This window comes from Orbaceae bacterium lpD01 (assembly GCA_036251705.1).
In the GTDB taxonomy this organism is placed as follows: domain Bacteria; phylum Pseudomonadota; class Gammaproteobacteria; order Enterobacterales; family Orbaceae; genus Utexia; species Utexia brackfieldae.
The window spans coordinates 1960831-2191516 of sequence record CP133959.1; the positions used below are offsets into that span (position 1 = coordinate 1960831).

The following is a 230686-nucleotide window of genomic DNA, read 5'->3' on the forward strand; positions in this document are numbered from 1 at the left end:
CGCGTTGAGCACCAAACAAATTGCTGCAACAATCAATCCCAATTTAAAAGGAGAAATCATTGGCCAAAGTCGTTTAAAGGTCTGCCAAGTTGAAAAATCTTTATCAATAATCTCGTTCACACTATTACCTATTTTTATTCAAACAGACATATTCTACCCTTATTTATGTAAACTACCAAACCAATCATGATACCAACGGGGTTTTATTCGCTGACGGAAGCTGACGACTTGCCATTGGTCAGCAAAAAAATAGAAGCTAACTTGACCTTGTTGATGGGTTGAATAGATGGGGATAGCTAAATCATTATAACGCCCTATCGTCTTAGGCGAAGGTAGATGCCATGGATTATACCGCGCAACGGAATTTATGGCTAAATCGGGTTTTACTTTAGATAAAAAAGCATAACTGGATGACGTATTACTGCCATGATGTGGCACTTGTAAAATAGTCGTCGATAATGTTGTTACCATTTTTTGCGCTAATACTTGTTCTTGGGCCTTTTCCAAATCACCAGTTAATAAAATACTGAAGCGACCATCACTCACTTTAATCACACAAGAGTGCTCATTTACTGCATACTGCGCTAAGTTAGGCGGCCATAAAATCTCGAAATTAAGTGACAGCCACTGCCAGGTTACCCCTTGTCGACAATCAAGATGATTAGAGAGCCGGGATGAGGAACTCACCAGAGAGGTATTCGGATAAGTTTTCTGTAAAATAGCAAGACCGCCCGCGTGATCATTATGCTCATGGCTCAATATAATTTGTATCAGATCAAGTTGATGCCATTGCAAAAAAGGAATAATTTGTCTTTCAGCCTCACTACTCTCTTGATATCGTTGTCCAGTATCATAGAGTACGGCGGAACGGCCTTGACGAATCACAATCGCCAGTCCATGCCCAACGTCAAGCATATCAACGCGCCATCGATAACCTGCTGATTGAAAAAATGGAGATATCATTAATAAAAAAACTAAACATAATGTGAGACTAAAATAACGCCATAAACGAATATTGCCAAAAATAATACCTATCCAACCAATCAGGCTGATATAGCGATAATTGTGAGAAATATTTAGCCAACTCCCTTGAATCTTATCAGCCATCAAAAATAGCATCTCAAGCGTAAAATTGGCTAACCACCAAATGTGTTGTGATAAAAAGTCCAAACCCAATAATGACAGCAGCATAGATAAAAATAGCAGTGGTAGAATGATCAGGCTCATCAAAGGAATTGCGATCAAATTAGTCACTAAACTGACGAGACTGATACCATTAAAAATGGTGATTTGTATGGGGAGCAGAAGCAGTAATAATCCCAATTGCAAATGACATAATCGTAAAAAATAATCTAACCTCTTATTGGATAATCGGAGAGATAACGGAAACCACTGATAAAGAAAAATTAAACTCGCGACCGCAAAACAAGATAACCAAAAACTATCCGATAAAAGTGCTAAGGGATTAATAAAAATCAGTACAGCGACAACACGTAACCATAATTGCCAGGCACCAAGGCTAACCCCATTAAAACGACAGAGTAAAACTAATAGAAAAGCGGTCAAAGCGCGCTGGGCGGGTGGATTAGTACCAGATAACCAAACATAAAAACAAGCAGCAATAAGACTAAGCCAAAATGGAAAACGTAGCGAGATATAGCGCGTTGGTAAGCATTTTTGAATAGATTTACAAAGATAAAAAACAGCAGAGGCGAATAACATAATATGCATACCAGAGATCGCCATCAGATGGCCTATGCCGGTGTGAAGTAGCTGTTGTAGCTCGTGTTTAGTCATATTACCGCGTTCACCAAACAGGAGTCCTAGCATTACACCTGAGCGAGAGTAATGAGCGATCTTCTCGACTATAAACGAGACAACCTGTTGCCTAACCGAAAGCATTGTTGAGATGCGATGTGTCTGACCTTGAATAGTTGCTGATAAAACCAAATGGCGGCTTAAACTCCAACGTTGGGAATCAAAGCCACCTTGATTGAGCCGACTATGGATTGCTTTTAATCGTAAATTTAAAGACCATACTTCTCCGGCATAAAAGACGAGCGAGGGATCAGACCACTGCGCTTTGACAATAATTGGTTTGTTTAATTGACGATCATTAATTTGTATCAGTTCAAGTAAAATGGATTGGTTTAACGGCTGAGCTGAAGATAATTGTGAGGAACGAGCAGCATCAATATTGATCGTTTTGATTATTGCTAAAGCGGTCACCGTTTGATCAGCATAGGGCCTTGCATTATCAAGCACCTGCTGTGCAGAAAAACATGACCATAGTAAACCAAACAAACTAAAACTGATAAAAGAGAGTAGCCAAAAATGACAATGATATAACCACTGAATCATAAACAGGCAAAACAAAACAAGACTTAAGCCGATAAATAGATAGCCAGTAATCAGTGTAGGTAAAAAAAGTAGCAAGCTACTACCCACAATAAATGCTAATACTGCGATATCCTGATTGATTTTCAATTAGATGAAGTCCAAAAAGACGATTTTGCCAGTTACTTTCTTTGTGAGCTAAAACAGACTATCGACGCTGTTATGTTACTCTCAGCATAAATAGTCGATTTTCTTTTTTGATATAAATAGGATTCAAGAGATCTCTTGTACTATCATAATTTAAGAGACTAAATGACGTGTTAATCGATTAAAAAGAATCTAAGCTATTGGTGGGATAAAATGATTAATCTATGGTTTATCAACAATAAACAGATAAAAAAAAGCCCTTATATCTACATATAAGGGGCTTTATTTATATTAGCAATAAATAAAATAAAGTTTAACTTTCCGCGCTATCGACACGTTCACGTAACTCTTTACCTGGTTTAAAGTGTGGAATATATTTTTGCTTCACTGCCACTTGCCCACCAGTTCGAGGATTACGCGCCTTGCGAGGTGCACGATAATTTAACGCAAAACTGCCAAAGCCACGAATTTCAACGCGATCATTTCTTTCCATTGCTGATGCCATTTGTTCAATAATATCACGAACAGCTTCATCAACAACCTGAACAGGAAGATGCGTACGCCAATTAGCGAGTTTCTCCGTTAAATCAGATCTATTCATAACTATCTCCTTTTGGCGACTTTTTACTCTAAGTCTTTATTATTATGCGAGATTTTAAAAAGAGGGGTTGCCCCCTCGAATTTAAATACTACTCAGTTTTAGATGCTGCTTTGAAGGCTTCTGCCATTGCGTTGGTAAATGACGCTTCATCTTGTTTTGGCGCATTGTTTACAACAGCGATTGCTTCTTTTTCGTCCGCTTCGTCTTTAGCACGGATAGAAAGTGAAACTGCGCGAGTCTTACGATCAATATTGATCACTTTCGCTTCAACTTCATCACCCACTTTCATCACTTGTGATGCATCTTCGATACGTTCACGAGAAATATCCTGTGCTTTCAAATAACCTTCGATGCCATCAGAAAGTTCGATTGTTGCACCTTTTGCATCAACAGCAGTCACAGTACCTTTAACAATTGAACCTTTCTTGTGTACAGTTGAGAAGTTGTTAAATGGATCTTCTTCTAACTGTTTAACACCTAAAGAGATACGTTCACGCTCTGCATCAACTTGTAATACAACAGCGGCAATATCATCACCTTTTTTGTACTGTTTAACAGTTTCTTCACCTGGTTGATTCCAAGAGATATCAGATAAGTGAACTAAACCATCAATGCCACCTTCAAGGCCGATAAAGATACCAAAGTCAGTGATTGACTTAATTTTACCTTCAACACGATCGCCTTTATTATGGGTTTCAGCAAATTGTAACCATGGATTTGGTTTACATTGTTTTAAGCCTAAAGAGATACGACGACGTTCTTCGTCGATTTCAAGCACAACCACATCAACAACATCACCAAGACTAACCACTTTAGATGGATGAATGTTTTTATTTGTCCAGTCCATTTCTGAAACGTGAACTAAACCTTCAACACCGGTCTCAATCTCAACGAAACAGCCATAATCAGTTAAGTTAGTCACTTTACCTGTTGCTTTGGTACCTTCTGGGTAACGTTTAGCAATTGAAATCCATGGATCTTCGCCAAGTTGTTTTAGACCTAGTGAAACACGTGAACGATCACGATCAAATTTAAGGACTTTGACTAAAATTTCTTGACCAACTTCAACCACTTCGCTTGGATGTTTAACACGTTTCCACGCCATATCAGTGATATGAAGAAGACCATCAACACCGCCAAGATCAACGAATGCACCGTAGTCAGTAAGATTTTTGATAACACCTTTAACTTCAGCACCTTCTTGTAAAGTTTCAAGAAGTTGTTCTCTTTCTGCACTATTTTCAGATTCGATAACAGCACGACGAGATACCACAACGTTATTACGTTTTTGGTCTAATTTAATGACTTTTAATTCGATTTCTCGGCCTTCAATATGTGAAGTGTCACGTAAAGGACGAACATCCACTAATGAACCTGGAAGGAAGGCACGGACGCCGTTTAATTCAACCGTAAAGCCACCTTTAACTTTACCATTGATAATACCCATTACGGTTGCAGATTCTTCAGCTGCTTTTTCTAATGTAATCCATGCTTCATGACGTTTAGCTTTTTCACGAGAAAGAATAGTCTCGCCAAAACCATCTTCGATAGAGTCAAGTACGACATCAACTTCATCGCCAACTTTAACTTCTAATTCGCCTTGGGCATTTTTAAATTGTTCTACAGGAATTGCTGATTCAGATTTAAGACCAGCGTCAACTAAAACTACATCTTTATCGATGGCAACAACAGTACCACGGATCATTCCACCAGAGCGAGTTTCAAGTTGGTTTAAAGACTCTTCAAAGAGTTGAGCAAAAGATTCAGTCATATTTATTTACTTTTCAAGATTAAAATAACGGCCATCTGGCATCTTGCCTAATGGGGTTGTTTAAAAAACTTCAGAATATCCATATAATGAAGCGGTTTAGCTAACTTAATTGCTGCTGAATATAACTCAGTGCTTTTTCAAAAACCTCATCAATGTTGAGGCTTGTTGAATCAATCACTAGCGCATCAACTGCAGGTTTTAACGGCGCTACAGCCCGATTTCTATCGCGGTCATCACGCTCAATTATCTCCTGCAAAATCTCACCAAATTTAACACAAACTGCCTTTTCTTGCAACTGTTTCATGCGTCTTTCCGCGCGAGCTTGTGCACTGGCATCTAAGAAGATTTTCACTGGTGCATCAGGAAATATCACGGAGCCCATGTCTCTGCCATCGGCGATTAAACCTGGGGCTTGTTGGAAATCACGCTGACGTTGTAGCAAGGCTTGTCTGACCTTCGACAAAATAGCAATTTTTGAGGCAAACATGGCGACTTCTTGTGTTCGGATCATTTGGCTCACGTTTTGACCATCAAGTAAAACCGCTACGCCATTAGCGGTGGTTTCAAATGATAAAGGCAGCTGTAACGCGCAACCGGCAATAGTCTCTTCATCATCAAAAGCAATCTGTTTTTCTGACACGTATAGGCCTAATACCCGATAGATCGCACCTGAATCAAGTAAATGCCAGCCTAAATGTTGGGCTAATGCCTGACAAAGCGTTCCTTTACCAACACCACTAGGCCCATCAATCGCAATCACAGGAACTGATTTTTGTATCATTTTCTCTTATCTCTATTATTGAACAATAAATTTGTTACCATCAATCTCATGTTGCCATACTCATTTTATTAAATTGAGTAAAATAGGTCGGAAATGTTTTTGCTGTGCAATTAGGATCTAAAATAGTGACTGGGGTTTGATCAGATAATGCCACCAGTGAAAAACACATCGCTATCCGATGGTCATTATAGGTTTCAATTTCAGCATGCTGTAAATGTTGTGGTGGCGTAATGGTAATATAATCATGCCCCTCTTCCACTGTCGCGCCAACCTTACGAAGTTCAGTCGTCATCGCATGCAAGCGATCGGTCTCTTTAACGCGCCAGTTATAAATATTACGAATCGTGGTCGGCCCCTTTGCGAATAGTGCGGTTGTTGCAATAGTCATTGCCGCATCGGGAATATGATTCATATCCATATCAATTCCGTTGAGTTCGCCACGTGTACACTCAATATAATCATCCGCCCAAGTGATCTTGGCTCCCATTTTGGCCAGCACATCAGCAAACTGAGTATCGCCTTGTAAACTATGTTTACCAATTCCCGTTACGCGAACAGTTCCGCCCTTAATCGCGGCCGCTGCTAAAAAATAAGAGGCCGATGACGCATCACCTTCAACCAAATATTGGCCTGGTGATTGGTACTGTTGTTTGCCTTTAATCATAAAAGTATGATAATCATGGTTGTCCACTTTTACGCCAAACCTGTCCATCATTTTGATGGTGATATCAATATAAGGTTTAGAGACAAGGTCACCTTTAATACGGATTTCAGTATCTTGCTGAGCCAGTGGAGCAGCCATTAATAACGCGGTTAAAAATTGACTGGACACCGTGCCATCTACTTCAATCTGGCCACCGATAAATCCACCGTGTAAATGTAATGGCGGATATCCTATATTTTCAAGGTAATCAATCTTCGCCCCGCCTTGCCGTAAAGCCTCAACCAGATGACCAATTGGCCGCTCTTTCATCCGTGGCTCACCCGTGAGCACCAGATTATTATCAGCCAAACACAGCGTCGCCGATAATGGACGCATGGCTGTTCCTGCATTACCTAAATAGAGCTCCAAAGGTGTATCACTCGACAACGCGCGACCAAGCCCTTGAATATCACAAATTGTTCTATCGTCAGATAGCTGATATTGAACGCCCAGAGCTTTAAGCGCATGCAGCATATAACGAACATCATCACTATCGAGTAAATTAGTTAAACGGGTGCGGCCATTAGCCTGAGCTGCAAGTAACAGAGCCCGATTTGAGACACTTTTAGAACCTGGCAAATTAATGGTACCAGAGAATAATCCAACCGGTTGTAACGTTAAAGACGCCATTTTTGACATGTGAATTCTCTTTACTTTTCATTTTAATAGAGAACATTTTAAAAGGAATAGCGAAATAACTCAATCACTAGACTAGTTTATCAATCGCTTAGTCGATCGATCTATTATTTTCGAATAAAAAATCAATATGCTAGTTTGGTTTAGAGATCAAGTATACCGTTTAAATCAGGTCAATCTGATTTAAATTTTCTGCTATGATAATTAACCGTATTAGTATTATTTTTTCCTAAAGTGTTACTTATCTTTAGCACAACTATCAACATCGGCAATACTTCTCACCTCGCGACAAGGATTCCCCGCTGCCACGACATTCGCCGGAATATCACGATTGACGATACTACCTGCACCAATAATACTATTACAGCCAATAGTAACACCAGGCAAAACTGACACACCCGCACCAATCCAAACATTATCCCCCACGGTTATTGGATAGGCATATTCCAGTCCTTGGTTTCGTTTTTCAGCATCAACGGGATGACCTGAAGTATAAAAACCGCAGTTGGGCGCAATAAACACATTGTTGCCAAATGTGACTTTAGCCGCATCTAAAATAGTACAGTGATGATTGGTATAAAAATTATCACCAATTTCAATATTATATCCATAATCACACCAAAATGGCGCAGTGATAGTAAATGTACTTTTTATCTGACCAAACAGTGCTCTTATTACTTTTTGTTGCGCTTTGATGTCTGATGGTTTGATCTGATTAAATTCAAAGCATAAATCCTTACACTGATTTCTTTCGGCAATCAACTGTTCATCGTAGTTGGCATCATATAATTGCCCTGATAACATTTTCTCTTTTTCAGACATCACTATCACCTCGTACAAGTTATGGGGGTATTTTATATTATCTCCACTATCATAGTGGTTATGATTATTTTGACGTACTTATTAATAACGTTCTAATGTTTTTCTTAATAGATCAATCGCCTGCCCCGCTTTAACGCTAGTTTGCCACAAACGATCAAATAGATGTCGATAGCGTGTAATGGCTTCTTGCGATGAGGTAATTGAGGCAATACCTGTTGTCACATTAGGAAACTCACCCAATCTAAATGGACTCAGTCCAAGTGATAAGGGTTTGTCATGCTGATAGAAAATTTGAAATGTCGAAGAAGGCACAACTTCCGGTGTAATCGCTAACTGTAATGAACTTCGCTGATCTTCAATTAAATGGATCAGGTGTTCCACCTCTTTTCTGGCTAACAATGTCCTTTGCATTTTCGTGCTCGGCGGAATATTTAAGCTTCCGACTAAACCTAAATGTAGAAAGCGTTCAATTTGCTGTAGACCCACCAGATTGATGACTTTGGGAAAATGTGCGGTTAAATGTGATTTACGTTCTTGCAAAATAGCTAAAGCGCTTTCAATTTTTTCAATCTCTTTGGTGCTATGATTAGCAGACTCATACAACATACTGCGTAAATGGGTAAGATAGTCGGGTGACGTCAATAAAAATGAGAAAGGATCAAAATGAGAGTATATATCGGAAGATTGTTCTTCAAGTTGCCGCATTCTCTCAAAAAATCCATCACCAGATGAGTAGTATTCAACATCCACGCCCAATAAGCTGGTGAGTGATGTACCGAGTAAAGCAGCTAAGCGATCAAGCGTTTCTATCTTAACTATCTCACCCTTTTCAAGCCGATAGACCGCAGCCCGAGAGATTTTCAAATTTTCTGCGACATCTTCAGCGCGTAATGATGCGGCAATACGATAAGCTCGTAAGCGCTGACCGATAACAAGGTAGTCAATAGATGATGGATTCATAACGCTCTCAACACTAAAACAGTTGCAGACAGTTTAGCATAATGACGATCCCTATCCAAATTAGGAATATTTAGCATAAACAATCGATTATAAATGAGCAAAATAATTGTCGAAGAAAACATCATCCATCGTTTGAATATCACTCGCAGGCATATCATTACACTAATATTAGCCCCTATTTACCACAAAACGATAATCAATTGAATACTTTACCAACAAATCAGACGATTAATCAAAATCATGAAGAAACAATATTTAATAAAAAACGCACACCGGCGATTAAGCCGGTTGCGTTTTAATCAGTCATCAACCGATAATATCATCGATTATTTTAATAAACCTAATTGATTCATAAAGGTATAATCACCATAGAATAACCACTCTTCATCCATGGTACCATTTTCATTCCAACGTAGAATCGTTGCCATTTCAAGCTCTAAATTTTACCGTTTGGTTGAATAACCGTACCATCTGCTAACACCATCGGCTGAGTAAATGTACCACGCCAAACACCGGTTACTGCGGTATATTTACCTTGGCCTATACGTACATGGTAAATTAGATTTCTGGTATCCGGCGCAAACTGAAATATTTTTTTCGATTTTTCAATATGGGCAGCCAAACCTTTAGTGAATGAGCCGTCAGGATAATGAACAATGATATCAGGAGCGTGGCTTTTCTTCATCTCATCCCATTTTTGAAGACTATAAATATTAAAGTCTGAATTATCTAAATTATTCTCAACAATCGTTCTTTCTGATTTAAATTGCTCAAAGGTTTTATTGATATTTTGATCACGTGTACTCGGAGATGTCGCCGAAAAGTCATCAGGTTTATTTTAAGCTAACGCGAAACCAGATAAGCTGGTTAAAAAGATTGAGACAAATCCCGAAACTAATAATTTATTTGCTTTTTTTCATTTTTTATTTCCCTTTATTTTTTAAATTATTTATAAATAGCTATTAGCGCAACCGCATTAATAACATATCCATAGAAAAAATAAACATAAAATACAGTCACTTACGTTTAATATCATATCGAGACAATTAAATGAGATCAACCTCATAAATTATGTGATTATTTAAAAACAGGTCTAAATTTCACTTTAATCTTACATTTTTTCAATAAGTTACCAGTGACTAAAATCAGAAATTTAAAACATCGCTCATTTTAATAGGTATTTCTTATTAAAGATAACTTAACTAATAGTTTAAATGATTTTTCACAATAAATAATTAGTGATTAGTGATTAGTGATTAGTGATTAGTGATTAGTTATATTGTAGGATAGGTAGTTTCGCATTGTATAACAATAGATTGAAAATGAATTGATATAACAGATGTGTTGTAACTAATTGACAAAGTGAATTGGCGGAACGGACGGGGCTCGAACCCGCGACCCCCTGCGTGACAGGCAGGTATTCTAACCAACTGAACTACCGCTCCGCGCCTTTAAATCACTTCAAGAAATTGAGGTCTCATGAAGACGGATTGAATATTAAAGACTTCTTGATAACCCGTCAACCGCTTTTTTAATAAACCCACACTGATTGTCTATAAATTCAACGCGACAGACTCAATTTATACCGTTTTGCGCCATATTGCACCACCACTTTTCTTGTCAATTTTGTCCAATGTTGATTCGTGTGCAAGGCACTCCTCATCATTTGCTTTCAGTACTCGTAGATTTAAGTGGCTTCTGGCTAATTTCTGCACGGCAGAAACAAACGTTTGCTGATTTTGCTGATGCTCTTCACTGCTGAACGATAAAGATGTCTGCCCACCCGTCATCGCCAAATAAACTTCTGCAAGAATTTCCGCATCGAGTAAAGCGCCATGAAGAGTTCGATGCGAGTTATCAATATGATAGCGCTCACACAGTATATCTAAATTATTACGTTTACCTGGAAATAAACGACGAGCCATCGCAAGTGTATCGGTCACTTGGCAATGTTCAGCGGTTTTATAGGCTCGTCCCATCAAATTAAATTCGTAATCCATAAAACCGACGTCAAACGAAGCATTATGAATGACGAGTTCAGCGCCATCAATAAAGCGAATAAAATCTTCGGCAATATCACTAAATAGCGGCTTATCTTGCAAAAATTCATCACTGATGCCGTGAATAGCAAAGGCTTCTGGATCGACTAACCGTTGAGGATTGATATAGACATGAAAGTGGTTACCGGTTAAGCGTCGGTTAACCACTTCAACTGCACCAATTTCAATAATTTTATGTCCTAAATAGTGTAAGCCACCATCCTGATTCATACCAGTGGTTTCAGTATCGAGAACGATTTGCCTTTGCGGCGTAATCTGAGTACTTTGGGTCATACTTTAAACCATTAAAAATTGAGTTTTTCGGAAAATTAAACTAAGGTATAGTCAACTTACACTTATTCTATCAGAGATTTATAAACCATGCTGTTAAAGAATATAGAAATATTTACCGATGGATCCTGTCTCGGCAATCCGGGTCCAGGTGGATATGCGGCTATTCTACGCTATAAAGAGAAAGAACTTGAATTAACCTGCGGTTATTATTTAACCACAAATAACAGAATGGAATTAATGGCGGCAATTGTTGCACTAGAAAAGCTCAAAGAGCGCTGTAATTGTCAAGTTTACACCGATAGCCAATACGTACGTAATGGCATTATGCAGTGGATTTTTAACTGGAAGAAGAATGGTTGGCGTACCAGCAATAAAAAACCGGTCAAAAATGTCGATTTATGGCAGCGTCTTGATAATGCATTACTTAAGCATCAGGTGGAATGGTTATGGGTGAAAGGCCACGCAGGACATCCAGAAAACGAACGATGTGATGTCATCGCCAAGGCCTCAGCTAGCCATCCAACTGAGCACGATCATGGATTCAAACCCGATGGAGAGTAACATGGTGCATTTATCCGCTATCCCAGCACTTAACGATAACTATATTTGGATACTCAGTGATAGCAATAATAAAACTGTTATTATTGATCCCAGTGAAGCCACACCAGTTATTCTGTTTTTAAGAGAGAATCAATATCAACCAGTTGCTATTTTACTAACCCATCATCACGCTGATCATATTGGTGGTGTTACCGATTTACTGACGGCTTTTCCTTCAATTCGCATTTATGGACCCAAAGAAGTTTGTCAAAAATTAATTGGTTTACCCATCCAGCTTATTACGCCTGATCAAATCATCACGGAATTAGGCTTAGCGTTTCATATCATCGCCACACCGGGTCATACCCTTGGTCATGTTAGCTATTACAGCAAACCTTATCTATTTTGTGGTGATGTTTTATTCTCAGGTGGATGTGGCCGAATATTTGAGGGAACGCCCAAGCAAATGTTTAATACACTGAATCATTTAGCTGATTTAGACAATAAAACGTTGATATGTTGTGCGCATGAATATACACTTAGCAACCTAAAATTTGCGCATCAAATTTTACCCAATGATGGCCCCATCATGACGCGGTTGGCTGAAGTGGAACTATTACGCAAAAATCAGCAAATGTCCTTACCAACAACGTTAGCTTTAGAGAAAAAAACGAATATTTTTCTTCGTTGTCACGAGCAAGTACTACAACGTCAGTTTTCAGTAGAAGATGCCCAATCATTGTTTATGGTATTAAGAGCGCTTAAAGATAACTTTTGATCATCTTATTGTACCAGTGAGCCAGCATAAAATAGTCGGCGCTGTTCGAAAGATCTAATATAAATATAATATAATGAAAAAATTATTAAGCTTCATCCTGCTCATATTACTTGCGGGATGTCAAAATCAGCCTTCACCAACGCATATTGACAGTTCTGCCACTGACAACCTCAGTTCACAAGCTTTACTGACCACTAAACTTAAGCAAAATCCTTGGCGTTTTATTAAAAAGCAAAGCAATATCAGTATTCCGTTAAATCAGCGCATACGCGAAGAACAAGAAAAATTATTAAAAAACAAATCGGCTTTCGAGCAACTACTCTCACGCTCGGAGCCTTATATGTACTATATTATTAACCAACTGCAACAACGCAATATGCCGGTCGAAATTGCTTTAATTCCCTTGATTGAGAGTGCTTATAATCCACAAGCGACCTCTTCGGCAAAAGCCGCAGGATTATGGCAAATTGTACCAATTACCGCAAAAGCCCACGGTATGGTAGCGAATAAATGGTATGACCCGCGTCGCGATTTGATCGAATCAACCCAAGCGGCGCTGAATTATTTAGAATATCTCAATAAAATATTTGATGGTGATTGGCTGTTAACACTTGCGGCGTATAATGCCGGTGAAGGTAGAGTTAAACGAGCTCAGCAATGGAGCATCAATAATCATTTACCCGCACATTTCTGGGCATTAAATTTACCTAAAGAAACGATGCAATATATTCCTAAGTTTCTGGCGGTTGCCGATCTGATTCGGCATAATAAAAATTTTGGGATTACATTACCCGATTACGATTATGACAATGCCTTAGTCAAAGTCAATATAGGTCAACAGATTAAACTGGCCGATCTCTGTAAGTATACCGATTTATCTTTAGATGAACTGACTCTCTACAATGCGGCTTATCTGAAAAAGACACTCAATGGTCCCTACTATCTGCTAATTCCTAAAAATCAAGCTGAATCACTCTATAGCAACTTATTGAGCAATAATTTTAACAGCGCTGCAATCGTCGATTTATTATCGATACCGGCTGATACCGATGACATATTACCCAATAAAACGAATAACACCAATCTGAAATATCTGACTATCACTGATGCTGATTTACAATTTTATGCCAAAGAGCACTTACGTCATAGTCAGATTATTTATCGTATCAAACCAGGTGATAATCTTTCTATGATTGCCAAAAATCATCGCGTTAAAATAAGTCAATTATTACAATGGAATAAAATCCAAAACGCGCATAAGCTTAAGCCTGGCGACAGACTTGTGATCAATATTCGGCACTAATATATCCACAGTATCATCAATACTGGAAAGAGACTAATAGCGGGTTATGGTCTGAGGCGATGGTACTGATGATACGTGAATCGGTTAATGACAATCCGCGATAAAAGACAAAGTCTAAAGGCCGCCCCATAAACGTTTTACGCAAATCGGTGTCAAAATTAACCGGCAGAAGTTGTATCTCTGTGGTTAAATAGTGCAATAAACTTAGACGCTGTCGGCTCCAGGTATTAAAATCTCCCGCCAAAATAACTGGCCCTTGGTGATCTCGAATATGCAGTAAAAGATCATCGAGCTGCTGCTGAAAAACCTTCAGGCCAAAACTAAAATTGACCGCATGAATATTCGCAACCATCAGTGTTTGCATCGTATTCGCCAGTGGATATAGGGTAATTAAAGCTGATTTAGGGACTCTAATGATAGGTTCGCGCGCTTTATATGCCCGAGTATAAATAGGCAAGGTTTTAGCTAAGGTCATGACACCAGTAAAACTATCGTTAACAGAAAAAGCGGGGACTTGATCAGCAACCCGATAATGACGAGTCACATAGTTAATTAAGGTTGGTGTCGTTTGCGCTTCCTGAAGTAAAACCAGCTGGCAGTGTTTGGCATACTTTTTTAATACCGAAATCCAATCCGCTCTTTTTTGTTTGAAAATATTCCAAACTAAGATATTAATCGTATTATCTGCGGTTAACGGCTGATCCACAAAAATGTGATGATTGGGCAAAATAATTTCAACATCACTGCTATCGGCACAGTAACGTAATATATGATTACTCTTCACCATTTTATCATCCTGGTACCTTATCACCACGATTTTAGCGATAAAATAACTATCCACATTAATGATTAAATAGCATACCATTAATGAGGATAGTCGTTTGCAAATCTGTCGAATAAACCATATCGATTAATTCAGCAGACGTAGATTTATTTATTATCAGAATACTACTTTAATAATTGCTTCACATACTCATCAAAAGAGATTGAATCTGCCGCTTCTTTAGCTCGCTGTTTAACAACTGAGCGCTCTCTCTGCTTGATAAAATCACTATCGGTTAATAGTGTTAAAGGTTCAGAGAGTAATTGCTGTTTATACTGTCGGGCAATACTTAAACCAAATTGATTAGTCCCTAGCTCTTTAATCGCTTGTAAAGTACGACCTGATAGGGTTAATTCGGGTTCATCAAATAGTGGACGTAAGCGATGACACACATCACGATAAGCACTATTTTTTTCATTTCGATCAAGCACTTCAGCGACACGCAATAAATCATCAAATAGACTATGGCCAATTTTAGCTAATGGCTCAAATCGACTATCGCAATCGAAACCAATCACTTGATTTGGTTTACGACCTTCCATGATCACGCGATTCCAGTTGCGTTTTGCACATTCAAGTTCTGCCGAACTCATCTCAGGCGCATCGGCTAACGCACACCAAATCAAAAACAGATCAATGAACCGAACTTGATCTTCGGTAATCCCAACTGGTGAAAAAGGATTCACATCAAGCGCTCTGACTTCAATATATTCAATGCCACCACGCAGCAATGCATCCGTTGGCTTTTCGCCCGCTTGTGGAACGCGTTTAGGACGAATTGGCGCATAAAACTCATTCTCATTTTGTAAAATATGATCATTGAGTTGCTGATATTCACCGTCAACTTTTATACCAATTTTAGCAAATTTTTCTGACTTGATTTTCGTGGCACGCTTTACCCCTTCAACATAAGTCTCTAAATGGTTAAATGTGATACCTAAACTACGCTGCGCATCATTGGTATAACCTAAATCGCTCATCCTTAACGACGTTGCATAAGGTAAATAACCTTTATTCTCAGTCAGCGCTAAGAACGCCGCCCTCTTTTCTGGATCTTGAATAAAGGAAGAACACATTGATGGAGAGGCTCCAAACAGGAAAGGAATAAGCCAACCAAAACGATAATAGTTACGAATTAATCGAAAATAACCTTCTGAAATAACCTCTCTTCCCTCATCACTATTCTTTATGCCATCTTTTGCTTGCCAGAAAGCAAGCGGTAGCGAAAAGTTATAATGCACACCTGAGATGGTTTGCATCATCGCACCATAACGATTTTTTAACCCCTTACGATAAAGGGTTTTCATTAATCCTTCATTAGAAGTGCCATATTGAGCGAGAATAATCTCGTCTTCATCATTAACAAAACAGGGCATACTCAGCGGCCACATCATCTCATTGCCAATCTCAATACTAGCATAACGATGTAAATCACGTAAAAAAGTTAACGTGTAGTCAATACTAGTATTAGCTGGCGTGATAAACTCAAGCATCGATTCGGCAAAATCGGTTGTGATCCATGAGTGTGTTAAGGCTGAACCAATTGAGGCTGGAAATGGTGTTTGCACTAATTTACCATTTTGATCGATGCGTAAGGTTTCTCTTTCAATACCTCGATTTATGCCTTGTAATATTGTATGATGTTTTTCTAGCCAAGACAAAGCGGCTGAAACGTCAGGAATCAAAATGACCTCCAAAAAATAATTTATGATCCATCACTGAATGGCTATTAGCATAGCTTATTTTTATCAATGTTAACAATATAAAGTGGAGAGGAAAAAAATATTAAAGATAACCTCTTAATATCCATATCTTTTTATATTGCACTTATCGCCGCTGCGTTTGCATGTAATAAGGTCGTATCAAAAACTTGTACAGAGACATCTTGCTGATTAATTAACAAACCAATTTCAGTGCAACCCAGAATAATGCCTTGAGCCCCTTGCGAAATCAGTTTATTGATAATGGCTAAATAAATCTGTTTCGATTCAGATTTAATCTGGCCGTGACAAAGCTCATCATAAATAATACGGTTGACCTGTAAACGATCATTTTCATCCGGAATTAACACATCAATGCCAGCCTGAATAATCAGCGCTTTATAAAAATCCTGTTCCATTGTATATCGCGTGCCCAGTAGTGCAACGCGGTGAATATTTGCCTGTTTCAGTGCATCCGCGGTGACTTGTGCAATATGTAATAACGGTAATCCGATTGCCTGTTGAATTTGTGGCGCAACTTTATGCATCGTATTGGTACAAATAACCAAATAATCAGCACCGGCTTTTTTCAATCTTAATGCCGCATCAATCAATATTTCAGCGCTTTTATCCCAGTCACCGGCAGCCTGGCACTGCTCAATTTCCTGAAAATCAACACTGTACAGGATAATTTTTGCACTATGTAAGCCACCTAACTGTTTATTGATGGTTTGATTAATCAGTTGATAATACGTTATGGTACTTTCAAAACTCATACCACCTAATAATCCAATTGTTTTCATCTTTATCATCCTCATCTATTTTTTGTGAGTAACAGCATGGTTTCAGTATGCGGTGTATAAGGAAACATATCAAATAATTGGGCTTTACTGATGTGATAGTTTTCCAATAGTAAAATATCCGCTAGTAGAGAATCTAAATTACAGCTGGAATACAAAATATAGCTTGGCTGTAATTCCTGCAAAAAATTGGCTAAAGCTTGTCCTAAACCTCGACGAGGGGGATTGACTAACACCAGATCTGGCGCTTGTTGTTGCGCTAAAGTAAACTGCGTTGAATCTAACGCCTGAAAATCAGGTGATGGAAGTCCCATCACCTGAGCTGACTGCTTAGCACAAATAATAGCGGATTGATTAATTTCAATACCGGTCAGCTTTTTAAATTTATCGGTACAATGTAAACCAAAGCCACCGACGCCACAAAATAGATCCCAAATCGAATAAATCTTATTGATATTGTTAGTATCGAGTGATTTTACCCAATTTGCCGCTGTTTTATACAACTGTTCAGCAACTAGCGTATTAGTCTGAAAAAAGCTTTGCGGACGAATATAGAGCGGCACATGATTAAGCTGAATAGGTAAAACATCTGCCTGACTAAGGATGATCTCTTCGTCCCCCTCCAGAATTGCCGCATGTTTAGGCTGGATATTAACTGAAATAACCCATAAATCAGGAATAAGCTGGTAAAGCGTATCCAGCGAAGCTGTTATTTTTTCAATCATCAACGATGATCGCAGTACAAACCGCAACATAAATTTATTATCGGCATAAGACATAATAATAAATTTCAGTTCCCCCCTTTTTTTATTAATATTATATGGTACTAAACCAACCGTTTTAATATAGCTTTTAAGCTGCGCTAAGGCCTGCTGTAATGGCTGGGGATAGAGCGGACAATCGCAAAGATCGATCGGTTGCTGCTGATGATTAATAATCCCTAAAATAGGTTTTTCAACGGTATTTAATACTGCCATTTTCGCTTTGTTACGAAAAGCAGATGTCTCGCTCGCCACGGGCGGATCAATATCAGTAAACTGAAAGGAGCGGAGTTTATCACTCAATATGATTTGTTTTTCAGCTAACTGCTGTGTATAGGTTTTTGTCAGCCAGGAACAAGAAAGACATTGACCTTCTAAAAAATAATCACATTGCACAAAAATAACCTTAATATCATCAGTAAGTTAAATTTTTTCAAAAAAATGTTATTTTTATCATCATTTTTGAAACTTATTTATTTTTAGTTTGTCTTAATTAATGCCACTGCATTATTTTTCATTTTTAAACATTTTTGGTCGTCTTTTATAGACGACCTTTTTTATACCCTAATCTGCCTATTATAGCCATTTATTGACTAACTATCCAACGTTGATGGATATAGAGCGCAATCAAAATGGTGATAGATCCTGCAATAAATCTAATCCAGTCAATCGATTGATGCCAGACCAAAACATTCACAATGATGCCACAAGGAATCACCAGATTATTCATTATCGCCAATGTGCCGGCATCTACTTTGGTTGCGCCGTAATTCCATAAAAAATAGCATAATCCTGAAGCCACAAGACCTAACCAAAATAGAATACCCCACTGTATAGGGCTTATTATCATCTCACTGTGCTGACCAAATAGTACCCAACAAAATATTGCGACAATAACGGCACCAATATAGACCCAGGAAAATGCCTGATGTTGAGGCATGGGATGAAGCTCAATAACTCTTTTATAGCCAACTTGTCCTAAAGCAAAACAGAGATTAGCGCCCTGAATCAATAAAAAACCTATCATAAAGTGAGTATTGAGGTTGTTATAACGGATAATCAGCGCGCCAAAGACGGCAATTATGGCGGTGAGTAAATAAGTTAAGCGAAATCGCTGTTTACGTAAAATATCATAGATAAGCGTGATATAAATGGGGGTCATTATCGTGAATAGTAATATTTCAGGCACCGTGATGTACAAAAAAGATTGGTAATAAAAGATATACATAAAGCCTAATTGAAAAGCCCCCACTGACATCAGTAATATGATTATCCTTAATTTTATCTGGTTTAGGCGTAAAAATGGCAGAAAGAGGATACAAGCCAATAGGATCCTGATAAAAACAGCAAACCAGATATCAATCTGATTACTGAGATAAATAGCAATAAAACTAAATGAAAATGACCAAATCAACGTAACAATAATGAGATAAAACATCACAATTCTTTTATTAAAATAAAAATAACTATATCACAAGTAAACCGAATTTAAAATAAATAGTTTACAATACTGTTAAACTAAAATAATGGATGGAATAGTGGAATAGTGGAATAGTGGAATAGTGGAATAGTGGAATAGTGGAATAGTGGAATAGTGGAATAGTGGAATAGTGGAATAGTGGAATAGTGGAATAGAAATTAGACTAAATAGAAGATATAAAAAAACCCACTATATTAGCGGGTTTTAACAAATCAGTTGACTACTAGATGATGACAACTTCTGCTGCTGCTGGACCGCGAGGGCTATCTTGGATAGCGAACTCAACTTGTTGTCCTTCTGCTAAAGTTTTGAAGCCATCACCAGAGATTGCAGAGAAGTGAACAAACACATCTTTGCTACCGTCAGCTGGAGTGATAAAACCAAAACCTTTGCTTTCATTGAACCATTTAACATGGCCAGTTTTCTTAGTCATTACAAAACATCCTAACAATAATTAATATTAGCCTAAAGGCTCTCTTGGTCATAACATCAGTTATACGTCTTACATGAACATCCAAGAAGAGAATTTGTTAAAGCTAAATCAAAGATTATTGTTTAAACAAGATACTACTTATACTCTAATGTTACAAAAGTAAAACTGGATTTATGCCCGTGTTCTATTACCGCATATAATCTTAATGAAAGCAAGGTTTATTATCTAATTTAAGACATAAATCACATTTATGTAAAAAAGAACATCGGAACACAATCGTTCTGTGGTTATTTTGATAAATCGGCAGTATGTTCTTTACGGATTTTTTCAGCAATCAGAATAATCGCTTCAGCACAGCTAACCCCTTTGTTCATCAGAGTTTGTATCTCTTCCACTGCCCGCTGTTGCTGTTCATGAGTCAGTTCTAAATCATCTATCATTGTGCTTAATCCATCTTTCAAAAATAATGGCTTTTATTGTATCTAATATCCTAAATAACGCATAGCGACAGATAACCTTTAAGATCAAAATTATCTCAGCGCAGATAGATAATAAAATATTAATCTATGCATCAGTTAAACATAAAACTGATCAACTTAGTAGATTATTTATCCAAGATATAGGCGGCTAGACCGATAACTTATTCATCACCCACTGACGAAATTCATTGAGATCCTTTTCTGAAAATCGATTCATATAATCTCTTTTTTCTTGCAATTTTATTCGATCTTCTTCAGTTAAAACGATACTTTTCAAATTAGATAAGATCTCTTTGCGATAGACTGAATAAATAAAGTCTTTAATAATTTCATCTGATAAATTCAATCCGACCATAACGATCCCCTCACTTTTATGTATAAAAAATTGCCCATATCTGGACAATATTTACTCAACTCAGTATGCTGAATAAATCGTGACAAAACAATCGAAATAAACTATAAGTCCAATTAAATATTCAATAAAAATAAAAACCGCACCTAAGAACAGTTATTAAAATGGCAAAATAAGCTTAATCTATACAGGCTTATTATTGATATGGATATGCAGTGCTCACACACAAAAGCCCGGTAAAGGATTTACCGGCACTCCATCTGTTTCAGTTATCACTATTGAATAGCCAAGGATAAGGTTATTTAAAACCAATTTCATCACAAGATCAAATGACTTTTTCCAGTTAGCAAGTAGTGATGGTTCACAGTATACACTTCCAGAATAAATAATTTCGCCATAAAAAAACCCCGCGATGCGAGGCTTATGTCTTTAACTGAATAACCTATTATCTAGTCAAAGTTGGATACTTTATCTGCTAACACCGGCTTTTTCGTCTTCCTACGAGAGAAAAAATAGTATTTCACCATTAAAGTGCAACAACATCTGTTGCTGCTGGTCCTTTATCACCATTAGAGATAGAGAACTCAACGCTTTGGCCTTCAGCTAAAGTTTTGAAACCACTACCAACAAGTGATGAAAAATGAACAAATAAATCTTTACTTCCATCTGCAGGTGTAATGAAACCAAAACCTTTGCTCTCATTGAACCACTTAACTGTACCTTTTTGCTTACTCATATAAAATTACCTTTTTTAATAAAAAAATTGATGTAGTTTTTAGCTACATGATTGGCATCATTTCTACATTATGATTTAATTATTAAAAAGATAGGTTAAACTTAAGTAAAGAAGGGATATACTTGAACTAAAGACTATTATTCTAAAATGTAATGCAGATTAATACTGAACTTATCATAGACTATTATTATTAATAAGCAAGTTTTATTTATATCCTGATTAAATAAAAAGCCTAGAAACACGATGCATATCATCTTTGGTGTTTTTGATGGTTATAGACCTAAAGAGTAAGTCGCACTGTTTCGAGACTAAGCAATGTGACAAGACATTAACGTTTTGCGCACATCACACATTAGATCATGGACCGTTTCAATAGCACTGACAATAATATGATATTCCAGTTCAAAATCATATCTATCACCGTCACAAATCAGCATAGTTGAAATGCAAAGTGCTTGAGTGAGTTTTTTATTCATCTCTTCATAGTCATCATCTTTTAAAATAAAAGAGAACTTATCACTAATTTCAACTAAATCATCTTCTTGACGGTTATTCATCGATATCATTATTTTCATCCTTGATCCAATTCAGTACAAAAATAGCAGCAGAAACATGAGAGATTACTGTAATAATATCCGGTTAAATTTATCAAGATACGATATTGTTATTTTAACCGGATATTTTATCAGCGTACTACTTTTTCAGGCCATTCAAGATTGATACCCTCATTAACATCAATTCTATTTAATGCTATACGATATTTTGCCACACTTTTAAATAAGCTAGATCATTGCCAGATGCCATGTCTAATTCGATAGCATCTTGTAAGATCGCAATTTGCTGTGACGCTTCTCTCATTAATGATTGCTTCAATATGATGTTTGAAGCAATTGCTTCCTCAGTGGAAGGTTGAGAAACCGCCAATATTGCAGCTTCATCAGCTGTAATAGAAATTAGGTTTTCACTAATATAAGCATCTTGTGAGCCATCAATCTCATACACAAAAACTTGATTATCTTTATCTTTATCTTTATCTTTATCTTTATCTTTATCTTTAAAATATTTTATATAATCTCCTATCTTAATTCTCTCCATGAGGAAAAGTCTCTCGTAACTGCCGTCACTTTATATGTTGAATTTATTGGTACAACAATAAAAAGCTGTTGGCCTTGCGACCAGGATGAAAGTGTGTTTGCATAAGCAAGTAAAATATTATCAACATAGACACTAAACGCACCATTACCATCACCATCACCATCACCAGCCGGTACACTTAAAGACAAAGCAATCGCTTTTCCAGTCGTATTCATGTATACCGTATTTGATTTACGATCACTTGATACATTTTGCCAAGTTTGCTCATATCCTAAACCATGAGTTTCGATTTTTTTATTTAGCTCAGTGATTTTATCTTGCTGGAGATTAATTTGATTAAGTAACTCTAATACATCTAATTCTGCGATAGTTTGTATTTTAGCGAAAACCTTAACCTGCCAGTAACCTCTAACAGCATTAACTTCAACATTTTCACTGGTACCATAAATTGAATTTGAACGTGAAGCATCAAAAGTATAAAGATAGGAACCATTTAGCGCAGCATTACCAGTATATCCTTTACCGTTTGTATTTTTTTCTTTATCAAATGCCCCGTTTGCAGTGGCATAGGCATCAATATCATCTCGCTGATATCCCAAATTACCCGTTATATTTGGTAATCCTTGTTTCTGATATCTAGTCCCACCACCTTTAGTATAAGCAATCAGCGGCACACGAAAAGTATCAGCATTGATGACATATTTATTACACTGCCCATACTTTAAGAATTCTGACTGCCAAACTTCTTCAGTCACAATTAATGCAGCCAGATTTTTTTTAATATATGCAACAAATTCAGTATAAGCAAAGATTGCATAAAGATTACCATTTAAATGTAAACACTCAGGATGAAGGATTAAATCCCAGTAATGAGCGCCGAGTGGATAACCAGCCATACTCTTCTGTAAATCATAAACTGCCTTTGATGTCGCGGCCGTCAATTCACTATCACTATCAATTGTAGAACAGCGCTGTACAATCCCTTTGGTCTTTGTTGAAGCAAGAGGAACATCGATAACCTTATTCCATACCAAAGTATTATTATTTAGTGCTTTATCAGCATTCTCTTTTATTGCAACATAAAGCATACCATCATATTTTGTGACAGCATTTTTTGGATAGGGCACAACACTGTCCTATTCAGCAATACCTTGTTCGATCAGGTAATTAATATTCCGATCCACACGCTGAAAAGCACCATTCATCCACTCTAAAGGGGGTTTTCCTTTAGTTTGTTCAGTTGTCAGTCCCCAACCTCTTTTGATATCAAAAAAAGCTAAGACTTCACCTGATTTCCCCTCTTGGGCAAAAATCAAATAATCGGGTTTATTTTGAAATGACATCTTTACTCCTTTAATAAACGTTATGAGCTAAAAATAAACATACTTAAAAATGTCATATCAGATCGACCATTAGTATGTGATTAGCGGAACATATCATCTGTTTAAGATGAGACAAATAAGTCTGTTTTGAATGGAATGGAATGAAAAAGAATCAATCCCCCCCTACAATCAATTTCCAGAACTGAAGGGTCGATGAAATATGACCAATAATCTATAAAACTAGATCATACTCTTTAACGATTAACGTTAAGTAGCAACAAGCTATCCAGTAAATCATACATAAACGGACATATCTTACGGGTGAAAGCATCAGGCTATTAACACTAAACTACATCAGGCATATAAAATGCGTGATTATACTAAATTGCCAGCAATAAAACTGGACAAAACCATTAAGTTTTCAGATGGATTAGAGATAATGACGACATCTTATTCAAACGGATGTCACATCTGAAAACTATCAAATCATGTCACGAAAAATTGCTCAGAATCCACATATTTGATTTTAAGGACTTCATATAGACATTAAGTTCTGCAGCACACTAAAATTACCAACTCTATTTAATAAAATGCAGCTTAATATTGGACTATCAATTAACCAGATTAGAACATTAAAACCAATTAGAGTAGTCACAACTAATCAATTAAAGGGCTATACGCCCTTTTCTATTTTTAGCTAATCTGGTATTTTAATTGAAATAAATAAGGAGCTATTATGGGGCTAAGAAACTGGTTGTATGCTACTACCGGAATAAACCTAAAAAAAATTAATCTTCCAGATAATTTTATTGAAATTGCCTCAAAAAAGCGTAGTCTTGATAATGCTGGCGAAATTGAAGTTTTAGCGATTGGGTCATCCCACGGTGCGCACTCTTTTAATTCTTCAATTATTGATAAATCATTCAATCTCTGTACAACAAGTCAAGACCTTTATTACTCAAATCAATTGTATGATTATGTCATTAATAAGCAAAATAAAATCAAAACTGTTATTGTCTATTTTTCTGTTTTTTCTAACGGCTATGATGTCAGTAAAACATCATCAAAGGATATTTGTGCTTTTTTTAAAAAGGTATTTAACATAAATTATCAAAATGAAAATAGAGAAATAGAGCAAATATATAAAAAATATAAAAGAATCAATATAAAATCATTAGATCTCAAGGAATCTATAAATGGATTTATAGAAGCGAGCACTTTCATAAAAGATGGCGATATAAAATCAAGGGCTAGCAAACATTTAAGAGAAGCTGGCAGAAAGCCAGAACAATTAAAGCACTTGGTAAGTTTAATAAGAAAATGCAAAAAAAATTCACATGACCTATTGATAATTATACCGCCATCCCGCGCTGATTATAAAATCCACATAGAACCAAATATTTTCAACAATATAAAAGAAATAGCAAAAAAATATAATTTGAAAATAATTGATTTGTTTGCTTCTGAAATATTTGATTACGATGATTTTGGTGATAGCGATCATACGAATATAAAAGGTGCGATTAAGCTAACGGAAGTAATCAGAAATAAAATATTTTAGTCATTTATAAATTGCTAGCACTAATGAGTATATCTTCAATATTTTCTAATTTAAAACGCGCAGCTATAGCTTTGATTAAAGCTGAATTTACATTAAAATTAACTGAGCAATCAAAATCAATTTTAATCTCAATATTTTCATCATCTAAAATGAAATTTATTACATCATGATAAAGATTTATTTTATTTAATTGCAGCATTAACTGTCTTTTTGTAACAGGTATTGGTAATAATTTATTTTGATAATCAAACTTTTTAACTTCATCTTCAACCCAAGCATCATCAATAAAAATACACATATGGTAAGTTTTTAAATCAATTAATTTTAAATAGTTAAAGGGCTATACGCCCTTTTCTATTTTTATCTAATCTGGTATTTTAATTAAAAAATTATTAAGGCCACACATGAAATATATTCATATTCTTATTTTCTTAATGACGCATGATTTGACTTTTTTGAAAAAGTGCTGGGAAGCTGAGTTTATAATAAATAAACCATTCACATGGCGAAGGCTTTTCAGACGATTACGCAAAAATAATAATACATTCATTGCGTGGTGGAGATTGGCTAATGCGATGTATCATCATGGAAATGAGAAGCAAAAAGAAATAGGATTAACGCTCGGGCAGAAAGTTAATATAAAATATGGTATAGATATCATGGTCGGCACTAAAATTGGGTATAATTTTACAATAGGCCACTTTTCAGGTATTGTTATCGGCGCATCAGCGGTAATCGGTGAAAACTTTTCAATTCGGCAAAATACCACCATTGGCGGCTGCAATGTGAAAATAGGTAATAATGTTTATATCGGTGCAAATAGCTGCGTAGTATCTTGTACCCCAAATCAACCGCTAGTAATTGGCGATAACGTTACTGTAGGCGCAATGTCTTTCATCAATAAAGATATTCCTGACAATTGCACCGTTTATACTGAAAAAACCAATAAAATCGTAATAAAGCAAACTAACTAATCGGCTTTTCTGGCAACGTCATTTCTTCTACTGTGTTGTCTACTTTATTTAAAAGCACGCGATACTTCCTCCATGCTTTTAATTTCTCCTCATCATCTTCAGCTATATCTAAATCTAGTTCATCTTTAAAATCGATAGTATCTTGAATAATAGCTATCGCTTGAGTTGCGTCATCAAAATCAGTCACTTCAGAAAAATTCAGTCCGATAAGTGGCACCGTCACCCCGCCGATACTCAGATTCATTGAACCATTAAGTATGCCACGGAAATAATTAGCGCCGACAGATACCAGGCCACCTTTAAGCTGATTAAGTGTTGCCGGTATCTCTTTCACCGTTTTGTTATAACGCGCAATCAGTGCTGTTTTCAGTTTTGGACTAGCTGAAAATAGTGAAACTGTGGCTTTATAGACTTGTGAATTGGCACCGCGAAGCGGTTAGCCATGGTGTCTGCATCAGAAACCACGATGTAACGACTCTCTTTATCAGTAAAAACATCACCAATTTCATCGGTAAAAATACTGGTGACACTCAAATCACGACGTTTGGCTGATTTGGTCTGTGTCTGCATTGACACATTCACCACATCGCTAATTAATAAACTCATATAATCATCCTTTATTAAAGTAATATCGACAGCATCGCCTCGGCTTAAACGAGATGAGACGCTATACCGGTGTTGAAAGATTAAATCTACTTGTGCATTTGGCTCCTTTTCCTCAGATTCATTCCTTGATTGGCGACTAATTTGAGAAGTGGTTAAAAGCGAGATTCCGAGCCGTTTAAATCTCTGCTTTATTGAAGAGAGCTTCAATGAAGTGGATAATTGTTCAATCAGTTGATAAGCACAATCACCATAGGCATTGACTGAGATAGTGGTATTTCTGGTACTCATATATGTTCAGTTTGATTATCAGTGCTATAAGCTCGACTGCAGCCTAATACTTCTGAATAAGGACAAAAAGTCGTGACATAACAATCGACATTTGATGTATCCAAGGAGCATCAGCATCCACCACCAGGTTTTCTGGTAGCTGTAAAACAAGCGCAATTAATTGTCTGATTTGCGGCATATCGAGTTGTGAAACCACCACAATATCCAATTGATTATCTGTAACATTCTCAGTCTCTTTATCCGATCGCGTTCTCCTTACCACCTCATTGATTATGTCTATTTTGCTGGCATCACTATTGTTATCCGATTGTGTTAAATCAAATCCCATTACTCCTGCTGTCATGGTTTTAATAGGCTATATGTGTTTTTTCATTCCCAAACATCGTCTTAAGATAGCTATCTGTTGATAAAATGTTGATTTTTAGTACATGAATTGATATCTAAGCCTTAATTTATAAGGACTTATATTGGTTTGTCATTCAATAGACTATCTCTCAGTAACAATCATGTTGTCAGATTCAAAGTGAGGGAATAAAAAAGAGTTGATGGAAAATAGATGAAAAAATTTTCTCAAAATTGGAGAATAAATGCGTCGAAATTCAATTAAATTTGATAAAAGTCAAAACAATCAAATCTAAAGAGTAAATATTATAATTTTATCTGCTTATTTTTTGATCGGCTATTTCTATTATTATTTCTCAGTGCTATAATACTTACTCCGAACAATCATTTAGGGAAATAAAAACATGAAAAAATTAGTTCTTACATTAGGTGTATTATTCAGTCTTGGTTTAACCTCAGCTGCTGCTTACAGTGCAGATTCACAAAATATTGATGTAGGTGAAGCAGTAGCATGGAAATTAGCAAGTCAACAACTTGATGGTGCTTATCTTCAATGCACTTATGAGCAATACCAACTTTCGGATAACAAAGTTGTACAAACTTATTCAATACAGTTACTAAGTGGCACTGTAGTTGGTTGTCCTGACCGTCTTTAATTTTTTATCAGTATTAACTCTCTAAGTAAATAACACTACAAAGTAAGCAAAAAACCTTTTTGTATCAGCTTTCAGTTTTATCGCGTAACATTAAAAACAGATTATTAGTTCATCTTAATGATCTGTTTTTTTATACCTATCTGTTATTCAATCTTTAATACACATAAATTCAGTCTGGTTCTTAGGCGCTATCTCACTACAATAGTATTGTTGCCAGCCATTGATCATGACTTGGTTGTAACCGATGCCGTTGATGAGGTTGTAATAATCTTGTCGAGTAAATGTTGCAAGTTGTAAGGCTCGGTCAGCAATATGGCTGGAGGTGGTACTATCTTGCTCGATTGATTCGACTTTGACACGCAGCTGAATAAAGTTATTATCAATATCATTACGCAACTTATCAGAATGAGTTTGTCCATCTTTTATCACCTTTTGTAAGTGAATCTCTAGTTGTTTAATAAAATTCGTATCGGTTTGATACTTAACGAATTCAGCACGCATTTTATTTAGCTCAGTTTTATAGGTGCTTTTTTCCTGATAAAGGCCGATCATGATATAACCAGCAAAAATTAATAGAATTAAAAGTATGGTTGGCAAGCGCTTATAAAGGAAACCAAGTTTAGTCAGCATTAAAAAGTTCCTCTTCAACCTGTCTACGCCGGATAAGTCCGGCTAAAATCACACCATCCGCTTTATTCCAGCGTTTAAATTCATTGGCGGATCCCAAATAATCGCCGGTATTAAGTTTAGCCAGTAAGGTGGACTGATTAAATGCCCCACCCCCCTACATTAAAGATAAATGAGCAGAGTGCATCACACTGATTTTGGGTAAGCGGCACCTTAACTAATTTTTTAATGCTTTGTTCAACTTTATATAGGTCCTGCATAAACAAGCAATCAGCCTCTTGTTCAGAGATAAAGTCCATCCTCTTGACGTTAAGCGTATGCCCATAGCCTATCGTCCAGACACCAGTCGGACAAAAATAAGCTTTAAGACTTAATTCTTCAAACTGTTTAATGAGGTTTTTACCATTTCCACTAATATTCATTGTTTTGGTTGTCCATTTTTTATTTTCTCAATCATCCTATTTTCAAGTTCTTCAATCATTTTCGAACCTGACCACCTACTAATTCCGCATGCCGCACCAATCAAGCCGTGATCAACTTGGAAGTAAGTACAGATTAATAGCGTTAACGTGCCGCCAAACGAAGAAATAAACAGATGACTGGTTAACGATAAAATACTGAAAGATAAGCCTTTTGAGATTCGATAGAAGTAATTAGCGAAAGTACCTAATAAGGTGATGAAAAAATAAATTAAGATCTCTTCCCATTTGAAATCAGTCATATTTATTTCCTATGCTTAAAATAAAAAAAGCGCCATTAGGCGCGATAAAGATAAGGGTGGAGTTAAAGCGGCTCTTATATATATAAAAGTACTGTTATCTATCCGCTTATTCCAATGAGGTTAGTTGAGGGATTGATGCATGACTGCTGTATTTTAGTCATTCAATAGCGTGATTAGCTGCATACCGCCAACTGAAAAAGAAGATCTTGTTGACCAAAAAGAGAGCAAACCTTTAAATGTGATCATAAAAAAAGCCCGACTCATTAGCTGGGCTTCATCTCAAACAATTCTTGACTTTGAATATATTAATATACTTATTGTCCCAAGCCAACAAAAATCGCCAATTAAAAGTTAACTTTTATTGACTTGCTAATAATGTAACTTTCGAAGGCTTTTAATCGTCGGTCAACCGTACTCTTTGACATGCCGAGTGTATCGGCGATATCACGAATAGACAGATGCTCACTCCAATCACTCCCCTCAGCAACCACATCGATACCTTTATAATAGAGTTCAGCTATTTTCTGCTGCTCCCTGAGTGAACTTAATAGCGATTTTTTAGCCAGCCACATACATTCATCAATAAAATTAATGTCATTTTCAATAAAAATATAGGTTTTGGTTGGGTAGAGCGCTTTAAATACGGCATTAATGCGTTGATATCCACATCGGCTGGTGTAAGCATGATAGATACCCCACATTTTAAGCATTTCCATCGCTTTCAGACGTAAATCAACATTTTGTTCGCTGGTTTGCTGTATATTATTGCTGTTTTCTCAAATTCTGATTGTTTCATTAATCTCATTTTGATCACCTTATTTATTTTTCTATTATCTAAATAGTTCAATTTGTTATAACAGGATTGCGGATAACTACTTTCATGGAATGATAGGCTGATTTTGGCCTATCCTTTTAAAAATGGTTGTGATTAAAGTGTTATACTTTGGTTCGATAACTTTCCCAGTCAAAGTTCAATTCACATCCCCCACCTTCTCTCATTCGGTCCATCACTCTGTCGTCAATATATTTAACCAACATTTCCCTTGTTTCATTACTAATTAAGATTGTCGGTTTCATCGCTTTATAACGATGATTAATAATCTCAAATAAAATTAATTTTTCTGTCTCAGTGCCATATTGCACGCCCACTCCATCAATAATCAGCAGCTTAGGTCGTGTAAAATGGTCAATCACGTCATATTCAACGTTATTTGCTGTTTTCTTCCAGCTAGACCGGTAATCACGCACTATCTTTAAGACAGATGTCATCACAACAGAATGACAGTATTTATGGATAATCGTTTTAGCAATAGCCGTAGCGAGATGATTCTTCCCCATACCCGGTTGCCCCATCATCACGATGCCACCCCCTTTACTTAAACGATCAGGCCATTTATCCACATAGGCACGGCAAACCTTTAACTTTTTTTCAGCTTGCGTATTGATGGGATTAAAATTATCAAAGGAGGCATGCTCAAATCGTTTTGGAATATCCGCATGTGCTAACAGTAACTTAACGCGTTTTTCTCGTTGCACTTTCTTCAACTCGGCGATTTGGTTCAGTATTAATAACTTTTGCTCATCCAGACAGCGCGGATACAGAGTGATTGTTCTCATTCTTGGCATATTGGTTAAATAACTCACCGACTGCATAAACGAGCCATGACTAGCATTAAATTCACACACGATTAAATTCATTTCAACCGTCGTATTTTGTTGGGGCTCAATCCCCTGCTTAGCCATGTCAATGGCGTGATTTAAACGTACGAGTTCTTGTTCTAAATTCATCACTCATTCTCCAGCCAATCTGGCAGCGTGCTCCCACCATACTGTTTATGACTCATCGTTTGCTGTTGATTTGACCGGGTATGATTCGGTTGATTCAAATAGTGAAAACGAAATGATTGCCAGCCGCGACTTAAAGTCATCGCCAAAAGCGTTGTTGGGTTGTAGCCTTATGCGATAGCAAGATTTAACTCGCGGATCAAAAAATTGATTGCCGATTGTGTTAACAGCCTTTTGATGGTTTTTCGATGTTGTATAAAATCATCAATCACACTTTTTTCGAGCATACCGTTTAGTTTTGAAAAATCAAAACCACTGATGATACTGGGTTTAATAATAGACTCATTGACTGATTCAATATGACTGATTCTGCTGCTTACCGATGCTACAGGGGATGTTTTTTTGCTGATATTAATCATGTCAGATGATGATATGGCCTGTGTCTCGTTATCACATAGGGCATCACTTTCCAAAGTGCCTGATGAGTTGAGATTGAGCACATACAGATTAGACTTATTACCTTTATGATCACCAAATCGATTCTCTTTGAGTAATAATCCCGCACTAATTAGCGCATCAATATGAGATCTGACCGCAGATTTACTGCACTCGCAGTGCTCAGCAATATAGCGATATGAAGGTCAACACGTTCCGTTATCATTAGCATTATCTGCCAGTTTTAGCAGGACTAATTTCCGAATCGGATTACCCACTTTGGTATTCATAGCTTGGACCATCAATATCATACTTATTGGGCCACCTGACTGAATATCAGGAAATCAAATTGATGAAATACCGGTAAAATCGAACGTAGTTTAGGGTTATTCCCTATAGACTTAAAGTCAGTTATCACAATAATAAGATATAATCTTCGAATAAAGTTTATTTTTTTAAAGTCATGATAAGAACCTCTCTAGTTTAGGATTATCAACATTCTTGGAATTAATTTTTTTGACTATTTTGTTTATTAAAGTTAACATAATGGTAGTGGAAGCAACCTTAAAAATTAACTTATATAGACAAAACATCCGTTAACATAAGTTAACTAAGGTGCAGAAGAGACGTTTTTTATTTCAGAGGTAAACATGCTAGGAAATCGCATTCAGCAGGCCAGAAAGAGACTAAAAATCAGTCAAACAGATATCGGTAAAAAAGTCGGTGTCTCTAAAGCAGCGGTATCGAAATGGGAGTCAGGTGAAAATGATCCGAAAGATATCGACCTACTAGCAAAAGCGTTGAATGTGAATATCAATTGGCTAAGAACAGGTCGAGGCGCCATGGATATTGAAGGGGCTGCCGTTATCGATATTAGCAGTAACGTAGAGGAGTGGGATCTTACCCCATTACATGATGACGAAGTTGAAGTGCCCTATTACAAGTCGATCGAGCTTGCTGCCAGCCATGGTATAACGATGGATAATGATTACAATGGCTATAAACTGAGATTTGGTAAATCCTTTTTTAGAAGAAAAGACGTACAAAAAGAACATGTGGTTTGCTTTCCAGCTAGCGGAAACTCGATGGAACCCGTGATTCCTAACGGCGCGGTTGTCGCCGTGAATACCGCCAGAAAAGATATTATCGATGGAGATATCTATGCGATATGCCAAGATGGTCTATGCCGAATTAAACGATTATATCGTTTACCGGGCGATCAGGTGCGAATCGTGTCATATAACGCCGAAGAGCACCCAGCTGAAATCGCAAAAATACCGGAAATTGAGATTATCGGTAGAGTATTTCATTGTTCATTTGAACTGTAAGACTAATTACCCTTTTGGCTTTATGAATAGCAAAAGACCTTCCAATAATGTTAGTTCAAACGCGCGGAGGTCTTATAGACAAGAGAAGCGAGAGAGACAATAGGTTCAGAAAAAACTGAAAAGCACTTGTAGTTTAACATTTTATCTGATTAAATATAAAGCATAACCATTTGATTAAATTTACTTTTTACAAAAACTGTAATGATGGTGTCCCCAACAGGAATCGAACCTGTAACTAGCCCTTAGGAGGGGCTTGTTATATCCATTTAACTATAAGGACAGCAAACATTAACATAAATTGTAAATGCTTTTGGTCATTTTATCAAAATATCTGATACAATTAAATCGATAAGCAATCATAAATATAATTTATAAAACTGAGTTGAAAAAATGAAAAAAATAATGCTTAGCTTGTTGTTAGCAATAACAACGTTGAGTGGATGTGCTACCTATAATTCAGAAACAAATAGCTATAGTGATCCGGCGCAAGGGTTTAATCGTAAGATGTTTAATTTTAACTATTATGTATTAGATCCCTACATTGTCAGACCTGCTGCGGTATTTTGGCGTGACTATTTACCCAAACCGGTACGAACCGGCATAGTCAATGTCTCATCCAATATCAGCGAACCCGCTTCAATGATTAACTATCTATTGCAAGGTGAAGGTAAAAAAGCGGCGATTCACTTTACGCGTTTCTTCCTCAATACGATCTTTGGATTAGGTGGCTTGATTGATGTCGCAGGTATGGCTGATCCACAATTACAGAAAAACAATAACCGAACATTTGGTAATGTGCTCGGTCACTATGAAGTGGGATATGGACCTTATGTCGTGCTGCCATTTTATGGCCAGGCCTCATTAAGAGAAGATGGTGGTGAACTGGTGGACTATTTATATCCGCCGCTAAGTTTATTAACCGCAGAACTCAATATTGCTAATTGGCTATTTGATGGCTTAGAGACACGTGCACAGTTACTTGATGTTGAAGATATGCTTAAAAACAGTGATGATCCTTACGCATTCATGCGTAATGCCTACTTCCAGAGACAAAACTTTTTAGCGGCAGATGGTAAAATTGATGAAACAAAACAGCAGCAGCGTCAAGATAGTATCAGTAACTATCTCGATGATATTGATGCCGACGATTAAATGTTACTTTCTAAACAGCTCTCGACTTTTAAACGGTTGAGAGCCAACATAGGGCTTTAAGGCCATGCGCGTAAATTTTTTGGCCGCTTTAAGGCTGTCTTGATCAGGAAAGGATCGATTAGCCAATGCCCGCAGCTGGGCACCACTAAAACTGGTATGCGTATTGAGTAAACTCGCCATAAAGCCTTTTTCAGCATGATATTGATAAGTCATATTCTCAACAATCTCTTCACCTGTCGCATAACAGTGAGCAAAATCAATACTGTAACCAAGATTTTCTAACAACACTAGTTCAAAACGCCTCAGCGCATATTCTGGCGATTGCGTTTGGCTGGCTAAGGTTTGTAAGCAGAGCAGATATTCACTAAAAAGTACCGAGGTATCGGTTTCAGGCACAAGCACCCGATAAACGAGCTCATTTAAATAGAATGCACTATAAAGAAAAATATTACTGAACGGCAGCGCTAAAGATATAGCTTCGACGTGTCTTAAGGTCTTCATTTGACCGGCGCCACTGTATTGAATAATCAGTGGTGTAAAAGGTTGCAAAGTCCCTTTTTGTGATGATCGTTTACGACGGGCACCTTTTGCTAATACGGTTATCCGTCCTCTAGTTTCGACAAAAAAATCAACTAATAGACTTGTTTCACTATAAGGACGGCTATGTAAAACGAAGGCGCGTTGCCAATGACTCATAACCAGATGAGATCCACTAAAGGTCGTCTACGTAACCTAAACTACGTAGCGCCCTTTCATCATCGGCCCAACCAGCTTTGACTTTAACCCATAGCTCTAAATGAACACGATTATCAAATAAGGCCATCATATCGCGACGGGCTTCAATACCAATTTGTTTGATTTTCTGGCCTTGATTGCCGATAACCATTTTCTTTTGGCCATCGCGTTCAACTAAAATTAAACCATGAATATCATAACCACCGGATTCATTCACAACAAAGCGCTCGATTTCAACAGTCACTGAATAAGGCAATTCCTCACCTAAAAAACGCATCAATTTTTCACGAATAATCTCTGAGGCCATAAAACGTTGCGAGCGATCAGTAATATAATCATCAGGAAAATGGTGAATTCCCTCTGGAATATATTTTTTAGCAATCGCCGCAATCGTATCAACGCCCTCACCGGTTTCGGCACAAATAGGGACGACATCAAGAAAATGCATCTTTTGTGATAATGTAGCTATATGTGGTAATAAAATGGTTTTATCGGTTACATTATCAATTTTATTGATGGCTAATAAGACGGGCGCCTTATTATTTTTGAGTTTATTAAGTACCATTTCATCATCTTCAGTCCAGTGCGTACCCTCAACTACAAATACAATCAGCTCAACATCACCAATCGAGCTGCTGGCAGCACGGTTCATAAGACGATTAATCGCACGTTTTTCTTCAATATGCAGACCAGGGGTATCAACATAAATAATCTGATAATTATCCTGCGTATCAATGCCCATAATTCGATGCCGCGTGGTTTGCGGTTTTCTCGAAGTAATAGAGACTTTTTGGCCTAATAATTGATTCAGTAATGTTGATTTTCCAACATTGGGACGTCCGACTATTGCCACAAATCCACAATGCTGTACTTGATTTTTTTCTGCTGTCATTTTATTCCTAAATGTTTTATTGCTTGTTCGGCGGCGGCCTGCTCCGCTTTGCGTCGACTTGCGCCTTGACCAATAAATTCTATACTCAGATAGTCGATTTTACATTGAACAACAAACTCTTGTTCATGATCAGTTCCTTTTACTTCAAGAATAATATAAACCGGTCTATCTTTATGAATACCTTGTAAATATTCCTGTAAAAGTGTTTTAGAATCTTTCTGCCCATTACCCGGGCTGATTATCTGTAAATGTGATTGATACCAATTCAGGAGAAGCTGCTCAATAATATCGATTTGCAAGCAGTCCAGATAAATAGCACCAATAATTGCTTCGACAGTATCTGAAATAATAGAATCACGGCGATATCCACCGCTTTTCAGTTCACCTTGTCCCAGAATTAGATGCTCACTCAATGCAAAGTGTTTTCCTAGCTCAGCTAACGTTTGTCGACAAACGAGTGATGAGCGCATTTGACTCAGGTCACCTTCAGCGACTAATGGAAAAAGTTTATATAATGCTTTCGCTATCACAAAGCTGAGAATAGAATCTCCTAGAAACTCAAACCGCTCATTATGCACTTTATCGGCGCTACGATGAGTTAACGCTTGTTTTAGTAATGCTTTATCTTTAAATGTATAACCAAGCTGCTTTTGTAAACGATCCATTGGCATTAAGACGACCTTGATACTCTTTAGTTGATAATTAATTTATAGCGCCAATACGGCTTAAACGTATTCCGGTTGGCCACTCATTAGGTTGTTTTTCAAAACTCATCCAAATTGCAGAAGCTCGACCGACTAAATTTTTTTCAGGCACAAATCCCCAAAAACGACTATCTTCACTATTGTCGCGGTTGTCACCCATCACAAAATATTCACCTTGCGGAACGATCCATTGTCCGTCCGGTAAACCGTTATTTTGCTTATGAAAATCGCTACTTTTATAAATAACCATTGGCCAGGCAAGGATTTGATGTTGATGTTCGCCTAAGGTTTCGCTGCGTGTATTTAACGTCAATGCTCGCGCAGAGCGATCTAACGAAGCACGTTTATCAGCAAATTGTCCTTGGGTGTAAAAATTACTTTGATTTTTAGCAAAAACTTGCATCCAGTCACTTTGCTCAACTGGCGTATAACTTAAATCCAGCGATGCAACAGCATTATTGTCACAGTTAGCCTCGTCCGCTTGGCAAGCAGGATAGATCGACAGCTCTTTAGTATCTGGATTATAAACGACTTTATCGCCCGGTAATCCTACTACACGTTTGATATAATCAATACTTGGATTACCTGGATATTTAAACACCACCACATCACCACGTTTAGGATGGCCGGTTGGAATAATGGTCGTATTGGTAATCGGATCTTTCAATCCATAAGCAAATTTTTCAACCGCGATAAAATCACCGACCAATAAAGTTGGCATCATTGAACCTGAAGGAATTTGAAAAGGCTCATAAATAAAAGAACGGATGATAAATACGAAACACAAAACCGGAAAAAGAGACGCTAAAGAGTCGATCCAGTTTTTTGGTTTAGCCACTTGAGCAAGCACATTACCATCAATCTTGCCATCAGTTTGTTTACGCACTTGCTCGACTTGACGTTGTCGAGCTGGCCGCCACTTGAACTTTTCCAAAAACCACAAAATTCCCGTAAACAGGGTCGCCACTGTTAATATAATGGCAAACATTCCAGCCATTTTTTATCCTCTATTGATATTATTATGGAAATCATCGGTATAGGTCATAGTCGTTATTCCTTACCAACATGTAAGATGGCTAAGAAAGCTTCTTGTGGTAATTCAACATTACCAATTTGCTTCATACGCTTCTTACCATCTTTCTGTTTCTGTAATAGTTTTTTCTTACGGCTCACGTCACCACCATAGCATTTTGCTAAAACGTTTTTACGTAACTGTTTAACCGTTGAACGAGCAATAATATGGTTACCAATAGCGGCCTGAATAGCAATATCAAATTGCTGGCGGGGAATGAGTTCTTTCATTTTTTCGACTAATTCACGGCCTCGATACTGCGAATTAGCCCGATGTGTAATAATCGCTAAAGCATCCACTCTATCGCTATTAATCATGACATCAAGTCTGACCATATCTGAGGTTTGAAAACGTTTAAATCCGTAATCTAATGAAGCATATCCCCGTGAAGTTGACTTTAATTTATCAAAGAAATCCAGCACAACCTCAGCCATCGGAATCTCATAAGTTAAGGCAACTTGATTACCATGATATACCATATTAGTTTGAACACCACGTTTTTCAATACAAAGTGTGATGACATTACCTAAATAACTTTGCGGAACTAAAATGTTACACTCAGCTATCGGTTCACGCAATTCTAAAATATTATTTAACGGCGGTAATTTAGCTGGGCTATCAACATAAATAGTTTCATTTGAAGTCGTGACAACCTCATAAATTACGGTTGGCGCAGTGGTAATCAGATCGAGATCATACTCACGTTCAAGACGTTCTTGAATAATCTCCATATGCAATAAACCTAAGAAGCCACATCGGAATCCAAAACCCAATGCTGTCGAAGTTTCTGGTTCATAAAATAGTGATGCATCATTCAAACTCAATTTGGCCAGCGCGTCACGGAAAGACTCATAGTCATCAGAGCTGGTTGGGAATAGTCCAGCATAAACCTGAGGTTTTACTTTTTTAAAGCCAGGCAAAGCTTTATCTGCTGGTAGTCTGGCTGAAGTTAAGGTATCGCCAACGGGCGCGCCTTGAATATCTTTTATGGCACAAACTAGCCAACCTACCTCACCACATCTTAGCGTCTCTTTATCAATCTGTTTTGGCGTAAAAATACCTAGACGATCGACACCATAAACCATACCTGTGCTCATAACTTTAATTTTTTCGCCTTTTCTGAGCACACCATTTTTGATTCGAATTAATGACACCACGCCTAAATAGTTATCAAACCAAGAGTCGATGATTAATGCTTGTAATGGCGCCTCAGGATCGCCTTGCGGTGCAGGAATGTCTTGAACTAAACGCTCGAGAACGTCAATCACACCTTCGCCGGTTTTCGCAGAACAGCGCACCGCATCAGAAGCATCTATACCAACAATATCTTCAATTTCTTGCGCAACGCGCTCTGGATCAGCGGCCGGTAAGTCAATTTTATTCAGCACAGGTACGACTTCTAAATCCATCTCAATTGCGGTATAGCAGTTTGCTAATGTTTGCGCTTCAACACCTTGTCCGGCATCGACAACTAATAATGCGCCTTCGCAAGCCGCTAATGAGCGAGAAACTTCATAAGAGAAATCGACGTGGCCTGGTGTATCAATAAAATTAAGCTGATAGGTTTGACCATCTTTAGCATGATAGTCGAGCGTGACACTTTGTGCTTTGATTGTTATACCGCGCTCTCTTTCCAAATCCATTGAATCCAGAACTTGGGCTTCCATTTCACGATCGGATAATCCACCACAGATTTGGATAATACGATCTGATAAGGTTGATTTACCGTGATCAATGTGAGCAATTACTGAGAAATTTCGGATATTTTTATTCATACTTATGTCTACTTACACCTAAAAATTAAACTCTACAATGATAAATTTAAATAAATTGAGAGCAGGATAATTTAATGCTGAGCATTCTACACATTAATGAGCATTAAGCATAGTATTACGTATGATTTAACGTGATGTTTTAACTTCAATATCTTGTGCGATTTTGGTTATCGTGGTTAACGGTAAATTACCGATAATCATGATTTCTTTATCTTTAAGCTGTGTCACAAAAATAGTTTGTTCACCTTTTTGCAAGCTATAAGATTTTGTTGGCACGGTATTTTCTGAAACATTTACCGTAAATGAGAAAACGCCGTCAGAATATAGTCGAGAACTGATACCATGTTCATTAAAATCGATCTGGGAGTGTGAACGCTGCGTAAAACCACTGGGAATCCAGTTGAGTTGCCATTGATCATCCAAAGTATTAGGTTGTTCAGATCCAACTACCAATGGATTGATCTGAGATTTATTCAAATAAGCCAAAAACAGATTTTTTTCATTTAATGAAGGAGAAAAATCAACCACTTTAAACTGTGCTAATAAGCCATTATTCAGGTCATAAAGATCGATTCGAAGCGGAATCCGTGTCTCATCATCGAGCCATAATATGTAACTATAACGATTCTTATCTTTGGCTAAGATACGTATTAATTGACAACTTCGATTAGCTACTCGTGCATTACCAATAAAAAAATAATCATAATATTGGTTCAATTTATTAAAATCATTAAATATGACATCAGGAAAAGCATCGACCATTCGAAAGCTATTCATGGAAAATGATGCATGATCTTGCTGATAGTAACTAATAACATTATCTTTTTGGATAATCTCTTTGGCCAGCCCCTCTAGCTTTATCAACTGAGCATATGTTTTATCATCAGCAACTATATGTCGATATTTGAAAGTACCCACTAATTTATCTTCAACAGTATTTAAAAAAGAGAATTCATAATCTTTTTTTATTACTGCATCGCGCATACTGTTTAGTATCTGTACGGTATCTGGCTGATTTGGTGATATTGATGTTGCACTAATTTCTTTGCTATCAGCCTGAGAATAGCCAATCTGAGGAAAAAACAGCATAACACCAATCGTCGACATAACCACAAAAGCCCTATTAGAAAATAGGGCGATTAAGGAGATAAGCCTTTGGAATAACTGAAATTTAGTGATTTGCATTTAAACGTTTTTGTAACTCATAATCTTGCAATAAAATAGAAATTTTTTCGTACTGCTCTTGAGATAGTTTACTGCCATTCATAATATAATCAGGTGACTCGACAACACTATTCATGCCACCGACTGGAGAGATACCAACACCAACCGGCTGAGTATTAAATGTAGGTATGCCCGTTACTGACTCATTTTTACTGGCATAATACTGTACACCAGCAATAATCGATAAAGTAATACAAGCAGCAAAGCCGACTTGCGCAATTCGAGTGCCAAATTCAGTCAATTTTGGCCAAAATAACTTTTTAGTATCCGGCATCTTAACAGCAGTTGGTATAGACTGATTCTGATATTCAGGTTCAATCTTTTCATCAGTAATAGCTAGCGCAATCTTTTCAGAAAGTGAAAGATTAATCATTTGTTCATGCAAAGAATGGTGCAGTACATCTCGGGTGAGATGATAGCGATGCCAACAAGCTTGCATCTCTTTATCAGATAATAAAGAAGAAATAAACTTGCTATTTTGCTCTAATTCACCGTCCATGAATGAAGATAACTTCTCTTTTTGCATATTTGACACCTTAAAATTGTCTCTATTTTGGCCTTTCAAACCTTGGTTTACACCTGTCTATCGAAGCAACAAAATTATAGTAACAGCTTTATTTTTTCGTCTATCGCTTCACGCGCTCTAAAAATTCGGGAACGCACTGTGCCTACGGGCGTATTCATAATTTCAGCAATTTCTTCATAACTAAGACCTTCAATCTCTCTTAGCGTAATTGCTGTCTTTAAATCGTCAGGAAGAGACTCAATTGTGCCAAACACAACACGTTTAATTTCATCTGACAACATTAAACTTTCGGGATTATCAATATCGTGAAGATATTCACCACCTTCATAATTTTCTGCTTCTGTCGCATCAATATCTGATGATGGAGGCCTGCGTCCCTGCGCAGTTAAATAATTTTTTGCTGTATTGACCGCAATTCTGTACAGCCATGTATAGAAAACACTCTCGCCTTTAAAACTAGCCAAAGAGCGATAAGCTTTTATAAATGTTTCTTGAACTACATCCGGCACTTCAGCCTGTAATACATATCTGGAAACTAAATGCGCAAGCCTATTCTGGTATCGAATAACCAGCAGATTATAAGCATTTTTGTCTCCTTGCAGAACACGTTCAACCAATACACCATCGGTTAATTGTTCACCCATACTCCGGCCATACCCCTTAAATAACTAATCTTCATGGCCCAATATGAAAAGTTTATGAGCTTTTACGTTAGATTAGAGTTCGATAAAAAGAAAAAGTTCCAAGCATTTTACGCTGATTTGCCAGTAAATGGGAGTTTTTTAGCAAAAAACAAATAAAAAACAATTTAAATCAATATGTTACTATTAGTGTTATTTTCAGGTAATGAATATGAAAACAGCAATTTATCTTTTATTTACAGATAAAAGAAAAACGATAACCTATCATCGATATGGCGTGATTGGCTTAAAAAGAGGCATGATGTCAAAATCGAGTTAACACAAATAAGAAAAATTAGTCCGTCTGCTAACGGCTGATCTGAAGCATTATGACCGTTTTAAACAAAAGGAATAACTTGACGTTTACCATCATTATTAACAATGATTTCATAAAATTGTGGTAAATTGAAATTAACCGACGAGCTCGAGGCAAAAGTAAAGCGATCGTCGGATAAAGTATAAAACTCATTCACGTCCTTTATCATACGATGTTTACTGCCATCACATTGACGATAAATCTCGATCTGATTGAATTCATTCAGTATATAAAGATCAAAACCCGCTTTGGTATCCTCAAAAAAGAACTGAATAATACCTTCACAAGCCACACTATCAATCGCTTCAGGGAGCTCATTGGCATTATCTAATATATTCAATGCCGTGCCTTGCAATTTATTATTTGAAATTGCCCCATAAAAATCAACAGTATTATCAAAACGATGAACGGAAACACCAAGCCGTTCGAAAAACAGTCCCCAGGATTTACCAGCAAAACGCAACGGTTTAAATTTAACAAGATTCTGCTGCGTTGAACTCAGTCGTAGCTCAACACACCTTTTAGTTAGCGTTTCTAGTTGCTGAGTAATCGTCGACTGAAGATGTTGGCTATAGCAGAAAATCGCCAAAGAATCGGGCACATCAGAATTTTTATGCATTAAATTCAAGAGCGTCTGCAGCGCATCGAGTACACTTGATTGACCTGTGAAGTGAAGTGTTCTAATCTCATTCCATGAGTTACGATATAATAAGTCAATCGAGCCAATCAAGCTGATTTCGCCTTCACCATAATTCAAAACATCTATCGATAATGGCTCAAGATCCTCAACAGAAGAGGATAAATTTTCAGTCGGGTCCTGCTCTAAATTAATTATCATGGCAAGATGGCGAATCTCAAAAGAGCCCGATAATGCTTCTTCTGTTGCTGCAGGTACCTTGATTGGGAAATAAGCCGTTAAGTCCGCAATTAACTGCAATAGCTTGCTGTCGTCCCGTTTACCATTATCCCATAAAAAGAGTGAAGTCTTGGCCATAATTAAATTATTAAAATAACACCAGGCGACAAGCTTCAATAAAGAAGGACTAAACTCCAGATATTTGCTCCCAGTAGTGTATTTCATATTAGGTTCTTTATCATAAACATACCAACCAACGCGGTTTACTCTATCCTCATTAACATGAATAAAGGTTAAAGCTTGCTCAGCAAGTTCAGTCGAGATATTTGGATTAATAATCGAGACTTTACCGGGTAGTACCTCATAGGTTGCATACAATTTTCGGGTAAGAACGGCCAGATCTTGTGGGCTAATTAACGAGTCCAAATTATTACGACGTCCAAAACTGAGCAAATTTCGATAACTGGTCATCATCGCATTGAGTAAATCGTTATAAACCTGACGAACCTGGGTAATTTTCCATTGTTGGCAGCTATCTAAGTGCATGAGTTTATTGTTATCCCATCCCCATTGGCTGACCAGCGTTTGTAAAATCTGTCGTCGCCAATTGAGCGAAGACGCTTTAAGAGATAACTTCTCATTAATTTTAATATAAAAACACTGTCGGGCTAATTCTAAGCGTTCATGATCATCTATGGCCAGCAAATAGTGCGTCACCTTTTCAAGCATCATATAGTAGGGATCAAGATAAAAATGATCTAATTTGAATGCATGAAGCTGCTGCTTCATTTGCTGCGCAATAAATTGGGTCTGGGGATATTCCCATGAATAAGCTTCTAATAAGAGTGATTTTAGTACTGCTTTATAAGGCGAATCAATACTTTTATAAAGTTGCCATAGGCTGGCACCAAAATACTCTTGAGCAGAAAGCGAGATTAACGACCCAAAATCAATCCACTTATCAGGATTGATGGCTTTGCTATTAACTAAGACTTCAATACAGGACTCATAATTAGGATATTGGATACCGTCAATAATCAAATCAGGTGGCACACGAAACCACAATAATAATTTACCCGCTAACAAATTAGCGGTACGATAAAACTCTTCAAGCAGTAAAATATGCTGTGCAGAACCACAATTATCCCCGATTAAGCAATCATGATAGTTATTACGAAAACGATTAATGTCGACAATAAAGAAAAGTAATTCGACATCTAATGTTTTTGCCCATGCTTCGATTAACTGACATTTTCGCAGCAACTTACTTTTTTCATCATTTGAAAGTGGCTGTTCAATACAGATCCAAATATCTAAATCTGAACTTTCCGACTGACCTAATGAGCTGGTACTTCCCATTGAATATAAACCAGCAATTCTAGGAATAGCATGAGAGGCAGCTGCATCTGAATCAAGTTGAATATTCAATTGTGCTAAGATGGCGGTATCGGGAGAATAATCAGCAATGCCGTGTACTACATCATCACTCTCATATCCAGGTAATTGAGGTGAATGAAAATGAAATAGACAGGGAAGTATTTTAAAAACAAACTGATAATGATCAGACATTCCGATCAAAGCACGTTCACGCCTTAAATCAGCCAACTTTAATAGTTCATCATTTAGTTTGTCTTTGTCGAATTGCATTGAATACTATACTCAGAATAAGCGGAATTGGCGTACATTAAGCACGCTGTCTGCAATCTATCATGTTATCAGAAATAGGTAAAGTGGATTATTATAATATGTCAAATCGGTGATTTAGAAAGAATTTGAAATTAAAAATAGAGATTAAAACAGGAGTTAAAAATAAAATGCAGAGGAACAAAGATAAAGAGCAAATCAAAGTTGGTGGGTCGTGAAGGATTCGAACCTTCGACCAACGGATTAAAAGTCCGCTGCTCTACCGACTGAGCTAACGACCCAACTGGTGAAACATCACAAGATATCTCGGGGTGCTATAATACTGAGATTATTATTTTGTGCAACCCCTTTTGTTATAAATTTTATTTAATTGCATGATATTCAAACATATTGATGCATATTACTGCAAATTAGCCAATTGCTGCTTCGCCTGATTAACGATCGCAGCATCTTTTGGATATTGAGCGATAACTTGCTGAAAAATTGTTTTAGCTTTTACTTTTTCACCTTGTTCCAACAAAATCAGACCTAATTTATACATGCTCTCGCTAGCTTTAGCCGATTGAGGATAGTTTTTAATCACATAAGCAAAGTAGTAAGAAGCATCATTTTTTTGTGCTAATCCATAATTGACTTGACCTAACCAGTAGTTAGCATTGGCCTGATAAACCGATTTTGGATAGGTTTTGACAAATTGCTGAAGTGCTACAATAGCATTTTTTTTCTCTTTACCTTGCAATATAAAGCTGACGATATAGTTATAATCATTTTTATCATTGCCAGTTGGCTTCCAGTCACTCAAACCGGTCGTTGTTGACGATTCGGTAGCTTGATTATTAGTTTGGTTTGCCGAGGATGATGCAGCATTAGTGGTCGAGTCAGCCGCCATTTGTTGGAGAATAGATTTTTGTCGTTCAATCGTTTGATCGAGTTTATAGGTCGTTTCTTGTAACTGCCCTCTTAATACATCCACCTCTTGCTCTAAATCAGTAATTTGTTGCTGATATTCAGTTAATAGCTGACCTTGCGCTGTCACAATACGCTCTAATTCTGATGTAGATACCGCATGAGCCATAAATGAGGTCGATAACAGAGCAAAAATAACACTATATTTTTTTAACATAATAGAATCTCGACTCATCGCTATAAAATTTAAACATAGAATAAATAATAGCAATAATTAACAGATAGATAGAAATAACAGCTACTTTTTAACATAGCTGTTATCTAGACAATAATTAGTAAACAATAACTGCGCGACGATTTTTAGCATACGCACTTTCAGTATGACCTAATACTGAAGGTTTCTCTTTACCGTAAGACACAATCTTTATCTGCGAAGCTGAAACGCCACGACCTTGTAAATAAGCTTTAACCGCATTAGCACGACGTTCACCTAAAGCGATATTATATTCAGGTGTTCCACGCTCATCCGCATGACCTTCAATCACAATAGTGAAGGATGGATTGCCACGTAAAAATGTGGCATGGTTATCTAATACTTGCGCAAAATCCGGTTTAATATCGTATTTATCAAAATCAAAATAGATGGTATTTTGATTTTGTAATTGCTGTAGTTGTGCACTGGTGCTAGCTGAGGTGTTTAAAGCCCATCCATTAGCACTGGTGGTTGTTGCACCGGCATTACTATCCTCACTACCACTATTTGTTGATGAACATGCTGTGATAGCAATCACAGGTAATGCGATTAATAATCCTTTAACCAATTTAGAAAATTGCATAATCATTCCTTACATTAAGAGACTAACTTATTTAGAAACTACAAATATGGTGACCAGGCTGGAAATCTAACCTGACCATCAGTTGCAGGTAACGTGGCTTTAAAACGACCATCAGCTGAAACTAAATTTAAAATAGAACCAAGCCCTTGTGTCGAACTATAAATAATCATCATGCTATTAGGTGAAACACTCGGAGTTTCATCTAAAAAAGTATTGGTTAAAATCTGATAAGCACCCGTATCAAAATCATAGCGATTGATAAATTGTCCATTTGGTGTTGTTGTGATCATAGCCACAAAACGACCATCAGGTGATACACTCGGATCCTGATTTTGCAAACCATCCCAGGTTAAACGTTGTGGTGTGCCACCATTGATATTAATCGTATATAATTGCGGACGCCCGGCCTGATCTGAGGTATAAACCAATGTCTGATTATCTGGCATCCACGAAGGTTCCGTATCATTACTCCGACCAGAGGTCACTCGAGTAATATTGCGGGTTTGCATATCCATAACGTAAATATTCAGGCTGCCATCTTTAGATAGTGCAAATGCCAGTTTACGACCATCCGGCGAAAATGCGGGCGCACCATTATGTTGAGGAAATGCCGCAATTGTTTCCAGAGCACCGGTTTCTAATGTTTTCATCACAAGTGATGAGTGCCCCCCCTCAAATGTCACATAAACCAGTTTTTTACCATCAGGAGACCATGCTGGCGACATTAGAGGTTCAGTTGATTTATGCACGACGATTTGATCGTATCCATCATAATCAGCAATGCGTAACTCATCGGTAAATTTGCTATTGGTTGTCTTCACAATATAAGCTATTCGAGTACGGAAAGCCCCTTTCTTACCCGTTAGTGTCTCAAAAATTTCGTCACTCGCCGTATGAGCGGCATATCGTAACCAACGCTTAGCCACAGAATACTGGTTTTGAGATAAAATCGCACCAGGAGTATTCAAGGTATCGACCATTTGATAGGTAATAAGATAATTACCATCATTACCTGGCTGAATACTACCAATGACAACAGCATCAATACCCAATTTACGCCAATCTTGTGCATTTACTGCTGAAGGTGTTTCAGGCATCTTCGGCATATCACTGGTTTTAATTGGATTAAATTGACCACTATTACGCAAATCGGCAGCAATCACTTCATCAATATTAAGCGGCGCTTCACCAACACCACTCCACTTAAAGGGAACAATTGCGATAGGCTTAGCTGTATTTACACCATCAGTGATAACAATTCTCACGTCAGCATAACTGGCTATACTTAAACACAACAACAGACATCCTATTGTTATTTTGTATAGAGATTTAATCATTACAATCCACCTTTAAATAAGCTTAAATTAATCGGCATAGTTTCATTTTTTATAATTTTAATTCAATTCAACTATTGTAATCTATTTCTGTCATCTGATTGAGACAACTATCACGATATTATCAATAGGCTGATTGACTTTTTAGTCTACAACCAGCATCCAAACCATTAACTAACGAGGGGTAAATACAATATCCATATTCTTCACTTCCTGATATAAAGCATCGGTTGCCGGCTTGGGGATAACGGCCGACTTAGCCGCTGAAATTGCTTCTCGACATAACACCGGGTCACCATCGGTTCCTGATACACTTAATAGTAAACCATCTCGGGCTATTGTGAGCTTAATTGAACAGGATTTACCGATATAGCTGTTTGCATTCAAAAATTTATTCTTAATCGCGTTATTGACTAGACTGATATAACGATCTTTTTCAGCACTTGATACGCCTTGCTGTACTTTAGGCTTAGCTGAGGTTAAATCACCTAAAATATCATTAACTGCCGCTTGTCTGTTTGACTCTTCTGCTGCTTTTTGCTTTAAGTTATCCGCTTCGACTTTCGCTTTCTGGGCCTCAGCAACCGCTTTCTGTTTTTCCGCTTCGGCGGCGGCTCTTTCTTTTTCTATACGTTGCTTTTCAGCGAGTGCTTGCGCCGCTCTTAACTTGGCCTCTTGTTCGGCTTTTTGTTGTGCCAATAATATTTGTTTTTGCTGTTCTTCAAGCTGCATTTTTGCCTGAGCAGCGGCAGCTTCTGCTTGTTGTTTCGCTTCCTGAGCGGCTTGCGCTGCAGCTGCCTCTTCTTGTCGCTTGGATAACGCCGCTAAGCGTTCTTTTTCCAAATCCTTGATACGCTGCTGCTCCTGCGCCTGTTTATCTTGCAACTCTTTGGCGCGTTGTTCTGATTGTTGTTGTCGCTGTTTTTCAGCCTCTTGCACCGCTGTTTTTTGTTGCATTTGACGCTGATACTGTTCGGTCACGATCTTAGGATCAACCATAATGGCATCAACAGCATTGCCATTATCACCGACAACCGGTGAAATAGAAATAAATGCGCTGTATGCAAGTAATGCCAGTACGCCTAAATGCAAAGCTATTGAAAAAATAACTGATAATCTGAGTTTAGGTGTATTCTTTTTTGACATAATTTCCTAATATTCTTTCCTAAAACCTAAATTTGAATTATTGTCGCACTATTACCTAAAATAATCATCTACTGTGGCTGGGATTATTTGATAGGTTTTAGATACACGCACCAATAACGTGTATCTAAAATTAAGCATGAATATATTAGACAATCAAAAGTTAAATAGGTTGCGTCATTAAACCAACAGATTTTACACCAGCGGTCTGAAGTAAATTGAGTGCTTTGATAATCTCTTCATAGGGTACATTTTTTGCTCCGCCTACTAAGAAAATCGCTTTATCATTTAGCGCAATTTGCTGTTTTACTTCTGAAACAATCTGCTCTGCTGGCAAATTGGCTTGACGATTTTGATCAATGATAAGGGTATAGACACCACTATCGGACACTTCAACAATAATCGGTTTATTATCCGAGGTTGAAACCGTTTTAGATTGCGAAGCTTCTGGCAGATCAACTTCAACACTTTGACTGATAATTGGTGCAGTCGCCATAAATATTAAGACTAGCACTAAGAGTACATCTAACAGAGGTACAATGTTAATTTCAGATTTTGTCTCATAACGCTTATTACGTCGACTCATATCATTACTTCCTAACTGCAACCGCTTGGCGCTGAAGAATAGCTGTAAATTCATCGATAAAGTTGGCGTACTTTTGATCAACATGCCCGATACGAACATTTAAACGGTTATAAGCCATTACAGCCGGTATCGCGGCAAATAGACCAATTGCCGTTGCGACTAATGCCTCAGCAATCCCTGGCGCAACTAATTGTAAAGTGGCTTGTTTAGCCGAACCCAACGCAATAAAGGCATGCATAATCCCCCATACCGTACCAAATAGACCGATATAAGGACTAATTGAACCAACAGTACCTAAAAAAGGTACCTGTGTTTCAAGCGCATCTAATTCGCGATTCATCGCTAAACGCATCGCGCGTGATGCGCCGCTAAGTGAAGCCTCTGGCATTTCTGGATTGATTTTATATAGGCGTGAAAACTCTTTGAAACCTGCGTAAAAGATAAGTGAAGTACCGCTAAGATTTTCTTTATCGGAATGGCATGACTCATAGAGCTTACTGAGATCTTCGGTATGCCAGAATTTTTCATCAAACTCATCAATTTGCTTATTCGTCTGTTTCAAAACACGGCTTTTTTGAATGATAATTGCCCAAGAACCTACTGAAAAAGCTAGCAACACAAGCATTACACATTTAACCAAGATACCTGCTTTGAAAAACAGGTCAATGATATTCATATCCACTTACATAAACTCCATCATCATATTTTTAGGAAGCGCTATTGGCTTCATTTTAGTTGTATTTACACAAGCAATCAAAACAGTTGCACGACTAATTAATCGTTGATTCTGATCGCAAATCGTCTGATTAAATGTCAAAGATGCGTTTCTCACCTGGGCAATAGAAGATTCGATGGTCAACAAATCATCTAATCGAGCCGCTGACACATAATCAATCGTCATCTGCTTTACGACAAAGGCGATATTTTCCTTCAGCAAATTATCTTGGCTGATACCTGAATATCTTAACATTTCAGTACGAGCTCTTTCATAAAAAGCCACATATCGCGCATGATAAACAACACCACCAGCATCGGTATCTTCATAATAAACGCGGGCTTGCCAGCTAAACTCTTTCACAATATAACCTAACCATTAATAAAATTGATCATGTTAATTTATTATCTAATTGCCGATAAAACAGTTGGCCTTATTGCGTTTAAGACAAAACGCAAATCATAAAATGAACCTGTTTGTTACATTTGCCTAAAGCAAATCAGCTTACTCATCATATCATACAAAATAATATAACAGCTTAGATATGAAAACAATTATCATTTTAATTTAAACATAGGATATTATCAGACATTATAATTATCCTGACAATTAAAAAATAATCACACTAGTCATCGCTTGTCTCTCTGCGTATAAAAAAATACGCGCCATTTAGGCGCGCATCTTAAACATCAAAGTTATAATCTAATGAAAAGATTAATTTTTTTTATCATCTTCTCTTCTGTCGACCCAAATTCCTGTAATAACCGCCAGACAAGAAGCTAACAAGATAGCGAGAAACCAAATTAAATACCACATCTGTTTATCCTCCAGTAAAGGTTAGTATAGGGAATGTTTATTTTCTTCGATAAAGTCTTTATCTAAGCGACCAAACGTTTTGGCATAACACCAAGAGGTATATAATAAAATGATCGGCACAAAAATAATCGCGACAATAGTCATAATTGATAATGTTTTCAGACTAGACGTTGCATCCCACATAGTTAAACTTACATCAGGCATAATGCTAGAAGGCATAATGAATGGGAACGTTGTAATACCGAAAGTTAATAACACACAAGCGATAGTCAACGAAGAACAGATGAAAACCATCGCGCTTTTATTTAATGATGAAAACAGAATCGTTAATAAAGGCAGTACGGCACCTAATAAAGGAATAATCCATAGCATTGGCATACGATCATAATTTGCCAGCCAAGACACACCCGATGCGACCGTTTTATTAAGCGGATTTGATGCAGCAACGTGGCTGAGATCACTGGTTACGACATAGCCGTTAATACCAAAAACAACCCAAATTCCAGCCAAAATAAACGCGACCATCAGCACTAAAGTAGAAATTTGCGTTGCTTTGCGCGCACGTAAATAGAGCTCACCTTTGGTCTTCATCTGTAACCAAGCACCGCCTTGAGTAATGATCAGCGTTAAACTAACGATACCAGTAAGCAATGCGAATGGATTGAGTAAACCAAAGAAACTACCTTCATAGTGGACACGTAATAACTCATCAACTCTGAAAGGCACACCTTGTAATAAATTACCAAAAGCTACCCCAAAAACTAATGCGGGAACAAAACTACCAATAAATAGTCCCCAATCCCACATTGTACGCCATTTACCTGGTTCTAATTTAGAGCGGTAATCAAACGCCAATGGTCTAAAAAACAGCGCACAAAGTACCAGAATCATCGCGAAATAGAAACCAGAGAATGCAGCAGCATAAACCATCGGCCATGCCGCAAATAGCGCACCGCCAGCAGTAATTAACCAAACCTGATTACCATCCCAATGTGGCGCAACAGAATTGATCATAATACGGTGTTCACTATCAGATTTACCGATAAATGGTGATAGAATCCCAACGCCCATATCAAAACCATCTGTAACAGTAAAACCAATTAATAAAACACTAATTAGCACCCACCATATAAAGCGCAAAACTTCATAATCAAACATTGTGTATACTCCTTATCAGCTATCAATTAGTGTTGAGTTTGTTCAAAATGATAACGACCAGTTTTTAAGCTACTTGGTCCTAAACGAGCAAATTTGAACATTAAGAACATTTCAGCCACTAAAAATAGCGTATATAACCCACAAATCAGAAGCATTGAAATCAAAACGTCACTCGACGTTAACGATGAGTTAGCTACACCAGTAGGTAAAATACCCTGAATTGCCCATGGCTGACGGCCATATTCAGCCACAAACCAACCACACTCACACGCAATCCATGGGAATGGGATACTAATTAATAATAAACGGTGTAACCAGCGTTTTTGACCAATCTTATCTTTAAAAGTCACCCACACAGCACCAGCAATACCAATAAGCAGTAAGAAACCTAATGCTACCATAATACGGAAAGACCAATATAATGGGAACACTTGTGGAATTGAATCATTCACAGCAGCTTGAATTTGAGACTCAGTCGCTTGTGGAATCGTCAGATTATCCGCATGTACAAAACGCTGAAGTAATAATCCATAGCCTAAATCATCTTTATATTTATCGAATAGTTGTCTTACCGCAGGATCTTGACTCCCTTTTCTTAATTTTTCTAAATTATCATAAGCAATCATACCATTACGAATTCGAACTTCATTCGCTTTCATAATATCTTTCAGACCAAGAACTTGCGTATCCAAACTACGTGTGGTTATAAGACCCATTAAATAAGGAATTTCAATCGTATAGTTATTGCGCATCTCTTTCTGATCAGGTAAACCAACTAAAACAAAAGAAGCAGGCGCTGGAGAGGTTTCCCATTCAGCTTCAATCGCTGCAAGTTTAGTTGGCTGAACTTCTCTCATTTCATAACCTGCTTCATCACCCATCATAATTAATGAGATACAAGCACAAAAACCAAATACCGCCGCTACTGCAAAAGAGCGCTTAGCAAAAGCAGTATCGCGCCCCTTAAGTAGGTAGTATGAACTGACACCAAGAACAAATACTGAACCCGTAACATAACCTGCTGACACGGTATGGAAGAATTTAAATTGCGCAACAGAATTAAAAACTAAATCACTAAAGCTACTCATTTCCATTCGCATAGTTTCGTAGTTGAATTCTGACCCAATTGGATTTTGCATCCAACCATTGGCAATTAAGATCCAAAGTGCTGATAAGTTCGATCCTAAAGCTACAAGCCAGGTAACCATTAGATGTTTACCTTTGCTCATGCGATCCCAACCAAAAAAGAATATACCGACGAATGTCGATTCTAAAAAGAAAGCCATCAGGGCTTCAATGGCCAGAGGGGCACCGAAAATATCCCCTACATAGTGAGAGTAGTAAGACCAATTGGTTCCAAACTGGAACTCCATAGTAAGACCCGTAGCAATACCTAGTGCAAAGTTAATACCGAATAACTTGCCCCAAAACTTCACCATATCTTTATAGATTTGCTTGCCACTAACAACATATATCGTTTCCATAATCGCTAACAAAAACGCTAAACCTAACGTTAATGGTACAAAAATGAAATGATATAAAGCGGTTAGAGCAAATTGCAATCTCGATAGTTCAACGACATCCAACAACATTTTAGCTCCAAAGTCCTACAGGACATGATTATTTCCGATAACAATAATGAACAAAACATCGTTTAGATGATATCTTGCCCAGAATAGATATCTATTCCTAACTTAAAAAAATAACAAAAAAAAATAGCAAAAAATTGGTAATAGTATTGTATACAAATAACGATTTGTAAAGTTTGATAAATATCAAATTTTAACCAAACAGTCGTTGTTTTACCGCTGCGCCAATTTCCGTCAAGCTTGAAACCACAGTAACTCCAGCTAATTCAAGTGCTTGCGTCTTCTCATCTGCAGTACCTTTACCGCCAGTAATAATCGCCCCAGCGTGTCCCATTCTCTTGCCTGTTGGTGCTGTCACGCCGGCGATATAACCGATAACCGGTTTAGTCACATATTGGCGAATATAATCTGCCGCTTCTTCTTCGGCACTACCGCCGATCTCACCGATCATCACAATAGCTTCAGTCTGTGGATCTTGTTCAAATAGTTTTAATACTGAAACAAAATCGGAACCCGGGATCGGATCGCCACCAATACCGACACAAGTAGATTGCCCTAAGCCTGCATCAGTTGTCTGTTTAACGGCTTCATAAGTTAAGGTGCCTGAACGCGAAACAATACCCACTTTACCAACCTGATGAATATGACCTGGCATAATGCCGATTTTGCATTGCTCTGGAACAATAATCCCCGGACAGTTAGGACCAATCATAAAGACATCCGCTTGTAATAATTTTTCTCTGATAATCAACATATCTAAAGTGGGAATACCTTCAGTGATACAGACAACGAGTTTAATCCCCGCATCAATTGCTTCTAAAATAGCATCTTTACCAAAAGCAGCAGGAACATAGATGACTGTTGCAGTAGCACCTGTTGCCAAAACAGCCTCTTTCACGGTATCAAATACTGGCAGCCCCAAATGTGTTGTACCACCTTTCCCCGGTGTGACACCACCCACTAACTTTGTGCCGTAAGCGAGCGCTTGCTGTGAATGGAAACTACCTTGACTGCCGGTGAATCCCTGACAAATGACTTTGGTATTTTTATCGATTAAAATTGACATAAGTAATATGCTCCATTCATTTATTCTTTTACTGCTGCAGTAATTTTTTGCGCGGCATCCGCTAAACCTTCTGCCGTTATCACATTAAGTTTGCTGTCAGATAAAATCTTACGCGCTAAATCAGCATTATTACCTTCAAGACGTACCACAACCGGGACGGAAAGACCAATCTCTTTGATCGCGGCAATAATACCATCGGCAATCAGATCACAGCGGACAATACCACCAAAAATATTGACTAATATTGCTTTAACTTTACTATCGGATAAAATCAGTTTAAATGCTTCAGTTACCCGCTCTTTTGTCGTTCCACCACCGACATCTAAAAAGTTTGCCGGCTCACCACCATATAATTTAATGATATCCATGGTGGCCATTGCCAGGCCTGCACCATTGACCATACAGCCAATCGAACCGTCGAGTGAAACGTAACTAATCCCCTGTTTTGAAGCTTGCGATTCACGCTCATCTTCTTGGGTTGTATCACGAAGTACGTTCAAATCAGGATGACGATATAATGCATTTTCGTCTAATACGATTTTCGCATCTAAACAAATTAATGTTTCAGAAGCGGTTATCACTAAAGGATTGATCTCAGCAAGCGCCACATCATTTTGTAAAAAAAGTATCGCAAAGCCCATAAATATTTTGGTAAATTGATTAATTTGCTTGCCAGAGAGATTGAGTTTAAAAGCCAGCTCACGGCCTTGATAAGCACATGGTCCCGTCAAAGGATCTAGGGCGACTTTATGAATAAGTTCCGGCGAGTTGATAGCAACGGATTCAATATCCACACCACCTTCAGTAGAAGCCATAATCACAACTCTTTTAGAACTACGATCGACCACCGCACCCAAATAGAGCTCTTTTTTGATCTCAGAGGCCCTTTCAATTAAGATTTGATTGACCGGTTGGCCCTGACTATCCGTCTGATAGGTAACTAAATTATGTCCTAACCATTTTTCAGCAAATTGAGTAATATCGTGTAAATTCTGCGTACAAATTACCCCCCCCGCTTTACCTCGCCCCCCTGCATGCACTTGACATTTAACCACCCATGCACCGGATATTGCCTGCGAAGAAATTAAAGTTAAAATTTCATGAACTTCATCAATTGAATTGCACACGTACCCTTCAGGAACAGGCAACCCATATTGTTTAAAAAGTTGTTTTGATTGATATTCGTGCAGATTCATAAATTATAGTTCCGTATTTTATTTATAATATAAACAAGAGATTACTTTATTGGTTTCGGCGATTACGTTTAAGTTTAATTCAATATGATGTAATTGTGTAGTAAAGAAATGAGAATTATTGCTGGTTTGCAATAACCAATGTTATACTAAAAAAATTATTCAACATGTAAATAGGATACAAAACCATGGCGAAAGTTGGCATTTTTTTTGGTAGCGATACAGGTAATACGGAAAACGTTGCAAAACTCATTCAAGCTCAATTAGGTAATGATGTTGCTCAATTGTATGATATCGCAAAAAGTACCAAAGAAAATATTGAACAGTATGAGTATCTATTTTTTGGTATTCCAACTTGGTATTACGGTGAATCTCAATGCGATTGGGATGACTTTTTCCCAGCGTTAGAAGAGATTGATTTCACTGGCAAAACTGTGGCTATTTTTGGTTGTGGCGATCAAGAAGACTACGCTGAATATTTTTGTGATGCCATGGGCACATTACATGAAATCATTGCAAATAAAGGTGCTAAAGTTGTCGGACATTGGTCAACAGAAGGTTATCATTTTGAGGCATCTAAAAGCCTAGTTGATGATGAACATTTCGTTGGTTTAACCATTGATGAAGACCGTCAACCTGAATTGACTGCACAACGCATCAATCAATGGATAAAACAAGTCTCAGCTGAGATGAGTTTATAACAAATATCTATGATTTAGCTGCTATCGATAGTATGACCAATAGTAGCTAATTTTCCTGTTCTTCAACTCTAAATTTACGATAGACCATCATCCTATTAGGTTATTGAAATCTTCCATCATAGTAATTGATGTCTTTTTTATAACAATAATTCTATAATGAGAATCATTATCCATCATAGTTAAGAGAATATTCATGACTGACAATAACTTAGCCTTAAAAAAAGCCGGTTTAAAAATCACTTTACCACGACTGAAAATTTTAGAGTTATTGCAAGATCCTAAATATCAGCATATCACCGCAGAAGATTTATATAAAAAACTATTAGATCTTGGTGAGGAAATCGGTCTGGCCACGGTTTATCGAGTACTCAATCAATTTGATGACGCTGGCATTGTAACCAGACATAATTTTGAAGGCGGTAAAGCGGTTTTCGAACTCGCATACCAAAATCATCATGATCACTTAATTTGTCTGGACTGTGGAGAAGTATTTGAGTTCCGTGATGAAATTATAGAACAAAGACAAAAAGAGATTGCAGCTAAACATGGTATCAATCTAACCAATCATAGCCTATACCTTTATGGCCACTGTAATACGGGTAATTGTAAAAAAGATTCATCCGTTCATAATAAAAAATAATTATTCGCTTTAGGATGCGCTATTTAATAGCGCCTCAAGCATTGATTCTGGCACTCTATTTTAGGTATTTTGAATGAAACAACTTCTTGATTTTATTCCATTAGTTATATTTTTTGTGTTATTTAAAATGTATGATATTTACGTTGGTGTAACGGCTCTCATGATTGCATCAACAATTTGTTTGATTATCGCCGGCATTATTTTTAAAAAAATTGAGAAAATTGCACTATTTACCTATTTCATGATTATGATTTTTGGTGCCATGACGCTCTATTTCCATAATCCAGATTTTATTAAGTGGAAAGTCACCATTTTGTATATGCTATTTGCTATAATCTTAGCTGTTAGTCAATTTATCTTTAAAAACCCCCTTTTACAGAAACTGCTAAACAAAGAGATAGTATTAAATGATCAGGTCTGGAATCGGATTAATTTAGCCTGGATTCTATTTTTCGCACTCTGCGCGATGGCTAACCTGTATGTAACCTATTTTATGTCTGAAGAGTTTTGGGCAACGTTTAAAGTGTTTATATTACCGGCTATAACACTCTTATTTACGCTTATGACCGGTCTTTATATCTATAAAAGTATGGATAAAAGCAAACTGAATAATAACTAGATGTAGGAGTAAAAATGGAAGTTAAACAAAAAACTCAGCCAACTGGCCAACTAGTACTTCGTACATTAGCTATGCCTGCAGATACCAATCCTTATGGCCACGTATTTGGTGGCTGGATTATGTCACAAATGGATCTGGGCGGCGCAATATTAGCAAAAGAGATCGCTAAAGGTCGCGTCGTCACCGTCAATGTCAGTGGCATTACATTTCTTAAACCAGCGATGGTCGGTGATGTTGTTTGTTGTTATGCAAAATGCCTTAAAACAGGCCGCACTTCACTGACAATTGCCATTGAGGTTTGGGTTAAAAAAGTTACCGATTATAGTCGTATTGGTGAACGTTACTGCATTACTGAAGCCGAATTTACCTATGTTGCTGTTGATAAACACTTTGTTCCCAAAGCGCTGCCAGAACAGCATCAAAATCTCAATGTAACTGAGATTGCCGCGTGCAAACTCAATGATTATGATTAATCTTTATGAAAATATCGCTCAGTGAATTTTACGCGATACTCAGTACCGCAATTTTTTTCACACACTGGCTATTGGTCGTTGTCATTACGATAAGAATTATCACTCGTCGACGGCCAACTACTTATGTTGTCTCTTGGCTTTTCGTTATTTATTTGATTCCTTTTTTGGGTATTATTTTATATTTGCTGTTAGGAGAAGTTCATCTAGGTAAAATGCGAGTTACAAGAGCACAAAAGCAACAAAAACAGATATCACACTTTATCCACCAACTCAAGAATTACCCAACCATTTTCACCTCAGAAGTCAGCCCTGTTGCCAAACCTATTTTTCAACTTTGCAAACATCATACTGGTTTGAATGGTATTATTGGCAACCAAATCGAGTTACTTACCAGCGCTAACCAAGTCTTTGATCGCCTGATTCAGGATATTGATTCCGCAACATCCAATATTGAATTGGTCTTTTATATTTGGAGCAAAGGTGGTCGTGCCAATGAGGTTGAAGCAGCCTTAATTCGGGCGGCCCAACGTGGCGTTAAATGCCGATTAATGTTAGATTCAGCAGGTAGCCGTCAATTCTTACGCACAACAGACTGTCATCATATGAAAGCAGCCGGTATTGAATTAATTGAAGTGCTCAAAGTCAATTTATTGCGCTTTGTTTTTCGTCGGCTCGACTTAAGACAACACCGAAAAATGGTCATTATCGACAATCATATCTCTTATACTGGCAGTATGAATATTGTTGATCCGCGTTATTTTAAACAAGATAAAAATGTTGGCGAATGGGTCGATGTAATGCTTCGAATGAATGGACCTATTTCCGCTTTAATGTCGACAATTTATACTAGCGATTGGGAATTAGAAACCGGTGCCCATTTGGAGTTACCCAAAGTGACACATTTAGCCGTTTCACCAGATGAGCAAGGCCACACGCTACAGCTTGTTGCATCAGGTCCCGGTTATAGTGAAAATATGATTCATCAGGTACTGCTTACCGCTATCTATGCGGCACAGAAAAAAATCATTCTGACTACGCCTTATTTTGTACCAAGCGATGATATTCTCAACGCTTTATGTACGGTCTCACAAAGAGGGGTTGAAGTCATTATTATTGTGCCTGAGAAAGTTGATTCAGTCATGGTAAAATGGGCAAGTCGAGCATTTTTTACTGAGTTATTAGAGGCAAATATTAAAATTTTTGAGTTTCAACATAATCTGTTACATACCAAAAGTGTCCTTATCGATGAACAAGTTAGCTTTGTTGGAACCGTGAATCTGGATATGCGCAGCTTATGGTTAAATTTTGAGATAACCAGTGTTATCGACGATTTAACCTTTGGCCATGACATGCATCAATTACTTGATAGCTATCTTGCTAATTCAATCCCGATTAACAAGCAAGCATGGCTAAAACGGCCTTTTTGGCAACATATGGTTGAGCGAATTTTTTACTTATTTGCTCCCTTACTCTAATCACATGACTTGAATCAAAGGACAAAGCGATGACAAATCACCATGAAAACACTGAAAACACTGATAATCTGATGACTGATGACGAAGTGATTGATACAGCCTATGATATTTTTCTCGAGCTCGCACTCGATAATTTAGATCAGACCGATGCGATCTTGTTTAATCTACAATTTGAAGAGATAGGTGCGGCAGAATTATATGTACCTGAACCCCTGTTTTGGCAGGATCACGTAACAGAGATTGATTTAGATAATGATGAAGAATTTGCCGAAGTGGTTATTGGCCTAACAGGCGAGAGTGAACAGATCAATGATATTTTCGCCAGAATATTGCTATCTCGAGATAAATCGAACAAATTATGCCATATCCTTTGGAAAGAGTAACCAATATCAAATTTATTTATATCCAGTGAGCGTCATATCTGGGCAGATTGAAAATGAATCCAATCGCTTTACCGCTGTCGTCATGGTACCGTTATTCGATAATATAATATCACGCCATCCGGGTGAATTCTCTTCCAGTGTAAAATCACGACAGTTAGGTTTGAATTGAACACAAGTTGATGGCGTCGAAAACATTAAGCAGTGCTCCCAAGCCTGTTCAATGACCTGATGAATATGTCCAAAACCCACGCCGCGAATCTGAACATAATTCATGACAATATCCTCAAGTACTTCTCTGTTCTTTAAACAGTGTTGATCAAGCCACTCACATCCCGACATAACCGGATGGTGATGCAGTAAAACTAAAATGTATCGATTGGGATGTTGCGCTAGTGTATCGTTTAATAAATTGAGCTGTGCTTGTGATAAATAACCATAAGCTTGTCCATCTACCTGACTATCAAGTAAAATGACTAACCAACTATCACCTAATAAAACGACTTTTTCACTGAGTAAATGATATTGCGAAAATACCGCCGTGATATGACGCTTCATATCATGATTGCCCGGTAACCAAACACAGGGAATCGAAAGTTGAGCGACTCTTGAAGCAAATATCCTATAAGCTTCTTTCGAGCCATCTTGGACAAAATCACCCGTAGCCACAATCAGATCGTAATTGTCTTGATGCTGCTCAATATGCTCCATGACTAAGTGAAAACAGTGATTCGTGCTAACCCCTAAAAGTTCATCTTCGGAATTAGCAAAAAGATGCGTATCAGTAATATGCAGCAGACGAATATTGGTTTTGTTCTTTTGAGCAATCGATGTTGTTAAAAACATACTAAAACGAAAATCCTCTCATCCACATGCAAACTTTAATCGTCCATAAATAATAGATTAAACAATAAAATAAATCTGCCGAACAACGCACATTTTTTATTAAAAATAATATATTAAGTTATTAAAAATAGCGATAAAACTACTTTAACCAATCTTGTTTTATCGATTGATGATGTAGCTCAAGCCAAAGTAAGGCTATCACCGAAGCAGCATTATTAATCTCTCCACATTCAACCCATTGATAGGCCTGTTCACGACTAACAACATGCACTTTAATATCTTCATTCTCTTCTGCTAAACCATGGATACCTTTTGCCGTGCTAGAATCCACTTCACCCAGAAAAATATGAAGTTTCTCAGTTAGTCCACCAGGACTGGCCATATAACTCAGAATCGGTTTACAACGGCCAATAGTTATACCCGCCTCTTCCATCGCTTCCCGACGCACCACCTCTTCAAGTGACTCCCCAGGTTTATCAACCATACCTGCCACTAACTCTAATACCCACGGCGTGTCTTGAACCTCAATAGCCGCGATTCTAATCTGCTCAATTAAAATCACATTGTCACGTTTAGGATCATAAGCCAATAGTATCACAGCTGGCGTTCTTTCGAGAATCTCTCGAGTAATCTCTTCACTCATCAAACCATCAAATTTTCGATAGCGAAAACGATATTCCATCAATGATAAAAAACCTTTATAAAGTGATCGTTTAGTCAAATCTTTCACATCATTTTTACTATAAATGATAGGAGTATCCAGCTTTTCTTTCATACACGTATCCCAAAAAAAGTATAAAAATTGAATAAAAAATGCTTATAAATACAAACCGAACTTTATATATACAAATATTCTGATAGAATCACGTAAACAGCAATTTAATTGTAGCAGTTTGATAATACCAAAGGGAAGATCCATGAAAAAAGTATTGCCAATTATAATCGGATTATGTCTGAGTCAATACGCTTCAGCAGAAGATTTGATTCAAGTTTATGAGCAAGCAAAATCGAACAATCCAACGCTATTTAGTGCCGCGGCACAAAGAGACAAAGCTTATGCCGCGATTTCTGGTGACAGAGCCGCTTTATTACCACAAATTGGTTTAACCGGTTCATACGGCGTCACCCACGGCGCAAGAGCAAGTGACAATCAGAACAACAAAAATAAATCACTCGGTCTTTCATTATCTCAAAGTCTTTTTAATTTCGCAGCTTGGAAACAGCTTGATATCACTGAAAAACAAGCTGCACTACAAGATATCTCTTATGAAAACCAAGAACAACAATTAATACTGAATACGGCTACCGCTTACTTTGAGGTTCTGCGCGCAATCGATGCGCTCGAAGTGCTACAAGCACAAAAGAACTCTTTATATCGTCAGTTAGAGCAAACCAGACAAAAACATCGTGTTGGACTCGTCGCCATTACTGATGTACAAAACGTTCAGGCTAACTATGACCAAACGATTGCACAATTAGTTTCGGCGCATAATACCTTAAACAATAACATTGAAAATCTTCGTTTAGTGACAGGTCGTTTTTATCCGAGTTTAGCCAGCGTGAATCCAAAAACGTTTAAAACTGCCCTACCAGAAAATATTAATGGTCTCCTTGAACTGGCTCAATCAAATAATTTATCATTATTAACCGCTAAGTTAGGTCAAGAACTGGCTAAAGAACAAATTAGACTCGCTGAATCAGGCCATCTACCAACATTAACCTTACAAGCGACGTCGAATTTAGGTCGTACTGATTATTATGGTGATCAACTTTCAGCGCAATATCAAAACAATAATAATCAAATTAATGGCTCTAACGCCGTGTCATTAAATCTACAAATGCCTATTTTCTCAGGTGGTGCAACCCATTCAAAAGTGAAACAGGCACAATACAATTATGTAGATTATAGCGAACAACTTGAGAATGCTAACCGAACAGTTGTTAACCAAGTGCGTTCAGCGCATAACAATATTTCAGCATCCATTAGTTCGATTAAAGCCTATCAACAAACCGTTATTTCCGCACAGAGCTCTCTCGATGCGACAGAGTCTGGTTATAAAGTGGGAACACGGACCATTGTTGATGTTTTATCGGCAACTTCAACGCTTTATAATGCAAAACAGCAGTTATCAAATGCGAAGTATACTTATTTAACCAGTTTATTAAATATGAAATATTCGACAGGTACATTAAGTATCAGTGATTTGGTCTATTTAAATAATATGCTCGGCATGAATGTTGATACGATTATTCCGATGAGCGAGATGAGTGAATAATACTCGTTATGCTTTTATGTAAAAAAGCCATCTAATAAGATGGCTTCTTTTATCTTTAGCAGAAGATAATTTTATTGGACAATGGCGTCTAACTGCTTGCTGTTTGCCGACCAAACGCGATATTTTACTTGCAAATCACTTGGTGCATAGACCACAATCGGTAATTTACTGTTATAATCGATAAGCATATTAGGCGCAGTCATGGTCACAAATTTTGTAACTCCAGTGTTTTCAGGACAAGCCATCAATGTTGAAATCGCATTGCCTGTCGTTTCAACCGTATAATAACTATACCCCCAGCCCGCTAATGTCTTTTGTTGAATATTACCGACTAATGTCTGCGTATTACAATCAACCACCATATCCTTGCCAATCATTAACTCGACTTTGCTCGCTTGCTCGTCGGTTAACTGCGGTAAATAGATGACTGAACGCAAATAACCAGCCGGTTTATCAGGATAAGGGGCAAACTCATTGACATTAGGAATAGAATTCTTAGCCGCCATATTACTACAGGCAGTCAGGACTAAACATGATGCTAAAACAGTGAAAATCTGTTTCATAGGAACTTCTCCTCTCAAAAAATAATCTATACATGACATGATCTAATTAATATTTCATACATTAAATCGATCGCCGTATAGCGAATTGGACTCCTATGCTTAATTTATCATCGTCAATAATGAACTTAATATCAGATAAAAATTAACCAAAATGAGCCTGCTATAAATTTTATCTATGATATAATTTGCACTTATTATACTCGAATTTTTTCAGATAAACTTATGCCTCAAGAAAAAAATACTTACGATTTACTCAAACTGATTATCAACATTCTGGTTATCGGCATCTTAATTATTGTGACCTTTAATGTCGTAGAACCTTTCCTATTTGGTTTCTTTTGGGCTGTGATGGTCGTCATCGCAACCTGGCCATTGATGATTAAGATCCAGCATAAATTCGCGTTAAACCGATTTACTGTGGTTTGTTTAATGACATTATTATTATCGTTAGTTTTTGTGATCCCGTTTAGTATTATTGTTTACAGCATCACCAAAAATAGTACTTATCTCATCGACTGGGCTAAAAATATCTCCCACAACCAAATTCCAGAATTAAACTGGCTCAGTAGCATGCCGGTAATTGGTAATGAATTACATCAAAAATGGCTTGTTCTGATTAATAATGATGGTTCTGAAATTATTAAAAATATACAACCTTATATCGGAACAATCATCAGCTGGATCATAAAACAAGTGGCCAATTTAAGTGTGCTCGTTTTTCACTGTGGCGTCATGATTGTATTTAGTGCCCTGCTGTTTTATCAAGGTGAAAATGTGGCTAAATATATCTTATTGCTTGCAGCTAGAGTATCCTCAAACCATGGTGTGTATGCTGTAACATTAGCCGGTCAGGCAATTCGCGCCGTTGCTTTAGGCGTGGTTGTAACGGCGCTAGCACAAGCACTGCTTGGCGGTTTGAGCTTAGCGATTACCAATATTCCTTATCCAGGTATTTTGACGCTGATTATTTTTATCTTTTGTGTCGCCCAACTCGGGCCGCTATTAATTCTGGTGCCATCGATTATTTGGTTATTTTATAACGATAATATTATTTCCGGTATTGTCTTAATTATTGTCGCTATCTTATTAACCACTATCGATAGTGTGATGCGGGCAGCCTTGATTAAACGCGGTGCTGACTTACCTTTTTTACTGATTTTATGTGGTGTTATCGGTGGTATTATTGGTTTTGGCGTGATGGGATTGTTTGTCGGCCCTGTTGTGCTTGCGCTTTCCTATAAGCTTATTAATGCCTGGATTGCTGAACAAAATAGCGATAACTAATATTACTTAAGATTGGGCTAAAAAATGACCCAATCTTAAGTGCTTTGCTAACTTGAGCGCCATCTTATACCCAGAAAGCGCATCGGACTGGTTATTTAGGCTAAATTGGGATAAACCATATAAATATGTTCAACTCCCTCTTCTAAATAAATCTCACCTTGTGTAACAAAGCCAAGTTTTAAATAAAAATTTTTCGCGTGCAGCTGCGCCGATAAAGCAAACTCTTTAACATGATTCTTTTTAGCATAATCAATCAAATAATTCATGATATCGTTACCAAGACCTAAAGAGCGATAAGCTTTGAGTACTGCAACCCGCCCGACTTTAACCCGATCACTCTCTTTAAAAATAAGTCGGGCAACACAGATCGGTTGATTGTCGATATAGCCGACAACATGCAGTGCTGTATTATCATACTCATCAATTTCTAATTCTGGTTCAAAACCTTGTTCTTCAATAAAAACAGCATAGCGGACAGCAAGCGCATCATCAATAATCGGTGAAACGCGCCCAATAGTATGTTTAATTTCCATGTTCATTCATCTATTTTTATTTAAAATAATGTAAATTTATTTTAGTTTATCTGAAGGCTAATTTGAATGTTTTTTTATCTGTCGAGAAGCGGAGAGTTTGTATTGTTCACGTATCTAATATGCTTTATTTGATTATTTTAATCCCCCTAAAGATAGCTTATTGATAAAATATCGTTTTTTTTCCATCAAAAATAGCGAAATAATGAGTTTAAATAGGAAATATTCGCTCAGATTACCGCTCTATGAAAAAATATGCTATGCTATTCAATTAACCACTAAGATATTTAATTTAACGATCATAATTGATTATTATGCGTATACCTTTTTTAAAATACGATCATCAAAAACAGTTGGATGAATTACCTAAAATAGTCCAAGATCCGAATCATTACCAAATTTTATTTCAGCCGTCAGCCTATCGCACCACCATGCTGGACATGATAAAACAGGCTAAATCACGTATTTATCTGGTTGCACTCTATCTGGAGCGCGATGAAGCGGGTCAAGAGATATTAGAGGCACTCTATCAGGCCAAACAACATAATCCAGCCTTGGATATCAAAATTTTTGTTGACTGGCATCGAGCACAACGAGGCCGTATTGGTGAAAACAAAGAAAAAAGCAATGCTAATTTTTACTGCGAAATGAAATGTAGGTACCCTGGCATTGAAATTGTCGTATATGGTATTCCAATTAATCGTCGAGAGGTATTAGGTGTATTACATCTAAAAGGCTGTATTATCGATGATACAGTGTTATATAGTGGCGCGAGCATCAATAATGTTTATCTGCATAAACAGGATAAATACCGATACGATCGCTACCATAAAATAGGTAATAAAGTGTTAGCTGATAGTATGATTAATTTTGTTAATCAACACTTATTAGCCGCAACGGCTATTCAGTGTCTGGATAATCCCGCACAGCCATCGCGTAAAGAAATTAAACCTGATATCAAACAACTTAGGCATCAACTTTCTCATCATAATTATCAATTTGAATCAACTGGGTCAAATGAGCAGCTTTCTGTCTCACCGATTATTGGATTGGGTAAAAAGAATCTACTCAATCAGACTATTCATCATTTATTAAATAGTGTGCAACATAAAGTCACACTCTGTACACCTTACTTTAATCTGCCAACTATCTTAATTAAAGATATTATTCGTTTGATGAAAAAAGGCAAACAAGTTGAAATTATTGTCGGAGATAAGACCGCTAATGATTTCTATATTCCAGAAGACCAACCATTTAATATCATTGGCGGCTTGCCTTATCTTTACGAGATTAATTTACGTAAATTTATGACACGTTTACAACCTTATGTTGATAATGGTTTATTAACAGTCAGACTGTGGAAAGACGAAGATAACAGCTATCACTTAAAAGGTATCTGGGTCGATGAAAAATGGGTCATGATTACGGGTAATAATCTCAATCCAAGAGCATGGCGTCTTGATTTAGAGAATGCCATTCTTATTCATGATCCCAAAGGTGAATTAACGACACAATTTTCACAAGAGCTTGAAACTATTCGTCAGCATACTTTTGAAGTTATCCACTATCAACAGATTCAAGCCAGCCAGTTCTATCCGAAACCCGTGCATAAGCTTATCAAACGCTTAAGTACGATTCGTATTGATAAAATTATCAAACGAATTCTATAAAATTGGCCTTACTATAAAATCAATAAGATAATATATCTTATTGATTTTATGACTCATCTATCTTCAATTCGGGTAAAAACAGCCAAATCACCGACATTTTGGTAAGCCGGACGAATAATCCGCTTATCATCAAAATTCAACTCTTCGATGCGATGCGCACACCAGCCCACTATTCGCGACATAGCAAAGAGTGGCGTATAAACTTCGCGCGGCAAACCGATCATATCATAAACAAAACCAGAATAGAGATCGACATTGGCACAGATACGCTGTTTTACTTTATCAGCCTTACGAGACATAATCGCGTCAATCGTACAGGCTTCAATTAAGGTTATAAATTCAAACTCGGCTAAACGCTGTTTTTCTATCGCCAGTTCTCTTGCCATCTCTTTTAACAATACAGCACGAGGATCGGAGATAGTATAGACGGCATGACCAATACCATAAATCAGCCCACTTCGATCATAAGCTTGTTTATTGAGCATTTTCTGTAGATAATCATCAATTTCATCTCGACTTTGCCAATCTTGAATCACCGCTTTAAGATGATCAATCATTTCACAAACTTGTAAATTTGCACCGCCATGTTTAGGTCCTTTTAATGAACCAATACCCGCCGCTATCGCCGAATAAGTATCAGTACCAGTTGAACTCGTTACCCTTACGGTAAACGTAGAGTTGTTGCCACCGCCATGTTCGGCATGAATAATGAGCGCTAAATCTAACACTAAAACATCTAGTGCAGTGTAATGCTGATGGCCTTTCATCATATACAGGAAATTTTCGGCGATAGACACATTGGCATTGGGATGTCGGATATGCAGTGATTCACCTTTCGCGCTATGACGTAAAATGTTATAGGCATAGGCAATAATCGCGGGAAACTTAGCAATCAAATCAAGAGATTGACGCATTAAATTATCACGATCTAGGCTATCTGGGCTTTCATCAAACGTGTACATCTCTAGCACAGTTCGCGCTAGAATATTCATAATATCTTGCCCTTCAAGTTCGATAATACTCATCTTCGTCTGTTTTTCTAAATCCATCGATTCATTTAATATTGACGAAAATTGTGTCAGTTCTTCTTTATCAGGTAATACACCAGATAAGAGTAGATAGATGACCTCTTCAAACGCCGTCGCTTTCGATCTTTGCGCGCTATGTACCAGTTCCTCGATATCGATCCCCCGATATAATAATTTGCCCGCAATCGCTTGTAGCGCACCATCATGATCACGCTGATAACCGAGCACATCACCAATCTTGGTTAATCCGACCAGTACACCAGTATGATCATTATTACGCAAGCCGCGTTTAACATTGAATTGCTCAAATAGCGCCGTTTCAATTTTCGCGGTTACTTTCACTGTTTCAGACAGCTTATAAATCATAAATTCATTTTTCATACCTTGCTCCTGTACTACATCAATATTATCCGATAATGAACATGAAGTGAGCGATATGCAAAAAGTCGATTCAAGCAGAGTGACTCAATAACGGTAGTCTTTAAATATCGTTCACTTTAATCATGGCAGGTTTAACTATTACATCGCCTCAATTAATGCGTGGGTAAACGCCTGAGTTGATAAAGTCTGGCCATTGGGCATAAAGCGTGCTAAATCGATAGTGGCTTTCTGCTGCTGAAATAGTTTCTCCATCGCCGTGGTAATTAATTGGCCAACCTTAGTCCAGCCCAAATAATCAAATAACATCACACCAGACAATAACAGTGATGAGGGATTGGCTTGATCTTTACCAGCAATGTCAGGTGCCGTACCATGGGTTGCTTCAAAAATTGCATGACCCGTTAAATAATTGATATTGGCGCCTGGCGCAATACCGATTCCCCCTACCATCGCGGCAAGCTGATCAGAAATATAATCACCATTTAAATTTAAGGTTGCAATCACAGAATAATCGGCAGGTTTAAGTAAGGTATTTTGTAAAAAAGCATCAGCAATGACATCTTTAATGACCACTTTGCCGGCTTTTTGTGCCTCGAGTAAAGCATGATCTGCCTGCGCTTTATCCGTGTCTTTTCTTATCTGTTCATATTGCTGCATCGTAAAAGTCTTAGTAGCAAATTCCCTTTCGGCAAGGGCATAACCCCATAATTTAAATCCACCCTCGGTAAACTTCATAATATTACCTTTATGCACTAGCGTAACTGAAGGTAAACGGTGATTGATGGCAAACTTAATGGCAGCACGAATCAATCTTTCACTTCCCTCAATCGATACTGGCTTAATGGCTAAAGAGGAAGTTTCTGGAAAGCGAATTTTAGTCACGGCCATCTCTGTTGATAAAAACTGATACAGTTTTTTTACTTCCGGTGTTCCTTGCATCCATTCAATACCAGCATAAATATCTTCAGTATTCTCACGAAAAATCGTCATATTGACATTTTCAGGCTGTTTAATGGGTGTTTCAACGCCTCGGAACCATCTGACTGGACGTAAACAAACATAAAGATCAAGTGCTTGTCTTAACGCGACATTTAAGGAACGGATACCACCACCAACCGGCGTCATCAATGGCCCCTTTATTCCAACAAGATATGACTGAAATGCCTGCATAGTTTCCTCTGGCAGCCAGGAACCGGTTACATTAAAGGCTTTTTCACCGGCTAAAACCTCGTGCCAACTTACCTGGCGTTGACCTTTATAGGCTTTCTCAATCGCTTTATCAAAGATAGTCTGAGCCGCTTGCCAGATCTCTTTACCAACGCCATCACCTTCAATAAAAGGAATGATCGGATTATTTGGTACCTGTAATCGGCCATGACTAAACGTTATTTTTTCACCCATGAGTCTTTCTCCCTTTCAAATTATCATCATACCATCGCTATTTTGTCTCAAATTAATCATCTTAAGCCTTGATTTTATTGAGTGCACTACCCGCCTTAAACCAGTCTATTTGTGATTGGTTATAAGTATGTGCAACCTCAAATGCTTCAATTGATCCATCATGATGATGTAAAACCATCGTTAAATGTTTACTTGGCGTAAATTCAGTTAACCCTAGAATACTGATTCGGTCATCCTCACGAATCTTATCGTAATCGACCTTATTGACAAAAGTGAGCGCTAACATCCCCTGTTTCTTCAGATTAGTTTCGTGAATACGCGCAAAAGATTTCACCACAATCGCTTTAACACCCAAAAAGCGCGGTTCCATCGCGGCATGTTCACGTGACGAGCCTTCACCATAATTCTCTTCTGCAACCACAATTGAGCCCAAACCTTGTTGTTTATATTTCCGCGCTAATTGAGGAACAGCCAAGTAATCGCCGGTTTGTGAATCTAATACTGAATTGGTTTTATCATTGAAGGCATTCACTGCGCCGATAAGCATATTATTGGCAATATTGTCCAGATGACCACGATAACGCAGCCAGCTACCGGCCATAGAGATATGATCAGTCGTACATTTACCGATAGCTTTAATCAATAACGGTTGCTCGATAATATCTTTACCACCCCAAGCCGCAAAAGGTATAAGTTTTTGTAGCCGTTCAGAAGTGGCGGAAATCACAATCTCTATCTGACGGCCATTTTCAATCGGCGCAATAAAGCCAGTATCATCAACAGTAAAACCATTGACCGGAAATATCTCACCAGTTGGTTCGGCTAATTTAACCGATTGTCCTTGCTGATTGATTAAACTATCTGTGAGTGGATTAAAGGTTAAGCAGCCAGCAATTGAAAAAGCGGCCACCATTTCCGGAGAAGCCACAAAAGCAAAGGTATTAGGATTACCATCATTACGTTTGGCAAAGTTACGGTTAAACGATGTGATGATGGCATTCCGCTCAGCCTTTTCGGCGCCGTCACGCTTCCATTGGCCAATACAAGCTCCACATGCATTGGTCATAATAACGGCGCCAGCACGCTCAAAAACAGCCAGAATACCATTACGCTCAGCGGTTGCTCGAACGAGTTCAGATCCCGGATTGATCATCAACTTAGCTTTAATGTTAATACCTTGATCTAAAGCATTTTTAATGACAGAAGCAGCCCTAACCAGATCTTGATAAGAGGAGTTAGTACATGAACCAATCAGCCCAACTTCCATATTATTCGGATAATCATGCGCGGTTACCGCCTGTTTAAAATCGGCAATAGGATGCGCAAGATCGGGGGTAAAAGGTCCATTAATATAGGGTTCTAGTGAGGATAAATCGATTTCAATGACCTGATCATAATAGCGGTCAGGCGTAGATAAGACTTCTGTATCAGCCATAAAATGTACACTTAAAGATTGCGCAAGTTCAGCAACTTCAGCCCGTCCAGTCATGTTTAAATATTCAGCAGAGTGATGATCAAAAGGAAAAACCGAACAAGTCGCGCCAACCTCGGCCCCCATATTACAAATCGTTGCTTTTCCCGCGGCTGATAAAGAAGCGGCGCCTTCACCAAAATACTCCAGTACCGAATTAGTTGCCCCTTTTACCGTCAAGATACCGGCTAATTTCAAAATGACATCTTTTGCGGAGGCCCAACCCGATAATTGACCCACTAGTTTAACGCCAATCACTTTCGGCATTTTCAGTTCCCATGGCATACCAGCCATGACATCAACTGCATCGGCTCCCCCTACACCAATCCCAAGCATAGTTAAACCGCCGGTATTTGGTGTATGAGAATCGGTTCCAATGATTAAACCACCCGGGAATGCATAATTTTCCAAAATGACTTGATGGATAATCCCTGCCCCCGGTTTCCAAAATCCGATCCCATATTTTTTAGAGACATTTAATAAAAAATCGTAGACTTCGTGATTATTTTTTTCTGCGACAATCAAATCATGCTGAGCATTTTGATACGCTTGAATTAAGTGATCACAGTGGACGGTTGTGGGCACAGCAACTTTATCCCGTCCAGCATTCATCAGTTGTAATAATGCCATTTGCGCGGTTGCATCTTGCATGGCGACGCGATCAGGTGAAAAATTCACATAATCAATCCCCCGTCGATAATACTTTAATGTCTCTCCTTCAGCCAAATGCGTATAGAGAATCTTCTCGGTTAAAGTGAGTGGCTGTTTTAACGTTGCTTTAATCTTAGCCATTTTAGCTGGGTAGTTTTGATAAATATGTTTAATTAAATCAATATCAAAGATCATAAAACTGCCTCCTTTATCCATTCTTATTAAAATGATTGTTCAAATTTAGTGCATACTTTTTGCTCACTTAATATACCGTGCAACAAATATACCAACTTAAGCTAAAAATATTTTTCAAGGATGAGTTATATGTTAAGTCACCAATAAATAACACTAATAATCAAGTGGTTATAAAATATAAAAAACAGATAGAATGAACTTAAAAAAGTTTGAGCTGCAGATGATAATCAGATTGGTCTTTGATTGGTGATAGGATTAAGATCTAAGTTGCTTGAAAATAGTGCAATTTATTGAGCAAAAATAATGGGATACTGAAGTCAGTATCCAATAGTAAACAAAACAGGTGGACCATTAGCATCGATAGCCTGTTTCAGGCTATCTCAGCATCAATCAAGATTAAGCAAAGCCTTTTAAGCCAACAACATGCACATGCTCTTGATTATTAAAGACTTTACGCACCAATTTATATGTTGTGCCTTTTTCCGGACTGATATTTTCTGGTGCAGCAATGATAAGCTGCATATCTAAGCGTTCACAAAGCTCAAATAGCGTTGCAATTGATTTTGCATCTAATCGTGCCGCCTCATCAAGGAAAAGTAATCGGCACGGTAAGATATCCTTACTGCGTAAGCGTTTTGACTCCTCTTCCCAACTTTGGATCACCATTAATAGAATCGACATCCCGGTACCAATCGCTTCACCGGTAGACAGTGCACCACTTTCTGCACGTAACCAGCCATCAGCACCACGATTAACCTCGATATCTAATTCTAAATAATTACGATAATCAAGTAACTCTTCACCAATGGTTTGTGCGGTACGCTGACCCATATCGATATGTGGGTTTAAACGTTGATAGAGTTTAGCTAAGGCTTCTGAGAAAGTAATGCGATTATTACTAAATAAATCTTGGTGCTCATCTTTTTGCTCAGATAATACCGCCAGTAAAGTGGCATGGCTTTCACGAATGGTCACATTTAAACGAACACCATTGACCTGCCCAAAACTCACCGCTTGTAGGCCCTGATTAAGCATACGAATACGATTTTGCTCACGTTGTATCGTCTTACGAATAATATTCGATACGCTTTGCGCACTGATCGCAAGTTTCTGTTCACGTGCTGTTAACTCATCGGTTAAGCGAGAGAGTTCGATCTCCATCTGTTCAATCGCTTCAATCGGATCCTCAGTTTTGACGATATCCTGACGGATACGTTCGCGTAAATGCTGATAAACCGCGATATAGAAACGAATTTTTCTCTCTGGATTTTTAGCGTCTTCAGATAGTCTTAACACATCGCGTAAATGCTCGTTGTCCGCAACGGCTTGTCTTAGCGAACCGAGCGCTTTATCGGACATCGAGCGTAATTCATCAGCGCTTAAATAAGCCAAATCCCGGCGATGTAAGCGGCGCTCAACACTATTTTCTTTCACCAACCGCAGAACAATACACCAACCCACTTTAGCTTGTACCACCTGCTCACGAATTAACTGATAATCGCGCTCCACTTTACGGATTTTCTTCTGCAACTGATCCATCTCATTTTCACAGAGCAGCAGTTGTTTTTCTAGCTGATTACACTGGCTGCGATTTTGAGTGACTTTTTGTTGTAACTCATCGCGGCGAATTCTGGCGCGCTCCTCAGAAGCAGCGTCGGCGTTGACACCAATTTGTTGCATCTCTTGCTTGAGTTCATTAAGCATATCTCGCTTTGTGTCATAAGCACTTTTTAGCGACGCAAGGGTCTGATTATATTGATTATATTGCGTTTGATACTCGCGCATTTTTTCACGTGCCGTGGTTCTGGCCAAACTCACTTGCTCTAAACGTTTACGCAGCTGCTCATTTAAATCTGAATTTTCGCCTAGCATATCGGCTGAATCATCATAGCTGAAATGTACCCGGCGTTGAATCACTTCACTTAAAGCAAAAATCTGCTGTTTGAGCTGGTGTTGTTGCGTTTTAACCTGTTCATAGTCGCCACGTAAATCATGGTTTTGTTCTGGATCACTTTGTAAAACAGCGACAACTGGCTCCAATTGAGTAATCACTGGCTGATAACGTTTCACATAGTCGGCTGACTCTTGGGCATGGCTAAATTGCTCACGCAAATCATCAACACGATCAGCTAAATCATCATCGGCTAATACATGTATATACGGCATCAATTTATGCAGTTGATTTAACTGCTCTTTCAATGTCAAGACTTGCTGTTGCTGCTGTTTATCCACATTTTCTTGGCTGGATAATTGACGTTCAATCTCATGACGACGCGCATTTAAAACTTGAATATGAGCGTCAGGATCAACCTCAAAAGCAATCGATAGGTATTTGCCCAGAAATTGACTTAAATTCTGCTCAATACGCTGTATCTTTTGTAAATCAAAAGAGTGCGTTGCATAAGCTTCAGATAATTTATCGCGCTCTACAGATAGTGTATCAAGACGGCTTTCACGTGCTGCCCGACCAAAGAGTGGTAAAGCAGGGAAACGAGAATAGCGCCATTGCCGCTCACCCGTTTTCACTAATACGGCATTTTGCAGCTCTTCGCAATCAAACACATTATCGTCAAATGAGCTAGGGTCCCCTTCAATGAAATAGATATCTTCTGGACAGTCATCAATATTTTCTAGCTGCTGGCGAACAGTCGATAAGTCAGGTACAACAATAGCTTGACGAGAAGGACCATAAAGCGCCGAGAAATAAGGTGCATCATCAATGGTGACATCTTCATAAATCTCTGACAACAACACTCCATTAAAACGTTCAGCTAAAGCGCTTAAGCGGCTATCATCTGCACCATTAGGCTGATTTAAGCGCTCAATCTGCACATCCATCTTGCGACGTTGATTGACTAAACCATCACAGGTTGCTGACATTTTTCGTTGCTGTTCAAGGAGTTGCTGCATATAACCGGTCAGTTGCTGACTTGAGGCTAGCGGTTGACCGGTCTGTTCTCTTAACGTCACCAGAGCATCTTGTGCTTTTAACCACAATGGCGCTTTATCAACCAATCCCTGAGTGGTCTGCTGAATCTGTACCAACTCTTGTTTTAAACCGATACGCTCTTCACTGGTTTTGGTCGCGAGTTCAGCCGCTTGCTCGAGCTTAACTTCGAGCGTTTGTTGTAGTTCATCAAAATCTTCAATATCAACCTGATGACCAAAGCGTTTACAAAAAAGACTCAGTGATTCCTGTGCGGTTTGCTGATCATAAAAACGCTGTTCCAACTCCGCTAAACGAATTTGTAAGTGCTCAGCCTGTCTAGCTTGATAAAGCTGAGAAGGCCAAGATTGAATCACCTGTTTAGCTGCCTGCCAGGCTTCGCTGCGGGTGACCTCACCGACTAATTTAATCACTAACGCATAAGCCTGTTCAAATTGATTCACTGCAGCATCAGAGACACTCAGTTTCTGTTCCAGTTGTAACACTTGCTGGGTAATGTCGGCTTCACGTTTACTCAACTCGGCAAGCAGTGATTCACAATTTTCAGCGGTTAACGTTGGCAACTGACACATTTTCTTAGCATTATCTAACGCCAATAATGCTTGCTGATACTGGATAGCGCGGGTTTGCTGCACATCTAAAGCTTGCTGATAATCGGCTAACTGAGTTTTAATGTCATCAACTTCTTGCTCAGTCTCTTCGGCGCGCTGCTGATAGAGGATATATTGTTCATTTGATTCCGTCACCACCTCATTCTGCTCTTCCAGACGATAGGTTAACTCATCTAAATCGGTTTGGTAACGATCAATTTTCTCTTGCTGGCGAATCGCCGTTTGGACTAAATTAAAATGATCACTGGCACCTTGATAATCGGTTTCTAAGTCACTTTGTGCAGATGACTGCTTCTGCAGTGTTTTCGCCATCTCAATATGACGATATTGTTCACTACTCAGCTTTGATTGCGTTGTAAATAGCTCGCGGCGAAGCATCAATGCATTATCGATATGCACCCGGCGTTCATTGGCATGACGCATATAATCAGCCGCTACATAATCGGTCGATTCGGTAATTAAATGTTTGAAGAGATCGCGATCGGTCTGCGTCACTCGAATGGCTTCCAGCGTCATTCTATTTTCACGTAAGGCAGCTTCCATATCCTGGAACGCTTTACGTACACCACCATTTTCCGGTAAGAGATAATCGCGTAAAGAACGCGTTATCGCACTAGAAATTCCGCCGTATAAAGAAGCTTCGATCAATCGATAATATTTACTGCGATCAGACGCGGAACGTAAGCGTTTTGGCAGCACGCCAAAATCAAACATCATCGAGTGGTAATCGGTAATCGAACCAAATTGCTTAAACTGTACACCCTCTAATGATTCAACATGATCCTTCAATTCCGCTAACGATAAAATTCGCACCTGACGACCAGTCAGTCGTTCAGTCACAACTTCAGTCGGGCTTATATCAGTCGGTAAGCCTTGAATAATAAAGGGTTTGATATCCACCTTTTTATCCCGGCCGGCAACTTGTTGTAAGCGCACACCACATAATACACGTTGATGACGTGAATTAATGACTTCAAGCATTGAATAACAAACACCTGGGCGTAATTTACCGTGCAGACCTTTATCTCGAGAACCGCTTGTTGCACCCGCTTCGGTAGTATTTCTAAAATGTAATAAGGTTAAATCGGGGATTAAAGCTGTCACAAATCCAGCCATTGTAGTTGATTTACCCGCACCATTACCGCCAGATAGCGTAGTGACTAATTGATCGAGTTCAAATGTACGCGCAAAAAAACCATTCCAGTTAACTAAGGTTAATGAGTGATATTTACCATGTTCTATCATACTTATTCCTCATCCCCATCAACATTTTCATTATTTTCTTCATCATTTATGGCTATCGCCATCGCTTCACCATCTCGAATCATACGTAGCTGCGCCTCTTGTGCATCATCACCATTACGCACATCCGCACCAAAACGAAATACCGATTCAAGAATACGAAATTTACTATTATCATTACCAATAAAAAAGACCATCCCTAAACGTCTTAAACGATTCAGTGAGGTATTCACTTTATCATGCAGTTTTTGACGGTCTAAATCCGAACCAGTCGATCGTTGATTCACGAGCTTTAAGAGTTTATTTTCATCAGCTAGCGTCATTAACTCTTCATACAGATCGGCTAAGTTAAAAATCCCTTCATGTACTAAACGTTCTGGACTTAAATAAAGATAACAGAGCACTTTACCAACCATCATATCTAGCTCAGAAAGAACAGAACGCGCAATCAAGGTAGTTGAACGGGGTCTTAAATAGAAAAAGCCCTCCGGCGCGCGAATCAATTCAACATGATAACGCTGATAAAATTGCTCTAATTCGGCTTGAAAATCCATCAAGAAAATATGATTATCTAATTCATCGATACCAATATGACGGCCTGCACGTAATGCACTGTCTAACGCTGGGAAAATAGGGTTAGCAATCGCTTGTGCCATTTTTGTCGACAAATATTTTTCAGCATGATTGTTCGGTTCTATACGCGAACTTGTTGCTGTCGATTTTGATACCGTAACCGGTTCACCAAATATCGTTTCTTCCATTTCAAATTCTTCTTCAGTATGTATTGATGACATTTGCTTGTACCTTAGCGCCGTGATCGTTTATGAATTGCCATTGTGCAGGAATACCGAATAAATCATCCTGAGAAACACCTAACCGGATAGCTTGATCGATAAACAAACGTGCTATATCAAAATGTTGTTCTTGTGGGAATTGAGTTAAATAATTACGCATCGCCTGACTAATATCCAGTGGTCTGGCTTCCGATTTAAAACGGATTAGATTCTGTTCAATATGGGCAATAATATGTTCTTGAATTTCAGTAATCTCTTCAAACTCGAGTTCAGCAGGTAATTCTCCAGTGACCTCGGCATCTCTGAGCAATAACTCCTCATCGCGCATATCCAGCAATCGCTCGGTATTGGCGAAGGTTAACGCCCAAGGCTGTTCAAAGTAGTGTTGAATAGAGCGACGTAAGCGCTGAGAAAAAACCCGATTTTTATCCAGATCGATCGCGGTACGAATAAATTTATGCACGTGACGATCATAGCCGATCCATAAATCTATCGCCTGCTGACCCCAACTGATAATACGATCTAATTTATTTTGTAGATCCAAAACGATATTATTAATTTTAATTAATCCACTGTCGTACATAGTGGCGTCTTGAATCAGCAGTAAACTTGCCTGCAATTTATCACCGGCCGCTTCTAAAGTATCTTGTAACTCTCTTAATGTACCGGATGTTTCGGACAATAACAGTTCACAATTATTAATAGCCGATTGCCAATCCTGACTGAGCAGAGCCGCAATACTCTCTTTTACGTCGGCTTGCTGTTCGTCCATGATACGCTGTGACATATCGATACTGTCAAAAATCTCAGCCACTGAATATTTTAATGGCGCAAATACATGACGATGCCAGTGAATATCGTCACCACCTTCTGTCGCCGCATCAGCCGCACGTTTTAATTCATGTGCCACAATCGATAATTGCAAGGATAAACGCAGTGTAGAGAATTCGCGCTGACGAATATAATAATCGGTAATACCGATACCTAATGGGGTTAATCGATAAATAGATAAACCTTCCGTTAGTTCACTGGTAAAACGGGTAATCAAACGCTGCCTGACTAAATCATTAATCGCATTATTGGCACGAACGATAATCGTGTCCTGACTCTGCTCAAAACCGAGACTAACATGACGAAACGCATCAACCAATTCAGGCTCAATCATTTCACCATCAAAACGTTCGCCATTTAACGTGGCGATAGCTAATAAAAAAGCCAATCGCTCAGTAGGCAAGGAAATTGAAAAATCATTTTTCCTGGCCCAAGAAACCAATTCTGGTACTGATTGGGAAAAATCAGCCATACCTCATCCTTCTATACAATTTTTCGTGCTAACTTAAAAATAATGATACAGATACGCATTTTTATCTGGCGCACATAGGGTTGCGTAAAAAAAATTATCCCGATTATATAATAAATTGTAAGGAAAATGGTAATGTTATTATCAATAACTATTTATCGTCTTAACAGGCATCGGTCTGATGTTTAATCTCTTTAGCCGCTTTAAAAATGGCCTGAGACAACTTGATGCAGACAACATTATTGATCAACGATTTATCGCTCTAACCATCTATCAGCAAAGCGCTATCATCAAGTTATGTTGCGATAACACCAACAAATATTGAGTAAACCTGACTAAAAATAACCCCTTATGGGTGGTTGGTATGTTATGCTAAAGTAACTTTCAACACGCAACGAACTCAATCAGATAATGATATGTGCTTAACCAAACCAACGCCGCATCTTGTCACGCTGTTTGTCTTTCAGTTGGCTTTTAATGGCGGCCTTTGTGATGTCTCCTCTTTTTTGACACTTGGGGTGTTCAGTGGCCATTTAACGGGTAATACGGTGACGAGTCTAGTCTATTTGATTCAAGGTAATCTTATCGAGTTCACCTTATCAATTATCGCGTTATCTGGTTTCATCTTAGGTAGTTTTTCTGGGATTATTTGGCGAAAACATTTTTATCAGGTAAAACGACTTTATCTACCTTTAATATTACAGCTCACCCTTATCTTCATCGTTTTTATTTTATTATTAATCTATTCGTACTTACCCTGGATGAATAATCTCTTTATTTTCGGCGTTAGTCTTGCATTAGGATTACAAAATGGTTTTTATACTAAAATATGGGGTAGCAATATTCATACTAATTATATTACAGGTACCTCTACGTCATGGTTTGAGGCGATATTGTATACCGACAAAACAGATGAAAAAGCACTAATACATCGTCATTTATCACTGATAATTATCTTAGGTTTTGTCAGTGGGGCGGCAACCGGCGCCCTACTCAATCAATTTTTCGGCAAGTTTGTCTTTATTGCGGTTGTCATCATGATTGCCTTGGCCATTGTCAGCGGAAAAAAAATGGCACATAGATTATCAGCGTCAATATAAGTATGATTTATTTCATCTTCATCTTTTCAGGGCCAATGAAAATCTATACTGTAATAACTGAAGAGATCATATATAATTTAAATCGATTAATGATATAAATGAGTAGGTTATTTAAGTCAGATAATTGATGGTAGCGGGTAAATGGTGATGCATTGCTAGAAAAGATAAAATAAATCAACTATATTTTGTTGATATATTTTATGATTATACGGCTTATATTACTTAATGTAACAAGTTACCATTTGCTAAATGGGGTTTTAATCAAGCGCGGGTTAGCTTACGTAGACCAAACAAAATTTAAAATAAACGATACTAACTGAACGTGAATCTATTTTTACTGGATAAATGAGAAATGAAAAAATATCTAACATTGCTATTTTTAGCGCTGAGTTTTAACCTCTTTGCTACCGATGAATTAGCCAATACTGATGCATCGGCGGATAATCAGCAACAAACAAATAATCAAACCACCGCCGCCGATAACCAAGTTCAAGCCAGTAATCAAGTTCAGGCTAATGATCAAACTGAAATAGCAGCGCAAGATCAATCCCCCAAAGCCAGTGAGACAAATAAGTGTTTTGTCGCTTATAATCATGGCCTCATTTCCGGTAATTTTCTCGATGCGATAAATGCTTGCCTTTACACTTCAGATAATCAAGGTCAATCTCAGTATCTGGCAGGCCTGATGTTTGCTAACGGTCAGGGTGTAGAAAAAAACGAAGATAATGCCATTAGTTGGTTAACCAAATCAGCTAATAATAATTATGCCGATGGCCAATATACCTTAGGTTTAATGTTACTGTCTAAAAATAATCCGGCGCCGGATGATTTTACCCAAGGTCTTTTTTGGCTGGAAAAAGCCGCACTACAAAATCATATGCTGGCTCAATATTATTTGGGTGCAATCTATTTTGAAGGCCGAGGTGTCAAACAAGATCATGATCTTGCCATAAAATGGCTTGAGAAAGCGGTTGCCCAAAATTATAGCCCTGCGCAATATAATCTCGCTTTGATTTATATTTATGGTATCGGTGCGAAGGTCGATTTAGATAAAGGTATCGCGCTACTAAAACAGTCCGCAGAAAATAAAAATGGTGAAGCACAAAGTATGCTCGGATATCTCTATTCTGAGGATAAAAACGTGCCGCATGACTTTGAACAAGCTAGACAATGGTATGAAAAAGCCGCTGAGCAAGGTCAAGCTTACGCCCAAAATAAATTAGCCTTAATGTATTATACTGGTGAGAATATTCCACAGAATTATCCGGAAGCCTTTAAATGGTATACCAAAACGGCTGAAGCAGGTGATTTAAATAGCATGACTGCAATAGGATTTATGTATGCTAATGGACAAGGGGTAGAACAGGATTTTAACAAAGCTTACTCATGGTATATGCAAGCTGCGAATAGTGGTTATCTTCCAGCACAAACCCGTCTTGGTATGATGTATCAGCAAGGATTAGGTCTTGATGCGCCTGATTATGCAAAAGCCATTGAATGGTATCAAAAAGCGGCCGACAAAGAAGATCCTTCGGCTCAAAATAGTCTCGGCGTACTCTATGCCAGAGGTCAAGGTGTCGAAAAAGATCCGTTTAAAGCGCTCTCTTATTATGAAAAAGCGGCGGTAAAAGGATTTGCACCGGCACAAAATAATTTAGGATTAGCCTACCAAAGTGGTTTTGGTGATCTGCCTATCGACCAAAGTAAAGCCATTCATTGGTTTGAAACTGCCGCAGCACAAGGTTATCCACAAGCAGAAAAAAACTTGGCCGCTTTGAAAGAAAAAATGGCAGCAAACACCAAGTCGGCAACACCGCCGCCAGCAGCAAATACAGTTGAAGCTAAAAAACCCGCTTCAAATAAAGCACCAGTTGAGACAAAAACATTAGAAAAACCTCCTGTTGCAACAGCAGCAGCAGCAGCAGCAGCAGCAACCAAGGATTCAACAAAATCCGCGAGTAATCAAAATAGTATCGTGGATTTACGTGTTGGCGATAATCCAGGTTTTACACGTTTTGTTATTGAGTCGCTGAAACCGATCAAATACACCCTCACACGTCAAGATGATACAACCTACATTCTCGAACTAAAACAGGAAGAGACGAGTGACAAACTGTTATCTCGTTTAAATAATCAGATTAAAAAATCGTCCGCCTATTTCACTAAGGTAACGGGGACCAAACAGAATCAAGGCTATCAATTAACGATCAAATTAAAAAGTAGTATCGCTAAAACTAAAACGATGGTCTTAAAAGCCGACAATACGTCAAAAGATCGCTTAATTATCGATTTTGTATTTTAAGCATACTTAATGATATTCCTATAGCCGGTTATCATGACCGGCTATTCTATTTCGATAAGCACTATATCGTTTTTTTATCACTCCTCATTCTCCACCAAAATAAATCGCTCCTATTCATCTTAGTTTTTTGATTTGTGTAAAACCTTATATATAACAATCCGAGTACAGCCTGAAGATATCATTTTTATATGACTATTGTTGATATAAAGGCACCAAAATCAATATTTTTTAGTCATTATGCATTTAAATAAAAAACATATATTTCAATTTTGCTCAATAAACAATACAATTAACAGATCATCTTGAACTATTTTCCCGAAAAAATTTATAGGACAGTTAGTCGTCATGCAAGAACAATATCGCCCCGAAGAAATAGAAGCTCACGTACAACAACATTGGCAAAAAAATAAAACCTTCAATGTGACAGAAGATCCTAATAAGGAAAAGTTTTACTGTTTAGCGATGCTGCCATATCCTTCAGGTCGTTTGCATATGGGCCATGTGCGCAATTATACGATTACTGATGTGATCGCGCGCTATCAACGTCTTTTAGGCAAAAACGTGCTGCAACCGATTGGTTGGGATGCTTTTGGTCTTCCTGCTGAAGGTGCTGCCGTAAAAAATAAAACTGCACCGGCTAAATGGACCTATGAAAATATTGCTTATATGAAAAAGCAGCTACAGATCTTAGGATTTGGTTATGATTGGGATCGTGAAGTCACCACCTGTAAACCTGACTACTATCGTTGGGAACAGTGGTTTTTCACTAAGCTATATGAAAAAGGTTTAGTTTATAAAAAAACCTCCGCGGTAAACTGGTGTCCTACCGACCAGACCGTGCTAGCAAATGAGCAAGTCATTGAGGGTTGTTGCTGGCGTTGTGATACCCCTGTTGAACGTAAAGAGATTCCGCAGTGGTTTATTAAGATCACGGCTTACGCTGATCAACTATTAAACGATCTGGATAAATTAGAACATTGGCCCGAACAAGTTAAAACTATGCAGCGTAACTGGATTGGTCGCTCGGAAGGGTTAGAGATTGATTTTAGCGTTGAAAATTATCCCGATAATGTCCGCGTTTATACAACAAGACCAGATACCTTTATGGGCGTGAGTTATCTTGCTGTTGCAGCCGAACATCCTTTAGCATTACTTGCTAGTGAAAATAATCCAGCAATCATTGAGTTTATTGCCGAATGTAAAAACACTAAAACCGCCGAAGCGGACATGGCTACCATGGAGAAGAAAGGTATTGCAACTGGTTATTACGCTATCCATCCTTTAACACAAGAAAAAATTCCGGTTTGGATTGCTAACTTTGTCTTAATGGATTACGGTACAGGTGCAGTTATGGCGGTTCCGGCTCACGATCAACGTGATTTTGAATTTGCAGCCAAATATGATTTAGCCATCAAACCAGTCATTCTCACTTCGGCAGGCCTAGCGCCAGATATTTCAGAACAAGCCCATACTGAGTATGGGAACTTGTTTAACTCTAATGAGTTTGATGGTCTAGCATTTACATCAGCCTTTAACGCCATTGCCGATAAGTTAGTCTCATTAGATCGAGCTCAACGTAAAGTCAACTATCGTCTACGTGATTGGGGTGTTTCTCGTCAACGCTATTGGGGAGCACCAATCCCGATGCTGACATTAGAAGATGGTACGGTGATACCAGCACCTGCCGATCAATTACCGGTTATCTTACCTGAAAACGTTGAAATGGACGGCATCACCAGTCCGATTAAGTCTGATCCGAATTGGGCTAAAACAGCCGTAAACGGTCAGCCTGCTCTGCGCGAAACCGATACCTTTGATACCTTTATGGAATCATCCTGGTATTACGCCAGATATACCTGCCCACACTATGATCAAGGTATGCTAAATCCAGACGCGGCTAACTACTGGCTGCCTGTTGATCAGTATGTTGGTGGTATTGAACACGCAATCATGCATTTATTGTACTTCCGTTTTTACCATAAATTATTACGTGACGAAGGGTTAGTCGACTCTGATGAACCAGCCAAACGTCTGCTTTGCCAAGGTATGGTACTGGCAGATGCATTCTATTACACTTCAGAAACTGGTGGCCGTGTTTGGGTCTCACCAACCGAAGTCACTGTTGAACGAGATGATAAAGGACGCGTCACAAAAGCGTTGAATAAAGAGGGTCGTGAACTTGTTTATGCTGGCATGAGTAAAATGTCTAAATCAAAAAATAATGGTATCGATCCGCAAGAGATGGTTGAAAAATACGGTGCGGATACGGTTCGATTATTTATGATGTTTGCTTCACCGGCCGAAATGACGCTCGAGTGGCAAGAGTCGGGTGTTGAAGGTGCTAATCGCTTTATTCGTCGAGTATGGCGTCTGGTTTATGAACATAGCCAACAAGGTCAAGTTGAACCACTTGATATCGCCCAGCTTAATAACGAACAAAAAGTATTGCGAAGAGAGTTACACAAAACTATCGCCAAAGTCACCGACGATATTGGTCGCCGTCAAACCTTTAATACCGCTATCGCGGCAATTATGGAATTCATGAATCGCTTACAAAAAGCGCCACAGGAAACACAGCAAGATCGTGCCTTGATGGATGAAGCGTTGCAAAGTATCGTTTGTTTACTCTATCCGATGATACCACACGCCTGCTTTACCATGTGGAAAGCGTTAGGTAATCAGACTGATATTGATTCGACTTGTTGGCCAACCGCTGATGAAAAAGCGATGGTTGAAGATGAGAAACTGATTATTGTACAAATTAATGGTAAAGTCCGAGCTAAACTGACAGTCTCTGCCGATGCAGATCAAGACTCGGTTGTCACATTAGCGAAAAATGAAGCAATGATTCAAAAATATTTAGATGGCGTATCAATCCGTAAGATTATTTACGTTGCTGGTAAACTGTTGAATATTGTTGTTGGTTAATCATTTAATAAGGATGTGTATCAATACATCCTTTTACTATTTCCAATGGTAAACAAAAGGGAATTCAATGTCTTTTTTAATCAAAAAATGTCCATGGTTGATCCTGTTAATCACTTTTTTACTCTCTGGATGTGGTTTCCACTTACAAGATAAAACAGAAGTACCTAAACAATTTAAAACGATGTCTCTTTATAGCTTAGAACCTTATAGCGCATTAGTGAGAGATGTGAAATATGCACTAAAGATCAATGGGGTTAACTTAGTTGATGCGACAGATGATGTCTCTGTTCCTAGTCTAAGATTGATGCAGTATGAGATCAGTCGGAATACGGTTTCGGTTTATCAGGATGGTAAAGCGGCAGAATATCAACTGATTTTAGATGTTGATGCCCAAGTCGTGATTGCAGGTAAGGATATCTATCCAATCAAAGTAAAAATTTTCCGTTCTTTCTTTGACAATCCAGCAGCGGCGCTAGCTAAAGATACAGAACAAAACTTGATTAAAAATGAGATGTATTCACAAGCAGCTGAGCAATTAATTCGTAAACTTAAAGCTGTCAATGTTACAGACCAAAAATCAACTCAATAATGATCAAAATAAATTCACAACAGCTCAGTTTCCGACTAAAAGAAACCGCTAAACCAACCAGCTTGATTCGTTACTATTTGCTGGTTGGACCTGAGCCTTTTCTGTCTTATCAAGCACAAAAGCAGCTACAACATCATTTAAACAGTGCCGGTTTTGAACAGCAGATTATTGTCACGATTGATGGCCAAACAGACTGGAATAATATTTATGATCACTGCCAATCTCTCAGCTTATTCTCGGATAAAACATTACTGATATTGCAATTTGGTGATACCGGTTTATCGGCAGCTATTTTAGCTCATCTCAATGAGTTAATCACACTGCTACATGATGATCTGGCAATCATATTTGTCTTTAATAAGTTAACCAAAGCCCAAGAAAATGCACCGTGGCTTAAAGCGATTGATGCACAGACCTTATGGATAAACTGTCTGCCACCAGACACTCGGCAATTCCCCGTGTGGCTAACCCAAGAGGCCCATCATAAAGGCATTAATCTGGATAAGTCGGCGATTGAGTTACTCTGCTATTATTATGAAGGCAATTTATTGGCCTTATCACAGCTGTTAGAACAGTTGAAATTACTTTACCCAAATACTGTCATTTCCGTGAATCAAATTGAAAATAATATCAATGATTCGGCTATCTTTTCTCCCTACCATTGGGTTGATGCTATATTAGCGGGTAAATCCAAGCGAGCAATTCATATTCTTCAGCAGCTCAAAGTTAACGATGCTGAGCCGCTTATTATGGTCCGCATCATCCAAAAAGAGCTTATTTTACTGATTAATCTGAAAAAAGCGATGGAAACACAGCCTCTCTCATTACTGGTCAATCAATATAAAATTTGGCAAAATCGTCGAGCACTCTATACCACCACTTTAAATCGATTAAGCCTGAATACGCTTTTTACGGCACTGCATCAGCTAGTAAAGATTGAAGTGAGTTTAAAACAGGACTATACCGCGGTACCTTGGCAAGAACTCGAAACGCTATCGCTACTTCTATTAGGAAAAACCGGCGCTTAGGTAAACAGATAATGTCACAACCGACTATTACGGCACTCTTTGGTGGAACGTTTGATCCGATTCATTATGGCCATCTAAAACCGGCTATGGCACTGGCTGAACAAGTTGGCCTAAGCAAAATCTATTTGATGCCTAACCATATTCCGCCCCATAAACCACAGCCGATAGCGACCAATCGACAGCGATTAGACATGCTAGCATTAGCAATAAAAGATAATCCTTTATTTGCCATCAACAAGCAAGAGCTGATAAGAAAAACGACATCTTATACTATTGATACGCTAATTCAATGGCATCAGCGCCACCATCAGCAGGCTATTTTGGCATTTATTATTGGTACTGACTCACTCTACACTATTGATCGCTGGCACCGCTGGCAAGCCATTCTCGACTACTGTCACCTGCTTGTCTGTCCGCGGCCTTTTCCTGCCAAGCAGACTATTTCAGCCGAATTACAGTCATGGTTAGATCAACATTTAACCCGAGATATTCATCAATTAAGGCTCTATCCTACGGGGAAAATATTTATCGCCCAAGCACCGCTGTGCGATATTGCGTCATCGGAAATAAAACAGCGAATAAAACATAATCAAGACTGTTCAGAGATATTACCGCCTGCTGTTTGGCAATATATCAAGCATCATCAGTTATATCGAAACTAGATTTATCTCAATAAATAAATTCAGTTAATAATGCAGCGTTGATTCAATGATCGATTTTTAGAATCGAATGAAAAAAGCACAATGACAAAAATATTTGTGCTTTTTCACTGAATAGAGGAGAAAGCGCTTTACATTAGCCTTTTTTTTGGGCATCATTTCGCGCTGTTGTATCTTTATTTAACATTACACTTTAGAGGACTCAATGGCTAAAGAAGACAATATTGAAATGCAAGGCACCATTTTAGACACCCTACCTAATACTATGTTTCGTGTCGAATTAGAGAATGGCCATGTTGTAACCGCTCATATTTCAGGAAAAATGCGTAAAAATTATATTCGCATCCTTACCGGCGATAAAGTCACCGTAGAAATGACACCTTATGATTTATCTAAAGCGAGAATTATTTTCCGCAGCCGATAATTAGATTCACTTTTAGAATCAAGCGCTTAATATAGACGAAATTTAGTTTGCTAAGTTTCGTCATGGCGATCTGTTATCTAAAATAAGCACCTGCTAACATGCCTCTTTTCTGATGTTACTCATCATCTTCCACCATCCACACGACTTGAATATGTCGGTTCATCTGGCAAAAAAGGCTCGATGATGAAATCAATAGATTGAGTCATCAATCCAGTAGATGGACTTAATGGGCTCATAATAATAAACGAAAGAGAACAAATCGAACTGACGAACATGAAATCATCATACAACCTAAATCAGCTTAGACTTTTATTTGAAAAATAAAAATTGTGATGAGTCATTTTGGTGGAGAACTCTATCAGCCACATCCCACACACATAACACCTACTACGGCTGCTTCCTTCCAGACCTGACCGAGTTCGCAAGCTAATGTTGCAAGAGGACCCATAGAGCCTCCATTGAAGAGGTACCAATTAACCGAGTTAATTGATGCGGGCTATTATCAGCTAATCATCAATAAAATGCAAGCCATTGTCAGCCAACTGGATAATCCTACGACAAAATAGCGATTACAGAATAGGCATTTGCTGTTTAGCCTAGCCCTATTTATTATTTTACCCATGTATAATTGTTCTCTTTCTGATAACATCTTATAATTGATACTCTTTTATCATCTCTGGAATAGACATGAAGATTCTTGTTACCGGTGGGCTGGGTTATATTGGTAGCCATACGAGTGTTAAACTAATTGAAGCTGGCTATACGCCCATTATCGTCGATAACCTTTACAATAGTAAAAAATCAGTCTTAAAACGCATCAATGAGATCACTGGACAACAACCGTTATTTTATGAAGCTGATATCCGCAATAAAACCGACTTAAAACCAATTTTTGCACAGCACGATATCGAAGCAGTTATACACTTTGCAGGTCTCAAAGCAGTGGGCGAATCGGTCAAAAAGCCGCTTGCCTATTATGAGGTGAATGTCTATGGTACGATCACGCTACTAGATGTGATGAGCGAATATCAGGTCAATAATATTATTTTTAGCTCATCTGCTACCGTTTATGGTGATAAAAATCCCTCACCATTTATCGAGAGTTATCCTACTGGTAATATTACCAATCCTTATGGTTGGAGTAAGTTCATGGTAGAACAATGTTTAATGGACCTACAAAAAGCCGAGCCAGAATGGAGTGTAACAATACTACGTTATTTCAATCCAGTCGGCGCTCATCCTTCCGGATTGATGGGTGAAGATCCGCAAGGAGTCCCCAATAATTTAATGCCTTATATCTCGCAAGTTGCTATTGGTAAACATGGGTTCTTATCTATTTACGGCAACGATTATCCGACTAAAGATGGTACTGGTGTCAGAGATTATGTTCATGTAGAAGATCTAGCTACTGGTCATGTCTGTGCCTTACAAAAATTAAATCAGTCCGGAACACACATCTATAATCTCGGTAATGGCAGTGGCAACAGCGTTTTAGAAGTGGTTTCAGCTTTCAGTAAAGCTTGTGGCCAGCAGATACCTTATAAAATGATGCCCAGAAGAGCTGGTGATATTGCAGCATTCTGGTCTGATGCAAGCAAAGCTCAAAAAGAGCTCAACTGGCAGGCGCATTATCAGTTAGAGGATATGGCTAAGGATAGCTGGCGTTGGCAACAAAAAAATCCAACAGGCTATCCCGATGAGGAATAATAGCCAGATAAAATTACGATAGATAGCTAATTAACACATCATGTTCGTCTAATTTAATTAATGATCTATTTAGGACTAGTTTACAGGTGGCATCAGATAGCTAAGCCACATCATTTATCTATTTTTAGGAAATGGAATATATTCTGATGAAAATCATTCTTGCATCAACCTCATTATCAAGACAAAAGATACTCAAAAAATTCCAGATCCCATTTGAAAGTATTGCACCAACATGTGATGAAACACCACTTGAAAATGAAGATGCCGTTTCATTAGTGCTCAGACTATCAAAAATCAAAGCACAATCAGTAGCAAAGCACCAGCCAAATAGTCTGGTGATTGGATCTGATCAGGTCGGCGTATTCAATGGCCAAATTATAGGAAAACCACTAACCGAAGACAATGCGATTAGACAACTCACTGCATGTAGTGGACAAACTATCCATTTTTATACCGGTTTAACGGTGATAAATACTGTCACTCATCAATCGATAACCCTCTATGAACCGTATGAAGTGACCTTTCGGCAGCTCACCCTTGATGAAATTAAAGCGTATATTCGTAAAGAGCAGCCCTTACAGTGCGCTGGCAGTTTTAAGTGTGATGAGTTAGGTATTACATTATTTGAAAAATTACACGGCGACGATATCAATACTTTAGTTGGATTACCGTTAATTCGACTTAATCAAATTCTAATCGAGATGGATTATAATCCGTTATTAAACGCATAAAAAAACAGATTGTATTGATAAGCTAAGCGCTCATTTTTCTCTCAACACTGAAAAAACGACTTAAGGTGTGATGGAAAGATACGAGAGCGAATATCGCTCTCTATAATGAAATTAAATCAGTTTTTCCGTGAGCAACCGCTCAAAAACCAGCTGCGCCGAAATTGAAGACACCTGCTCATCGGCTGATTTGATGACAAATTGACGCTGACCATATCCGCCAATGAGACCGGGGTTGGTCGGACCATATAACGTGATATTAGGTCTGGCCAAGGCCGCGGCTAGATGACTTAAGCCAGTATCGACCGATACGACAGCTTGAGCGCCAGCAAGCACTGCCGCAACCTCAGCTAAACTGAGCTTAGGTAGTACATCAACATGCGCAAAACCAGTGGCTAATCTTACTGCTCGTTGCTGTTCATGTGCCGCGCCCCAAGGCAGTTTAATCCGTAGTCCAGTCGGTGCAAGTTTAGCAATTAAATCGCGCCATTGAGACTCGCTCCAGTGTTTATTATCGCGTGTTGTGGCATGTAGAAAAACTAAATAAGCAGGCTCAGTTGCGGGTAATCGCGTTAAAAAATGACGCGCGATACCATAGTCTCCTTGGCCATGATACTGATATGCTAAACTCATCGCGAATAATTGCCGAATACGTTCAACAGCATGCTGCTTTTTATCAACATGATGTTTAATATCATACCACCAACTGGCAATCGGCTCTCTGGCACTTTGTCTATCAAGACCGTGCTTAACGCCTCTTGCCTTACGTGTGATAAGGAAAGCACTTTTAATTAATCCCTGAGCATCAATAATACCGTCGTACTGTTTCTCGCGTAAAGTGGCATAAAACTGCTTTCGCTCCAAGCGAATATCGTGACCAAACCAATGTTTACGCCAGCGACGAATCGCTACCGGAATCACGGTTGAAACCGCATCATGCCAAGTTGGGATTTGCGCAAAGTTCTCTTCGACAACCCAATCGAATGCAATATCTGGCATAATTTGCTGAGCATCGGTTAATGCCGGTAAGGTATGTAAAACATCGCCCATTGATGAGGTTTTTACAATAAGCACACGTTTAACCATGGAAATCCTTCACTATAGCTTCTTTGTCACTACGTTCTAATATTTTCAACAATCGTTCAAATGCTAATTCCGGCTTAATATCAATTAAGCTCTGATGATACCCTTGTTCACTATCGCCTTTACGGATTTTAAAGTAACCATCTATCAATCTTATTACTTCGGCTTTATCAGATAGCGGCGGCGTAAAATCAGGGCTACTTGGCCCATACAGGGCAACCAATGGCTTATCAAGCGCAGCGGCGATATGCATTAATCCAGAATCATTTGAAACCACCGCTTTACAGTTAGCAAGAATATTAACTGCTTGATCTAAACTTGTCGTACCGGCCAGATTGATACAATATTCACCATGATGCATCAACTGGCAAATTTTCTCGCCAATTTCGCGATCTTTTGCTGAACCTAAAATAACGATGTGTGAGCCTTGATCAACTAACATATCTGCCAGCGCCGCGTAATGATAATCAGGCCAACGTTTTGCCGGACCAAACTCTGCTCCAGGACAAAAACCGATTAAAGGCAGCTTAGACTGCAAATCAAACTCAACAAGCGTTTTACTCATTTCATACTTATCAATGCTCAGTTTGGGCGATAATAGTGGTTTAGGTAGATCACTGGCTTGCTTAATCTGACTGGCTGGATAAGCTAAAGCAATATAACGTTCAATCATCAAGGAAAAAGCTTGTTTGTTGAGCGTACGACGATCATTAAGTAAGCCGTAACGCATCTCCCCTTTCCAACCCGTTCTTTTAGGAATCTGAGCAAAAAAAGGAACCAGTGCCGACTTAAATGAGTTAGGTAGTACAATCGCTTGATCATAAGCAGCACTGCGTAACTGTTTACCTAATTGATAGCGTGCACCTATAGCCAACTCACCATGACCAATCGGCAAATCAATTGCATGAGCCACTTCCGGCATTTTATTCAATAGCGGACGACACCATGCTGGTGCCATCACATCAATCTCTATATCAGGATGAAGCTGTTTGAGCGTTCTATATAACCCCTGAGACATCATCATGTCACCAACCCATGATGGTCCTATTACCAGTGTTTTCATCTCTTCATACCTCAATGCGCAAACAATATTAAAAATAACCGTGTCGTCTTAACATTATTCTTCATTTAATTGTTTCATATACATCGTTGTGCCTTCTTTCACCGTTTTAAACTCAATCGGGCATCCGGCAGCTCTTAGTTTAGTTAAATCAGCTTGCGTAAACGTTTGGTAACGACCTTTTAAATGCTCAGGGAATGGAATGTACTCGATCTCGCCTTGTTGATGAAAACCCAGTACCGCATCAGCTACTGCTTGAAACGACTCTGCACGACCAGAACCGCAATTGAAAATACCAGAAACCGCATTCTGCCAAAACCAAATATTCACATCAACAACATCCTGAACGTAAATAAAGTCCCGTTTAAAATTATCACTTCCAAAGAACAGTTTCGGTTTTTCGCCTTTTTTAATTTGGCTATCTAAATGGAAAGCGACACTCGCCATACTACCTTTATGCTGTTCACGCGGTCCATAGACATTAAAATAACGAAAGCCACACACTTGTGATTTCGCGCTAGGTAAAATTTCTCTGACATATTGGTCAAATAAAAATTTAGAGTAGCCATAAACATTTAATGGCTTTTCAAATTGTCGATCTTCAATGAAGTTATCACTTCGGCCACCATAAGTTGCCGCTGATGAGGCATATAAGAAAGAAATATTAAAATCGAGGCAATAATGTAATAGATCTTTGGAGTAATCGTAATTATTCTCCATCATGAATTTACCATCCCATTCCGTGGTCGCAGAACAAGCACCTTCATGGAAAATCGCCTCAATATCCATATTGTCACCAGAGACGATATAACTAATAAACTCATCTTTATCCATATAGTCAGCAATATCAAGGTCGACTAAATTGGCAAATTTTGTACCATCAGTTAAATCATCTACTACTAAAATATTTTTATAGCCGCGATCATTTAATCCTTTCACAATATTACTACCGATAAAACCAGCACCACCCGTTACAACTATCATACTTTAATCCTATTCTTAATAATTGTTTAATCTCCTTATAATAACTGTTTCCGTGTCGATTTTCGAGTATAGTTTTTTAGCCTGATATATTACCACTGGGAGAAAACAGTCAAAAACGCTGCATAACGATCAAGCTAAAGATGATTAAGTATTTTTATTCTCTCTGTTTTAGTTAGCGTGATGCACTACTTTGCAGAATAACCATCAGTTTTAAAGAGAAAAAATTAGGCTGAGACAGCCAACATATGATTTGAGTTTCCCTGACCACTATCGCATTGAACGCTGCGGAGAGAAAAGCGTTAAATATTTAATCCTTGGATGTAGCTGAGAGATTGTTTTTAACCATGACATGAATATAGCGGCCATACTGAATATAGGGTTCTTGACGACAATAAGTTCGTTCTAATGTGAGTAACTCTTCAAAAGCGTCTTGTTGTTTCTGTTTATTGACCATAAAATCGTGAAAAACACGGATACCTGTTTTGCCCATAATCCGAAAATCTAAATCAGCTAACCATTGATAAACCTCTTCGGGTTTACGCGGATAATCGGGTGACAAGGTTTTCTTTTTCCGTTTTGCCATCCCGGCATTAACATAACCAAAATTACCTAATGTCACCGTTCTAAACAGCAGCGCATGATAATTATAAAACATCAATGATAAGGCACCTTCAGCAGTCAAGTACTGTTTTAACATAGTAAGGACAGCAATCGGCTCACTCACCCACTCTAAAACAGCGTGAAATAAAATAAGATCAAACGAGGTACCGGGTAGCAGATAGTCATCAAGTGATTGGACCTGACATTGAATCAGATTCAGATTAACCCGATTGATTTTTGCGTTCTCATCCGCGATTTGTAGCATTTCCGCAGAAATATCACATAATGTAACCTGATGGCCTAATGAGGCTAAATAGCAGGCGAACTGGCCTTGTCCGCCACCAGCATCCAGGATTTTTAACGGTTTTCCTGTAGGGAAAGTGGCCAGAAGACTATCCAAATCTTCTTTGAGAATAGCTTGTCTAATTTTACCTTTAGTTGTCCCATAAATATTTCGGGAAAATTTACCGGCAATATCATCAAAATTGCGATCAGAGAAAGACGAAATCATTTGGTCTGCCATTACGATCGCTTCTGTGTTAATGCCTGTACTTCTTGATTAAGCTGCGTTATTTTTTCTGACATCAAGGTATAGCTCTGCGCCATTAACTGTCTTGCATCATCTTTATTCATATTCAGCGTTTCAATCGGGGCTAACATTTCGATAATGATATAGCCGTTATTCCAGCGATTGAGCCGAATATCATGAGTATTAGAGACACAAATAGGGACAATCGGTACCCCAGCTGCAATTGCGGCTTTAAATGCACCCGTTTTAAAAGGTAACAATCCTCGGCCACGGCTTCGCGTGCCTTCAGGAAACATCCAGATAGAGATCTGTCTATTTTTAATCTCATTAACGACTTGCGTAATGGTATCACGCGCTTTTGATTTATTATCACGATCAATTAAGATATTACCGGTGAGATAGTAAAGTTGCCCAAAGAAAGGGATCCAGACCAGACTTTTCTTACCGACAGTTACCGTCTTAGGTTGAACAATATCAGCGGCAACAAGAATATCGTAGTTATTTTGATGATTCGCGATAAACACGCAGCTGCCTCTATTTTTAATATCCTGATATTCACGGGTAATGACTTTAATACCACACACGGGTCTTAAGAAGCGACCAAAGAGATGAGCAAAAAGAGCGACATTTTTCGGATTACGCGGATTAAATAAGCAAAAAATAACCCCGGCTACGCAGATAATAACACCGACAATAAACACAACAATCAAACGAAACAACAAAATCATAATGTGGCTCTCCTCATAGACAAAAACTATTATAGCAAGGAATAAGATAAGCGGAATGATAAAATCAATGAATTGGCAAAATGCTTTTATATTTGATCTAAAATTAAACAATTCAAAAACACCACTCAGTAAAGTATTTGGTCAATATCTCTTTAAACTAGATAAATAAAACATGTATCATGTCAGATATATGGCGATCGCCGATTGCCTTTTATGTAGATAGCTTTGCTTTTATCTCTATTTTTGCTATGTTGTATTTTTCAAGTCGATTAAATCCATCTTCTTCTATGTATGCAAAATAAATTGATTAACACTGCAAAAATTGTTTGGAACGATAATAATATCCCTAACTCCGAAAATTTTGGTGATATCTATTTTTCAAATCAGGATCCAATCGCAGAGACGCAGTATGTTTTTTTATCCGGTAATCATCTGCCTGAGCGTTTTTTAAATCATACACAAGATACCTTTACTATTGGCGAAACGGGCTTTGGTTCTGGGCTTAATTTTCTATTAGCTTGGCAGTTATTTCTTCAATTTAGACAACAGTATCCGGCACATCAGTTAAAAAAACTCCATTTTATCAGCGTGGAAAATTTTTTGCTGTCCTCTCAAGATGTCCGCGATATTCATGCCTTTTATCCGCAATTAGCTGAACTTGTGCAACAATTACAGCAAAACTGGCCTATGCCCCGTGCAGGTATGACACAAATATCATTCAATGACTGCCAGCTCACACTCTATTTAGGTGATGTGAGTAAATATCCCTCATTTTTAGCAACTCATCGATGGTTGATTGATTGTTGGTTTTTTGATGGCTTTTCTCCAGCTAAAAATGAAGCAATGTGGTCTGAATCGCTCTTTCGCGACCTATTTGATTTGAGTCAAGTATCAACAACTTTTGCCACTTTCACCGCGGCTGGTTTTGTCAGAAGAAATTTGCAGGCTGCCGGCTTTAGCGTAAATAAACGGAAAGGATTTGCTCAAAAAAGAGAGATGTTAGTTGGTATAAAACAATAGTTTATTGAAAAAATTTAAGATTTCACCATAATATCATTGAGGATTAAGGGCAATTGATTATATAATTACAGGCCAAACTTAACCGATTACTTTACTCGTAATCATCTCAATTAATAAAGCTTGAGGTTTATCTCGTGCCCGACATGAAGCTTTTCGCCGGCAATGCAACACCAGAACTGGCAAGACATATCGCAAATCGACTATACACATCTCTTGGCGACATCGCAGTTGGTCGCTTTAGTGACGGAGAAGTCAGTGTTCAAATTAATGAAAACGTACGTGGTGAGGACGTTTTTATTATCCAGTCAACCTGTTCGCCGACTAATGATAATCTGATGGAATTATTAGTCATGATTGATGCCATGCGTCGCGCATCAGCTGGCCGTATCACTGCTGTTATCCCTTATTTTGGGTATGCTAGACAAGATCGTCGAGTTCGTTCAGCACGTGTGCCGATTACTGCGAAAGTGGTTGCTGACTTTTTATCAACCGTTGGCGTTGACCGTGTACTGACGGTTGATTTACATGCCGAACAAATCCAGGGCTTCTTTGATGTGCCTGTAGATAATGTCTTTGGTAGCCCTATTTTGCTAGAAGATATGTTACGTAAAAATTTCGAACGCCCTATCGTGGTATCGCCAGATATTGGGGGTGTTGTACGTGCACGCGCCATTGCGAAACTATTAAACGATGCCGATATGGCTATCATTGATAAACGTCGTCCGCGTGCCAACGAAATTGAAGTGATGAATATCATCGGTGATGTTGCCGATCGTGACTGTATCTTAATTGATGATATGATTGATACTGCGGGTACGTTATGTAAAGCGGCAGATGCACTGAAAGCGCGCGGTGCTAAACGCGTATTTGCTTATGCGACGCATCCAATCTTCTCTGGAAAGGCTGTTGAAAACATCAAAAATTCAAAAATTGATGAAGTTATTGTCTGTGACTCAATTCCGCTCTCACCGGAAGTAAAAGCATTAAAAAATGTCAGATCACTCACGCTATCAGGCATGCTTGCTGAAGCGATTCGCCGTATTAGTAACGAAGAGTCTATTTCTGCAATGTTTGAGCACTAATTTTCACATCAATAAATCAGCATGGCTAAACATGCTGATTTTTCTACCTAAAATACTTACTCTCTATGTCAGATATTAAACTTATTGTTGGACTTGCCAATCCTGGTGCTGAATACGCAGCAACCAGACACAATGCTGGTGCATGGTATGTTGATCTATTAGCGCAGCGCTATAATCAATCACTAAAAAATGAGCCTAAGTTCTTTGGTTATACGGCACGGATTAATCTTGAAAATCGCGATGTCCGCCTGCTGGTACCCACCACATTTATGAATTTAAGTGGCAAAGCGGTGAGTGCTTTAGCGAGCTTTTATCAAATCAAACCAGAAGAGATCTTAGTTGCCCATGATGAGTTAGATCTGCCACCAGGAACAGTAAAACTCAAACTGGGTGGCAGTCACGGTGGTCACAATGGGCTAAAAGATATCGCAAGTAAATTGGGTAATAATCCCAACTTTTATCGGTTGAGAATTGGTATTGGTCATCCCGGCGATAAAAGTAAAGTCACTGGTTTTGTGCTAGGTAAGCCGCCGAAGAGTGAACAAGACCTGATTGATGCGGTGATAGATGAAGCGGTTCGTTGCACACGAACACTAATCAAAGAGGATATGAATGCGGCAATGAATCAGTTACATGCTTTTAAAGCCTAAGCAGATTTATTCATTATCTCTTTTCATCAGTGCTCTCATCTTGAATGTATATCGTCAGTTAGATATTCAGATTATCTGACGATTTATCGTAGCCACCTTGCAAACATCCATTTGCGTCATTAAACAAATCTGCAGATAAACTCACATCGCAATAAGATGTCCATATTTAAAATAGTGTACCGTTTACTGAAATATGGCACTTTGTCAACAATACCTAGCTCATCACTATCTATCTTAAAATAGCGTGAATAATCAATAAATTATCATGTAACAAAACTATTTCAAGACGTATGACATTAAAAATATATCGTTTATAATCAATATATTAATCGGCTCAATCTAAACATAATGTTAACCTATTTTATTATCACAATATTGAGCTAATTCACAGACGCTTTTGTCAAAGCGTTTAAATTATCGATATAAGTCGTTAAGAACTAGTGCGCAATAAAGCTAATTATCTGTTTTATTTAAAATTAATGTAATTCCATTGACATAAAATCAAAAAAATTTATTAATAAGAGACAGGCGTTAAATAGTGATCATCATCACTTATTTAATCAATTTATGGGTCATTAAGTTTTAACAAAATGAGGTCTATTATATGAAAAAGATTTTAGCTATCACAACCTTATCTTTAGCAATATTTGCTGCTGGTGCACAGGCAGCAGAGGTCACTGCAACAACTACAGTGAAGGCAACCACCCTGTCGACTCAACAAGTCAATAAACTCACAAAATCAGCCATTGAAGGTTTTGAAGCAATGCGTAATGTGCAATATGCACGTTTAGCTATTTTTAATGGAAATATCGACGACGCGATCAAAGCAACTGATCAGGCCGCCAAATTACTAGCAAAAGACAGTACTAACTGGACTGATTTTCTGACCATGATTAAAGATCCTGCGCTAAAAACCGATGATAACTACGCGATTATTGATGTTTCAATCGCTTTATCAGAAAATTTTGTCGCAACCCCTGAAAAAGAAAAAGCCATTGCCGCTGCAAATGAAAAATTAAAACAAGGACAGCAACAAGAAGCGTTAGAACAGCTTCGTTTGGCAGGGGTAAGTGTTAATCAAACACAGTACGTGATTGGATTGAAACAAACCAATGCAGCGATAGCACAAGCACAGCAACTATTAAAAAGCGGCAAATACTATGAGGCTAACTTAATTCTCAAATCTATTCAAGATAGCATCATAACACTGAGTGAAACCCTCATCACTGCAGAATAATAAGACGCATCAATTAAATTCCTTTAAAACCCAAACGGGTCGACTCGCGACCCGTTTTATTTAAATCCACATTGATCAATCAAATAATACTTATCCGATTAGCTGCGTAATCCTTTACCTTTTTCAATTAATCGCCAGACAACGACATACAATACCAATACAAAAAGCGACAGAATTGAAAAGGTCATCGGCAACGAGACATCACTCATGCCCAAAAAACCAAAACGAAAACCATTTATCATGTAAACAATCGGATTAAACTTTGAAATCCATTGCCATACTGTTGGCAATAAAGATAACGAGTAGAACACCCCGCCAAGATAAGTGAGCGGCGTTAATACAAAAGTCGGGATAATACTAATATCATCAAAGGTTTTAGCATAAACTGCATTTAATAATCCGGCCAGTGAAAATAGAATCGCTGTCATCAGTAAGGTAAACACAACCACCAGCCACGAATGTACTTCAAACGAGACAAACAGTAAAGACACCAGCGTCACAATGATCCCGATTAAAACCCCTCGTGCAACCCCACCGCCAACATAACCTGCGATAATGATATGGGTTGGAACCGGCGCAACTAATAACTCTTCGATATTGCGCTGAAATTTAGCACTAAAAAAAGAGGAGCAGACATTGGTATAAGCGTTGGTGATCACAGCCATCATAATCAGTCCTGGTACGATAAACTGAATATAACTCACTCCATGCATATCCCCAATGCGATGACCAATCAGGTTACCAAAAATCACAAAATAGAGAGACATCGTAATCACTGGTGGCACCAGTGTTTGTACCCAAATTCTTAGAAATCGAGTGATCTCTTTTCGCCAAATACTGCATAAGGCAGTCCAATATAATTTAGTCATGTTGTTCTCCTTGAGCATCAGCGACTAAATGGATGAAGAGTTCCTCTAATCGATTACTTTTATTACGCATACTTAAAATCTGCATGTTTTGTTTCTCAAACAAGTTAAATAATTGATTAAGTCCCTGATTTCGCATCACATCAACCTCAATAACACCAGGTTCAATCAGTTTAGTGTTATAACCGATTAATTCAGGTTTAGTCGTTGCAGGGATAAAATCGAAAACAAAGGTTTCCGACTGCATTTTAGAGAGTAGATCGCGCATCGACGTATTTTCAATCAACAGCCCGTTACTAATAATCCCAATATGACGGCAAAGCATCTCCGCCTCCTCCAGATAATGAGTCGTTAGGATAATCGTGATACCTTGCTGATTAAGCTGTCGTAAAAAGTCCCACATAGAGCGGCGTAGTTCAATATCAACCCCCGCAGTCGGCTCATCTAAAATTAGCAGTTTAGGTTCATGGATTAACGCTCGTGCAATCATTAAACGACGTTTCATACCGCCCGATAATGTTCTCGCTTGAACATCTTTTTTATTCCATAAATCAAGCAATTTGAGATACTCTTCTGCTTTTGTCAGCGCTTTCGAACGAGAGATGCCGTAGTAACCAGCTTGATTAACCACAATTTGCAGTACAGTTTCAAAAGGATTGAAATTAAATTCTTGTGGTACCAGGCCTAATTGACGCTTAGCATTCACTAAGTCGGTATCTAAATCATAGCCAAAAATACTGACTTTACCTGCCGTTTTTGTGACAAGCGAGCTGATAATGCCAATCGTCGTTGACTTACCCGCACCATTAGGTCCCAGTAACGCGTAAAAATCACCGGCAGCAACCGTGAGATTGATTCCTTTCAGTGCTTCAACACCGTTATGATATTTTTTACGAAGCCCGACTAATTCAAGTGCATAATTTGACATAAAAAATCCTTGATATGTGATCCTATTCATTATAACCTTAGGCTGATTTTAAAAATACGCAATAGCGTAATTTTGCTTTGTTCTTATCTGAGAAGCCCAATCTATGAATGCAAAAATTCCGGTTATCCGGATAGCTGCCGTTATTATTACTAATCCTTTCCATCAAATTTTACTTGTAAGAAAAAAAGGGTCTACCTATTTTATGCAAGCAGGTGGTAAAATTGAACCTGCCGAATCCGCGCTTGAAGCTGCGATTCGAGAATTACAAGAAGAATTAATATTAACGGTTAAACCGAACCAGTTAAGATATCTTGGTCAGCATACTGCTCCCGCAGCTAATGAACCTAATCATAATGTGATTGCCGATCTATTTTATATGACAACCGAGCAATATCCAATCACTGCTGCAGCTGAAATAGAAGAGGTTCAATGGGTCACAATAGCGGATGCTAAAAAACTTAAACTGGCGCCACTTACATTAAACACGATAATTCCGATCATTGAAAACAATATTTGTTGTTCATCTGAATAAACTAAAACCTATTTATTTTAAAAGAACGCGTAACTATGAAGAAAATTTATGATCTAATCCAAAGTAATCATGACTGGTCAGATAGCGTTATCTTAGATAACCCAAACTTTTTTAATCGCTTATCCAAAGATCAAAAACCTAAATTTTTATGGATCGGTTGTTCAGATAGCCGAGTTCCTGCAGAAACGTTAACTCATCTTGAACCCGGCGAACTGTTTGTCCATCGAAATGTAGCCAATCTGGTGATTCACACCGACCTCAATTGCCTGTCAGTGGTTCAATATGCTGTTGATGTCTTAGAAGTTGAAGATATTATTGTCTGTGGCCATTTAGGCTGTGGCGGTATCCGTGCTGCGGTAGAAAATCCCGATCTTGGACTGATCAATAACTGGTTATTGCATATCCGCGATCTATGGTTCCGCTACAGCTCGGTTTTAGGCGAGTTTCCTCAAGAGCAGCGTTTGGATATCCTGTGCGAAATTAATGTTATTGAACAAGTTTATAACTTAGGCCACTCAACGATTATTCAATCAGCCTGGAAACGCGGTCAGAATGTCAAAATTCATGGCTGGGTCTATGGGATTAATAACGGCCGAATTACCGATTTAAAGATTAGTTCATTCAGCCCTGAAAGCTTAGAGATTCACTATCGTGAAGCTATTTCAACGCTATTTCAATCCCATAATGTAGTGGATGAAAAAAATTAAAGTGAGTAATACAAGTATCTGACATACTGTTATTACGTTTGATCATGTAATAACAGTATGACTTAGTCTTTAAAATAGTGAATAATCTGATTGCTGCTACCACGCCAAACTAGCGCAGCATCAGAGAGTGCTTGCTCAAATTTACCATCCACCAGCACATCGATAAATTTAACGACTTGCAGCTGATCAGCACTGAGCTCATCGAGTTTATAACCTGTCCAAAGCCAAATATCTTTGTTTTTGCACTCTTGTTTTACTCTGGTGACTAGTTTTAAGACCGCGGCAATATTTTGCGGATGGAGTGGATCACCGCCGGATAAAGATAATCCCTGCCGGTTAATCTCGGTATCTTGCAACTCATGAATGATTTGATCCTCAAGCGCCTGCGTAAAAGGATGACCCGAATTAACAGGCCAGGTACTTTGATTATAGCAACCGCGACATTGATGCACACAACCGGCAACAAATAGACTACAGCGTGTACCGGGACCATTTACCACGTCAACAGAATAGTATTTATGATAATTCATCTCATCTTCTCATTAGAAAAGCCTATTCAGACAAAACCATCTTAGGTCATAAAATGGTTTGGCTGACATAACACTATCCTAATTGCCCATTAGACAGATGTTTAACCCGACGTTTGACTTCCTCTTGCTTGCCGGCATTAAACGGTCTTGCATCAGGGCTGCCTAAATAGCCACAAACACGACGGGTAACAGACACTTTGCTTGAATCATGATTGCCACATTTTGGACAGGTAAAACCCTTGCTGGTACATTCAAATTCGCCAGCATAACCACACTCATAGCACTCATCTATAGGGGTATTGGTTCCATAATAAGGCACCCGAGTATAACTATAATCCCAAACATCCTCTAACGCTTTGACATTATTTTGCATGTTAGGATATTCGCCATAACAGATAAACCCACCACTCGCGATGGAAGGATAAGGTTTTTCAAAATCAATCTTCTCATAAGGATTCACTTTTTTCTCAACATCCAAATGGAAACTATTGGTATAGTAACCTTTATCCGTTACCCCTGTAATGACGCCAAATTCAGCCGCATCAAGACGGCAAAAGCGATCACAAAGATTTTCACTCGGCGTACTATATAAGCTAAAACCATATCCCGTTTCTTTCTTCCACTGCTCAACCGCATCGCGTAGTCGCTGCACAATCAAAACCCCTTTTTCTCTCAGCTGCTCGCTATCAAAAGGGTGTGTCTGATTGCCATATAACGCCTGCAATGCTTCATGGATCCCGATATAACCTAATGAGATAGATGCACGGCCATTTTTGAAGATATCAACGACACAATCATCCTCTTTTAAACGCACACCACATGCGCCTTCCATATAAAGAATAGGCGCAACACGGGCTTTAACATTTTCCAGGCGCGTTATCCGCGTCATTAAAGCGGTTTTGGCGAGTGATAGACGTTTATCTAAGATTTGCCAGAAACGCGCTTCATCCCCTTTGGCTTCAAGTGCAATTCGCGGTAGATTCAAACTTATCACACCTAGATTATTGCGTCCTTCGTGAACAAGCTGGCCATTCTCTTCATAAGTCCCCAGAAAACTTCTGCATCCCATTGGGGTTTTAAATGAACCCGTCACTTCAACAACTTGCTCATAATTAAGAATATCAGGATACATTCTTTTAGAGGCGCACTCTAAAGCCAGCTGTTTGATATCATAGTTAATATCACCGGCTTTATGATTGGTGCCATCTTTAATGGCAAAAACTAATTTAGGGAATACCGCGGTCTTATGATTTTTACCTAAACCATGGATACGCACTTTCAAAATAGAGGCCTGAATCAGACGAGATTCCCAACTAGTACCTAAGCCAAAACCGAAGGTGACAAAAGGCGTCTGACCATTAGCAGTGTGCAGCGTGTTGACTTCATATTCCAGTGACTGAAATGCGTCATAACACTCTTTTTCTGTTCTGGATTTAGCATACTTTTCGATATCCGGCACTTGCCACTCTTTGGCGACTTCAAGATGTTTGTGATAACTTTTAGTGACAAACTCAGCCAGCACTTCATCAATACGGTTGATTGTTGTTCCACCATAAATATGGCTGGCAACTTGCGCTATAATTTGCGCCGTAACCGCGGTGGCCGTTGAGATCGATTTTGGCGTTTCAATTTCAGCATTACCCATTTTAAAGCCGTTCTTTAGCATCCCTTCTAAATCAATTAACATACAGTTAAACATAGGGAAAAACGGCGCATAATCTAGATCATGGTAGTGAATCTGGCCAAGATCATGTGCGCGAGAAATCTCTTTGGGTAATAAATATTGTTTGGCATAATGTTTCGCGACAATACCGGCTAATAAATCGCGCTGGGTCGGAATCACTTTACTATCTTTGTTGGCGTTTTCATTTAAAATCGCCACATTGCTCTGCTCAATCAACCCTTTAATATCTTGATTTAAGCGGCTGCGTTGTTCACGAACACGATCTCTATCATGACGGTATTCAATATAAGTTCGTGCCAGTTTTTTATAAGGACCAGCCATCAACTGATTTTCGACTGAGTTTTGAATATCACCAATGTCAACACTATCAAATTCAGACATTTGATTGGTGACGACACGAGCAACTGAGGCACAATAGTCCGTGTCATTCACATTTGCAGCGACTGCGGCCTTCATAATAGCATCGCGGATGCGACTCTCATTAAATGCAGTCTGACATCCATCTCTTTTAATCACAACAGGCATAACAGGTCCCTTCTATTCCTAAAAAATAAACAAAAATTACAATATATAGTGATGTAATAAATTATTGACACAATATATAGGATTTATGAAAATATTTCATCTATTTATTGGCGGACAATATTGAGAGAAAAGTTATCACCAGAAAATAATATTGAAGAGAAAAAATACGGCTATTTTGATAAGTACTTTAATTAAATAGAGAAAATTGGACAAAAAAATCACCCAGAATAAAAAAACTAAAGCGGTTTTCTCGTCTGGGTGATAATGATTAATTGCGTAATTATAAATCAGTCAATCGATTATTCCATCCACTCAGTATGGAACGTGCCTTCTTTATCAGTACGCTGATAAGTATGTGCACCAAAATAGTCACGCTGCGCCTGAATCAGATTTGCCGGTAATACCGCCGCACGATAACTATCATAGTAGGCAATTGCTGCAGAAAGCGTCGGTACCGGAATACCATTTTGTACCGCTAAACCAACGACATCACGGAGTGATTGTTGATAATCTTCAACCGTCTTTTTAAAGTAAGGGGTTAAGAGTAGATTAACCACATCGGTCTGTTGGTTATAGGCGTCAGTAATTTTTTGCAGGAACTGCGCACGAATGATACAACCAGCACGGAAAATTTTGGCAATCTCACCATAATTCAGATTCCAGTGATAATGTTGTGAAGCTGATTTTAGTTGTGCAAAACCTTGCGCATAAGAGATAATTTTACCCATATAGAGTGCTTTACGCACTTTCTCAACCAGGGCTTGCTTATCACCTTGATAATTGACTTTTGGACCTGACAACTCTTTAGATGCCGCAACACGCTGTGATTTGATTGCCGAGATATAACGAGCAAAGACTGATTCGGTAATGAGTGATAGTGGCTCACCTAAATCAAGTGCGTTTTGGCTGGTCCATTTACCGGTGCCTTTATTGCCAGCAGCATCAACAATCAGATCAACTAAGTATTCACCCGTTTCTGGATCTTTTTTGCGGAAAATATCTGCAGTAATTTCAATTAAGTAACTGTCTAACTCGCCTTTATTCCACTCGCTAAATACCGACGCGAGTTCATCATTACTTAGGCCGGCAATATGTTTTAAGACAGAATAACTTTCTGCAATAAGCTGCATATCACCATATTCAATACCATTATGAACCATCTTCACATAGTGACCTGCACCATCCGAACCAATATAGGTTACACAAGGTTCACCATTTACTTTGGCGGCAATCTGCTCCAAAATTGGTGCAACTAAATCATAGGCTTCTTTTTGACCACCAGGCATAATCGATGGACCTTTTAATGCGCCCTCTTCACCACCAGATACCCCCGTACCGATAAAGTTAAAACCATCGTTTGATAATTCAATATTACGACGAATCGTATCCGGGAAATAAGCATTACCCCCATCGATAATAATATCACCTTTATCTAATATTGATTTTAGCTCATTAATGACCGCATCAGTGCCCTTACCTGCTTGAACCATAATAAGCACACGGCGGGGCTTCTCTAATGAATCCACAAAATCTTGCATCGAATAATAAGGAACCAGTTTTTTATCTGGGTGCTGCGCCATGACTTCATCCGTTTTATCTCTTGAACGGTTGTAGATAGAAACAGTGTAACCACGGCTTTCAATATTCAGGGCCAGATTACGCCCCATGACCGCCATGCCAATGACACCAATATGTTGTTTCGACATAAAAAGCTCCTTAAAATAATTTGTATCAGCAACTCACAATAGTTGACGAAAATAAATGGTTATTTTGCATCATATTATATTTAAAAAACGAAAAAAAGTGCTAAGTAAAGGCACTTTTATTTAAAATCAGAAAATTCAACAGGTTATCTAAAAGATGATTGGATTAATAGATACTATTGATGATAGTTAATACCGTAATAGCTGGTAAAGATTATAACGTATCCGAAAAACAACCAACTATCTTTGTCTATTCACTTTGCCACACGCAAAAATACGTTAACATCTTCTCAATCAAGTTAACTTATCCCGAAAAATGAGACCTCAGTATCCGTATTGAGCTAACCGTAATCGGTTTCAAATCAAAATCTGATAGTTGAAAAAATAGAGGACAAGTCCCCTATTTTTATATTACTTAATCAAACTGAGTTTAGACAACAATATCTTCACTCCACGAGCAAAGTACATCGTCATAGCTCATGACTAAATTAAGAACGTTTCATCATATCAAAAAACTCTTCGTTGGTTTTGGTCATTGCCAATTTACCAATTAAGAATTCCATTGCTTCAATCTCACCCATAGGATGGAGAATTTTACGTAAGATCCACATTTTTTGTAACTCATCAGGAGAAGTCATCAACTCTTCTTTACGAGTACCAGAACGATTAAAGTCAATCGCCGGAAATACACGTTTTTCAGCAATTTTACGAGAAAGATGAAGTTCCATATTACCGGTACCTTTAAACTCCTCATAAATCACTTCATCCATTTTTGAACCTGTATCGACTAATGCAGTAGCAATAATCGTTAAGCTGCCGCCCTCTTCAACATTACGCGCTGCACCAAAAAAGCGTTTTGGTCTATGTAGTGCATTCGCATCCACACCACCGGTTAGAATTTTACCTGAAGCAGGAACGACAGTATTATAAGCACGTGCTAAACGGGTAATTGAATCGAGCAAAATGATCACATCTTTTTTATGCTCAACGAGACGCTTGGCTTTTTCAATCACCATTTCAGCGACCTGGACATGACGAGAAGCGGGTTCATCAAACGTAGAAGCAATCACCTCACCTTTCACCAGACGCTGCATTTCGGTGACTTCTTCTGGACGCTCATCAATTAATAACACCATTAATTCACATTCAGGGTAATTAAACGCAATGCTTTGCGCGATATTTTGTAGCAACATCGTTTTACCGGCTTTTGGCGGCGCGACGATTAAACCACGCTGGCCTCGACCAATCGGTGAAGCTAAATCTAATACGCGAGCAGTTAAGTCCTCGGTTGAACCATTGCCTCGTTCCATTCTTAAGCGAATATTAGCATGGAGTGGCGTGAGATTTTCAAATAGAATTTTGTTACGCGCATCTTCGGGCTTATCGTGATTAACTTCGTTAACTTTTAATAATGCGAAATAACGCTCACCCTCTTTTGGTGGTCTAATTTTACCGGAAATAGTATCACCGGTACGAAGGTTGAAACGACGAATTTGACTTGGAGATACATAGATATCATCAGGACCAGCAAGATATGAGCTATCAGAAGAGCGAAGAAAACCAAATCCATCTTGCAATATCTCTAACACGCCATCACCAAAAATATCTTCGCCACTTTTTGCATGTTGTTTGAGGATAGAGAAGATAATATCCTGTTTTCTTAAGCGGGCTAAATTTTCCAGCCCCATTGTTTTTTCACCTAAGGTGACTAATTCAGAAACCGGTTTGTTTTTTAATTCAGTAAGATTCATAATTAAAGATTCTTGAGGTTGAGAGATAAGTTTTGATATGTTGTTGTCTAGATTGATATTTAGATAAATCCCCAAAAAGATAGGAGATATTTAATAGACTGTGTTTATACAGTCAAATAGACAAGGATGCCTTATTTAAATTTGGAGTATAAATATACATAGTTTATTACCAGATGTCTAGTAATAGAATAAAAAAACGAAAAATTGTTGAGATTTAACGATAAGTTAAGATAAATAGAACGGACTGAGAAACGAGTCCGTCCTATTTTTTAGGTCTACTATAAATGGCTATCGATAAATGCTTTTAGTTGAGACTTTGATAATGCGCCAACTTGCGTCGCTACCACACTACCATTTTTGAACAAAAGTAGCGTTGGGATACCGCGAATACCAAATTTAGGTGCAGTATTTGGATTTTGATCGATATTTAATTTAGCAATTACCACTTTACCGGTATATTCCTGAGCAACTTCCTCGAGAATTGGAGCAATCATTTTACAAGGACCACACCATTCAGCCCAAAAATCAACTAAAACCGGCGTACTCGATTGTGATATAGTGGTATCAAAACTATCATCAGTTAAAGAAACGATATTGTTACTCATAAAATCTCCCATAAATTTATTCTTTCATGTTAATATGTTCATATTAAGATAAATTTATATACACTGCTATCAATTATTCTAATAGAAATAATTGCTAAATAATTTTTGTACGATTAAACAAAATCAACCGGCATTAGGGATATCAAGCAATATTTATGACACAAGCATACTTAACCGATAAAAAATTCTCAGAATTTGGGCTTCATCCATTAATTATCCAAGCTTTAACTAAACGCGGATTTGATTATTGTACGCCAATTCAAGCGCAATCGTTACCTCATAGCTTAAATAATAAAGATATTGCTGCGCAAGGACAAACCGGAACGGGTAAAACGATGGCGTTTTTAACCTCAACGTTTCAGTTTCTGCTTAATCATCCAGCTCTACCTGATCGTCAAATTAATCAACCAAGAGCCATTATTATCGCGCCAACCCGAGAGTTGGTTGTACAAATCTATAATGATGCTAAGTTTCTGGCCGACGAGACCAACATCAAATTAGGTCTCGCTTATGGTGGTGATGGTTACGATAAGCAATTAAAAGTACTCGCTGCAGGTGTCGATATTCTCATTGCCACAACAGGGCGATTAATTGATTATGCAAAGCAAAATTATGTCGATCTAAGCGCAATTCAGGTAATGGTACTCGATGAAGCTGATCGCATGTTTGATTTAGGCTTTATTCGTGACATTCGTTGGATCTTTAGACATGTAACACCACCATCACAACGTTTAACCATGCTTTTTTCGGCAACACTGTCTCATAATGTGAAAGAACTTGCCTTTGAGCATATGAATAATCCTGAATATGTTGAGATTGAACCAGAACAAAAAACCGGCCATCGTATTAAAGAAGAGCTATTCTTCCCGTCAAATGAAGATAAACTGCCTTTATTACAAACCTTAATCGAAGAAGAGTGGCCTGATAGATGTATTATTTTTGCCAATACCAAGGTAACTTGCGAACTGATTTGGCGAAATTTGATTGCGGATCATCATCGTGTTGGATTACTCACCGGTGATATTGCACAGAAAAAACGTCTACAGATTTTAGAAGACTTCACCAACGGCCATCTCGATATTCTGGTCGCAACGGATGTCGCAGCCAGAGGATTACATATTCCTGACGTCACACACGTATTTAACTATGATCTACCTGATGATTTTAAAGACTATGTCCATCGAATTGGCCGAACGGGCCGAGCTGGCACATTAGGGCACTCTATCTCACTCGCTTGTGAGCAATATGCGATGAATTTGCCCGCGATTGAAGAGTATATTGGTCATCCGATTACCGTCAGTCAATATAATGCCGACGCGCTACTCACCGACTTACCAACCGTGAAACCTTTCCGTAGACATTATAATAATCGTCGTAGAAAAACGAATAACGCTTAGCAGCATATCTTTATAAGTCCTTTAAATATTCACGCATCTAAATGATGCGTGAATATCTTCAAATATCAGCTTATCCCTCTGGATATAGCTGCATAAATTGTGTTCTTAAATGTTCTTTTTGCTCATCTGAAAGTACCGCAACATGATAGCCATTTATCGCGGCAAATAGAATATATAGCACATTTATCGATATATTGTTATTACGCTGCTTTAGCCGATAATAAACTTTAAGCGCACCATCATTTTTCAATTGGTTTATATTAACAATACCAATTTGTATCAATAAACGTTCCAATGAGAGCGTCATATTAGGTAAATCTTTAAGACGATTCTCCTTAAGACTCAATTTGATTTTTTTATCTTCAAATGCACCACTAATTGATAAACGAAGTAGTTTTTCGAGTAAAACACTGTTTTTCCAGATTGTTTCTGATACGCAATAATAGTGTAACAACTTTGAAAATCCGCCGGTAGATAAACTGAGCGGTAGCATCTGCAAATCAGTAAAAACAGCGAGAAAAGATGCGTTAGCTCGCAAATAAAGATTATCACTAAACACCCATGCAAACATCACATTATCAAGTAAAATGCCATATCCACCAAACATAGAACGTGATGATAAATTTCCCAAATAATGGTATTTTTTGAGTAATTTGTTTGTTATTTTCTTCGATTCTACGATCCCCATTAGCACTCCCCTTAAATTATACCCAAGACTTATCTTTTATTATGGAATTTACCCTAAAAATGAGCAAAAAAGAAGCGATCGTGCTTTTTCGTTCAAATTTTTCGAGATAGATTCCAATTAATCTACGAATTGTCAGAAAATTGAGGTAATGAAGTAGGCCAATATTGATAAAATAAATTGATTAAATAAAATGAGCCATCATCGCCACAAAAAATATCGGGATCTGAGTTGGCAAGATGATGATTGAGTGAACCAATGAAAATTATTGAATGCTTATGCAGCAAGTATAAAACGGCATTGATATTGAGGCAAAATAGACAATTAATGAATCTAAAATTGTCTATTTTTGATAAAAAAAACAGATAAAACAAGACTTAACTATCGATAAAGAAACAATTTTTATGAGTAAAAAATTGTTAGCGGTATAAAAGCCATCATAAGACCTTTTTACCTCCAATCACTAAATTGCGGCTTCGTCCATTTCACCAGTACGAATTCGGATAACTTGTTCAACATCATAAACAAAAATCTTTCCATCACCAATCTTACCGGTTTGGGCTGTATTGATGATAGTCTCGATACACATATCAACAATATCGTCAGGAATAACTACTTCAATTTTGACTTTAGGTAAGAAATCGACCATATATTCAGCGCCACGATAAAGTTCAGTATGTCCTTTCTGGCGACCAAACCCTTTTACCTCAGTCACCGTCATACCAGTAATGCCCTGTTCCGCAAGAGCTTCACGGATATCATCCAATTTAAATGGTTTAATGATTGCTTCAATCTTTTTCATAAAAAATTCCTCTACAAAATAATTCAATAAATAGCCTATCTTCGTTATTCATTAATAACGCCATGATCGTTCATCAGTCATTATTAGCCGTTTTTATAACCAAATCCGGAAGTGATGGGATAACGTCTTCCTTTGCCCAAATTGCGTACAGTAATTTTAGGGCCAATCGCCGATTGGCGTCTTTTATATTCATTTATATTGACCAGTTTGATGACACGCAGCACCGTTTGTCGGTCATATCCCTGCACAACTAACGCTTCAACCGATAAATCTTGTTCAATATATCCCCGCAAAATACCATCCAAAACATCATAAGGCGGTAAGCTATCCTCATCTTTTTGATCTGGTGCAAGTTCTGCTGAAGGCGGCCGGATAATCACACGCTCAGGGATCACATAAGAGCGGGTATTGCGAAAACGTGATAACGCAAATACTAATGTTTTAGGCACATCTTTTAGCACATCAAACCCACCAGCCATATCACCATATAAGGTGGCATAACCAACCGACATCTCACTTTTATTACCCGTGGTCAACACCAGACGGCGCCGTTTATTCGACAGCGCCATTAAAATAACGCCTCGACAACGGGCTTGTAAATTCTCTTCAGTGGTATCTTTCTCGGTACCGGCAAACACCGGCGTAAGTTGAGTCATAAAGGCGTCGAACATCGGTTCGATCGAGATGATATCAAATTCTACGCCTAATAATTCCGCCTCTTCTCTGGCATCGGCAATACTGATATCAGCGGTATACCGAAAGGGCATCATCACCGCTTGCGCTTTATCTTTGCCTAACGCATCAACTGCAATGGCTAAGGTCAGTGCAGAATCAATACCGCCAGATAATCCCAGTACAATGCCCTCAAAACCATTTTTTTTGACATAATCACGTACCGATAATACTAGTGCATCATAAATATCTGCGCACCGATTATCGTTAAGATAGTGCTTTTCATCGGTCGGATTACTGACGGTTAATTGAGGATTAAATTTGACGATAGCGGTTTTTTCTACAAAGCTCTCCATGGAAAAAACCGGCATCCCCTTTTCACTACAAACAAATGAGTGGCCGTCAAAAATCAGCTCGTCCTGACCACCAACCTGATTTACATAAACAATTGGCACGGATAATTTTTGCGCTTGTTTAGCCATTAACTGTAGGCGTTGGGCCGCTTTTTGCTCGTCATAAGGTGAAGCATTGATTGAAATAAGCATATCAATCTGATGCAATTTTAGCTGCTCAACGGGTGCATCTTGCCATAAGTCTTCACAGATAAGCAACCCTAAACGAACGCCCTTAAACTCAACGATGCCATCAGTGTGCCCCACCTGAAAATAACGTTTTTCATCAAACACATCATAATTTGCTAGCTGCTGTTTATGATAAAGGGCCAGACGCTGGCCTTGGTAAAAAAAAGATAACGAATTATAAATTACGCCCGCCTGCCAGGTTGGATGACCGACTATCACCGCACAGTCCTGAGTTGCAGCCTGAATGAGATTTAATTGTGATTCACAGCGCTGCTGAAAATCTTTTCTAAAGATTAAATCCTCAGGCGGATAACCACATAATGCCAGTTCGGAAAACACAACCATATCACAATGTGACTGCGCTTTAATCTCCTGCAAAATGCTGGCCACATTCCCTTCAATATCACCGACATGCCAATTTTTCTGCGCCAAAGCGATAGACAACGTCATAACTTATTACTCGTTTGTAAACTGATCAAATTAAACTGTCAGTTTAAATCATTCTCATGGCAGCAGCTACTTTTTTGTCGCAATGTTAAAGAGAAAGCTTGAGAGTTATAACATTGTCAGTTATAACAGTATTAGAAAAACTATTGATAGAGCAAAATTATGACAATGAAAATCGAAAAACAGCTGATAGTGACACTTGCAGAGCGCAGTTACCCTATCCATATTGGTCGTGGTCTATTTGATGATATCGGTCCATTTGGGCTGTCTGCTGGGCAAAGAGTCTTGATTGTCACCAATCAGACCATTGCACCTTATTATCTGGCACAAGTGACCTCAACACTCACTCAGCATCATATTATAGTTGATCACTTCTGCCTGCCTGATGGTGAGCAGTATAAAACAGTAGCCGTTTGGCAGCAGATTATGACGGCCCTGCTAGAGAAAAATCATACCCGGAAATCAATCATTGTTGCGCTTGGTGGCGGTGTGATTGGCGATATGGCCGGATTTGCTGCAGCCTGCTATCAGCGTGGAATTCAATTTATACAAGTACCCACTACGTTATTGTCACAAGTTGACTCCTCTGTAGGGGGAAAGACCGGCGTTAATCATCCGCTGGGTAAAAATATGATTGGCGCATTTTATCAACCGCAATCCGTCGTGATTGATACTGATAGTCTGAAAACGTTACCCGCAAGAGAACTTTCAGCGGGTCTGGCTGAAGTCATCAAATATGGCATTATTTTGGATAACACGTTTTTTGCCTGGCTTGAAAACAATATCGACCAATTGATCAATCTTGATCCTAAGGCGCTCTCCTACTGTATTCACCGTTGCTGTGAACTTAAAGCACACATTGTTGCACAAGATGAAAATGAGCTAGGTATCCGCGCTATTTTAAATTTAGGCCATACATTTGGCCATGCTATTGAGGCAGAGCTCGGTTATGGCCAATGGTTACATGGCGAAGCTGTTTCAGTAGGCACATTGATGGCAGCACAAACTGCTGAAATACTCGGATTAATCACGCCTGTCGATATCGAGAGAATAAAGCAGCTGTTAAGCCGGGCCAATCTGCCGACACAGCGACCTAAGCAGATGGATGCAAAGGCTTATTTACCGCATATGCTACGAGATAAGAAAGTGATCTCCGATAAACTTCGTTTAGTATTACCTACGGCTATTGGCCAGGCTGAAATTAGAGAGGGTATCGATCACGCTGTCGTCTTAGCAGCCATATCTCGGGTTTAATATTGTAAGCCAGAGGCTCATGTTAGAGGGCTCTGGCGAAATATCAAACTGATGCTCAGCCGCACCATGAGACACCAGCAATCGCGTTGACTTTAAAATTTGATAGATACTGAAAATCAATAACTTGATCAGTAAAGTCGCACCTTTATCACATCCTGTTAGCACTAAAATAAAATCGCTTAAGCTATTTACAAAACCGTATTTCCATGTTTACATATACCATGTAATGTGTAATGTAATCTTTACATTCACATAAAAGAATATGATTAGGAATATAAAAATGCAGAAAGATAGCTTAAATAATATCAGAATTAAGGACGAGCACGTTTTGATTACGCCAGCAGATTTAAAGAACCGTTTTCCATTATCAGAAAAACTTGCTCAACAAATAGCTGACTCACGTCAAACGATTGTCGATATTCTTGAACGACGCGATCCACGTTTACTCATCGTATGTGGTCCCTGCTCAATCCATGATCCAGAAGCCGCTATTACCTACGCCCATCAGCTAAAAAACCTGGCTGATGAATTAGGGGATAAGCTTTATATCGTGATGCGAGTCTATTTTGAAAAACCACGTACAACCGTTGGTTGGAAAGGTTTAATTAATGATCCACATATGGATAACTCATTTAATATTGAACATGGGTTATTCTTAGCACGACAATTATTAACGGATATCGCAGAAATTGGTTTACCGTTAGCGACCGAGGCTCTAGATCCAAATACCCCGCAGTACTTAGGTGATCTGATTAGCTGGGCTGCGATTGGAGCCAGAACCACTGAATCACAAACACATCGTGAAATGGCATCAGGCCTCTCTATGCCGATCGGTTTTAAAAATGGTACTGATGGTAGTATGGATGTTGCTATTAATGCGATGAAGTCTGCATCCATGCCGCACCGTTTTGTCGGGATTAATCAGCAAGGACAAGTTAGCGTCCTGCAAACGGCAGGTAATCCACATGGTCACGTGATTTTACGTGGTGGAAAAGCGCCTAATTATGATGCTCAATCTGTCACTGAATGTGAAAATCAGATGAAAAAAGCCGGTCTTGTTCCTACATTAATGGTCGATTGTAGTCATGCCAATTCAAATAAAGATTACAAACGTCAGCCTTTAGTTGCCCGATCTGTGATGGACCAAATTAATACGGGTAATCACTCAATTATTGGTTTGATGATCGAAAGTAATATCAATGAAGGTAATCAATCTTCCGAGCTCACAAAAGATAAACTGGCTTACGGTGTATCAGTCACCGATGCTTGTATCAATTGGCAAGAGACTGAAAAATTGTTGCATGATATCTCAGCTGAAACGGCTAAAGTACTAATGCAGCGCATTGCCTAATTGAATTTTCTCAGTGATCAATTTAGCTTGCAGGATTTATCACCTGCAGGCTAAATATTGCGATAATATCTATTTCATTTCACCCGCTTACCTGCACTTAACTACTTGATATTAGCGACGATAGAGACGATGCCAACTCTCTGAAACCCTATCTTTTGATATTTTAGTCAGATATTAAGAGACCATAATCATTCTCTATACTTTATTTTGCCATAAATACATTCTTGCCGGCCGACCGACTGCAGAGTAAACCAAATGACTCTGTAGTTCACCAGACACATCTAAATAATCGATATATTTTTTTAATGAAATTCGTGAAAGTTCAATCAATGGCACCAGATCGGCCACAGTGAAAGCAGTACCATAATCAATAATCACCGCTTTCACTCTATCGAGGGTTTCAGCATCAATCCCTTTAGGTAACTTATTATTTTGTTCGGCTGGTTTACTGAAAATCCCCTGATCTAATTCAGATTGATCAAACTCAGCATGAGAAGAGAGTAATCTTAAACGCTCTTGATAAGTAAATAGCGCAGTGCGTAAACGCTCAAAGGTAAACGGTTTGACAATATAATCAATCACGCCCAGTCTCAGTGCGGTTTGAATCGAGTCAGTATTTCGCGCCGCCGTCACCATAATAATATCAATAGCGGGATAATCATTACGAATCTGTTTTAATAATTCTAGTCCATTGATATTGGGCATAAACAAATCAAGTAAAATTAATGAGATCTGTTTTTGTGAAATCACTTTCAACGCTTCTTCGCCATTATGCGCTTGGCCAACAAATTTAAAACCAGGAATCATTTGCAGATATTTTTTATTTAGTTCAGCGACCATCGGGTCATCTTCCACAATTAACACATCAATCATCTAATCTCTCCTGATAGAGTTCAGTGATAGGTATTGATACCATAAAACAGACGCCAGATTGGGTGGCTTCATTGTGGATAGTAATTTCACCACCGAGTTCATCCAGACTCGCTAAAACAAGATAAAGACCAAAGCCACGGTTATCCCCCTTGGTTGAATAGCCTTTATTAAAAATCTTCTTCATAATTTCGGCTGGGATCCCGGGGCCATTATCTTTAACAATGATGTGAACATAGACGTCATCAATCGTTAGCTTCACCTCAAGCTGCTTATTCTCAACAAATTGTAGTGCTTCAAAACCATTATCAATCAAGTTGCCCAAAATCGTCACTAAACGATGGATATTAGAGGTATTGTTAATGGGTAATAAAATGCCATCGATCGAGAAATCAAGCTTCACATCTAGTTCTCTGGCACGACTAAATTTACTATTCAAAAATCCCGCTAAAATTGGCTCTTTGATCGTTTGTTCAATCGAATAAGATTCAAGTAAATTATTGCCAATCAGATCTTCCAAATAAGCCATTAACTCGGTCCTTTTATCTTCAAAAGCAAGACCATAAATAACGTGTAACTTATTATTAAACTCATGGGATTGAGAACGCAGTGCATCAGCATAGCGATTCACACCGGTTAAATTTTCAGCCATCGTCCGTATTTCAGTCATGTCACGAAATGTGGCCACAGCGCCAATCAGCTCACCATTGACAATCAAAGGCGTCCGATTGGTTAAAATGACAATACCATCAATCTTTTGTTCATTATCATATTCAGGCTTACCGGTTAACATCACATCATAAAGCCGGGTATTAGGAATTAAGTTACAGACATCTTTACCGATTAAATGGGCGTGATGCTCAGCTTTTAAAATTCGTTTGGCCTCAGCATTAATTTGTTTAATTTTACCTTGCCGATCAATCACAACAATCCCCTCTTTCACAGTGTGAATGATCGCATCGCGCTCCTCAAATAATTTCACCATTTCAAAAGGTTCAAGCCCAAGTAGTACATTCTTAATATTACGTGATAACCAAAGCGCTAATAAAATCGCAATAAACAGAGAAACGAATAATGTCAAGATAATCGGATTGACCATACGAGAAGCGACATTATCAATTTTCTGTAATGTTTGCCCCACCATTACCGCGCCAATTTGTGTGTGATTTGCGTCGAAAATAGGCTTAAATGCTCGAACTGAGATACCTAACGTACCTTGCGCGACAGAAAAATAGGATTCGCCGCGTAATGCTCGATCGCCATCACCGCCCATAATAAACTGACCAATCTTATGCTTATCTGGATGGGAATAACGCATACCATGCATATCAAAAATGGTAATAAACTCAACCTGAGAGAGCAATCGCACTTTTTCTGCATAGGTTTGAATATCGGCTAAACTCGAGTCAGTCGATAGGTCAATATCGTCAATAATCTGCTTTGAAGAAGCGATAGCCCTGGCAACAAGCTCAACCCGCTGTTTGGCGCTCTTGTAATACTCTTTATTAACAATATGAATAATATAAACATTCTCAGCCACAACAGCTAAAATAAACACCAAAAAGATAAGAATGATTAATTTTGTTTTTAACTTAAGATGCTGAAATAATTTTCGCATGAAGGTAGAGATCTTATATTTATAATAATAGCAGCAGTATAATTCATTCCTCCGGTGAGCTCATAATTTTTTACACAATTTCTGTGTCATCGATTGTGAATGCATTATTTATAGCCGGTTTCAACAATATCTAACTCATTATTCAAACATAAAAAAACCTGCACATGGCAGGTTTTTTGTTAATTCACTGATAGGCTATTTATTCGCCGCATTTCGAACGCTTTCAGCCACAACTTTAGCTACATTCGGCTCAAATGCATTCGGTAAAATATTTTCAGGCGACAATTTCTCTTTCGGAATAATACTCGCTAAGCCTTTAGCCGCGGCAAGTTGCATCTCAAGCGTAATATCTTTTGCTCTGGCATCTAACGCACCGCGGAAAATCCCTGGGAAAGCTAACACATTATTAATTTGATTTGGATAATCACTGCGTCCGGTTCCCACAATAAAAGCGCCTGCTGCTTTGGCATCTTCAGGGAAAATTTCAGGGGTTGGGTTGGCCATGGCAAAAATAATCGATTTTTCAGCCATTGTCGACACCCACTCTTTTTTTAGAACATTCGGCGCAGAGACACCGATAAAGACATCGGCACCTTTCACCGCATCTTCTAGCGTGCCCGTTTGTTTTTCACGATTCGTTTTCTTAGCCATCGCCATATGATGTGGAGGTAATGAAGTATCTGATTCAGATAAAATACCCACTCTATCTACAACTTTAAGGTTTTTTACACCGGCTGAAAGTAACATATCAGCAATCGCTAACCCGGCAGCGCCTCCCCCATTAATCACCACTTTAGCAGAGGTAATTGATTTACCTGCAACTTGAAGTGCATTGTATAGCGCCGCTAAAACAACAATGGCGGTGCCGTGCTGATCATCATGAAATACAGGAATGTCCAAAATCTCTTTTAAACGACGCTCAACTTCAAAACAACGTGGCGCACTGATATCTTCAAGATTAATCCCACCAAATGAAGGCGCAAGTGCTGCAATATGGCTGACTAACTCATCGGTATCTTGGGTATTTAATGAGAGCGGGATCGCATCAACATCAGCAAATTGTTTAAATAAAATCGCTTTCCCTTCCATCACCGGAATAGCTGCTTCTGGGCCAATATTTCCTAAACCTAATACCGCAGAACCATCAGTGATAACCGCGACAAGATTACGTTTAGATGTATACTCATAAACAGATGCTTTATTATTAGCAATCTCGGTACAAACTGCTGCAACACCTGGTGTATAAGCAACACTTAAATCAGCCATTGAATTAATCGCAACTTTAGAACGAATCTCAATCTTGCCATGGTGCTCTTTACTAATGGCTAATGCTTTCTCTTGAACCGTAGTCATAATATTATCCTTGTTTTTATTAACTATTTAAATAACGAAGTAGTGCGGTAGCTAAAATCACCATCAGCGCACCACCAAGACGTGTCGCAACCTGAGCAAAAGGCATTAGATTCATTCGATTTGCGGTAGATAAGATAGCTACATCGCCAGTTCCTCCCATACCACTCTGGCATGAAGAGATAATAGAAGCTTCAACCGGGTACATTTTAAAGAAGAAACTACACACAAAGCCCGTTAATGACACCGTTAAGACAACACTAATAACCGTCAGGAAGTATGGAACGGTTAAGACATTAACGACACTATGTAAATCGATATAGAGTAAACCCAGACCAGCCATTAATGGATAAGTGAAGTTACCGGAAATAAATTTATACCACTGCATACTACCGCGCTCAACGCTTTCAGGTAAAATATGCGCATATTTAACAATCGCGGTTGCGACAATCATTAATACTGGACCCGGGAAATGAGTCAGTTTTTCTAAGATCTGACCAAGTACAAACAGTGCGACTAAAATCATCACCGCACCACTCATTGCCCTTGCATCTAATGGTGTTTTATCCTCTTTTAACGCTTCATCCATACCATCAAATTTAATTTTGACTAACTGTCCCTGACCACTGAGCTGCGGTTTAAGTTCACCAATTCGATTGATAACCGCAGTATAAGTAATGGCAAAAAAGTTACCTACTACCGTTGCTGGGATTAAGGCACTCACAAATAGTTCATAATCTTGTTTTAGGATACCGCTGTAGGCATTGGATAACTGTAATACACCTTCACCAATCCCGCCAGACATTACTGGCGCAATCGTATAGAAGAAAGCGTGTTCCCAAGTATCACCAAATAGCATCGCAACGCCGACACCCACAAAAGCCGCTAAGAACATACCAAGCAGCATTGGTAACATCATGCGTAGGAAGCCTTGCACTAAAATAGTACGATGCATCCCTAAAATACTGCCACACACTAAGCTGGCAATATAGAAAAGCAGGAAATTAGACTGCTTCATTAACGCAGTCGCCGCGCCCAACGTATTGGCATCAAAAAAGTTAAAGTAGACTAACACTGAAGGGATAATCAAAGATAGAATTGCTGGCGCACCAAATTTTTTAAGAAACGGCAGGTGCTGTCCGAGGGTGCCCAGCGCCCAACCAAGCGGCAAAATCACCGCAAAACCACCAATCATATTGATGGGTAACATTTCAAAATGTGCTGCGATAATGACAATAACAGAACAAAGGATGAAGATTGGCCATGGTAGTGAGCCAATGTAAAACTTACTCTCTTTCAGTTTTTGAGCAATACTCATAAAAACCCCTAATGCGTATTAATATTAATTATACTGCTAGTGTAATGATTGCCGTCGATACCGGAAAGAAAAGGAAACTTATATTACCAGTTATGTAATTAATGAAAGTGATAAAAATCAATTTAGACCTATAAGTTCGAGGATAATGAGGAGAACAGAAACAGCCAGACTGAAGGACTGAATTTTGGTTAGCGTAATAATAAACCACATATCTAGCTGTATAAAAAAAGCCTGAATGATTCAGGCTTATCAATAAGATTAATTCAATGCTTGACGGGCATTTCGGAATAGTCGCATCCAGGGACCATCCTCTCCCCAATCGTTAGGATGCCAGGAATTACTGACGGTTCTAAAGACTCGTTCAGGATGTGGCATCATAATGGTGACTCGGCCATCAGCCGTCGTAACAGCAGTAATACCATTGACAGAACCATTTGGATTAGCAGGATATGCTTCTGTTATCTGACCAAAGTTATCGGTATAACGTAATGCGACTAAGCCACTCGCTTGCAAGGCTGACAAATGTGCACTATCTTTGACCTCAACATGACCTTCGCCATGCGATACCGCAATCGGCATATGCGATCCAGCCATGCCACTCATGAATAACGATGGACTTTGCGACACTTGTACCAAACTAAATCGTGCTTCAAAACGCTCGGAAGTATTGCGCACAAAACGTGGCCACAGATCAGCTCCAGGAATCAGTCCCTTTAAGTTTGACATCATTTGGCAGCCATTACATACACCTAACGATAAGGTATCTGGTCGATGAAAGAACTGTTCAAACTGATGACGAACACGTTCGTTAAATAAAATCGATTTGGCCCATCCCTCACCTGCGCCCAAAACATCACCATAAGAGAAACCACCACATGCAACTAAAGCATGAAAGGAATCGAGACGCGTCTGCGCCGAGAGCAGATCGCTCATATGCACATCAACGGGAGTAAATCCAGCACGGTGAAAGGCTGCCGCCATCTCTACATGGGAGTTAACGCCTTGTTCACGTAGTATGGCAATCGTCGGTTTAATCCCTTTGATAATAAAAGGTGCTGCTATATCAATCTTAGGGTCAAAGGTTAATTTAACATTCAAACCTGGATCCTGATCATTTTGCTTAGCCATATGCTCTTGATCGGCACAATCGGGATTATCACGTAAACGCTGCATATGCCAGGTAGTTTCAGCCCATTTGACTCTTAAATCAGTCCGTTTGGCGGCATAAACAACGTCATGCTGACGACGAATCAAGATTTGATTATCAGCTGTCGCATGACCGAGTAGATAAACACAGTGCGCTAAACCGTGTTGTCTTAAGAGGTCATTAACTTCGGCCAGTTTATCATCACTCACCTGTATGACTGCGCCCAACTCTTCATTAAATAAGGTACTGAGATTATCGTGAGTTAAAGCGCTAATATCAATATCTAACCCACAGTGTCCGGCAAAGGCCATTTCAACCAGGGTAATCAATAACCCGCCATCCGAGCGATCATGATAAGCCAGTAATGATTGTTGCCGGATAAGCTGCTGCATAGCATTAAAGAAAGCCGCAAGCTGCTCGGCATCGCGCACATCAGCCGTCTCTTTACCCAATGTTCGGTAAACTTGTGCTAATGCCGTCGCACCTAATGCCGCATGTCCTTGACCTAAATCGATCAGTAACAAATGATTTTTAATGTTTGATTTTAGTTCCGGGGTAACCGTTTTACGAATATCTTCAACGCAGGCAAATGCTGAAATGACCACCGATAACGGCGCCGTTATTTCACAGGTTTTGCCCTTTTGCTGCCACTGCGTTTTCATCGACATTGAGTCCTTACCAACTGGAATGGTTAATCCCAGCACCGGACAAAGCTCTTCACCGATGGCATGCACGGCTTGGTAAAGGCCGGCATCTTCGCCAGGATGGCCAGCGGCCGCCATCCAGTTTGCTGAAAGTTTGATTCTGGTTAATTCACCTATATCAGTAGCCGCAATATTGGTTAATGCTTCTCCCACCGCTAAACGGGCTGAGGCAGCAAAATTAAGTAAAGCAACCGGAGCTCTTTCACCGATTGACATGGCCTCGCCATAGTAACTATCGAGACTTGCACAGGTAACGGCACAATCCGCCACCGGAATTTGCCATGGACCCACCATTTGATCGCGCGCAACCATCCCCGTCACGCTTCGATCGCCGATGGTAATGAGAAAGGTTTTTTCGGCGATAGCCGGTAAATGTAACAGACGATCAACCGCTTCATCTATCTTAATTGTGGAGAGATCAAACGCATCGCCTTGAGCTTTTTTAGTGCTAACATTTCGCAGCATCTTTGGCGTTTTACCTAATAAAATATCTAGCGAAAGATCAATCGGATCGTTATGAAAGTGTTCATCATGAAGAACGACAGCTTTTTTCGCCGTCGCTTCACCAATCACCGAATAAGGGGCCCGTTCGCGGCGGCAAAGTTCGTCAAATAGCGCTAAACTTTCAGGTGCAATCGCCAGTACATAACGTTCTTGTGACTCATTACACCAAATCTCTAACGGGCTCATGCCGGGTTCGTCATTGAGAATCTTGCGTAAATCAAATGCTCCGCCACAACCACCGTCATTGACGAGTTCTGGCATCGCATTGGATAATCCCCCCGCCCCCACATCATGAATAAATAAAATAGGATTATGTTCACCAAGCTGCCAGCAGCGATCAATCACTTCCTGACAGCGCCTTTCCATTTCAGGATTATCACGCTGTACCGAGGCAAAATCGAGGTGTTCATCTGATTGACCTGATGCCATTGATGATGCGGCTCCGCCACCTAAACCAATATTCATAGCAGGACCACCCAAGACAATCAATTTTGAGCCAGCTGGAAAATCACCTTTTTGAATATGCTCTTGACGAATCTGACCCAGACCACCGGCAAGCATAATTGGCTTATGATAACCGCGTAATTCAAGCCCATTATGACTATTGACCTGCTCTTCATAGGTTCGGAAATAACCCAATAAAGCGGGACGACCAAATTCATTATTAAATGCTGCGCCGCCTAACGGCCCTTCAAGCATGATATCTAAGGCACTGACGATGCGCTCAGGTTTACCAAAATCCTGTTCCCAAGGCTGAACAGCGTCAGGAATACGAAGATTTGATACCGAAAATCCGACTAATCCGGCTTTGGGTTTTGCCCCTCGTCCTGTTGCCCCTTCATCACGAATTTCGCCCCCTGAACCGGTTGCCGCTCCAGGCCAAGGTGAGATAGCTGTGGGATGATTATGGGTTTCAACTTTCATTAGAATATGCGCATCTGCTTGATGAAAATCATAAACACGCGTCTGCTGATCGGCAAAAAAGTATCCCACATTTGAACCTTCCATTACCGCGGCATTATCTTTATAGGCTGAAAAGACATGATCTGGCGTTTTTTCGAAGGTATTTTTGATCATTTTAAACAGCGATTTAGGTTGCTTTTCAGCATCAATAATCCAATCAGCGTTGAATATTTTATGTCGGCAATGCTCAGAGTTTGCCTGAGCAAACATATACAGTTCAATATCAAAGGGATCACGATTAAGCTGTTTAAAGGCTCGGTACAGATACTCAATTTCATCCGGCGCCAAAGCTAAGCCTAATTGTCGATTTGCCACTTCCAGTGCACTCTTACCTTTACTTAACATTGATATTTTTTTCGCTGGTGTGGGCTGCTGAGTGACAAACAGAGCGCTGGCCTGACTAACATGCGTGATGATCTGTTCCATCATACGATCATGAATCAGTGACTGGAAGAGCCTAAACTCAGTTTCACTCAGAGAAGCAGATTGATCAATATAGTAGGCAATGCCTCGTTCAATACGTTTTATTTTACTCAATCCACAATTGTGAGCAATATCAGTCGCTTTTGAAGACCACGGTGAAATCGTGCCAACTCGAGGTATGACGATCAGTAAGGTACCATTTCGTTCCTGAGGCACGGCAGAAGGCCCATAATGTAACAGTTGATTGAGTTTATCTTGTTCTTGAGCCGATAAACTCTCATTTAGATCAACAAAATGGATAAATTCAGTATATAAGTGAGTAACAGGTAGGTTTAGATCTTTGCTCTGGATGAGTAACTTATTAATACGAAAAGCTGATAAAGCAGGTGAACCACGTAAAATTTCCATACAAAATCTCTTTTGAAGTCAATCTGAACGGCTATCAACAGGCGAATCATTATAGAGGAGATTGTCTGATTTTTAAATTATCTTTACGTCTTTGTTGCAAACTTAATTAAGCGAAACTGGTCCGTAGCTATTCTCATATCAAGATTGACGCAATATGATAAGTCTAATGTGATGATGAACAACCGCTTATTCTTAAAAATAAGCCCTTATCACTGATACTGAGTAGCCTGATAGCTAATGCTGCGAATGATTATCGCCATCATAAATAATTACTGCAACTACTTTTGACAATCTAAGCAGAAAAAGGTATTACGCTGGCCAATACGCTGTGACACGATAGTCTCACCACAGACCAAACAAGGTTCATTTTCTCGCCCATAGACCTGTAACTGCTGAGCAAAATAGCCAGGTTTACCATCCGATTGTAAGAAATCTTTGAGTGTTGTGCCACCCTGTTCGATAGATTTTGCCAGCACTTTTTTAATCGCCTCAACTAATCGTTTACACTCGGTTTTACTTAAACTCTGAGCAGGTCGATTAGGATTAATTTTCGCCATAAACAGAGATTCACTGGCATAAATATTGCCCACCCCCACCACAATATGGTTATCCATAATCAAGCTTTTAATGGGCACTTTTCGTAATCGCGTTTGTGCGTAAAAATAATCAGTCGTAAAGTGATCACTTAACGGTTCTGGTCCTAAATGCTGTAACTGGGTCAGTTCATCGAGTGATTGGCACCAAAGCCAAGCGCCAAAACGCCGCGTATCAGTATAGCGGAGAGTCGTGCCATTGGTTAATACTAAATCAATATGATCGTGTTTTTCTGCAGGTTTTATTTGTGGCAAAATTCTTAAACTACCCGACATCCCCAGATGAATGACAATCCAGCCGGCTTCAAGCTGTATCAACAGGTATTTTGCCCGTCTTAAGACATCTAAAACTTTCTGTCCTTTTGCCAGTGCTATCTGCGCCGATACCGGCCAACGTAACTTAGGCTGCCGAATAATAATATCGGCAATCGTTTGACCTCGAAGATAAGGTAAAATACCCTGACGACTAGTTTCAACTTCAGGTAATTCAGGCATAGTAAAATCAATTCCTTAAATTGTATATTCCCGCGTAACAGAGGCATTAGCTTCTCATTTAACGATCAAAACATCAAGATGAAACGACGAATCTACGTACTAAATAGTGCTTTCAACCATCCTGGTGCTTGCTCTTTTAGCTGCTCAGGTTGAGCTGTGGCGCCCACACAGATTGACTGTAAATTAGTTGTCCACACTGGTAAAGTCCGCACACCTGAACCTGAACATAAAAAAGCACCCTCAGCACCAATCGGCGCAAACTGAATATTCGCAGGAATAGCCGGCTGTAGAACTTGTGGTGAGTAATGACTTAAGTATTGCCTGTAAACGGTCAATGAACCGCTAGAACCGGTTAAATTAATCGGCTTATGATCATCAAGGCCAACCCAAATCACCGCGACATCCTTACCATCGATACCGGTAAACCAGCTGTCTTTCAGATCATTGGTTGAACCGGTTTTACCGGCTAAATGATATTGTCCATAAAGGCTTGAAAGTGACCGAGCAGAACCATAGTTAACCACTTGCTGCATGGCATAGAGCGTTAAATAAGAAGCTTGTGGTGAAAGCACTTGGCGGGCTTGTGGATAACTTTGGTAAACAACCGATCCTTTCTCATCCATTACAAAACGGAGCACGGAAAGATCGGCTTTATTGCCGTTATTAGCCATAACCTGATACATTTGTGCAACTTCGAGTGGCGTTAATTCAATCGCACCGATATATCGTGATAAAAGCGGTTTGATTACCGCTGGCGGCACCCCCATCACTTTAAGTGTATCTTCGGTCGCTTTAAAACCGAGTTGCATGCCCAGATGAATGGACGGAATATTCAATGAATTAGCCAGTGCATCGACTAACATAACGCGACCACGATACTGACGATCATAGTTATTGGGCTGCCAGATCGTGCCATTATCAAGTTTTATCGATAGCGGATTATCCTCTAACCAGGTATTTAAACGATACTGTTCTGGGTTACTTAAAGCCGTCAAATAAGTCGGTGGTTTAGCTAAAGAACCAATTTGGCGGCGACCGAGTAAAGCACGATTGAAACCAGCATATTGAGGCTGCGCGCTACCAATAACCGCCTTTATCTCACCCGTTTGGCGGTTTACCACCACCATTGAGGCTTCTAAATCTGGTTTATTCTTCGCTTTACGCAATACCTCGACTTGATCAACAACCGCCTGTTCCGCGGCATTTTGCGCATTGGGATCAAAAGTGGTAAACACTTTCATACCAGACATATTATCAGCTCTATCACCGAGCTTTTCGCGTAACTCACGACGGACTAACTGCATAAAAGCGGGTTGTGGTGAGATAACGCCACCTTTTGGCAGTACCCCTAAAGGGCGCTGGCTGAGAATTTGATAAAGTTCAGCATCAATCACTTCTCTTTGTTCAAGAATCTGCAATACGACATTACGACGCTCCATGGCACGTTCCGGACGATTCCAAGGATTATAATAGGAAGCACCTTTGACAATACCCACTAATAAAGCCTGCTGTTCAAAGGTGAGCTCTTGAACCGGGCGACCAAAATAGTACAAACTGGCTAAAGGAAATCCATGGATTTCCTCATCGCCACTTTGGCCTAAATAGACTTCATTCAAATAGAGTTCGAGTATTTTTTCTTTACTATAGCGCGCCTCTAAAATGACCGCCATGTAAGCCTCGCGCAATTTGCGCGTCAATGAACGTTCATTGGTCAAAAACAGATTTTTGACTAACTGCTGCGTTAAAGTACTGCCACCTTGTACAGCGCGGCCAGATGAAAAGTTAGCCCAAATTGCGCGGCCAATCGAATATAAACTAACACCGTCATGTTCATAAAAACGTCGATCCTCTGTTTCAATGAGAATTTTCAACAGAGAATCAGGATAATTTTTTAAGGCAACAACTAAACGTTGCTCACCATTAGGCGAACGTAACATCGTAATCAATTTAGGGTCGATACGGAAAAAACCGAAATCACGACCATTGTCCAGATTATAAATACGACCAATTAGCCCTGCCGTAAAACTGATCTTGACTTTAAAAGCGGACTCTTCGCCATCAGGGAAGGAGAATGGTCGTCGATAAATTTCGATATTATTTTGATCAACAACAAACTCACCCGGTCTGGTCACAATCCGTACTTGTCGATATTGTGCTCCATTTAAAATCGAGATAATATCATCTTGGCTATAGGCTTCACCCGGCTCGAGATTAACAATTTGACCGTAAACTGCAACCGGCAACTCCCATACTGAACCATCAATACGTTCTCTGATTTTTTGATCAAGATACACACCATAAGCCGCAATCAGAACAATTAGGACTAAAAATAGTTTCAGCAAAAAAAACAGGACTCTACGTTTACGGCTTGCAGTCTGTTTTTTTCTTTTATGCGGTTTACTCGTTCTGGTATTTTTTTTTGTTTCAGGTTTATTCATGAATTAGTCTATTTTTTATCTTATCATTTGCCCAAAATGGCTATTATATCGTGATGATGATACAACCAAGCTATCTCTCTCAACGATCCACAATCGTGATCTATCTCAGTTATCTCATATTGATAGTGGTATATTAACACGAATGCCCTCTTATGGCTTATTTTACCCATAAAGAGACTTTGCACGATAATCATTTCTTTATGCCGAGTATTGTGACATCATTCTAAAAAAGTATCATAATCAAGTAATGAATAATAAAAAGTATTGAGTCATGACAAAATAGCATTAAGCACTATCGTTATTGATAATAGGCTCAGCACAGCCCAGCATAAAATCAGTGCGACATCATCATCTAAATAACAGAGGTATCAGTTGCAGTTTCAATCTCAATTAAAATCCGCCACACTCATTAAACGCTACAAACGTTTTTTAGCTGACATTATCACACCAGAACATCAAATTGAAACACTGCATTGTGCCAATACCGGCGCGATGACTGGCTGCGCCGTACCCGGTGATACAGTATGGTACTCTATTTCAGATAATCTCAAACGAAAATATCCAGGCTCCTGGCAACTAACACAAACTCAAAATAATGACTGGATTTGTGTTAATACCGCCTTAGCCAATCATATCGTCAAAGAAGCCATCATTAATCAACAGATCCCAGAGCTGAGTGGTTATGATGAGATCAAAACTGAAGTTGGCTATGGCGAAGAGAAAAGCCGTATTGATCTTCTCTTAATCGGTCAACAGCAGAAAACCTGTTATGTTGAAGTGAAATCAGTCACGCTATGTGATACACAGACTCATTTGGGTTATTTTCCCGATGCTGTCACGCTTCGAGGGCAAAAACATTTAAGAGAATTAATCGAGATGGTTAAGCAAGGAAAACGCGCGGTTATTTTCTTTCTGATTCAGCACTCAGCGATCAATCAATTTGCGCCGGCCCCCCATATCGACAAAACCTACGCACAATTATTAGCCCAAGCTCAACAGTCCGGTGTTGAAATTTTATGTTACAAAACAGCGATCACACCAGCACAGATTAGTATCAACCAAAGTATCCCTTTTCGACTATGATGATAAGCCACGCTCAACCATCGACAGTGGCTACGAATAGAGCTCAGGATCGTCAGACTTACGCGTTTTTAGAAAACGAAGTACCCAAGCGTACTGTTTTAGATCGGGTGTAACAAAACGTTCGATCTCTTCATTCATACGTCTGGCGATATAGTCATCATCTTTATCGGCTAAATCGTTCATGGGCGGATGCAGATAAATATTGAGTTCTGAATTCTTTAGATCATAGCTTGGAAAGAGCGGAATCACATCGGCTTTACAGAGCTTCATTAATCGACCTAAAATCGGTAATGTGGCTTTATAGGTACCAAAAAAGTCGACAAAAACGCTCTGCTCTATGCCATGATCTTCATCAGGCAGATAAAATCCCCAATTACCCTGACGAATACTTTGCACAAATGGTTTGATACCATCCTCTCTGGCATGAATTTGTCCACCATATTGAATTCGCGATTTATTCCACAGCCAATCAACTAATTTATTACTTTGATGGTGAAACATCCCTGACATCGCATAGCCCTTTTTCGCTAATAAAATAGCGGGAATATCAATAGCCCAAGCGTGTGGCACCATGAAAATGACATTACGCTGATGATTATGTGCTTGGGTAATATGCTCAAAACCATGCCAGTTAATCTTTACGCGCGTTTTTTTAATGGTCAGATCCACTAATAACACAGTAACAGGTAAAATGATTGAGAACATCTCATCGATAATTTCATCTCGCTGCGCTTCACTCTTTTCAGGAAAGCATTGAGCAAGATTAATTTGTGCGCGCTGACGAGCACTCTTTATCTTACGACCAATAAAACGTCCCAAACGCGAGAGAAAACGATCACGAAAACGAACTGGGGAAAAGGTCAGTACAATAAGTACAAAGATACCAAACCAAACCCCCCAATAACGCGGAGATAAAAAAGACCATTCAAATTTAGGAATATACCCAGCACTATCGGGCTGTTGTCCTTGTTTATCTGTCTGTCTTGCCAAAATCGATTCCTAATTTGAAGATGAAGCAGTTGATGCCGGTGTATTAACCATATCGGCTGGCGTGGTGCTTTGGTCAGAGAAAACTAATTTCTCACGCATACTTTTCGCTAACTCTAAAAATGCCGTTTTTGATTTACCGGTCAACTCGTCTGATTGAGGTAATGACGAAGTCATTGGATTGACTGGTTTATTATCAACATGTAGTTCATAATGTAAATGTGGACCGGTTGAACGACCAGTATTACCCGATAGTGCAATCACATCCCCTTTACTGACTTTTTGGCCCGGTTTAACTAAAATTTTATCCAAATGCATATAACGTGTCATATATTGGCGACCATGACGGATAGCAATATAATTACCCGCTGAGCCGCTATACTTAGCCACCATGACTTCACCATCTCCAGAAGCTAATACAGGCGTCCCCCGAGACACGGCAAAATCTACCCCATTATGGGGTGTGACACGTTTTGTCACCGGGTTGAGTCGGTGTGGATTAAATGGAGAAGAAATTCTGGCTGGCTTTTGTAGTGGATAACGTAAGAAGCTCCGCGCTAATCCTAAGCCATTGATATCATAATAACGACCGTCATCGGCTAAAATAGCATAATAGTTTCGGCTACCATTCTTAATGCGAACACCGAGCAGTTTACTGCCCTCATGGCGATTGCCGACCATCTCACGCATCAGATAAACGACAAACTGTTCATCTTTTTGTAAACGCCGAAAATCGAGCTGCCACTGCAGTGCTTTGGTTATCGTTGCGATCTCATTCAACGTCAAACCCGCTTTCCGCGCATCAGCCACAAAACTACCATCAATTTTACCGCTGATAATAATAGGCTTCCATTCACTTTCGCGTTGTTCTACACGTTCACTATAACCATTACCATCGCTGTCAAGCTCATACACTTTAGTATCGCGCGATGAGACATACCAGTTGAATACCTGAAGATGCTTATTTTCATCGACTTCCCAGCTAACCTGTTGGCCAATACGCAAGTTCGCTAACTGTTTATATTGCTTAGTTAACATATAGATATCATTTCGATTGACACCATACTGAGACAGAATACCTGAAAGCGTATCTCCTTTATCTACAGTATAATAGACCAGGCCATCATCTTTATCTTCAAAAGCTTCATCAATCTCATCTTTAACGATGGTATCTTCAGGTACGGGCTGGTCTAAAGACTCGGTATCAGCAGGTGAGCGATCTTTTATAATTTCCACAGAAGCACTTCCTACCGCAGCAGGCAACTGTTTATCTTCTAAAATAGTCACTGAATTATTGTTCTGTTTATTATTCAATGGAATATTAGTTATATGATCTGATACTACCGGTCGCCATAAGACAGCAAACAATACAACTAAAAAAATAACACCGAGAATAGAATAATAGGGAAATTTAAATTTCCCTAAAGAACGTTCTGATGAATCAAAATGTCGCACTCATTAATACCTATAATCATTACTTACGACTCAAGCACTCCTCATATTGATTAGTCAGATTGGTCAGAAACTCAAAATATGCATCTGGACTCACAGCAATACTCATCCCTAATGGATCGAGCGTTCCTATCTGCACATTGGTTCCTTCAACGACTTTATCAATAATAGCAGGACTGAATTGAGGCTCTTTAAATACACAAACAGCTTTATTATCAATCAGCTGGCGTCTAATTAAGTACACTTTCTGTGCACCGGGCTGAATATCTGGATTTATGGTGAAATGCCCTAAATTATTTAAGCCAAATTGACGCTCAAAGTATCCATAGCCATCATGAAATACAAAATACCCGCTATTTTGTACGTTTATGAGTTTTTTTGCAATCACTTGTTTCTCATCAGCCAGTTTAGCTAAAAAATTGGCTAAATTTAAATCAATTATCAATTTTTTATCTGGATACTGCTGAACCAGTTTATCATGAATCGTTATCGCGATTTGTTCAGCAATCGCCGGAGACATCCAAATATGGCTATCGATATCATGGTGGTGGTGATGGTCGTATTCTTCATCTTCTTCAGGTAATATTCGAGTCTGTGAATGAGTATCACGATAAATTAAACTTGCAATCGCAGGGACAGTCATCAGTTGAATTTGCTTATTCTTATCGACGCTTCTCAGCACATTGGGTAAAAAGGTTTCCATATCCTCACCCACCCAAATCACTAAATCCGCTGTGCGTAGTTTTTGAATATCGAACGGTTTAAGTGCATAAACATGAGGCGAAGCACCATCGGGTAATAATACTGTCGTATCCGTAACATTATTCGCAATCGCCTGACTAATAAATGCGATCGGTTTGACTGATGTCAGAATACTCGCTTGTGCAGTGAACAGGGAGGAGTTAAATCCTGACAACAGTCCAACAACTAATAACCACCGCCTGTTTTTCCTAATCTTGAATAAACTGATAAGAGAATAAATACACATATTGCTATCCTTAAGAAATAGATGTCACCGACAAAACGTTATGTTATAATATAACAATATAAAAATATCAAGAGAAATTATTATTGTGACAAATCTCGTCTCACTTAATCATGTGTCTGTTGAATATAATCGTCATCAGGTGCTATCTGAGGTGTCATTAACCCTCAAATCGGCAGAGATTATGACGCTCATTGGCCCCAATGGCGCAGGTAAATCGACATTAGTCAATGTTGTGCTGGGGTTGCTAAAACCCTCCCGCGGAACGGTCACCAGAGCGAAAGATTTAACGATTGGCTATGTCCCGCAAAAGATATTTTTAAATCCGACACTACCAATGAGTGTTAAACGATTTATGCAATTAAGTTGTAAAGTCTCCTCTGAAACTCTTTTTAGCACACTTGAAATGGTCAATGCACAAAGTTTATTAACAAAATCAATGCAAATGCTCTCAGGTGGCGAAATGCAGCGTGTGCTATTAGCGCAAGCATTACTGAAAAAACCGCAGCTTTTAGTGCTCGATGAACCGACACAAGGCGTTGATGTAAAAGGGCAAATTGCTTTATATGATCTGATTGAACAAACCCGAAATCGTTTACAGTGTGGTGTATTAATGGTTTCTCATGATCTCCATTTGGTTATGGCTAAAACCGATCACGTATTGTGCATCAATAAGCATATCTGCTGTTCAGGAACGCCAGAATCAGTGATTAACCATCCTGAATTCCGCTCACTGTTCGGATACAGCGGTGCAAAACAACTCGCACTCTACAAACACCATCACAACCATAATCATGACTTTCATGGAAAGATTATTTTAAATCATTTAGGGAAAAAAGATGCTTGAATTACTCCTCCCTAGCTGGATCGCCGGCATGTTACTCACAACAATTAGTGGTCCATTAGGTGCCTTTGTCGTATGGCGACGTATGTCCTATTTTGGTGATACCTTATCTCATGCTGCCCTTTTGGGTGTTGCACTGGGTTTCGCTTTTAATATTGCGCCATTTTATGCGGTGCTCGGTCTTATGTTATTACTGGGTCTCATCTTAACGGTGCTCGAGTCACAAAAGCAGTTACCGATTGATACCCTATTAGGTATTTTGGCACATAGTGCCCTATCGATAGGCTTAGTTGTGATTAGCTTAATGAGTAATATTCGTATTGATTTAATGGGTTATCTTTTTGGTGATCTACTTTCCATCACTTATCAAGATGTTTGGCAAATATTGATTGGTGTTATTGTGGTACTCGCTATCTTGATTTGGCAGTGGCATAAATTTCTTTATATTACCGTCAGTGAAGAGCTCGCTTTCGTCAATGGTATTAATACCAAGCAGACAAAATTATGCTTAATCTTGTTAATCGCCATTACCATCGGACTTTCCATGAAATTTGTTGGCGCACTGATTATTACGTCGTTATTGATCATGCCAGCAGCCACGGCTAAATATTATGCTAATACGCCAGAAAAGATGGCTTTTATTGCGGTACTGTTTGGTATGATAGCAATATGTGGCGGATTACTGTTATCGGTTTATTATAATACACCAACCGGCCCATCGGTTGTGGTGGTCAGTGGCATCTGCTTTTTGATCACACTTTTGATTCGACGACGCAACTAAGTCTGCAATCATTCATATCATCAGAATCAGCGATTGGTCAGTGGCATTGTCACTGGCGAACTTCAAATCAAATAATCTAAAAGAGTGTTCAATAAACCGTTATCTGATTCTATAATCTCAATGATTTAAATATATAATGGGCAACTATTTTCGAGATAGCCCGCAATCTGTTACTTTCTGATAAAAAGACACAGACCAAAACCGCTAACATAATCTTACTTTTCTTCATTTGAGTTGTTTATGTCTACAGCGACGATTTATACCCGGGCTTCAATTGGGATTCAGGCCCCACTCATTCAGGTCGAAATTCATATTAGTAATGGATTGCCCGGATTTACTTTAGTGGGTCTGCCAGAAACCAGTGTCAAAGAGGCCAAAGATCGCGTTCGAAGTGCAATACTCAACAGCGGCTATACCTTTCCATCGAAACGAATTACCGTCAATCTCTCCCCAGCTGATTTACCTAAAGAGGGAAGTCGCTTTGATCTCCCTATAGCATTGGCCATTTTGGCCGCAACCAATCAAATTTCCGGGCAATCACTGTCTCAATATGAGTTTCTAGGTGAACTGGCACTATCTGGCCAGATTCGATTAATCAAAGGCGTTATTCCAGCGGCACTAGCCGCTAGCTATGATAAACGTATGCTGATTACCAGTGTCGAAAATAGTGCGGAGATAGCATTAATTGCAGATCATTCACATAGGTTGGCACAATCACTAGCCGATATTGGCCAATTTCTGTCTGGAAACGAGACAACGCTTCAAAAACCGCAAAACGATCTGATTAATCAATTAACACTACCGCAAGAGTCCGATAGCCTAGATGATATCATCGGTCAGGAACATGCCAAAAGAGCATTGGAAATTGCCGCCGCCGGTGGTCATAATATATTATTAATTGGTCCTCCCGGTACGGGTAAAACCATGCTTGCCATGCGATTGAACGGTCTACTGCCACAGCTGAGTAATAGTGAGGCCCTGGAAACGGCATCAATCAATAGCCTAATCAATAATTATATACCATTGCAAAACTGGCGAAAGAGACCTTTCCGCGCCCCTCATCATAGCGCATCAACGGCGGCATTGGTTGGCGGAGGTACAATACCTAAACCCGGAGAAATCTCTTTAGCACATAATGGCGTACTCTTTCTCGATGAGCTCCCAGAATTTAGCCGAAAAGTTCTCGATGCCTTAAGAGAACCATTAGAGTCAGGTGAAATAGTGATATCCAGAGCCAAAAATAAGGTGAGCTTTCCGGCAAAGGTTCAGTTAGTGGCCGCTATGAACCCCAGCCCAACTGGACATTATCAAGGTATGCATAATAGAACCAATCCACAGCAGATCATGCGCTACCTTAACCGGTTATCCGGCCCCTTTCTGGATAGGTTTGATTTATCAATTGAAGTCCCGTTATTACCTAAAGGTTTACTTAGCAAGCAAAAACAGAAAACGGTAGATACTGCGGCGATAAAGAATAATGTCTTAAAAGCGAGAGACAAACAGATTAAGATAAGAGGAAAAATTAATGCAGATCTGAATAATCAGGAGATTACTAAATTTTGTCAGCTTTATCAATCTGATGCAGATTTTTTAGAGAATGCATTAAATAAATTAGGATTATCTGCCAGGGCCTGGCATCGAATATTGAAGGTATCAAGGACTATTGCAGATTTAGCTGACTCAGAACATATAGAGCGATATCACCTAGCCGAAGCGCTAAGTTATCGCTCTATGGACCGCTTACTACTCGAGTTACATAAAAACGCCAATTAACCGCGACGATGGATTAATCATCAACATCAGAAAAATCTTCACTTGGATCAATCTGAGGCTTGCCACCAGATAAAGTATGAAAACGCTTTGGTTTATTGATGCGCGCCATATATTTTACCCAGGTTTTTTCATTTTCAGTCGCAGGCATCTGATTGCCACGGCATACAGAAACAAATACTTTTTCTTCAGTAGTTACCGGTTCACGCTTGCCAGAGTCCAATTCACTGAACGCCTGTCCGAACTTTTCTAAAAGTTGCGCTTCCTTGATTGTGAAATCACCATGGCGAGAAAAACCACGAGGATAGTTTTTATTATCAAAAAAACGTTGGTTAGAAATAAAACTTTCACTCATTTTTTTACCTTATTCTTGTATAAACATATTATTTCTGCAAAATTATAATTAAGCGTAAGAATCTGTAAATAAGATTTCTTAAAATAGTGCAAATAATCAAATCAAACGGTTATTTTTAGAACAAAATGAGATTCTTTAAGATGAATGGCAGGGGCGGAGAGGCTCGAACTCCCAACACCCGGTTTTGGAGACCGGTGCTCTACCAATTGAACTACGCCCCTAATTTTGAATGAATAAGATAATATTATTTATCATTATCTTAATACTTATTTAGTCAATAGAACACACATCTAAACAAGTGCGCGCAGTATATCATTAAGTATTTTTTTGTAAAACCATTTTTTATAAAACAAAAGGAAAAATAAATTGATTGACTAAAAAAACGTCTGAAAGTTTCATCAAAAATAGGCGATAACTTCTTCAATCATCTTCATCACAGATCTATATCGAGCTATTTTACTACTGAGTTATCATTCACCACAAAATAGTAACACTGTTCAGGTCAATCACTATCTGTTTGTGATCCTTTTTACACCATTAAGAACTATCATACTCACTATACCAATCATGATACCTAAAATAAGACTGCTGATTGTCGGAGATATGGCACTGAGTAAATCACCCATATTAGGCGTGGTCTCTATCCAGGAAATCATATCATGTTCAAGATCAGCTAATGGTTTGATATTATGCAGTACGATGCCGCCACCGACTAAAAACATGGCAATCGTCCCGACAATAGAGAGAAAACGCATCAAATAAGGTGCACTATTAATTAATAATTTCCCTAAACTTAAAAATAACTGTCTATTTTTATTTTTTAGTATCAGCCAATAACCTAAATCATCGAGTTTAATAATCATCGCCACGATACCATAAACGCCAACTGTAATCAGGATAGCGACTGTTAGTAACACACCTATCTGCATCAGTAATGACTGTTCAAGGACGACATTTAATGCAATAACCATAATTTCGGCTGAGAGAATAAAATCGGTACGGATAGCGCCCTTCACCTTCTGTCTTTCTAGAGTACTTATCTGCTCGAGATGACTATTTGATAACATTTCAGCTTGTTGTTGAATAATAGCGGTACTGTCTTTTTTCGTTGGATGACGCATTTTTATCAAACTATGGATAACTTTCTCGGCACCTTCAAAACAGAGATAGATGCCGCCGATAATCAGCAGAAACTTGATTAACCAGGGAACAAAATAACTAATGACTAAAACAACCGGAATAATAAACAGTTTATTGAGCATAGAACCTTTGGCAACTGCCCACACTACGGGTATTTCGCGATTTGCGGTTACACCTGACACTTGTTCAGCATTCAATGCCAGATCATCACTTAATACAGCAGCCGTCTTTTTCGTCGCGATTTTCGTCATTGCGGCAACATCATCTAACAGCGAAGTAATATCATCTAAAAGTGCAAGCAAACTTGCTCCAGCCATATCCAATCTCCAATCATATATACGTTATTATTATCTATCTTAGTAACATTAGCAGTATTAGCACTGATGCTTATGCTATTTTACGGTGTATATCAATCCAGCTGCAATCAAATAGTCATGAAAAATAGCTTAATTTTTCATCTTAATACTTCATAAATTTCTATATATTGAATACAAATAGCGCAGTGATTATGGAAATAAATTAGAATCAGGGGAGATAGGGTATAAAAAATAGCGGTAGCTAAAATGCAAAAAACCCGCTTGCGCGGGTAATCTGACTATATAAATTGGCGGAACGGACGGGGCTCGAACCCGCGACCCCCTGCGTGACAGGCAGGTATTCTAACCAACTGAACTACCGCTCCACCGAATAGATTTTAACTAAATCACTTAGTTAATGTAGTTGTACTCTGACAAACTACTAAAATTAAAGTCTGGCGGTGTCCTACTCTCACATGGGGGAACCCCACACTACCATCGGCGCTACGGCGTTTCACTTCTGAGTTCGGCATGGGATCAGGTGGGACCACCGCGCTATTACCGCCAGACATATTCTGTTTGCTCTTCAATCATTAAAAACAAGCTTACTTCAAAACTTTCACGAATCATAAAACAACTCAGAGTTGTAAGGTTAAGACCTCGGTTCATTAGTATTGGTTAGCTCAATGCATCACTGCACTTACACACCCAACCTATCTACGTCCTAGTCTCGAACGGACCTTACTGATTCTCATCATGGGAGAACTCATCTCCGGGCTAGTTTCGCACTTAGATGCTTTCAGCGCTTATCTATTCCGCACGTAGCTACCGGGCAATGCCATTGGCATGACAACCCGAACACCAGCGGTGCGTTCACTTCGGTCCTCTCGTACTAGAAGCAAACCCCGTCAATTCTCCTGCGCCCATGGCAGATAGGGACCGAACTGTCTCACGACGTTCTAAACCCAGCTCGCGTACCACTTTAAACGGCGAACAGCCGTACCCTTGGGACCTACTTCAGCCCCAGGATGTGATGAGCCGACATCGAGGTGCCAAACACCGCCGTCGATATGAACTCTTGGGCGGTATCAGCCTGTTATCCCCGGAGTACCTTTTATCCGTTGAGCGATGGCCCTTCCATTCAGAACCACCGGATCACTATGACCTACTTTCGTACCTGCTCGAACCGTCGCTCTCGCAGTCAAGCTAGCTTATGCCATTGCACTAACCTCCTGATGTCCGACCAGGATTAGCTAACCTTCGTGCTCCTCCGTTACTCTTTGGGAGGAGACCGCCCCAGTCAAACTACCCACCAGACAGTGTCCGCAATCCCGATTAGGGACCTACGTTAGAACATCAAACATTAAAGGGTGGTATTTCAAGGTCGGCTCCACGCGAACTGGCGTCCACGCTTCATTGCCTCCCACCTATCCTACACATTAAGGCTCAATGTTCACTGTCAAGCTATAGTAAAGGTTCACGGGGTCTTTCCGTCTTGCCACGGGTACACCGCATCTTCACGGCGATTTCAATTTCACTGAGTCTCGGGTGGAGACAGCCTGGCCATCATTACGCCATTCGTGCAGGTCGGAACTTACCCGACAAGGAATTTCGCTACCTTAGGACCGTTATAGTTACGGCCGCCGTTTACTGGGGCTTCGATCAAGAGCTTCGCTTACGCTAACCCCATCAATTAACCTTCCAGCACCGGGCAGGCGTCACACCCTATACGTCCACTTTCGTGTTTGCAGAGTGCTGTGTTTTTATTAAACAGTTGCAGCCAGCTGGTATCTTCGACTGACTTCACCTACGTCCGCGTGGGATTTCAATTACCATCAGCGTGCCTTCTCCCGAAGTTACGGCACCATTTTGCCTAGTTCCTTCACCCGAGTTCTCTCAAGCGCCTGAGTATTCTCTACCTGACCACCTGTGTCGGTTTGGGGTACGATTACATATGACCTGAAGCTTAGAGGCTTTTCCTGGAAGCAGGGCATCAGTTACTTCACAACCTTAGTTGCTCGTCATCACACCTCAGCGTCTTAGTGACCGGATTTGCCTAATCACACGCCTACATGCTTAACCCATCATCCAATAGATGGTAAACCTAGCCTTCTCCGTCCCCCCATCGCAGTCACACATAGTACGGGAATATTAACCCGTTTCCCATCGACTACGCCTTTCGGCCTCGCCTTAGGGGTCGACTCACCCTGCCCCGATTAACGTTGGACAGGAACCCTTGGTCTTCCGGCGTGCGGGTTTTTCACCCGCATTATCGTTACTTATGTCAGCATTCGCACTTCTGATACCTCCAGCAGACTTCTCAATCCACCTTCTACGGCTTACAGAACGCTCCCCTACCCAATATGTTATTCACACATTGCCGCAGCTTCGGTGCATAGTTTAGCCCCGTTACATCTTCCGCGCAGGCCGACTCGACTAGTGAGCTATTACGCTTTCTTTAAATGATGGCTGCTTCTAAGCCAACATCCTAGCTGTCTAAGCCTTCCCACTTCGTTTCCCACTTAACTATGACTTTGGGACCTTAGCTGGCGGTCTGGGTTGTTTCCCTCTTCACGACGGACGTTAGCACCCGCCGTGTGTCTCCCACGCTCTACTCATCGGTATTCGGAGTTTGCATCGGGTTGGTAAGTCGGGATGACCCCCTAGCCGAAACAGTGCTCTACCCCCAATGGTAATACGTGAGGCGCTACCTAAATAGCTTTCGGGGAGAACCAGCTATCTCCCGGTTTGATTGGCCTTTCACCCCCAGCCACAAGTCATCCGCTAATTTTTCAACATTAGTCGGTTCGGTCCTCCAGTTAGTGTTACCCAACCTTCAACCTGCCCATGGCTAGATCACCGGGTTTCGGGTCTATACCCTGCAACTTAACGCCCAGTTAAGACTCGGTTTCCCTTCGGCTCCCCTATTCGGTTAACCTTGCTACAGAATATAAGTCGCTGACCCATTATACAAAAGGTACGCAGTCACACATACTAGTACATGCTCCCACTGCTTGTACGTACACGGTTTCAGGTTCTATTTCACTCCCCTCGCCGGGGTTCTTTTCGCCTTTCCCTCACGGTACTAGTTCACTATCGGTCAATCAGGAGTATTTAGCCTTGGAGGATGGTCCCCCCATATTCAGACAGGATACCACGTGTCCCGCCCTACTCTTCAAGCTTCCACGCAATGGCTTTCGTGTACGGGATTATCACCCTCTATGATCGGACCTTCCAGACCGTTCCACTAACTCATTACGCTACCCGCTTTGGGCTCCTCCCATTTCGCTCGCCGCTACTTTGGGAATCTCGGTTGATTTCTTTTCCTCGGGGTACTTAGATGTTTCAGTTCTCCCGGTTTGCCTCATTAACCTATTTATTCAGTTAATGATAGTGCACAAGTGCACTGGGTTTCCCCATTCGGACATCAACGGCTATTACGCCTTTTATCGGCTCACCGTCGCTTTTCGCAGATTAACACGTCCTTCATCGCCTCTGATTGCCTAGGCATCCACCGTGTACGCTTAATTTCTTAACCTTACAACTCTTAGTTGTCTCAGTTTTTTTCGCTTTCCTCAAACCCTTAGCTATGCCATACAGCATGCCGCAGATCCGAGAACTCGTTTCTTTCAGCTTGTTCCTAATTTTTAAAGAGCTATATTCATCAGTACACCTTAATGTACTTATCAATATTTTTTACGAGAAATATGGTGGAGCTAAGCGGGATCGAACCGCTGGCCTCCTGCGTGCAAGGCAGGCGCTCTCCCAGCTGAGCTATAGCCCCATATATTCACTGCATTTGTCATTTCGCCTACATTTAGCTAGCGACACTCTACCAATACATCATCATAACTCAGCTTTCGCCTCATTATTTTCAGTCATTGGTGGGTCTGAGTGGACTCGAACCACCGACCTCACCCTTATCAGGGGTGCGCTCTAACCACCTGAGCTACAGACCCAAATGCGTGTTTTCTCTATTTTCAAACAAACAATCTATGTGAACACTTACAGGCTCTTCGTAGTAAGGAGGTGATCCAACCGCAGGTTCCCCTACGGTTACCTTGTTACGACTTCACCCCAGTCATGAATCACACCGTGGTAAACGCCCTCCCTAAGGTTAAGCTATCTACTTCTGGTGCAACCCACTCCCATGGTGTGACGGGCGGTGTGTACAAGGCCCGGGAACGTATTCACCGTAGCATTCTGATCTACGATTACTAGCGATTCCGACTTCATGGAGTCGAGTTGCAGACTCCAATCCGGACTTAGACGTACTTTATGAGGTCCGCTTACTCTCGCAAGTTCGCTTCTCTTTGTATACGCCATTGTAGCACGTGTGTAGCCCTGGTCGTAAGGGCCATGATGACTTGACGTCGTCCCTGCCTTCCTCCACTTTATCAATGGCAGTCTCCTTTGAGTTCCCGGCCTAACCGCTGGCAACAAAGGATAAGGGTTGCGCTCGTTGCGGGACTTAACCCAACATTTCACAACACGAGCTGACGACAGCCATGCAGCACCTGTCTCATAGCTCCCGAAGGCACTCCCGCATCTCTGCAGGATTCTATGGATGTCAAGACCAGGTAAGGTTCTTCGCGTTGCATCGAATTAAACCACATGCTCCACCGCTTGTGCGGGCCCCCGTCAATTCATTTGAGTTTTAACCTTGCGGCCGTACTCCCCAGGCGGTCGATTTAACGCGTTAGCTCCGGAGCCCAGGGGTCATGCCCCCAAACTCCAAATCGACATCGTTTACAGCGTGGACTACCAGGGTATCTAATCCTGTTTGCTCCCCACGCTTTCGCATCTCAGCGTCAGTATTTGTCCAGAAGGCCGCCTTCGCCACCGGTATTCCTCCACATCTCTACGCATTTCACCGCTACACGTGGAATTCTACCTTCCTCTACAATACTCTAGATGACCAGTTTTAAGTGCAATTCCCAGGTTGAGCCCGGGGCTTTCACACCTAACTTAATCATCCGCCTACATGCCCTTTACGCCCAGTCATTCCGATTAACGCTCGCACCCTCCGTATTACCGCGGCTGCTGGCACGGAGTTAGCCGGTGCTTCTTCTGTAATTAACGTCAATGGTAATACCTATTAGATATTACCCCTTCCTCATTACCGAAAGTACTTTACAACCCTAAGGCCTTCTTCATACACGCGGCATGGCTGCATCAGGGTTTCCCCCATTGTGCAATATTCCCCACTGCTGCCTCCCGTAGGAGTCTGGACCGTGTCTCAGTTCCAGTGTGGCTGGTCATCCTCTCAGACCAGCTAGAGATCGTCGCCTAGGTGAGCCATTACCCCACCTACTAGCTAATCCCATATGGGTTCATCAAATGGCGCATGGCCCGAAGGTCCCATGCTTTGGTCTTACGACATTATACGGTATTAGCAGTCGTTTCCAACTGTTGTCCCCTTCCATTCGGCAGATCCCCATACATTACTCACCCGTCCGCCACTCGTCAGCAAGAGCAAGCTCTCCTGTTACCGTTCGACTTGCATGTGTTAAGCCTGCCGCCAGCGTTCAATCTGAGCCATGATCAAACTCTTCAATTTAAAGTTTGATGCTCAATAATGATTTCTGACATATTCAAATGAATCTTCAGTGTCACTTATCAAGACTTAATTTTTTAAAGTCTGTCGACTTAATTTCTTTCGTCCTGTAAGTGCCCACACAGATTGTCTGTTCTAATTTTTAAAGAGCTGACAGCGTTTCGTTTTACTGTCTCAAGGGCTGCGTATTCTACGCTTTCCTTTTTTAAAGTCAAGAACTTTTTTTCAAATTTCTTCACTTCTTTTTTTCCAGACTTCTTAACTTGCGTCTCGTTGTCTCTCAATGGATGCGCATTATAGGCACTTTAAATTTAAGATCAAGCGTCTTTTTCACATTTTATTTCGAGCGATGATTGTTTGTACAAAACACGGATTTATTAATCAATAATCATCTAAACAACCATCAACTCGCGAATAATAGCCTGATAATAATTACTTTGCGGTTTTAATCTTATTAGGTAAATCAGCTAAACTATCTAATATCCAATCAGCCTGTTCTGCCGCTTCAAGCGTAACTTCATCACCTGTTCTGACTAATACGGTTCTTTTTACGCCAGCAGCTTTACCCGCTAATAGATCAGAAATCCGATCACCGACCATATAAGAGTTCGCTAAATCAATATTCAGGTCTTTTGCCGCGGTTAATAACATACCTGGGCCAGGCTTACGACAATCACAATCCCCTCCCTCTGGCGCATGTGGACAATAATAGATGCCATCGAGCTCAACACCCCGATCTGCTAGAGACCAATCCATCCACTCCGTCAACTGTTCAAACTGGGCCTCACTAAAGATCCCTCGTGCAATACCGGATTGATTTGTGGTAATCACCAATAAAAAGCCCATCTCTTTCAATTTTGCACATGCTTCTATAACCCCCTCAATAAAGTGGAACTTATCTATGGTATGTACATAGTTATAGTCAATATTGATAGTACCATCACGATCCAGAAATATCGCCGGTTTCATCATTCGTCTTTCTCACCTAAAAATTGTCAATAAAATTGCGTGAAAGATTAATCTACTTTAGCTATTGATGCAATATTCTTAAGATTCCGATTGACTTAGACGTCTAGACATCCTAATATTCATCTTAATATTTATTCTATAGAAGTTGATTTATGATTAGACTTGTCAATGTTTCAAAGGTTTTTTACCAAAACAAGCGACCTATTACCGCATTAAATAATATTAATTTATCTGTTCCGGCTGGACAAATCTTTGGGGTGATTGGCACCTCGGGCGCAGGGAAAAGTACCTTAATACGCTGCGTTAATTTGTTAGAGCGCCCGACTTCAGGCGAAGTTTACTTCGATAATATTGATTTAACGAAGCTCTCTAATAGCCAGCTGACTAAAGTAAGACACAAAATTAGTATGATCTTCCAGCATTTCAATTTACTGTCCTCACGCACCGTGTTTGATAATGTCGCATTTCCTTTAGAGCTTGAAGGCGTATCGAAAAAAGAGATCAAAACGCGAGTACTAGAACTGCTTGAGCTGGTCGGCTTATCTGATAAAGCCAATATTTATCCGGCCAATCTATCTGGCGGGCAAAAACAGCGCGTGGCAATTGCCCGAGCATTAGCCAGTAAACCGCAAGTTTTACTCTGTGATGAAGCAACCAGCGCTTTAGATCCTGCCACAACCCGATCAATTCTTAATTTACTCAAAGATATTAATCGTAAGTTAAACCTAACTATCTTATTAATTACCCATGAGATGGATGTGGTTAAACAGATCTGTGATCAAGTCGCGGTAATCAGTGCTGGTGAGCTAGTGGAACAATCGTCTGTTGGCGACATGTTCTCGGCACCTAAAACAGCGGTAGCCAAAGCATTTATCCAATCTACCCTGCATATTCATATTCCGGATGATTACGTACAAAAAATGCATCCTACTTATCAGGAAGGATTACATCCGTTAGTTCGAATGGATTTTAGTGGCATCTCGGTTGATGCACCACTACTTTCACAGATTGCTAAAGAGTTTAATGTCGATAACAATATTATCAGCGCTCAGATGGATTATGCAGGTGGCGCCAAATTTGGCATGATGTTGGCGGAAATGATCGGTTCGCAAAACAATATTCAACAAGCAATTTCGTTTTTACAAAAAAATAATACGCAAGTAGAGGTTCTCGGCTATGTTTAATTTTCTACCTGCTTTTAAACCATTTGAGTCACTATTAAGATTTCTCTCAGAGTATGGTTTTTGGCAACATATAATCAATTTCTGTTCTTCATTTGATGGGCTTGATGAGCGCATGATTTTTGCCATCGGCCAGGCGACAGATGAAACGATTTATATGTTGATACTCTCGACATTCTGGGGCACCTTATTAGGCTTACCACTAGGTATCTTATTATATACCACACGCAAAGGCCAAATCTTAAGTAGCCCACTAATTAACAGTGTGCTCTCCTTTATTACCAATATATTTCGCTCGATCCCGTTTATCATCCTGATTGCCTGGATACAGCCTTTTACCATGATAACCATGAGTCTTCTTACTGGTGTTAAGACATATTTAGGGACTGACGCCGCTATCGTGCCACTGAGTATTGGTGTCGCACCGCTCATTGCTCGTATGATAGAGAATGCGCTATTAGATGTACCGAAAGGATTGATTGAAGCTGCACGCTCGATGGGCGCAACGCCAATGCAGATTATCAAAAAAGTATTACTCCCAGAATCATTGCCACTGATTATTAATAGTATGACGATTACGTTAATTACCTTAACCGGTTATATTGCTATGGTCGGCGCGATTGGTTCAGGTGGACTAGGACAGATTGCGATTAAATTTGGTTACACGGATAATAAAATTGCCATCACCAATGTGGTATTAATTATACTGGTCATTATTGTGTTTGCGATACAGTTTATTGGTAACAGCATTGTAAAACGAGTTACTCACCACTAATGTTTAAGGAGAAGTAGAATGATTTTCAAAAAAATCGCGATAATTATAACACTCGCCAGTGCTTTTTTACTGGCCGCTTGTGACCATAGCAAAACAGATACTGCTAAAATTAAAGTGGGCGTGATCATGGGGCCAGAAGAGGCGATTGCTGAAGTCGCGAAGCAGCAGGCGAAAGCGTTGTATAACTTAGATGTTGAGTTAGTGTCATTTAATGATTATGTCGTGCCGAATCAAGCCTTAAGTGACGGCTTAATTGATGTGAATGCTTTTCAACACAAACCATTTCTTGATCAACAAGAACAAGCCCGTGGTTATCAATTAGCTATCGTCGGTAATACCTTCGTCTATCCTATTGCCAGCTACTCGAAAAAATTACAACCGATCACAGAAAATAGTCAACCAGGTGAAGGCGCCGTCGTCACCTCACCACGTGGTGATAAGTATCTGATTCCTGCCGGCGCGACGATCGCCATTCCCAATGATCCAACGAACTTAGGTCGTTCCTTGCTTTTATTACAACATCAAGGTTTGATTAAAGTCGATCCAGATAAAGGTTTATTCCCAAGAACACTCGATATCACTAGTAATCCCTATAACTACAAAATTATCGAGCTTGAAGCACCCATGTTACCACGCGCTTTAGATGATGAGCAGATTACCCTAGCCGTGATTAATAATGCATTTGCCGGTAAAGCTAATTTAACCCCAAATAAAGATGGTATCTTTGTTGAAGATAAAGAGTCACCTTACGTAAATATCATTGTTTCGCGTGAAGATAACAAGAACAGTGAAAACGTAGTTAACTTTGTTAAAGCTTATCAGACCGAAGCCGTGGCCAAGAAAGCCAATGAGATCTTTAATGATGGCGCGGTACAAGGCTGGTAATCTAGCGTTTTACCAATCACATTGACTGATCACCTTTGAAAAAAGTCCCGGTTAATATCGGGATTTTTTTGTCCTATCGGTTCATATTCGTTATATTTAGCGATGGACTTGCCAACTTTCACGCTATAGCCAACCTAGCAATTGAAGTATTTGGATAAGATAGACTAATCAAACTGTCTAAACTCGCTATTTACTTGATATTGATGTTAAGATCCTACTGCACGTCAAGCCTGTTTTATGCTAGTCTATCAAGCCATAATCATTCATCGCTTCAGCCCCATTGCGCTGAAACCGACTTATCATAAAGAGGAATCATATCATGGCAACCATTATTAATACTGATAAAGCCCCTGCGGCAATTGGTCCTTATGTTCAAGGCGTAGATTTAGGTAACTTAGTTTTTGCTTCAGGCCAAATCCCACTGGATCCGAAAACCGGCGAAATGGCCTCAGATATCACGCAGCAAACCCATCAATCGTTAGCCAATGTCAAAGCAATTCTTACCGCGGCAGGGCTAAGTGCTAAACATATTGTGAAAACCACTATCTTTCTGACTGACCTGAATGATTTTAATACCGTTAACGGCATTTATGAGCAGTTTTTTAAAGCGGTTGATGCGCCTTTCCCGGCACGCTCTTGTGTACAAGTTGCTGCGCTGCCACGTGGCGCCAATATTGAGATTGAAGTGATTGCTGCACGTTAATCAATTTAGTGAATGACTTGAGTAAACAGATGACCTATTCTCTTGACCCAATCGGAATTATTCGTTCGCCTTATAAGGAAAAGTTTGCCATTCCACGCCAGCCTAACTTAGCGCCGGCTGGCTCGGGTGAAATTCAGTTATTAGCCCCTTATAACAAGGCTGAAATGGTACGTGGGCTTGAGCAGTTTAGTCATCTGTGGATACTCTTTATTTTTAATCAAACCCAAGCACAAGGCTGGCGACCTACGGTGCGTCCTCCCCGTTTAGGCGGTAATGAGCGTATCGGTGTTTTTGCTTCACGTTCTACCTTCCGGCCGAATCCTATCGGCCTGTCACTGGTAGAGCTGAAAGAGATTGTGCAACAGCAAGATCAGTTGATTATCAAACTGGGCAGTGTTGATCTGCTGGATGGTACGCCCGTCGTTGATATCAAACCCTATATCCCCTACGCCGACTGTTATCCTGATGCCTGTGCTGGTTATGCCCAAGTCGCGCCACAAGAAAGCTTAACGGTCGCTTTTTCAGTTCAAGCACAAGCGCAAATCCTTCAGTATCAAACAGATTATCCACAATTAAAACCCTTAATTGAGCAAGTGCTGGCGCAGGACCCAAGACCAGCTTATAAAAAACGGCAAACCGACTCACAAGAGTATGGCGTGCACTTATTTGATTTTAATATTCGTTGGCGGGTGTCTCATCAACAAGTTGATGTGTTAACGATTGTGAAAATTTAAACTCGCTATGTGGTAGTGAACCTAGTATCAATCAGCTAGTGCTTTGTTATCATCGTATAAAACTACCTGTGTGGTAGTGAACAGCAGTGTTCAACGTGCAACAACTACAGATCAGGTAATATCGCTGAATATAGAATAAATTTAATTAAGAAATTTTGCGCATGTGACAAATTCTGTATATTTCGTAGCAATTTTATAGGTAAATCAAGCCTCGCTAATCAGTGGCGGCTTTTTTATTGTCTAAAGTTTTAGATTTTGCAGCTTTAGTATAGTGGTAAAATAACAGATCCCAACCGCCGTTTTCGAGAATTCGATTCTTTCAGTCTGTCCCAAATTGAAGATAGTGTAATAAGTTAGCACAGCAGAGTTTGAATCTGTTAGTTTACGTTCAAGTCACAACGTTCCACAGCCAAAATGTAGGGGTTCGCAGCAAAGTAACAGTGAATATCTTAACTACAAAGCGGCGTTACCCCCCTCACTTTAGGCTGACTTAGGTATGGTGATATTAAATCAGTTCAATATCATTACCATCGGCAAAAATAGCAGATACCGCTGATTGATGAATTTTCCATTGAACTTTATTATCTTCTTTTCCATCATCGAGCCATTCTTTAAATGAATGATAATATTTAATTTTATCACCGACATTTAGGTTAAGCTCTAATTCATCAATAAGATCGCTCCTAAATTGAATAAGTGCATACATTTCGGTTTCAACATCTTTGGGGATGGGTCTGCCGCCAGACTCGTAGTATTGCCAAGTTCTAGCTGAAACTTTCGCGACAAACTCTGCTGCTTCCGATACATCCAGCATTAAAAGCTTTCTTAATGCTTGTAATTCATGATTATTAATTTTGTTCCAATACATAGTTTTCCCTTTAAGGTTCGATGATAAGTCCAACTTTTATTAAAATTTGCCGATCAAATGCTCTTGACTCAGAATCATAAGCACTGTAGTCGCTCATGCAAGTATTAAATAATGTGTCACCCTGATTGACGCGGGATAAAACTCCCACCTTCATTTTTCTGTCAGTTATTTAATAAGACCCCGCTTCGTTTTACACTCTTTTTTAAAATCAAACCGAAATTTTCTAAGCTATTATGTGGTAGTGAACGCTCGAATCAAATCGATACAGCGTGCCAATGTCTTCTAAGCTACCTATGTGGTAGTGAACAAGAGTTAAATCAATTTTTCTTGCAGCTTAAACTTCTAAGCTACCTATGTGGTAGTGAACTAATCGGTCACGTGAATGAGTGCGTGGCTAATCTTCTAAGCTACCTATGTGGTAGTGAACAAAAATAGTGGCGATTTAGATAAACATCTTAACTTCTAAGCTACCTATGTGGTAGTGAACCGTGTTCTCATCAACAAAAATTGAATAACTGACTTCTAAGCTACCTATGTGGTAGTGAACTAATCGGTCACGTGAATGAGTGCGTGGCTAATCTTCTAAGCTACCTATGTGGTAGTGAACAAAAATAGTGGCGATTTAGATAAACATCTTAACTTCTAAGCTACCTATGTGGTAGTGAACCGTGTTCTCATCAACAAAAATTGAATAACTGACTTCTAAGCTACCTATGTGGTAGTGAACACTTCTACGAAACGATCGCCAAACTTGAACATCTTCTAAGCTACCTATGTGGTAGTGAACGCTATGAACAGGCTTGTAATCAACTACCCAGATCTTCTAAGCTACCTATGTGGTAGTGAACAAGAAGCTCTTCATTTATTGCGGAAACTAATTCTTCTAAGCTACCTATGTGGTAGTGAACACTCCGCCGCTCGCTGAATTTTCTCTTCTGCACTTCTAAGCTACCTATGTGGTAGTGAACAACTGGTCATAACGTTTGTTGTAGAGCAGGTACTTCTAAGCTACCTATGTGGTAGTGAACTTTACTGTTGTTTAATAAAAGTGGGTCATTAACTTCTAAGCTACCTATGTGGTAGTGAACGGTTGATCGGCTTGATGCATTTTTAAGTAAAACTTCTAAGCTACCTATGTGGTAGTGAACTAGCTACTTTAGCTAAAAAAATAAATTTAAACAATAGGTTAATAGATTAATCAGCAAAAAACCCTTTTTTATTCTCGATCATTTAACATATTGATTTAATTTAATATATTGTTTGATGATAAATTTTAGGATCAGAAGTCAGGCACACTGACCGCAGCACTTAATCCATAACTACTAAAATTGCCTGCTACTGCTTCCCTGACCTCGCTCTTTTTAATAAATAATTTAAACATTTGCTGATTGGTTAAACTTTTTAATTGTATATAGGGCAAATCAGAGATTTTAAGTCTGGGTGTATAATAGATCACCGCTTGCTCAAACGTCATATCATTGTGATGTTTGAGCCGATGATTGGCTAAACGTTCTGCGCTGGTTTTATATTGCTTACGCTGATAAGTCGCGAAAGTTGTCACCTGCGGGACTGGCTTTATACCGGTATAGTGGATCATATCTTCTAAGCCGGCCAGCCATTTAGTTAAATTCAGATCTATCAGTAACGATTCCGTGACTGCAAAAATGCGTAACTTCCCCCCCAGACTGCCTAGTTTTTTCTCCTGATGATACCGATACTGGGGAAAAGCAACCCCAAAAGGAGTATGACCTTGACTATCTTTATGCTCAACAAAAGCTAAATGCACCTGAGTATATAGTCGCGTCCAGAGTTGATTAACCGTTAACTCAGTATTTTTAATCAACGTGATTTCAATATAATATTTCATTAGCAAACACTCCTCTTACTTAATATCAATCACATAGGCAAGGCCTTTTTTGCCTACATAAAAAGATGAGACCCCCGCATTTTCTATTTTTTGCTGTAGATCCTGCGCTTGCTGCGGTGAAATATTTAAATGGATAGTTAATCGACCATCTGCTTTCTGTAACATTGAGATCATTTTTCCGCCACCTTTTTGCGTTTTAGTTAAAAGATAGGGATTACCTAAAACACGTTTTTTACCTCCGGTTGAAAAGACTTTCCAAAAATCTTTTTCGGTAAAACTACCGGTGATAGCAATACCCGGTAATTTTTTTTGCTTAGTTTGGACTGCACTAAGATCAAACGATTGAGCCAATCTTTTAGCTTGAAGATAGAGTGCCGAGAAAAATAGCGTCATCGGCTTGGCGGGTTCAGGTAACACTGCATCGGCAAACTCATGTGCAATCACACGCATAGCGACATCAAGCGCTGCTGGGTCTAGCGCAGCTAAATTTTTGATTTTTTTTAATTGTGCAATTTGCTGAACAATCGTTATCGGTTCCAGAGATAGTGCTTTTTCGGGCATGTTATAACCAGGATCAAGAATAAATTGCACAACCTCTTCAGGCGTTAAAAATAATATATACCACAATGGTTTAGTAAAAGCTGAGGTAAATGCCGGATGGTCAGCTTTGATCAATCCTTCAAATGCATTGGGATCTTCATTATCAATATTACGCAGATAAACCACTTCATGATTGATATTTTCTATCTTATCGATAATATCGCTATCAGTTATTAACGGTTCTATCTCTTTGAAATAATAGTTCACATCCGCTCTTGATTGATAAAGTTTACGTTGGTCGCCAATCAGTCGGTTTAATATCCCCATGACCGTATCTTTAGAAATCCTGCACGATTTATAATTATTCGCGTCTTTACTTAAAGCGCTGGCGGAGGCAATAAACTTTCGCCCCGTCTTTGGAATTGGACTATTATTTGAACCATCCAGAAAGCGGTTTTGCCAAGATGCCTCGTAAGCAATAATAATACGCATCGTTGTTCCTTATTTAGCGTAAAAATAAACGGCATAGGCAGATTCAGCTTTAGGATTAACTTGATCAGGCAGCTGTTTTATACGCATCATCTTGTTGCTATCATTATAATCAACTTCTACACTATCAACATACATGTATCCTTTGGCCTGTTTAATGGATAACTCGCGTAACCTGTTGAGCGTATGCTGCACCAAAATATCAATCGCGATCTCATCAAGTAAAATACCGGCTTCGCCCTCTTCAAAGATAGTGCCTTTTCTGACATAATTAGTATGAAAAATCGCTTTAGGTTGACGATTGGGATCTAAACTTTGAATAAAGTCTTGTACCTTTTTAGCGATTTGTTCACACTGGTTATTATTATTAATATCGAGTGCCGCGCGATCAAATTTATTATCCAAAGAGATAAACTGTAATTGCTCAATACTAATCGATCCATAGGCATCATATTCTGTATCGCCAAAGGTGGTTTTAGAAAAGAAAGAGTTACTGGATTTATCTTTATCCTTATCTTCTTTAGAACCAGAACGTCCCATTTGCTCAAAGTTACCCTGACCCAATTGATCAATAAAATCAGTAATTAAAAGCGGACTAGTCCGCTTACAAGATGGCTTAGGTACAACATAGCCTCTGATTAATCCGGTTATTGAGGCTAATAATGCCACTTTGTCGTGATCTTTGGCAAAATGTAGATCATAGGCTTGATCTCTAAAAAGATGATGGCGAATACAGTTCTGGCTAATATAGAGTGGGTTTTCTTTAAAATTAATATCCTGTGGATATTTTTTATACTTATAGCCATTTTCGCTCTCGTTGCCGGTTAAATTAGTATAACCGCGTAATTTGGGCAGTGAATGCACCGTATTCTCTTTATTATTATCACCAGCTAACGCCGTCGCGCCATTCCAGTTAACTACTCCATAACCATAAGCTTTAATTTTAAAATCGACACTTTTAATACCGGTTACTTTAGACATCCTGTTCTCCTGCTGAGTAAATATTAGTTTTTAGGATTTAACGATAAAATTTTCTGATAAGAAATTAACCCGATTGGCTGCTTACTACAAACTGCATAATAGATTGCTTCATCACTTCTTAGGCTGCTACCACCAATACGGTTTAAATCGTCTTCAATATAGCTGAGATAAAGCGGATATTCAGGATTGCGCGCATAATTAGTAATAACATTTTCTCGATGCGGTCTGGGTATCTTCTCTTTATTGATAGGATGATTATCATCAATGTGATGTTGATTTTGAATCATAAAATTAATGACATTAGTCTGCTGCTTAATATAGTCTAATGATTCAGTCAAATTATCGAAGGTATCGCTATCCTTTAACGGCATTGAATAGGCATATTGATTAATAAAAATCGGTTGTTGATAGTTTTCTACATCAAGTAAAGCTAACTGAACAAAGCGACTATCCGCCCTTAATGCGTGTTTACTAATGCGTATAATATGATTGTCTGCTTTACTATAAACTTTAATCGGTTCGAGAATTTTTTCATTTAGCTTACGAATACTTGCAGCGAGTGCTTGACAAAGATCATGCTGCACTAATTGACGATAATTATCTTCAGCATAAAATGCTCGATATAGTTGATACAGTTCCGGCAATTGGAAGATCTTATTCTTCAGGTTAGCTTGTAAAAAATCGTACCAAGCTTTAGCAGACTGTAAACTATGTAACCGGTCTAAAAAAAATCCAGCTCTACCCTTAGGTTTACCTCGTTTCACTGATTCGGTTATGGCAATCTTGAGTATATTGGTCGATCGATTTTTACCAAATCGATCCAAACGGCCTAACCGTTGCAGAATATTTTCCGCAGACGATATTTCTGTCACCATCTGATCGCAAGTAATGTTGAAAGAAGCCTGAACGATCGGTCCACTGCGCAATATTTGATATTGTCTGGTGCCGTGTTCACCAAAAGTCTCACAAACCTGCGTAAACCAATATTTTTTATCACTACGTTTAAATTTAGCATGAAATAAAAGACTATTTTCTCTCTGTTGATGCAAAATAAAGCCTTGCTGAGCCATTAAAGCCGTATTGCTGATCACAAAAGTATGATCAGAATAAGATCGGAAAAATGGATTGGTGCCTAATTCAGTTTCATCATATTCAATAAAATTGATTTGATAATGACTTTGATTAAATGAGGTCATCTCTACGACGTCATCAAGATCGATGCTTAATATATCCTGCAAATATAAATAGTGCGGGGTTGCTGAGACCAGTAAGCTATTTTTTTGCCAATTTGCCCGCATATTTTTAGCTGTAATTAGCTCTGCAAATAAGAGATTGAAAATATCCATATTAATATATTCATGATATTCATCAAAAATAATATGCGCTGACATAAAAGGCAGTAATGCGTCTATTTTAGTATGTGTTGTAATGCTACTGACTATTTGGTCAATAGTTGTCACGACAATGTCGGCAGCAAAGTAATCTTCAGACTTAGTTGGATTATCCCAACGATGGGTAAACTTAAATTCACCGGTTAAGATTTCAATATGGCTATCAGGCAGATAATTCTCAGTTAATTCGGTAAAAATACTTTGACATATTTGTACCCGTGGACAAACCCAAATGATTTTTTGGGCTTGTTTTAGTCTTGCCCACTCTAACGCTATTCTAGTTTTACCACATCCGGCAGGTCCGGCTAACACGGCAATATCTCGTCTCTCTGCCAAAGTTTCTGCAACTTGATTTTGTTGTTGTGTCCGTGAACTATCAGCAAATTTATTGACGATGTCATTTAGTTGTGAGGTGAGTGGGCTTTCTTCTTGTAATTTATCGATTATTTCTGCTAAGCGCTGCTGTTTGATATAACTCGTTAATTCGCTTGCTGATAGCTGAGATATCAATCTATCGGCACTGATGACACAGCTTCTAAGGAGATTATTTACCGCATTTGCCTGTATTTGCTCAGCGATATTTGACGTATCAATAGCAGAATAATGCTTAAAGTAGGGAAAGTTTAACTGCTTAAAATAAGTGGGTATCTCAGTCATCTTTTGGCCCGCTAATCCATCGCACACATCATTAAGTATTGTTCTATCAGTTAAATAAGTTTTTGCTAAATCGGCCGTTTCATTTAACAGGATGAGACTTTGTGCGACCAGATCATCAACACGTTGCTTACCCCCTAAATTTTTACATAAAAAATCAACGATATGTCCCAAGACAATAAAGTTATTTTTTTTTCTAAATGGTTTTGCATGGTGCCAGTAAATCACATGTTTTAGTTGTTCCTTTTGCCTTTGCGTCAGTGTAATTTGATCTTCAAATAGATAAAATAACAGTAACGATATCTCATTATGCCGGGGATGCTTTTCAAAATGAGATTGTGTATCAATATGTTGACCATCATCATCACTATTTTTTCGTTTACCTTTTTTTACCCATTGTTGAAACAAAGGATCAACTTTGCCAAGATCATGTAAACAACCAGCCAAAAAAGCCACCTGAGCCAGTTGTTTGTAGTCATCATTGTTAACCGCTGAATAAAATAATTGTTGCGCTAGATAGCCTACAGCAAACTGATGTTCGGCTAAATGCTGTAAATGGGTGTTGGCATAATATCCCTCTTTTTTCGCCTTCATCGTTACAATATCCATAACTAATTCCTGTTGAGTAATATTAACCGGTACCAAGCCTTGAGCATTAAACTGATAACGACTACCGACAATCCACAATAACTCGCTAAAACGACGAGAACGAATCCAGTGACAGGCGATCGCCGAGTTTTTGGTCACCGTTTTCTTAAGCAGTTTTTTAACCGATAATAAACCTTCTTCAGTTATGACTGTTTGCCAAGTTCTATCGCCAATACGGTTGGCGAAGGCATCTAATATTCGTTGTGTTCGTTTTATGGCCTTTTTACTACATTGACTGATAAAAATAACCATCATATCGCTGATATCGCTTTATAATGTAAAGCCGCTGACTTAACCTGCTCAAACATAAAATCTAACACTTTATAATCGGTGAATTTCTGTAGAATCAATTGCCTAAAGGCTTGATCAGATATCTTTTCTTGTGAACAAATAAATGCCCAAGGTAAAATAATAGCATCTTTGACTAAGTCTGCAACATCAAAAACTAACGCACCTCGCCTCGTTTTTCCATGCATGACTGCGAAACCGTGAGGAATGCCTAAAACCCACAAGGTCGTTGCGGCTAACCCATAAGCTAAATAATTACCATGATTTAAAAAGGTATTTGTCACATCGTTTGATTCACGATTGCGTTCAAAATAGAGTAAGTTTGCTCTTTGAGCGAGTATTTTATAAAGTTGCTTAGTTAATCTGGCTTCATCAAGTAATAGTTCATTTATACTTTGTCGGCAGGTTATTTGGTGCTTAAACTTAGTTAAAGTTTGTTTTATCTCCTCATCATCGATATTAACAAGTGCTTGTTTAATCTCTTTATCTTTTTTCCAAATATGCTCAATAAATTCGATTCGCGCACCTTGAAACTTTTGTGCTATTTGCATTCTTTTCGCTTCATCAAACCAAAAGCCCATCCAGCCTTGTAAATATTCTGTTGGCCTATATTCACTTTGTGGTGTGAGCCATTCTATCTCGGCACCAGAAAATAGCGGTGTACCACCACCACCACAAAATCCGACCAAGACACCGGCACTTGCCAACATGCGCATTGCAGCCTGAGTGATCGACGTACCGGTACCTAACAAAATCGCGGTTGTATTAGCGATAGGAATATTCCAGTATTGATTGTGTTCCTTTGCCTCAATAAGATAGAGAACCCGGCCCTCTTTTTGCATGACTCGACAATATTCAAGATAATAAATATTGGCTCTTTTTGAATGTAAAATAGCTTTTAAATCACTTGAGGCAAGTACTTCCATCATTAATAACCTATTTATTCTGCGATCTTTTCTGCTCGGTATTCACTTTCTTAAAGAGTTGTTATTTTATTACATAAGAATAATGTTTGAATGTCGAACAGATCACATTATCCATATATAATTATGACGAAATAGATAAAGATTATTGACAATATCAAGAGCACAATACCAAATCATCGGTATTAGCATAATAAATCGTTAATGATTGCAATTGATAAGCTGTAGATAGCTTTGTCGATGAGAAGAAACTTTAATAATTAGTTAAATAATGATTAAACCAAATTATAGATAATCGTCACCATTGAGTTAAATCTATGCTTAAATAATGATTAGACTGATATAGAAAAAAGTACTTTAAAGCATGTAAAAGGTGAACAGCTATTAATAAATGAGATTTGGTGGAGCTAAGCGGGATCGAACCGCTGACCTCTTGCATGCCATGCAAAATGGCAAAACATAAAATCAAATTAAAACAACAACTTGCACTTCTTGCCGACTTGTTAAGTGATGTGTTTTAAAGTGAAATAAAGCTATATAAACTACTTTGTTGACACAAATATGGCACAAAAAAAGTTATCTAAATACTCACTAAAAAGTGATCATTTAAATGACCTTTTAGTCATGCCTAAAATTTTATCCAGGCATCAAAAAAGGCGACTTAAGCCGCCCTTATATTATTATTTTTTGTTTTAAAGAAATTCATTCTCTGACATTAGCTCGCTTGCTTCGGCTGCTAAGTCGCACGCTGCTTCTATAGCACTGAGTGCTATTTCATGATTAAATCCGAACCCTTCACAATCCCCACTGCATATCAACATTGTTGTGATCGACTTAACTTGCGTAATCTTTTTTTGTATCTCGTCGTAATGTTTGATTTGCGATAAATTATTATTATATTTCATTGTTCAATTCCTTGTGGTTTTGATCAACTTAGCCAAAAATCTCCGGCTGATATTGTCAGTAAACTTTACCGACAATTTGATGCTAACAAATCAAAATAGTCACAATAACTGCACTAAAGAGCAGAATTGATCACGATTTATACTCATTTTGGGGTTATTTTGATCTGCCGATTCATGTTAATTTAAGGAGTTAAATCAATGCGCTATACAGAAAAAAGGCTTTATATTCCGCCCAGAGATAAGCATATAGAAGTGAAAGCTAAGCCAGCTATAGGACATGATTGTTGCCATGATGATCAGGTTAAGAATGGCTTTATCTTGGGGTTTGCACGGTATAAAAAGGCGATGATGGATTTATCGAAATATTGAATGAAAGCCTTGATTAATATTAATTTATATTGATTTATATTACTAATTAATTTATTGATCAAAGATCTGAAATATGATTAAATAAATTGAAGAAAATATGCATACAATAAAAAAACAATAAGCTCAAAGTTAACTCTTTTGAGCTTTTCTTATCTTAAAAAGGATTTGGGGATATGGAAAAAACTACTAGTAAAAGTGCAAAACTTCAATTTAAAGGTTATTATTCGCAAATTTTTGGGGCTATAGTTTCTTGCTTTAGAAAAGCAAAACTCATGCCGCTTGAAGATTTACAATGTGAAAATCCAACCTTTACACAAATTGCACAGGATTTAAAGAAATTCTATAGAACTATGGAAATTCTTAATACTAGTTTTCTTGAGGAAGATGACAAAATTTCACAGAATGAGTTAGGTTGTATCAAAAAATATACCGAACTACTTGAAAGATTAGGTTCGGCAATTGATAATGAAGATATCGAAGAAATGACAGAAGTGGTTGCAATTTTAGCAGAAGAACCATATATATAGAGCATATTAACAGAATTACCGTAACATGAGGGCTTACTACCATGAAAAAATTAACAGATGATCAAGTTAAGGCTATATTACAAGAAATGGCTGAATGCAGTGAAAGAATCAGCGAATCTTGCGCAAAAATCGGAACATCTCGCCAGCTTTATAAAAAAGCTGCTTAATAATTAATTCTCTAACAAAAGCCCGCGAAATGCGGGTTTTTTATTGCCATCTAATTAAAGGGCATAAAGCCCTTTATTGGAAAAATAATAATTTTTGGAGTTGTTAATCTTCATCTGGAAATAACTCAGGATGTAGTTTGATATATTCCTCTTCAAGCATTGGCGTGCCTCCGAAATCAATAATAGATACGCCATCCCACACAACATAATTAATAATATTTCCCCGCTCGTCTAAAATATAGTAATTCATTAACTAAATTCCTCTATTATAATAATTCCAGACAGCCCCGGCGAACCGTTTGAATTGCGTCCCGAGTTGGCATCAGCACGAGATATGGCGAAAACCGCACCCGCACCCCCTCTTCCGAACGTGGGGGTGTAAAAAGAAAACCCACCATCCCCCAAGCCTGCACGTAACCCCGCTTCGCCAGTAACGTTGAGACTTCCTCCTGTTGCAGTTCCACCTGCGCCGGGGCTAAGGTCGTTATTCCATGCACCGCCACCGCCGCCGTTAGCGGTTAGAATTGTGCCAAATTTTGAAGCTCCCCCACTTACACCCGAACCGCTACCGTAGCTCCCACCCGTTCCACCTGCACCGACTGTACACGCAGTACCTGTGATATCGATATCTTCGATATTAAAAATAGACATACTGTAACCACCGCCACCCCCGCCGTTACCTGACATGTACGATTTTACAGTACTAAAACCACCACCTCCGCCTCCGCCGCCGACGACATGTACTTTGATTGTTTTTACATTGGCTGATGGAACATAAGTCCCGGATGAATTGAATACTTCTATATTAATTAAACTACCTGCTGCTGATTTAACAAACTTATTAATATTTTCGGTTGTAATTGTCTCTGACCAAGTCAATTTATCATCAACATATCGGCCGTTATATAACGCTGATTCTTCACCTGCTTCAACAACATCATAGACAGTCACACCGTTATTAGTTTTTACGTTAACAAAAAGCAAGCCAGAGCTGCCCTCTGGCGCTCCCTCGGTCGGCTCTTCTGAGTCTGCACCGATAGCATAATAATAGCCATTTTCAGGAGATTGATTGAATGAAGTGATCGGTTTCAAAGTCAAACCGCCTAAGCCGTAATCACCGGGTGATAACAGATTCTTATTTTTAACTGTGATATTGCCCGAGAAGTTGATGTCTTGTTTAACCTCTCCCTTTGATATGCTCACCGCCCCGATATCGCCAGCTGTTAGTGTTACGATGCCGTTTTTCCCGTTAACGCTTATCACTCGCCCTTCACCGATCGCCTCATTAACAAGGCGATAGATTTCTGATAATGTTTTCATCGGATTGCCGAAACGGTCTGTTGTGTTGGACTCCTGAGAGTTAATAACTTCATCTAAAATGATTGTGTTATCATTTAAATCTTTTAAATCATTGGAGGGCAAGGGATTGTTTGTATTTTGTCTTTGCGCCATTTTTTCACCTTATTTTTGATAATAAAAAAGACGCTATCGGCGTCTTTAATCTAATGTGTTAACTAATTATCGATTGTCATACTGATACATGCGCTCATCATAGTTAATGAGCTTGATTTGATAATTACCGTCCTTGTACTGCTTTTCAGATAAAATAAAGTCTACCGCTTCCCCTGTTTTTGTTTCGGTTATAATGAAAATAGACCCCATTTGAGACTTAATATAATCAGCTGTATAAACATCATTAAAGTTAGCGGTGAATGACACTGAATCATGCCCTAAAACATCAAGCCATTCGCTCGGGTATCCGGCTCTATCTGTAATACTTACTCGATATTTTTTACTTGGATCTAGTTCTAACTGTTGATTTATAAAAAATCGATTCCGTTCAAAGCTGGTGATTTCACCGTTAACAACGGCACTATCCCATGTATCGCACCAACGAACTAAATCACCTTTGTTAACAAAAGATGCATCGCACAACGCCTCATCTTCAACCGTCACCCGTTGATAAAGTAGCTTCCTGACTTCAAGTTGTGCTCTGTTCATTGCTTGAGTGTAATTTCGACACCCAGTTAGCTGAATTTTATATGGTTGCCTTGATTCTCCGATTGCGATCACGTTCTTCACTGAATCTATTTTTAAACGAACAAAGGCTTTTTTATCAGTTCCACCTTTGTTGTCATGCGATGAATTCACGTACTCTAACTCGATGCCGTCGTAGCTGGTAGGTAGGTTACATTTATACTGAATCGTTCCTCCTTCACTGGTATTCGCTAAATTTGAGCTGTTAAACAGTGCAACAGGCCGTGTTTTTTTCTCATCACGTACGAATCGCCATTTTTGGCCATCTTTATATGTAAAAACTCTTGCTGCGTTACAAATTGCTTGGATACGCTCCCCCAAAGATACATCCGCATCATCAAAAGAGAAATCAAAGTACCCCAATCGCGGGTCTTTTTTCTTAATAGCTTGATCTATGCTATATAATGCTTGTAAATCAAGGTCATTAGGATCACGGCCAGCTATCACCGCGTACGAGTGCAACACAGCATCTGCAAAAGAGCGCGACGGGGTTAATGATTCAATTAATTCACAAGCTTCCAAATTATACGATATTGTTTTTCTCATCACCTCGGCATTAATTTTCAATTCTTTCAAACTGGTCGCTTGAGAAGTTGCTTTAGTTCTGACGTAGATTAATGTGTCATTCACTTTTACGTTACTCTCATACGAAACAGAGTAAATGTTCTCAATTTTGACTTGGTCAGTTAAATCGGTTTTACCGTCGTTCGTTCGGCCAGCGATAATCGCATACTTACTTTGACCGCGTTTCGGTTTAATTTTGATGGTCACATTTTGCGGTTCATAAGTATTCATTGAAACGCTATATGTATAAACGTCCCGCGTATTGATAACTTCATTACCAAGTTCATCAATCTGCCAATATGCAAAAGACAGAGAAACAGCCCCTTGCAATCCCCTTTGAAAAACTAAATCAACCCAGATTTCGGTACCTTCTTCAGGTAAGATAAAAGCATCAGTGTACCCGCCTTTATTTCTTGTTACGATGATTTCATCATTTAAATACTCAATATCACTAACATTGCCGACTTTATCATCAAACCCGGTAAAAATAACGCTAGAGACGATTAACATCGGCTGGTCATTTTCGTTCGCTTTAACTGATTGAAGATTGCCGTTGTAATTTGCAAAAGTTTTGATTGTTGTGATTTCTCCGTCAAGAATATACGTAACTCTTGAAGTAACACTAAACGTTAATCCGGCTGGCAACATTAAACCTTGTAAATACCCCGTGTCCGCACCTTGCGGCAGAACAATAGTTGCTATCCCATTATTAATCGCAATCGATTCATAATTTTCATAATGAACACTTTGAGCCGCTTCATTACTTAAGTTCGGTGGGGTTAGTTCTTGTCCGTTTACTTCGTCGCTGGCATATTGATACATGACCTGAGGAATAATATCGCCGGGGTTATATATTTGATAATCAGTACCAGTAATTTTATCTAGTAGCGTCTCTGAATATTTAGGCTTTGAGACTACGTATTCACCAATACCAACACACATTAGGTGATCAATATACTTAACGTTGTTAATATATTCTGAGCCGGATGGCTTAACCAAGTCAGGATAAACACGCACAAGGCCAAAAATATCAGGTTTGGCTTGATAAGCACGTGCAATATTCGTTTGCCCGGTTAATTTATTGTTTGAGCTATCCTTTTGCTCGCCGCTACTGTTTGGAATTTTCGGTTTAGGTGTTAAAGCATAGGCAACAACGGCAGCGACCACGGCGACAACTAACCCCACTAGCAGTTCAACACCTTGTTGTCTTCTAATAATGACGACATTATCATCATGACTTACGCGGATATTCAGATCATCTTTTAACGGGTTAACTTTAACCCCGTTGATAACAATATCATGTACTTTTGCATTAAGCCCGGCGGGGAAATATAACTCAATATTTTGCTGAAGTGTTTTATCCGTATCAAAAACAAATCGCTTTGACTCAAAAAGTCCCTTGGGGTCATTCTGATAAATTAACATATTTGAAGAACTCCAAATTTTGATAACATTTCGAGATTGCATCAAGGCGGTTATATTGAACCTGTCCGCCTTGATGACTACCGTTCGCATGAATTACATGACGATCAACACAGACACCGACATGGGACGGCTCGCCGTTGAGGTACCCCACAAAAACGCAGTGATTTACTGGCTCATCTATCTGTATCCATTTGCCGCTATTTATCTGTCCTTGCGTTCCTCGCTGTATATCTGTTTGATAATTTTGATAGCCGACCACGTCGGGAAGTAACACATCAAGCACATGCTTGTAATACATAATAACCAGCCCCCAGCAGTCCATAGCATCCCAACTACAAGCCCGGTCAACCCACTTAATCCCAATCGTTTTACTAATAAACTCATCAATACTCATACTCTTGCAAGCCCCTTGTATTCTTCTATTGTGTAAATTGTGGAAATGTTTAGTGACATAGGGTTGTAATCTGTGGCTTTTATTTGAACAGTGGTTTTACTCAATCGAATGCCGTCAGGCGCAACATATAAAGTCCAGCTTTTGGTTGGCGTATTCATATCTAATTCTGTGAATTCCATTAGGCGCATTGTGATGCTTTCATTCCACCCAAAAGCTGAGATGATTTGGGTGTATTGCTTAAATATGTCGCCGATATGAATTCGGGGGAATTGCAGGGTCGCGGTTGGTATTAGGTCAGCCTCTTGATTGGGCTTTTCAAGTTTGCCCGCAGCGGGGATATACTCCTCTCCGTTAAATATCATTGACGTGTATTGGTTTAGAACAAGTCGGATAGGTTCGGCAAATCTAGAGTGTTCAAAAACAATAACATCGAACTGTTCGCTGGGGTCTTTTGTGTTCCAAAATTCCCTCTGTTTATCTGATATAGGCACCGTTAAACCTCCGCTAGTTGTTCGTTAATAATTATGTCTAGAAAACGTATAGCGTCATCGTCCATGTATTCGGGGAACTGGTACGACCCATCAGGCCAGTAGTCAGGGGCTTTGTAGCTTGGGATTAATAGCTGCGCGGTATACTGCCAGTGCAAAGTGTTCGGTCTTGTTGTATCTAGCAGCGAGTCAGGAAGAAACCGACAGCGTAAAGTCTGCATTCCCCACTCGGTCATCAGTGGAATATCGAATGGCTCAAGCCCTTTTTTTAATTGACTATTAAACCAACCAAGGAAAATAGCTGCTTTATGACGAGGGAATCTGAAAGTTACTGACCTTATTGCTGGTGGGTCGATCGCTGTTTTTTTTACATATACAGCGCCGCTTCTGGCGTCGGTCGCTGTAAAACTTGCCTGCTGTTGTCTTGAATAAGAGCTGAGCAGTACAGTTTCTAAATTAAGCGGGTAGTCATTCATTTACACCTCAATTTTTAGTCAATAAAAAACCCGCCGAAGCGGGTTGAGTTTTAAATTTGGGCAACAAAAACCCGCACTAGGCGGGCTTTTTTTAAATGGCTTATGAGGCAGAATTTATTGACTTTTCATCTATGCTTATTTTTACATTGCCTTTGCATTCAACTACAAACCTGAGATTTTCTTTAGTCCCAATATTGATAGGATCAATATTTGAATCTATTACATATCCACACCTCCCAGCATCAACCACAGCCTTAGCCGCCAAAAATCTGAGAGAGTTAACTTTTGGAAAATTATTGCCAAGTAGCTGGCTTAAATCTTTAAAATCATCAGGCTTATACTGATTTGATGTGACAAATGTATCAATAAGTCTAATATAGGGGTCTTTTAACTCTTGCCCTTTATCTAATATTGAAGTCTCAACCCATCCACTATATCCTTTGGTTTTATACTCCCCTAAAGCTTCAACATAAGAATATTGTTCAAAAGTGCATTTTTCTATAACGGGGATTTCATAGCTAATAGTTCGATATTGAGTTTCTCCATAAATATCGGACATATGTTGATCAATGATTTTTTCAAATATTTCATTATTTTTATTATATAAAAAATGACCACTTCCCATAATGTTATATATTTTACCTGTCATTGTTGCCCCTTCACATTCTGCTGTTACATTTGATTTGTTCTTATTACATCCGAATAAAAACAAACCCAGAAAACAAACTAATAATAATCTTTTCATGCTATCACCTGGTAAAATAAAGTAGTAGCATGATACTCATTTTAATATAAAAATTAAAGTCTTGGCTTGATATTTGTAGTGTCTTTGAGGGCGCTATAAACAGCACCACTTCTCTCTCGAATATCGCCAGCTATTGATTTCTTAGTTTGACTTACAATAATATCAATTCGTTTCTGTTCATCATCGACATTAACATCTGTTGATGATGAATCACCACCGATGATGTTAATACTCCAATTGATAGATGGCTCTTGCGAGGAAGTGCCTAAATCCTTATTACTGATAACCTTGCCAGACTCACCAGGAATCATGTATTGACGCCCGCCAGACATCAGTATTTCAGGTTTATTTCCTTCCCCCACCCGATACATCGAGGTTGCACCGACAGAGCCGCCATGCTCTCGACCGCCGCCGTAACTTAATGATGATATACTAGAAGCAATTTGCGCCCCTTGTGCAGCGGCTTGAGCAATAAATCCAAAATTAGTTGGCCAAGGTGCTGCCGAGGCATTAGATATCGCCATTTGCAGATTCAATGCTGCGTTCGCAATTGCAAAACCCTTGCTTATCGCAAACATAGCTTTATAAGCTGCTCCCTGTTCGCTTGAAAAAGTTTTAGTTATATCGGCTAGTCCACCAAATAAATCACTAGATGATGATAAAATTGCTTGAGTGCTGGCGAACCTAGCCGCAACCTCGTCATCTTCTAATTTTTTACGCTTCTTAGCGCCTTCCTCAATAACTGCGCTATAAGCATCTTGATATAGCTGCTCATTTGCAAGACCTGTGTCATACCATTTATTTAACTCATCAAGCTTGGCTTGCTGTTCAATTGCGATTTTTTGTGATTCAGATAAATTATTGTTTACTTGATCTTGCGCAAATGATTTACCAGATTTCGCAAGCTGCAGTTTTTCGTACTGCTGAGTTAATGCAACTATTTGCGCTATTTCACTAGCATTTCCCCCGGATGACTTAGAATCTTGTAACGCTTTAAGCGCCTTCGCGTCCTCAATTGCCCCCTTAACCTCCAATCTTGCAACAGCTATACTGTCCTTAAGTTCTTTTATTTTGGATGAAGCAGTATTTGTTTTAACCGCGCCAGATTTGTTTACATCATAAAGTTGAGATAAAGCTTCTATCAATGGATGAACTTGCTCAGGCACTCCTTCAATATTATCTTTGAACAACTGCCCAGTCTGAACCGCTTTAAATAACGCGGCTTGATATTCACTCGCCTCATCGCCAAGAGTTGAAAGCACCGCTTGATAAACATAAGCTTCTTTTGTTAACCCTTTTTGTTTTAACTCTGCAATTTCAGTTTCTTGCGCTAATCCGACAACCTTTTTAGTGATATTATCTATAGTCGGTTTGCCAAGTTGATTATTTAACTCGCCTGTTGATTCAACTAATTTGTTGGTTGATGAAACCGCTTTATTGTTAAGCTCTTCAAGCGTTTTGGTTAATAGAACTTTATTTCCTTGTAACTTCTCCTGTTTGGCTAATTCACCTAAATATACCTCTTCTGCTTTTTGCAACCCTTCTTCAGATGTAAATCTGCTTCCACTGGCAAATCTACGCTGATAAGCTTCATAACCATCCTTAACGTTTTGAAGTAAAAAAGCTTGATTTTCAATCTGCTTATTAAGATCGGTCATTTCAACTTTTAATTTTGCGATTTCAGCTTTTTTCTGAATTTCAGTTAAACCATCAAATTTCGCTGTTAAGGCACCGATAGAATCACCAAGCTCCAGTGATTTCTGCCTAGCAGCATCAGCACTGGAAGCCCAAGACATTAAAGCACCAACGGCAATTAAAATAACGCCAGCAGGACCACCAAGCATATTCATCGCGCCTTTTAATACATTAGTACTCAAAGCTGTCGCTTTCATGGCCGCAGATAACCGAGCCTGAGCTGCCGTTTCTTTATCGACTAAGGCTGCTCTTTGTGCATCAATTACGTTTAACTGCTTAGTAATTCCGGCTAATTGAAGTTTTGATGTTGTAACAGCTTTTAAAGCCACTAATTCTTGTCTTCTAGCTGTTAATTCTCTACCTCTAATTTCTAAGGCTCCCAGCTCTTCTGTAGCAAGCTGTTTTGTTGTAGCAGCTTGCCTTATATCCGCTCTTACCTTATCAACGCTCTGTTTAGTTGCGGCAGCTAATGACGTAATATATTTACCAGCATAAATTGCAGCAAGAACACCGACTCCAGTTGCAAGAATATCTACATGTTCAGAGACTAAAACTAACGAATCAACTAGCAACTTAGTTGCCCCAGTCGTATTGTTCAGTTCACCAAGATACTGTTTTAGATTATTAGTAACACGCGTGATTCCATCATTTACCGTGTTACGCATATTATCCGCTAATGCGGCCGTATCTCCTTGAGCCTTGATCATTGCTTGAGAGAAATCTTGCATTGATAGCTTGCCATCAGCGGCTAGCTTTCTAACCTCTGCTTCAGTTAAATTTAATTGAGTTCCGAGCGTTTTTAGTACGCTTGGCATAGCATTAAATACAGCCATAGCATCATCACCAGCAAGCTTGCCCTTCATCTGCGCTCTGGTTAATCCGTTAATGGCGGATTGAGCAGACAATGCATTTGTCTTATTGATGGTCATCAAGTTAGAAAGCGTGTCAATGTAATCTAGCGTTTCCTTTGAGCTATACCCAAGCTCTTTCATTGAGTTTGATAAGCGGATGTATAACTCTGCTGATTCTTCGATAGTTCGGCCATTGCGGTTAGACGTTGCTAGAAGCTGATCCATGATGCTTTTAGTTTGCGCTGCCGTTGCACCAGTATTCCCGATTCTGTCCTCTAATTCGTTCCAGCTTTGCGCATAAGCAATAACAGTGCTTGATACTAACGCAGCACTAACAGCTTTCGCGATAGTAGTTAATTTACCCATAGAGTTGCCAGCACCTACGGCTGACTTATCTAGTTTATCCAGACCTTTTGACGCTTTCTCACCGTTATCGCTTAACTTGTTGAGTTCTTCTCTGACTTTGGTACTATTTTCAAGTAAGTTTTTCGTGTCGAGTGATACCTCGTATACAATGCTGCCGTCTGAGTATGTAGCCATTTTTATGAACCTTACTTTCGTTTATCTTTTTCTAGCCGCGCTTTACGTCGTTTTTCGTAAGCATCCATAACTTCGTCGTACTCCTCAGCCGTAAACCCGTCGTTATCCGGGTACTTCATCGCCATCATGTTGATGTATTCAGTCATTGTTAGCTTTTTGGCTTCAGCAAGGGATAGTGCGAGATGGATGCGGGCGTTGGTGATGTATTGATTGATATCAAATGATGATTTGTATTGTTTGCTGGCATTGCGTTGTGACACTCTTACTTTTGCGTGACCGCTTACGCCGTATTTCAATAAAACGGCCGCAATATTTATCAAAGTGTCGATAGGTAGTTTTAGCGATGATATATCGTCATCAGAGCAGCAGGAAATAACGCGCATAGCCGCTTCCCGCTGTGCTTTTACTGTTGACTTAATTCGTTTAATAACTTGCTTATTCATACTTCTACGAAACGATCGCCAAACTTGAGCATGAGAATCATCAATCAGGGTAGAATAGACTTTTATAACCTCATCACCGTCACCAATTTTTGATATGTTCTCAAATGACGGTACCAGCTTAAACGTCTTCAATTTTTCGCTAAAAAGACCTTTCACCTTTTGCTTAATGCAGATTTCGCCTATGTCTACCCTAACCATTATTTATTCCTCTGTATTGCCGCCGTTTCCACCGCCTGAGCCACCGGTCTCGCCTTCTACTAATTCAATTTGAACTGTGTCACCAGCTGCAACCTTGAACTCAGCCGAACAAGTGTAAAGGTCGTTAGTGCCACCGCTTGAGCTAAAGCTTGTGATAACCATATAAGCCGTGAGTAAACTGCCACCCTGATCGAAACGAACCCAAAAAGTAGGCTGCCGTCTTGCTGATAGTTCATCTAAAATATATTTAAATGTTTTATGAAACCCGGCCTCTTTGTCAGCGTCTTTTTTACGGACTTCGCCATCAAATGAGATAGTTAAATCCGCATTGGTAACAATGTTCTCTGTATATGCTCCGGTATCGTCAGCATCACTGGTAACTGTGTTTAAGCTTAAGTCGAGACCTTTCGATGTCCCAGCCATAAATCGGAGCCAGTCTTTTTCGGCGGGATTAGTATCAGGGCAGCCGCGCGCCACCTCCAAAACAACAGCACCACCAAATAGCTTTTCATTTGAAACTGCGCATTGCGCCATACTTTTCTCCTAATAAAAAAAGGCCGCAATTAAGAGGCCTATGAGGGTTTTCTTTATAATAAAAAACCGCTTTTCAGCGGCTTGTAATTGTTTATGTTCCGTGTTTTATTGCTAGTAGCAACCTGTAAACCAGCCTGTTATCTGTCAATGATGTTGGTGAGGGGATACCTCCGACAATCTGCACACTGCCAAGGGTTTCATCAAACTGATTTTTTTTAATGTACTCCGTGACTTTATCGACTAAATCATCAATTAGCTGTGCGTTATTATTCGGCGCTATAAAGTTAACCAGCACTAGATACTCATTTCCCAGTGATGCGCTAAGCGTTGACCCGCCGTTTGGGCTAAACACAACATAAATCTTATTGTTGCCGTCATCGTCCCAACGCAAATACTGAATCACCAAGCTATTAAGTAACCCTGATTTATCTAGATAATCACGTACAAGTTTGTACATTTTCAAAGCGCCATCTCCTTTTTAATAACTTGAATACGAAGATCAGCCGTATCATCAAACCCCTTTTTCAAAAACTCTTTTTCAGCTGTGGCGCGTCTAAAGTTCATTTTTATTTTAGGATCGTTAACGTAGGCCGCATAGCTGGCTGTATATCCGACCCTACCAGTAATTCGAGAGCCTTTGATAACCATCTCTCGAAATTGACTGTTGATTAATGTCGAGGTGTCAATCGGCGTATAAATAGAGGCTTGAGCGGCACCAATCAGCATGGAGGCTTGAATAGCTCTTGCTGCTTTGCGTCCTTGCACATCATCGATAATCTTATTCAACTGATTAACGCTTGCTCTTACCCCTTTAACCTTAATTCCCATATTAAACCGTCGTTATTAACGTATAATCATCTGCTATTTGCTCAAATACGTCAGCATCGCGAAGAACGTGCACGATTTCAGCCGCCCCAGCTTCTTGTGGATTTGTGACTGCGGATTCACCCAATAGAATATAATCACCCTTTTTGGCTTTATCGTATTCAGTCCAGAAGGTATCTTTTAATACAAACTCTCGACCAACACCTGATAATCCCTGTGTTAACTTTGCATCATTTCCGTAAGTGCACATGATGATTTCTGGTGGCATGAATATTTTTTTGCTGTACTCATCTTTGCCGCTATAACGCCAAATCGTCGCCTTCGCAGTGTAGGACCAATTAGCCAATGATGACATATTACCCCCTAAACACTTTAAACTGCCCCAAAGCGCCAGAGCTGATTGGTAGTGCGCTAGTGCATTCGTGCGTATCAAGCTTATTTATCAGTGAAAGTAAGTTATCCCGGCAGTCATCAAAGTATTTATATGACCTAGAAGCGCCTGAAGGGGCCGATTCAGATGAGACCTTTCGAATATCAGAGGATGAAAGCATTAACATAACAGCGTATAACTTAATTAGGTTTTGCGTCGCCTCATCATAACCAGCAGCATTCATGCAATCATCAATCTTGCTGACTATCGCGATCAAAGACACTAGAATAAAATCAGGTGCAACATAGCCCATTAATGCTAAGCTTTTTTTTACATCGTCAAGAGTCATGAATAACCTCAAAAAAAGGGGATTTCTCCCCTGTTTAATTAGCCTTGAGCGCTAACATCTTTACCGACTGTTACCAGAACGCCTGCGGTATCTTTGACACTGGTTGTAATTCTTTTCCAGTTCGCTGCCGCTAATAACTGGGCATCGGTTGGAGACTTGATTGTATTGCTTGACCATTGATAGCCTTTAACGCCGATCGTGAAATCATACTCACCTTGCATTAACGCTTTGAGATTTTCACGGCCTAATACATCCTGAGCTTTCATAATAAGCGGGGTTGTTTGAACTACCGCAGCACCAACGGTTAAGCCAAGCATATGCTGTTTGTTATCATCAGAAAGCGCAGGGATATCTGAAACAACAAAGCGACGGCCCAAGCCATCAGACATAATTGAAACATTGCCGATTTGGAATAATCGGTTAGCATTTTCTAATGTGCTATCAATTAAGTCATTGTAAGTTGCGCCATCCATCAGCCAAGTTTGAATTTTTGAATAAGCATCACCGAACGATTTAACACCTTGGTTTAATAGTCGTAAGCTTGGTTTAACGCCTTCAGCAGATAAAGACTCTGTGATTAGCGTTGACTCAGTTGAAATTGCCGTTTTTAGAATACCGCCAGCGGTATTTAAGTAATCTTGAATCATGGCCTCAGCAGCCTGAGCCGCAACAACAGCCGATGCCTCGCTTGTCTGCTTACCTAAACGTTTTAACATTGTCGGGGTTACACTAACAGGACCAATTCGCCCATCAATTTTGACCATGCGGTCTAAAATCTGGCTCAGCTCAATTGCGTTCACTGCTTTATCTGCATAAGCGTTTCGGCGCTGGGATAGTCCACCAATCAACTGCCACATGGTGCTCTCAATGTAGTCACCGATATGATCTTCACCGCCCATAATAAGCGCACCGCCTGATGCAGCATTAAACTTCTGTACTTCTTGAGCCACGAGTTCAGTTGCGGCGGTTGATACTTGTTGCTGAAAAATATATAAAGACATTATTTTTTATCCTTGTTGTTCAATGATTTGTTTAGCCCGGTCAGCTAATGACCCAGCATTGTTGTTCACAACAGCGCCGCTATTATGAGGTTGACCCGCTGCCCCACCAGAGCCGCTAGCCTTTGATTGAATAATGACTGGAGCAAATAACGCGTTACCTTGAAACTCTTTACTTAAGTCCTCAAGCGTAAGCGCACTAGCTCGCCCTTCACCGTCAAGTACTCTGGTTTTACCATCCTCGACGGTTAATCGTGATTTAATGTGAGGCAACAAAATACCTGCGCTGTCACCCGCCAAAGCTGTTGCAATGCGCTGGGCTTCGTTATCAACTAACAATGTATGCAGCCGGTTATCTCGACCTTGAACCTCAGCCAGCAACTCTTTTTCACGTTGCGCCAATTTGTCCTGCCAACTTTTCTCGATTGCTTCAATATTGCCTTGTTTACGGGCTTGTTCTTCCTGCGCTCGCTTAGTCTCTTCCTCAAGCGCAACACGTTTCGACTGCTCCGCTTTTTTCTCACCGAGCAGCTCCTCGACTTTACGCTGCAATCCGGTTACATCAGGGATTCCTTCAACAGCAAGCATGTACTGACCGTCTTTAGCCTCATAAAGGGCTTTGACTGACTCGTCTAAACCGTTGAATTCATCGTTAGTTAATTTAAGTTTTAGCATTTGTTAACCTCTGGTTAATGTGTTTAAGCCTCTGGCTTAAGTTAAAAAAATAGCCCCATAAAGGAGCTTAATTAATTCCTGCATTTTCAAATGCGTCAGGGATTATTTTCTTGAGTTCTTCAAGCGTTAACGGCTTGAAATTCTTATTAAGTTGAAGCCTTGCGAATCTATCTGCATCAATGCCGCCATCCCGGAATAATTTCCCGCGAGTTGGGCCAAGAATAAAATCTTGCCTTTTTGCAGATTGATTACTGAGCCACTGATAATAATTTGGGTCCTTGTGGCGCGAAGGTGATTCCAAGCCTGTCTGATCTTGATACTTTTTAGCTAATATCGGAATTCTACGGCTACGGCAATGCGGATGTAATGGCGGACGCGGCCCATCTCCAACTTTAAACCGCTGTCCATCGAGTGAGCGGCAAACTGCTGATGTTTGATTATCGAGTATTGATGAAAATTCCTCGTAGTCGATAAGGTCTGAATTAAGCATAAAGAAATCATCAACTGCGACGCTGTAAGCGTGCTGTAACGAGGTGCTAGCGACTGCATTATAGTTATTAATAAAACTATCTTTTAACCCTGCAATTTCCAGCCCTAAATCAGCAAATGAGCCGCCTCGTGAGTAGATAACTATTGCGGCGTTCTGCACTTTTTGAAGGGTCAGCACTTTGAAACTTGCTATAAATGCAAATGTCCCAAGTGGACCATTCCAGTTACTAAGCCCTAGCGGGGTGTTTGCAATGGCTGAACCTACCCTATCAGCATCAGCGGCTTTAACGCGATCATTCAAAAGCGACTTAAAGCCTTTATACTCAATATCGCTAAATACTTGCCCGGTAGATACCACCTCATCAAACAAGTTGCTGACGGTCTCATCTAATAGCGGCGTTAATGCCTCGCTAATAGCTTTATTAACCGCTACTAATTGTTTTTTTGTTGAGATAATGCCCTCAAAATCCACCAGAGCGACCAAGGCGCTTTGTTTTATCTGCCTAGCCAGCTTTTCTGATAACTGTTTTTGCTGAGCCTTTAGTCTCTCAAGCAGCGACTGACTAAATATTGCGTTATCTGTCAGAAAGTCCATAAACTAAACCGTTAAATTTTGATTGCTGATTTCAAGCTCTTCAATGATCGTTTCCGGGTCATCGTTTTGCGGTACGAGTCCGACGCGTTGCTGGTATCGAATGAAATCAATCAGGCGCATCTTACCACCTTGAACAGCAGCCATTAGCGCAGTAATTGCTTGAGAATCAAGATTAACAATGTCGTAGCGTTTATTTAGCTCGACAGAACCCTCGCCGCCGCCCTCAAACTGCTGAGCGAACAAAAGCGCTTTGTTTATTGCGTGTTCAACATTACCAGCGCACAAAGATAAAATAGAGTTATCTGTCTGCGCCTCATCACCTGCTTGAGTAGCCGTCCGCGCTGATGAATTTCGCTCAACCAATTTCGCGCCAAGTTTTGCGAGTTGCTCCTCTTTGCGCTCCAGTGCTTTGATAACGAGGTTTCTGTCCTCGGGCTGCACATATTTAAGGTCGCCACCAGCTGGCAGTGTCACCCCATCACGCGAACCCACCACGAAACCCTTTTTAAGAAATCTATCAGCCCAATCCGCAGTTAAGCCTGTTATCGCAACCATAGGACAGCCAACAATATGCGCAGCCTCAGCGATATCAGCTTCTAGTTGATAATGTTTGATGTTCGTATAAGCAATATCAGACAGTGGCGGATTATCTGGCGTGTGGTCATTGTTACTGGCCCCAATCCATGCCCAAGGTAATTCATTTAAAGGCTTGCCTTTCGAATCGTTCAGAGGTATAAATCCAGTGACAGTTACGCCACTTTGAGTCATTTCCCAGTGACGAGCATGAGCCACACCGCCAACCACTCTTAGCTCAATCCATTTTGTAACCATGTCAATTTTAAAATCGTCGGTTTCGGCTGGCTCTTCGTACTTAAGCACTACAAGTGTTGTCTTGCCTTTCGTCACTCTCCAGTTGATAATTTGTTTAGCGTTGAAAAGGCGAAGTACAGTGCGACCCTTCGTTAATGTTGTTTGCTCTCCGCCACCAGTATAATCAGTGAATATCCCTGCGCGCCCTCTGCGTAACGCCTGCGACAAGCAATCACGTGCGAATTGTTCTAAAGGCTGGCCCTCTCCGTCCGCATCGTTGGTTAAGATGCTCAATGCGCCTTTCAACTCAATTTTTGGTGGCTTATTAAAAGCTATCCCAATAAGTCCTGATAGCGTTCGCCCGGTTGCATTAATGAATGAAGCTCTAAATAAATACTTGTTATAGCGTTCTTCATCATGAGAGCCTTCTGCCTCGTTTGGCCGTGGAAGGTAAGCTTCTTTTTTTCGTTTGATTTCACGCTCACCAGCTACACAATCATCTATCATCTGCCATTCTTTGATAAACTTGTTGTAAGCGGGATGTTTAAAATCAACATCTTGATTGTTCATTGTTTTGTCACCATTTGAATTTAAGATCGGTAGCGTGTTTTATTTGCTGATTAGCAACCGCAAAATAGCGGAAAGCGTCAGCGCAGTGAGAGGTATGATCATGGAGTGGCTTATCTCTCCAGCATCCGTTTTTATCGTCCCAAGCCTTACGATAAGCTTCTAACAGGGCGACGCCTTCTTTACAGTTGTCATCATCAAATACACAAAGCGGGAGGATTTCACGGGCCAGCTCTATACCGTTATCGACGCTTAGTTTAGGTACAACAGTAAAACTTACCGAATAAATAGCACCGTCGATTTCATAGCCTTCATAAGCTAACTGCTTCCGGCTTTTACCATCTCCGGCAAATTCGCGATTATCGATATCATGGGGGGCGTAATGCTCGGCATACTCATACCCTTTATCTTTTAGCACTTTTAAATAATGCCTTAAGCCTTCCCCGTTATTCTCATAGTAGTCAATAATGTGCAGCTCATTACCCACATGGCGAACAAACCAGATAGCAGTTGAATCGCCAACCCCCAAGTCCCAATAAGTGCTGACAGGCAAGTGACTATTATCAGGCAGTGAACAAATGCGCCCCCGAGAATAAAGGTCTCGGAATTGTTTAGCGTAATATGCACCCTCGATTGTCTGAGCGAATGCTTCAGCCGGGATAGATGGATATTCCCGTTTCATATCATCGCCGAGCGTTTTTTCTTTAGCGTGATACCAAACTTTTTGCTGGTTAGTTAACTTAATGCCGTGTTTGTGCTCAAGTTCATCAAAATAGTCAACTAGACGCGCTGGCAGTTTTATGTGATCGTTTAGCGCGTAAAGTGGATTTTCCCACCAAGCAAAAAAGAAGAATTTCCAATCTAAACTAGATAAATGACGCTGTTGTAATAGATCCTTTTCCGCAGCCGTGCAATAATCATAAAAGTACCCAGTCCGGCCCTCTGCGGTGCTCTCAATAGTAATAAAGCAATCAGTCGCGACCGCCTCAAAAGCACCCGTCACGATTTCCCGAGCTTTATCCGGGAACTTGGCGCATATCTTGCCGAACTCTGAAATGTGTAGATATTTAAGCGTCCCACCTCGAAACGAGGTATTAACATACATCGAGCCGCCGTTATTAAAAACCAATTCCCGGGCTGCATCATTTTTAGCGGGGTTTGCTAGACGAATAAAACTAGGTAAGTGATCGTAAGCGTATTTAACTTTTTCTCTAAATAGCCGCTTTGCATCTTCCAGATTATGAGCAATCAATGCGCACTTTGCAGACTCAAACAGTGCCGCATCTAACTGAATAATACATACTTCAGTCGTAAACCCTAATTGACGAGCTTTTAAAATGAGGTTTCTTGTATGCATCCCCTCGAAATACTCAAGCTGTTCAGGGGTCATCTTGAATTTAGTCTTTTTACCCGCTTTATTGGTGATGTAGTAAAGATTATTTAACCGCCAGAATCTATTTTTAAGCTGCTCTTTTAGCTCGCCTAACTGTTTAATCGATTCTGTCATTTAATTAGCCTCTGCGGATATCTCCCTCATAAGCTCGGCCATTTCATCAACTAAAGTAACCGAGGTTTCTGTTTTTTCTTTAAATGCTTGCACATCTACGTGCTTGCCGAGAAGTTCAAGATTTTTGACCTTGTCCGGCCACTTGATTTTTTTCATAATGACATCTGTGTCACCGCTACCAAGAATCGCAATATCTAACCCCGATAATGTAGTACGCCAAACTTTCGGCCATTTTCTTATTGGTAGCAAATCACCGGAATCGCTTAGAATGTCGATTACGTCCATTTGATCGATTTCAGTTAGGCGCCTTAATACATAATCAGCATCAATCTGATTGCGCTTATTACGATTTTTTTTGAGTGATTGGATATGCGCTTGAACTGAAGTTTTCTGAAGTAACTGATACCCCATTTGCTCAGCTGTCTTTTCACTATACCCAGCTCTTATTGCTGCCTGTGTCGCGTTTAAGTCAATTAAGTACTCACGACAAAACAGCTCCTGTTTGTCTGTGAGCTTTGCCATATCTAATTCCTTACTTAGTCGGTAAATATTTATACTTGTAGTTTGTTGCAATGATAGTGACTGATGCGAATAAGCAGCCAAATATGAAACCAATAAAAATTGACATAATGCTTTCCTTTAGACGTAAAAAAACCGCAATTAAGCGGCTTATGAATTGTTATGCAGGTTTATTTATACTCACCCGCGTAAATTTAATACTTTATGCAATTAAGGTGATTATTTATTACTATAAACCGTCCCATCCTTCATTCATTGGTTAATTTTCCGTATTGCTTTTAACTTACTGTTACATTGCTCAATAACATTGAGTAGCTGTTCGTTGTAAATAATAGAATCACCCCATGTCATATTTTTAGGAGCTAAATTAGGAAGGCATGGAGCAGTTAAATTACTCGGTATTTTCAGAGAGACGTATTTTATTTGAGTGTTCGCGCAGCTTGTTAGAAACATCAGAAGGAATAACAGAACTAGCGCATGTGTCATCTTTGAGTGCATTTTGTAGTAACTCCTGTAGCTCTATTGACTGATTTTCTAAGTTAGCTTTTTCACGCTCTTGTTGTGCTACCAACTCATTAGTATCATTAATACTTTTATACAAATGCTCTATTTCGCTTGATAGCTCATTGATTTGTTGTTGCGCGTGCTTCTTGTGTTGATACTGCTCATAGCCAAAGTAGACAGCAAATACTAAGCCTAGCGTAACGAGCGACAGCGGCATAAGTGATTTTAATTTATCTATCATACTAAACCAGCCAGATAAACAGTTTTAGAGCCTTGTTTCACCGCTGTAAGCACTTGATGGCGATCTTCAGTAGTGCTGTAACCAATATGCACCCATTGCTCAAACTCTAAAATCAACTTATCAAATAGTATTCCGCGCTCTAATAAACGTTTGCATATCTGCCGTGGAGTCCCAAACTTGGGGCACGTAAAATCAATTGCTAAGCCTTTTGTATGCGCACTAGTAGCACTACCGCCAACTTTATTATTTAATTCTTTGCACCGGAAGCCGGATGATATGATAATAGGGTTACCGTCCAATGCCTCTCTAACCTTTTCCATTTGCCCAGCAATAAAATATATATTTGTCATCAAATGCGCCGGTACTGAATTGTCTATATTAAACTTGCTTGCTGTTGCTGATTTTGTTAACTCTGAAAGCTTAAAATTCTCTGTCAGTTTCATTATTTCTTCCCTAAAAATCTTTCAAATACTCGTTCCAATGCTTTTGTTGTTAAATCCAACAGCCCGTTTATTAAGATATTCATTTTCTCTATACCCCAGAACCCAATAAAAAGCCCTACAAGCATAGGAATGTTGTCGCTTTCATAGCGGAAAAAAATCAATAGCAGCTCTTTCACGCCGAGCGCGAAAGGCAAGGCGATCAATGATAAAATTAAAGAGTTTAAAAGTTTCCCTCTTCTTCTATTTCCTGTTGCTATGTCTTCTCTAAGTGCCATCAAATACGATATAGCAAAAGCCATCAAGACACATACGTACATGCTCGCGTTGCTTTTTAGCCATGCCAAAAATGCAGCAAGTTCAGGAGTGTTGTTTTGTGGCATCTTAATAATCTTCATGATTAAACCTCTAACGAGGCAGTTATAAAAAAGGGGTTAACGCAGCTCTTTAGTTTAGATATTCTCTGTTTGTTTGCTGCGAACCCCTGTATTTTTGATATAAAAAAAGCCCCACTGATTAGTGAGGCTTGAAAATTGGGTAATAAAAAAGGCACGACTTAATCATGCCTCATATTGGGTTAAATGTTTGCAGACATTTAACATATCCGTCAAACCGACCACAACTATATAGGAGTAGGCGTTAGAAGTATAAATAACTAAATATTGCGTTATCTATATTAGCCTACTTTAATTAAAATATAAAGAGTTCGGCTTTAATTTTCTCTTTGGCTTCTTTTCAGTTTAACGCCTTGACTTCATGAAGAATTTCATCATCACCCGGTTCATGGTGAATATATGATCTACCTGCTTCTTTGCTTGACAATTTTTTTAACAAGTAGTATGTTTTCATGAATTTCACCCATAAAAAAAGCCCCGCTATTTGCGAGGCTTAAATTCTGAATGCGGAAAACAGCACGATAGGCATATTTTAATTCCGGAATTCCGGAAAGTCAACCATTTTGTCAACATTAAGCAGCGATATCATGAATTTTATCGTCAAGTTTAGCTAAAATGTAAAATTCTGCATTCTTCAATGCTTCATACAGTGCGTTAGTTCTCATCCCTGTCACTTTAGCTTGTCGGCTGCATGATATGCTATTAAGATAATTATTAACTAAAACTGAGTGAAGGAAAGGCTCAACCTGCTTTAATCTTAGAACAGCCTTATCCACCTGCTCGGCCTCCTCTTCTAATAACATAGAACGATAATCAGCATCTCTTTTAGCACCCTCAATCAAAGCAGTCTTAAAAGGATATTCGGTACCAATTCGCTTACTAACGCGCACATTTGCCCAAGCTGTTAAAATTTCCTTAATATCTCTCATTATTCACTCTTCCTTTTGATATCTTTGATTTTTTGACGGTAATCAGTTTTAATTTGCTTGATCTCTTCAATCGTGTACTTTTTAGCTTCATGATTACCCTCTAACCACTCAACCGCCTCGGTTCCTACTTTCTTAACTAAATTGATTCTGTACTCAACGATATTGCCTGATTTGTGGTTATTACACGCGCTACATTGCTTATGGACGTTAAGTTCGTTAAAACGAAGCTCTGGATGCGCTCCGACTGTTTTATAATGCCCAGCATGATATTGCCCCTGATGGTGACGCCCACAACTGATACAAGGCTTTTTTGCATCTCTCAATCGAATGTAAGCATTAAACTCTTTTTGTGCTTCTGCTAAGTGCTCAGAACGCGTTTTAACTTTATCTTTCGCTAGCTTATTAATTTCCCTGCTTACGCGCTCTTTAGTCTTATTAGTGGGTAGATTGTTATAAGCTATCGCACACTGCCAACAGCAAACTACTTGCCCGAATTTAGCTGGAACAAACGATTTACCACAATCTGGATTTTTACACTTTTTCGGCTTAGGTGGCTTTAAAGGCTTAATCATTAACACGCTCTCCATTCTTATAAAAGCTTCCGCATGATCCGCCAGTACGGCCACTCGATAAAACTATTGGTCTCATACATTTGTAGGTGTCACTTTTGCGGTTTAATTCACAAGCCCAACCACAAACCAGACATTTAAATTTACTTTCTAAGTGCTTAACTCTGCCCATCATGCCACCTGCTTATCTTTCAGTTTTTTGTACTCACTGTTAGCTGGTATCGTTAAAGTTAATCCCTTGCTGTGAGCGTCATATTCGATCTGATTTAAGTAAAAATGCATTTCCCCAGTGTCTAGCAGCTTAGTCGATTTGATTTTTACAATCTGGCCAAGCACGTTTTTTTCTTTCTCCGGGCAAAACATTTTTTTATAAAACTCGTGTACATCTTCGGGGCTGATTTCTTCTGTACTATGCTTGTTTGCTTGCTGCGCTATCTCAGTGCACCACATCCAGTTAAGCGAGTTCTGATCTACGGTCCTTTTATCCTTCCAGACTTTAATGACTATCCGGTACCGCTTGCCGCTTAATACTAGTTCTGTAAGTTTTTGAAATATGCTTTTAATGTTCGATTCGTGAAGACATAGATCATCCATCACAATTACCCTTTGCCAATTCAGCACCTGCCAGCCAAACGTCAAACAAATTGATGCTTGTAAAATGTTCATTATTTCTTAATTTAGAAAACCACTCGTTAAACTTAACGCGCTCTTGCTCTATCTGTTCAGTGCTTAATTTAGTCATCTTGCTGCTCCTTTTGCTGATGATTTAATTCCTCAATTTTTTGCTTTTCTGCTTCAATATCCATTCTTGCACTCCTAATCCTTCCTAACTCGCTATCAAGCATGTAATAGTAAGGAACTATGTTTCTACCAATAAGAATTGCTATTCCTGCGGTTAGAAAGAGAACTGAAAAAATCATAAAACAAATGCCACACCACCAAATTATTGAATCAATCATCTGACTTTCTCCTTAGCTCATTTAAAATCCGTTTTACTTCTTTCTCATCACTGCGCTTACTAAGTTCTGCAATGATTTCATTCCGTGTCGCCTTACCTGTTTTAAGCCGCTTTAGTGCACCGTAAGCATATAAATATTGCTGCTCTTTCTCGGTGTCTTGGCTTGCTAATGAGCAGTGGTTAAAAGTCATCTTCATCGTCTTTGTACCGTTTTTTCTTAGTTGCTTCTTTGACTTTTTCTTGTGAGATTCTTGCTGCGTTCTGGTCGGCTTCGAATATTTGTCCATGCTTCATGTTTACAAATACCGAGCCAGTTTTGCCGTGACGATTTAAACGTAACAATATTTCTGTTAGAGACTGATCAGCCTGTTCGTTGTAGACGCCATCGCGGTATAAACCGAACCAGTAGTCACAATCTTGCTCGATTTGGCCAGTGTCGCGGCTGTCACTCGGGTAAGGTCTTTTATCTGGTCTTGATTCAATTTGGCGGTTTAATTGGGTAAGCAGAACAACCACGCAAGAAAGCTCTTTGGCTAGCGCCTTTAGCCCTTTGGTAATGATCCCGTAAGCTAAGTCATTACGCTCTGCCTTCTCTGGCTTCATCAGCGTAAGATAATCGACGAAAATCATGCCTAGCTGACCTTTTTCACGTTTTAATCGTCTACACTCTGAAACGATATGACTTAACGAAATTGATGGCGTATCATCGATAAATACATTTCCGCTTCTGATTATTTCACCAACGCAGTTCATTGCGATATTGAAGTTAGTCTCTTGTTTCTCAGCATCATAAAAAACGTCTCCGCTCACACCTGAAACCTGCGTTATCATGCGCTCAAATAGCTGATCAGATGGCATTTCCAAACTGAATATAACGGCAGGTTTTCCTTCTTTCATTGCGCAATTTAAAGACATTTGCACCAGGAAAGCTGTTTTACCCATTTTAGGGCGGGCGCCGATAACAAACAGAGACCCTTTAACTACACCTTTCGGGGCTAGCATCTCATCAAAAGCCTTGATCCCAACGGTAAGCCCTCTTGCTTTATCAGGATTTGTGTAACGCTGCTCAACCTCTGCAAGCCATTTGTCACTAATAGCATCTAAATCAATCAGCCCTCTTTGCTTGTCACTCTTGCAGGTCTCATCAAGCGATGTGAATAACCGTTGAACTTCAGATAACTTTTCATGAGTTTCTAGGCCGTTCTTTGAAGTGATCAGCTCCTGACATTCACTGAGTGTTTTTAGTGCCGCTCTTTCAAGATATTTATTTTTGATTGTTTCTGAATATGCTTTAACATTAAGCACCGTCGGAACTTTGCAAAGATCAGCTAGATAGCTAAAGCCACCAGCATCATTGAGTAAGCCTTTTCCGGTTAACTCAGCATCTAGAGTGACTAAATCGATCGGCTTTTGGTTTGTGTTCATTGAAGCCAGCACATTAAAAATTACTTGTCTGTGACGGCCATAAAACATGTCAGCATGTAATTCATTGAAAACGTTCTGACAACGTTCTGAGCGAGAATCTAAGATAATTGAACCGATCACAGCCTCTTCAGCTGAAACATCACAAGGATATTGTTTAATCATTCTGTAAACTCCGCTTTGCTTATAGTTCCCTCGCGTACTGCAATCACAGTTGATTCACGAATAACAAAATCAAACCCTGCTATCCAGCTCGTTTTATTGTCGCCAAAGTAAAACGATTTGGCTCTTGAGCTGAATGCGTTAAAATAACTGATTGCTGAGTCAATAGAGTTTTTAGCAAGATGTTTAGTCATGAATGATTTAATCGCTCTCTTGCGCTTATCAGAAATACTTTTAACATTCGGCAGTCTGTCGCCTAGAATCTCGTTGTAAGCATCAGCGACAGCTTGATAATCGATTGATACTTTTTTACCGCTTCGGTCATCGCCAGATGACATAGTGTTTTTATTGTTCTCTAATGTCTTGTTATTAATGTCTTGTTCATGTTTCGCGGTGTTAGTCTCGGATGGTATCGCGGGTAATGTCGCGCCTTCATGCTCTGAACCTTTGTTGTTACTACCTTCGTTGTTAGCGGGCAATGTCGCGGAGATAGTCGCGGTAGGTGTCGCGGTCGCGACATTCTGATATTTGCTATAATTTAGGATGGTAATAACCGTTCCAAACCGAGTACCATCAATGGTTATCATGTTTTTAGATTTAAAGAATTTCAAAATTCGATTAACAGCATCAGTCGATAATGACTTCCCGTCTCTATCTTTTAGTTTTGATGCTAAATCGCTAACTCTAATAACCAGTTGTCCCGCTTCCAAGTTCCATTCTTGATTATTGAAATTAACCGTCACAGGCCTAAATGCAGCCTGACCAACCAAGCGAACAAAGCAGGCTAATTTAAAAGCATCAACAGCCCAATCAGCCTCTAAAAGACTTCTGTATATATCGAAGTGGCCCTGTCTTGAGTTATTCATCTTGTTATCTCTATAATCAGAAAAATTGACTATCTTTTTTGCTGCTGACATGTTGCCCCCTTAGCCTCTTCCAAGCTCTTTCTTAAGCCTTTAGCCGATTCCTCGGTGTAAATCGCTCTTATTTGTTACATTGTCCATGTGTTTAACTCCTTACTAGTTATTCACTACGCCACTAACGCCAATTAGTGGCTTTTTTGTTTTATTAACGTATATCTAAAATGCACCCGCCCAGTTTTCGGGTTAACAAATCGAGTTTTACTCTTCTCGTAACCAAATTCGTTCTCTGCTTGACGTAATCGAGCACTTATCGAAGTTTCTTGATCATGCACGTTGAACTCTTCATGAATGAATGATTGAATTTCGTTTAGCGTGTACATGCCACGGCTAGCGATTGAAACAACTCTATAAAGCTGACTGTTTGGTGTGATTTGTCTTAATGTCATAAACACCTCTTACCACTCAAAATCAGGACAAAGTTCTTGTTTTGTTACCTTGCCCCTAGTTAATCGTTCAATCTCAGCTGCGCGTTCTGGAGGGACTCCATTGTCAACCCATTTAGATACCGCCCAGCTTGTAATCCCGAAATGTCGAGCTAGTTTGGCTGGACCGCCTCGTCCATTTTTATCGCCTAACAAAATAAATACTTTTTTGATTGCTGCCATTGTTATATTATCCTTTTTCACAACTATGAGTAGAATAAAAGCAACTATAACACAACTTAAAATAGAATTGAAATATAATTTTTGACATATAAAATCTACTCAATGTAGATAAGGGAATAAACTAATAATGAGTAATAAAGAAAAAGATATGTTTCCTCAAAGACTTAAAGCGGTTATGAGTGAAAAACGAGTAACCATTAAAGCCTTGAGTGATTACACAAAGTTAAGTTATGAAATGATAAGAAGGTACACACTTGGGCAAGCTATACCCCGCTCGGATAATTTAGAAAATATTGCAAAATTCTTGGGGGTGTCTCAAAGTTGGTTGCAATATGGTATTGACGAAAATGGCGATCGCTCAACTTCACCAAGCAACGAAACACAGAATAATAAAGATTCTTTTATAGTAGAAGTGCTTAACTTCACGGCCAGTGCTGGTAATGGTTATTTAAACTCAGATGTTAAAGAAGTAATAAAATTAATTGAGTATGACCAGGAGGAAGCAAAACTACTATTTAATGGCCTGATGTCTTCTCACTTAAAAGTTATCAATCTGAAAGGCGATAGTATGCAAGGCACATTTGAATGCGGTGATGCTATATATATTGACGTATCAGTTAGATCTTTTGAAGGGGATGGTATTTATGTATTCACCTTTGGCCGAGGATTGTATGTTAAGAGATTGCAATTAATAAAAGATCGACTTCATGTGATATCTGACAATAAGACTTACAAAGACTGGGATATCACAGAAGCTGAAATAGACCAGCTTTATATACATGGCAAAGTAATGCTAAGTCAATCAATGCGCATAAGAAAACACGGGTAACTGTGTTTTTTTAGTTAAAGAAATAGTCTAAATAAGTAGGGAAACGGAATGAATAATGATTTAATTAAAATAGGTCGAATAATCAGTGATCCTGAGTATATTGGAGATGGAATAAATTGTGCATTTAAGTGTATTGCCTATTGCGATAAAGAAGAATACTCAGTTATAGCTAAATACTTATCTGACGTTGAGATTCTTAAAGAAATTATTTGTTCTGTCCTTGGTAGAACTATTAATTTACCTATACCAGAACCTATATTACTATTAGATAAAGATAATAAATTTTGTTTTGGATCTATCGATGTTGGATACCCAAATTTATTCCACTGTCTTAATACAGAAGACCCATTTTACATAGAATTTCATTCAGTCATTAAAAATTGGAGTGACCTAGAAAGCGCCACTTTTTTTGATGAATTTATTATTAATCCTGATAGGCACTCTGGAAATTTACTATATAACGGTAAAGATATAACAATGATTGATCACGGGTTTTCCATGCAATTAAATGTAGTGACCCCAGACTATAATAAAGAGTGGAATAATATTTTATTTAATCATTTATTATGTAACTTTGCTGATAGTTCATGTAATCACGCTATAGATACAAGTAAGCTAACAAATTATCTAAATATGTGGTGTGAAACAATATGTGAAGATAATTTCATAGATAAAATTGATAAAAAAATACCTGTTGATTCAAATTTAAAAAATGAGTTACTATCTTTCTTAAAAGACAGAAGTTATTTTATTCAAGATATTATTAATAATAAGATTAACCCAACACAGATGGATTTTGTTAATGTTTAGCGACATAGAGCTATTAAAATTAATACCAACACCACCAACATATAAGGCGGTGTGGGCTCCTATCTATTTTGAACCAATAGCGGGATCTGGAGAAAAATTTACAATAGCGGTTGCAGCTATTGCTGAGTCTGGCGAATATAAAGTTAAACAATCAATTAGACAACATGTAGTTAAGGCTATGTATGGTAACAAATCTGATCAGTTCACTAGTTTAATTGATTTAATTATTTCTAGCTTATCAGCCCACTTAGATAAAACTAAACAATTTAATAACTGGATAGCACCCATACAGGGGGTTAGTTTAGGTAATATAAAAAATACGGCATCAACAGATATGTTAGGGGTTTTACGGCAGGCAGTGATGTTAACAGCAAGCTTATCATCTCTAGATTTCTATTCTAATGATGATGAAATAGAACAATACTCATCTGATAATACATGGTCTAAACAAGTTAAAGATCTTGTTGTAAATAATCATCCATCTTTAGATATTTATTTTAATAAAAGCTTTAAAGTTGTATCAGAGGCTAGAGCAGCTAAAATTTTCTTTTTAAGTGAAAGAACAGCAATAAATACTGAACGACTGCGCCCAAGTAATATAGCCATCGACTTGGATAGAAACAAAGCGAGATTATTAGATCTTTTTGCTGTTCACGACTATGATTATTTTTTCAAGAGAAACACTCATGAGCTCATTGTTTACAGACCTTTAGAAGATGATCCGACATTTAGCAAACAACAGATGAAGCGATTAAAAGATGCTCTGTTAACTCTTGAAGAGGTGGGAGATAAACACTCAATCATAGTTACACCAGTCAGCACCCCACAGCAAGCATTAAAAAGAATTGAAAGAGCAGAATTCAATTTTGCAGCTTAAATATTATTTCTTGATACCAACCCACTTCGGTGGTTTTTTTACACCTATACCCTTCTAATTATCAAAACCCACATCTTTAGTACCTGTACTCAAAGTCATTTCAGATATTTATTGCTCAAAAAATAATCAATCAAACAATTTAAAATTCATTTAAAAACAACTACATAACGACTTTAAGTAGAATTAATTACAACTTAATTGCAACTTTTAGTAGACTTATTTTCTATTTAAAGTAGAATTAACTCATCGAAGCAAAACACGCTTCACCCCGAAAAGGGTCGCTCTTTAAAAATTTGGAAAGTCGGATTTAGTTTAAAAGACGGAAAGTCCCGAGCAGATAAATCTGCATGCACTTATCAGGCAGAAGTACTGATAACTGACATCAAAGGCAAACTAACGAAACTATGAACTAAGGCGCAAAAACTCAAGCTCTAGAGACAACTGAGCATTCAAATCAAAGCATCTTCATTGAGGGTGCTTGAGTTTGAAAAATGAAGTCACCTCTTACCCTTTAACTGGGCTTTTTATGGAGTAATCAAGATGAGCTTAGAAATGTTACAGCGACATTATGACAACGCAGTAGAAAACTTCAGAGTACAAGACGGAATTGAAGCAATAGCAAATCAGCTAGATGAAAAACTCTGTGCTACTGATATTGAAGAGTTCATCAAATCGGCGATAGGTAGTGACGCTGTAGTGTCTCCGACAGCATATAAGCACTTATCTGCTTTACTTGATGCAATCATCACTGATACAGCAAACAAAAGATTTTATGAAGTGTAGTAAAGACTCTTGCCAGTGAAATTAAAGCTGGCCTTTTTAAAGGATGAATATATGAAAAAGTATAAATTAACTGATGAATGTAAAGAAGTTGATGGAGTTAAAGTTTACAGAATTGAAGCTTTAAAAGATTTTGGCAATGTTCTGACTGGAGATTTGGGCGGTTTCATCGAAAAAGAAAGCAATCTAAGTCAAGCGGGTCATGCTTGGGTCAGTGGTAGGGCTCGGGTCAGTGGTAGTGCTCGGGTCAGTGGTAGTGCTTGGGTCGATGGTCATGCTTGTGTCAGTGGTAGCGCTTGGGTCGGTGGTAGTGCTCGGGTCGATGGTGGCGCTCAGGTCAGTGGTGATGCTTGTGTCAGTGGTAGTGCTTGTGTCAGTGGTAGTGCTCGGGTCGATGGTCATGCTCAGGTCAGTGGTGGCGCTCAGGTCAGTGGTGGCGCTCAGGTCAGTGGTGATGCTTGGGTCAGTGGTAGTGCTTGTGTCAGTGGTAGTGCTCGGGTCAGTGGTAGTGCTCGGGTCAGAGGTAGTGCTCGGGTCGATGGTCATGCTTGTGTCAGTGGTAGCGCTTGGGTCGGTGGTAGTGCTCGGGTCGATGGTCATGCTCAGGTCAGTGGTGGCGCTCAGGTCAGTGGTGATGCTTGTGTCAGTGGTAGTGCTCTAATCAACGATCTTGACGATTATATAACTATATCGCCTATTGGCAGTGAAGGTGGCGTCCTCACCGCTTTCAAAGACAAAAATAAATCAATAACCGTGACGCGAGGTTGTTTTTTAGGCTCTATCGCTGAGTTCGCTGAAGCAGTCAAGACAACTCACAAAAACAACAAGCACGCACAATTATACAATTTAGCAATTGAAATGATTAAAGCTAGATTAGCTATCGGTGAATGATTACTTGTAATAAATCTTTATGAAAAAAGACAAGGAGGTCTATATGCAATTAGATCAATGGTGTGCATCACATTATAAATGCTTAAATTGCCCGTTTCGTGATAAAAAATGCAAGAAACTGGCTCACGAAAATACTACTCAATTTAGCTTAAGAATGGAGGCTGCGGTCAATGAATACAATCGACAAAGATTACATGGACTGTAACGTGCGGGCAATAGATAGATTTAACCCACATTATAAATTAACCAGGGCGGAGAAAATAACCGCCCTTTTTTGTGCCTTCATAATTATGACAGGCTTTTTTTATTTGTATTTAACTGTTGCGACTAGCTGAGGTGATTATGGAGTCCTTCGAGAAGAAAGTATGGAAAACATTATCTGCTATTAATGTTAATGAAAAAGTAGAAAAGAAAAACGGGCTAACCTATCTATCATGGGCATGGGCATGGGGCGTTCTGATGGAGAACTTCCCTCAATCCGTTTATGTAGTAAATGAGAGTCAAACCCAGCCCGACGGCTCAACAATGGTTAGTGTCACCTTAACCGTAAAAGAAAATGACAATGAAGCAAGCCGTTACATGTGGCTGCCGGTCATGGACTACAAAAACCAAGCCATTAAATCACCCAACACAGTAGATATTAATAAAGCAGTAATGCGCTGTCTAACCAAGGCTATATCAATGTTTGGATTAGGTTTTTACATCTATGCTGGTGAGGATTTGCCGGAGGAAGAAAAGCAGGCTCAAAAAGCAAATAATGATGAGCAAAGCCAAAAACGCACTTCATTAATTAAATCAGTTGAAGAATCAGCAAAAAAAGGCACTCAAGCAATGGGCGAGCTTTGGAAATCGTTATCAACTGAAGATGTAAAATTAATCGGAGAGCAGGAAAAGCAACGTATTTACGTGATAGCTAAGGCGGTTGACAATGCAGCAGCGCACTGATGACTGGTTCGCTGCTCGTCTAGGTAAAGTAACCGCCAGCAAGATTAGCGATCTAATGGCTAAAACTAAAAGCGGTTACTCAGCCTCTCGCCAAAACTATATGGCTAAACTAATTTGTGAACGGCTGACAGGAGAAAAAGAAGAGACGTTTACTAATGCAGCAATGCAGCGCGGTACTGATTTAGAACCAATCGCAAGAGAGATTTATATTCTTAATCAATTTGACGCCAAAGTTAAAGAAGTCGGCTTTATCCCCCATCCTAAAATAGAAAACTCAGGCGCCAGCCCGGACGGACTTGTAAACGATGATGGACTAATCGAAATCAAATGCCCGAACACGTGGACACATTTAGAGTTCAGAAAGACTTTAAAGCCTAAGCGTGAATATATCTTACAGATGCAGTGGCAAATGATGTGTACAGGTCGAAAATGGTGCGATTTTGTTAGTTACGATGATCGGCTACCCGATGACTTAAGCTATAAGTGTGTCCGAATTCAATATGATAAAAAACTTGCTAAAGAAATAGAAGCCGAGGTAATCAAGTTCTTAAATGAACTAGATGCTGAAATAGAATTGATACGGGCGCAATAAGCGCCTTTTTTAATGGGTGATATATGAAAGCACAAGACCTTAGACTTAAGATTAAAGAAGCTGTAGATAATGAATGGCTCTTACCTGATCAGATAAGATGGTTGATTCTAAATAAGCTTGCCAAGCGGCAAAAAGAAGTGTTTACACAAATAGTTATTGATGAAGTAACGCGTTCAATTAACGAAGAACTTGACGCGGATTATGACGCCTTCAGAGGTTGGAAATAAACAGAATTAAGTGAGGTTTAGATGGCTAAGTTTAGAGGCACTTTTGTGCAAACTATCGAGAATGTCTATGAGTTTGAAATAGAAGCTAACAACAAAGAAGAGGCAACAGAGTTACTACTAGAAGATCCTTTTGAATACTTATCAAATGCAGATCGAGTTGATGAGGAAGAGTTGGGTGTTGGCGAGGTGACCTTTAAATGACTCAATTAAACTGATGCAAGTATCCAGATGAAAAACCGAAACACATGCGAATATGTTTATGTATTGATGTGAATGACAATATATTTACTGAATATTTCAGCTACGGAGCATTTTATAGTGACGTGGTTTTATGGGCTGAGATACCACTACCGGAGAATTGATTATGAAATATTTTAGCTATGACCCAAATGATGTTGGATTTGAACTTCATGAAACGAAGGAGCAAGCAATAGCTCGGGCAAATGAATGTATCCCATATTATCTTGATGATGGGTGGGATGGCGCAGTGGGAGGCGTCTGCTGGGGCGAAATAAAAGAAATAGCCCAAAAAACAGATGTTCGCCCAGACCCAACAGGTGAATTTGATTATCTTTGTAACTTCGAGCTACAAAAACCGGGACAAGAAGCGAAACCAGAGGATTGATTATGCGTAAATATCAATATGTCATTCACGGTAAAAAGTTCGATTATGTAACAAAAATCAATTTAAATTTAAATTATAAATGGGAACGGAACAATTTAGTTGAGTTAATAGCAGAAGATTTCTATAACAGGCATAAAGGATGGCAGGAGCTATATCCAACTGAACTTGTGCTTATGCATAAAAATATCAAGATCGGAACATTTAGGATTGAGCGTAGATATTCCGCCGTGTTTTCAACACAACAAATTGAATAACTGAGGTAAAAATGTCAATTAATACACTATCAGCCAGCGGTAATGTTGGCAAAGACTGCGAATTACGTTACACAAATAACAATACACCTGTTGCAGAGTTCCACCTTCCAGTTAAACAAGGGTATGGAGAGCATCAAAAAACAGCATGGTTAAAATGTGTCATGTGGGGTAAAGCAGCTGAATCATTCGCGCCTAACATTAAAAAAGGTGATTTACTTTCGGTTAGTGGTGAGTTCTATGTTGAGGAATACGAAAAGGATGGAGTTAAACGAGTTACTCCGTGCTTAAGAGTAAATCAAATTCAACCGAGTAAAAAGCTAGAGCAACAGCAACAAGCAAACCGCCTTGCTTCACCGCCACCAGAGCCACCAACCGACTTTGATGATTACCCGATCCCCTTCTAGAGCAATTAAGTGAAATAAATTTAGCGATATTGACATTAATTTTATCAAGTTGTATAGTTGGGTCTGGTGCTGAAACCACCTCAACTAGCGGAACACCGCAACCGACATTAGCGGTATTTTTATATCTCGATTTTATGATCGGGTGGCGTGCATAATACAATACCGAAAGGGAATATTGCAGGCTGTCTAGTTGCAGGTTTCAAGCACCCGATCGCCCTACTGAAACTAGGGTTACATAAATCAACTAGAGGTATAAAATTATGTCAATTCATAATCGCATTTCACTTGATTCAATCAATAATATCGACGCATCCCTAGCTAAAGCCATCGCAATAATCCGATTACTATCAAATGACGGTCATAATCTTGATATTGGTTTTCAATGCAATCATTCTGTTGTCATGGATGCTATTTGGGATGTTAGCGATCAGCTTGATAATATTAAAAATGAGTTGAGAGGTAAATAATTATGAGTGGTTTAATTAATTTACAAAATAAAGAACTAACTATGTCCAGCCGTGAGATTGCGGAAGTAACGGACAAGTTACATAAAAATGTATTAGCTGATATCAAAAATATGTTTGATGCGCTTAATATTCAATCGGCTGACTTTTCAGCCAATTACAAAGATGTAAAAGGCAGAACGTATCAGGAGTATTTACTACCTAAAAAATACATTGAGTGTTTGTTAACTGGTTACAGCATTCCTCTACGAATGAGAGTAATTGATCGGTTGCACGAGTTAGAAGATAAAGAGCAAATCATTGTTCCGAAAAGTCTACCTGAAGCCTTACGATTGGCAGCGGAGCTTGCGGAAGAAAAAGAACTATTAAAAATTGAAGTTAATGAGTTAAAGCCAAAAGCTGAATTCCACGATTTAGCCATTGATACTCATGGCGCATTGTCAGTAAGTCAAGCAGCTAAATCATTAGGAACAGGTAGAAATAGACTGTTTGACTTTTTGCGTGAAATTGGCTGGGTTAGAAGAGATAACGAACCCTATCAAGAAAAAATAACTCAAGGATTACTAAATGTGAAACTTAGCAATTGGGAGCATCCTGAGCTTGGTATACAAAGAACAGTAACCACATTAATTACAGGAAAAGGATTGGTTAAGCTCTCACAAATGCTTAATTAAAAAATAGATACTCAACTCAAAAAGTTTCAAATCAACAAAGGGCTATATGCCCTTTTTCATCAACCGCCTAGTGCGGTTTTTTAATGCCTAATTGGTGAAAATATGATTGTAAACACAGATAACTTACTATGTATCACAATATCGAACTTATCTCGACTCGACCCGATAAGAGTAATTATACAGAATTATGAGCCGGGGCAAGGCAGTATAACTATTACTGAATCAGCTCGGGCATGGTGTGCCGCTTGGTCTCATATGTCAGATCGTAGCGTTGAGCAATTCTTTTATGACTGTGATGCAGAATATTTAATTGCTAATCTCACTCATTATGAGGAGCACTTAATAGTATCCGAAAAGCTTTTTAAAAGCAGGATTGAAGCAATCAAAAAAGCATTCCTAGAGCTTGGAATTGTAACCCCTTAATGACCTACCCTTCCCCTAATCCCAACCCGCGCTACTCGGTGCGGATTACTATTGTCTGGAAATAAATATGGATATTACCGTTAACAGTTATTTTTGCGGCGCTGGCTTGATGGACTTAGGTCTATCTAAAGCAGGTATCACAATCAATCAAGCGTTTGAGTTAGATAAAGACGCTTGCAAAACATATAGAGCCAATTTCGGTGACCACATTAAAGAATGTGATTTGACGAGTGAGTTAGTCCTGGAGCAAGAGAGCTGTCACGGCATGGTATTTACATATCCGTGCACAAAATACAGCACAGCCGCAAATCTTAATGGAACCAGAACTGGTGATGAATTGTTTCTTCATGCTTTAAGACATTTAGCAATTGCTCGACCTGAATTTTATATCGTTGAGAATGTCCCCGGGATGAGAGCCTTTCCAATTGTCATAGAAGCCATGACCAAAATGCCGGACTACTACATACAAGTATTTTGCCCTGTTCAATCTGAATTATGGTTACCTCAACGGCGAGATCGATTAATTATCATTGGCACAAAGCGTCAATTTAGCATTAGACCTCCGTCAAATACTAAACCAGTGCTTTTATCTGAAATTCTGGAAGAAAACCCGCAAGTGAATATCTCCCAATCTGTTTACGCGCGGCTAGATGGCAAATACAGAGATAAGCCCATTATCTCAGACCCCGAACGTGGAGATATAGCGCCTACTTGTGTGGCTCATTACTCTAAAGATAAAGGTACTCGTCTGGTAGTAGATAAAAAATTCCCTCGGGGAGTTCGCCCGTATTCAGTGCGAGAGTACGCAAGACTACAAGGCGTTGATGATAGCTTTATTTTTCCTGTTTCTGACAATGCTGCGTATCGTCAAATTGGAAACGGCGTCTCTGTGCCAGTCGGTCAATGGATTGGGTCAGAAATGATTAGATACATGAATAAGAATACGATTAATTAAGGAATGCATATGACCACTCACAACCTAAAAATTTTACACGAATACTTCCAACCCGTCATTGAGGGTAAAAAGAAAGCCGAGGCTATGTGATGCAGCAAGTCAAGGCTGGTTAAAACTAAAACAATTTTAATGAACATTACAAGTTAAATAAAATCAAGCATTTAACAGTGAAATAATAGGGTTTAATGAACAGTGGGTACTTGGGTGATTAAATGAATGATATTAAACGATATAAACTTGTAGCAACAGAAAGCAGTAGAAATGTTATCGAGTGTGACGACGGGAATTGGGTGCGTTACTCTAATATCGAACAATTTGAGAGCAGAATCAAACAAGCGCGGATTGAAGCGCTTAAATCACTATTGCCCCACACTAAAAAAATATTCCAAGGGTCATGCGAAGTCGTGACCGTTCGTGATATTGAATTGAAAATTAAGGAGCTGACCGATGACAAATAAGTATAGCAAATTAAGTGATTACGAAATTAATGTCTTAATTATTGATACTAAAGAGCCGAACAATCGTTATCACTTTAATAATTATCCCGATCAATCAACAGCGTGTTACTGGACGGGAGATGGAAGCAATGGTCCAGATTATGCTGATTTTTGCTATAGCTATCAAGATGCTTTCCGGTTGATGATTGATAACAAAATCAATTTAATTAAAGGAAAAAATGCGTGGTTTGCTGAGGATGGCGAAAGGTTAAGCGCTGTTAATGTAAATCCATGTCGAGCAATTGCTGAGTGTTTTTTATTAATCAAAGATACTGAAAAGACAGATGATCATCAATTAAAGCCATGTCCGTTCTGCGGCGGTGAACCTAACGTAAATAGAATCGAGCCACACCAACATGAACACGCTACTTTTATGCCGGATTGTTCCGAATCATACACAATAGAATGTTTTACATGTGAAGTTGGGATGATTTCTGATAGTTGGGATGATGTAGAAAAAAGATGGAATAAACGGAGTAAAGACAATGGCTGATATTATCGATGCAGCAAACGATACTGTGCAAATTAGTATAGAGTCTGCGTTAAAAAATAGAATCCCGGGAAAAACAATATGTTATAAAGTATGTCGCAATTGTGACGAGCCAACACCAGACGGGCTAGCATTCTGTGATTCTGATTGCCGTGATGACTTTGAAAAAAGAAACAAGTGAGCTTGATATGCATCAATATTTAAAAGCAGAGGAAGCCGCGGCATATTGTCGTATGCATTCTGTGACACTGAAATATAAAGCAAGAAAAAAACAAATCAAGGGATATAAGCCGGGAAAGGAGTGGTTATTCCTGAAATCTGATCTTGATTATTATATGCAGCAAGGAGAAAATGCGCCTCGGCAAGAGGTGCTTCAACGTGACAATAAGGAGTTTTCTAAATGTCAAAAAAGAAACCTATCAGCATCAGTTTACGCGGTAGCATCTGGCAATACTCGTTCTCACTCCCGGACGGTTCCGGCAGAATACGCCAAAGCTCTCGGACTACAAACAAAGAACAAGCTTTAGAATTAGCGGCACGAGAGTATGACCGATACTGGCGAGAGAGAAAGTTAGGAGATAGACCGGATTATAGCTGGCTTGAAGCTGTATTTACATGGCTTGATGAAAAGCCTGAACGAAAAGAAAAAGTACAATATCATTTAAAATGGCTTAATCCATATTTGCATGATAAAAAATTAAGTGAAATAAACAAAGATTTAATAAACTATTTGAAGGAGGAAAAAAGGAAAGAAGGCGTTAAAAATCGTACAATTAATGCGATTTTGCAGCAAATACGCGTTGTTTTACGGTGCGCTTATGACAATGATATGATTGATAAAGTTCCTTCAATTAAGCTGCTGCCAGAACCTTCAGTTAGGCAAGTCATATTATCAGAAGCTCAAGAGCAAAAGCTAATAAGTGAACTTCCATCACACTTAGTCCCAATTGTCCTTTTTGCACTAGCAACAGGATTAAGAATGTCAAATGTAACTGGGCTGCATTGGGATCGAGTTGATTTAGAGAAGCGTCATGCGTGGGTTAACATTGGTGATGGAAAAGTAAAATCACGCGGCATTGGTGTTCCGCTAAATAGTCTCGCTATTGCTGTTCTTGAAAGCCAGAAAGGCAAACACCCAGTCAATGTATTTACTTACAAAAGTAAACCCATAAAAAACGGCGCATCAAAAGCTTGGAGAGCAGCGAGAAAACGGGCTGGGTTGGAACATATTACTTTCCATGACTTGCGCCACGTTTGGGCATCAAGACACGCAATGAATGGGACATCCGCATTTGCTTTGCAAGATTTGGGAGCTTGGAGTAAGGCGGACACGGTAAGACGATACGCACATTTATCATCAGCTCACCTTCTGGCGCAGTCTGAAAACTCAGTGAGCACTGACACAAATCTGACACAATCATTTCTACACTAGTGAAAACTTGGGGAAGTTATTTTTAAGTGTTTGAAATTAAATAAGATTTGGTGGAGCTAAGCGGGATCGAACCGCTGACCTCTTGCATGCCATGCAAGCGCTCTCCCAACTGAGCTATAGCCCCACTTGATGTTGGAAGGAAATCAAGCGCAATAATATGAAACTGTATTGCGCCTGTCAATCATTTTAAAGCAGATATTGGCAGAATGATAGGTTACTGCTGATTAAGTAACCAATCTGCTTAATTTTAACGCGTGATAGGATCCTGATCGGCGCCTTCCACTTCCACTTTCTGCTTGATAAAGTGCTCTCGGCTCGCGCCCAATTTCAGTGACATATAAGCGGCCACATAAATCGATGAGATCGTACCAAGTAAAATACCAATGGCAAGCGTTTCCGAGAATCCTCGTAACATACTGCCGCCCCAGATATATAAACACATTACCACAACGAGGGTCGTCCCGGAGGTCATCAAGGTTCTGCTCAGTGTTTGCGTCAGTGAGATATTGACCACATCATACGGTGAAGCACGACGGATTTTTCTGAAATTTTCACGAATTCGGTCAAATACGACAATGGTATCATTGAGCGAATAACCAATGACCGATAGCAACGCAGCAATAATCGTTAGATCAATCTCGCGCTGGAATAACGAGAGATAGCCGACGGTGATAACTACGTCATGCGCCAGTGCCACAACAGCACCGGTACCGAAGCGCCACTCGAAGCGGAACCAGATATAGATAAGGATACACACCAGTGCAGCCAAAATCGCCAGAATACCATCCTGAGCGAGTTCAGCTCCAACGGTAGGTCCAACAAACTCAACCCGCTTGAGTGTGGCATTTTCATCAATTTTAGTATGCAGTAACTCTGAGAGTTTGGCACCTAGCTGTGCGCCTTCAGGACCACTCACCGGCGGCAGACGAATAATCACATCCTGACTACTACCGTAGTTTTGTACAACCGGATCATGATAACCTGCTTGTTGCAGGGTCAAGCGAATTTGATCAATATCAGCCGGTTTACTCAAGCTAATTTCAACTGATGTTCCGCCTGTAAAATCAAGTCCTAAATTAAAACCTTTTACAAATACCACAACAATTGATGCAACAACTAGCAGCATCGATAAGATAAAAGAGATTTTACCAAAACGCAGGAAATCAAATACGCGTCGGCCATGATTCAGCTGTTCAACGCTGATAACTGCAGGCTCAGCCTGAACCAGAGTTTCTGGTTTATTCGTCATCTTTATAACTCCCAAACAGATAATTTATTGATACGACGTTTGCCATAAATCAAATTGACTAACGCACGCGTACCAACAATTGAAGTAAACATAGATGTTAATACACCAATACCTAACGTAATCGCAAAGCCTTTAATCGAACCAGTACCAACCGCATACAGAATCGCAGCGGTGATTAAAGTAGTAATATTGGCATCAAAAATACTATTCCATGCTCCGGCATACCCTTCACTGATCGCTTGCTGAACGCTGCGACCATTGCGTAGCTCTTCTTTAATTCGCTCATTGATCAGTACGTTGGCATCAACGGCCATCCCAACGGTTAAGACGATACCGGCGATCCCCGGCATACTCAGCGTTGCGCCTGGCAGTAAAGACATGATACCGACAATCAGTACTAAGTTAGCCATTACCGCTAAACTCGCAAAAACACCAAACAGACGATACACAATCAACATAAAGACCACTGAAATCACCAGCCCCCAGAAACAGGACTCCAGACCTTTGATGATATTCTCTTGGCCCATGCTTGGCCCAACGGTACGCTCTTCAATAATTTGAATCGGCGCAATCAAGGCACCAGCACGTAATAAGATAGAGAGTTGACGTGCCTCTTCAGCCGTTGAGATACCGGAAATTTGAAAACGATCACTGAAAATATCCCGAATACGTGCAACATTAATCACTTCTTCTGATTTTTCCAGAATCGCGCGATTATTCTCATCTTTTTGACCGCTATCTTTGTATTCAACAAATACGGTGGCCATCAGCTTATCTTTGTTGTTTTGGGTAAAATTAAACATTGTTTTACCGCCAGCACTATCAAGACTAATATCAACCAGTGGTTCGCTATACTGTCCCAAACGTGAGTTAGCATCCACAATATGGTCACCGGTCAGAACGGTTCTTTTAAACATCAGCACTGGCGTACCATCGCGTTGATGTTTAATTTCAGAGCCATAAGGTGGTTTGACTTTGCCTGATAAGATCCCCACCATATCTAATGAAGGGGTCTCATTGACTTGTCTAAACTCTAACGTTGCCGTTGCACCTAAAATCTGTTTAGCTTGCGCGGTATCTTGAATACCCGGTAACTCAACCACGATACGATCAGCGCCTTGACGCTGCACAATCGGCTCAGCGACACCGAGTTGGTTCACACGATTACGAATAATGGCAGTATTTTGCTGAACAGCATCAGTTTTAGCTTGTTGTAATCTCGCTTCGCTAATACCCACCAACAGGGTGTTATCACTTTGTGGTTCAACCACAAAGTTTTGTAATTTTGCAAAATAAGTTAAGGCAATATTTCGTGAATTTAAATCATTAAAACGCACAATCAGTTTGTCATCACCCGATTTGGTAATTGAAGTATAGGTAATTTTATTTTCTTTGAAATCGGATTTTAAAATTTCAGAGGCTTGCTCTAATAATTTGTCTAGCGCTGTTGTCATATCCACTTCCATCAAGAAGTGTACACCACCTCGTAAATCGAGACCGAGCTTCATCGGTTCAGCACCAATAGCACTTAACCAAGCGGGCGTAGCCGGCGCTAAGTTAAAAGCGACGATATAATTTTCACCCAATGCACGCGTTAAGGCATCTTTTGCTCTTAATTGTTCATCACTACTGCTAACGCGGATTAAGATAGAGTTATTTTCAAGGGCGATGGAGCGACTATCAATCTGATTCTCTTCAAGTACATTTTTAACTAAATCTTGAGTTTGCACATCGACTGTAACACCTCGAGAACCGGAGATTTGAATAGCGGGATCTTCACCATAAATATTTGGAAGTGCATAAATAAGGCCGGCTAAAATAATGCCGACCAACATAATATACTTCCACAAAGGATAACGATTTAACACAATTATTTTCTCTTGTGGGGGTTAATGACTTAAACTAAATCAGTTTGTCAATTAAAGGGACTTGATGGTACCTTTAGGTAACACTGCCGTGATAAAGTCTCTTTTAATTACAACTTCGGTAGTATCATTTAATTCGAGTGATACATAACCATTTTCGTTTACTTTCGCAACACGGCCGATTAAACCACCATTTGTTAAAACTTCATCACCTTTAGCAATCGATGACATTAAATTACGCTGTGCTTTGGCACGTTTTTGTTGTGGACGTAAAACCATAAAATAGAAAAATAGACCAAATACCACTAGCATAATTGGGAAAAAATACGGATTAGTTTCAGTAGCGGCACCTGAATCTGCGAAAGCATTAGAAATAAAAAAACTCATTGCGATTCCTCTTTGAATTGAATGACTAAAAACGACACGATAATATACCAAGCTCTGGATTATAGCACAGCTAAGAAAACAATTTATAGTAATAAAACGCAATCGAATCAGGTTATTCAATATAAAAGAATAAAATAAAAACCGCGAGGAAAGAGATCAATAAGTCAATTTATTGATCTCTATATAGAGAAATTAAGGAATTAAGTAGCGCGCCGAGCTCACTAATATAAAGAGTGGCTGAGGATAGATACCACAAAATAGAATCAATAAGGCCGAAATAATCACAATAATATCATTGCGTTTCATCGCCCTGATATTCGGCGTTGCGGTTGTCTGCTGCTCGCTATCCGATAAAGAGATATCCGCTTTATCACTTCTTAAATAAAGATTGATAATCAAGCGCGTATAAATATACAAACCGAGCACACTACCAATTACAATCGCGGCAATTAACCACCAAAGCTGGGCTGTAATCCCTAATAACAGTAACGAGAATCGCCCAATAAAACCGATAGTGAGCGGCATTCCCGCCAATGAAAGTAAGCCTATTCCCATTGCCAGTGCCATGATCGGTTTACGCCAGAATAGTCCGCGTAAATCCATCACCATCTCTTTATCACGATTCTGCAGTGAGCTCGATTCCATACTGATCACCCCAAATACACAAATATTCGAGAGTATATAACCAATCAGGTAAACACCGATAGTTTCCAGCGCCAGTACTTGATACTGCACCGCAATCAAGGCGACAAATAGGTAGCCAAAGTTAGCAATCGAGGTATACGCAATTAAACGCTTGATATTTTCCTGCATTAACGCAAAGAAGTTACCCACTAAAATAGAGCAGAAAGCCATAATGATCAGAATTAACTGAATAGTTTGGTTGTTTACGATCGGTGCCAATAGGAACAGACGCGCGATTGCACAGAAGATAGCCATCTTACCGACGGTCGATAAAAATAGTGAGACCGCCGTTGGCGCACCTTGAAAGACATCTGGCAGCCATAACTGAAAAGGCACGAGTGAAAGCTTGAATCCGATACCTATTAACATTAAGCATACACCAGTTAATAGTAGCGAACTTAATTCTGGTTGGGTGGATAACTGGAAGCTGAGACCACTAAACGTTAATTCGCCGGTCGCCGCATAATAAAAGGCAATCCCCATCAGTAAAAATGCCATTGCAACCGCCGAGAGCACCATATATTTGATGACCGCTTCAATGGAATTCTTCTGTGAATATTGGAAACCAATTAAACCAATTAATGGCGTCGATAACAGTTCAACACCAATAAACAGTGAGATCAAATGACTAGAGTAAGCTAATATGACTCCACCCAAGGTAGAGAAGAGCATAATCAAATAAAACACACCTTGATTAGCAAAATTACACTTAAACCAGCTGTAGGCAAAAGAGGCCACAATAATACTAATCATTAAAATGAGTCCAGTATAGAGTAAGCCATATCCATCATAGGTAAATAGCGCCGTTACATAAGTGGCTTGCCATACTCGACCCGTCGCATTTTTAACTACGATATCAGTATTTAAATCATCATCTGAGAGTAACTCGACCGAATCAGCTGTGGGTTGTAAGTTTTGCGGTATTTCTGGCGCCGGAATAACCTCATTTGGATGAATAGGCTCAGGCACAGCTGCTGAGTGTTGAGGCTCGTCCGAGGTTGCCATCGGTGCGGCATCAGCCGAAGTTGAGACCTCCGGTGTAGTTGGTTGGGTTGATGCCGGTTCAGCGGTTGATGCAGTTTCTGCCGTAACTTCTGGCGTAGTAGCCACTTCAGCTGAACTTTGCAGTATACTGCCCACCTCGGCAGGTGTAGGTGCGGGCGTTTTATTGCTCTCAGTATTGTTGACAATCGCAGGTGCAGAAATGATTAAATGATTTTCCAGACCCGCCGACTGTTTCAAAGCACCACTGTGTAACTGATAACCCAGAATAACGGTACCAATGAGGGCTAAAAACAAGCTCCCCACAGCAAACAATGCGCATGTTTTCGTCGTCACTCTTAATAAGAGCAACATCAGCAACAAAATAATGATGGCAATACCAATAATAAGCATTGGCGCCAAATAATATAATTCAAATGATATTGCGTTCATCATAAACTAAGCCCCTTCCTTAATCATTATCATTTGACTACCTTCAAGATAATATTGAATTTTATTGATAATTGGATATGAGGTATCTAATATCATTTGTGGATAAACACCGATAGCCACTAAAATAAGCACTAACAACATCAGCATAGCGATATCCTGCTTGGCTAAAGCTTTATAAATAACTGAAATTTTCACCGTTTTTGAGGTAGTTAATCCATAAAAAATCGGCTGCATACGAATCAATAAAGCGATCGATACTAGCAGTAAACCAAAGGCGAACAGGACACTCATCATGGCATATTTGGTATAACTACCAAATAGTAGCATCAAATTGCCGACAAAATTGGCCGTACCCGGGATACCAAAAATGGCTAACACAAAAAAGACCGTAAACGCCGGTAAATAGTTAACCACCCCACGCAAACCAATAAATTGCTTAATATTACGGGTAAGGTAACGTTCAGTTAATAAGCCACTGACCATAAATAGACCGGTTATGGTTAGACTAATCGCAATTAATTGAATAATAATACCTTGATAGGTCAGTATATTACCCATATAAATCATCGCGGTTAAAAAGCTCATTAAGGCCACATGCACATAAGCAATGAGTTTCTTAATATCTGTTTGTGTAAAGGCTAACAGGGCAAAATAGAACAGTGAGCACAAAGCAATGCCCATCACGACTGGTGCAAAAGCTATCGATGCATTAGGGAACATCGGAATAACAAAACGCAGTAATCCATAAATAGCGGTATTGGTTAACAGACCACTAATCATCATTGAACCGGTTGTTGAGGACTCAATGTGTGCATCAATAAACCAACCGTGGAAAGGCAGTAATGGCATACGCACAATAAAAGCAAAAAAGAAACCGAGCATCAGTAAAAATTCGGCGCTTGACGAAATCGGCGTATTGGTCAAGACAAAATAGTCAAAGGTCCAATTTTTAGATAAGCTTAAATTCATCAAGGCTAAAGAGATAACCGAGATCAGCATTAACAAGCTGCTTAACTGGGTAAAAATCAGGAACTTGCTGGCCCCATTAAATCTCAGCTGAGCATTTGAATCGCGTCGCCCCCATAAAACAATTAAGAAATAGAGCGGTATCGCGATCATTTCCCAAAACAGGAAGAAGAGGAATAGATCAACGGCAATCAGTAAACCAATCACACCTGAGGCACACCAAAGCAGACAGAGATAATATAAACCAATATTGGCATGTTTCTCTTTCCCTGAATACACAATCACCATTAAGGTTAAAAAGACACTCAACAGCACCATGATAATGGATAATCCATCCAGCATTAAGTGAAAACGAATACCTAAAAACGGTATCCATTCGATGTTCAGATCTTTTTGCCAAACACTATTAGAATAAAAAGCCTGCAAACACTCATGCCAGTAACAAAGAATAATCATCAGTTCAATCACCATAGTGATTATAGCAATCCATTGTACGCCTGAGCAGAACCATCTCTCTTTCAACCATTGGATGAAAGAGTTCGTTTTAGTTAAATTAGCGGTTTGCTCATCAGTCAAGATAAGGTTATTCGATCTTCTGGCAAAAAAGATTGAAACTAACCAGCTAAGAATACCGCCTATCATCGGTAAAAATATCAGTAAAGATAACACTGCGAACAGCTTCCTTTATAATTGTTAATACGATTATGTTTGAACGACTATACAAACACCAACAATAATAGAATGAATAAAGCACCGGCGACAATAGAAGTAATGTACCAACGAAGATGGCCATTTTCTAATTTTGCAATGCGGATATTCATTTTACGAATAATTTGAGGAATCACGCTTAACCAAACATTAATCGGATCCTTTTGCACCATCTTTGCAGCAAACAGATAAGGGGCAACAAACAGAACATGATATATCCACTCGGTTCGCCATCCACTATACCATAGTTGGGTTAATGCTTTACCTAACGGACTACCGGCAATCTCAGTAATCTCATTATTTTTACCCGCATATAAGATATAAGTTGTCAAAATACCCAATATTGTCACGGCAGCTAAAAGTAGCTGGAAGGAAAACAGACCATCTTGGTTTAAAACAGATACCGGTAGAAAACCTTCGGTCGGTAGAGAGAACGAGTTGAACACACCTAATGACAGAATGACTAAAATAGATAACGGCACATAAATAGCCCGCGATACTTTGGTGGTCTTGGGTGATGTTTGTCGATGGCGATTATGAAACAGAATAAAAATCAGCCTAAAGACAAATAAGGTTGATAATAAAATACCAACCAATCCAATTGCACTAAAACCGAGGCGTCCTTTCATAAAGGTCGCCCATAAAATATCACCTTTGGTGTAGAAGCTCGCCGTTAACCATGGCACCACACTAAACGAAGCACCGGCCATCACAAAACAGAAGTAAATAAATGGATAAGCCCGGATCTTCGCGCCCATTTTCTGAATATTACGCTCACCATCACAAGCCTGAATCATGGAGGCGGAAGCTAAAAACAGTAAGGCACTAAACACAGTGTAGTTAATCAAATAGATTAAACCTTCGTTCCAGGCTTGTACTGAGATAGCTAAAAAGACATAACAGATCTGACTTAGACTGGCATAAGCAATAACACGTTTTATATCATTTTGCACCAGCGCCGAACAGGCAGAGAAAATCAACGTCAATGAAGCAACAATCCCAATAATCCAAAGCACATCGTTTGACATCACAAACAAGCCATTCAGACGCATCACTAAGTAAACGCCCGCTAACATTACCGACGCTGAGTGAATGAGGGTTAATGCAGGCATAGGTGCGGAGCTACTATCGGTTAACCAAATATGTAGCGGTAGCTGTGCTGATTTACCAATCGCCCCTAAAAATAACATCAGCGTAATCCAATAAATAATTTCAGAATCAATCGCCAAACGATCGGTGGCTAATGCGATAACGGCTTTGATATTTAAGGTATGTAGCTCGCCATAAATCAGAAATAGACCAATCAGTAAAAAGATATCGCCAATATGCATGACAATAAAAGTGCGCACGGCAGCATAGCTACTTTTCAGCTGTTTATGATGAAATCCAATCAATAAATAACTACACAGACTCACCCCTTCCCAACCAATTAACATCACAAACAGATTATCAGCCAGGATGAGGACCAGCATACTGGCAATCAATAAATTGCCGTAAGCAAAGAAGATATAGGATTCATTTTTACTCATGTAGCCGATGGCAAACAGGTAGACCAGAAAACCAATAAACGCAACAATCAGTAAAAAGGTTAATGATAAACCATCGAGTAATAAAGAAATAGCAATACTAAAATCGTTGACGGAAAACCAGCGCCATAAATAGCGAGTATAAACTAACATACTATCTGGCTGAATATTGTTATAAAAATCGATAGTAATAAAAACCGATAATAAGCAGACAAGACCAATCGCGCTAATACCAATAACCGCAAGATTTCCGCGATCTAACCGTCGCCCAATAAAAGCCAAAATCAGAAATGAAATTAACGGAATTAGAATAGTAAAATAGATTAAGTTCATCCTTTCATCTCACTCAACGAATCAATATTTAATGTTTTTCGGCGATGGTAAAACTGTAACAATAGCGCCAGTCCTACACAGGCTTCAGAAAGTGCCGCACTAATCGCTAGAATAGAGATAATCTGACCATCAAACTGTTGCCAATGATAACCTGCGGCAATTAACGCTAAAATCGCCCCGTTCATCATAATCATCAGACTCAGTAGAACAAATAACAAATTACGGCGGATCATCACACCCAATAGTCCAACCACAAACAGTGCTGTTGCCAGCATCAAACTATGCATTAAAGGGATCATTTATTATTTCTCATCCTCTTCGTTAATCGGTAACTCCTCGGTCTCACACGCCAAGCCATCCTCATCGGCTGAAATATCATGCGCAAAATGATAAGCAACCACTAAGCCACCTAAAATCAGTAACGCGGCTAATTCAATTACTAAAATATAAGGCCCGAGCAAAATATCACTCATAGAGAACAAGCTATCACTATTTTTTGTTGGACCGAGTGATTCATAGTCAGTACTCGCAATACTAAAAATAAGTGTCACAAATAAGACGAAGATTAAGATCAATGGACCTAACCATACTTTTGGTGTTAAGCTCTGTCTTTCTTGCTGTTTAAAGTGAGATGAATTCAGATCCAGAAAAGAGATCACGGAAATAAATAAAATACTCGCGGCGCCAATAAATAAAATCAACTCAAGTGCAGTTGAAAAATAAGCGCCAAGAGAGAGAAAAATAACCGCAGACGCCAGCAAGGAAATGATTAAATAAAGTAACGCGCTAAAAGAAGACTTGCTACTAATAACTTTGATGCTCGCTGATATAGCAATCAAGCCAGCAATATAAAATATTGAAACCATGAATTAATCCAACTCTATTTCTATGTTGATATTCTTATGCTTATTACGTTAAATGTCTAGATAAATGAGCACTATTTTAAACTATAATTAAAACGACTAACACTAAAATTAATATAAGATTTTATAATTTAATCTTATTTACTGAATATACTACATTAATATTTGAGATGATTTTCACGTTAAAGAGGCAGTCATGACTAAACAATATGTTGCAATGAGAAGTAATGTAAATATGCTCGGTACCCTACTAGGTAACGCAATCAAACGTGCAGTCGGTGAAGATGCATTTGATTTAATAGAAGAAATTAGAGTTCTTTCGAAAAAAGCGCAACAAGACGATAGTCAAGCTCATCAACAATTACTGCAAAAAATAAAAAACTTAACCAATGAAGAGTTACTGCCAGTCGCACGAGCGTTCAACCAGTTTCTCAATTTAGTCAATACCGCCGCAGAATATTATGGTATCTCACCGCATGGTGAAGCAGCCAGTAGCCCGCAAAAACTGACCTCATTGTTTGAAACTCTAAAAGAGATGGATTTAAGCGAACAAACACTTGATGAGGCCATCAAAGGTTTATCGATTGAACTGGTATTAACCGCGCATCCGACAGAAATTAATCGCCGCACCCTGATTAATACCTACACCTCAATTAATAACTGTTTAGCCGAGTTAGATCATAACGATCTGGCTGACTATGAAAATGATCGTATTATGCGCCGTTTACGCCAGCTAGTTTGTCAGGCTTGGTATACGGATGAGATTAGAAAACAGCGACCGACCCCGATTGATGAAGCTAAATGGGGCTTTTCTGTTATCGAGGATAGCCTTTGGGATGGCGTTCCACTGTTTCTGCGCGAATTTAATGATCAACTCGTCAACGCTTTTGATAAAGAGTTACCCGTTGAAGCAGTACCGGTTAAATTTACCTCTTGGATGGGTGGCGATAGAGATGGCAACCCAAATGTCACGGCAAAAGTGACTGCACGTGTCATGCTGCAAGCACGTCTTAAGGCCGTTGAGCTATTCCTAAAAGATATTCAGTTACTGATTAAAGAGATCTCAATGGCCACCTGTACACCTGAAGTGCTGGCCCTAATTGAAGATAAAGAGAGCCCAGAACCCTATCGCACGCTATTAAAATCATTACGAGCACGCTTAGTAAAAACACATGATTACCTCATCGCATTAATTAATGAAGAAAAAGTGATTAAACCTAAAGAAGTACTCTTGAATAATGAGGCGCTGTGGACACCACTCTATATTTGTTATAACTCATTGATAGCCTGCGGGATGTCGATTATTGCCCATGGCCCATTACTTGACACTTTAAGACGAGTACGAAGTTTTGGTTTACAGCTACTGAGTCTTGATATCAGACAAGATAGCTCGCTGCATACAGAAGCGTTAGATGCCTTAACCAAAGAGCTACAATTAGGCAGTTATCAAGATTGGAATGAGCAACAAAGACAAGCCTTTTTGCTTCAGGAGCTACAATCAAAACGTCCACTGTTACCTTTAGACTGGCAACCAGAACAAAGTGTTAAAGAGGTTTTTGATACCTGTAAAGTCATCGCTTTATCCGAGCAAGATGCGATTGCCAGTTATGTCATCTCAATGGCTAAAGCACCTTCCGATATATTAGCGGTTTATCTGTTACTGAAATCAGCAAATTGCCAGAAAAATATCCCGGTTGTCCCGCTATTTGAAACATTAGATGATTTAAATAATGCTAACGATATTATGAAGGCGTTACTCAGCATACCTTGGTATCGAGAGAAAATTGCCGGTAAACAGATGATCATGATCGGTTATTCCGATTCAGCTAAAGATGCCGGGACATTGGCCGCTTCTTGGGCACAGTATCGTTCACAAGAAGCCTTAGTCAATACCTTTGAAGCCGAAAATATTCATCTGACTTTATTTCATGGCCGAGGCGGTACTATCGGTCGTGGCGGCGCACCCGCACATGCAGCCTTACTTTCTCAGCCTCCAGGTTCACTTAAAGGTGGCTTACGGGTGACCGAACAAGGTGAAATGATCCGCTTTAAACTGGGCTTACCGGAAGTTGCTTTAAGTAGCTTAATGCTCTATGCATCCGCTATTTTACAAGCCAATTTACTGCCGCCGCCAGCCCCGAAACAAGCTTGGCGCGACCTGATGGATGAGATGTCTGACTCCTCTTGTACCTGTTATCGTCAATATATCAGAGGAAACCCACAGTTTATTGACTATTTTCGTTCGGCAACGCCCGAAGCCGAATTGGGCCGTCTACCTTTAGGATCAAGACCGCAAAAACGTCGCACTGGTGGCGGAATTGAAAGTCTACGTGCAATTCCATGGATCTTTGCCTGGACACAAAATAGGCTGATGTTACCGTCATGGTTAGGTGCAGGTACGGCGCTAGTTCAAGCCATTGCACAACATAAAGAGTCACTGTTAAAAGAGATGAATCGTGACTGGCCATTTTTTACTACGCGACTGGGTATGTTAGAAATGGTCTATGCCAAAGCCGATCCAGCCGTTAACCAGTACTATGAAAAGCGGCTGGTTGATCCCGAATTATGGCCGCTTGGCGATAAGTTACGTCAACAGTTACAGGAAGATATTGATGTCGTTTTAAAAATCACCGATGATGAGAGTTTGATGGCCGATTTGCCTTGGATCGCCGAATCGGTTGCACTGCGTAATACTTATATTGAACCGCTCAATTTATTACAAGTTGAATTGCTTGAGCGTTCACGACAAAAAGAGGGCAATGATCAGTTGGTAGAACAAGCCTTAATGATCACAATATCTGGCATTGCAGCAGGTATGCGCAATTCCGGTTAAAACAACATCATCCCAAATGGATCTCTCTTTATATTATTGCATTTAATATAAACAAAAAACCCGCTATAAAGCGGGTTTTAAACCATTTGCCGCCAGACATATTCTGTCATCACTGCGTCAACTATTCGCTATATCATTAGCACTTGCGCATAACCCATTTTGGACTGGGTTTAATCTTATCTTTTCTCTGCATATAACAAAGCCCAGTATCTCACTGGGCTTTATCACTTTAATTAAAGTCTGGCGGTGTCCTACTCTCACATGGGGGAACCCCACACTACCATCGGCGCTACGGCGTTTCACTTCTGAGTTCGGCATGGGGTCAGGTGGGACCACCGCGCTATTACCGCCAGACATATTCTGTTTGCTCTTCAATCATTAAAAACAAGCTTACTTCAAAACTTTCACGAATCATAAAACAACTCAGAGTTGTAAGGTTAAGACCTCGGTTCATTAGTATTGGTTAGCTCAATGCATCACTGCACTTACACACCCAACCTATCTACGTCCTAGTCTCGAACGGACCTTACTGATTCTCATCATGGGAGAACTCATCTCCGGGCTAGTTTCGCACTTAGATGCTTTCAGCGCTTATCTATTCCGCACGTAGCTACCGGGCAATGCCATTGGCATGACAACCCGAACACCAGCGGTGCGTTCACTTCGGTCCTCTCGTACTAGAAGCAAACCCCGTCAATTCTCCTGCGCCCATGGCAGATAGGGACCGAACTGTCTCACGACGTTCTAAACCCAGCTCGCGTACCACTTTAAACGGCGAACAGCCGTACCCTTGGGACCTACTTCAGCCCCAGGATGTGATGAGCCGACATCGAGGTGCCAAACACCGCCGTCGATATGAACTCTTGGGCGGTATCAGCCTGTTATCCCCGGAGTACCTTTTATCCGTTGAGCGATGGCCCTTCCATTCAGAACCACCGGATCACTATGACCTACTTTCGTACCTGCTCGAACCGTCGCTCTCGCAGTCAAGCTAGCTTATGCCATTGCACTAACCTCCTGATGTCCGACCAGGATTAGCTAACCTTCGTGCTCCTCCGTTACTCTTTGGGAGGAGACCGCCCCAGTCAAACTACCCACCAGACAGTGTCCGCAATCCCGATTAGGGACCTACGTTAGAACATCAAACATTAAAGGGTGGTATTTCAAGGTCGGCTCCACGCGAACTGGCGTCCACGCTTCATTGCCTCCCACCTATCCTACACATTAAGGCTCAATGTTCACTGTCAAGCTATAGTAAAGGTTCACGGGGTCTTTCCGTCTTGCCACGGGTACACCGCATCTTCACGGCGATTTCAATTTCACTGAGTCTCGGGTGGAGACAGCCTGGCCATCATTACGCCATTCGTGCAGGTCGGAACTTACCCGACAAGGAATTTCGCTACCTTAGGACCGTTATAGTTACGGCCGCCGTTTACTGGGGCTTCGATCAAGAGCTTCGCTTACGCTAACCCCATCAATTAACCTTCCAGCACCGGGCAGGCGTCACACCCTATACGTCCACTTTCGTGTTTGCAGAGTGCTGTGTTTTTATTAAACAGTTGCAGCCAGCTGGTATCTTCGACTGACTTCACCTACGTCCGCGTGGGATTTCAATTACCATCAGCGTGCCTTCTCCCGAAGTTACGGCACCATTTTGCCTAGTTCCTTCACCCGAGTTCTCTCAAGCGCCTGAGTATTCTCTACCTGACCACCTGTGTCGGTTTGGGGTACGATTACATATGACCTGAAGCTTAGAGGCTTTTCCTGGAAGCAGGGCATCAGTTACTTCACAACCTTAGTTGCTCGTCATCACACCTCAGCGTCTTAGTGACCGGATTTGCCTAATCACACGCCTACATGCTTAACCCATCATCCAATAGATGGTAAACCTAGCCTTCTCCGTCCCCCCATCGCAGTCACACATAGTACGGGAATATTAACCCGTTTCCCATCGACTACGCCTTTCGGCCTCGCCTTAGGGGTCGACTCACCCTGCCCCGATTAACGTTGGACAGGAACCCTTGGTCTTCCGGCGTGCGGGTTTTTCACCCGCATTATCGTTACTTATGTCAGCATTCGCACTTCTGATACCTCCAGCAGACTTCTCAATCCACCTTCTACGGCTTACAGAACGCTCCCCTACCCAATATGTTATTCACACATTGCCGCAGCTTCGGTGCATAGTTTAGCCCCGTTACATCTTCCGCGCAGGCCGACTCGACTAGTGAGCTATTACGCTTTCTTTAAATGATGGCTGCTTCTAAGCCAACATCCTAGCTGTCTAAGCCTTCCCACTTCGTTTCCCACTTAACTATGACTTTGGGACCTTAGCTGGCGGTCTGGGTTGTTTCCCTCTTCACGACGGACGTTAGCACCCGCCGTGTGTCTCCCACGCTCTACTCATCGGTATTCGGAGTTTGCATCGGGTTGGTAAGTCGGGATGACCCCCTAGCCGAAACAGTGCTCTACCCCCAATGGTAATACGTGAGGCGCTACCTAAATAGCTTTCGGGGAGAACCAGCTATCTCCCGGTTTGATTGGCCTTTCACCCCCAGCCACAAGTCATCCGCTAATTTTTCAACATTAGTCGGTTCGGTCCTCCAGTTAGTGTTACCCAACCTTCAACCTGCCCATGGCTAGATCACCGGGTTTCGGGTCTATACCCTGCAACTTAACGCCCAGTTAAGACTCGGTTTCCCTTCGGCTCCCCTATTCGGTTAACCTTGCTACAGAATATAAGTCGCTGACCCATTATACAAAAGGTACGCAGTCACACATACTAGTACATGCTCCCACTGCTTGTACGTACACGGTTTCAGGTTCTATTTCACTCCCCTCGCCGGGGTTCTTTTCGCCTTTCCCTCACGGTACTAGTTCACTATCGGTCAATCAGGAGTATTTAGCCTTGGAGGATGGTCCCCCCATATTCAGACAGGATACCACGTGTCCCGCCCTACTCTTCAAGCTTCCACGCAATGGCTTTCGTGTACGGGATTATCACCCTCTATGATCGGACCTTCCAGACCGTTCCACTAACTCATTACGCTACCCGCTTTGGGCTCCTCCCATTTCGCTCGCCGCTACTTTGGGAATCTCGGTTGATTTCTTTTCCTCGGGGTACTTAGATGTTTCAGTTCTCCCGGTTTGCCTCATTAACCTATTTATTCAGTTAATGATAGTGCACAAGTGCACTGGGTTTCCCCATTCGGACATCAACGGCTATTACGCCTTTTATCGGCTCACCGTCGCTTTTCGCAGATTAACACGTCCTTCATCGCCTCTGATTGCCTAGGCATCCACCGTGTACGCTTAATTTCTTAACCTTACAACTCTTAGTTGTCTCAGTTTTTTTCGCTTTCCTCAAACCCTTAGCTATGCCATACAGCATGCCGCAGATCCGAGAACTCGTTTCTTTCAGCTTGTTCCTAATTTTTAAAGAGCTATATTCATCAGTACACCTTAATGTACTTATCAATATTTTTTACGAGAAATATGGTGGAGCTAAGCGGGATCGAACCGCTGGCCTCCTGCGTGCAAGGCAGGCGCTCTCCCAGCTGAGCTATAGCCCCATATATTCACTGCATTTGTCATTTCGCCTACATTTAGCTAGCGACACTCTACCAATACATCATCATAACTCAGCTTTCGCCTCATTATTTTCAGTCATTGGTGGGTCTGAGTGGACTCGAACCACCGACCTCACCCTTATCAGGGGTGCGCTCTAACCACCTGAGCTACAGACCCAAATGCGTGTTTTCTCTATTTTCAAACAAACAATCTATGTGAACACTTACAGGCTCTTCGTAGTAAGGAGGTGATCCAACCGCAGGTTCCCCTACGGTTACCTTGTTACGACTTCACCCCAGTCATGAATCACACCGTGGTAAACGCCCTCCCTAAGGTTAAGCTATCTACTTCTGGTGCAACCCACTCCCATGGTGTGACGGGCGGTGTGTACAAGGCCCGGGAACGTATTCACCGTAGCATTCTGATCTACGATTACTAGCGATTCCGACTTCATGGAGTCGAGTTGCAGACTCCAATCCGGACTTAGACGTACTTTATGAGGTCCGCTTACTCTCGCAAGTTCGCTTCTCTTTGTATACGCCATTGTAGCACGTGTGTAGCCCTGGTCGTAAGGGCCATGATGACTTGACGTCGTCCCTGCCTTCCTCCACTTTATCAATGGCAGTCTCCTTTGAGTTCCCGGCCTAACCGCTGGCAACAAAGGATAAGGGTTGCGCTCGTTGCGGGACTTAACCCAACATTTCACAACACGAGCTGACGACAGCCATGCAGCACCTGTCTCATAGCTCCCGAAGGCACTCCCGCATCTCTGCAGGATTCTATGGATGTCAAGACCAGGTAAGGTTCTTCGCGTTGCATCGAATTAAACCACATGCTCCACCGCTTGTGCGGGCCCCCGTCAATTCATTTGAGTTTTAACCTTGCGGCCGTACTCCCCAGGCGGTCGATTTAACGCGTTAGCTCCGGAGCCCAGGGGTCATGCCCCCAAACTCCAAATCGACATCGTTTACAGCGTGGACTACCAGGGTATCTAATCCTGTTTGCTCCCCACGCTTTCGCATCTCAGCGTCAGTATTTGTCCAGAAGGCCGCCTTCGCCACCGGTATTCCTCCACATCTCTACGCATTTCACCGCTACACGTGGAATTCTACCTTCCTCTACAATACTCTAGATGACCAGTTTTAAGTGCAATTCCCAGGTTGAGCCCGGGGCTTTCACACCTAACTTAATCATCCGCCTACATGCCCTTTACGCCCAGTCATTCCGATTAACGCTCGCACCCTCCGTATTACCGCGGCTGCTGGCACGGAGTTAGCCGGTGCTTCTTCTGTAATTAACGTCAATGGTAATACCTATTAGATATTACCCCTTCCTCATTACCGAAAGTACTTTACAACCCTAAGGCCTTCTTCATACACGCGGCATGGCTGCATCAGGGTTTCCCCCATTGTGCAATATTCCCCACTGCTGCCTCCCGTAGGAGTCTGGACCGTGTCTCAGTTCCAGTGTGGCTGGTCATCCTCTCAGACCAGCTAGAGATCGTCGCCTAGGTGAGCCATTACCCCACCTACTAGCTAATCCCATATGGGTTCATCAAATGGCGCATGGCCCGAAGGTCCCATGCTTTGGTCTCTCGACATTATACGGTATTAGCAGTCGTTTCCAACTGTTGTCCCCTTCCATTCGGCAGATCCCCATACATTACTCACCCGTCCGCCACTCGTCAGCAAGAGCAAGCTCTCCTGTTACCGTTCGACTTGCATGTGTTAAGCCTGCCGCCAGCGTTCAATCTGAGCCATGATCAAACTCTTCAATTTAAAGTTTGATGCTCAATAATGATTTCTGACATATTCAAATGAATCTTCAGTGTCACTTATCAAGACTTAATTTTTTAAAGTCTGTCGACTTAATTTCTTTCGTCCTGTAAGTGCCCACACAGATTGTCTGTTCTAATTTTTAAAGAGCGGGTAGTGATAACTACCTGAAAGAGGTGCGTATACTACGCTGCCAAACTTTCTATGTCAAGCCGTTTTACTAGCTGAACATAATTTATTATGATTTAACAGAATAAGTATATTTGCTAAACCAGTGACGCAGAATTATAAGACCTAATTTTACTTTAGCAAGGAAAATATAATAAAAACTATCTAACTGTAGAAGCTTTATACAACATCTAAAGGAATTGTACAATAATTAGTTAAATTATAGCCAGATAACGTTGACATTAAAGCAGCAACATCGTGATCAAATCTTGTGCTCATCACTTGATTTTGACTATTCTGTTGAGATACAACACTATTATTAATCTGATAATTTAATAAAGATTGTACACGTGAAGCTATCGCGTATCCTGAATCAACGAAGTTCACTTGCGGGAAAAGCAGCTGAAGTTCATCTTGAATAAACGGATAATGTGTACAACCTAAAACAATCGTATCAAGCGGTTTAGCCAAGTTTAACCAGGGTGCCATCAGCTGAGATAACTGCGTCATATCAACTGGCTGTCCATGCAGCTTATTTTCAGCAATAATAGCTAGCTCAGATAAACCTAGCATCTGAACATGACAATCTTGTGCAAACTCTTCGACTAACCTGGAGGTATAGGCGCGCTTTATGGTAGCTTTGGTGGCTAACAGTCCGATCAATTTATTACGGCTGATTTTTGCAGCCGGTTTAATTGCCGGCACGACACCAACAATCGGAAAAGCAAATTGATTTCGCAGCGCTGGCAAACAAATAGTACTTGCGGTATTACAAGCAATAACCGCAATATCAATCGAATGAGCAGATTGAACATGGCTAATCACTTGTGTCACGCGCTCAATAATCACCGCTTCTGATTTATCACCATAAGGAAACCCTTGATTATCAAAGACATAAATATAGTGCAGATTCGGCATTAGCAGCCGAATCTCATCATAGACACTCAATCCCCCTACTCCGGAATCAAATATTAGTACAGTTGGTTGTTTATCTTTTATATTAGAACTCATAGGATAATGTCATCGAATATTCACGTTCTGGCGCTGGATATCCTATAGCAGTTTCATACTTTTTATCAAATAAATTAGCAATTTTTCCACTAACAATAATATTTTTGACGATTCGATATGAGGCTGAAATATCCCAAACACTATAACTATCGATTGGCTGAACTTTACCGTAGTCTCTGCTTTGTCCCTTATATAAATAGGCAAGCGAAAACTCAATCTCATTTATTGTTGCATCAAGTTGGTATTGAAAGTTCTTGTGCGGACGCTTTAATAACAGCTCGCCATTTGCTTTGCGCGCATCAATATATTCAAAGGTCGCATTATGGTGAACCGGACCCGTATCAAAATTAAGATTAAACTCAATTCCCTTAATATTAGCATTATCGATATTTTCATAGGTTGAGGTCCAGTCAGAGAGTGATTTCCACTGGATCAAATCTTGCACTTTATTATAGTAGGCTGAGGTACGCCAGGCAAAAAGATCATAGTCAGCAGATACACCTAACTCCCACTGACGACTGGTTTCAGGCCTTAAATCTGGGTTACCGATTACGCCCCATGCACCATCATAGATCTCGCCAAAAGTCGGGGCTTTAAAAGCGGTGCCATACGATAAACTGATGCGATGATTATCGATAAACTCCCATTCACTCGCCACTTGCCAGGTTGCATGACGGCCATATTGCTGATCATCGTCAAGGCGGACCGCCGTTTCAAGCAAAACAGTGTTTAGCTGTTTTTGCCCTGTGAGATAAATTCCCGTATTATTTTTCGAATGAGACGTCAATATACCGCCAGAACCCGCACCAATCTTATTCGCATAAAAATCGACGCCACCACTGATAATGGCACCTTGAGCAAGACGATAAGTATTTCCCCACTGTATACTTTGCTGCGTAACATCATTGGGCGCTGTTGAGTTTTTACCTTGAATATGATTAAAATTAAAGATCTTATATTGACGAAAACTGGTGACTAACTGAGAGGAGTAATTTTCGTTTTGATATTGCAAGCCCGTATCATAATTATGGGTATAAATATTGCTTTCATTATAATAGCCATCATATTCAACATTATTACTATTACCATACCCACGAATAAATCCGGTTACTTCATTAGAAAATTGATGCTTAAGGCCTAGCCACAGCGATTTTTCACGAAAACCATCTTTATCTGGCTCATTGCTTTGTGGCATTACATTATAACCTGTCGTTGATTCATAGCCCCCAGCCAGCGATAACGTCGTTTTATCAGTGATATCTTGTCTGATAGCGGCATTATAGTTTTGATAAGCTTGAGAACCATAGGTTGCATTAATTTTACTAACAGGAGAATCAGATTCAGTAATGATATTAATCACACCACCAATCGCGTCTGAACCATATGTTGCAGCGTGCGGACCACGAATATATTCAATCCGCTGGATAAGTGCGACTGGAATTTGGCTTAAATCAGTATTACCCATAATCGTCGCACTCGAGGGAATCCGAATACCATCTATCAAAATTAATACATGTTTACTCTCATTGCCGCGAATAAATACAGAGGCAACTTGGCCTCGGCCACCTGCCTGAGAAACGGTTACGCCGGGTAAACGTCTTAAGATTTCCGGCACTGACTGAGTTTGCCAACGATCAATCTCCGCGCGGGTTATCACATTGATTGGCGCGACAACCGAAGAGATCGGCTGTGCAAAGCGGTTGGCGGTCACCACTAAAGTGTTGTGCGATGTTGTTTCTGCAGCTATTGCCACAGAGGAAGTTGAGCTAATAACAGCGAGCCCAAATATTGTTTTCATATTCATATTGAATTAAGCATCCGATTACAGAGACAAGGATGCCGCAAGCGAGCATTGTAGGCGCGACAATGTTCAATTTAGCGACGTGAAACTGGTAGGTCTTCGGACTGAGAGCTTGATTAAACAGCAACTTCCCACATTTTTAAAATGCAGTGTTATCAGGCTATGTTTAAACTCATCACCGCTGCGCGTCAGTTCTGGTATTACACCAGATTCCCTTTTAACAATAACAATATTGACCAATTAGGGGGCATCTTATAGTGATTCAATAAAGATGTCCAGACGTCCTTTTCATTTACTCAACAAATAAGCCACGTTCATATATCGCCCTATCAGACATAACTTGCCTCTCACTATTTTAACGATAAAATAGAATAAGAAACTGAATTTATCCTGAATGCTCTCATATTGAATGCGCATGAAGTCAGTGCCACAGGATAACGACTCAATCGTATAGTTTGCTCAGCTAAGGACCTCAAGTCATGAAGGAAGATTTACATCAACAGCGTCATCAGCTACGTCAACAAAAACTGAAAGCAAAAGTAGATGCTCGGATTCAGGCTGCAACTGAAAGTCGCGGTATCGTTATTATCTATACAGGCAATGGTAAGGGGAAAACGACCGCCGCATTTGGTACAGCCCTGCGCGCTTTAGGACATGGTCTGAAAGTTGTCGCCATTCAGTTTATCAAAGGTCAGTGGCAAACTGGCGAGCAAAAAGGGCTCGAATCATTGGGCGTTGAATTTATTCAAATGAAAACTGATTTTACCTGGGAGTCACAAGATCGCGTGCAGGATAACATTGCTGCGCAAACGACTTGGCAACAGGCGAAACAAAAGTTACAAGATGACCAAGTTGATTTGGTTATCCTGGATGAATTAACCTATATGGTGACCTTTGATTATATCGATCTGGATGAAATTATTCAGGCTATCAAGCAGCGTCCTTCACATCAACATGTAATTATCACTGGACGCGCCTGCCATCGCACGTTGGTTGAACTTGCTGACACAGTGAATGAAATTAAACCGCTCAAACACGCGTTTGATGCAGGTATTGCTGCACAAATAGGCATTGAATGGTAATGTTCAAAATACGTAAAAGACAAGATAATGCTGGTATTCTGAGATAGAATTTATTAGAATAGCCGTCTAGATGTTAATACTGCTATATTTTTTAAATTGACTGAATAAAGGTAATATCATGACAACCACTCTTTTTACTTCGGAATCTGTTTCAGAAGGCCATCCAGATAAAATCGCTGATCAAATCTCGGATGCGGTATTAGATGCAATTTTAGAACAAGATCCTAAAGCACGCGTGGCATGTGAAACCTATGTTAAAACTGGCATGGCACTGGTTGGTGGTGAAATCACTACTTCAGCTTGGGTTGATATCGAAGAGTTAACCCGTAAAACGATTGCCAATATCGGTTATACGCATTCTGACATGGGATTTGATGCACGCTCTTGTGCGGTTCTCAATGCTATCGGCAAACAGTCACCGGATATTAATCAAGGTGTTGACCGACAAGATCCGCTCGAACAAGGTGCTGGTGACCAAGGCATTATGTTTGGCTATGCCAATAATGAGACGCCTGAATTAATGCCTGCGCCAATCCTTTATGCGCATCGATTAATGGAACGTCAAGCTGAAGTGCGTAAAAATGGGACCTTACCTTGGTTACGTCCTGATGCAAAAAGTCAGATTACCTTTAAATATGAAAATAATCTTATTCAAGGTATTGATGCCGTTGTACTTTCAACCCAGCATGCTGAATCAATTGGACAAAAAGATCTACATGAAGCGATCATGGAAGAGATTATTAAACCAGTATTACCGGCTCAATGGCTATCCTTATCAACGAAATATTTTATCAATCCAACCGGTCGTTTTGTGATTGGCGGCCCGATGGGCGACTGTGGTTTGACCGGACGTAAAATTATTGTGGATACCTATGGCGGTGCCGCGCGTCACGGTGGTGGTGCATTCTCAGGTAAAGATCCATCTAAAGTAGACCGCTCTGCCGCTTATGCTGCGCGTTATGTGGCTAAAAATATTGTTGCTGCGGGCTTAGCTGATCGCTGTGAACTCCAAATCTCTTATGCGATTGGTATTGCCGAACCAACCTCTATCATGGTTGAAACATTTGGAACCGAGAAAATCGCATTAGATAAAATCGTTACATTAGTCAAAGAGTTCTTCGACTTACGTCCATACGGTCTGATCAAAATGTTAGATTTAATTCGTCCAATCTACTTAAAAACAGCCAGTTACGGTCACTTTGGTCGTGATACCTTCCCTTGGGAGAAGACCGATAAAGCTGAATTATTGCGTGAGGCCGCGGGATTAAAATAATCCAATAAAAGGAGCTTTGGCTCCTTTTTCTTTCAATTATGATACAAAACAATCATCGCCGGGTACCCATCGCGTTGCAGCAGCAAGTTATGCAATGTGTAAATGAAACGATCAATCTGGCTAATCAAAAGTTAAATCAATCTTTTCCGATACCACAAATCATCTATCGTCATAAAGGCTCAGTGGGCGGCACTGCACATTTAACCGAATGGATAATTAAGCTGAACACCCAATTACTCATTGAACATCAAAAGCCCTTTATCGACGAGGTGATCCCCCATGAACTAGCGCACTTATTCGTATTTGCGCTCTATGGGCGAGTGAAACCCCACGGCCAAGAGTGGCAATCGATCATGTGTGATATTCTCGGTAAAGTCCCTAAAAGAACCCATCAGTTTACCAATTCGATGTTAGAAAAAACGCGAATACCCTATCAATGTGGATGCCAGACGCATTATCTTACCAAAATCAGACACCAAAAAATTCAACAAAAAAAATTAGAATATATTTGTAAACGGTGTAACAATAGTTTAAAACTCCATAATAACTAACAATACTAAAGGTTTTTTCCAATGAAAAATTTTGATTTTCACTTTTATAAAAGCAATATGTTCACTATCATTCTCGCACTTTTTTTGGTCTGGGCAGGTAACACTTTTATTCCACTTTATAATGGTCTATCAACGGCGATTGCTGAAAATCTGCAGTCACTTGGACTGTTGCTAATTGCTGTTTATAGCTATTTTTATGCAAGACGTTATCCCGCGCAGAGTGCTAATCGCATCTTTTGGTACTGGAGTGTCATGTGGTGGATAATGCTTTTTGGTCGCGGTATTAGTTGGGGCCGTGATTTCTTCCCAGATGTTCCCCATCTCTATTTTAGAATAATCTCGATTATTTTAATCGGACTGCCTGTTTTAATGTTGTTTAGTAAAAGCATCCGACAACAGATTAAACATCGCTTCTTTTTTGAAAAGATTCCGGTCTGGCACATTATTTTAGCCTTTGTTTTCTTAGGACTATCGGATATTGTGGAACACCATCGTAGTGGCGCTAATCTTTTACTGTATGTATCAGAAAAACAAGATTTAATTGAGGAACTAATTGAAATTCCTTGTTTTATCTCGCTGATACTTATTGTATTGTATATGCAGAGAAATGAACGAAATATAAATCAGAGCAAATAAAATGTTAAGTTATCGACATAGTTACCATGCAGGCAATCACGCTGACGTGTTAAAACACGTTGTACTCTCATTATGTATTGAATATTTAAAAGAGAAAGAGAAACCTTTTATCTATCTGGATACACACGCCGGTGCAGGTCGTTATCTGCTGCAAGGTGAACATGCCGAGAAAACCGGGGAATATCTGTCAGGTATTAACCGTGTTTGGCAACAAGCTGAGATACCAGATTTATTAGCACCATACATGAAAGTGCTAGGTTATTATAATCGTAATGTGCAATTAAAATACTATCCTGGTTCACCATTGATAGCCAAACAGTTACTTCGTGATGAAGATAAATTGCACTTAACAGAGTTACACTCTGCCGATTATCAGTTACTCCGCCATGAATTTTTGAAGGATAAGCGAACTAAAGTTCTTAAAGAAGATGGTTTTCATCAGCTTAAATCACAGTTGCCGCCACTACAACGCCGAGGCATTGTACTGATGGATCCCTCTTATGAACTCAAAACAGATTATCAACAAGCGGTTAAAGCCATCACTGAAGGTCATAAACGATTTGCGACCGGCATGTTCGCACTTTGGTATCCGGTGGTCTCTCGAACACAAACCCAGAGAATGATTAATGCGCTGGTTGAGACGGGAATTAAGAAAATTCTGCAAATCGAGCTGGCCGTAAGACCTGACAATACTCAAAAAGGCATGACCGCCTCGGGCATGATTGTCATCAATCCACCTTGGCAGCTTGCTTCACAAATGGAAACGGTATTACCTTGGTTACATTCGGTACTGGTACCGGAGAATACTGGCGGTTATACCGTAAAAGAGCTCGCCAGGGAATAACGAATAACCGTGTAATATATCATTATTAATAGTTATTTCTTATTATTCTATTCCGAAAATCTGGCTTTAAATAGTCATCATTTTATGTCACTCTACTGGGCAATAAAATAGTGACTAAAATAAGGATAAAAAATGACCCAACATTATGATTACATTGCTATTGGCGGTGGTAGTGGTGGTATCGCATCAGCAAACCGCGCAGCCTCTTATGGTAAAAAATGTGCGATTATCGAAGCCAAGCTGCTTGGCGGTACTTGCGTGAATGTCGGCTGCGTACCGAAAAAAATCATGTGGCATGCTGCGCAGATTGCAGAAGCCGTGCATAACTATGCGGCCGATTACGGTTTTGATGTGAGTGTGAATCAATTTAATTGGCAAAAGTTAGTCGAAAGTCGTCAGGGTTATATTGATCGTGTTCATCAATCCTATGATCGCGTCTTAAATAATAACCATGTAGATGTTATTCAAGGTTACGCACGATTTGTCGATAAACATACGGTTGAAGTAAATGGTAAGCAGTATACCGCCGACCATATTCTGATTGCGGTCGGTGGAAAGCCTACGATTCCTAATATTCCTGGTGCTGAATATGGTATTACCTCAGATGGTTTTTTTGAATTAACTCAACTCCCTAAACGAGTCGCGATTGTCGGCGCCGGTTATATTGCTTGCGAAATTGCAGGTGTTTTACATGCCTTAGGTGCTGAAACACATCAATTTGTTCGTATGGAGACACCACTGCGTTCATTTGATCCTTTAATTATTGAAACTTTAGTGGAAGTGATTAAAGCGGAAGGTCATCATTTACATAATTTCTCAGTACCAAAATCGATTGAAAAAAATGCTGATAACTCTTATAGACTCCATTTACAAGATGGTCAGCATTATGATATCGATTGTCTTATCTGGGCGATTGGTCGTGAACCCGCAACTGAGGGGATGAACTTGGATGCTGCCGGTATTAAAACGAATCAATGGGGCTTTATTGAGGTCGATAAATACCAAAATACCAATGTTGCTGGTATCTATAGTGTCGGTGATGATACAGAAGCAGCAGCATTAACGCCCGTTGCGGTAGCGGCTGGTCGACGTCTCTCTGAACGTCTGTTTAATCATAAACCTGATGAACATTTAGATTACAGCAACATCCCAACGGTGGTATTCACTCATCCTCCGATTGGTACGGTAGGACTGACTGAACCACAAGCGATTGAAGCTTATGGTGCAGAGAATGTCAAAATCTATCGTTCAAGTTTTACCGCCATGTACACGGCTGTCACCGCGCATCGTCAGCCATGCCGGATGAAATTAGTCTGTGCAGGCAAAGAGGAAAAAATTGTCGGTATTCATGGCATCGGTTATGGTATGGATGAAATCTTACAAGGATTTGCAGTCGCTCTAAAAATGGGGGCGACCAAAAAAGACTTTGATAACACGATAGCAATTCATCCAACTGCCGCAGAAGAGTTTGTCACCATGCGTTAATCAATATTTGATCGTATTATTCACAAAAAAGGCTTTTATAGCCTTTTTTGTGAATAAGATACAGTCATCTCTCTCACAACAATAAACACTGACAATCTCATTTATGCCTCAATCCTCTGTTATTACCTATCACTAACCTTACTATTCAATATTGTTCTTTTAGCATCTTCATCGCTAATCATAATATATCTCACCAATAAACAATAAATCTGAAAGAAAAATCTTTCAAACTGAAAGATTTTTATGGAACTGTGATCAGTTTAAAAGTTTTAGATCCATAAGATCGGTTATGATTTGCTTGTACAAAAACACAAACTCAAACTTTTAACTTAACAGGAGGCATTATGATTGATGCTATCTCTTATGGCGCAGAGTGGTTTATTGGGCTTTTTCAGGAAGGTGGTAACGTCTTTGTCGGTATGGTAACCGGAATCTTACCGTTACTGATCTCATTATTAGTGGTGATGAATGCGCTGATCAAGCTGATTGGCCAGCATCGCATTGAACGCTTAGCCCAAGCCTGTGCGAGTAATCCGCTATTACGCTATCTGGTGTTACCCTTGATTGGTACATTTGTTTTCTGTAATCCAATGACCCTCAGCTTAGGGCGATTCATGCCGGAGGTCTACAAGCCAAGCTACTACGCGGCCTCCTCTTATAGCTGCCACTCAATGAATGGACTATTTCCCCACGTCAACCCTGGTGAGTTATTTGTTTATCTAGGCATCGCTTCTGGCTTAACTTCGCTGGGTTTACCATTAGGGCCTCTCGCGGTAAGTTACTTTTTAGTCGGTCTCTTCACTAACTTTTTCCGTGGTTGGATTACCGATTTTACGACCAGCATTTTTGAAAGAAAAATGGGCATTACATTAGATAGACAAGTTCGTCTTTAACAGGAGCGCTCACAATGACTAACATGATTCGAATTGAAAAAGGTGATGCCGGTTGGGGTGGACCATTAACACTGCCGGTGATTAAAGACAAAAAAATTGTCTATATTGCCGCGGGAACCCGACCTGCAATTGTTGACAAATTAGTTGAACTCACCGGTTGGCAAGCGATCGATGGCTTTAAAGAAGGTGAACCACCGAAAGAAGAGATCGGCGTTGCCGTCATTGATTGCGGTGGCACGTTGCGCTGCGGCATTTATCCGAAAAACCGTGTTCCAACCATCAATATTCATGCTACTGGTAAATCGGGACCTTTGGCACAGTATATTGTTGAGGACATTTATGTTTCTGGCGTCAAACCACAAAATATCACGCTGCTTGAAGAGCAAAAAAATGAAACAATTGAGGCGGCAAATCATCAGCCATCAATCCCTACAACACCAAGCCAAAGTCAACATAAAGACTACGATGCGACCAAAAAAATTAGTGAACAGAGTGATGGTTTGCTAGCTAAAATCGGCATAGGTATGGGTGCCGGGGTAGCTATCTTCTTTCAGGCTGGGCGAGATACTATTGATACTGTACTCAAGACCATCTTACCTTTTATGGCGTTTGTCTCAGCGTTAATCGGCATCATTATCGCCTCAGGCCTCGGTGATTTAATTGCGCATGGTTTAGTCCCGTTAGCCAATAACCCTTTTGGGTTGGTTGCGCTGGCACTCATCTGCTCGTTTCCGCTTCTATCCCCCTTCTTGGGACCTGGTGCCGTTATTGCTCAGGTCATTGGCACCTTAGTCGGCGTGCAAATTGGTTTAGGTAATATTCCGCCTTACCTTGCTCTGCCTGCTCTGTTTGCCATTAACTCACAAGCGGCCTGTGATTTTATTCCCGTGGGCTTATCCTTAGCTGAAGCGAAACAAGATACCGTACGCGTCGGCGTACCTTCGGTACTGGTGAGTCGTTTTCTGACTGGTGCACCAACCGTTTTGATTGCCTGGGCCGTGTCATTCTTGATTTATCAGTAACTAAACGCATTGATGGGACAAATGCCCCATACACAGAAGGATCGCTTTTATGTCAGATATCATTTATCAATCAACCATCACCCAAATCGGCGAACTAGCGCAAGATATCGTAGCCGATGGGATGTTAATCACGTTTAAGCAAGGTGCTCCTGCTGATTTAGTAGATTACTGCTTTATTCACTCGCACGATAAGCTGCGTGATGAACTGCGTATCGGCCAGATACTCCGTTTGGGTGAACAAGATTATATCGTTACCGCCGTAGGTGACGTCGCCACAACCAATCTGCGGGAGCTTGGGCATATTACGCTGCGTTTTGATGGTGCCACTATTGCTGAACTCCCCGGCTGCGTTCATGTACAAGGCACGCTACCCATAGACCTGAGTGCTGGCCATCAGATAACTCTGATAAATAACCAGTGATCGATGACAGCGCCTCAGGTTGAGCTATTTTTTTAATCTTCATAATAAAGGTAAAAGATATGAAACAAGTTGCAGTAATTATCGGTGGTGGACAAACATTAGGTGAATTCTTATGTAAAGGTATTGCGGACGCAGGTTATCAGATTGCGGTTGCAGATTTAAATCTTAACAACGCTGAAAAAGTGGCCAGTGAGATTAATCAGCAACATGGTCACGGCAGTGCAAAAGCTTTTCAAGTGGATGCAACAGATGAAGCGAGTGTAGTAAAGCTGGCTGCCGATATTGAACAGACCTTCCAGCATGTCAATTTGCTGGTATACAGCGCCGGCATCGCTAAAGCGTCGCCAATTACTGAATTTGCATTTAATGACTTTAATCTCTCGGTGAATGTCAATTTAACCGGTTACTTCTTATGTGCCAGAGAGATGGCTAAGCTCATGATCAAACACCATATTGCCGGTAGAATTATTCAAATCAATTCAAAATCGGGTAAAGTTGGCAGTAAACATAATAGTGGTTACAGTGCAGCTAAATTTGGTGGCGTTGGACTCACCCAATCTATCGCTTTAGATTTAGCTGATTATGGTATCACCGTAAACTCGCTGATGCTGGGTAACCTCTTAAAATCGCCGATGTTTCAGTCACTGCTCCCGCAATATGCTAAAAAATTAGGTATTCCAGAATCACAAGTGGAACAAGTTTATATTGATAAGGTACCGCTAAAACGAGGATGTGATTATCAGGATGTCTTAAACGTATTGCTTTTTTATGCTAGTGATAAAGCTGCTTATTGTACCGGTCAATCAATTAACGTGACAGGTGGCCAGGTGATGTTCTAAACTGCCACTATCACTCGCTAAATTAACAGGAGGCTTCCTGTTAATTTAGCTCATATTATCAATAGGAAATCATGATGAATACCACTTCAGCGCTTATTACCTTAGCTATTATTGCCTGGTGCCTACAAATAGCTCTCAGCTGGCTGCAGATAAAACGTTTTAATCATGCTTTTACAACAATGCAAAAAGGTCACTATCTTGGCGTGGGTCGAAGTAAAACCGGTCGTTTTAAGCCAAGAGTGCTAATCGCGCTCTCATTTGATGAAAATCAGGTCGTGATCGATTCAGTTTTAATGAAAGGAGTGACGGTATTTTCCCTTCCCAAACCTATCCCACAGTTACATGGATTAGCCTTAACTCAAATTGATCCAGCCAAAATATTTCCTAATCAGATAGCTTGCCAAAGCGCGCTAGCCTCAGCATTAACGTTAAAATCCGCTTAAATCAGCACGATATTCATACTATTGGTGGCTATCAAACACCATCGGTTTATCTCCTTAATACAGCTTTCATTTTGAAAGTTGTTTCCTTTTATTATGAAATAAGTTATCTTAAGCGATAATCAACCCAATTCATGATTTATTAGGTGTCAATTAAATGCTATGAAAGTGAAAGAACGTCAATCTGCCATTCTCAATTACTTAGAAAGCCAAGGACCGGTATCAGTCGATACACTGGCGGCGCAATTCGCGACAACCGGTACCACCATCAGAAAAGATTTAACCCAATTAGCTGAAAATAACTTAGTCATTCGGACTTATGGTGGTGCGATGCTCAATAAAGAAGCGGGTGATCAACCCATCGATCATAAGACCTTTATTAACATCACCAAAAAACAGTGTATTGCCGAATACGCAGCCAAATTGATTCATGAGGGAGACTCGCTGATTTTTGATGCCGGTAGTACTGTGGCACAAATGATCCCTATGCTGACTAAATTTAATAACTTAACGATCATGACCAATAGTCTGCATATGGTGAATGAATTAGTCAGCTCAAATAAGGATCAGACCGTTATTCTTACCGGTGGCACTTTTCGACGTAAATCAGCCTCTTTTCATAGTAACAATATACTGGCACAAGCCGCCTTTGAAGGTTACACCTTTGATAAACTGTTTATGGGGGCTGATGGCGTTGATTTAACGGGCGGAGTCACCACATTTAATGAAAGTTATCATGGTAGTGTCGCTATGTGCAAAGCTGCTGCCAAAGTCATTTTATTAGTTGATTCATCAAAATTTGGCCGGCGTAGCCCAAATGTGGTGTGTGACTTAAAAACCGTGAATACCATTATTACCGATGATGAACTCGAACGTAAATATGTCGAGGCCCTGACTGAGTTAGGTATTGAAGTTATTCAAGTCAGTTCACCGTCATAGGCGGTTAAGAGGCCTGTATTATATTATCCACCAGACCCGTTTGACGCTCAATCTGGGACTGGATGCATTTTTCTAAGATCGGTAAACGGCTATATAGCGTCATCTTTTGTTTCGCTCGGGTAACCGCAGTATAAAGTAATGAACGTGTGAGCAGTGGATTATACTCAGTCGGCAATACCAGCGCAGTATGCTCAAATTCTGATCCTTGCGATTTGTGAACAGTCATGACAAAAACCGTCTCGTGTAGCGGTAATCGATAAGGTGATAACCCTTTAACAGAGCCATCCGCTTGTTCGAAATAAACACGTTTTTTACTGCGATCTGCAGTGGACGGTAAGGTAATACCGATATCACCATTATACAGACCTAATTCTGGATAATTTTTCAAAATCATGACCGGCCGACCTAAATACCACGATTGCTCATCTGAACGCATGATCAATCCCTGCTTGACTAACAGCGCTTCGATTTGTCGGTTTAAGCCATTCACACCAAACTTACCTTCGCGCAGTGCAGCCAAAAGACGAAAACGACCAAATAATCTCAGTGCGTTGCTAATATCAAACTGCGCAGTTTGGATATATTGCAAATAGTCATGGTAACCCCTCGCCACTTGCTCAATCATCAGCGGATAATCCTGCTCTGCAGCTAAGGCACAAAATTCAATATCAGGATATTGCTGACTCAGTAATAGCTGACGAGCTTGATAACTATCACCCTGCTTGATATAACTGGCTAACTGACCGATACCTGAATGAGCCTGAAATCGATAACTTTTTTGTAGTAAACAGATATTATCGGCAATCATGTTTACCTGGGGCGATGTCGGAATATCATAACCGGTGAGCTGTTTTAATATTAACGC

General features: G+C 39.6%; 221 protein-coding genes, 10 tRNA genes, 6 rRNA genes, 1 other RNA gene, 1 CRISPR repeat array and 1 riboswitch (2 of these 240 running past the window's edge). Of the genes, 78 read left to right on the forward strand and 160 right to left on the reverse strand.

From position 1 onward, the window contains the following. From msbA to dnaQ, 11 genes are all read right to left on the reverse strand, one after another. Nucleotides 1-120 carry the 5' portion of a lipid A ABC transporter ATP-binding protein/permease MsbA gene (msbA, locus tag RHO15_08770; GenBank protein ID WVD63557.1) on the reverse strand. 1638 nt of this gene lie to the left of the window's left edge, so 120 of the gene's 1758 nt are visible here — the first part of the coding sequence; it begins with the start codon at nt 118-120; its stop codon lies off the left edge, out of view. A gap of 39 nt (nt 121-159) precedes the next feature. Continuing rightward, complete coding sequence (locus RHO15_08775) at nt 160-2487, reverse strand: DNA internalization-related competence protein ComEC/Rec2 (GenBank protein ID WVD63558.1); 2328 nt, start codon at nt 2485-2487, stop codon at nt 160-162. Between the two features lie 310 nt (nt 2488-2797). Continuing rightward, nucleotides 2798-3085 carry an integration host factor subunit beta gene (locus RHO15_08780; GenBank protein WVD63559.1) on the reverse strand — a complete coding sequence of 96 codons (288 nt, stop codon included), beginning with the start codon at nt 3083-3085 and terminating at the stop codon, nt 2798-2800. An 88-nt stretch (nt 3086-3173) separates the two neighbouring features. Then, nucleotides 3174-4856 carry a 30S ribosomal protein S1 gene (gene rpsA / locus RHO15_08785; protein WVD63560.1) on the reverse strand — a complete coding sequence of 561 codons (1683 nt, stop codon included), beginning with the start codon at nt 4854-4856 and terminating at the stop codon, nt 3174-3176. Nucleotides 4857-4956: 100 nt separating this feature from the next. Further along, nucleotides 4957-5637, reverse strand: coding sequence for a (d)CMP kinase (cmk, locus tag RHO15_08790; GenBank protein WVD63561.1), 681 nt, complete (start codon nt 5635-5637; stop codon nt 4957-4959). Nucleotides 5638-5683: 46 nt separating this feature from the next. Next, entirely contained in the window at nt 5684-6979 is a 1296-nt protein-coding gene (gene aroA, locus RHO15_08795; GenBank protein WVD63562.1) for a 3-phosphoshikimate 1-carboxyvinyltransferase, read from the reverse strand. 234 nt (nt 6980-7213) lie between these two features. Continuing rightward, on the reverse strand, nt 7214-7798 hold the full coding sequence (locus RHO15_08800; GenBank protein WVD63563.1) for a sugar O-acetyltransferase: 585 nt from the start codon (nt 7796-7798) through the stop codon (nt 7214-7216). An 81-nt stretch (nt 7799-7879) separates the two neighbouring features. After that, nucleotides 7880-8758 (reverse strand): helix-turn-helix domain-containing protein, encoded by an 879-nt coding sequence (locus RHO15_08805; protein ID WVD63564.1) that lies wholly within the window; start codon nt 8756-8758, stop codon nt 7880-7882. 436 nt (nt 8759-9194) lie between these two features. Next, on the reverse strand, nt 9195-9545 hold the full coding sequence (locus RHO15_08810; protein WVD64993.1) for an ester cyclase: 351 nt from the start codon (nt 9543-9545) through the stop codon (nt 9195-9197). Between the two features lie 581 nt (nt 9546-10126). Continuing rightward, nucleotides 10127-10203 (reverse strand) — tRNA-Asp (locus tag RHO15_08815). 135 nt (nt 10204-10338) lie between these two features. After that, nucleotides 10339-11091, reverse strand: a complete 753-nt coding sequence (dnaQ, locus tag RHO15_08820) for a DNA polymerase III subunit epsilon (protein ID WVD63565.1) — start codon at nt 11089-11091, stop codon at nt 10339-10341. An 87-nt stretch (nt 11092-11178) separates the two neighbouring features. On the opposite strand from dnaQ, the gene rnhA reads away from it, so the two are divergent. From rnhA to RHO15_08835, 3 genes are all read left to right on the forward strand, one after another. After that, nucleotides 11179-11652: a ribonuclease HI gene (gene rnhA / locus RHO15_08825; GenBank protein ID WVD63566.1), complete on the forward strand. Its 474-nt coding sequence runs from the start codon at nt 11179-11181 to the stop codon at nt 11650-11652. Between the two features lies 1 nt (nt 11653). Beyond that, nucleotides 11654-12409, forward strand: coding sequence for a hydroxyacylglutathione hydrolase (gene gloB / locus RHO15_08830; GenBank protein ID WVD63567.1), 756 nt, complete (start codon nt 11654-11656; stop codon nt 12407-12409). Between the two features lie 73 nt (nt 12410-12482). After that, nucleotides 12483-13712, forward strand: a complete 1230-nt coding sequence (locus RHO15_08835) for a transglycosylase SLT domain-containing protein (GenBank protein ID WVD63568.1) — start codon at nt 12483-12485, stop codon at nt 13710-13712. Between the two features lie 16 nt (nt 13713-13728). On the opposite strand, the gene RHO15_08840 is transcribed toward RHO15_08835, so the two are convergent. From RHO15_08840 to RHO15_08900, 13 genes are all read right to left on the reverse strand, one after another. Then, nucleotides 13729-14499 (reverse strand): endonuclease/exonuclease/phosphatase family protein, encoded by a 771-nt coding sequence (locus RHO15_08840; GenBank protein ID WVD63569.1) that lies wholly within the window; start codon nt 14497-14499, stop codon nt 13729-13731. Nucleotides 14500-14660: 161 nt separating this feature from the next. Beyond that, complete coding sequence (gene gshA, locus RHO15_08845; protein WVD63570.1) at nt 14661-16220, reverse strand: glutamate--cysteine ligase; 1560 nt, start codon at nt 16218-16220, stop codon at nt 14661-14663. A gap of 131 nt (nt 16221-16351) precedes the next feature. Then, nucleotides 16352-17038, reverse strand: a complete 687-nt coding sequence (locus tag RHO15_08850; GenBank protein ID WVD63571.1) for an aspartate/glutamate racemase family protein — start codon at nt 17036-17038, stop codon at nt 16352-16354. 11 nt (nt 17039-17049) lie between these two features. Continuing rightward, a complete protein-coding gene (rlmC, locus tag RHO15_08855) occupies nt 17050-18192 on the reverse strand; it encodes a 23S rRNA (uracil(747)-C(5))-methyltransferase RlmC (GenBank protein ID WVD63572.1) in 1143 nt (380 codons plus the stop codon). 190 nt (nt 18193-18382) lie between these two features. Then, on the reverse strand, nt 18383-19234 hold the full coding sequence (locus tag RHO15_08860; protein ID WVD63573.1) for a carboxylate/amino acid/amine transporter: 852 nt from the start codon (nt 19232-19234) through the stop codon (nt 18383-18385). 265 nt (nt 19235-19499) lie between these two features. Then, nucleotides 19500-19709: a cold shock domain-containing protein gene (locus RHO15_08865; GenBank protein ID WVD63574.1), complete on the reverse strand. Its 210-nt coding sequence runs from the start codon at nt 19707-19709 to the stop codon at nt 19500-19502. Nucleotides 19710-19996: 287 nt separating this feature from the next. Further along, complete coding sequence (locus RHO15_08870; protein ID WVD63575.1) at nt 19997-20149, reverse strand: YoaH family protein; 153 nt, start codon at nt 20147-20149, stop codon at nt 19997-19999. 187 nt (nt 20150-20336) lie between these two features. After that, entirely contained in the window at nt 20337-20543 is a 207-nt protein-coding gene (locus tag RHO15_08875) for a hypothetical protein (protein ID WVD63576.1), read from the reverse strand. 523 nt (nt 20544-21066) lie between these two features. Continuing rightward, nucleotides 21067-21276, reverse strand: a complete 210-nt coding sequence (locus tag RHO15_08880; protein WVD63577.1) for a cold shock domain-containing protein — start codon at nt 21274-21276, stop codon at nt 21067-21069. Nucleotides 21277-21584: 308 nt separating this feature from the next. After that, nucleotides 21585-21851 carry a hypothetical protein gene (locus tag RHO15_08885; GenBank protein WVD63578.1) on the reverse strand — a complete coding sequence of 89 codons (267 nt, stop codon included), beginning with the start codon at nt 21849-21851 and terminating at the stop codon, nt 21585-21587. 175 nt (nt 21852-22026) lie between these two features. Then, nucleotides 22027-22371, reverse strand: a complete 345-nt coding sequence (locus RHO15_08890) for a tail fiber assembly protein (GenBank protein ID WVD63579.1) — start codon at nt 22369-22371, stop codon at nt 22027-22029. Then, nucleotides 22353-23498: a phage tail protein gene (locus RHO15_08895; GenBank protein WVD63580.1), complete on the reverse strand. Its 1146-nt coding sequence runs from the start codon at nt 23496-23498 to the stop codon at nt 22353-22355. The genes RHO15_08890 and RHO15_08895 overlap by 19 nt, the downstream gene beginning before the upstream one ends. Before the next feature lie 9 nt (nt 23499-23507). Further along, nucleotides 23508-23714, reverse strand: coding sequence for a hypothetical protein (locus tag RHO15_08900; protein ID WVD63581.1), 207 nt, complete (start codon nt 23712-23714; stop codon nt 23508-23510). Nucleotides 23715-24429: 715 nt separating this feature from the next. On the opposite strand from RHO15_08900, the gene RHO15_08905 reads away from it, so the two are divergent. Continuing rightward, nucleotides 24430-25254 (forward strand): hypothetical protein, encoded by an 825-nt coding sequence (locus RHO15_08905; GenBank protein ID WVD63582.1) that lies wholly within the window; start codon nt 24430-24432, stop codon nt 25252-25254. A gap of 4 nt (nt 25255-25258) precedes the next feature. On the opposite strand, the gene RHO15_08910 is transcribed toward RHO15_08905, so the two are convergent. Further along, nucleotides 25259-25552, reverse strand: coding sequence for a hypothetical protein (locus RHO15_08910; GenBank protein WVD63583.1), 294 nt, complete (start codon nt 25550-25552; stop codon nt 25259-25261). A 106-nt stretch (nt 25553-25658) separates the two neighbouring features. On the opposite strand from RHO15_08910, the gene RHO15_08915 reads away from it, so the two are divergent. Then, nucleotides 25659-26228 (forward strand): hypothetical protein, encoded by a 570-nt coding sequence (locus RHO15_08915; protein ID WVD63584.1) that lies wholly within the window; start codon nt 25659-25661, stop codon nt 26226-26228. On the opposite strand, the gene RHO15_08920 is transcribed toward RHO15_08915, so the two are convergent. From RHO15_08920 to RHO15_08930, 3 genes are read right to left on the reverse strand one after another with little or no spacing between them, the layout of a single operon-like run. Beyond that, nucleotides 26221-26598: a tail fiber assembly protein gene (locus RHO15_08920; protein ID WVD64994.1), complete on the reverse strand. Its 378-nt coding sequence runs from the start codon at nt 26596-26598 to the stop codon at nt 26221-26223. The two genes, RHO15_08915 and RHO15_08920, sit on opposite strands and share 8 nt — an antisense overlap. Continuing rightward, nucleotides 26595-27122: a hypothetical protein gene (locus RHO15_08925; GenBank protein ID WVD63585.1), complete on the reverse strand. Its 528-nt coding sequence runs from the start codon at nt 27120-27122 to the stop codon at nt 26595-26597. Before RHO15_08925 ends, RHO15_08920 begins: the two co-directional genes overlap by 4 nt. A 43-nt stretch (nt 27123-27165) precedes the next feature. Beyond that, the gene (locus tag RHO15_08930; GenBank protein ID WVD63586.1) at nt 27166-27465 is read right to left on the reverse strand and encodes a hypothetical protein; all 300 of its coding nucleotides are present in this window, start codon (nt 27463-27465) and stop codon (nt 27166-27168) included. Between the two features lie 403 nt (nt 27466-27868). Here RHO15_08930 and RHO15_08935 point away from each other — a divergent pair, with 403 nt between their 5' ends. Then, nucleotides 27869-28120, forward strand: coding sequence for a hypothetical protein (locus RHO15_08935; GenBank protein ID WVD63587.1), 252 nt, complete (start codon nt 27869-27871; stop codon nt 28118-28120). Between the two features lie 147 nt (nt 28121-28267). Here the strand turns inward: RHO15_08935 and RHO15_08940 are convergent, their stop codons facing one another. From RHO15_08940 to RHO15_08970, 7 genes are all read right to left on the reverse strand, one after another. Then, nucleotides 28268-28750, reverse strand: a complete 483-nt coding sequence (locus RHO15_08940; GenBank protein WVD63588.1) for a lysis system i-spanin subunit Rz — start codon at nt 28748-28750, stop codon at nt 28268-28270. Continuing rightward, nucleotides 28740-28847 carry a hypothetical protein gene (locus RHO15_08945; GenBank protein ID WVD63589.1) on the reverse strand — a complete coding sequence of 36 codons (108 nt, stop codon included), beginning with the start codon at nt 28845-28847 and terminating at the stop codon, nt 28740-28742. Before RHO15_08945 ends, RHO15_08940 begins: the two co-directional genes overlap by 11 nt. A 40-nt stretch (nt 28848-28887) precedes the next feature. Then, on the reverse strand, nt 28888-29169 hold the full coding sequence (locus RHO15_08950) for a lysozyme (GenBank protein WVD63590.1): 282 nt from the start codon (nt 29167-29169) through the stop codon (nt 28888-28890). Next, a complete protein-coding gene (locus tag RHO15_08955; protein WVD63591.1) occupies nt 29166-29468 on the reverse strand; it encodes a phage holin family protein in 303 nt (100 codons plus the stop codon). Before RHO15_08955 ends, RHO15_08950 begins: the two co-directional genes overlap by 4 nt. A gap of 344 nt (nt 29469-29812) precedes the next feature. Continuing rightward, nucleotides 29813-30178, reverse strand: a complete 366-nt coding sequence (locus RHO15_08960) for a helix-turn-helix domain-containing protein (GenBank protein ID WVD63592.1) — start codon at nt 30176-30178, stop codon at nt 29813-29815. 226 nt (nt 30179-30404) lie between these two features. After that, the gene (locus RHO15_08965; protein ID WVD63593.1) at nt 30405-31256 is read right to left on the reverse strand and encodes an ATP-binding protein; all 852 of its coding nucleotides are present in this window, start codon (nt 31254-31256) and stop codon (nt 30405-30407) included. Continuing rightward, entirely contained in the window at nt 31256-31396 is a 141-nt protein-coding gene (locus tag RHO15_08970; protein WVD63594.1) for a hypothetical protein, read from the reverse strand. Before RHO15_08970 ends, RHO15_08965 begins: the two co-directional genes overlap by 1 nt. 942 nt (nt 31397-32338) lie before the next feature. Here RHO15_08970 and RHO15_08975 point away from each other — a divergent pair. Further along, complete coding sequence (locus tag RHO15_08975) at nt 32339-33016, forward strand: helix-turn-helix transcriptional regulator (GenBank protein WVD63595.1); 678 nt, start codon at nt 32339-32341, stop codon at nt 33014-33016. Nucleotides 33017-33221: 205 nt separating this feature from the next. Here the strand turns inward: RHO15_08975 and RHO15_08980 are convergent. Continuing rightward, nucleotides 33222-33296: transfer RNA gene (locus RHO15_08980), tRNA-Arg, on the reverse strand. A 110-nt stretch (nt 33297-33406) separates the two neighbouring features. Here RHO15_08980 and RHO15_08985 point away from each other — a divergent pair. Next, nucleotides 33407-34168 (forward strand): MlaA family lipoprotein, encoded by a 762-nt coding sequence (locus RHO15_08985; protein ID WVD63596.1) that lies wholly within the window; start codon nt 33407-33409, stop codon nt 34166-34168. A 3-nt stretch (nt 34169-34171) separates the two neighbouring features. Here RHO15_08985 and recO read toward each other — a convergent pair whose 3' ends face one another. From recO to sucC, 21 genes are all read right to left on the reverse strand, one after another. After that, nucleotides 34172-34864, reverse strand: coding sequence for a DNA repair protein RecO (recO, locus tag RHO15_08990; GenBank protein ID WVD63597.1), 693 nt, complete (start codon nt 34862-34864; stop codon nt 34172-34174). Between the two features lie 16 nt (nt 34865-34880). Then, nucleotides 34881-35795: a GTPase Era gene (gene era, locus RHO15_08995; protein ID WVD63598.1), complete on the reverse strand. Its 915-nt coding sequence runs from the start codon at nt 35793-35795 to the stop codon at nt 34881-34883. Beyond that, complete coding sequence (gene rnc / locus RHO15_09000; protein ID WVD63599.1) at nt 35792-36466, reverse strand: ribonuclease III; 675 nt, start codon at nt 36464-36466, stop codon at nt 35792-35794. The genes era and rnc overlap by 4 nt, the downstream gene beginning before the upstream one ends. A gap of 31 nt (nt 36467-36497) precedes the next feature. Beyond that, entirely contained in the window at nt 36498-37496 is a 999-nt protein-coding gene (gene lepB, locus RHO15_09005) for a signal peptidase I (protein ID WVD63600.1), read from the reverse strand. A gap of 53 nt (nt 37497-37549) precedes the next feature. Next, entirely contained in the window at nt 37550-39346 is a 1797-nt protein-coding gene (gene lepA / locus RHO15_09010) for a translation elongation factor 4 (GenBank protein WVD63601.1), read from the reverse strand. 126 nt (nt 39347-39472) lie between these two features. Continuing rightward, the gene (locus RHO15_09015) at nt 39473-40453 is read right to left on the reverse strand and encodes a MucB/RseB C-terminal domain-containing protein (GenBank protein WVD63602.1); all 981 of its coding nucleotides are present in this window, start codon (nt 40451-40453) and stop codon (nt 39473-39475) included. Nucleotides 40454-40517: 64 nt separating this feature from the next. Then, on the reverse strand, nt 40518-41096 hold the full coding sequence (locus tag RHO15_09020) for an RseA family anti-sigma factor (GenBank protein ID WVD63603.1): 579 nt from the start codon (nt 41094-41096) through the stop codon (nt 40518-40520). A gap of 74 nt (nt 41097-41170) precedes the next feature. Then, on the reverse strand, nt 41171-41740 hold the full coding sequence (rpoE, locus tag RHO15_09025) for an RNA polymerase sigma factor RpoE (protein WVD63604.1): 570 nt from the start codon (nt 41738-41740) through the stop codon (nt 41171-41173). 374 nt (nt 41741-42114) lie between these two features. Continuing rightward, the gene (locus RHO15_09030; GenBank protein ID WVD63605.1) at nt 42115-44595 is read right to left on the reverse strand and encodes a class I adenylate cyclase; all 2481 of its coding nucleotides are present in this window, start codon (nt 44593-44595) and stop codon (nt 42115-42117) included. Nucleotides 44596-44797: 202 nt separating this feature from the next. Further along, a tRNA-Lys gene (locus RHO15_09035) sits at nt 44798-44873 on the reverse strand. A 119-nt stretch (nt 44874-44992) separates the two neighbouring features. Continuing rightward, on the reverse strand, nt 44993-45715 hold the full coding sequence (gene ybgF, locus RHO15_09040; protein WVD63606.1) for a tol-pal system protein YbgF: 723 nt from the start codon (nt 45713-45715) through the stop codon (nt 44993-44995). A gap of 115 nt (nt 45716-45830) precedes the next feature. Next, complete coding sequence (gene pal, locus RHO15_09045) at nt 45831-46334, reverse strand: peptidoglycan-associated lipoprotein Pal (GenBank protein WVD63607.1); 504 nt, start codon at nt 46332-46334, stop codon at nt 45831-45833. Between the two features lie 38 nt (nt 46335-46372). Continuing rightward, nucleotides 46373-47668, reverse strand: coding sequence for a Tol-Pal system beta propeller repeat protein TolB (tolB, locus tag RHO15_09050; protein WVD64995.1), 1296 nt, complete (start codon nt 47666-47668; stop codon nt 46373-46375). Between the two features lie 174 nt (nt 47669-47842). Beyond that, nucleotides 47843-48814, reverse strand: a complete 972-nt coding sequence (tolA, locus tag RHO15_09055; GenBank protein ID WVD63608.1) for a cell envelope integrity protein TolA — start codon at nt 48812-48814, stop codon at nt 47843-47845. Nucleotides 48815-48974: 160 nt separating this feature from the next. Then, nucleotides 48975-49397, reverse strand: coding sequence for a colicin uptake protein TolR (gene tolR / locus RHO15_09060; GenBank protein WVD63609.1), 423 nt, complete (start codon nt 49395-49397; stop codon nt 48975-48977). A gap of 4 nt (nt 49398-49401) precedes the next feature. Then, nucleotides 49402-50073 carry a protein TolQ gene (gene tolQ / locus RHO15_09065; protein WVD64996.1) on the reverse strand — a complete coding sequence of 224 codons (672 nt, stop codon included), beginning with the start codon at nt 50071-50073 and terminating at the stop codon, nt 49402-49404. Between the two features lie 6 nt (nt 50074-50079). Further along, nucleotides 50080-50475 carry a tol-pal system-associated acyl-CoA thioesterase gene (ybgC, locus tag RHO15_09070; GenBank protein WVD63610.1) on the reverse strand — a complete coding sequence of 132 codons (396 nt, stop codon included), beginning with the start codon at nt 50473-50475 and terminating at the stop codon, nt 50080-50082. Between the two features lie 474 nt (nt 50476-50949). Next, nucleotides 50950-52086 carry a cytochrome d ubiquinol oxidase subunit II gene (cydB, locus tag RHO15_09075; protein ID WVD63611.1) on the reverse strand — a complete coding sequence of 379 codons (1137 nt, stop codon included), beginning with the start codon at nt 52084-52086 and terminating at the stop codon, nt 50950-50952. Between the two features lie 26 nt (nt 52087-52112). Next, entirely contained in the window at nt 52113-53678 is a 1566-nt protein-coding gene (locus RHO15_09080) for a cytochrome ubiquinol oxidase subunit I (GenBank protein WVD63612.1), read from the reverse strand. A 190-nt stretch (nt 53679-53868) separates the two neighbouring features. After that, the gene (gene sucD / locus RHO15_09085) at nt 53869-54741 is read right to left on the reverse strand and encodes a succinate--CoA ligase subunit alpha (GenBank protein WVD63613.1); all 873 of its coding nucleotides are present in this window, start codon (nt 54739-54741) and stop codon (nt 53869-53871) included. Between the two features lie 20 nt (nt 54742-54761). Then, the gene (sucC, locus tag RHO15_09090) at nt 54762-55937 is read right to left on the reverse strand and encodes an ADP-forming succinate--CoA ligase subunit beta (protein ID WVD63614.1); all 1176 of its coding nucleotides are present in this window, start codon (nt 55935-55937) and stop codon (nt 54762-54764) included. Nucleotides 55938-56122: 185 nt separating this feature from the next. Here sucC and fldA point away from each other — a divergent pair, with 185 nt between their 5' ends. The 6 genes from fldA (at nt 56123) to RHO15_09120 (ending at nt 60225) form a co-directional block, all read left to right on the forward strand. Further along, complete coding sequence (fldA, locus tag RHO15_09095) at nt 56123-56635, forward strand: flavodoxin FldA (GenBank protein WVD63615.1); 513 nt, start codon at nt 56123-56125, stop codon at nt 56633-56635. Between the two features lie 193 nt (nt 56636-56828). Beyond that, on the forward strand, nt 56829-57275 hold the full coding sequence (fur, locus tag RHO15_09100) for a ferric iron uptake transcriptional regulator (GenBank protein WVD63616.1): 447 nt from the start codon (nt 56829-56831) through the stop codon (nt 57273-57275). 73 nt (nt 57276-57348) lie between these two features. Further along, nucleotides 57349-57894: a septation protein A gene (locus tag RHO15_09105; GenBank protein WVD63617.1), complete on the forward strand. Its 546-nt coding sequence runs from the start codon at nt 57349-57351 to the stop codon at nt 57892-57894. Between the two features lie 14 nt (nt 57895-57908). Further along, on the forward strand, nt 57909-58367 hold the full coding sequence (gene yciA, locus RHO15_09110; GenBank protein ID WVD63618.1) for an acyl-CoA thioester hydrolase YciA: 459 nt from the start codon (nt 57909-57911) through the stop codon (nt 58365-58367). 5 nt (nt 58368-58372) lie between these two features. Then, nucleotides 58373-59842, forward strand: coding sequence for a cardiolipin synthase (gene cls / locus RHO15_09115; protein ID WVD63619.1), 1470 nt, complete (start codon nt 58373-58375; stop codon nt 59840-59842). Between the two features lie 29 nt (nt 59843-59871). Further along, nucleotides 59872-60225, forward strand: a complete 354-nt coding sequence (locus tag RHO15_09120; protein WVD63620.1) for an HI1450 family dsDNA-mimic protein — start codon at nt 59872-59874, stop codon at nt 60223-60225. 12 nt (nt 60226-60237) lie between these two features. On the opposite strand, the gene cpdA is transcribed toward RHO15_09120, so the two are convergent. Both cpdA and nudF read right to left on the reverse strand, forming a co-directional pair. Beyond that, nucleotides 60238-61068, reverse strand: coding sequence for a 3',5'-cyclic-AMP phosphodiesterase (cpdA, locus tag RHO15_09125; GenBank protein WVD63621.1), 831 nt, complete (start codon nt 61066-61068; stop codon nt 60238-60240). A gap of 139 nt (nt 61069-61207) precedes the next feature. Next, complete coding sequence (nudF, locus tag RHO15_09130) at nt 61208-61843, reverse strand: ADP-ribose diphosphatase (GenBank protein ID WVD63622.1); 636 nt, start codon at nt 61841-61843, stop codon at nt 61208-61210. A gap of 142 nt (nt 61844-61985) precedes the next feature. Between nudF and tolC the strand changes: the two genes are divergently transcribed. Next, on the forward strand, nt 61986-63344 hold the full coding sequence (gene tolC / locus RHO15_09135) for an outer membrane channel protein TolC (protein ID WVD63623.1): 1359 nt from the start codon (nt 61986-61988) through the stop codon (nt 63342-63344). A 71-nt stretch (nt 63345-63415) separates the two neighbouring features. Here tolC and eco read toward each other — a convergent pair whose 3' ends face one another. Then, nucleotides 63416-63907, reverse strand: coding sequence for a serine protease inhibitor ecotin (gene eco, locus RHO15_09140; GenBank protein WVD63624.1), 492 nt, complete (start codon nt 63905-63907; stop codon nt 63416-63418). Nucleotides 63908-64129: 222 nt separating this feature from the next. On the opposite strand from eco, the gene ydiK reads away from it, so the two are divergent. Then, a complete protein-coding gene (gene ydiK / locus RHO15_09145) occupies nt 64130-65191 on the forward strand; it encodes an AI-2E family transporter YdiK (protein ID WVD63625.1) in 1062 nt (353 codons plus the stop codon). Between the two features lie 95 nt (nt 65192-65286). Here the strand turns inward: ydiK and RHO15_09150 are convergent, their stop codons facing one another. Beyond that, on the reverse strand, nt 65287-65724 hold the full coding sequence (locus RHO15_09150; protein WVD63626.1) for a GNAT family N-acetyltransferase: 438 nt from the start codon (nt 65722-65724) through the stop codon (nt 65287-65289). A 311-nt stretch (nt 65725-66035) separates the two neighbouring features. On the opposite strand from RHO15_09150, the gene pssA reads away from it, so the two are divergent. Then, on the forward strand, nt 66036-67391 hold the full coding sequence (pssA, locus tag RHO15_09155; GenBank protein WVD63627.1) for a CDP-diacylglycerol--serine O-phosphatidyltransferase: 1356 nt from the start codon (nt 66036-66038) through the stop codon (nt 67389-67391). A gap of 53 nt (nt 67392-67444) precedes the next feature. On the opposite strand, the gene RHO15_09160 is transcribed toward pssA, so the two are convergent. The 6 genes from RHO15_09160 to mukF all read right to left on the reverse strand — a co-directional run bounded on the left by RHO15_09160 (nt 67445) and on the right by mukF (nt 79415). Continuing rightward, nucleotides 67445-68800, reverse strand: coding sequence for a citrate synthase (locus RHO15_09160; protein ID WVD63628.1), 1356 nt, complete (start codon nt 68798-68800; stop codon nt 67445-67447). Between the two features lie 138 nt (nt 68801-68938). Beyond that, a complete protein-coding gene (gene icd / locus RHO15_09165) occupies nt 68939-70201 on the reverse strand; it encodes an NADP-dependent isocitrate dehydrogenase (protein ID WVD63629.1) in 1263 nt (420 codons plus the stop codon). A gap of 61 nt (nt 70202-70262) precedes the next feature. Continuing rightward, a complete protein-coding gene (locus tag RHO15_09170; GenBank protein ID WVD63630.1) occupies nt 70263-72518 on the reverse strand; it encodes an aconitate hydratase in 2256 nt (751 codons plus the stop codon). A 396-nt stretch (nt 72519-72914) separates the two neighbouring features. Then, nucleotides 72915-77321: a chromosome partition protein MukB gene (gene mukB, locus RHO15_09175; protein WVD63631.1), complete on the reverse strand. Its 4407-nt coding sequence runs from the start codon at nt 77319-77321 to the stop codon at nt 72915-72917. Between the two features lie 2 nt (nt 77322-77323). Next, nucleotides 77324-78112: a chromosome partition protein MukE gene (gene mukE / locus RHO15_09180; protein ID WVD63632.1), complete on the reverse strand. Its 789-nt coding sequence runs from the start codon at nt 78110-78112 to the stop codon at nt 77324-77326. Beyond that, nucleotides 78093-79415: a chromosome partition protein MukF gene (mukF, locus tag RHO15_09185; GenBank protein ID WVD63633.1), complete on the reverse strand. Its 1323-nt coding sequence runs from the start codon at nt 79413-79415 to the stop codon at nt 78093-78095. Before mukF ends, mukE begins: the two co-directional genes overlap by 20 nt. 413 nt (nt 79416-79828) lie before the next feature. On the opposite strand from mukF, the gene RHO15_09190 reads away from it, so the two are divergent. The 7 genes from RHO15_09190 to infA all read left to right on the forward strand — a co-directional run bounded on the left by RHO15_09190 (nt 79829) and on the right by infA (nt 88442). After that, entirely contained in the window at nt 79829-80512 is a 684-nt protein-coding gene (locus tag RHO15_09190; protein WVD63634.1) for a YoaK family protein, read from the forward strand. Between the two features lie 352 nt (nt 80513-80864). Continuing rightward, the gene (locus RHO15_09195; protein ID WVD63635.1) at nt 80865-82814 is read left to right on the forward strand and encodes a tetratricopeptide repeat protein; all 1950 of its coding nucleotides are present in this window, start codon (nt 80865-80867) and stop codon (nt 82812-82814) included. A 345-nt stretch (nt 82815-83159) separates the two neighbouring features. Then, a complete protein-coding gene (gene leuS / locus RHO15_09200) occupies nt 83160-85742 on the forward strand; it encodes a leucine--tRNA ligase (protein WVD63636.1) in 2583 nt (860 codons plus the stop codon). A 67-nt stretch (nt 85743-85809) separates the two neighbouring features. After that, on the forward strand, nt 85810-86331 hold the full coding sequence (gene lptE / locus RHO15_09205) for an LPS assembly lipoprotein LptE (GenBank protein ID WVD63637.1): 522 nt from the start codon (nt 85810-85812) through the stop codon (nt 86329-86331). Then, nucleotides 86331-87359, forward strand: a complete 1029-nt coding sequence (holA, locus tag RHO15_09210; protein WVD63638.1) for a DNA polymerase III subunit delta — start codon at nt 86331-86333, stop codon at nt 87357-87359. The genes lptE and holA overlap by 1 nt, the downstream gene beginning before the upstream one ends. A gap of 11 nt (nt 87360-87370) precedes the next feature. After that, nucleotides 87371-88021, forward strand: a complete 651-nt coding sequence (nadD, locus tag RHO15_09215; GenBank protein WVD63639.1) for a nicotinate-nucleotide adenylyltransferase — start codon at nt 87371-87373, stop codon at nt 88019-88021. A 202-nt stretch (nt 88022-88223) separates the two neighbouring features. Continuing rightward, the gene (gene infA / locus RHO15_09220) at nt 88224-88442 is read left to right on the forward strand and encodes a translation initiation factor IF-1 (GenBank protein ID WVD63640.1); all 219 of its coding nucleotides are present in this window, start codon (nt 88224-88226) and stop codon (nt 88440-88442) included. Between the two features lie 353 nt (nt 88443-88795). Here infA and ffs read toward each other — a convergent pair. Further along, nucleotides 88796-88891, reverse strand: an RNA gene (gene ffs, locus RHO15_09225) — signal recognition particle sRNA small type. A gap of 238 nt (nt 88892-89129) precedes the next feature. On the opposite strand from ffs, the gene galE reads away from it, so the two are divergent. After that, entirely contained in the window at nt 89130-90149 is a 1020-nt protein-coding gene (gene galE, locus RHO15_09230; protein ID WVD63641.1) for a UDP-glucose 4-epimerase GalE, read from the forward strand. Between the two features lie 146 nt (nt 90150-90295). Then, the gene (locus tag RHO15_09235) at nt 90296-90880 is read left to right on the forward strand and encodes a Maf family protein (protein WVD63642.1); all 585 of its coding nucleotides are present in this window, start codon (nt 90296-90298) and stop codon (nt 90878-90880) included. Nucleotides 90881-90991: 111 nt separating this feature from the next. Here RHO15_09235 and rfaC read toward each other — a convergent pair whose 3' ends face one another. From rfaC to RHO15_09260, 5 genes are all read right to left on the reverse strand, one after another. Further along, complete coding sequence (rfaC, locus tag RHO15_09240) at nt 90992-91963, reverse strand: lipopolysaccharide heptosyltransferase RfaC (GenBank protein WVD63643.1); 972 nt, start codon at nt 91961-91963, stop codon at nt 90992-90994. Next, on the reverse strand, nt 91956-93023 hold the full coding sequence (gene rfaF, locus RHO15_09245) for an ADP-heptose--LPS heptosyltransferase RfaF (GenBank protein WVD63644.1): 1068 nt from the start codon (nt 93021-93023) through the stop codon (nt 91956-91958). The genes rfaC and rfaF overlap by 8 nt, the downstream gene beginning before the upstream one ends. Before the next feature lie 54 nt (nt 93024-93077). Continuing rightward, nucleotides 93078-94004, reverse strand: a complete 927-nt coding sequence (rfaD, locus tag RHO15_09250; protein WVD63645.1) for an ADP-glyceromanno-heptose 6-epimerase — start codon at nt 94002-94004, stop codon at nt 93078-93080. A 307-nt stretch (nt 94005-94311) separates the two neighbouring features. Further along, nucleotides 94312-95127 carry a tRNA uridine 5-oxyacetic acid(34) methyltransferase CmoM gene (cmoM, locus tag RHO15_09255; GenBank protein WVD63646.1) on the reverse strand — a complete coding sequence of 272 codons (816 nt, stop codon included), beginning with the start codon at nt 95125-95127 and terminating at the stop codon, nt 94312-94314. Then, nucleotides 95127-95861, reverse strand: a complete 735-nt coding sequence (locus RHO15_09260; GenBank protein ID WVD63647.1) for a 1-acylglycerol-3-phosphate O-acyltransferase — start codon at nt 95859-95861, stop codon at nt 95127-95129. Before RHO15_09260 ends, cmoM begins: the two co-directional genes overlap by 1 nt. Nucleotides 95862-96152: 291 nt before the next feature. Here RHO15_09260 and mnmD point away from each other — a divergent pair, with 291 nt between their 5' ends. The 4 genes from mnmD to RHO15_09280 all read left to right on the forward strand — a co-directional run bounded on the left by mnmD (nt 96153) and on the right by RHO15_09280 (nt 99850). Continuing rightward, nucleotides 96153-96881 carry a tRNA (5-methylaminomethyl-2-thiouridine)(34)-methyltransferase MnmD gene (mnmD, locus tag RHO15_09265; GenBank protein ID WVD63648.1) on the forward strand — a complete coding sequence of 243 codons (729 nt, stop codon included), beginning with the start codon at nt 96153-96155 and terminating at the stop codon, nt 96879-96881. Nucleotides 96882-97015: 134 nt separating this feature from the next. Continuing rightward, nucleotides 97016-97963: a ribose-phosphate pyrophosphokinase gene (locus tag RHO15_09270; protein WVD63649.1), complete on the forward strand. Its 948-nt coding sequence runs from the start codon at nt 97016-97018 to the stop codon at nt 97961-97963. A 65-nt stretch (nt 97964-98028) separates the two neighbouring features. After that, nucleotides 98029-98613 carry an aminoacyl-tRNA hydrolase gene (gene pth, locus RHO15_09275; protein ID WVD63650.1) on the forward strand — a complete coding sequence of 195 codons (585 nt, stop codon included), beginning with the start codon at nt 98029-98031 and terminating at the stop codon, nt 98611-98613. Between the two features lie 604 nt (nt 98614-99217). Further along, nucleotides 99218-99850, forward strand: a complete 633-nt coding sequence (locus RHO15_09280; protein WVD63651.1) for a YfdX family protein — start codon at nt 99218-99220, stop codon at nt 99848-99850. 98 nt (nt 99851-99948) lie between these two features. On the opposite strand, the gene RHO15_09285 is transcribed toward RHO15_09280, so the two are convergent. Both RHO15_09285 and RHO15_09290 read right to left on the reverse strand, forming a co-directional pair. Next, complete coding sequence (locus RHO15_09285; GenBank protein WVD63652.1) at nt 99949-100719, reverse strand: ABC transporter permease; 771 nt, start codon at nt 100717-100719, stop codon at nt 99949-99951. Continuing rightward, complete coding sequence (locus RHO15_09290; protein ID WVD63653.1) at nt 100712-101644, reverse strand: ABC transporter ATP-binding protein; 933 nt, start codon at nt 101642-101644, stop codon at nt 100712-100714. Before RHO15_09290 ends, RHO15_09285 begins: the two co-directional genes overlap by 8 nt. Nucleotides 101645-101747: 103 nt before the next feature. Here RHO15_09290 and RHO15_09295 point away from each other — a divergent pair, with 103 nt between their 5' ends. Then, a complete protein-coding gene (locus tag RHO15_09295) occupies nt 101748-102176 on the forward strand; it encodes an NUDIX domain-containing protein (protein WVD63654.1) in 429 nt (142 codons plus the stop codon). A gap of 35 nt (nt 102177-102211) precedes the next feature. After that, complete coding sequence (gene can / locus RHO15_09300) at nt 102212-102883, forward strand: carbonate dehydratase (GenBank protein WVD63655.1); 672 nt, start codon at nt 102212-102214, stop codon at nt 102881-102883. A gap of 62 nt (nt 102884-102945) precedes the next feature. Here the strand turns inward: can and nrdG are convergent, their stop codons facing one another. The 5 genes from nrdG to trxA all read right to left on the reverse strand — a co-directional run bounded on the left by nrdG (nt 102946) and on the right by trxA (nt 109681). Then, complete coding sequence (nrdG, locus tag RHO15_09305) at nt 102946-103413, reverse strand: anaerobic ribonucleoside-triphosphate reductase-activating protein (GenBank protein ID WVD63656.1); 468 nt, start codon at nt 103411-103413, stop codon at nt 102946-102948. A gap of 73 nt (nt 103414-103486) precedes the next feature. Continuing rightward, nucleotides 103487-105622, reverse strand: coding sequence for an anaerobic ribonucleoside-triphosphate reductase (gene nrdD / locus RHO15_09310; protein WVD63657.1), 2136 nt, complete (start codon nt 105620-105622; stop codon nt 103487-103489). A 299-nt stretch (nt 105623-105921) separates the two neighbouring features. After that, entirely contained in the window at nt 105922-107328 is a 1407-nt protein-coding gene (gene gndA / locus RHO15_09315) for an NADP-dependent phosphogluconate dehydrogenase (protein WVD63658.1), read from the reverse strand. A gap of 485 nt (nt 107329-107813) precedes the next feature. After that, on the reverse strand, nt 107814-109076 hold the full coding sequence (gene rho / locus RHO15_09320; GenBank protein ID WVD63659.1) for a transcription termination factor Rho: 1263 nt from the start codon (nt 109074-109076) through the stop codon (nt 107814-107816). Between the two features lie 278 nt (nt 109077-109354). Next, the gene (gene trxA, locus RHO15_09325) at nt 109355-109681 is read right to left on the reverse strand and encodes a thioredoxin TrxA (protein ID WVD63660.1); all 327 of its coding nucleotides are present in this window, start codon (nt 109679-109681) and stop codon (nt 109355-109357) included. A gap of 155 nt (nt 109682-109836) precedes the next feature. Here trxA and rhlB point away from each other — a divergent pair, with 155 nt between their 5' ends. Next, nucleotides 109837-111078: an ATP-dependent RNA helicase RhlB gene (gene rhlB, locus RHO15_09330; protein ID WVD63661.1), complete on the forward strand. Its 1242-nt coding sequence runs from the start codon at nt 109837-109839 to the stop codon at nt 111076-111078. A gap of 70 nt (nt 111079-111148) precedes the next feature. On the opposite strand, the gene RHO15_09335 is transcribed toward rhlB, so the two are convergent. The 3 genes from RHO15_09335 to RHO15_09345 all read right to left on the reverse strand — a co-directional run bounded on the left by RHO15_09335 (nt 111149) and on the right by RHO15_09345 (nt 114268). Then, on the reverse strand, nt 111149-111709 hold the full coding sequence (locus RHO15_09335) for a TfoX/Sxy family DNA transformation protein (GenBank protein WVD63662.1): 561 nt from the start codon (nt 111707-111709) through the stop codon (nt 111149-111151). 517 nt (nt 111710-112226) lie between these two features. Continuing rightward, on the reverse strand, nt 112227-112565 hold the full coding sequence (glnB, locus tag RHO15_09340) for a nitrogen regulatory protein P-II (protein WVD63663.1): 339 nt from the start codon (nt 112563-112565) through the stop codon (nt 112227-112229). Nucleotides 112566-112648: 83 nt separating this feature from the next. Then, nucleotides 112649-114268 (reverse strand): NAD+ synthase, encoded by a 1620-nt coding sequence (locus tag RHO15_09345; GenBank protein WVD63664.1) that lies wholly within the window; start codon nt 114266-114268, stop codon nt 112649-112651. 159 nt (nt 114269-114427) lie between these two features. Here RHO15_09345 and aroB point away from each other — a divergent pair, with 159 nt between their 5' ends. Together aroB and RHO15_09355 are read left to right on the forward strand one after the other, a co-directional pair. After that, nucleotides 114428-115519, forward strand: coding sequence for a 3-dehydroquinate synthase (gene aroB, locus RHO15_09350; GenBank protein ID WVD63665.1), 1092 nt, complete (start codon nt 114428-114430; stop codon nt 115517-115519). Between the two features lie 280 nt (nt 115520-115799). Next, nucleotides 115800-116870, forward strand: a complete 1071-nt coding sequence (locus tag RHO15_09355) for a 3-deoxy-7-phosphoheptulonate synthase (protein WVD63666.1) — start codon at nt 115800-115802, stop codon at nt 116868-116870. A gap of 195 nt (nt 116871-117065) precedes the next feature. On the opposite strand, the gene RHO15_09360 is transcribed toward RHO15_09355, so the two are convergent. The 7 genes from RHO15_09360 to mrcB form a co-directional block, all read right to left on the reverse strand. Beyond that, on the reverse strand, nt 117066-117743 hold the full coding sequence (locus RHO15_09360; GenBank protein WVD63667.1) for a response regulator: 678 nt from the start codon (nt 117741-117743) through the stop codon (nt 117066-117068). Further along, on the reverse strand, nt 117736-119358 hold the full coding sequence (dcuS, locus tag RHO15_09365) for a DcuS/MalK family sensor histidine kinase (protein ID WVD63668.1): 1623 nt from the start codon (nt 119356-119358) through the stop codon (nt 117736-117738). The genes RHO15_09360 and dcuS overlap by 8 nt, the downstream gene beginning before the upstream one ends. Nucleotides 119359-119553: 195 nt before the next feature. Then, nucleotides 119554-120711: an NADP-dependent malic enzyme gene (locus tag RHO15_09370; GenBank protein ID WVD63669.1), complete on the reverse strand. Its 1158-nt coding sequence runs from the start codon at nt 120709-120711 to the stop codon at nt 119554-119556. A 19-nt stretch (nt 120712-120730) separates the two neighbouring features. Beyond that, complete coding sequence (locus RHO15_09375) at nt 120731-122026, reverse strand: 2-hydroxycarboxylate transporter family protein (protein WVD63670.1); 1296 nt, start codon at nt 122024-122026, stop codon at nt 120731-120733. A 258-nt stretch (nt 122027-122284) separates the two neighbouring features. Next, on the reverse strand, nt 122285-126175 hold the full coding sequence (gene purL, locus RHO15_09380; protein ID WVD63671.1) for a phosphoribosylformylglycinamidine synthase: 3891 nt from the start codon (nt 126173-126175) through the stop codon (nt 122285-122287). 278 nt (nt 126176-126453) lie between these two features. Further along, nucleotides 126454-127263 (reverse strand): bifunctional DNA-formamidopyrimidine glycosylase/DNA-(apurinic or apyrimidinic site) lyase, encoded by an 810-nt coding sequence (gene mutM / locus RHO15_09385; GenBank protein ID WVD63672.1) that lies wholly within the window; start codon nt 127261-127263, stop codon nt 126454-126456. Nucleotides 127264-127355: 92 nt separating this feature from the next. Next, nucleotides 127356-129701, reverse strand: a complete 2346-nt coding sequence (gene mrcB, locus RHO15_09390) for a bifunctional glycosyl transferase/transpeptidase (GenBank protein WVD63673.1) — start codon at nt 129699-129701, stop codon at nt 127356-127358. A gap of 372 nt (nt 129702-130073) precedes the next feature. Here mrcB and sfsA point away from each other — a divergent pair, with 372 nt between their 5' ends. After that, nucleotides 130074-130784, forward strand: coding sequence for a DNA/RNA nuclease SfsA (gene sfsA, locus RHO15_09395; GenBank protein ID WVD63674.1), 711 nt, complete (start codon nt 130074-130076; stop codon nt 130782-130784). Nucleotides 130785-130814: 30 nt separating this feature from the next. Here the strand turns inward: sfsA and lpxM are convergent, their stop codons facing one another. Genes lpxM through znuA form a run of 3 tightly spaced genes read right to left on the reverse strand, consistent with a single transcriptional unit; the run spans nt 130815 to nt 134211 of the window. Further along, nucleotides 130815-131774, reverse strand: coding sequence for a lauroyl-Kdo(2)-lipid IV(A) myristoyltransferase (lpxM, locus tag RHO15_09400; protein ID WVD63675.1), 960 nt, complete (start codon nt 131772-131774; stop codon nt 130815-130817). 9 nt (nt 131775-131783) lie between these two features. Beyond that, entirely contained in the window at nt 131784-133226 is a 1443-nt protein-coding gene (gene mepM / locus RHO15_09405; protein WVD63676.1) for a murein DD-endopeptidase MepM, read from the reverse strand. Between the two features lie 19 nt (nt 133227-133245). Further along, on the reverse strand, nt 133246-134211 hold the full coding sequence (gene znuA, locus RHO15_09410; GenBank protein WVD63677.1) for a zinc ABC transporter substrate-binding protein ZnuA: 966 nt from the start codon (nt 134209-134211) through the stop codon (nt 133246-133248). Nucleotides 134212-134296: 85 nt separating this feature from the next. Between znuA and znuC the strand changes: the two genes are divergently transcribed. The 3 genes from znuC to RHO15_09425 all read left to right on the forward strand — a co-directional run bounded on the left by znuC (nt 134297) and on the right by RHO15_09425 (nt 137606). Further along, nucleotides 134297-135055, forward strand: a complete 759-nt coding sequence (gene znuC / locus RHO15_09415; GenBank protein WVD63678.1) for a zinc ABC transporter ATP-binding protein ZnuC — start codon at nt 134297-134299, stop codon at nt 135053-135055. Further along, nucleotides 135048-135833 (forward strand): zinc ABC transporter permease subunit ZnuB, encoded by a 786-nt coding sequence (gene znuB, locus RHO15_09420; GenBank protein WVD63679.1) that lies wholly within the window; start codon nt 135048-135050, stop codon nt 135831-135833. The genes znuC and znuB overlap by 8 nt, the downstream gene beginning before the upstream one ends. 240 nt (nt 135834-136073) lie before the next feature. Beyond that, nucleotides 136074-137606: a YifB family Mg chelatase-like AAA ATPase gene (locus tag RHO15_09425; protein WVD63680.1), complete on the forward strand. Its 1533-nt coding sequence runs from the start codon at nt 136074-136076 to the stop codon at nt 137604-137606. Nucleotides 137607-137619: 13 nt separating this feature from the next. Here RHO15_09425 and RHO15_09430 read toward each other — a convergent pair whose 3' ends face one another. The 10 genes from RHO15_09430 to gmhB all read right to left on the reverse strand — a co-directional run bounded on the left by RHO15_09430 (nt 137620) and on the right by gmhB (nt 145923). Further along, complete coding sequence (locus RHO15_09430) at nt 137620-137958, reverse strand: DUF413 domain-containing protein (protein WVD63681.1); 339 nt, start codon at nt 137956-137958, stop codon at nt 137620-137622. Between the two features lie 145 nt (nt 137959-138103). Next, nucleotides 138104-138179, reverse strand: a tRNA-Trp gene (locus RHO15_09435). A gap of 288 nt (nt 138180-138467) precedes the next feature. Further along, complete coding sequence (locus RHO15_09440) at nt 138468-139415, reverse strand: DUF808 domain-containing protein (GenBank protein WVD63682.1); 948 nt, start codon at nt 139413-139415, stop codon at nt 138468-138470. A gap of 288 nt (nt 139416-139703) precedes the next feature. Beyond that, nucleotides 139704-139780, reverse strand: a tRNA-Asp gene (locus tag RHO15_09445). A gap of 67 nt (nt 139781-139847) precedes the next feature. Then, a 5S ribosomal RNA gene (gene rrf / locus RHO15_09450) occupies nt 139848-139963 on the reverse strand. A 79-nt stretch (nt 139964-140042) separates the two neighbouring features. Beyond that, nucleotides 140043-142932 (reverse strand): 23S ribosomal RNA (locus RHO15_09455). 170 nt (nt 142933-143102) lie between these two features. Beyond that, nucleotides 143103-143178 (reverse strand) — tRNA-Ala (locus RHO15_09460). Between the two features lie 98 nt (nt 143179-143276). Beyond that, a tRNA-Ile gene (locus RHO15_09465) sits at nt 143277-143353 on the reverse strand. A gap of 63 nt (nt 143354-143416) precedes the next feature. Beyond that, nucleotides 143417-144954: ribosomal RNA gene (locus tag RHO15_09470) — 16S ribosomal RNA — on the reverse strand. Together the 16S, 23S and 5S rRNA genes with 3 tRNA genes alongside form the textbook arrangement of a ribosomal RNA operon. A 429-nt stretch (nt 144955-145383) precedes the next feature. Further along, complete coding sequence (gmhB, locus tag RHO15_09475; protein ID WVD63683.1) at nt 145384-145923, reverse strand: D-glycero-beta-D-manno-heptose 1,7-bisphosphate 7-phosphatase; 540 nt, start codon at nt 145921-145923, stop codon at nt 145384-145386. Nucleotides 145924-146072: 149 nt separating this feature from the next. Between gmhB and metN the strand changes: the two genes are divergently transcribed. From metN to tsaA, 5 genes are all read left to right on the forward strand, one after another. Then, nucleotides 146073-147104, forward strand: a complete 1032-nt coding sequence (metN, locus tag RHO15_09480; protein WVD63684.1) for a methionine ABC transporter ATP-binding protein MetN — start codon at nt 146073-146075, stop codon at nt 147102-147104. Beyond that, complete coding sequence (locus tag RHO15_09485; GenBank protein ID WVD63685.1) at nt 147097-147876, forward strand: methionine ABC transporter permease; 780 nt, start codon at nt 147097-147099, stop codon at nt 147874-147876. Before metN ends, RHO15_09485 begins: the two co-directional genes overlap by 8 nt. An 18-nt stretch (nt 147877-147894) precedes the next feature. Beyond that, a complete protein-coding gene (gene metQ, locus RHO15_09490; protein ID WVD63686.1) occupies nt 147895-148761 on the forward strand; it encodes a methionine ABC transporter substrate-binding lipoprotein MetQ in 867 nt (288 codons plus the stop codon). A 319-nt stretch (nt 148762-149080) separates the two neighbouring features. Beyond that, on the forward strand, nt 149081-149464 hold the full coding sequence (locus tag RHO15_09495; GenBank protein WVD63687.1) for a RidA family protein: 384 nt from the start codon (nt 149081-149083) through the stop codon (nt 149462-149464). A gap of 29 nt (nt 149465-149493) precedes the next feature. Next, nucleotides 149494-150198, forward strand: coding sequence for a tRNA (N6-threonylcarbamoyladenosine(37)-N6)-methyltransferase TrmO (gene tsaA / locus RHO15_09500; protein ID WVD63688.1), 705 nt, complete (start codon nt 149494-149496; stop codon nt 150196-150198). Nucleotides 150199-150703: 505 nt separating this feature from the next. On the opposite strand, the gene RHO15_09505 is transcribed toward tsaA, so the two are convergent. From RHO15_09505 to RHO15_09535, 7 genes are all read right to left on the reverse strand, one after another. Continuing rightward, nucleotides 150704-151066 carry a DUF1870 family protein gene (locus RHO15_09505; protein ID WVD63689.1) on the reverse strand — a complete coding sequence of 121 codons (363 nt, stop codon included), beginning with the start codon at nt 151064-151066 and terminating at the stop codon, nt 150704-150706. 219 nt (nt 151067-151285) lie between these two features. Beyond that, a CRISPR array of direct repeats spans nt 151286-152214; the repeat unit is 28 nt; unit sequence CTTCTAAGCTACCTATGTGGTAGTGAAC. A gap of 131 nt (nt 152215-152345) precedes the next feature. Next, a complete protein-coding gene (gene cas6f, locus RHO15_09510; GenBank protein ID WVD63690.1) occupies nt 152346-152933 on the reverse strand; it encodes a type I-F CRISPR-associated endoribonuclease Cas6/Csy4 in 588 nt (195 codons plus the stop codon). 15 nt (nt 152934-152948) lie between these two features. After that, nucleotides 152949-153965 carry a type I-Fv CRISPR-associated protein Cas5fv gene (gene cas5fv / locus RHO15_09515; GenBank protein ID WVD63691.1) on the reverse strand — a complete coding sequence of 339 codons (1017 nt, stop codon included), beginning with the start codon at nt 153963-153965 and terminating at the stop codon, nt 152949-152951. Nucleotides 153966-153974: 9 nt separating this feature from the next. Further along, the gene (cas7fv, locus tag RHO15_09520) at nt 153975-154943 is read right to left on the reverse strand and encodes a type I-Fv CRISPR-associated protein Cas7fv (protein WVD63692.1); all 969 of its coding nucleotides are present in this window, start codon (nt 154941-154943) and stop codon (nt 153975-153977) included. A gap of 23 nt (nt 154944-154966) precedes the next feature. Continuing rightward, a complete protein-coding gene (locus tag RHO15_09525; GenBank protein WVD63693.1) occupies nt 154967-157891 on the reverse strand; it encodes a CRISPR-associated endonuclease Cas3'' in 2925 nt (974 codons plus the stop codon). Further along, nucleotides 157888-158853 carry a type I-F CRISPR-associated endonuclease Cas1f gene (cas1f, locus tag RHO15_09530; GenBank protein WVD63694.1) on the reverse strand — a complete coding sequence of 322 codons (966 nt, stop codon included), beginning with the start codon at nt 158851-158853 and terminating at the stop codon, nt 157888-157890. Before cas1f ends, RHO15_09525 begins: the two co-directional genes overlap by 4 nt. Nucleotides 158854-159539: 686 nt before the next feature. Continuing rightward, nucleotides 159540-159752 carry a hypothetical protein gene (locus tag RHO15_09535; GenBank protein WVD63695.1) on the reverse strand — a complete coding sequence of 71 codons (213 nt, stop codon included), beginning with the start codon at nt 159750-159752 and terminating at the stop codon, nt 159540-159542. A 198-nt stretch (nt 159753-159950) separates the two neighbouring features. Between RHO15_09535 and RHO15_09540 the strand changes: the two genes are divergently transcribed. From RHO15_09540 to RHO15_09550, 3 genes are all read left to right on the forward strand, one after another. Next, nucleotides 159951-160121, forward strand: coding sequence for a hypothetical protein (locus tag RHO15_09540; GenBank protein ID WVD63696.1), 171 nt, complete (start codon nt 159951-159953; stop codon nt 160119-160121). A gap of 173 nt (nt 160122-160294) precedes the next feature. Then, nucleotides 160295-160648: a hypothetical protein gene (locus RHO15_09545; GenBank protein ID WVD63697.1), complete on the forward strand. Its 354-nt coding sequence runs from the start codon at nt 160295-160297 to the stop codon at nt 160646-160648. A gap of 41 nt (nt 160649-160689) precedes the next feature. Beyond that, on the forward strand, nt 160690-160815 hold the full coding sequence (locus tag RHO15_09550) for a hypothetical protein (GenBank protein ID WVD63698.1): 126 nt from the start codon (nt 160690-160692) through the stop codon (nt 160813-160815). 103 nt (nt 160816-160918) lie between these two features. Here the strand turns inward: RHO15_09550 and RHO15_09555 are convergent, their stop codons facing one another. The 33 genes from RHO15_09555 to RHO15_09715 all read right to left on the reverse strand — a co-directional run bounded on the left by RHO15_09555 (nt 160919) and on the right by RHO15_09715 (nt 186057). Then, a complete protein-coding gene (locus RHO15_09555; GenBank protein WVD63699.1) occupies nt 160919-161065 on the reverse strand; it encodes a hypothetical protein in 147 nt (48 codons plus the stop codon). Continuing rightward, a complete protein-coding gene (locus tag RHO15_09560; protein ID WVD63700.1) occupies nt 161065-162267 on the reverse strand; it encodes a hypothetical protein in 1203 nt (400 codons plus the stop codon). Before RHO15_09560 ends, RHO15_09555 begins: the two co-directional genes overlap by 1 nt. A gap of 66 nt (nt 162268-162333) precedes the next feature. Then, the gene (locus RHO15_09565; GenBank protein ID WVD63701.1) at nt 162334-164841 is read right to left on the reverse strand and encodes a host specificity factor TipJ family phage tail protein; all 2508 of its coding nucleotides are present in this window, start codon (nt 164839-164841) and stop codon (nt 162334-162336) included. After that, entirely contained in the window at nt 164822-165235 is a 414-nt protein-coding gene (locus tag RHO15_09570) for an NlpC/P60 family protein (GenBank protein ID WVD63702.1), read from the reverse strand. Before RHO15_09570 ends, RHO15_09565 begins: the two co-directional genes overlap by 20 nt. Next, on the reverse strand, nt 165232-165726 hold the full coding sequence (locus RHO15_09575; protein WVD63703.1) for a hypothetical protein: 495 nt from the start codon (nt 165724-165726) through the stop codon (nt 165232-165234). The genes RHO15_09570 and RHO15_09575 overlap by 4 nt, the downstream gene beginning before the upstream one ends. Nucleotides 165727-165728: 2 nt before the next feature. Then, nucleotides 165729-166199, reverse strand: coding sequence for a hypothetical protein (locus RHO15_09580; protein ID WVD63704.1), 471 nt, complete (start codon nt 166197-166199; stop codon nt 165729-165731). Nucleotides 166200-166299: 100 nt separating this feature from the next. Next, the gene (locus tag RHO15_09585; protein ID WVD63705.1) at nt 166300-166944 is read right to left on the reverse strand and encodes a hypothetical protein; all 645 of its coding nucleotides are present in this window, start codon (nt 166942-166944) and stop codon (nt 166300-166302) included. A 53-nt stretch (nt 166945-166997) separates the two neighbouring features. Then, nucleotides 166998-170030: a tape measure protein gene (locus RHO15_09590; GenBank protein WVD63706.1), complete on the reverse strand. Its 3033-nt coding sequence runs from the start codon at nt 170028-170030 to the stop codon at nt 166998-167000. Nucleotides 170031-170041: 11 nt separating this feature from the next. Then, a complete protein-coding gene (locus RHO15_09595) occupies nt 170042-170671 on the reverse strand; it encodes a DUF6246 family protein (protein WVD63707.1) in 630 nt (209 codons plus the stop codon). Nucleotides 170672-170674: 3 nt separating this feature from the next. Further along, on the reverse strand, nt 170675-171205 hold the full coding sequence (locus RHO15_09600) for a hypothetical protein (GenBank protein ID WVD63708.1): 531 nt from the start codon (nt 171203-171205) through the stop codon (nt 170675-170677). Between the two features lie 91 nt (nt 171206-171296). Further along, entirely contained in the window at nt 171297-171662 is a 366-nt protein-coding gene (locus RHO15_09605) for a hypothetical protein (GenBank protein WVD63709.1), read from the reverse strand. 2 nt (nt 171663-171664) lie between these two features. Then, nucleotides 171665-172033 carry a hypothetical protein gene (locus tag RHO15_09610; GenBank protein ID WVD63710.1) on the reverse strand — a complete coding sequence of 123 codons (369 nt, stop codon included), beginning with the start codon at nt 172031-172033 and terminating at the stop codon, nt 171665-171667. A 1-nt stretch (nt 172034) separates the two neighbouring features. After that, nucleotides 172035-172385: a hypothetical protein gene (locus RHO15_09615; GenBank protein WVD63711.1), complete on the reverse strand. Its 351-nt coding sequence runs from the start codon at nt 172383-172385 to the stop codon at nt 172035-172037. Nucleotide 172386: 1 nt separating this feature from the next. Then, nucleotides 172387-172749 carry a hypothetical protein gene (locus RHO15_09620; GenBank protein ID WVD63712.1) on the reverse strand — a complete coding sequence of 121 codons (363 nt, stop codon included), beginning with the start codon at nt 172747-172749 and terminating at the stop codon, nt 172387-172389. Nucleotides 172750-172787: 38 nt separating this feature from the next. Beyond that, nucleotides 172788-173750: a major capsid protein gene (locus RHO15_09625; protein WVD63713.1), complete on the reverse strand. Its 963-nt coding sequence runs from the start codon at nt 173748-173750 to the stop codon at nt 172788-172790. 6 nt (nt 173751-173756) lie between these two features. Then, nucleotides 173757-174422 (reverse strand): hypothetical protein, encoded by a 666-nt coding sequence (locus RHO15_09630; protein WVD63714.1) that lies wholly within the window; start codon nt 174420-174422, stop codon nt 173757-173759. Nucleotides 174423-174489: 67 nt separating this feature from the next. Beyond that, entirely contained in the window at nt 174490-175506 is a 1017-nt protein-coding gene (locus RHO15_09635) for a hypothetical protein (protein WVD63715.1), read from the reverse strand. Between the two features lie 3 nt (nt 175507-175509). After that, nucleotides 175510-176886, reverse strand: a complete 1377-nt coding sequence (locus tag RHO15_09640) for a DUF4055 domain-containing protein (protein ID WVD63716.1) — start codon at nt 176884-176886, stop codon at nt 175510-175512. A 7-nt stretch (nt 176887-176893) separates the two neighbouring features. Then, entirely contained in the window at nt 176894-178390 is a 1497-nt protein-coding gene (locus RHO15_09645) for a hypothetical protein (GenBank protein WVD63717.1), read from the reverse strand. Next, nucleotides 178391-178912 carry a terminase small subunit gene (locus RHO15_09650; protein WVD63718.1) on the reverse strand — a complete coding sequence of 174 codons (522 nt, stop codon included), beginning with the start codon at nt 178910-178912 and terminating at the stop codon, nt 178391-178393. A gap of 388 nt (nt 178913-179300) precedes the next feature. Further along, complete coding sequence (locus RHO15_09655) at nt 179301-179654, reverse strand: hypothetical protein (protein WVD63719.1); 354 nt, start codon at nt 179652-179654, stop codon at nt 179301-179303. After that, the gene (locus tag RHO15_09660; GenBank protein ID WVD63720.1) at nt 179651-180097 is read right to left on the reverse strand and encodes a D-Ala-D-Ala carboxypeptidase family metallohydrolase; all 447 of its coding nucleotides are present in this window, start codon (nt 180095-180097) and stop codon (nt 179651-179653) included. The genes RHO15_09655 and RHO15_09660 overlap by 4 nt, the downstream gene beginning before the upstream one ends. Beyond that, on the reverse strand, nt 180097-180492 hold the full coding sequence (locus tag RHO15_09665) for a phage holin family protein (GenBank protein ID WVD63721.1): 396 nt from the start codon (nt 180490-180492) through the stop codon (nt 180097-180099). Before RHO15_09665 ends, RHO15_09660 begins: the two co-directional genes overlap by 1 nt. Before the next feature lie 569 nt (nt 180493-181061). Continuing rightward, a complete protein-coding gene (locus RHO15_09670) occupies nt 181062-181418 on the reverse strand; it encodes an antiterminator Q family protein (GenBank protein ID WVD63722.1) in 357 nt (118 codons plus the stop codon). Continuing rightward, nucleotides 181418-182044, reverse strand: coding sequence for a recombination protein NinG (locus tag RHO15_09675; protein WVD63723.1), 627 nt, complete (start codon nt 182042-182044; stop codon nt 181418-181420). Before RHO15_09675 ends, RHO15_09670 begins: the two co-directional genes overlap by 1 nt. Before the next feature lie 114 nt (nt 182045-182158). Beyond that, on the reverse strand, nt 182159-182584 hold the full coding sequence (locus RHO15_09680; GenBank protein ID WVD63724.1) for a hypothetical protein: 426 nt from the start codon (nt 182582-182584) through the stop codon (nt 182159-182161). Beyond that, on the reverse strand, nt 182574-182729 hold the full coding sequence (locus RHO15_09685) for a hypothetical protein (GenBank protein WVD63725.1): 156 nt from the start codon (nt 182727-182729) through the stop codon (nt 182574-182576). Before RHO15_09685 ends, RHO15_09680 begins: the two co-directional genes overlap by 11 nt. Then, on the reverse strand, nt 182722-182946 hold the full coding sequence (locus RHO15_09690; protein WVD63726.1) for a hypothetical protein: 225 nt from the start codon (nt 182944-182946) through the stop codon (nt 182722-182724). Before RHO15_09690 ends, RHO15_09685 begins: the two co-directional genes overlap by 8 nt. After that, the gene (locus RHO15_09695; GenBank protein WVD63727.1) at nt 182939-183136 is read right to left on the reverse strand and encodes a hypothetical protein; all 198 of its coding nucleotides are present in this window, start codon (nt 183134-183136) and stop codon (nt 182939-182941) included. Before RHO15_09695 ends, RHO15_09690 begins: the two co-directional genes overlap by 8 nt. Then, the gene (locus tag RHO15_09700) at nt 183126-184532 is read right to left on the reverse strand and encodes a DnaB-like helicase C-terminal domain-containing protein (protein ID WVD63728.1); all 1407 of its coding nucleotides are present in this window, start codon (nt 184530-184532) and stop codon (nt 183126-183128) included. The genes RHO15_09695 and RHO15_09700 overlap by 11 nt, the downstream gene beginning before the upstream one ends. After that, nucleotides 184529-185446: a hypothetical protein gene (locus tag RHO15_09705; GenBank protein WVD63729.1), complete on the reverse strand. Its 918-nt coding sequence runs from the start codon at nt 185444-185446 to the stop codon at nt 184529-184531. The genes RHO15_09700 and RHO15_09705 overlap by 4 nt, the downstream gene beginning before the upstream one ends. Before the next feature lie 131 nt (nt 185447-185577). Continuing rightward, nucleotides 185578-185838, reverse strand: a complete 261-nt coding sequence (locus RHO15_09710; protein ID WVD63730.1) for a hypothetical protein — start codon at nt 185836-185838, stop codon at nt 185578-185580. 9 nt (nt 185839-185847) lie between these two features. Then, nucleotides 185848-186057 carry a Cro/CI family transcriptional regulator gene (locus RHO15_09715; GenBank protein WVD63731.1) on the reverse strand — a complete coding sequence of 70 codons (210 nt, stop codon included), beginning with the start codon at nt 186055-186057 and terminating at the stop codon, nt 185848-185850. A gap of 127 nt (nt 186058-186184) precedes the next feature. Between RHO15_09715 and RHO15_09720 the strand changes: the two genes are divergently transcribed. The 18 genes from RHO15_09720 (at nt 186185) to RHO15_09805 (ending at nt 198226) form a co-directional block, all read left to right on the forward strand. Further along, complete coding sequence (locus RHO15_09720) at nt 186185-186886, forward strand: S24 family peptidase (GenBank protein WVD63732.1); 702 nt, start codon at nt 186185-186187, stop codon at nt 186884-186886. A 48-nt stretch (nt 186887-186934) separates the two neighbouring features. Then, nucleotides 186935-187696: a hypothetical protein gene (locus RHO15_09725; protein ID WVD63733.1), complete on the forward strand. Its 762-nt coding sequence runs from the start codon at nt 186935-186937 to the stop codon at nt 187694-187696. Further along, the gene (locus RHO15_09730) at nt 187689-188573 is read left to right on the forward strand and encodes a hypothetical protein (GenBank protein ID WVD63734.1); all 885 of its coding nucleotides are present in this window, start codon (nt 187689-187691) and stop codon (nt 188571-188573) included. The genes RHO15_09725 and RHO15_09730 overlap by 8 nt, the downstream gene beginning before the upstream one ends. A gap of 540 nt (nt 188574-189113) precedes the next feature. Further along, nucleotides 189114-189356: a hypothetical protein gene (locus tag RHO15_09735; GenBank protein WVD63735.1), complete on the forward strand. Its 243-nt coding sequence runs from the start codon at nt 189114-189116 to the stop codon at nt 189354-189356. Between the two features lie 51 nt (nt 189357-189407). Beyond that, nucleotides 189408-190244, forward strand: coding sequence for a hypothetical protein (locus RHO15_09740; GenBank protein WVD63736.1), 837 nt, complete (start codon nt 189408-189410; stop codon nt 190242-190244). Between the two features lie 342 nt (nt 190245-190586). Continuing rightward, nucleotides 190587-191189, forward strand: coding sequence for a DUF1071 domain-containing protein (locus tag RHO15_09745; protein WVD63737.1), 603 nt, complete (start codon nt 190587-190589; stop codon nt 191187-191189). Further along, complete coding sequence (locus tag RHO15_09750) at nt 191173-191781, forward strand: YqaJ viral recombinase family protein (GenBank protein ID WVD63738.1); 609 nt, start codon at nt 191173-191175, stop codon at nt 191779-191781. Before RHO15_09745 ends, RHO15_09750 begins: the two co-directional genes overlap by 17 nt. A 23-nt stretch (nt 191782-191804) precedes the next feature. After that, nucleotides 191805-192008 carry a hypothetical protein gene (locus tag RHO15_09755; GenBank protein ID WVD63739.1) on the forward strand — a complete coding sequence of 68 codons (204 nt, stop codon included), beginning with the start codon at nt 191805-191807 and terminating at the stop codon, nt 192006-192008. Nucleotides 192009-192029: 21 nt separating this feature from the next. Beyond that, nucleotides 192030-192209, forward strand: coding sequence for a hypothetical protein (locus tag RHO15_09760; GenBank protein WVD63740.1), 180 nt, complete (start codon nt 192030-192032; stop codon nt 192207-192209). Nucleotides 192210-192372: 163 nt separating this feature from the next. Continuing rightward, nucleotides 192373-192633, forward strand: coding sequence for a hypothetical protein (locus RHO15_09765; GenBank protein ID WVD63741.1), 261 nt, complete (start codon nt 192373-192375; stop codon nt 192631-192633). A gap of 2 nt (nt 192634-192635) precedes the next feature. After that, the gene (locus RHO15_09770) at nt 192636-192887 is read left to right on the forward strand and encodes a hypothetical protein (GenBank protein ID WVD63742.1); all 252 of its coding nucleotides are present in this window, start codon (nt 192636-192638) and stop codon (nt 192885-192887) included. 11 nt (nt 192888-192898) lie between these two features. After that, nucleotides 192899-193291: a single-stranded DNA-binding protein gene (locus RHO15_09775; GenBank protein ID WVD63743.1), complete on the forward strand. Its 393-nt coding sequence runs from the start codon at nt 192899-192901 to the stop codon at nt 193289-193291. Nucleotides 193292-193551: 260 nt separating this feature from the next. Further along, entirely contained in the window at nt 193552-193758 is a 207-nt protein-coding gene (locus tag RHO15_09780) for a hypothetical protein (protein WVD63744.1), read from the forward strand. Nucleotides 193759-193760: 2 nt separating this feature from the next. Beyond that, complete coding sequence (locus tag RHO15_09785) at nt 193761-194429, forward strand: phage regulatory protein/antirepressor Ant (GenBank protein ID WVD63745.1); 669 nt, start codon at nt 193761-193763, stop codon at nt 194427-194429. A 490-nt stretch (nt 194430-194919) separates the two neighbouring features. Then, nucleotides 194920-195807: a DNA cytosine methyltransferase gene (locus tag RHO15_09790; GenBank protein ID WVD63746.1), complete on the forward strand. Its 888-nt coding sequence runs from the start codon at nt 194920-194922 to the stop codon at nt 195805-195807. 212 nt (nt 195808-196019) lie between these two features. Continuing rightward, a complete protein-coding gene (locus tag RHO15_09795; protein WVD63747.1) occupies nt 196020-196265 on the forward strand; it encodes a hypothetical protein in 246 nt (81 codons plus the stop codon). Then, nucleotides 196255-196797, forward strand: a complete 543-nt coding sequence (locus RHO15_09800; protein WVD63748.1) for a Lar family restriction alleviation protein — start codon at nt 196255-196257, stop codon at nt 196795-196797. Before RHO15_09795 ends, RHO15_09800 begins: the two co-directional genes overlap by 11 nt. 397 nt (nt 196798-197194) lie before the next feature. Next, nucleotides 197195-198226: a tyrosine-type recombinase/integrase gene (locus RHO15_09805; GenBank protein WVD63749.1), complete on the forward strand. Its 1032-nt coding sequence runs from the start codon at nt 197195-197197 to the stop codon at nt 198224-198226. Nucleotides 198227-198274: 48 nt separating this feature from the next. Here the strand turns inward: RHO15_09805 and RHO15_09810 are convergent. The 9 genes from RHO15_09810 to RHO15_09850 form a co-directional block, all read right to left on the reverse strand. Further along, nucleotides 198275-198350: transfer RNA gene (locus RHO15_09810), tRNA-Ala, on the reverse strand. Nucleotides 198351-198473: 123 nt separating this feature from the next. Continuing rightward, nucleotides 198474-199475 (reverse strand): protein translocase subunit SecF, encoded by a 1002-nt coding sequence (gene secF / locus RHO15_09815; protein WVD63750.1) that lies wholly within the window; start codon nt 199473-199475, stop codon nt 198474-198476. 2 nt (nt 199476-199477) lie between these two features. Then, entirely contained in the window at nt 199478-201343 is a 1866-nt protein-coding gene (secD, locus tag RHO15_09820) for a protein translocase subunit SecD (GenBank protein WVD63751.1), read from the reverse strand. A gap of 51 nt (nt 201344-201394) precedes the next feature. Next, on the reverse strand, nt 201395-201727 hold the full coding sequence (gene yajC, locus RHO15_09825; GenBank protein ID WVD63752.1) for a preprotein translocase subunit YajC: 333 nt from the start codon (nt 201725-201727) through the stop codon (nt 201395-201397). A gap of 192 nt (nt 201728-201919) precedes the next feature. Then, a complete protein-coding gene (gene nuoN, locus RHO15_09830; protein WVD63753.1) occupies nt 201920-203848 on the reverse strand; it encodes an NADH-quinone oxidoreductase subunit NuoN in 1929 nt (642 codons plus the stop codon). Nucleotides 203849-203851: 3 nt separating this feature from the next. After that, nucleotides 203852-205480, reverse strand: a complete 1629-nt coding sequence (locus RHO15_09835) for an NADH-quinone oxidoreductase subunit M (GenBank protein ID WVD63754.1) — start codon at nt 205478-205480, stop codon at nt 203852-203854. 47 nt (nt 205481-205527) lie between these two features. Continuing rightward, nucleotides 205528-207378, reverse strand: a complete 1851-nt coding sequence (locus RHO15_09840; GenBank protein WVD63755.1) for an NADH-quinone oxidoreductase subunit L — start codon at nt 207376-207378, stop codon at nt 205528-205530. Then, on the reverse strand, nt 207375-207677 hold the full coding sequence (nuoK, locus tag RHO15_09845; GenBank protein WVD63756.1) for an NADH-quinone oxidoreductase subunit NuoK: 303 nt from the start codon (nt 207675-207677) through the stop codon (nt 207375-207377). Before nuoK ends, RHO15_09840 begins: the two co-directional genes overlap by 4 nt. Before the next feature lie 3 nt (nt 207678-207680). Continuing rightward, nucleotides 207681-208244 carry an NADH-quinone oxidoreductase subunit J gene (locus RHO15_09850; protein WVD63757.1) on the reverse strand — a complete coding sequence of 188 codons (564 nt, stop codon included), beginning with the start codon at nt 208242-208244 and terminating at the stop codon, nt 207681-207683. 193 nt (nt 208245-208437) lie between these two features. Here RHO15_09850 and ppc point away from each other — a divergent pair, with 193 nt between their 5' ends. Beyond that, a complete protein-coding gene (gene ppc / locus RHO15_09855) occupies nt 208438-211074 on the forward strand; it encodes a phosphoenolpyruvate carboxylase (protein ID WVD63758.1) in 2637 nt (878 codons plus the stop codon). Between the two features lie 238 nt (nt 211075-211312). On the opposite strand, the gene rrf (RHO15_09860) is transcribed toward ppc, so the two are convergent. The 7 genes from rrf (RHO15_09860) to btuB all read right to left on the reverse strand — a co-directional run bounded on the left by rrf (RHO15_09860) (nt 211313) and on the right by btuB (nt 219393). Continuing rightward, nucleotides 211313-211428 (reverse strand): 5S ribosomal RNA (gene rrf, locus RHO15_09860). A gap of 79 nt (nt 211429-211507) precedes the next feature. Beyond that, nucleotides 211508-214397 (reverse strand): 23S ribosomal RNA (locus RHO15_09865). Nucleotides 214398-214567: 170 nt separating this feature from the next. Continuing rightward, a tRNA-Ala gene (locus RHO15_09870) sits at nt 214568-214643 on the reverse strand. A gap of 98 nt (nt 214644-214741) precedes the next feature. Further along, a tRNA-Ile gene (locus RHO15_09875) sits at nt 214742-214818 on the reverse strand. Nucleotides 214819-214881: 63 nt separating this feature from the next. Continuing rightward, nucleotides 214882-216419 (reverse strand): 16S ribosomal RNA (locus RHO15_09880). A 345-nt stretch (nt 216420-216764) separates the two neighbouring features. After that, nucleotides 216765-217595: a glutamate racemase gene (murI, locus tag RHO15_09885; protein ID WVD63759.1), complete on the reverse strand. Its 831-nt coding sequence runs from the start codon at nt 217593-217595 to the stop codon at nt 216765-216767. After that, the gene (gene btuB, locus RHO15_09890) at nt 217585-219393 is read right to left on the reverse strand and encodes a TonB-dependent vitamin B12 receptor (protein WVD63760.1); all 1809 of its coding nucleotides are present in this window, start codon (nt 219391-219393) and stop codon (nt 217585-217587) included. Before btuB ends, murI begins: the two co-directional genes overlap by 11 nt. 75 nt (nt 219394-219468) lie before the next feature. Then, a riboswitch (cobalamin riboswitch) is annotated at nt 219469-219652 on the reverse strand. A gap of 223 nt (nt 219653-219875) precedes the next feature. On the opposite strand from btuB, the gene cobO reads away from it, so the two are divergent. From cobO to RHO15_09950, 12 genes are all read left to right on the forward strand, one after another. Continuing rightward, entirely contained in the window at nt 219876-220478 is a 603-nt protein-coding gene (gene cobO, locus RHO15_09895; protein WVD63761.1) for a cob(I)yrinic acid a,c-diamide adenosyltransferase, read from the forward strand. Between the two features lie 115 nt (nt 220479-220593). After that, on the forward strand, nt 220594-221751 hold the full coding sequence (gene metK, locus RHO15_09900; protein ID WVD64997.1) for a methionine adenosyltransferase: 1158 nt from the start codon (nt 220594-220596) through the stop codon (nt 221749-221751). Between the two features lie 38 nt (nt 221752-221789). Continuing rightward, on the forward strand, nt 221790-222302 hold the full coding sequence (locus RHO15_09905) for a SprT family zinc-dependent metalloprotease (protein WVD63762.1): 513 nt from the start codon (nt 221790-221792) through the stop codon (nt 222300-222302). Nucleotides 222303-222323: 21 nt separating this feature from the next. Then, nucleotides 222324-222938, forward strand: coding sequence for a hypothetical protein (locus tag RHO15_09910; protein ID WVD63763.1), 615 nt, complete (start codon nt 222324-222326; stop codon nt 222936-222938). A gap of 1 nt (nt 222939) precedes the next feature. Then, on the forward strand, nt 222940-223782 hold the full coding sequence (locus tag RHO15_09915) for a 23S rRNA (adenine(2030)-N(6))-methyltransferase RlmJ (GenBank protein ID WVD63764.1): 843 nt from the start codon (nt 222940-222942) through the stop codon (nt 223780-223782). A 132-nt stretch (nt 223783-223914) separates the two neighbouring features. Continuing rightward, nucleotides 223915-225267: a glutathione-disulfide reductase gene (gene gorA, locus RHO15_09920; protein WVD63765.1), complete on the forward strand. Its 1353-nt coding sequence runs from the start codon at nt 223915-223917 to the stop codon at nt 225265-225267. Nucleotides 225268-225611: 344 nt separating this feature from the next. Further along, entirely contained in the window at nt 225612-226160 is a 549-nt protein-coding gene (srlA, locus tag RHO15_09925) for a glucitol/sorbitol-specific PTS transporter subunit IIC (GenBank protein WVD63766.1), read from the forward strand. Between the two features lie 14 nt (nt 226161-226174). Beyond that, complete coding sequence (locus RHO15_09930; protein ID WVD63767.1) at nt 226175-227182, forward strand: PTS glucitol/sorbitol transporter subunit IIB; 1008 nt, start codon at nt 226175-226177, stop codon at nt 227180-227182. A 49-nt stretch (nt 227183-227231) separates the two neighbouring features. Beyond that, nucleotides 227232-227603 carry a PTS glucitol/sorbitol transporter subunit IIA gene (gene srlB / locus RHO15_09935; protein WVD63768.1) on the forward strand — a complete coding sequence of 124 codons (372 nt, stop codon included), beginning with the start codon at nt 227232-227234 and terminating at the stop codon, nt 227601-227603. Between the two features lie 59 nt (nt 227604-227662). Beyond that, nucleotides 227663-228442: a sorbitol-6-phosphate dehydrogenase gene (srlD, locus tag RHO15_09940; protein ID WVD63769.1), complete on the forward strand. Its 780-nt coding sequence runs from the start codon at nt 227663-227665 to the stop codon at nt 228440-228442. Between the two features lie 74 nt (nt 228443-228516). After that, a complete protein-coding gene (gene gutM, locus RHO15_09945) occupies nt 228517-228885 on the forward strand; it encodes a transcriptional regulator GutM (protein ID WVD63770.1) in 369 nt (122 codons plus the stop codon). Between the two features lie 159 nt (nt 228886-229044). Continuing rightward, nucleotides 229045-229821 (forward strand): DNA-binding transcriptional repressor, encoded by a 777-nt coding sequence (locus RHO15_09950; GenBank protein WVD63771.1) that lies wholly within the window; start codon nt 229045-229047, stop codon nt 229819-229821. Nucleotides 229822-229825: 4 nt separating this feature from the next. Here RHO15_09950 and recD read toward each other — a convergent pair whose 3' ends face one another. Beyond that, a protein-coding gene (gene recD, locus RHO15_09955) for an exodeoxyribonuclease V subunit alpha (GenBank protein ID WVD63772.1) crosses the window boundary here: on the reverse strand, nt 229826-230686 show its 3' end. It continues 1014 nt past the right edge of the window; 861 of the gene's 1875 nt are visible here — the last part of the coding sequence; the start codon falls outside the window, past its right edge — the gene reads right to left on this strand; it ends in the stop codon at nt 229826-229828.

What these genes read in the sequence shown, in the direction of transcription:
- RHO15_08780 (WVD63559.1), bottom strand. Translation starts at nt 3,085, where the DNA reads ATGAATAGATCTGATTTAACGGAGAAACTCGCTAATTGGCGTACGCAT.
- rpsA (WVD63560.1), bottom strand. Translation starts at nt 4,856, where the DNA reads ATGACTGAATCTTTTGCTCAACTCTTTGAAGAGTCTTTAAACCAACTT.
- cmk (WVD63561.1), bottom strand. Translation starts at nt 5,637, where the DNA reads ATGATACAAAAATCAGTTCCTGTGATTGCGATTGATGGGCCTAGTGGT.
- aroA (WVD63562.1), bottom strand. Translation starts at nt 6,979, where the DNA reads ATGTCAAAAATGGCGTCTTTAACGTTACAACCGGTTGGATTATTCTCT.
- RHO15_08800 (WVD63563.1), bottom strand. Translation starts at nt 7,798, where the DNA reads ATGTCTGAAAAAGAGAAAATGTTATCAGGGCAATTATATGATGCCAAC.
- RHO15_08805 (WVD63564.1), bottom strand. Translation starts at nt 8,758, where the DNA reads ATGAATCCATCATCTATTGACTACCTTGTTATCGGTCAGCGCTTACGA.
- dnaQ (WVD63565.1), bottom strand. Translation starts at nt 11,091, where the DNA reads ATGACCCAAAGTACTCAGATTACGCCGCAAAGGCAAATCGTTCTCGAT.
- rnhA (WVD63566.1), top strand. Translation starts at nt 11,179, where the DNA reads ATGCTGTTAAAGAATATAGAAATATTTACCGATGGATCCTGTCTCGGC.
- gloB (WVD63567.1), top strand. Translation starts at nt 11,654, where the DNA reads ATGGTGCATTTATCCGCTATCCCAGCACTTAACGATAACTATATTTGG.
- RHO15_08835 (WVD63568.1), top strand. Translation starts at nt 12,483, where the DNA reads ATGAAAAAATTATTAAGCTTCATCCTGCTCATATTACTTGCGGGATGT.
- RHO15_08840 (WVD63569.1), bottom strand. Translation starts at nt 14,499, where the DNA reads ATGGTGAAGAGTAATCATATATTACGTTACTGTGCCGATAGCAGTGAT.
- RHO15_08850 (WVD63571.1), bottom strand. Translation starts at nt 17,038, where the DNA reads ATGAAAACAATTGGATTATTAGGTGGTATGAGTTTTGAAAGTACCATA.
- RHO15_08860 (WVD63573.1), bottom strand. Translation starts at nt 19,234, where the DNA reads ATGTTTTATCTCATTATTGTTACGTTGATTTGGTCATTTTCATTTAGT.
- RHO15_08865 (WVD63574.1), bottom strand. Translation starts at nt 19,709, where the DNA reads ATGACTAAGAAAACTGGCCATGTTAAATGGTTCAATGAAAGCAAAGGT.
- RHO15_08870 (WVD63575.1), bottom strand. Translation starts at nt 20,149, where the DNA reads ATGATAGATGATTTAGAACTGACTCATGAACAGCAACAGCGGGCAGTG.
- RHO15_08875 (WVD63576.1), bottom strand. Translation starts at nt 20,543, where the DNA reads ATGGTCGGATTGAATTTATCAGATGAAATTATTAAAGACTTTATTTAT.
- RHO15_08880 (WVD63577.1), bottom strand. Translation starts at nt 21,276, where the DNA reads ATGAGTAAGCAAAAAGGTACAGTTAAGTGGTTCAATGAGAGCAAAGGT.
- RHO15_08885 (WVD63578.1), bottom strand. Translation starts at nt 21,851, where the DNA reads ATGAAAATAATGATATCGATGAATAACCGTCAAGAAGATGATTTAGTT.
- RHO15_08890 (WVD63579.1), bottom strand. Translation starts at nt 22,371, where the DNA reads ATGGAGAGAATTAAGATAGGAGATTATATAAAATATTTTAAAGATAAA.
- RHO15_08900 (WVD63581.1), bottom strand. Translation starts at nt 23,714, where the DNA reads ATGTCATTTCAAAATAAACCCGATTATTTGATTTTTGCCCAAGAGGGG.
- RHO15_08905 (WVD63582.1), top strand. Translation starts at nt 24,430, where the DNA reads ATGGGGCTAAGAAACTGGTTGTATGCTACTACCGGAATAAACCTAAAA.
- RHO15_08910 (WVD63583.1), bottom strand. Translation starts at nt 25,552, where the DNA reads ATGTGTATTTTTATTGATGATGCTTGGGTTGAAGATGAAGTTAAAAAG.
- RHO15_08915 (WVD63584.1), top strand. Translation starts at nt 25,659, where the DNA reads ATGAAATATATTCATATTCTTATTTTCTTAATGACGCATGATTTGACT.
- RHO15_08925 (WVD63585.1), bottom strand. Translation starts at nt 27,122, where the DNA reads ATGAGTACCAGAAATACCACTATCTCAGTCAATGCCTATGGTGATTGT.
- RHO15_08930 (WVD63586.1), bottom strand. Translation starts at nt 27,465, where the DNA reads ATGACAGCAGGAGTAATGGGATTTGATTTAACACAATCGGATAACAAT.
- RHO15_08935 (WVD63587.1), top strand. Translation starts at nt 27,869, where the DNA reads ATGAAAAAATTAGTTCTTACATTAGGTGTATTATTCAGTCTTGGTTTA.
- RHO15_08940 (WVD63588.1), bottom strand. Translation starts at nt 28,750, where the DNA reads ATGCTGACTAAACTTGGTTTCCTTTATAAGCGCTTGCCAACCATACTT.
- RHO15_08950 (WVD63590.1), bottom strand. Translation starts at nt 29,169, where the DNA reads ATGAATATTAGTGGAAATGGTAAAAACCTCATTAAACAGTTTGAAGAA.
- RHO15_08955 (WVD63591.1), bottom strand. Translation starts at nt 29,468, where the DNA reads ATGACTGATTTCAAATGGGAAGAGATCTTAATTTATTTTTTCATCACC.
- RHO15_08960 (WVD63592.1), bottom strand. Translation starts at nt 30,178, where the DNA reads ATGCTTAAAATGTGGGGTATCTATCATGCTTACACCAGCCGATGTGGA.
- RHO15_08965 (WVD63593.1), bottom strand. Translation starts at nt 31,256, where the DNA reads ATGAATTTAGAACAAGAACTCGTACGTTTAAATCACGCCATTGACATG.
- RHO15_08970 (WVD63594.1), bottom strand. Translation starts at nt 31,396, where the DNA reads ATGACTTTAAGTCGCGGCTGGCAATCATTTCGTTTTCACTATTTGAAT.
- RHO15_08975 (WVD63595.1), top strand. Translation starts at nt 32,339, where the DNA reads ATGCTAGGAAATCGCATTCAGCAGGCCAGAAAGAGACTAAAAATCAGT.
- RHO15_08985 (WVD63596.1), top strand. Translation starts at nt 33,407, where the DNA reads ATGAAAAAAATAATGCTTAGCTTGTTGTTAGCAATAACAACGTTGAGT.
- recO (WVD63597.1), bottom strand. Translation starts at nt 34,864, where the DNA reads ATGAGTCATTGGCAACGCGCCTTCGTTTTACATAGCCGTCCTTATAGT.
- era (WVD63598.1), bottom strand. Translation starts at nt 35,795, where the DNA reads ATGACAGCAGAAAAAAATCAAGTACAGCATTGTGGATTTGTGGCAATA.
- rnc (WVD63599.1), bottom strand. Translation starts at nt 36,466, where the DNA reads ATGCCAATGGATCGTTTACAAAAGCAGCTTGGTTATACATTTAAAGAT.
- lepB (WVD63600.1), bottom strand. Translation starts at nt 37,496, where the DNA reads ATGGCTGGAATGTTTGCCATTATATTAACAGTGGCGACCCTGTTTACG.
- lepA (WVD63601.1), bottom strand. Translation starts at nt 39,346, where the DNA reads ATGAATAAAAATATCCGAAATTTCTCAGTAATTGCTCACATTGATCAC.
- RHO15_09015 (WVD63602.1), bottom strand. Translation starts at nt 40,453, where the DNA reads ATGTCGACGATTGGTGTTATGCTGTTTTTTCCTCAGATTGGCTATTCT.
- RHO15_09020 (WVD63603.1), bottom strand. Translation starts at nt 41,096, where the DNA reads ATGCAAAAAGAGAAGTTATCTTCATTCATGGACGGTGAATTAGAGCAA.
- rpoE (WVD63604.1), bottom strand. Translation starts at nt 41,740, where the DNA reads ATGGGTGAACAATTAACCGATGGTGTATTGGTTGAACGTGTTCTGCAA.
- RHO15_09030 (WVD63605.1), bottom strand. Translation starts at nt 44,595, where the DNA reads ATGCAATTCGACAAAGACAAACTAAATGATGAACTATTAAAGTTGGCT.
- ybgF (WVD63606.1), bottom strand. Translation starts at nt 45,715, where the DNA reads ATGTTAAAAAAATATAGTGTTATTTTTGCTCTGTTATCGACCTCATTT.
- pal (WVD63607.1), bottom strand. Translation starts at nt 46,334, where the DNA reads ATGCAATTTTCTAAATTGGTTAAAGGATTATTAATCGCATTACCTGTG.
- tolA (WVD63608.1), bottom strand. Translation starts at nt 48,814, where the DNA reads ATGTCAAAAAAGAATACACCTAAACTCAGATTATCAGTTATTTTTTCA.
- tolR (WVD63609.1), bottom strand. Translation starts at nt 49,397, where the DNA reads ATGAGTCGACGTAATAAGCGTTATGAGACAAAATCTGAAATTAACATT.
- tolQ (WVD64996.1), bottom strand. Translation starts at nt 50,073, where the DNA reads ATGAATATCATTGACCTGTTTTTCAAAGCAGGTATCTTGGTTAAATGT.
- cydB (WVD63611.1), bottom strand. Translation starts at nt 52,086, where the DNA reads ATGTTTGATTATGAAGTTTTGCGCTTTATATGGTGGGTGCTAATTAGT.
- RHO15_09080 (WVD63612.1), bottom strand. Translation starts at nt 53,678, where the DNA reads ATGTTGTTGGATGTCGTTGAACTATCGAGATTGCAATTTGCTCTAACC.
- sucD (WVD63613.1), bottom strand. Translation starts at nt 54,741, where the DNA reads ATGTCAATTTTAATCGATAAAAATACCAAAGTCATTTGTCAGGGATTC.
- sucC (WVD63614.1), bottom strand. Translation starts at nt 55,937, where the DNA reads ATGAATCTGCACGAATATCAATCAAAACAACTTTTTAAACAATATGGG.
- fldA (WVD63615.1), top strand. Translation starts at nt 56,123, where the DNA reads ATGGCGAAAGTTGGCATTTTTTTTGGTAGCGATACAGGTAATACGGAA.
- fur (WVD63616.1), top strand. Translation starts at nt 56,829, where the DNA reads ATGACTGACAATAACTTAGCCTTAAAAAAAGCCGGTTTAAAAATCACT.
- RHO15_09105 (WVD63617.1), top strand. Translation starts at nt 57,349, where the DNA reads ATGAAACAACTTCTTGATTTTATTCCATTAGTTATATTTTTTGTGTTA.
- yciA (WVD63618.1), top strand. Translation starts at nt 57,909, where the DNA reads ATGGAAGTTAAACAAAAAACTCAGCCAACTGGCCAACTAGTACTTCGT.
- cls (WVD63619.1), top strand. Translation starts at nt 58,373, where the DNA reads ATGAAAATATCGCTCAGTGAATTTTACGCGATACTCAGTACCGCAATT.
- RHO15_09120 (WVD63620.1), top strand. Translation starts at nt 59,872, where the DNA reads ATGACAAATCACCATGAAAACACTGAAAACACTGATAATCTGATGACT.
- cpdA (WVD63621.1), bottom strand. Translation starts at nt 61,068, where the DNA reads ATGTTTTTAACAACATCGATTGCTCAAAAGAACAAAACCAATATTCGT.
- nudF (WVD63622.1), bottom strand. Translation starts at nt 61,843, where the DNA reads ATGAAAGAAAAGCTGGATACTCCTATCATTTATAGTAAAAATGATGTG.
- tolC (WVD63623.1), top strand. Translation starts at nt 61,986, where the DNA reads ATGAAAAAAGTATTGCCAATTATAATCGGATTATGTCTGAGTCAATAC.
- eco (WVD63624.1), bottom strand. Translation starts at nt 63,907, where the DNA reads ATGAAACAGATTTTCACTGTTTTAGCATCATGTTTAGTCCTGACTGCC.
- ydiK (WVD63625.1), top strand. Translation starts at nt 64,130, where the DNA reads ATGCCTCAAGAAAAAAATACTTACGATTTACTCAAACTGATTATCAAC.
- RHO15_09150 (WVD63626.1), bottom strand. Translation starts at nt 65,724, where the DNA reads ATGGAAATTAAACATACTATTGGGCGCGTTTCACCGATTATTGATGAT.
- pssA (WVD63627.1), top strand. Translation starts at nt 66,036, where the DNA reads ATGCGTATACCTTTTTTAAAATACGATCATCAAAAACAGTTGGATGAA.
- RHO15_09160 (WVD63628.1), bottom strand. Translation starts at nt 68,800, where the DNA reads ATGAAAAATGAATTTATGATTTATAAGCTGTCTGAAACAGTGAAAGTA.
- icd (WVD63629.1), bottom strand. Translation starts at nt 70,201, where the DNA reads ATGGGTGAAAAAATAACGTTTAGTCATGGCCGATTACAGGTACCAAAT.
- RHO15_09170 (WVD63630.1), bottom strand. Translation starts at nt 72,518, where the DNA reads ATGATCTTTGATATTGATTTAATTAAACATATTTATCAAAACTACCCA.
- mukB (WVD63631.1), bottom strand. Translation starts at nt 77,321, where the DNA reads ATGATAGAACATGGTAAATATCACTCATTAACCTTAGTTAACTGGAAT.
- mukE (WVD63632.1), bottom strand. Translation starts at nt 78,112, where the DNA reads ATGTCATCAATACATACTGAAGAAGAATTTGAAATGGAAGAAACGATA.
- mukF (WVD63633.1), bottom strand. Translation starts at nt 79,415, where the DNA reads ATGGCTGATTTTTCCCAATCAGTACCAGAATTGGTTTCTTGGGCCAGG.
- RHO15_09190 (WVD63634.1), top strand. Translation starts at nt 79,829, where the DNA reads ATGTGCTTAACCAAACCAACGCCGCATCTTGTCACGCTGTTTGTCTTT.
- RHO15_09195 (WVD63635.1), top strand. Translation starts at nt 80,865, where the DNA reads ATGAAAAAATATCTAACATTGCTATTTTTAGCGCTGAGTTTTAACCTC.
- leuS (WVD63636.1), top strand. Translation starts at nt 83,160, where the DNA reads ATGCAAGAACAATATCGCCCCGAAGAAATAGAAGCTCACGTACAACAA.
- lptE (WVD63637.1), top strand. Translation starts at nt 85,810, where the DNA reads ATGTCTTTTTTAATCAAAAAATGTCCATGGTTGATCCTGTTAATCACT.
- holA (WVD63638.1), top strand. Translation starts at nt 86,331, where the DNA reads ATGATCAAAATAAATTCACAACAGCTCAGTTTCCGACTAAAAGAAACC.
- nadD (WVD63639.1), top strand. Translation starts at nt 87,371, where the DNA reads ATGTCACAACCGACTATTACGGCACTCTTTGGTGGAACGTTTGATCCG.
- infA (WVD63640.1), top strand. Translation starts at nt 88,224, where the DNA reads ATGGCTAAAGAAGACAATATTGAAATGCAAGGCACCATTTTAGACACC.
- galE (WVD63641.1), top strand. Translation starts at nt 89,130, where the DNA reads ATGAAGATTCTTGTTACCGGTGGGCTGGGTTATATTGGTAGCCATACG.
- RHO15_09235 (WVD63642.1), top strand. Translation starts at nt 90,296, where the DNA reads ATGAAAATCATTCTTGCATCAACCTCATTATCAAGACAAAAGATACTC.
- rfaC (WVD63643.1), bottom strand. Translation starts at nt 91,963, where the DNA reads ATGGTTAAACGTGTGCTTATTGTAAAAACCTCATCAATGGGCGATGTT.
- rfaF (WVD63644.1), bottom strand. Translation starts at nt 93,023, where the DNA reads ATGAAAACACTGGTAATAGGACCATCATGGGTTGGTGACATGATGATG.
- rfaD (WVD63645.1), bottom strand. Translation starts at nt 94,004, where the DNA reads ATGATAGTTGTAACGGGTGGTGCTGGTTTTATCGGTAGTAATATTGTG.
- cmoM (WVD63646.1), bottom strand. Translation starts at nt 95,127, where the DNA reads ATGGCAGACCAAATGATTTCGTCTTTCTCTGATCGCAATTTTGATGAT.
- RHO15_09260 (WVD63647.1), bottom strand. Translation starts at nt 95,861, where the DNA reads ATGATTTTGTTGTTTCGTTTGATTGTTGTGTTTATTGTCGGTGTTATT.
- mnmD (WVD63648.1), top strand. Translation starts at nt 96,153, where the DNA reads ATGCAAAATAAATTGATTAACACTGCAAAAATTGTTTGGAACGATAAT.
- pth (WVD63650.1), top strand. Translation starts at nt 98,029, where the DNA reads ATGTCAGATATTAAACTTATTGTTGGACTTGCCAATCCTGGTGCTGAA.
- RHO15_09280 (WVD63651.1), top strand. Translation starts at nt 99,218, where the DNA reads ATGAAAAAGATTTTAGCTATCACAACCTTATCTTTAGCAATATTTGCT.
- RHO15_09285 (WVD63652.1), bottom strand. Translation starts at nt 100,719, where the DNA reads ATGACTAAATTATATTGGACTGCCTTATGCAGTATTTGGCGAAAAGAG.
- RHO15_09290 (WVD63653.1), bottom strand. Translation starts at nt 101,644, where the DNA reads ATGTCAAATTATGCACTTGAATTAGTCGGGCTTCGTAAAAAATATCAT.
- RHO15_09295 (WVD63654.1), top strand. Translation starts at nt 101,748, where the DNA reads ATGAATGCAAAAATTCCGGTTATCCGGATAGCTGCCGTTATTATTACT.
- can (WVD63655.1), top strand. Translation starts at nt 102,212, where the DNA reads ATGAAGAAAATTTATGATCTAATCCAAAGTAATCATGACTGGTCAGAT.
- nrdG (WVD63656.1), bottom strand. Translation starts at nt 103,413, where the DNA reads ATGAATTATCATAAATACTATTCTGTTGACGTGGTAAATGGTCCCGGT.
- nrdD (WVD63657.1), bottom strand. Translation starts at nt 105,622, where the DNA reads ATGCCTGTTGTGATTAAAAGAGATGGATGTCAGACTGCATTTAATGAG.
- gndA (WVD63658.1), bottom strand. Translation starts at nt 107,328, where the DNA reads ATGTCGAAACAACATATTGGTGTCATTGGCATGGCGGTCATGGGGCGT.
- rho (WVD63659.1), bottom strand. Translation starts at nt 109,076, where the DNA reads ATGAATCTTACTGAATTAAAAAACAAACCGGTTTCTGAATTAGTCACC.
- trxA (WVD63660.1), bottom strand. Translation starts at nt 109,681, where the DNA reads ATGAGTAACAATATCGTTTCTTTAACTGATGATAGTTTTGATACCACT.
- rhlB (WVD63661.1), top strand. Translation starts at nt 109,837, where the DNA reads ATGACACAAGCATACTTAACCGATAAAAAATTCTCAGAATTTGGGCTT.
- glnB (WVD63663.1), bottom strand. Translation starts at nt 112,565, where the DNA reads ATGAAAAAGATTGAAGCAATCATTAAACCATTTAAATTGGATGATATC.
- RHO15_09345 (WVD63664.1), bottom strand. Translation starts at nt 114,268, where the DNA reads ATGACGTTGTCTATCGCTTTGGCGCAGAAAAATTGGCATGTCGGTGAT.
- aroB (WVD63665.1), top strand. Translation starts at nt 114,428, where the DNA reads ATGACAATGAAAATCGAAAAACAGCTGATAGTGACACTTGCAGAGCGC.
- RHO15_09355 (WVD63666.1), top strand. Translation starts at nt 115,800, where the DNA reads ATGCAGAAAGATAGCTTAAATAATATCAGAATTAAGGACGAGCACGTT.
- RHO15_09360 (WVD63667.1), bottom strand. Translation starts at nt 117,743, where the DNA reads ATGATTGATGTGTTAATTGTGGAAGATGACCCGATGGTCGCTGAACTA.
- dcuS (WVD63668.1), bottom strand. Translation starts at nt 119,358, where the DNA reads ATGCGAAAATTATTTCAGCATCTTAAGTTAAAAACAAAATTAATCATT.
- RHO15_09370 (WVD63669.1), bottom strand. Translation starts at nt 120,711, where the DNA reads ATGACTACGGTTCAAGAGAAAGCATTAGCCATTAGTAAAGAGCACCAT.
- RHO15_09375 (WVD63670.1), bottom strand. Translation starts at nt 122,026, where the DNA reads ATGAGTATTGCTCAAAAACTGAAAGAGAGTAAGTTTTACATTGGCTCA.
- purL (WVD63671.1), bottom strand. Translation starts at nt 126,175, where the DNA reads ATGGAAATTTTACGTGGTTCACCTGCTTTATCAGCTTTTCGTATTAAT.
- mutM (WVD63672.1), bottom strand. Translation starts at nt 127,263, where the DNA reads ATGCCTGAATTACCTGAAGTTGAAACTAGTCGTCAGGGTATTTTACCT.
- mrcB (WVD63673.1), bottom strand. Translation starts at nt 129,701, where the DNA reads ATGAATAAACCTGAAACAAAAAAAAATACCAGAACGAGTAAACCGCAT.
- znuA (WVD63677.1), bottom strand. Translation starts at nt 134,211, where the DNA reads ATGTGTATTTATTCTCTTATCAGTTTATTCAAGATTAGGAAAAACAGG.
- znuB (WVD63679.1), top strand. Translation starts at nt 135,048, where the DNA reads ATGCTTGAATTACTCCTCCCTAGCTGGATCGCCGGCATGTTACTCACA.
- RHO15_09425 (WVD63680.1), top strand. Translation starts at nt 136,074, where the DNA reads ATGTCTACAGCGACGATTTATACCCGGGCTTCAATTGGGATTCAGGCC.
- RHO15_09430 (WVD63681.1), bottom strand. Translation starts at nt 137,958, where the DNA reads ATGAGTGAAAGTTTTATTTCTAACCAACGTTTTTTTGATAATAAAAAC.
- RHO15_09440 (WVD63682.1), bottom strand. Translation starts at nt 139,415, where the DNA reads ATGGCTGGAGCAAGTTTGCTTGCACTTTTAGATGATATTACTTCGCTG.
- gmhB (WVD63683.1), bottom strand. Translation starts at nt 145,923, where the DNA reads ATGATGAAACCGGCGATATTTCTGGATCGTGATGGTACTATCAATATT.
- metN (WVD63684.1), top strand. Translation starts at nt 146,073, where the DNA reads ATGATTAGACTTGTCAATGTTTCAAAGGTTTTTTACCAAAACAAGCGA.
- RHO15_09485 (WVD63685.1), top strand. Translation starts at nt 147,097, where the DNA reads ATGTTTAATTTTCTACCTGCTTTTAAACCATTTGAGTCACTATTAAGA.
- metQ (WVD63686.1), top strand. Translation starts at nt 147,895, where the DNA reads ATGATTTTCAAAAAAATCGCGATAATTATAACACTCGCCAGTGCTTTT.
- RHO15_09495 (WVD63687.1), top strand. Translation starts at nt 149,081, where the DNA reads ATGGCAACCATTATTAATACTGATAAAGCCCCTGCGGCAATTGGTCCT.
- tsaA (WVD63688.1), top strand. Translation starts at nt 149,494, where the DNA reads ATGACCTATTCTCTTGACCCAATCGGAATTATTCGTTCGCCTTATAAG.
- RHO15_09505 (WVD63689.1), bottom strand. Translation starts at nt 151,066, where the DNA reads ATGTATTGGAACAAAATTAATAATCATGAATTACAAGCATTAAGAAAG.
- cas6f (WVD63690.1), bottom strand. Translation starts at nt 152,933, where the DNA reads ATGAAATATTATATTGAAATCACGTTGATTAAAAATACTGAGTTAACG.
- cas5fv (WVD63691.1), bottom strand. Translation starts at nt 153,965, where the DNA reads ATGCGTATTATTATTGCTTACGAGGCATCTTGGCAAAACCGCTTTCTG.
- cas7fv (WVD63692.1), bottom strand. Translation starts at nt 154,943, where the DNA reads ATGTCTAAAGTAACCGGTATTAAAAGTGTCGATTTTAAAATTAAAGCT.
- RHO15_09525 (WVD63693.1), bottom strand. Translation starts at nt 157,891, where the DNA reads ATGATGGTTATTTTTATCAGTCAATGTAGTAAAAAGGCCATAAAACGA.
- cas1f (WVD63694.1), bottom strand. Translation starts at nt 158,853, where the DNA reads ATGATGGAAGTACTTGCCTCAAGTGATTTAAAAGCTATTTTACATTCA.
- RHO15_09535 (WVD63695.1), bottom strand. Translation starts at nt 159,752, where the DNA reads ATGAAATATAATAATAATTTATCGCAAATCAAACATTACGACGAGATA.
- RHO15_09540 (WVD63696.1), top strand. Translation starts at nt 159,951, where the DNA reads ATGCGCTATACAGAAAAAAGGCTTTATATTCCGCCCAGAGATAAGCAT.
- RHO15_09545 (WVD63697.1), top strand. Translation starts at nt 160,295, where the DNA reads ATGGAAAAAACTACTAGTAAAAGTGCAAAACTTCAATTTAAAGGTTAT.
- RHO15_09550 (WVD63698.1), top strand. Translation starts at nt 160,690, where the DNA reads ATGAAAAAATTAACAGATGATCAAGTTAAGGCTATATTACAAGAAATG.
- RHO15_09555 (WVD63699.1), bottom strand. Translation starts at nt 161,065, where the DNA reads ATGAATTACTATATTTTAGACGAGCGGGGAAATATTATTAATTATGTT.
- RHO15_09560 (WVD63700.1), bottom strand. Translation starts at nt 162,267, where the DNA reads ATGGCGCAAAGACAAAATACAAACAATCCCTTGCCCTCCAATGATTTA.
- RHO15_09565 (WVD63701.1), bottom strand. Translation starts at nt 164,841, where the DNA reads ATGTTAATTTATCAGAATGACCCCAAGGGACTTTTTGAGTCAAAGCGA.
- RHO15_09570 (WVD63702.1), bottom strand. Translation starts at nt 165,235, where the DNA reads ATGAGTATTGATGAGTTTATTAGTAAAACGATTGGGATTAAGTGGGTT.
- RHO15_09580 (WVD63704.1), bottom strand. Translation starts at nt 166,199, where the DNA reads ATGAATGACTACCCGCTTAATTTAGAAACTGTACTGCTCAGCTCTTAT.
- RHO15_09585 (WVD63705.1), bottom strand. Translation starts at nt 166,944, where the DNA reads ATGAAAAGATTATTATTAGTTTGTTTTCTGGGTTTGTTTTTATTCGGA.
- RHO15_09590 (WVD63706.1), bottom strand. Translation starts at nt 170,030, where the DNA reads ATGGCTACATACTCAGACGGCAGCATTGTATACGAGGTATCACTCGAC.
- RHO15_09595 (WVD63707.1), bottom strand. Translation starts at nt 170,671, where the DNA reads ATGGTTAGGGTAGACATAGGCGAAATCTGCATTAAGCAAAAGGTGAAA.
- RHO15_09600 (WVD63708.1), bottom strand. Translation starts at nt 171,205, where the DNA reads ATGGCGCAATGCGCAGTTTCAAATGAAAAGCTATTTGGTGGTGCTGTT.
- RHO15_09605 (WVD63709.1), bottom strand. Translation starts at nt 171,662, where the DNA reads ATGTACAAACTTGTACGTGATTATCTAGATAAATCAGGGTTACTTAAT.
- RHO15_09610 (WVD63710.1), bottom strand. Translation starts at nt 172,033, where the DNA reads ATGGGAATTAAGGTTAAAGGGGTAAGAGCAAGCGTTAATCAGTTGAAT.
- RHO15_09615 (WVD63711.1), bottom strand. Translation starts at nt 172,385, where the DNA reads ATGTCATCATTGGCTAATTGGTCCTACACTGCGAAGGCGACGATTTGG.
- RHO15_09620 (WVD63712.1), bottom strand. Translation starts at nt 172,749, where the DNA reads ATGACTCTTGACGATGTAAAAAAAAGCTTAGCATTAATGGGCTATGTT.
- RHO15_09625 (WVD63713.1), bottom strand. Translation starts at nt 173,750, where the DNA reads ATGTCTTTATATATTTTTCAGCAACAAGTATCAACCGCCGCAACTGAA.
- RHO15_09630 (WVD63714.1), bottom strand. Translation starts at nt 174,422, where the DNA reads ATGCTAAAACTTAAATTAACTAACGATGAATTCAACGGTTTAGACGAG.
- RHO15_09635 (WVD63715.1), bottom strand. Translation starts at nt 175,506, where the DNA reads ATGGACTTTCTGACAGATAACGCAATATTTAGTCAGTCGCTGCTTGAG.
- RHO15_09640 (WVD63716.1), bottom strand. Translation starts at nt 176,886, where the DNA reads ATGAACAATCAAGATGTTGATTTTAAACATCCCGCTTACAACAAGTTT.
- RHO15_09645 (WVD63717.1), bottom strand. Translation starts at nt 178,390, where the DNA reads ATGACAGAATCGATTAAACAGTTAGGCGAGCTAAAAGAGCAGCTTAAA.
- RHO15_09650 (WVD63718.1), bottom strand. Translation starts at nt 178,912, where the DNA reads ATGGCAAAGCTCACAGACAAACAGGAGCTGTTTTGTCGTGAGTACTTA.
- RHO15_09655 (WVD63719.1), bottom strand. Translation starts at nt 179,654, where the DNA reads ATGATAGATAAATTAAAATCACTTATGCCGCTGTCGCTCGTTACGCTA.
- RHO15_09660 (WVD63720.1), bottom strand. Translation starts at nt 180,097, where the DNA reads ATGAAACTGACAGAGAATTTTAAGCTTTCAGAGTTAACAAAATCAGCA.
- RHO15_09665 (WVD63721.1), bottom strand. Translation starts at nt 180,492, where the DNA reads ATGAAGATTATTAAGATGCCACAAAACAACACTCCTGAACTTGCTGCA.
- RHO15_09670 (WVD63722.1), bottom strand. Translation starts at nt 181,418, where the DNA reads ATGAGAGATATTAAGGAAATTTTAACAGCTTGGGCAAATGTGCGCGTT.
- RHO15_09685 (WVD63725.1), bottom strand. Translation starts at nt 182,729, where the DNA reads ATGACTAAATTAAGCACTGAACAGATAGAGCAAGAGCGCGTTAAGTTT.
- RHO15_09690 (WVD63726.1), bottom strand. Translation starts at nt 182,946, where the DNA reads ATGATTGATTCAATAATTTGGTGGTGTGGCATTTGTTTTATGATTTTT.
- RHO15_09695 (WVD63727.1), bottom strand. Translation starts at nt 183,136, where the DNA reads ATGACTTTTAACCACTGCTCATTAGCAAGCCAAGACACCGAGAAAGAG.
- RHO15_09700 (WVD63728.1), bottom strand. Translation starts at nt 184,532, where the DNA reads ATGATTAAACAATATCCTTGTGATGTTTCAGCTGAAGAGGCTGTGATC.
- RHO15_09705 (WVD63729.1), bottom strand. Translation starts at nt 185,446, where the DNA reads ATGTCAGCAGCAAAAAAGATAGTCAATTTTTCTGATTATAGAGATAAC.
- RHO15_09710 (WVD63730.1), bottom strand. Translation starts at nt 185,838, where the DNA reads ATGACATTAAGACAAATCACACCAAACAGTCAGCTTTATAGAGTTGTT.
- RHO15_09715 (WVD63731.1), bottom strand. Translation starts at nt 186,057, where the DNA reads ATGGCAGCAATCAAAAAAGTATTTATTTTGTTAGGCGATAAAAATGGA.
- RHO15_09720 (WVD63732.1), top strand. Translation starts at nt 186,185, where the DNA reads ATGAGTAATAAAGAAAAAGATATGTTTCCTCAAAGACTTAAAGCGGTT.
- RHO15_09725 (WVD63733.1), top strand. Translation starts at nt 186,935, where the DNA reads ATGAATAATGATTTAATTAAAATAGGTCGAATAATCAGTGATCCTGAG.
- RHO15_09730 (WVD63734.1), top strand. Translation starts at nt 187,689, where the DNA reads ATGTTTAGCGACATAGAGCTATTAAAATTAATACCAACACCACCAACA.
- RHO15_09735 (WVD63735.1), top strand. Translation starts at nt 189,114, where the DNA reads ATGAGCTTAGAAATGTTACAGCGACATTATGACAACGCAGTAGAAAAC.
- RHO15_09740 (WVD63736.1), top strand. Translation starts at nt 189,408, where the DNA reads ATGAAAAAGTATAAATTAACTGATGAATGTAAAGAAGTTGATGGAGTT.
- RHO15_09745 (WVD63737.1), top strand. Translation starts at nt 190,587, where the DNA reads ATGGAGTCCTTCGAGAAGAAAGTATGGAAAACATTATCTGCTATTAAT.
- RHO15_09750 (WVD63738.1), top strand. Translation starts at nt 191,173, where the DNA reads ATGCAGCAGCGCACTGATGACTGGTTCGCTGCTCGTCTAGGTAAAGTA.
- RHO15_09755 (WVD63739.1), top strand. Translation starts at nt 191,805, where the DNA reads ATGAAAGCACAAGACCTTAGACTTAAGATTAAAGAAGCTGTAGATAAT.
- RHO15_09760 (WVD63740.1), top strand. Translation starts at nt 192,030, where the DNA reads ATGGCTAAGTTTAGAGGCACTTTTGTGCAAACTATCGAGAATGTCTAT.
- RHO15_09765 (WVD63741.1), top strand. Translation starts at nt 192,373, where the DNA reads ATGAAATATTTTAGCTATGACCCAAATGATGTTGGATTTGAACTTCAT.
- RHO15_09770 (WVD63742.1), top strand. Translation starts at nt 192,636, where the DNA reads ATGCGTAAATATCAATATGTCATTCACGGTAAAAAGTTCGATTATGTA.
- RHO15_09775 (WVD63743.1), top strand. Translation starts at nt 192,899, where the DNA reads ATGTCAATTAATACACTATCAGCCAGCGGTAATGTTGGCAAAGACTGC.
- RHO15_09780 (WVD63744.1), top strand. Translation starts at nt 193,552, where the DNA reads ATGTCAATTCATAATCGCATTTCACTTGATTCAATCAATAATATCGAC.
- RHO15_09785 (WVD63745.1), top strand. Translation starts at nt 193,761, where the DNA reads ATGAGTGGTTTAATTAATTTACAAAATAAAGAACTAACTATGTCCAGC.
- RHO15_09790 (WVD63746.1), top strand. Translation starts at nt 194,920, where the DNA reads ATGGATATTACCGTTAACAGTTATTTTTGCGGCGCTGGCTTGATGGAC.
- RHO15_09795 (WVD63747.1), top strand. Translation starts at nt 196,020, where the DNA reads ATGAATGATATTAAACGATATAAACTTGTAGCAACAGAAAGCAGTAGA.
- RHO15_09800 (WVD63748.1), top strand. Translation starts at nt 196,255, where the DNA reads ATGACAAATAAGTATAGCAAATTAAGTGATTACGAAATTAATGTCTTA.
- RHO15_09805 (WVD63749.1), top strand. Translation starts at nt 197,195, where the DNA reads ATGTCAAAAAAGAAACCTATCAGCATCAGTTTACGCGGTAGCATCTGG.
- secF (WVD63750.1), bottom strand. Translation starts at nt 199,475, where the DNA reads ATGACGAATAAACCAGAAACTCTGGTTCAGGCTGAGCCTGCAGTTATC.
- yajC (WVD63752.1), bottom strand. Translation starts at nt 201,727, where the DNA reads ATGAGTTTTTTTATTTCTAATGCTTTCGCAGATTCAGGTGCCGCTACT.
- nuoN (WVD63753.1), bottom strand. Translation starts at nt 203,848, where the DNA reads ATGATGAACGCAATATCATTTGAATTATATTATTTGGCGCCAATGCTT.
- RHO15_09840 (WVD63755.1), bottom strand. Translation starts at nt 207,378, where the DNA reads ATGAACTTAATCTATTTTACTATTCTAATTCCGTTAATTTCATTTCTG.
- nuoK (WVD63756.1), bottom strand. Translation starts at nt 207,677, where the DNA reads ATGATCCCTTTAATGCATAGTTTGATGCTGGCAACAGCACTGTTTGTG.
- RHO15_09850 (WVD63757.1), bottom strand. Translation starts at nt 208,244, where the DNA reads ATGGTTTCAATATTTTATATTGCTGGCTTGATTGCTATATCAGCGAGC.
- ppc (WVD63758.1), top strand. Translation starts at nt 208,438, where the DNA reads ATGACTAAACAATATGTTGCAATGAGAAGTAATGTAAATATGCTCGGT.
- murI (WVD63759.1), bottom strand. Translation starts at nt 217,595, where the DNA reads ATGAGTTCTAATATAAAAGATAAACAACCAACTGTACTAATATTTGAT.
- btuB (WVD63760.1), bottom strand. Translation starts at nt 219,393, where the DNA reads ATGAAAACAATATTTGGGCTCGCTGTTATTAGCTCAACTTCCTCTGTG.
- cobO (WVD63761.1), top strand. Translation starts at nt 219,876, where the DNA reads ATGAAGGAAGATTTACATCAACAGCGTCATCAGCTACGTCAACAAAAA.
- RHO15_09905 (WVD63762.1), top strand. Translation starts at nt 221,790, where the DNA reads ATGATACAAAACAATCATCGCCGGGTACCCATCGCGTTGCAGCAGCAA.
- RHO15_09910 (WVD63763.1), top strand. Translation starts at nt 222,324, where the DNA reads ATGAAAAATTTTGATTTTCACTTTTATAAAAGCAATATGTTCACTATC.
- RHO15_09915 (WVD63764.1), top strand. Translation starts at nt 222,940, where the DNA reads ATGTTAAGTTATCGACATAGTTACCATGCAGGCAATCACGCTGACGTG.
- gorA (WVD63765.1), top strand. Translation starts at nt 223,915, where the DNA reads ATGACCCAACATTATGATTACATTGCTATTGGCGGTGGTAGTGGTGGT.
- srlA (WVD63766.1), top strand. Translation starts at nt 225,612, where the DNA reads ATGATTGATGCTATCTCTTATGGCGCAGAGTGGTTTATTGGGCTTTTT.
- RHO15_09930 (WVD63767.1), top strand. Translation starts at nt 226,175, where the DNA reads ATGACTAACATGATTCGAATTGAAAAAGGTGATGCCGGTTGGGGTGGA.
- srlB (WVD63768.1), top strand. Translation starts at nt 227,232, where the DNA reads ATGTCAGATATCATTTATCAATCAACCATCACCCAAATCGGCGAACTA.
- srlD (WVD63769.1), top strand. Translation starts at nt 227,663, where the DNA reads ATGAAACAAGTTGCAGTAATTATCGGTGGTGGACAAACATTAGGTGAA.
- gutM (WVD63770.1), top strand. Translation starts at nt 228,517, where the DNA reads ATGAATACCACTTCAGCGCTTATTACCTTAGCTATTATTGCCTGGTGC.
- RHO15_09950 (WVD63771.1), top strand. Translation starts at nt 229,045, where the DNA reads ATGAAAGTGAAAGAACGTCAATCTGCCATTCTCAATTACTTAGAAAGC.